Source organism: Microbacterium luteum, from assembly GCF_015277875.1.
Classification (GTDB): domain Bacteria; phylum Actinomycetota; class Actinomycetes; order Actinomycetales; family Microbacteriaceae; genus Microbacterium; species Microbacterium luteum.
In genome coordinates this window covers 112,993-343,678 of record NZ_CP063814.1, presented here as the reverse complement: position 1 = coordinate 343,678, position 230,686 = coordinate 112,993, and the positions used below count along the sequence as shown (strand labels likewise).

General features: G+C 69.1%; 211 protein-coding genes, 3 tRNA genes and 4 pseudogenes (1 of these 218 cut by a window edge). 108 read left to right on the top strand and 110 right to left on the bottom strand.

The features are described 5' to 3' along the window. The 13 genes from IM777_RS01660 to tilS all read right to left on the bottom strand — a co-directional run. A protein-coding gene (locus IM777_RS01660; RefSeq protein ID WP_194384382.1) for a 4-phosphopantoate--beta-alanine ligase crosses the window boundary here: on the bottom strand, nucleotides 1-651 show its 5' portion. The gene continues 195 nt to the left of window position 1, outside the view; the window shows 651 of its 846 coding nt (coding positions 1-651); its start codon is at nucleotides 649-651; the stop codon falls past the left edge of the window. A gap of 41 nt (nucleotides 652-692) precedes the next feature. After that, entirely contained in the window at nucleotides 693-1,373 is a 681-nt protein-coding gene (locus IM777_RS01655) for a DUF2520 domain-containing protein (protein ID WP_194384381.1), read from the bottom strand. Beyond that, nucleotides 1,370-3,076 carry a PH domain-containing protein gene (locus IM777_RS01650; RefSeq protein ID WP_228480902.1) on the bottom strand — a complete coding sequence of 569 codons (1,707 nt, stop codon included), beginning with the start codon at nucleotides 3,074-3,076 and terminating at the stop codon, nucleotides 1,370-1,372. Before IM777_RS01650 ends, IM777_RS01655 begins: the two co-directional genes overlap by 4 nt. After that, the gene (locus IM777_RS01645) at nucleotides 3,073-3,711 is read right to left on the bottom strand and encodes a PH domain-containing protein (RefSeq protein ID WP_194384380.1); all 639 of its coding nucleotides are present in this window, start codon (nucleotides 3,709-3,711) and stop codon (nucleotides 3,073-3,075) included. Before IM777_RS01645 ends, IM777_RS01650 begins: the two co-directional genes overlap by 4 nt. Continuing rightward, the gene (locus tag IM777_RS01640; RefSeq protein WP_194384379.1) at nucleotides 3,659-4,147 is read right to left on the bottom strand and encodes a DUF3180 domain-containing protein; all 489 of its coding nucleotides are present in this window, start codon (nucleotides 4,145-4,147) and stop codon (nucleotides 3,659-3,661) included. Before IM777_RS01640 ends, IM777_RS01645 begins: the two co-directional genes overlap by 53 nt. Continuing rightward, complete coding sequence (gene folK, locus IM777_RS01635; protein ID WP_194384378.1) at nucleotides 4,144-4,677, bottom strand: 2-amino-4-hydroxy-6-hydroxymethyldihydropteridine diphosphokinase; 534 nt, start codon at nucleotides 4,675-4,677, stop codon at nucleotides 4,144-4,146. The genes IM777_RS01640 and folK overlap by 4 nt, the downstream gene beginning before the upstream one ends. Beyond that, a complete protein-coding gene (gene folB, locus IM777_RS01630; protein ID WP_194384377.1) occupies nucleotides 4,674-5,069 on the bottom strand; it encodes a dihydroneopterin aldolase in 396 nt (131 codons plus the stop codon). The genes folK and folB overlap by 4 nt, the downstream gene beginning before the upstream one ends. 5 nt (nucleotides 5,070-5,074) lie before the next feature. After that, nucleotides 5,075-5,869 (bottom strand): dihydropteroate synthase, encoded by a 795-nt coding sequence (folP, locus tag IM777_RS01625; protein ID WP_194384376.1) that lies wholly within the window; start codon nucleotides 5,867-5,869, stop codon nucleotides 5,075-5,077. Next, nucleotides 5,866-6,453, bottom strand: a complete 588-nt coding sequence (folE, locus tag IM777_RS01620) for a GTP cyclohydrolase I (protein WP_071045132.1) — start codon at nucleotides 6,451-6,453, stop codon at nucleotides 5,866-5,868. Before folE ends, folP begins: the two co-directional genes overlap by 4 nt. A 10-nt stretch (nucleotides 6,454-6,463) precedes the next feature. After that, complete coding sequence (gene ftsH, locus IM777_RS01615) at nucleotides 6,464-8,473, bottom strand: ATP-dependent zinc metalloprotease FtsH (RefSeq protein ID WP_194384375.1); 2,010 nt, start codon at nucleotides 8,471-8,473, stop codon at nucleotides 6,464-6,466. 141 nt (nucleotides 8,474-8,614) lie between these two features. After that, nucleotides 8,615-9,166, bottom strand: a complete 552-nt coding sequence (gene hpt / locus IM777_RS01610; RefSeq protein ID WP_194384374.1) for a hypoxanthine phosphoribosyltransferase — start codon at nucleotides 9,164-9,166, stop codon at nucleotides 8,615-8,617. A gap of 29 nt (nucleotides 9,167-9,195) precedes the next feature. Further along, nucleotides 9,196-9,945, bottom strand: a complete 750-nt coding sequence (locus IM777_RS01605) for a ParA family protein (protein ID WP_194384373.1) — start codon at nucleotides 9,943-9,945, stop codon at nucleotides 9,196-9,198. 57 nt (nucleotides 9,946-10,002) lie between these two features. After that, a complete protein-coding gene (gene tilS / locus IM777_RS01600) occupies nucleotides 10,003-10,998 on the bottom strand; it encodes a tRNA lysidine(34) synthetase TilS (protein WP_194384372.1) in 996 nt (331 codons plus the stop codon). A gap of 97 nt (nucleotides 10,999-11,095) precedes the next feature. Between tilS and ppa the strand changes: the two genes are divergently transcribed. Together ppa and IM777_RS01590 are read left to right on the top strand one after the other, a co-directional pair. Beyond that, nucleotides 11,096-11,629 carry an inorganic diphosphatase gene (gene ppa / locus IM777_RS01595; protein WP_194384371.1) on the top strand — a complete coding sequence of 178 codons (534 nt, stop codon included), beginning with the start codon at nucleotides 11,096-11,098 and terminating at the stop codon, nucleotides 11,627-11,629. Between the two features lie 17 nt (nucleotides 11,630-11,646). Then, nucleotides 11,647-12,999: a DUF2254 domain-containing protein gene (locus IM777_RS01590; protein WP_194384370.1), complete on the top strand. Its 1,353-nt coding sequence runs from the start codon at nucleotides 11,647-11,649 to the stop codon at nucleotides 12,997-12,999. Nucleotides 13,000-13,006: 7 nt separating this feature from the next. On the opposite strand, the gene IM777_RS01585 is transcribed toward IM777_RS01590, so the two are convergent. Next, the gene (locus tag IM777_RS01585) at nucleotides 13,007-14,425 is read right to left on the bottom strand and encodes a M23 family metallopeptidase (RefSeq protein ID WP_071045138.1); all 1,419 of its coding nucleotides are present in this window, start codon (nucleotides 14,423-14,425) and stop codon (nucleotides 13,007-13,009) included. Nucleotides 14,426-14,658: 233 nt separating this feature from the next. Here IM777_RS01585 and IM777_RS01580 point away from each other — a divergent pair. From IM777_RS01580 to IM777_RS01565, 4 genes are all read left to right on the top strand, one after another. After that, a tRNA-Glu gene (locus tag IM777_RS01580) sits at nucleotides 14,659-14,731 on the top strand. Between the two features lie 27 nt (nucleotides 14,732-14,758). Then, nucleotides 14,759-14,832, top strand: a tRNA-Asp gene (locus IM777_RS01575). Nucleotides 14,833-14,895: 63 nt separating this feature from the next. After that, a tRNA-Phe gene (locus IM777_RS01570) sits at nucleotides 14,896-14,968 on the top strand. A gap of 185 nt (nucleotides 14,969-15,153) precedes the next feature. Beyond that, nucleotides 15,154-15,867, top strand: coding sequence for a DUF6998 domain-containing protein (locus IM777_RS01565; RefSeq protein WP_194384369.1), 714 nt, complete (start codon nucleotides 15,154-15,156; stop codon nucleotides 15,865-15,867). 198 nt (nucleotides 15,868-16,065) lie between these two features. Here IM777_RS01565 and IM777_RS01560 read toward each other — a convergent pair. The 5 genes and pseudogenes from IM777_RS01560 to IM777_RS01540 all read right to left on the bottom strand — a co-directional run bounded on the left by IM777_RS01560 (nucleotide 16,066) and on the right by IM777_RS01540 (nucleotide 19,574). Continuing rightward, nucleotides 16,066-17,474, bottom strand: a pseudogene (locus tag IM777_RS01560) (IS1380 family transposase). Nucleotides 17,475-17,597: 123 nt separating this feature from the next. Then, entirely contained in the window at nucleotides 17,598-18,116 is a 519-nt protein-coding gene (locus tag IM777_RS01555) for a DUF1643 domain-containing protein (protein ID WP_194384368.1), read from the bottom strand. Next, on the bottom strand, nucleotides 18,113-18,361 hold the full coding sequence (locus tag IM777_RS01550; RefSeq protein ID WP_194384367.1) for a hypothetical protein: 249 nt from the start codon (nucleotides 18,359-18,361) through the stop codon (nucleotides 18,113-18,115). The genes IM777_RS01555 and IM777_RS01550 overlap by 4 nt, the downstream gene beginning before the upstream one ends. A gap of 98 nt (nucleotides 18,362-18,459) precedes the next feature. Beyond that, complete coding sequence (locus IM777_RS01545) at nucleotides 18,460-18,822, bottom strand: hypothetical protein (protein ID WP_194384366.1); 363 nt, start codon at nucleotides 18,820-18,822, stop codon at nucleotides 18,460-18,462. After that, the gene (locus tag IM777_RS01540; protein WP_194384365.1) at nucleotides 18,819-19,574 is read right to left on the bottom strand and encodes a DUF7662 domain-containing protein; all 756 of its coding nucleotides are present in this window, start codon (nucleotides 19,572-19,574) and stop codon (nucleotides 18,819-18,821) included. The genes IM777_RS01545 and IM777_RS01540 overlap by 4 nt, the downstream gene beginning before the upstream one ends. Before the next feature lie 298 nt (nucleotides 19,575-19,872). Between IM777_RS01540 and IM777_RS01535 the strand changes: the two genes are divergently transcribed. Further along, nucleotides 19,873-21,062 (top strand): IS3 family transposase gene (locus IM777_RS01535; protein WP_194384364.1). Its coding sequence is split into 2 segments (ribosomal slippage): nucleotides 19,873-20,151 and nucleotides 20,154-21,062, totalling 1,188 coding nucleotides; the frame shifts between segments, so codons are not numbered across the junction. Here the strand turns inward: IM777_RS01535 and IM777_RS01530 are convergent. From IM777_RS01530 to IM777_RS01515, 4 genes are all read right to left on the bottom strand, one after another. After that, nucleotides 21,063-21,428: a type I restriction-modification system subunit M N-terminal domain-containing protein gene (locus IM777_RS01530; protein ID WP_194384363.1), complete on the bottom strand. Its 366-nt coding sequence runs from the start codon at nucleotides 21,426-21,428 to the stop codon at nucleotides 21,063-21,065. 12 nt (nucleotides 21,429-21,440) lie between these two features. Further along, complete coding sequence (hsdR, locus tag IM777_RS01525) at nucleotides 21,441-23,744, bottom strand: EcoAI/FtnUII family type I restriction enzme subunit R (protein WP_194384362.1); 2,304 nt, start codon at nucleotides 23,742-23,744, stop codon at nucleotides 21,441-21,443. Between the two features lie 164 nt (nucleotides 23,745-23,908). Further along, a complete protein-coding gene (locus IM777_RS01520; protein WP_194384361.1) occupies nucleotides 23,909-24,517 on the bottom strand; it encodes a hypothetical protein in 609 nt (202 codons plus the stop codon). A gap of 8 nt (nucleotides 24,518-24,525) precedes the next feature. Then, on the bottom strand, nucleotides 24,526-25,422 hold the full coding sequence (locus IM777_RS01515) for a DUF4747 family protein (protein ID WP_194384360.1): 897 nt from the start codon (nucleotides 25,420-25,422) through the stop codon (nucleotides 24,526-24,528). Between the two features lie 515 nt (nucleotides 25,423-25,937). Between IM777_RS01515 and IM777_RS01510 the strand changes: the two genes are divergently transcribed. The 4 genes from IM777_RS01510 (at nucleotide 25,938) to IM777_RS01495 (ending at nucleotide 29,040) form a co-directional block, all read left to right on the top strand. Then, a complete protein-coding gene (locus IM777_RS01510) occupies nucleotides 25,938-26,126 on the top strand; it encodes a hypothetical protein (protein WP_194384359.1) in 189 nt (62 codons plus the stop codon). 18 nt (nucleotides 26,127-26,144) lie between these two features. Continuing rightward, entirely contained in the window at nucleotides 26,145-26,930 is a 786-nt protein-coding gene (locus tag IM777_RS01505) for a hypothetical protein (protein ID WP_194384358.1), read from the top strand. 95 nt (nucleotides 26,931-27,025) lie between these two features. Then, nucleotides 27,026-27,724, top strand: coding sequence for an ABC transporter ATP-binding protein (locus IM777_RS01500; RefSeq protein ID WP_194384357.1), 699 nt, complete (start codon nucleotides 27,026-27,028; stop codon nucleotides 27,722-27,724). After that, nucleotides 27,721-29,040, top strand: a complete 1,320-nt coding sequence (locus IM777_RS01495; protein WP_194384356.1) for an ABC transporter permease — start codon at nucleotides 27,721-27,723, stop codon at nucleotides 29,038-29,040. The genes IM777_RS01500 and IM777_RS01495 overlap by 4 nt, the downstream gene beginning before the upstream one ends. Here IM777_RS01495 and IM777_RS01490 read toward each other — a convergent pair. Further along, nucleotides 29,031-29,552, bottom strand: a complete 522-nt coding sequence (locus IM777_RS01490; protein ID WP_194384355.1) for a glycine cleavage system transcriptional repressor — start codon at nucleotides 29,550-29,552, stop codon at nucleotides 29,031-29,033. The genes IM777_RS01495 and IM777_RS01490 overlap by 10 nt on opposite strands. 147 nt (nucleotides 29,553-29,699) lie before the next feature. On the opposite strand from IM777_RS01490, the gene IM777_RS01485 reads away from it, so the two are divergent. After that, nucleotides 29,700-31,304, top strand: a complete 1,605-nt coding sequence (locus IM777_RS01485; RefSeq protein ID WP_228480901.1) for a molybdopterin-dependent oxidoreductase — start codon at nucleotides 29,700-29,702, stop codon at nucleotides 31,302-31,304. A gap of 230 nt (nucleotides 31,305-31,534) precedes the next feature. Here IM777_RS01485 and IM777_RS01480 read toward each other — a convergent pair whose 3' ends face one another. After that, nucleotides 31,535-32,677, bottom strand: coding sequence for a glycosyltransferase (locus IM777_RS01480; protein ID WP_194384354.1), 1,143 nt, complete (start codon nucleotides 32,675-32,677; stop codon nucleotides 31,535-31,537). 60 nt (nucleotides 32,678-32,737) lie between these two features. On the opposite strand from IM777_RS01480, the gene IM777_RS01475 reads away from it, so the two are divergent. From IM777_RS01475 to IM777_RS01460, 4 genes are all read left to right on the top strand, one after another. Beyond that, complete coding sequence (locus IM777_RS01475) at nucleotides 32,738-33,004, top strand: glutaredoxin family protein (RefSeq protein ID WP_194384353.1); 267 nt, start codon at nucleotides 32,738-32,740, stop codon at nucleotides 33,002-33,004. Nucleotides 33,005-33,159: 155 nt separating this feature from the next. After that, the gene (locus IM777_RS01470; protein WP_194384352.1) at nucleotides 33,160-34,143 is read left to right on the top strand and encodes an amidohydrolase family protein; all 984 of its coding nucleotides are present in this window, start codon (nucleotides 33,160-33,162) and stop codon (nucleotides 34,141-34,143) included. Next, nucleotides 34,133-35,377: a kynureninase gene (locus IM777_RS01465; protein WP_194384351.1), complete on the top strand. Its 1,245-nt coding sequence runs from the start codon at nucleotides 34,133-34,135 to the stop codon at nucleotides 35,375-35,377. The genes IM777_RS01470 and IM777_RS01465 overlap by 11 nt, the downstream gene beginning before the upstream one ends. 16 nt (nucleotides 35,378-35,393) lie before the next feature. Continuing rightward, nucleotides 35,394-37,130 (top strand): aldehyde dehydrogenase family protein, encoded by a 1,737-nt coding sequence (locus IM777_RS01460; RefSeq protein WP_194384350.1) that lies wholly within the window; start codon nucleotides 35,394-35,396, stop codon nucleotides 37,128-37,130. 7 nt (nucleotides 37,131-37,137) lie between these two features. On the opposite strand, the gene pip is transcribed toward IM777_RS01460, so the two are convergent. Next, nucleotides 37,138-38,115 (bottom strand): prolyl aminopeptidase, encoded by a 978-nt coding sequence (pip, locus tag IM777_RS01455; RefSeq protein WP_071045149.1) that lies wholly within the window; start codon nucleotides 38,113-38,115, stop codon nucleotides 37,138-37,140. A 215-nt stretch (nucleotides 38,116-38,330) separates the two neighbouring features. Between pip and IM777_RS01450 the strand changes: the two genes are divergently transcribed. Then, a complete protein-coding gene (locus IM777_RS01450) occupies nucleotides 38,331-40,049 on the top strand; it encodes a cation:proton antiporter (protein WP_228480900.1) in 1,719 nt (572 codons plus the stop codon). Between the two features lie 82 nt (nucleotides 40,050-40,131). Beyond that, a complete protein-coding gene (locus IM777_RS01445) occupies nucleotides 40,132-40,626 on the top strand; it encodes a recombinase family protein (RefSeq protein WP_143003741.1) in 495 nt (164 codons plus the stop codon). 13 nt (nucleotides 40,627-40,639) lie between these two features. On the opposite strand, the gene IM777_RS01440 is transcribed toward IM777_RS01445, so the two are convergent. The 7 genes from IM777_RS01440 to IM777_RS01410 form a co-directional block, all read right to left on the bottom strand. After that, entirely contained in the window at nucleotides 40,640-43,000 is a 2,361-nt protein-coding gene (locus tag IM777_RS01440) for an ATP-binding cassette domain-containing protein (protein WP_194384349.1), read from the bottom strand. A 60-nt stretch (nucleotides 43,001-43,060) separates the two neighbouring features. Next, entirely contained in the window at nucleotides 43,061-43,633 is a 573-nt protein-coding gene (locus IM777_RS01435) for a DNA-3-methyladenine glycosylase I (protein ID WP_071045152.1), read from the bottom strand. A 36-nt stretch (nucleotides 43,634-43,669) separates the two neighbouring features. Next, nucleotides 43,670-45,784, bottom strand: a complete 2,115-nt coding sequence (locus tag IM777_RS01430; RefSeq protein WP_194384348.1) for an acyl-CoA dehydrogenase family protein — start codon at nucleotides 45,782-45,784, stop codon at nucleotides 43,670-43,672. A gap of 177 nt (nucleotides 45,785-45,961) precedes the next feature. Beyond that, entirely contained in the window at nucleotides 45,962-47,737 is a 1,776-nt protein-coding gene (locus tag IM777_RS01425; protein WP_228480899.1) for a glycoside hydrolase family 3 protein, read from the bottom strand. Between the two features lie 63 nt (nucleotides 47,738-47,800). Further along, complete coding sequence (gene recQ, locus IM777_RS01420; protein WP_194384347.1) at nucleotides 47,801-49,777, bottom strand: DNA helicase RecQ; 1,977 nt, start codon at nucleotides 49,775-49,777, stop codon at nucleotides 47,801-47,803. Nucleotides 49,778-49,964: 187 nt separating this feature from the next. Beyond that, entirely contained in the window at nucleotides 49,965-50,504 is a 540-nt protein-coding gene (locus tag IM777_RS01415) for a DUF1697 domain-containing protein (protein ID WP_194384346.1), read from the bottom strand. Nucleotides 50,505-50,705: 201 nt separating this feature from the next. After that, nucleotides 50,706-53,219, bottom strand: coding sequence for a DEAD/DEAH box helicase (locus IM777_RS01410; protein WP_194384345.1), 2,514 nt, complete (start codon nucleotides 53,217-53,219; stop codon nucleotides 50,706-50,708). Nucleotides 53,220-53,306: 87 nt separating this feature from the next. Between IM777_RS01410 and IM777_RS01405 the strand changes: the two genes are divergently transcribed. Beyond that, complete coding sequence (locus IM777_RS01405) at nucleotides 53,307-53,627, top strand: GNAT family N-acetyltransferase (RefSeq protein WP_071045834.1); 321 nt, start codon at nucleotides 53,307-53,309, stop codon at nucleotides 53,625-53,627. 7 nt (nucleotides 53,628-53,634) lie between these two features. Beyond that, nucleotides 53,635-54,636, top strand: coding sequence for a pirin family protein (locus IM777_RS01400; protein ID WP_194384344.1), 1,002 nt, complete (start codon nucleotides 53,635-53,637; stop codon nucleotides 54,634-54,636). Between the two features lie 58 nt (nucleotides 54,637-54,694). On the opposite strand, the gene IM777_RS01395 is transcribed toward IM777_RS01400, so the two are convergent. Next, a complete protein-coding gene (locus IM777_RS01395; RefSeq protein ID WP_194384343.1) occupies nucleotides 54,695-58,276 on the bottom strand; it encodes a S8 family serine peptidase in 3,582 nt (1,193 codons plus the stop codon). A 144-nt stretch (nucleotides 58,277-58,420) separates the two neighbouring features. Here IM777_RS01395 and IM777_RS01390 point away from each other — a divergent pair, with 144 nt between their 5' ends. The 6 genes from IM777_RS01390 (at nucleotide 58,421) to IM777_RS01365 (ending at nucleotide 64,848) form a co-directional block, all read left to right on the top strand. Next, the gene (locus IM777_RS01390) at nucleotides 58,421-58,975 is read left to right on the top strand and encodes an ECF transporter S component (RefSeq protein ID WP_071045840.1); all 555 of its coding nucleotides are present in this window, start codon (nucleotides 58,421-58,423) and stop codon (nucleotides 58,973-58,975) included. Nucleotides 58,976-59,141: 166 nt separating this feature from the next. Next, nucleotides 59,142-60,410, top strand: a complete 1,269-nt coding sequence (locus tag IM777_RS01385; protein WP_194384342.1) for a cation:proton antiporter — start codon at nucleotides 59,142-59,144, stop codon at nucleotides 60,408-60,410. Between the two features lie 347 nt (nucleotides 60,411-60,757). Then, nucleotides 60,758-62,524: an ABC transporter ATP-binding protein gene (locus IM777_RS01380; RefSeq protein WP_194384341.1), complete on the top strand. Its 1,767-nt coding sequence runs from the start codon at nucleotides 60,758-60,760 to the stop codon at nucleotides 62,522-62,524. Continuing rightward, nucleotides 62,521-63,369: an energy-coupling factor transporter transmembrane component T gene (locus tag IM777_RS01375; protein ID WP_390178590.1), complete on the top strand. Its 849-nt coding sequence runs from the start codon at nucleotides 62,521-62,523 to the stop codon at nucleotides 63,367-63,369. Before IM777_RS01380 ends, IM777_RS01375 begins: the two co-directional genes overlap by 4 nt. 25 nt (nucleotides 63,370-63,394) lie before the next feature. Then, entirely contained in the window at nucleotides 63,395-64,279 is an 885-nt protein-coding gene (locus IM777_RS01370; protein ID WP_194384340.1) for a siderophore-interacting protein, read from the top strand. Beyond that, a complete protein-coding gene (locus IM777_RS01365; protein WP_194384339.1) occupies nucleotides 64,276-64,848 on the top strand; it encodes an ECF transporter S component in 573 nt (190 codons plus the stop codon). The genes IM777_RS01370 and IM777_RS01365 overlap by 4 nt, the downstream gene beginning before the upstream one ends. 16 nt (nucleotides 64,849-64,864) lie before the next feature. Here IM777_RS01365 and IM777_RS01360 read toward each other — a convergent pair whose 3' ends face one another. Then, nucleotides 64,865-65,686: a hypothetical protein gene (locus IM777_RS01360; protein ID WP_194384338.1), complete on the bottom strand. Its 822-nt coding sequence runs from the start codon at nucleotides 65,684-65,686 to the stop codon at nucleotides 64,865-64,867. Between the two features lie 141 nt (nucleotides 65,687-65,827). Between IM777_RS01360 and IM777_RS01355 the strand changes: the two genes are divergently transcribed. Together IM777_RS01355 and IM777_RS01350 are read left to right on the top strand one after the other, a co-directional pair. Beyond that, nucleotides 65,828-66,652, top strand: a complete 825-nt coding sequence (locus IM777_RS01355) for a sugar phosphate isomerase/epimerase family protein (protein WP_194384337.1) — start codon at nucleotides 65,828-65,830, stop codon at nucleotides 66,650-66,652. Beyond that, complete coding sequence (locus tag IM777_RS01350) at nucleotides 66,649-67,773, top strand: Gfo/Idh/MocA family protein (RefSeq protein ID WP_194384336.1); 1,125 nt, start codon at nucleotides 66,649-66,651, stop codon at nucleotides 67,771-67,773. Before IM777_RS01355 ends, IM777_RS01350 begins: the two co-directional genes overlap by 4 nt. 9 nt (nucleotides 67,774-67,782) lie before the next feature. Here IM777_RS01350 and IM777_RS01345 read toward each other — a convergent pair whose 3' ends face one another. The 3 genes from IM777_RS01345 to IM777_RS01335 all read right to left on the bottom strand — a co-directional run bounded on the left by IM777_RS01345 (nucleotide 67,783) and on the right by IM777_RS01335 (nucleotide 70,944). Continuing rightward, nucleotides 67,783-68,400, bottom strand: coding sequence for a TetR/AcrR family transcriptional regulator (locus IM777_RS01345; RefSeq protein ID WP_194384335.1), 618 nt, complete (start codon nucleotides 68,398-68,400; stop codon nucleotides 67,783-67,785). A gap of 40 nt (nucleotides 68,401-68,440) precedes the next feature. Continuing rightward, a complete protein-coding gene (locus tag IM777_RS01340; protein ID WP_194384334.1) occupies nucleotides 68,441-69,604 on the bottom strand; it encodes an acyl-CoA dehydrogenase family protein in 1,164 nt (387 codons plus the stop codon). 140 nt (nucleotides 69,605-69,744) lie between these two features. Continuing rightward, the gene (locus IM777_RS01335) at nucleotides 69,745-70,944 is read right to left on the bottom strand and encodes a M15 family metallopeptidase (RefSeq protein WP_228480897.1); all 1,200 of its coding nucleotides are present in this window, start codon (nucleotides 70,942-70,944) and stop codon (nucleotides 69,745-69,747) included. A 28-nt stretch (nucleotides 70,945-70,972) separates the two neighbouring features. Between IM777_RS01335 and IM777_RS01330 the strand changes: the two genes are divergently transcribed. Beyond that, nucleotides 70,973-72,061: an Rv2578c family radical SAM protein gene (locus IM777_RS01330; protein ID WP_194384333.1), complete on the top strand. Its 1,089-nt coding sequence runs from the start codon at nucleotides 70,973-70,975 to the stop codon at nucleotides 72,059-72,061. 38 nt (nucleotides 72,062-72,099) lie between these two features. Here IM777_RS01330 and IM777_RS01325 read toward each other — a convergent pair whose 3' ends face one another. After that, complete coding sequence (locus tag IM777_RS01325; protein WP_194385394.1) at nucleotides 72,100-74,169, bottom strand: DEAD/DEAH box helicase; 2,070 nt, start codon at nucleotides 74,167-74,169, stop codon at nucleotides 72,100-72,102. A 281-nt stretch (nucleotides 74,170-74,450) separates the two neighbouring features. On the opposite strand from IM777_RS01325, the gene IM777_RS01320 reads away from it, so the two are divergent. Next, nucleotides 74,451-75,491: a DUF998 domain-containing protein gene (locus IM777_RS01320; protein ID WP_194384332.1), complete on the top strand. Its 1,041-nt coding sequence runs from the start codon at nucleotides 74,451-74,453 to the stop codon at nucleotides 75,489-75,491. 75 nt (nucleotides 75,492-75,566) lie between these two features. Here IM777_RS01320 and IM777_RS01315 read toward each other — a convergent pair whose 3' ends face one another. From IM777_RS01315 to IM777_RS01295, 5 genes are all read right to left on the bottom strand, one after another. Further along, complete coding sequence (locus IM777_RS01315; protein WP_194384331.1) at nucleotides 75,567-79,133, bottom strand: efflux RND transporter permease subunit; 3,567 nt, start codon at nucleotides 79,131-79,133, stop codon at nucleotides 75,567-75,569. 113 nt (nucleotides 79,134-79,246) lie between these two features. After that, nucleotides 79,247-79,624: a fluoride efflux transporter FluC gene (locus tag IM777_RS01310; protein ID WP_194384330.1), complete on the bottom strand. Its 378-nt coding sequence runs from the start codon at nucleotides 79,622-79,624 to the stop codon at nucleotides 79,247-79,249. Continuing rightward, nucleotides 79,621-80,031, bottom strand: coding sequence for a fluoride efflux transporter FluC (locus IM777_RS01305; RefSeq protein WP_228480896.1), 411 nt, complete (start codon nucleotides 80,029-80,031; stop codon nucleotides 79,621-79,623). Before IM777_RS01305 ends, IM777_RS01310 begins: the two co-directional genes overlap by 4 nt. Before the next feature lie 22 nt (nucleotides 80,032-80,053). Continuing rightward, a complete protein-coding gene (locus tag IM777_RS01300) occupies nucleotides 80,054-81,016 on the bottom strand; it encodes a DNA topoisomerase IB (protein WP_194384329.1) in 963 nt (320 codons plus the stop codon). A 6-nt stretch (nucleotides 81,017-81,022) separates the two neighbouring features. Then, on the bottom strand, nucleotides 81,023-81,289 hold the full coding sequence (locus IM777_RS01295; RefSeq protein WP_194384328.1) for an SAP domain-containing protein: 267 nt from the start codon (nucleotides 81,287-81,289) through the stop codon (nucleotides 81,023-81,025). 245 nt (nucleotides 81,290-81,534) lie between these two features. Here IM777_RS01295 and IM777_RS01290 point away from each other — a divergent pair, with 245 nt between their 5' ends. Then, nucleotides 81,535-81,699 (top strand): hypothetical protein, encoded by a 165-nt coding sequence (locus IM777_RS01290; RefSeq protein ID WP_176759463.1) that lies wholly within the window; start codon nucleotides 81,535-81,537, stop codon nucleotides 81,697-81,699. Nucleotides 81,700-81,762: 63 nt separating this feature from the next. On the opposite strand, the gene IM777_RS01285 is transcribed toward IM777_RS01290, so the two are convergent. Next, nucleotides 81,763-82,548: a MerR family transcriptional regulator gene (locus tag IM777_RS01285; protein WP_194385392.1), complete on the bottom strand. Its 786-nt coding sequence runs from the start codon at nucleotides 82,546-82,548 to the stop codon at nucleotides 81,763-81,765. Between the two features lie 278 nt (nucleotides 82,549-82,826). Between IM777_RS01285 and IM777_RS01280 the strand changes: the two genes are divergently transcribed. Beyond that, on the top strand, nucleotides 82,827-83,687 hold the full coding sequence (locus tag IM777_RS01280) for a DUF4097 family beta strand repeat-containing protein (RefSeq protein WP_194384327.1): 861 nt from the start codon (nucleotides 82,827-82,829) through the stop codon (nucleotides 83,685-83,687). Continuing rightward, nucleotides 83,687-84,289, top strand: a complete 603-nt coding sequence (locus IM777_RS01275; RefSeq protein WP_194384326.1) for a PadR family transcriptional regulator — start codon at nucleotides 83,687-83,689, stop codon at nucleotides 84,287-84,289. The genes IM777_RS01280 and IM777_RS01275 overlap by 1 nt, the downstream gene beginning before the upstream one ends. A gap of 2 nt (nucleotides 84,290-84,291) precedes the next feature. Here IM777_RS01275 and IM777_RS01270 read toward each other — a convergent pair whose 3' ends face one another. After that, nucleotides 84,292-84,828, bottom strand: coding sequence for a universal stress protein (locus tag IM777_RS01270; RefSeq protein WP_071045862.1), 537 nt, complete (start codon nucleotides 84,826-84,828; stop codon nucleotides 84,292-84,294). Between the two features lie 157 nt (nucleotides 84,829-84,985). Here IM777_RS01270 and IM777_RS01265 point away from each other — a divergent pair, with 157 nt between their 5' ends. Then, on the top strand, nucleotides 84,986-85,177 hold the full coding sequence (locus tag IM777_RS01265) for a DUF3073 domain-containing protein (protein WP_071045863.1): 192 nt from the start codon (nucleotides 84,986-84,988) through the stop codon (nucleotides 85,175-85,177). A 114-nt stretch (nucleotides 85,178-85,291) separates the two neighbouring features. Here IM777_RS01265 and purF read toward each other — a convergent pair whose 3' ends face one another. Both purF and purM read right to left on the bottom strand, forming a co-directional pair. Further along, nucleotides 85,292-86,752 carry an amidophosphoribosyltransferase gene (gene purF, locus IM777_RS01260; protein ID WP_194384325.1) on the bottom strand — a complete coding sequence of 487 codons (1,461 nt, stop codon included), beginning with the start codon at nucleotides 86,750-86,752 and terminating at the stop codon, nucleotides 85,292-85,294. 5 nt (nucleotides 86,753-86,757) lie between these two features. Further along, on the bottom strand, nucleotides 86,758-87,816 hold the full coding sequence (purM, locus tag IM777_RS01255) for a phosphoribosylformylglycinamidine cyclo-ligase (RefSeq protein WP_237673340.1): 1,059 nt from the start codon (nucleotides 87,814-87,816) through the stop codon (nucleotides 86,758-86,760). 138 nt (nucleotides 87,817-87,954) lie between these two features. Here purM and IM777_RS01250 point away from each other — a divergent pair, with 138 nt between their 5' ends. Beyond that, complete coding sequence (locus IM777_RS01250) at nucleotides 87,955-88,563, top strand: zinc-binding alcohol dehydrogenase (RefSeq protein WP_194384323.1); 609 nt, start codon at nucleotides 87,955-87,957, stop codon at nucleotides 88,561-88,563. 18 nt (nucleotides 88,564-88,581) lie between these two features. Here IM777_RS01250 and IM777_RS01245 read toward each other — a convergent pair whose 3' ends face one another. The 8 genes from IM777_RS01245 to IM777_RS01210 form a co-directional block, all read right to left on the bottom strand. Beyond that, entirely contained in the window at nucleotides 88,582-89,013 is a 432-nt protein-coding gene (locus IM777_RS01245) for a hypothetical protein (RefSeq protein WP_194384322.1), read from the bottom strand. Nucleotides 89,014-89,052: 39 nt separating this feature from the next. Further along, nucleotides 89,053-89,352: a potassium transporter Trk gene (locus IM777_RS01240; RefSeq protein WP_194384321.1), complete on the bottom strand. Its 300-nt coding sequence runs from the start codon at nucleotides 89,350-89,352 to the stop codon at nucleotides 89,053-89,055. A 126-nt stretch (nucleotides 89,353-89,478) separates the two neighbouring features. After that, entirely contained in the window at nucleotides 89,479-91,821 is a 2,343-nt protein-coding gene (locus tag IM777_RS01235) for an HtaA domain-containing protein (protein WP_194384320.1), read from the bottom strand. 119 nt (nucleotides 91,822-91,940) lie between these two features. Then, nucleotides 91,941-92,723 carry a heme ABC transporter ATP-binding protein gene (locus tag IM777_RS01230; protein WP_194384319.1) on the bottom strand — a complete coding sequence of 261 codons (783 nt, stop codon included), beginning with the start codon at nucleotides 92,721-92,723 and terminating at the stop codon, nucleotides 91,941-91,943. Then, entirely contained in the window at nucleotides 92,720-93,793 is a 1,074-nt protein-coding gene (locus tag IM777_RS01225) for a FecCD family ABC transporter permease (protein WP_194384318.1), read from the bottom strand. The genes IM777_RS01230 and IM777_RS01225 overlap by 4 nt, the downstream gene beginning before the upstream one ends. Then, entirely contained in the window at nucleotides 93,790-94,884 is a 1,095-nt protein-coding gene (locus tag IM777_RS01220) for a heme/hemin ABC transporter substrate-binding protein (RefSeq protein ID WP_228480895.1), read from the bottom strand. Before IM777_RS01220 ends, IM777_RS01225 begins: the two co-directional genes overlap by 4 nt. Continuing rightward, nucleotides 94,881-95,801: an HtaA domain-containing protein gene (locus IM777_RS01215; protein WP_194384317.1), complete on the bottom strand. Its 921-nt coding sequence runs from the start codon at nucleotides 95,799-95,801 to the stop codon at nucleotides 94,881-94,883. Before IM777_RS01215 ends, IM777_RS01220 begins: the two co-directional genes overlap by 4 nt. A 115-nt stretch (nucleotides 95,802-95,916) precedes the next feature. Beyond that, on the bottom strand, nucleotides 95,917-96,288 hold the full coding sequence (locus tag IM777_RS01210; RefSeq protein ID WP_194384316.1) for a sterol carrier family protein: 372 nt from the start codon (nucleotides 96,286-96,288) through the stop codon (nucleotides 95,917-95,919). A gap of 645 nt (nucleotides 96,289-96,933) precedes the next feature. Between IM777_RS01210 and purD the strand changes: the two genes are divergently transcribed. Beyond that, on the top strand, nucleotides 96,934-98,205 hold the full coding sequence (gene purD, locus IM777_RS01205; protein WP_194384315.1) for a phosphoribosylamine--glycine ligase: 1,272 nt from the start codon (nucleotides 96,934-96,936) through the stop codon (nucleotides 98,203-98,205). 457 nt (nucleotides 98,206-98,662) lie between these two features. After that, nucleotides 98,663-99,577 carry a phosphoribosylaminoimidazolesuccinocarboxamide synthase gene (locus tag IM777_RS01200; protein WP_228480894.1) on the top strand — a complete coding sequence of 305 codons (915 nt, stop codon included), beginning with the start codon at nucleotides 98,663-98,665 and terminating at the stop codon, nucleotides 99,575-99,577. A gap of 21 nt (nucleotides 99,578-99,598) precedes the next feature. Here the strand turns inward: IM777_RS01200 and IM777_RS01195 are convergent, their stop codons facing one another. Next, the gene (locus tag IM777_RS01195; protein ID WP_194384313.1) at nucleotides 99,599-100,348 is read right to left on the bottom strand and encodes a cytochrome c biogenesis CcdA family protein; all 750 of its coding nucleotides are present in this window, start codon (nucleotides 100,346-100,348) and stop codon (nucleotides 99,599-99,601) included. Then, nucleotides 100,348-100,647, bottom strand: coding sequence for a thioredoxin family protein (locus IM777_RS17105; RefSeq protein WP_228480893.1), 300 nt, complete (start codon nucleotides 100,645-100,647; stop codon nucleotides 100,348-100,350). The genes IM777_RS01195 and IM777_RS17105 overlap by 1 nt, the downstream gene beginning before the upstream one ends. A gap of 386 nt (nucleotides 100,648-101,033) precedes the next feature. On the opposite strand from IM777_RS17105, the gene IM777_RS01185 reads away from it, so the two are divergent. Together IM777_RS01185 and IM777_RS01180 are read left to right on the top strand one after the other, a co-directional pair. Next, nucleotides 101,034-102,353 carry a uracil-xanthine permease family protein gene (locus IM777_RS01185; protein WP_194384311.1) on the top strand — a complete coding sequence of 440 codons (1,320 nt, stop codon included), beginning with the start codon at nucleotides 101,034-101,036 and terminating at the stop codon, nucleotides 102,351-102,353. 39 nt (nucleotides 102,354-102,392) lie between these two features. Next, nucleotides 102,393-103,277: a VOC family protein gene (locus IM777_RS01180; protein ID WP_071043405.1), complete on the top strand. Its 885-nt coding sequence runs from the start codon at nucleotides 102,393-102,395 to the stop codon at nucleotides 103,275-103,277. Between the two features lie 18 nt (nucleotides 103,278-103,295). Here the strand turns inward: IM777_RS01180 and IM777_RS01175 are convergent. The 6 genes and pseudogenes from IM777_RS01175 to IM777_RS01150 all read right to left on the bottom strand — a co-directional run. Then, nucleotides 103,296-104,330: pseudogene (locus IM777_RS01175) on the bottom strand (LacI family DNA-binding transcriptional regulator); the annotation flags it as partial. Between the two features lie 24 nt (nucleotides 104,331-104,354). Then, nucleotides 104,355-105,830, bottom strand: a complete 1,476-nt coding sequence (locus IM777_RS01170) for a GH1 family beta-glucosidase (protein WP_390178593.1) — start codon at nucleotides 105,828-105,830, stop codon at nucleotides 104,355-104,357. 5 nt (nucleotides 105,831-105,835) lie between these two features. After that, nucleotides 105,836-106,750, bottom strand: a complete 915-nt coding sequence (locus IM777_RS01165; RefSeq protein ID WP_071043406.1) for a carbohydrate ABC transporter permease — start codon at nucleotides 106,748-106,750, stop codon at nucleotides 105,836-105,838. Next, entirely contained in the window at nucleotides 106,747-107,853 is a 1,107-nt protein-coding gene (locus tag IM777_RS01160; protein WP_194384309.1) for a carbohydrate ABC transporter permease, read from the bottom strand. The genes IM777_RS01165 and IM777_RS01160 overlap by 4 nt, the downstream gene beginning before the upstream one ends. An 87-nt stretch (nucleotides 107,854-107,940) precedes the next feature. Beyond that, nucleotides 107,941-109,221: an extracellular solute-binding protein gene (locus tag IM777_RS01155; protein ID WP_194384308.1), complete on the bottom strand. Its 1,281-nt coding sequence runs from the start codon at nucleotides 109,219-109,221 to the stop codon at nucleotides 107,941-107,943. A 200-nt stretch (nucleotides 109,222-109,421) separates the two neighbouring features. Continuing rightward, complete coding sequence (locus IM777_RS01150) at nucleotides 109,422-110,555, bottom strand: ECF transporter S component (protein WP_194384307.1); 1,134 nt, start codon at nucleotides 110,553-110,555, stop codon at nucleotides 109,422-109,424. A 444-nt stretch (nucleotides 110,556-110,999) separates the two neighbouring features. Here IM777_RS01150 and purS point away from each other — a divergent pair, with 444 nt between their 5' ends. Beyond that, nucleotides 111,000-111,248, top strand: coding sequence for a phosphoribosylformylglycinamidine synthase subunit PurS (purS, locus tag IM777_RS01145; protein ID WP_194384306.1), 249 nt, complete (start codon nucleotides 111,000-111,002; stop codon nucleotides 111,246-111,248). Next, entirely contained in the window at nucleotides 111,245-111,949 is a 705-nt protein-coding gene (gene purQ / locus IM777_RS01140) for a phosphoribosylformylglycinamidine synthase subunit PurQ (protein WP_071043411.1), read from the top strand. Before purS ends, purQ begins: the two co-directional genes overlap by 4 nt. Before the next feature lie 157 nt (nucleotides 111,950-112,106). On the opposite strand, the gene IM777_RS01135 is transcribed toward purQ, so the two are convergent. Then, a complete protein-coding gene (locus IM777_RS01135; protein ID WP_194384305.1) occupies nucleotides 112,107-112,541 on the bottom strand; it encodes a DUF1761 domain-containing protein in 435 nt (144 codons plus the stop codon). Nucleotides 112,542-112,641: 100 nt separating this feature from the next. On the opposite strand from IM777_RS01135, the gene IM777_RS01130 reads away from it, so the two are divergent. Further along, on the top strand, nucleotides 112,642-113,574 hold the full coding sequence (locus IM777_RS01130) for a 2-hydroxyacid dehydrogenase (protein WP_228480892.1): 933 nt from the start codon (nucleotides 112,642-112,644) through the stop codon (nucleotides 113,572-113,574). 95 nt (nucleotides 113,575-113,669) lie between these two features. Here the strand turns inward: IM777_RS01130 and IM777_RS01125 are convergent, their stop codons facing one another. Both IM777_RS01125 and IM777_RS01120 read right to left on the bottom strand, forming a co-directional pair. Beyond that, entirely contained in the window at nucleotides 113,670-113,882 is a 213-nt protein-coding gene (locus tag IM777_RS01125; RefSeq protein ID WP_194384304.1) for an SCO4848 family membrane protein, read from the bottom strand. 202 nt (nucleotides 113,883-114,084) lie between these two features. Then, nucleotides 114,085-114,699, bottom strand: a complete 615-nt coding sequence (locus IM777_RS01120) for a nucleotidyltransferase family protein (RefSeq protein WP_228480891.1) — start codon at nucleotides 114,697-114,699, stop codon at nucleotides 114,085-114,087. Between the two features lie 49 nt (nucleotides 114,700-114,748). Between IM777_RS01120 and IM777_RS01115 the strand changes: the two genes are divergently transcribed. The 6 genes from IM777_RS01115 (at nucleotide 114,749) to treS (ending at nucleotide 124,000) form a co-directional block, all read left to right on the top strand. Next, the gene (locus tag IM777_RS01115) at nucleotides 114,749-115,912 is read left to right on the top strand and encodes an XdhC family protein (RefSeq protein ID WP_194384303.1); all 1,164 of its coding nucleotides are present in this window, start codon (nucleotides 114,749-114,751) and stop codon (nucleotides 115,910-115,912) included. Nucleotides 115,913-116,023: 111 nt separating this feature from the next. Further along, the gene (locus tag IM777_RS01110; RefSeq protein WP_194384302.1) at nucleotides 116,024-116,800 is read left to right on the top strand and encodes a nucleoside phosphorylase; all 777 of its coding nucleotides are present in this window, start codon (nucleotides 116,024-116,026) and stop codon (nucleotides 116,798-116,800) included. Between the two features lie 230 nt (nucleotides 116,801-117,030). Then, nucleotides 117,031-117,867, top strand: a complete 837-nt coding sequence (locus IM777_RS01105) for an FAD binding domain-containing protein (RefSeq protein WP_194384301.1) — start codon at nucleotides 117,031-117,033, stop codon at nucleotides 117,865-117,867. Beyond that, entirely contained in the window at nucleotides 117,864-120,830 is a 2,967-nt protein-coding gene (locus IM777_RS01100) for a molybdopterin-dependent oxidoreductase (RefSeq protein ID WP_194384300.1), read from the top strand. Before IM777_RS01105 ends, IM777_RS01100 begins: the two co-directional genes overlap by 4 nt. Nucleotides 120,831-120,839: 9 nt before the next feature. Beyond that, a complete protein-coding gene (locus IM777_RS01095) occupies nucleotides 120,840-121,424 on the top strand; it encodes a helix-turn-helix domain-containing protein (RefSeq protein ID WP_071044314.1) in 585 nt (194 codons plus the stop codon). Between the two features lie 269 nt (nucleotides 121,425-121,693). Continuing rightward, nucleotides 121,694-124,000, top strand: a complete 2,307-nt coding sequence (gene treS, locus IM777_RS01090) for a maltose alpha-D-glucosyltransferase (RefSeq protein WP_194384299.1) — start codon at nucleotides 121,694-121,696, stop codon at nucleotides 123,998-124,000. A gap of 71 nt (nucleotides 124,001-124,071) precedes the next feature. Here the strand turns inward: treS and IM777_RS01085 are convergent, their stop codons facing one another. After that, nucleotides 124,072-125,325 carry a maltokinase N-terminal cap-like domain-containing protein gene (locus IM777_RS01085; RefSeq protein WP_194384298.1) on the bottom strand — a complete coding sequence of 418 codons (1,254 nt, stop codon included), beginning with the start codon at nucleotides 125,323-125,325 and terminating at the stop codon, nucleotides 124,072-124,074. Nucleotides 125,326-125,414: 89 nt separating this feature from the next. Between IM777_RS01085 and IM777_RS01080 the strand changes: the two genes are divergently transcribed. After that, nucleotides 125,415-126,059, top strand: a complete 645-nt coding sequence (locus tag IM777_RS01080) for a DUF2087 domain-containing protein (RefSeq protein WP_194384297.1) — start codon at nucleotides 125,415-125,417, stop codon at nucleotides 126,057-126,059. A 16-nt stretch (nucleotides 126,060-126,075) separates the two neighbouring features. Here IM777_RS01080 and IM777_RS01075 read toward each other — a convergent pair whose 3' ends face one another. Further along, nucleotides 126,076-126,822, bottom strand: coding sequence for an SDR family oxidoreductase (locus tag IM777_RS01075; protein WP_194384296.1), 747 nt, complete (start codon nucleotides 126,820-126,822; stop codon nucleotides 126,076-126,078). Between the two features lie 158 nt (nucleotides 126,823-126,980). Here IM777_RS01075 and sigJ point away from each other — a divergent pair, with 158 nt between their 5' ends. The 5 genes from sigJ to IM777_RS01050 all read left to right on the top strand — a co-directional run bounded on the left by sigJ (nucleotide 126,981) and on the right by IM777_RS01050 (nucleotide 132,157). After that, nucleotides 126,981-127,847 (top strand): RNA polymerase sigma factor SigJ, encoded by an 867-nt coding sequence (gene sigJ, locus IM777_RS01070; protein WP_194384295.1) that lies wholly within the window; start codon nucleotides 126,981-126,983, stop codon nucleotides 127,845-127,847. 220 nt (nucleotides 127,848-128,067) lie between these two features. Beyond that, entirely contained in the window at nucleotides 128,068-128,658 is a 591-nt protein-coding gene (locus IM777_RS01065) for a helix-turn-helix domain-containing protein (RefSeq protein WP_194384294.1), read from the top strand. Between the two features lie 110 nt (nucleotides 128,659-128,768). Beyond that, the gene (locus tag IM777_RS01060) at nucleotides 128,769-129,836 is read left to right on the top strand and encodes an ABC transporter substrate-binding protein (protein ID WP_194384293.1); all 1,068 of its coding nucleotides are present in this window, start codon (nucleotides 128,769-128,771) and stop codon (nucleotides 129,834-129,836) included. A 59-nt stretch (nucleotides 129,837-129,895) separates the two neighbouring features. Next, nucleotides 129,896-131,263, top strand: coding sequence for an amidohydrolase family protein (locus IM777_RS01055; RefSeq protein WP_194384292.1), 1,368 nt, complete (start codon nucleotides 129,896-129,898; stop codon nucleotides 131,261-131,263). 42 nt (nucleotides 131,264-131,305) lie between these two features. Continuing rightward, nucleotides 131,306-132,157, top strand: coding sequence for a nitroreductase family protein (locus IM777_RS01050; protein WP_194384291.1), 852 nt, complete (start codon nucleotides 131,306-131,308; stop codon nucleotides 132,155-132,157). Nucleotides 132,158-132,207: 50 nt separating this feature from the next. Here IM777_RS01050 and IM777_RS01045 read toward each other — a convergent pair whose 3' ends face one another. After that, nucleotides 132,208-132,888 carry a DUF4166 domain-containing protein gene (locus IM777_RS01045; protein WP_228480890.1) on the bottom strand — a complete coding sequence of 227 codons (681 nt, stop codon included), beginning with the start codon at nucleotides 132,886-132,888 and terminating at the stop codon, nucleotides 132,208-132,210. Continuing rightward, nucleotides 132,885-133,493, bottom strand: a complete 609-nt coding sequence (locus IM777_RS01040) for an SRPBCC family protein (protein WP_194384290.1) — start codon at nucleotides 133,491-133,493, stop codon at nucleotides 132,885-132,887. The genes IM777_RS01045 and IM777_RS01040 overlap by 4 nt, the downstream gene beginning before the upstream one ends. Nucleotides 133,494-133,574: 81 nt before the next feature. On the opposite strand from IM777_RS01040, the gene IM777_RS01035 reads away from it, so the two are divergent. From IM777_RS01035 to IM777_RS01010, 6 genes are all read left to right on the top strand, one after another. Next, a complete protein-coding gene (locus IM777_RS01035) occupies nucleotides 133,575-134,114 on the top strand; it encodes a YaeQ family protein (protein ID WP_194384289.1) in 540 nt (179 codons plus the stop codon). A 109-nt stretch (nucleotides 134,115-134,223) separates the two neighbouring features. Continuing rightward, nucleotides 134,224-135,723 (top strand): aldehyde dehydrogenase family protein, encoded by a 1,500-nt coding sequence (locus IM777_RS01030; RefSeq protein WP_194384288.1) that lies wholly within the window; start codon nucleotides 134,224-134,226, stop codon nucleotides 135,721-135,723. 2 nt (nucleotides 135,724-135,725) lie between these two features. Next, a complete protein-coding gene (locus tag IM777_RS01025) occupies nucleotides 135,726-137,114 on the top strand; it encodes an NtaA/DmoA family FMN-dependent monooxygenase (protein ID WP_194384287.1) in 1,389 nt (462 codons plus the stop codon). Between the two features lie 312 nt (nucleotides 137,115-137,426). Continuing rightward, nucleotides 137,427-137,927, top strand: a complete 501-nt coding sequence (locus IM777_RS01020; protein WP_194384286.1) for a thiamine pyrophosphate-binding protein — start codon at nucleotides 137,427-137,429, stop codon at nucleotides 137,925-137,927. Next, the gene (locus IM777_RS01015; RefSeq protein WP_194384285.1) at nucleotides 137,924-138,538 is read left to right on the top strand and encodes a thiamine pyrophosphate-dependent enzyme; all 615 of its coding nucleotides are present in this window, start codon (nucleotides 137,924-137,926) and stop codon (nucleotides 138,536-138,538) included. Before IM777_RS01020 ends, IM777_RS01015 begins: the two co-directional genes overlap by 4 nt. 325 nt (nucleotides 138,539-138,863) lie before the next feature. Next, nucleotides 138,864-140,426 carry a GMC family oxidoreductase gene (locus IM777_RS01010; RefSeq protein WP_194384284.1) on the top strand — a complete coding sequence of 521 codons (1,563 nt, stop codon included), beginning with the start codon at nucleotides 138,864-138,866 and terminating at the stop codon, nucleotides 140,424-140,426. An 18-nt stretch (nucleotides 140,427-140,444) separates the two neighbouring features. Here IM777_RS01010 and IM777_RS01005 read toward each other — a convergent pair whose 3' ends face one another. Beyond that, nucleotides 140,445-141,272, bottom strand: a complete 828-nt coding sequence (locus tag IM777_RS01005; protein WP_194384283.1) for an alpha/beta fold hydrolase — start codon at nucleotides 141,270-141,272, stop codon at nucleotides 140,445-140,447. A gap of 115 nt (nucleotides 141,273-141,387) precedes the next feature. Between IM777_RS01005 and add (IM777_RS01000) the strand changes: the two genes are divergently transcribed. Further along, entirely contained in the window at nucleotides 141,388-142,422 is a 1,035-nt protein-coding gene (gene add, locus IM777_RS01000; RefSeq protein ID WP_194384282.1) for an adenosine deaminase, read from the top strand. 115 nt (nucleotides 142,423-142,537) lie between these two features. On the opposite strand, the gene IM777_RS00995 is transcribed toward add (IM777_RS01000), so the two are convergent. The 4 genes from IM777_RS00995 to IM777_RS00980 form a co-directional block, all read right to left on the bottom strand. Further along, nucleotides 142,538-142,954 carry a hypothetical protein gene (locus IM777_RS00995; RefSeq protein ID WP_228480889.1) on the bottom strand — a complete coding sequence of 139 codons (417 nt, stop codon included), beginning with the start codon at nucleotides 142,952-142,954 and terminating at the stop codon, nucleotides 142,538-142,540. Between the two features lie 47 nt (nucleotides 142,955-143,001). Beyond that, nucleotides 143,002-143,592: a sigma-70 family RNA polymerase sigma factor gene (locus tag IM777_RS00990; RefSeq protein ID WP_194384281.1), complete on the bottom strand. Its 591-nt coding sequence runs from the start codon at nucleotides 143,590-143,592 to the stop codon at nucleotides 143,002-143,004. Nucleotides 143,593-143,655: 63 nt separating this feature from the next. Beyond that, on the bottom strand, nucleotides 143,656-144,495 hold the full coding sequence (locus IM777_RS00985) for an alpha/beta fold hydrolase (protein ID WP_194384280.1): 840 nt from the start codon (nucleotides 144,493-144,495) through the stop codon (nucleotides 143,656-143,658). A gap of 125 nt (nucleotides 144,496-144,620) precedes the next feature. Beyond that, on the bottom strand, nucleotides 144,621-145,412 hold the full coding sequence (locus tag IM777_RS00980) for an SDR family NAD(P)-dependent oxidoreductase (RefSeq protein ID WP_194384279.1): 792 nt from the start codon (nucleotides 145,410-145,412) through the stop codon (nucleotides 144,621-144,623). Between the two features lie 110 nt (nucleotides 145,413-145,522). Between IM777_RS00980 and IM777_RS00975 the strand changes: the two genes are divergently transcribed. The 5 genes from IM777_RS00975 to IM777_RS00955 all read left to right on the top strand — a co-directional run bounded on the left by IM777_RS00975 (nucleotide 145,523) and on the right by IM777_RS00955 (nucleotide 150,013). Next, nucleotides 145,523-146,029: a MarR family winged helix-turn-helix transcriptional regulator gene (locus tag IM777_RS00975; protein WP_194384278.1), complete on the top strand. Its 507-nt coding sequence runs from the start codon at nucleotides 145,523-145,525 to the stop codon at nucleotides 146,027-146,029. A 76-nt stretch (nucleotides 146,030-146,105) separates the two neighbouring features. Continuing rightward, the gene (locus tag IM777_RS00970; RefSeq protein ID WP_194384277.1) at nucleotides 146,106-146,453 is read left to right on the top strand and encodes a TraR/DksA family transcriptional regulator; all 348 of its coding nucleotides are present in this window, start codon (nucleotides 146,106-146,108) and stop codon (nucleotides 146,451-146,453) included. 91 nt (nucleotides 146,454-146,544) lie between these two features. After that, a complete protein-coding gene (locus IM777_RS00965) occupies nucleotides 146,545-147,774 on the top strand; it encodes an MFS transporter (protein ID WP_194384276.1) in 1,230 nt (409 codons plus the stop codon). Between the two features lie 172 nt (nucleotides 147,775-147,946). Further along, on the top strand, nucleotides 147,947-148,537 hold the full coding sequence (locus tag IM777_RS00960) for a nucleoside deaminase (RefSeq protein ID WP_194384275.1): 591 nt from the start codon (nucleotides 147,947-147,949) through the stop codon (nucleotides 148,535-148,537). 501 nt (nucleotides 148,538-149,038) lie between these two features. Next, nucleotides 149,039-150,013: an IS481 family transposase gene (locus tag IM777_RS00955; RefSeq protein ID WP_194384274.1), complete on the top strand. Its 975-nt coding sequence runs from the start codon at nucleotides 149,039-149,041 to the stop codon at nucleotides 150,011-150,013. Nucleotides 150,014-150,234: 221 nt separating this feature from the next. On the opposite strand, the gene IM777_RS00950 is transcribed toward IM777_RS00955, so the two are convergent. The 12 genes from IM777_RS00950 to IM777_RS00895 all read right to left on the bottom strand — a co-directional run bounded on the left by IM777_RS00950 (nucleotide 150,235) and on the right by IM777_RS00895 (nucleotide 165,186). Further along, nucleotides 150,235-150,861, bottom strand: coding sequence for a helix-turn-helix domain-containing protein (locus tag IM777_RS00950; protein WP_228480888.1), 627 nt, complete (start codon nucleotides 150,859-150,861; stop codon nucleotides 150,235-150,237). Between the two features lie 9 nt (nucleotides 150,862-150,870). Then, on the bottom strand, nucleotides 150,871-151,908 hold the full coding sequence (add, locus tag IM777_RS00945) for an adenosine deaminase (RefSeq protein WP_228480887.1): 1,038 nt from the start codon (nucleotides 151,906-151,908) through the stop codon (nucleotides 150,871-150,873). Nucleotides 151,909-151,912: 4 nt separating this feature from the next. Continuing rightward, nucleotides 151,913-152,812 carry an ABC transporter permease gene (locus tag IM777_RS00940; RefSeq protein ID WP_194384273.1) on the bottom strand — a complete coding sequence of 300 codons (900 nt, stop codon included), beginning with the start codon at nucleotides 152,810-152,812 and terminating at the stop codon, nucleotides 151,913-151,915. Then, nucleotides 152,809-153,639, bottom strand: a complete 831-nt coding sequence (locus IM777_RS00935) for an ABC transporter permease (RefSeq protein WP_071044285.1) — start codon at nucleotides 153,637-153,639, stop codon at nucleotides 152,809-152,811. Before IM777_RS00935 ends, IM777_RS00940 begins: the two co-directional genes overlap by 4 nt. Continuing rightward, the gene (locus tag IM777_RS00930; protein ID WP_071044355.1) at nucleotides 153,629-154,447 is read right to left on the bottom strand and encodes an ABC transporter ATP-binding protein; all 819 of its coding nucleotides are present in this window, start codon (nucleotides 154,445-154,447) and stop codon (nucleotides 153,629-153,631) included. The genes IM777_RS00935 and IM777_RS00930 overlap by 11 nt, the downstream gene beginning before the upstream one ends. A gap of 22 nt (nucleotides 154,448-154,469) precedes the next feature. Then, entirely contained in the window at nucleotides 154,470-155,549 is a 1,080-nt protein-coding gene (locus tag IM777_RS00925; RefSeq protein WP_194384272.1) for an ABC transporter substrate-binding protein, read from the bottom strand. 155 nt (nucleotides 155,550-155,704) lie between these two features. Then, the gene (locus IM777_RS00920; RefSeq protein WP_194384271.1) at nucleotides 155,705-157,081 is read right to left on the bottom strand and encodes an amidohydrolase family protein; all 1,377 of its coding nucleotides are present in this window, start codon (nucleotides 157,079-157,081) and stop codon (nucleotides 155,705-155,707) included. Between the two features lie 132 nt (nucleotides 157,082-157,213). Continuing rightward, nucleotides 157,214-158,524 (bottom strand): Zn-dependent hydrolase, encoded by a 1,311-nt coding sequence (locus tag IM777_RS00915; RefSeq protein ID WP_228480885.1) that lies wholly within the window; start codon nucleotides 158,522-158,524, stop codon nucleotides 157,214-157,216. Continuing rightward, nucleotides 158,521-159,738: a pyridoxal-phosphate-dependent aminotransferase family protein gene (locus IM777_RS00910; RefSeq protein ID WP_194384270.1), complete on the bottom strand. Its 1,218-nt coding sequence runs from the start codon at nucleotides 159,736-159,738 to the stop codon at nucleotides 158,521-158,523. Before IM777_RS00910 ends, IM777_RS00915 begins: the two co-directional genes overlap by 4 nt. A 53-nt stretch (nucleotides 159,739-159,791) precedes the next feature. After that, complete coding sequence (locus IM777_RS17480; RefSeq protein ID WP_336510681.1) at nucleotides 159,792-162,194, bottom strand: amidase family protein; 2,403 nt, start codon at nucleotides 162,192-162,194, stop codon at nucleotides 159,792-159,794. A gap of 4 nt (nucleotides 162,195-162,198) precedes the next feature. Next, nucleotides 162,199-163,575, bottom strand: coding sequence for an allantoinase AllB (allB, locus tag IM777_RS00900; protein WP_228480884.1), 1,377 nt, complete (start codon nucleotides 163,573-163,575; stop codon nucleotides 162,199-162,201). Nucleotides 163,576-163,659: 84 nt separating this feature from the next. Next, nucleotides 163,660-165,186: an NCS1 family nucleobase:cation symporter-1 gene (locus tag IM777_RS00895; RefSeq protein ID WP_194384268.1), complete on the bottom strand. Its 1,527-nt coding sequence runs from the start codon at nucleotides 165,184-165,186 to the stop codon at nucleotides 163,660-163,662. Between the two features lie 187 nt (nucleotides 165,187-165,373). Here IM777_RS00895 and uraD point away from each other — a divergent pair, with 187 nt between their 5' ends. Both uraD and uraH read left to right on the top strand, forming a co-directional pair. Next, entirely contained in the window at nucleotides 165,374-165,880 is a 507-nt protein-coding gene (uraD, locus tag IM777_RS00890; protein WP_071044280.1) for a 2-oxo-4-hydroxy-4-carboxy-5-ureidoimidazoline decarboxylase, read from the top strand. A gap of 17 nt (nucleotides 165,881-165,897) precedes the next feature. Continuing rightward, nucleotides 165,898-166,248, top strand: a complete 351-nt coding sequence (gene uraH / locus IM777_RS00885) for a hydroxyisourate hydrolase (protein ID WP_194384266.1) — start codon at nucleotides 165,898-165,900, stop codon at nucleotides 166,246-166,248. A gap of 143 nt (nucleotides 166,249-166,391) precedes the next feature. Here the strand turns inward: uraH and IM777_RS00880 are convergent, their stop codons facing one another. Together IM777_RS00880 and IM777_RS00875 are read right to left on the bottom strand one after the other, a co-directional pair. Continuing rightward, nucleotides 166,392-166,973 (bottom strand): hypothetical protein, encoded by a 582-nt coding sequence (locus IM777_RS00880; protein WP_194384265.1) that lies wholly within the window; start codon nucleotides 166,971-166,973, stop codon nucleotides 166,392-166,394. A 54-nt stretch (nucleotides 166,974-167,027) separates the two neighbouring features. Beyond that, nucleotides 167,028-167,543 carry an adenine phosphoribosyltransferase gene (locus IM777_RS00875; protein ID WP_071044278.1) on the bottom strand — a complete coding sequence of 172 codons (516 nt, stop codon included), beginning with the start codon at nucleotides 167,541-167,543 and terminating at the stop codon, nucleotides 167,028-167,030. Nucleotides 167,544-167,584: 41 nt separating this feature from the next. Between IM777_RS00875 and IM777_RS00870 the strand changes: the two genes are divergently transcribed. Further along, the gene (locus IM777_RS00870) at nucleotides 167,585-168,373 is read left to right on the top strand and encodes a maleylpyruvate isomerase N-terminal domain-containing protein (RefSeq protein ID WP_194384264.1); all 789 of its coding nucleotides are present in this window, start codon (nucleotides 167,585-167,587) and stop codon (nucleotides 168,371-168,373) included. A gap of 233 nt (nucleotides 168,374-168,606) precedes the next feature. Here the strand turns inward: IM777_RS00870 and hpxO are convergent, their stop codons facing one another. Then, a complete protein-coding gene (gene hpxO, locus IM777_RS00865) occupies nucleotides 168,607-169,785 on the bottom strand; it encodes an FAD-dependent urate hydroxylase HpxO (protein ID WP_194384263.1) in 1,179 nt (392 codons plus the stop codon). Between the two features lie 93 nt (nucleotides 169,786-169,878). Here hpxO and IM777_RS00860 point away from each other — a divergent pair, with 93 nt between their 5' ends. From IM777_RS00860 to sufU, 4 genes are all read left to right on the top strand, one after another. Then, the gene (locus tag IM777_RS00860) at nucleotides 169,879-171,531 is read left to right on the top strand and encodes a glycoside hydrolase family 13 protein (RefSeq protein ID WP_228480883.1); all 1,653 of its coding nucleotides are present in this window, start codon (nucleotides 169,879-169,881) and stop codon (nucleotides 171,529-171,531) included. 140 nt (nucleotides 171,532-171,671) lie between these two features. After that, complete coding sequence (locus tag IM777_RS00855) at nucleotides 171,672-172,925, top strand: amidohydrolase (protein ID WP_194384261.1); 1,254 nt, start codon at nucleotides 171,672-171,674, stop codon at nucleotides 172,923-172,925. A 242-nt stretch (nucleotides 172,926-173,167) separates the two neighbouring features. Beyond that, a complete protein-coding gene (locus tag IM777_RS00850; RefSeq protein WP_194384260.1) occupies nucleotides 173,168-174,478 on the top strand; it encodes a SufS family cysteine desulfurase in 1,311 nt (436 codons plus the stop codon). After that, on the top strand, nucleotides 174,478-174,945 hold the full coding sequence (sufU, locus tag IM777_RS00845) for a Fe-S cluster assembly sulfur transfer protein SufU (RefSeq protein ID WP_194384259.1): 468 nt from the start codon (nucleotides 174,478-174,480) through the stop codon (nucleotides 174,943-174,945). The genes IM777_RS00850 and sufU overlap by 1 nt, the downstream gene beginning before the upstream one ends. A gap of 61 nt (nucleotides 174,946-175,006) precedes the next feature. On the opposite strand, the gene IM777_RS00840 is transcribed toward sufU, so the two are convergent. The 5 genes and pseudogenes from IM777_RS00840 to IM777_RS00820 form a co-directional block, all read right to left on the bottom strand. Next, nucleotides 175,007-175,795: an ABC transporter permease subunit gene (locus tag IM777_RS00840; protein WP_194384258.1), complete on the bottom strand. Its 789-nt coding sequence runs from the start codon at nucleotides 175,793-175,795 to the stop codon at nucleotides 175,007-175,009. Then, on the bottom strand, nucleotides 175,792-176,742 hold the full coding sequence (locus IM777_RS00835) for an ABC transporter ATP-binding protein (RefSeq protein ID WP_194384257.1): 951 nt from the start codon (nucleotides 176,740-176,742) through the stop codon (nucleotides 175,792-175,794). The genes IM777_RS00840 and IM777_RS00835 overlap by 4 nt, the downstream gene beginning before the upstream one ends. A gap of 38 nt (nucleotides 176,743-176,780) precedes the next feature. Then, nucleotides 176,781-177,680 (bottom strand): TerC family protein, encoded by a 900-nt coding sequence (locus tag IM777_RS00830; protein WP_194384256.1) that lies wholly within the window; start codon nucleotides 177,678-177,680, stop codon nucleotides 176,781-176,783. Nucleotides 177,681-177,743: 63 nt separating this feature from the next. After that, on the bottom strand, nucleotides 177,744-178,724 hold the full coding sequence (locus tag IM777_RS00825; RefSeq protein ID WP_194384255.1) for an SRPBCC family protein: 981 nt from the start codon (nucleotides 178,722-178,724) through the stop codon (nucleotides 177,744-177,746). A gap of 10 nt (nucleotides 178,725-178,734) precedes the next feature. After that, a pseudogene (locus IM777_RS00820) lies at nucleotides 178,735-178,884 on the bottom strand (transcriptional regulator); the annotation flags it as partial. 242 nt (nucleotides 178,885-179,126) lie between these two features. Here IM777_RS00820 and IM777_RS00815 point away from each other — a divergent pair. Genes IM777_RS00815 through IM777_RS00800 form a run of 4 tightly spaced genes read left to right on the top strand, consistent with a single transcriptional unit; the run spans nucleotide 179,127 to nucleotide 184,276 of the window. Then, nucleotides 179,127-179,885: a TnsA-like heteromeric transposase endonuclease subunit gene (locus IM777_RS00815; RefSeq protein ID WP_194384254.1), complete on the top strand. Its 759-nt coding sequence runs from the start codon at nucleotides 179,127-179,129 to the stop codon at nucleotides 179,883-179,885. Continuing rightward, nucleotides 179,878-181,914: a Mu transposase C-terminal domain-containing protein gene (locus tag IM777_RS00810; RefSeq protein ID WP_194384253.1), complete on the top strand. Its 2,037-nt coding sequence runs from the start codon at nucleotides 179,878-179,880 to the stop codon at nucleotides 181,912-181,914. The genes IM777_RS00815 and IM777_RS00810 overlap by 8 nt, the downstream gene beginning before the upstream one ends. A gap of 2 nt (nucleotides 181,915-181,916) precedes the next feature. Continuing rightward, nucleotides 181,917-182,981, top strand: a complete 1,065-nt coding sequence (locus IM777_RS00805; protein WP_194384252.1) for a TniB family NTP-binding protein — start codon at nucleotides 181,917-181,919, stop codon at nucleotides 182,979-182,981. Further along, nucleotides 182,978-184,276 (top strand): zinc-ribbon domain-containing protein, encoded by a 1,299-nt coding sequence (locus tag IM777_RS00800; RefSeq protein WP_194384251.1) that lies wholly within the window; start codon nucleotides 182,978-182,980, stop codon nucleotides 184,274-184,276. Before IM777_RS00805 ends, IM777_RS00800 begins: the two co-directional genes overlap by 4 nt. On the opposite strand, the gene IM777_RS00795 is transcribed toward IM777_RS00800, so the two are convergent. Further along, a complete protein-coding gene (locus IM777_RS00795; protein WP_194384250.1) occupies nucleotides 184,243-184,686 on the bottom strand; it encodes a hypothetical protein in 444 nt (147 codons plus the stop codon). The two genes, IM777_RS00800 and IM777_RS00795, sit on opposite strands and share 34 nt — an antisense overlap. 62 nt (nucleotides 184,687-184,748) lie before the next feature. Here IM777_RS00795 and IM777_RS00790 point away from each other — a divergent pair, with 62 nt between their 5' ends. Genes IM777_RS00790 through IM777_RS00780 form a run of 3 tightly spaced genes read left to right on the top strand, consistent with a single transcriptional unit; the run spans nucleotide 184,749 to nucleotide 189,643 of the window. Beyond that, nucleotides 184,749-185,030, top strand: a complete 282-nt coding sequence (locus tag IM777_RS00790) for a helix-turn-helix domain-containing protein (protein ID WP_194384249.1) — start codon at nucleotides 184,749-184,751, stop codon at nucleotides 185,028-185,030. 41 nt (nucleotides 185,031-185,071) lie between these two features. Continuing rightward, nucleotides 185,072-187,075, top strand: coding sequence for a site-specific DNA-methyltransferase (locus IM777_RS00785; protein WP_194384248.1), 2,004 nt, complete (start codon nucleotides 185,072-185,074; stop codon nucleotides 187,073-187,075). 3 nt (nucleotides 187,076-187,078) lie between these two features. Then, nucleotides 187,079-189,643, top strand: coding sequence for a DEAD/DEAH box helicase (locus IM777_RS00780; protein WP_194384247.1), 2,565 nt, complete (start codon nucleotides 187,079-187,081; stop codon nucleotides 189,641-189,643). A gap of 10 nt (nucleotides 189,644-189,653) precedes the next feature. Here IM777_RS00780 and IM777_RS00775 read toward each other — a convergent pair whose 3' ends face one another. Continuing rightward, entirely contained in the window at nucleotides 189,654-191,492 is a 1,839-nt protein-coding gene (locus IM777_RS00775; protein ID WP_228480882.1) for a DUF262 domain-containing protein, read from the bottom strand. Nucleotides 191,493-191,650: 158 nt separating this feature from the next. On the opposite strand from IM777_RS00775, the gene IM777_RS00770 reads away from it, so the two are divergent. From IM777_RS00770 to IM777_RS00760, 3 genes are all read left to right on the top strand, one after another. Further along, a complete protein-coding gene (locus IM777_RS00770; RefSeq protein WP_194384245.1) occupies nucleotides 191,651-192,649 on the top strand; it encodes a hypothetical protein in 999 nt (332 codons plus the stop codon). Nucleotides 192,650-192,905: 256 nt separating this feature from the next. Beyond that, complete coding sequence (locus IM777_RS00765; RefSeq protein WP_194384244.1) at nucleotides 192,906-193,997, top strand: XRE family transcriptional regulator; 1,092 nt, start codon at nucleotides 192,906-192,908, stop codon at nucleotides 193,995-193,997. Further along, a complete protein-coding gene (locus IM777_RS00760; RefSeq protein ID WP_194384243.1) occupies nucleotides 193,994-195,085 on the top strand; it encodes a hypothetical protein in 1,092 nt (363 codons plus the stop codon). Before IM777_RS00765 ends, IM777_RS00760 begins: the two co-directional genes overlap by 4 nt. Here IM777_RS00760 and IM777_RS00755 read toward each other — a convergent pair. Then, entirely contained in the window at nucleotides 195,047-195,667 is a 621-nt protein-coding gene (locus IM777_RS00755) for a hypothetical protein (RefSeq protein ID WP_194384242.1), read from the bottom strand. The genes IM777_RS00760 and IM777_RS00755 overlap by 39 nt on opposite strands. Next, nucleotides 195,664-195,996, bottom strand: a complete 333-nt coding sequence (locus IM777_RS00750) for a hypothetical protein (RefSeq protein WP_194384241.1) — start codon at nucleotides 195,994-195,996, stop codon at nucleotides 195,664-195,666. Before IM777_RS00750 ends, IM777_RS00755 begins: the two co-directional genes overlap by 4 nt. Nucleotides 195,997-196,061: 65 nt before the next feature. Here IM777_RS00750 and IM777_RS00745 point away from each other — a divergent pair, with 65 nt between their 5' ends. After that, the gene (locus IM777_RS00745; protein ID WP_194384240.1) at nucleotides 196,062-196,706 is read left to right on the top strand and encodes a hypothetical protein; all 645 of its coding nucleotides are present in this window, start codon (nucleotides 196,062-196,064) and stop codon (nucleotides 196,704-196,706) included. Nucleotides 196,707-196,815: 109 nt separating this feature from the next. Beyond that, nucleotides 196,816-198,082: pseudogene (locus IM777_RS00740) on the top strand (IS256 family transposase). Nucleotides 198,083-198,293: 211 nt separating this feature from the next. Here the strand turns inward: IM777_RS00740 and IM777_RS00735 are convergent. The 8 genes from IM777_RS00735 to IM777_RS00700 form a co-directional block, all read right to left on the bottom strand. Further along, nucleotides 198,294-199,505, bottom strand: a complete 1,212-nt coding sequence (locus tag IM777_RS00735) for a Wadjet anti-phage system protein JetD domain-containing protein (RefSeq protein ID WP_194384239.1) — start codon at nucleotides 199,503-199,505, stop codon at nucleotides 198,294-198,296. Beyond that, complete coding sequence (locus IM777_RS00730; protein ID WP_194384238.1) at nucleotides 199,502-202,906, bottom strand: ATP-binding protein; 3,405 nt, start codon at nucleotides 202,904-202,906, stop codon at nucleotides 199,502-199,504. The genes IM777_RS00735 and IM777_RS00730 overlap by 4 nt, the downstream gene beginning before the upstream one ends. Further along, nucleotides 202,899-203,612 carry a DUF4194 domain-containing protein gene (locus tag IM777_RS00725; protein WP_194384237.1) on the bottom strand — a complete coding sequence of 238 codons (714 nt, stop codon included), beginning with the start codon at nucleotides 203,610-203,612 and terminating at the stop codon, nucleotides 202,899-202,901. Before IM777_RS00725 ends, IM777_RS00730 begins: the two co-directional genes overlap by 8 nt. Then, nucleotides 203,602-205,077: a DUF3375 family protein gene (locus IM777_RS00720; RefSeq protein WP_194384236.1), complete on the bottom strand. Its 1,476-nt coding sequence runs from the start codon at nucleotides 205,075-205,077 to the stop codon at nucleotides 203,602-203,604. Before IM777_RS00720 ends, IM777_RS00725 begins: the two co-directional genes overlap by 11 nt. A gap of 132 nt (nucleotides 205,078-205,209) precedes the next feature. After that, on the bottom strand, nucleotides 205,210-205,917 hold the full coding sequence (locus tag IM777_RS00715) for a DCL family protein (protein WP_194384235.1): 708 nt from the start codon (nucleotides 205,915-205,917) through the stop codon (nucleotides 205,210-205,212). A 113-nt stretch (nucleotides 205,918-206,030) separates the two neighbouring features. Further along, nucleotides 206,031-207,485 carry a ThiF family adenylyltransferase gene (locus IM777_RS00710; protein ID WP_194384234.1) on the bottom strand — a complete coding sequence of 485 codons (1,455 nt, stop codon included), beginning with the start codon at nucleotides 207,483-207,485 and terminating at the stop codon, nucleotides 206,031-206,033. Nucleotides 207,486-207,511: 26 nt separating this feature from the next. Then, on the bottom strand, nucleotides 207,512-207,871 hold the full coding sequence (locus tag IM777_RS00705) for a hypothetical protein (protein ID WP_194384233.1): 360 nt from the start codon (nucleotides 207,869-207,871) through the stop codon (nucleotides 207,512-207,514). Further along, entirely contained in the window at nucleotides 207,871-208,137 is a 267-nt protein-coding gene (locus tag IM777_RS00700; RefSeq protein ID WP_194384232.1) for a hypothetical protein, read from the bottom strand. Before IM777_RS00700 ends, IM777_RS00705 begins: the two co-directional genes overlap by 1 nt. Nucleotides 208,138-208,299: 162 nt before the next feature. Between IM777_RS00700 and IM777_RS00695 the strand changes: the two genes are divergently transcribed. Next, nucleotides 208,300-208,596: a type II toxin-antitoxin system RelE/ParE family toxin gene (locus tag IM777_RS00695; RefSeq protein ID WP_194384231.1), complete on the top strand. Its 297-nt coding sequence runs from the start codon at nucleotides 208,300-208,302 to the stop codon at nucleotides 208,594-208,596. An 11-nt stretch (nucleotides 208,597-208,607) separates the two neighbouring features. After that, nucleotides 208,608-209,699 (top strand): HigA family addiction module antitoxin, encoded by a 1,092-nt coding sequence (locus IM777_RS00690; RefSeq protein WP_194384230.1) that lies wholly within the window; start codon nucleotides 208,608-208,610, stop codon nucleotides 209,697-209,699. 83 nt (nucleotides 209,700-209,782) lie between these two features. On the opposite strand, the gene IM777_RS00685 is transcribed toward IM777_RS00690, so the two are convergent. Continuing rightward, nucleotides 209,783-210,520 (bottom strand): DUF4238 domain-containing protein, encoded by a 738-nt coding sequence (locus IM777_RS00685; protein WP_194384229.1) that lies wholly within the window; start codon nucleotides 210,518-210,520, stop codon nucleotides 209,783-209,785. Continuing rightward, nucleotides 210,520-211,173 (bottom strand): DUF7255 family protein, encoded by a 654-nt coding sequence (locus IM777_RS00680; RefSeq protein WP_194384228.1) that lies wholly within the window; start codon nucleotides 211,171-211,173, stop codon nucleotides 210,520-210,522. The genes IM777_RS00685 and IM777_RS00680 overlap by 1 nt, the downstream gene beginning before the upstream one ends. A 165-nt stretch (nucleotides 211,174-211,338) precedes the next feature. Here IM777_RS00680 and IM777_RS00675 point away from each other — a divergent pair, with 165 nt between their 5' ends. From IM777_RS00675 to IM777_RS00575, 21 genes are all read left to right on the top strand, one after another. Beyond that, the gene (locus tag IM777_RS00675) at nucleotides 211,339-212,100 is read left to right on the top strand and encodes a hypothetical protein (protein WP_194384227.1); all 762 of its coding nucleotides are present in this window, start codon (nucleotides 211,339-211,341) and stop codon (nucleotides 212,098-212,100) included. Nucleotides 212,101-212,381: 281 nt separating this feature from the next. Further along, the gene (locus IM777_RS00670) at nucleotides 212,382-212,804 is read left to right on the top strand and encodes a hypothetical protein (protein ID WP_194384226.1); all 423 of its coding nucleotides are present in this window, start codon (nucleotides 212,382-212,384) and stop codon (nucleotides 212,802-212,804) included. Nucleotides 212,805-212,894: 90 nt separating this feature from the next. Next, nucleotides 212,895-213,563 (top strand): DsbA family protein, encoded by a 669-nt coding sequence (locus IM777_RS00665; RefSeq protein ID WP_194384225.1) that lies wholly within the window; start codon nucleotides 212,895-212,897, stop codon nucleotides 213,561-213,563. A gap of 26 nt (nucleotides 213,564-213,589) precedes the next feature. After that, entirely contained in the window at nucleotides 213,590-214,582 is a 993-nt protein-coding gene (locus tag IM777_RS00660) for a flavin-containing monooxygenase (protein WP_237673317.1), read from the top strand. Between the two features lie 13 nt (nucleotides 214,583-214,595). Further along, nucleotides 214,596-215,333 (top strand): copper resistance CopC family protein, encoded by a 738-nt coding sequence (locus IM777_RS00655; protein ID WP_194384224.1) that lies wholly within the window; start codon nucleotides 214,596-214,598, stop codon nucleotides 215,331-215,333. After that, nucleotides 215,323-215,874: a signal peptidase II gene (locus IM777_RS00650; RefSeq protein WP_194384223.1), complete on the top strand. Its 552-nt coding sequence runs from the start codon at nucleotides 215,323-215,325 to the stop codon at nucleotides 215,872-215,874. The genes IM777_RS00655 and IM777_RS00650 overlap by 11 nt, the downstream gene beginning before the upstream one ends. Next, the gene (locus IM777_RS00645; protein ID WP_194384222.1) at nucleotides 215,871-216,206 is read left to right on the top strand and encodes a DUF6804 family protein; all 336 of its coding nucleotides are present in this window, start codon (nucleotides 215,871-215,873) and stop codon (nucleotides 216,204-216,206) included. The genes IM777_RS00650 and IM777_RS00645 overlap by 4 nt, the downstream gene beginning before the upstream one ends. Continuing rightward, nucleotides 216,203-216,805: a TlpA family protein disulfide reductase gene (locus IM777_RS00640; protein ID WP_194384221.1), complete on the top strand. Its 603-nt coding sequence runs from the start codon at nucleotides 216,203-216,205 to the stop codon at nucleotides 216,803-216,805. Before IM777_RS00645 ends, IM777_RS00640 begins: the two co-directional genes overlap by 4 nt. Then, nucleotides 216,802-217,569, top strand: a complete 768-nt coding sequence (locus IM777_RS00635) for a cytochrome c biogenesis CcdA family protein (protein ID WP_194384220.1) — start codon at nucleotides 216,802-216,804, stop codon at nucleotides 217,567-217,569. The genes IM777_RS00640 and IM777_RS00635 overlap by 4 nt, the downstream gene beginning before the upstream one ends. Then, nucleotides 217,550-219,244: a cytochrome c biogenesis protein ResB gene (gene resB / locus IM777_RS00630; RefSeq protein WP_194384219.1), complete on the top strand. Its 1,695-nt coding sequence runs from the start codon at nucleotides 217,550-217,552 to the stop codon at nucleotides 219,242-219,244. The genes IM777_RS00635 and resB overlap by 20 nt, the downstream gene beginning before the upstream one ends. Further along, entirely contained in the window at nucleotides 219,241-220,182 is a 942-nt protein-coding gene (locus IM777_RS00625; protein ID WP_194384218.1) for a cytochrome c oxidase assembly protein, read from the top strand. Before resB ends, IM777_RS00625 begins: the two co-directional genes overlap by 4 nt. A 3-nt stretch (nucleotides 220,183-220,185) precedes the next feature. Continuing rightward, nucleotides 220,186-221,808: an apolipoprotein N-acyltransferase gene (lnt, locus tag IM777_RS00620; protein WP_194384217.1), complete on the top strand. Its 1,623-nt coding sequence runs from the start codon at nucleotides 220,186-220,188 to the stop codon at nucleotides 221,806-221,808. Next, entirely contained in the window at nucleotides 221,805-223,205 is a 1,401-nt protein-coding gene (locus IM777_RS00615) for a peptidoglycan DD-metalloendopeptidase family protein (protein WP_194384216.1), read from the top strand. Before lnt ends, IM777_RS00615 begins: the two co-directional genes overlap by 4 nt. A 135-nt stretch (nucleotides 223,206-223,340) precedes the next feature. Then, nucleotides 223,341-224,090 carry a M23 family metallopeptidase gene (locus IM777_RS00610; RefSeq protein ID WP_228480881.1) on the top strand — a complete coding sequence of 250 codons (750 nt, stop codon included), beginning with the start codon at nucleotides 223,341-223,343 and terminating at the stop codon, nucleotides 224,088-224,090. Between the two features lie 79 nt (nucleotides 224,091-224,169). Continuing rightward, nucleotides 224,170-225,180, top strand: a complete 1,011-nt coding sequence (gene ccsB, locus IM777_RS00605) for a c-type cytochrome biogenesis protein CcsB (protein ID WP_194384215.1) — start codon at nucleotides 224,170-224,172, stop codon at nucleotides 225,178-225,180. 45 nt (nucleotides 225,181-225,225) lie between these two features. After that, complete coding sequence (locus IM777_RS00600) at nucleotides 225,226-225,918, top strand: thioredoxin-like domain-containing protein (RefSeq protein ID WP_194384214.1); 693 nt, start codon at nucleotides 225,226-225,228, stop codon at nucleotides 225,916-225,918. Further along, on the top strand, nucleotides 225,915-226,598 hold the full coding sequence (locus IM777_RS00595) for a DUF305 domain-containing protein (protein WP_194384213.1): 684 nt from the start codon (nucleotides 225,915-225,917) through the stop codon (nucleotides 226,596-226,598). Before IM777_RS00600 ends, IM777_RS00595 begins: the two co-directional genes overlap by 4 nt. Nucleotides 226,599-226,748: 150 nt before the next feature. After that, nucleotides 226,749-226,985 (top strand): hypothetical protein, encoded by a 237-nt coding sequence (locus IM777_RS00590; protein WP_194384212.1) that lies wholly within the window; start codon nucleotides 226,749-226,751, stop codon nucleotides 226,983-226,985. 79 nt (nucleotides 226,986-227,064) lie between these two features. Continuing rightward, nucleotides 227,065-228,300 (top strand): IS30 family transposase, encoded by a 1,236-nt coding sequence (locus IM777_RS00585; protein WP_228480880.1) that lies wholly within the window; start codon nucleotides 227,065-227,067, stop codon nucleotides 228,298-228,300. Nucleotides 228,301-228,364: 64 nt separating this feature from the next. Further along, nucleotides 228,365-230,128 carry a bifunctional copper resistance protein CopD/cytochrome c oxidase assembly protein gene (locus IM777_RS00580; RefSeq protein WP_390178688.1) on the top strand — a complete coding sequence of 588 codons (1,764 nt, stop codon included), beginning with the start codon at nucleotides 228,365-228,367 and terminating at the stop codon, nucleotides 230,126-230,128. Between the two features lie 25 nt (nucleotides 230,129-230,153). Beyond that, on the top strand, nucleotides 230,154-230,549 hold the full coding sequence (locus IM777_RS00575) for a DUF4307 domain-containing protein (protein WP_194384211.1): 396 nt from the start codon (nucleotides 230,154-230,156) through the stop codon (nucleotides 230,547-230,549). Nucleotides 230,550-230,686: the final 137 nt, after the last annotated feature.

Below are 230,686 nucleotides of genomic sequence, written 5' to 3'. Positions count from 1 at the left end.
GCCGCGGTCCGCGTTGGCGGCCGCCGCCTCCAGCGCGAGGGGGAGCTTCGCCGCCGCCGCGAGGTCGGCGTCATCGAGCAGCGCCACGCGCGAGGACACGGGCAGCCCGCCGCCGTCGCGCACGATGTCGACCGTGACGACGTCGATGTCGAGGAAGAAGTCGCGGATCATCCGCTCGACGAGGAACACCCGCTGCCGGTCGCGGCGCCCGTAGACGGCCACATCCGGTCGCACGAGGGAGAACAGCTTCGCCTCGACGGTGAGCAGCCCGTCGAAGTAGTACGGACGAGAGCGCCCCTCGTAGCGCAGCCCCAGGTCGCCGGCGGAGACCTTCGTCGTCGAGGAGAGGTCGGCGAACAGCTCGACGGTCGTCGGAGCGAACGCGATGTCGACGTCGAGCTCGTCGAGCATCGCCCGGTCCGCCTCCGGGGTGCGCGGGTACGCCTGCGCATCGGCGGCCGTGCGGAACCGCAGCGGGTTCAGGAACATCGAGACGACGACGATGTCGGCCGCCTCTCGTGCGGCGCGGATGAGGTCGCGGTGGCCGTCGTGCAGTGCGCCGATCGTCGAGAGGAGGGCGACCGTCGACGCGGGGGCCTCTGCTCGCAGCTCGGCGAGCCGGGTGCGGAGCCCCGCGGTGGTGCTGATCATCCGATGATCGTATCGACCCTCGCGGGCCGGACCCGACCGCGTCAGACCGCGGTGTGGTCGACGAGGGCCTGGTCGACCGTCGTGTGCACGAGACCCGACAGATAGCGCCCCGGATCGGCGACCCCCGCCTCGGCCAGCAGGGCCGCCGCCTGCGCGACGATCGATCGCGAGAAGGTGGTCGCCGTCGCGATCGCCTCGGCATAGGCGGGGCGAGCCGCTTCGGACACCACGACCGGCTCGCAGCCGAGCTCCACGGCGAGCGCCTGCGCGATCGGCAGCACCGCGGCGGGGGCCGTGACGGCCGCATAGGACTGGGCGAGCAGGCGCAGGTCCATGGATGTGCCCGCGAAGGTCATCGCGGGGTGGATCGCCAGCGGGATGACGCCCCTGGCCACCGCCGGAGCGAGCACGTCGGTCCCCCAGGCCGGGTCCAGATGCATCGCGAGCTGACCCGCCTGCCAGTCGCCGGTCTCGGCCAGGCCCGCCACGAGGCCGGGGAGCTCGTCGTGCGGCACGGCGAGCACCACCAGTTCGCTGCGGCGCACGACCTCGGGGGCGTCGAGGAACGGCACACCGGGAAGCACCGCCTCGACGCGCTCCTCGTCGGAGCCGTGCGTGATCCCGATGAGCGCGTGGCCGACGCCGGCGAGCGCGGCGCCGATGACCGGTCCGACGCGTCCGGCGCCGACGATCCCGACGCCGAGGCGCCCTTCGCGCGTCATCGGTCCGCCTCCGCCGGTCCGGCGGGCGAGACGGGTTCATCGGCACCGTCCGTTGCGCCGGCACCGTCCGTTTCGCCGGCACCGTCCGTTTCGCCGGCACCGTCCGGTTCGCCGTCCCAGCGATGCGAGTGGTCGGAGGCCGCTGCGCGCACGGCACCGGCCGCGACGGCCTCGAAGAGATCGACGGCGGCATCCCGATCCACGATGCCGAGGGCACCCGACACCCGACCCGCGATCGTGTGAGCCCGCACGTTCGCGACGCGCAGGCGCCGATCCACGGGACCCTGGGTCACATCCACGCTCTGCAGCCGGGCGAGGGGGAAGACCCCGAGGGTGCGCCAGATGACACCGCGTCGCAGGAAGAGCGTGTCGTCGCTGAGCTGGAAGCCGTTGCGCTTCCACGAGAGCAGGCGGAACAGACGCGCGCGACGCGGCGTGGTCGTGTACGGATCCTCGGGCTGCGGCCCGAGCACACCGTCCTCGAAGATCGCGCGCCACTGATCCGGCGTCAGGTGCGGCAGCACGAGGCCGAGCACGCGCGCGACGTCGTCGCGGTCGCCGACGGGAAGCACGGTGGCGAACTGATCCGTGCCGGTGTCGGTCGCCCCTCGGCCCGACAGGCGGTTGAGCGTCACGGACCACCAGCCGAGCGGTCGCCAGAAGATGGACTGCGACACCTCGACGGCGTGCACGCGGCCCGGCGGCACGATCTCGGTCACGGTGGTGAACAGCCCGAAGGTGATGCGCACGCCGCTGCGGGTCGGCGCGATCGAGTATCGCAGCGAACGGGTGATCCGCCGGAAGGCGTAGGTGCCGAAGCCGAGCAGCACGGGGAGCATCGCGAAGAGCACCCAGGGTGTGCCGTAGACACCGCCCAGCACGACCGCGACGATGCCGAGCACGAGCGCGATCGTCGATCCGCTGAGCAGCTGCGAGAGGATCAGCCGGCCGGGCGGGATGCGCACGACCGACTCCGGTTCGTCGGCGGGATCCTCCGCCCCGTGCACGAGTCCGTCGATGCCGGATGAGACCGTCGACGCCGCCGTGGCGGCCAGATCACCCGCCGCGCGGCCGTGCATGCGCTCGGCCCGCACGCTCGCCTCGGCGAGCTGGCGCCCGGACGCGAGGCGCAGGATGTCGGCGCGCACCTCCTCGGCGTTGGTCGTCGAGAGGTATTCGAGCTTGACGTTCGCATCGAGACCGGCCCCGACCACCTCGAGCTTGGCCATGCCCGCCAGCCGCGCGATCATCGGCCGTGTGAGGTTGACCCCCTGCACGCGGTCCAGCGGTGCACGGCGGTGGGTGCGGAAGAGCACGCCCGAGCGCACCTCGACGTCGTCGCCGGTGATGCGGAACGTGTGGAACCGCCACGTGATGTAGAAGATCCCGAGCACGACCAGGAGCACGCCGAGCACACCGAGCAGCACGACCAGCACCAGCCCGTGGCCGAGCACGTAGTCCACGGGGTCCTGGCCGGCGTTGTAGCCACCTGGGATCACGCCGTCGAAGAAGAACGCGATCACCCGGTCGCGCAGGTTCGCGACGATGATGCCCACCACGACCACGAGCACGAGGCCGCCCCGGAACACGGGGGTCAGCGGATGCATCCGGTGCCAGTCGCCGTCGCTGAGCGGCGATCGCGTGACTCCGGTCGCCGGATGCGGTCCCCCGGGCACGGGGGAGGTGGGAGGGATCTCTGTCACAGTCCCGTCCGACGGGTCTCGGCGACGTCGATCAGGGTGTCGCGCAGCACCTCGGCGGCCTCCTGCGTGAGCCCGGGGATGACGACGCCCGTCGAGGCCGCGGCGGTGACGAGCTTCAGCTGCGCGATGCCGAAGCCCCGGTCGAGCGGACCGTGGGTGATGTCCACGAGCTGCATGCGCCCGTAGGGCACGGCCACCACGCGCTGCCACAGGATGCCCTTGCGGAAGACGAGGTCATCGCGTCGCAGCTGGTACCCGACGGCGCGCGCCTGACGCGGCGTGATGATCAGGCCGATCCCGGTGACCACCAGGACCACCCCGGCCGGGATCCAGATCCACCACTGTCCCAGCACGACGGTCATCACGACGGCGACCGCGAGCACGAGGGCGAAGAAGAAGCCGCCGGAGATGAGCTGGACCCACACGTACGGCCGTGCGAGCTGGTGCCACGTGCCGTCGCCGAGAGGAAGACGCGCCTCGCCCTTCGGCTCGCGGATGTGCTCGAACGTGCCGTCGTCGAGCGCGGCGTCGCGGTACGGGCTCGCGGCAGCCGCGTGGTCGCCGATCGTCGGGAGCGTCGGGTCAGACGCCGCCGGCTCCGATTCCGGTGTCGGGACCTCCGGGGTGTTCGTCATCGTCGTCCTTCCGGATCGTGCACAGGTGCTCGGCGACCAGGCCCGCGGCGACGAGTGCCGCCCCACCGCCGACGGTCGCCAGCACGACCCCCAACGAGCCTACCGAGGGGAAGACCGGCCGGGTGAGGAGGAACAGTGCGAGTCCGACGGCGAATCCGGCGGTGAGAGCACCCACGATCGAGGAGGCCTTGGCGAGCATCGCGATCCGCAGGGCCTGGAACGGGTTCGGCGAGGCCCCGGTGCCGCGTGTGGCGCGGCGCACCGGAACGGCGAGGGCCACGACCGCGCCGCCCAGCAGCACGAGGAGGATCGGCAGCATCACCGCGGGGGTGAAGGTCGGCCGCCCCGACGCGGTCAGCACCTGGTCGACGAGGAACCCCGCGCCGACGCCGAGCACGGCGCACACGAGAAGCACGCCCGCGCCGGTACGACTCACGAGGAGCCCCGCAGCCGGCCGAGCAGGTCGGCCACCCGGCCGTGCCCGGCCAGCTCGGCGTCGGGATCGATCACCAGCCACGGCACCAGCACGAACTCGCGCTCCGCCGCGCGGGGATGCGGCAGGGTGAGGGCCGGCTCGCGCGAGACCATGTCGCCGTACGAGACGAGGTCCAGATCGAGGGTGCGGTCACCCCAGCGCTCGTGGCGCTCCCGACCGTGCCGCGCCTCGATGGCGTGGAGGTAGGACAGGAGGATGGCCGGCGAGAGGCGCGTAGTGAGCACAGCGACGGAGTTGAGGTAGGCCGGGGCGTCTTCGTCGGGTCCGGTCGGCTTCACGGCCACCGACTCGATCGGCTCGGCGGCGCGGACCTCGTCGACCAGCGGCAGGCGCGCAAGATCGTGCACGGCCTCCCGCAGCGTCTCCTCCCGGTCGCCGAGGTTCGCCCCGAGCGCCACGACGGCCTCGACCGTCGCGCGCGATTCGCGCGACGGCGGATCGCCGATCCCCTGCGCCAGTCGTCGGCTCATCGTCCCGACCGCGCACGGGTCACGCGCACCGAGACATCCGAGAAGGGCACGGGGATCGGGGCGTTCGGCTTGTGGACCGTGACCGTCACGCGGCGCAGACGGGAGTACCGGGCCAGAAGATCGCGGGCGATCCGCGCCGCCACCGTCTCGATGAGATCCACCGGATCGTGCGCGACGAGGCCGGCGACATGCTCGGCCACCTCGCCGTAGTGCACGGTCTTGTCGACGTCGTCGGCCCCGGCCGCCTCGCGCACGTCGAGGTGCATGACGACGTCGATGATGAACTCCTGGCCGTCGCGCCGCTCGTGAGAGAGCACGCCGTGGTGACCGAAGACGCGCAGCCCGGTGAGCGTCAGCTCGTCGGTGCCGCTGAGGTCGGTGGGGGCATCCATGCCGGTCACTCTCCTTGGTAGGTGGCGATGCGGAGGGCATCGCTGGTCGTGGCGACGTCGTGCACGCGTACCGCCCAGGCGCCCGCCTGCGCCGCCAGCACACTCGTCACGGCCGTCGCGAGGTCGCGTCGTGCCGGATCCGCACCGCCCTCGCCGAGGGCCTCGGCGAGGAATCGCTTGCGACTGGTGCCGACCAGCACTCGAGGCCCGAGGTCGACGACGTGCGACAGGCCGCGCAGCAGCGCCCAGTTCTGCGCACCCTGCTTGCCGAATCCGAAGCCGGGGTCCACGATGATGCGCGCGGGGGCGATGCCGGCGGCCTTCGCCGCGCTCACGCGGTCCGCCAGCTCGCGGACGACCTCGCGCACGGTGTCGCCGTAGTGCGCTCGGGCGTACATGTCGGACGAGGGGCCGCGCCAGTGGCCGAGGGCGATGTCGGCTCCGGATGCGGCGACGGCCGCCAGCATGTCGGGGTCGGCCAGTCCACCGGAGACGTCGTTGACGAGCACCGCGCCGGCCGCGACGGCGGCGGTGGCCGTGGCGGCGTTCATCGTGTCGATGCTGACGGCGAGTCCCTCCGCCGCGAGCGCCGTGACGACGGGGATGACCCGGCGGCGCTCCTCGTCGGGATCGATGCGCTCGGCACCGGGTCGCGTGGATTCGCCCCCGACGTCGAGCAGGTCGGCGCCGGCGGCGCGGAGCGATCGCGCATGCGCGATCGCGGCATCCGGGTCGATGTATCTGCCGCCGTCGCTGAACGAGTCGGGCGTGACGTTGACGATGCCCATGACGGCCGTCATCGCGGTCCTCCGAGGAGCGCGAACAGTTCCGCTCGCTGCGCTGGGTCGGTGAAGGCGCCACGCGCGGCGACGGTCAGGGTGGCCGCATCGGGCTGCCGGCCCCCGCGCATCGTGACGCACTCGTGCACCGCGTCGAGCACCACCAGGACACCGCGTGCATCGAGCGCGTCGTCGATGGCGTCCGCGATCTGCTCCCCGAGCCGCTCCTGAACCTGCGGTCGTGCCGCGAGCACGTCGACGACCTTCGGCAGCGCACCGAGACCGACGACCTGCTCGCCCGGCAGATAGGCGATGTGCGCATGTCCGCGGAACGGCAGCAGGTGATGCTCGCACATCGAGCGGAAGCGGATGTCGCGCAGCATCACGGCGCCCGACGGCAGCGTCTCGGGCGCCGGACCCTGCGAGACGCTGATCGTGTGGGCGAGCGGCGCCGAGGCGTCTTCGCCGACCCCCGCGAAGAAGTCGACATACGCGTCGGCGACCCGGTCCGGGGTGAGCTTCAATCCCGGACGCTCGGGGTCCTCGCCGATCGCCTCGAGCAGCTGTCGCACGAGCGCGGCGACACGATCACGGTCGACGGCCACGGACGAGAGCCTACGCGGTTGCGGGCCGCGCGCGCCCGGAGGGGCGCCGCTCGGGCGCCGACTCGGTCACCGTCTCCGCGTCGGCGGCGGTGGCCGCCGCCACGCCGACGGCGGGCTGACGCACCGGCACGTCGACCGGAGGCAGCTGCGAGACCGGGCGCTCTTCACTGGAGAGCCACTGCGGGCGCGGCGGGAGCTTCTTGACGTCGGTGAAGATCTCGGCGAGCTCGAGGTGGTCGAGGGTCTCCTTCTCGAGAAGGGCGAGGGCGAGCTTGTCCAGCACGTCGCGGTTGTCGTTGATGACCTGGTACGCCTCGTTGTGCGCCTGTTCGATGAGGCCGCGCACCTGCTGGTCGACGCGTTCCGCCACCCGTTCGCTGAAGTCGCGGCCGTGACCCATGTCGCGACCCATGAACACCTCGCCGGAGGACTGACCGAGCTTGACGGGGCCGACATCGGTGGTCATGCCGTACTCGGTGACCATCTTGCGGGCGATGTCGGTGGCCTTCTCGATGTCGTTGGAGGCACCGGTGGTGGGGTCGTGGAAGACGATCTCCTCGGCGACGCGGCCGCCCATCGCGTACGTCAGCTGATCCTGCAGCTCGTTGCGGGTGACGGAGTACTTGTCGTCGAGCGGCAGCACCATCGTGTAGCCGAGGGCCTTGCCGCGCGGGAGGATCGTGACCTTCGTGACGGGGTCGGTGTGGTTCATCGCCGCCGCGGCGAGGGCGTGACCGCCCTCGTGGTAGGCCGTGATGAGCTTCTCCTTGTCCTTCATCACGCGCGTGCGACGCTGGGGACCGGCCAGCACGCGGTCGATGGCCTCGTCGAGCGCGCGGTTGTCGATCAGCTGCGCGTTCGAGCGAGCGGTGAGCAGGGCCGCCTCGTTCAGCACGTTGGCGAGGTCTGCGCCGGTGAAGCCCGGGGTCTTGCGGGCGACGACCTCGAGGTCGACGCCGTCGGCCAGGGGCTTGCCGCGGCCGTGCACCTCGAGGATGCGCTTGCGGCCCTGCAGGTCGGGCGCGTCCACGCCGATCTGACGGTCGAAGCGGCCGGGGCGCAGCAGCGCAGGGTCGAGGATGTCGGGTCGGTTGGTCGCCGCGATGACGATGACGTTCACCTTCGGGTCGAAGCCGTCCATCTCGACGAGCATCTGGTTCAGCGTCTGTTCCCGCTCGTCGTGCCCGCCGCCCATGCCGGCGCCGCGATGGCGGCCGACCGCGTCGATCTCGTCGATGAAGATGATGGCGGGCGAGCTCTCCTTGGCCTGGTTGAACAGGTCGCGCACGCGGCTCGCGCCGACGCCCACGAACATCTCGACGAAGTCGGATCCCGAGATCGAGTAGAACGGCACGCCCGCTTCGCCGGCCACCGCGCGTGCGAGCAACGTCTTTCCCGTGCCGGGAGGGCCGTACAGCAGCACGCCCTTCGGGATGCGGGCGCCGACCGCCTGGAACTTGGCGGCGTCTTTCAGGAATTCCTTGATCTCGTCCAGCTCTTCGATGGCCTCATCGGAGCCGGCGACGTCTTGGAAGGTGACCGTGGGGGTCTCCTTGGTGACCATCTTCGCCCGCGACTTGCCGAACTGCATGACCTTGCTGCCGCCGCCCTGCGCCGAGGAGAGCAGGAACCAGAACAGCAGGCCCAACAGCAGCAGCGGGATCATCAGCGAGAGGAACCCGTCGAACCACGACGGCTGCGGCACCACGTCGTTGAACCCGTCGGCGGGGTTCGCCGCGTCGATGGCCTGCACGACCTCTTCCGCGCGCGCGTCGACGTAGTAGAACTGCACGTCGGTCGCGCCCTCGTACGCCTCCGACAGCGTGAGGTCGACGCGCTGGTCGCCGTCGGTGTTCGTCACCTCGGTGACCGTGCCGCCGTCGAGGAGCTCGAGACCCTCCTGGGTCGAGACCTGCTTCGCGCCGCCGAGACTCGAGATCAACGAGAACCCGACGATCAGCATCACGCCGATCAGCACGATGTAGAAGAGCGGGTTCCGAGTGATCTTCTTGATGTTCATGGTGCGGGCGCGGCCCGATCCCTTTCGTCAGCGGCCACCGGGCGGCGCAGCGCCGCCAAGGCGGTCCGAACAGGGTATCGCGGGCCGGCTATGCCCCGACTGTGCATTCGCCCACGGCGGAATGCACGCCGACGCGCGCGCTCAGGCGTACACGTGCGGCGCGAGCACCGCCACGTCGCGCAGGTTGCGATAGCGCTCGGCGTAGTCCAGGCCGTAACCGACGACGAAGTCGCTCGGGATGTCGAAGCCGACGTACTTGCAGGGCACCTCGACCTTGGCCGCATCCGGCTTGCGCAGCAGCGAGAAGATCTCGATCGACGCGGCGCCGCGAGAGGCGAAGTTCGCCAGCAGCCAGTGCAGGGTCAGGCCCGAGTCGATGATGTCCTCGACGATCAGCACGTGCTTGTCGTGGAGGTCGGTGTCGAGGTCCTTGCGGATCTGCACGACACCGCTCGATTTCGTCGACGCACCGTAGGACGACACCGCCATCCAGTCCATCGCGGCGTGCATCGGCAGTGCGCGCGCGAAGTCGGCCATGACCATGACGGCGCCCTTGAGCACCCCGACCAGCAGCAGGTCCTTGCCCTCGTAGTCGGTCGCGACCTGCGCGGCCACCTCCTGCAGCTTCTCCTGGATCTGCTCCTCGGTGACGAGGATGTCGGTCAGGTCGTCTCTGATGTCGGCGGCGCGCATGGGGGAAGTCTAGGAGCGTCGGCGTCGAATCACTTCTTGCGGTCCCGCGCCGCCACCCATGCGATGCTCCACAGCGTCGCGAAGGACTGCGCCGCCTCGGACGACGGCGCATATGCCGCGACGGGCTTGCGCTCGGATCCCATGCGCTCCACGACGACCGTCGCCGGGATGACGACCTTGCACATGTCGGGCTCGTCGGCCGGAAGCTCCTCGACCGCGGTGCGATGGGTCTTCTTGCGGCGATCGACCATCGACAGGAACGACACGATCTTCGCCGGCTTCGACTCCGCCGCGATGACATCGCGCACCTGCTGCAGCGATCGCAGCGCGAGCGGCGTCGGGACCACGGGGAGCACGACGAGATCGGCGGCCCGGATGACGTTCTGCGCGAGAAGGGACGCACCGGGAGGGCAGTCGAGGATCACGACGTCGTAGTTGTCGGAGAGCGGCCCGAGGGCGCGCTGGATGCGCCGCGTGGAGTGCTTGGCGGCATCCAGGGCGAGCTCGAGATCCCGATAGCTGTCGTCTCCGGGCAGCACGTCGAGGTCCTGATAGGCCGTCTCCCGCACAGCCCGGCCGATCTTGCCCTTCCCGCCGATGATCGATTCGGCGCCGCCCTTGAGCTTGGGCTTGACCTCGAGCATGTGGGTCGCGGCCGCCTGCGGGTCGAGGTCCCACAGCAGAACGCGCTGGTCCTTCGCCGCCTCGTAGGCCAGGTTCACCGCCGTCGTGGACTTGCCCACTCCACCCTTGACGCTGTACACCGCGATGACCTTCACGTGCGCCACCCTAACGAGCGGGGCCCCCTCCCGTCACGGGTTCGGTCGTGCGCAGACTCACGACGTGGCGGTGAACTCCACGCGCGCGCCGACCCGGCGGGCGCGGCATCCGGGCAGATCGATCGACCCCTGACCCGACCAGTCGGTCACGAGTCGCGCGACCTCGAGGGTCTGCACGCGCGTGAGGCTCGCGCCGAACTCGCTCGCCACGACGAGTCGGATGATGCGGTGCCGCACCGCCGCGGGATTCGCGGCGAGGGCCGGCACCGAGACGGAGATGCCGGCTTCGGCGTGCTCGACGATGTCTTCGATCGTCTCCTCGATCATCTCGTCGAACGCCTCGGCGTCTTCCCGCATCTGCTCGGCCGTGCGCGCGAGCGCCTCCGCCACGCCCGGTCCGAGCTCGCGCTCGAGCATCGGGAGCACGGTGTTGCGGGTGCGCACCCGCGCGAAGCGGGGATCGTCGTTGTGCGGGTCGTCCCACGGCTCGAGTCCCTCGGCCGCGCACGCCGCACGCGTGGTGGAACGCCGCAGCGCCAGCAGCGGCCGCACGAGCGCGACACCGTCGAGGTCGGACACCGGCGACATGCCCTGCAGGCTCGCCGCACCGGATCCGCGCGCCAGGCCGAGCAGGACCGTCTCGGCCTGGTCGTCGAGGGTGTGCCCCACGAGCACGGCCGCCGCGCCGGTCTCGCGCGCGACGGCACGCAGCGCCCGGTATCGCGCGTCGCGGGCCGCCGCTTCGAGTCCGCCGCCGCCGTCCACATCCACCTCGACCACGCGGGCGGCCAGTCCCAGCGATGACGCGGCTGCGGCCGCGCCGCGTGCGACCTCGGCGGAGGTCTCCTGCAGCCCGTGGTCGACCACGACGGCGGTCGCGGATGCATCCGCACCCCCGGTCTCGAAGGCGACCGCCGCGGTGAGGGCGAGGGAGTCGGCGCCACCGGACAGGCCCACCACGAGCGGAGCGTCGGCGGCGAGGCGGGCCAGGGCGCCGCGCACCGCGCGACGCACGTCGGCGACGGCGGGATCCAGACTCGGACGGTGCGGCATGCGGCCACGGTACCGCGCGCATCGGCGCGCCTCACGGGGAGCCGGCGTGCAACTAGGCTGGTCGCGCATCCGCACGTCTTCCGAAGGAGCAGCAAGCATGGGCGCGTACGACGCCGTCATCGAGATCCCTCGCAACAGCAGCATCAAGTACGAGGTCGACCACGGCACCGGCCGGGTCTACCTCGACCGCATCCTGTACACCCCGATGGGATACCCCTCCAACTACGGGTTCTTCGAGAACACCCTGGGCGAAGACGGCGACCCGCTCGACGTGCTCGTGCTGCTGGACCGCGACATCATGCCGGGCGTGCTCGTGAAGGTGCGGCCCGTGGGCGTGCTGAAGATGTCGGACGAGGCCGGCGGCGACGACAAGGTCGTCGCGGTTCTCGCGAAGGACCCCCGCTGGAACCACATCCAGGACGTCTCCGACATCGATGAGTGGACACGCAACGAGATCAACCACTTCTTCGAGCACTACAAGGACCTCGAGCCCGGCAAGTGGGTCAAGGTCGACGAGTGGGCGGATGCCGCCGAAGCCGAACGCCTCGTCGACGAGGCCTTCGCGCGGTTCGAGGAGCACGAGGGCGAGACCCGCACGCAGGGTGAGGGCGAAGCCCCCAGCACCCGCTGATCCGGACGGGAGACCACATGGCGCGACGCGGGGCGGTGCGACGGCGCATCGCCGTGATCAGCGATGCGGTCGCGTCGCGCCTGTGGCCCGTGCCGCTCATCGCGGTGATCGGGGCCGTGCTCATCGGCCTGGCGCTGCCGGAGCTCGACCGCTCCGTCGACGCGTCCCTCGCCGACACGGTGACGGCATTCATCTTCTCCGGCGGGACGGATGCCGCGCGCGCCGTCCTCTCCGCGATCGCCGGATCCCTCATCACGGCCACGTCGCTGACGTTCTCACTGACGGTGGTCGCCCTGCAGCTGGCGAGCAGCCAGGCGTCTCCGCGGCTCCTGCGCATGTTCGCCTCGGACCCGATGGTCCAGGGCACGCTCGCGGTCTTCCTCGGCACGTTCGCGTACGCGCTCACGGTGCTGCGCACGGTCGAGAACGCCACCGACGAGGCAGACGCCTTCGTGCCGCGCATCGCGGTGACCGTCGCCTCGGTACTCACCCTGGTGAGCGTCGTGGTGCTCACCTTCTTCCTCGCTCATCTCGCCCGGCAGCTCCGGGTGGAGACGATGATGCGCGATGTGCATCGTGAGGCGGCGCACACCATCGCGCTGCTGGCGGATGCGCCACCCGGAACCCCCGCCCCGGCACCGATCGAGCCCGACCGCGGGCACACCGTGTTCGCGCGCACGTCGGGTTTCGTCTCCGGCGTCGACCGCGGCGAGCTGATCGATCTCGCCGTCGCTCACGACATCGTGGTGCGCGAGCTGCGCCCCGTGGGCGGCAGCATCATCGCGGGCACGCCGCTCGCACGATGGTGGCATCCCGCCCAGATCGACGGGCCGGGGCGCACCGACGAGCGCATCGCGGATGAGATCGCCGCGTGTTTCAGCGCCGACTACGAACGCACGCCCGCGCAGGATGTCGGGTTCGGGCTGCGGCAGCTCGTCGACGTCGCCAGTCGCGCCCTGTCCCCGGGCGTCAACGATCCGACGACAGCGGTCCACGCGCTCAGCCACATCTCCGCGCTCCTGTGCGACCTGGCGGCCCAGCCTCCGCGCCCGGAGGCGTACGCATCGCAGGACGGCGTCACGCGCCTGCTCCCATGCGGCGACGACTTCGCCGAACTCCTCGATGTCGCGATCTCACCTATTCGTCGCTACGGCGCCGGCGCACCGGATGTGCTGGAGCGGCTGCTCTGGACGATCGATGACGTCGCGTGGCACGTGCAGCACGCCGCGCAGCGCGATGCCCTGTCGCAGCAGCTGGGACGAATCGAGGCGTCGCTCGAGGCATCCGATCTCGATGCGGTCGAACGCGACCGGTTGGCCGCGGCCGCTCAGCAGGCCAGGGCCACGCTCGAACGCGCGTCGTCGGCCTGATCGGTGCTCAGACGCTGACGCCGCGCGCCGCCATGAAGTTGATCGGGTTCACGGGAGAGCCGTTGATGTACGTCTCGAAGTGCAGGTGACAGCCGAAGGAGTTGCCGGTGTTGCCCTCGGCGGCGATGGCCTGCCCCGCGCTGACGCGCTGGCCGTAGCCCACCCAGATCCCACCGTTCTGGATGTGGGCGTACCCGGTGCCGATGCCGCCGCCGTGGTCGATCTTGATGTAGTTGCCGTAGCCGCCGTTGTATCCGGCGTAGACGACTGTTCCGGCTGACGCGGCGTAGATCGCAGAACCGCAGCCGGCCGCGAGGTCGACGCCCGCGTGGAAGCTGGAGGAGCAGTAGCTCGGACCGCACTGGCTCGTGCGCCATCCGTATCCCGAGGATCGGTACCCGGAACCGGGCCGCGCCCACCCGGATCCGACGACGGCACCGCCGTTGCCGCCACTGGAACCGGACGACCCGCCACTGCTGGAGCCGGAGGATCCGCCACCGGAGTTCTGCTGCTCCTGTTTCGCGCGTTCGGCCGCCTCGCGGGCGAGGCGCTCGGCCTCCGCTTTGGCCCGGGCGGCGGCTTCGGCCTTGCGCCGCTTCTCCTCTTCGACGCCCGCCTTGTAGTCGGCGATCGTCTGGGCGGTCTCGTCTTCAAGGGCCGCGAGCTGGGCCTGAAGGGTGGAGAGATTGGACTCCTGCGCAGCGAGGGCGGCCTGAGCGGCCTCTGCCTTCTCCTGCGCCTCGACCATCTTCTCCTCGGCGACCTTCTGCAGGCGATCCCGCTCCTGGCGAGCCACCTCGGCCTGGTCGGAGAGGCTCTGAGCGGCGTCGCGCGCCGTGACGGCCTCGCTGTAGACGGTCTGGTTCCGCTCGAGCAGCTTGTCCATCGTTCCCAGGCGCGACAGCAGGTCGTCGGCGGTCGCGGCCGAGCCCGAGAAGAACAGTTCCAGCGAGGTGTCGTCGCCGCCGTTGCGATACAGCTGCGCCGCCACTCGCCCGGCCTTGTTCGCGGCCTCGTTGGCGGCCTCGGCCTGCTCGTCGGCCTGAGCCTGAAGCTCATCGGCCTTGAACGACGCCTCGAAGAACGCCTGCTGCGCCTCGTAGAACTCGTTCGATGCGGCCTCGGCTTCTGCCTGCGTGCGCGCGACCTCGGCCTGGAGGCTCGAGATGAGGTTGCGGATCTTGGAGACCTCGGCGGCCTTCGCCGCCTCGTTCGCCTTGGCGGCTTCGACCTCATCCCACGAGGGGTAGCCCTCGATGGCGATCGCACCCGGAGAGTAGGCGAGCGACGAGAAGGTCAGGAATCCCAGGGCGCCGAGTGCGCCGATGCCGATCGCCGAGCGGCGGTTCACCGACGGCCAGAGCCGTTTCTTCTCCGCTTCGGTGGGCGCGCAACCGCAATCGAGGTCGCTGTGCTGGGCGTCCACGGATCCTCCTCGCAGGGGCAGTCAACGTTGATCACAGTAGCAACACGAGTCACAACCGCAACAGGTGCGGACCGATTTCCGCACGATGAACGATCCCCTCCCCGATGGGCTGTTCGCCGTCGGCGCGCCGCGAGAACGGTCATACGGGGGCCGATTGGCGTTTCCACGGAATCTCTCTTATGCTTGAGCGTCGGTAAGCGTGAGCACCGGGTCGCAAGATCAGGGGTTCATTCGGCCCCATCGTTTAGCGGCCTAGGACGCCGCCCTTTCACGGCGGTAGCACGGGTTCGAATCCCGTTGGGGTCACTCTTTCCGACACAACTCAACAATCATGGCCCTGTAGCGCAGTTGGTTAGCGTGCCGCCCTGTCACGGCGGAGGTCGCGGGTTCAAGTCCCGTCAGGGTCGCTCCGAGCGACGGGCCTTCTTTCGAGGAGGCCTTTCGTCTAGGACGCGGCAGACATGTCGCGCGGCTCTGTAGCTCAGTTGGTAGAGCGTTCGACTGAAAATCGAAAGGTCACCGGATCGATGCCGGTCGGAGCCACGGAAACCCCCGCGTAGCTTCTACATCGCGGGGGTTTCTTCTTTTCCCTGGTTATGAGTCGTTTTCCGACTTGACCTTGAGTCGCCCGCGCATCCCCCAGACGGCCTGACCTGGACGCTGCAAGCGCAGTCGTTGGATGGTGCGGGCCGGTCTGGGGCCGGTCGAGGCTCCGATACGGTTCGAGGATGGCTGATTCTTCACCCAGCGTGAGAGAGCTCGCCGATGAGCTGAACGTCGATCCGAAGGCCATCCGTGCGTGGATGAGGCGGCAGAATTGGCGCCATCCCGTCGAAGCCGGCAGCGCCTGGTCGTTGACCGCTGAGCAGGTAGACCTTGTCCGCGCCCACTTCTCGCGCGCCGATCACGCGATGCCTCCGCTCGCAGCCCCGGCAGACAATGACGAACTCGCCGAGGTCACGGTCGGCCAGCTGCTCGTGCGTTATGCGAACATCCTCGACGAGCTGCGACATCGTGGACTCGTTCGCACAAACAATGCGCCGATCGGTGACCTCGCCGAGTACTGCGCTGCCATCGTGTACGACGGCCTACTCGCGCCGAACTCCGAGAAGTCCTACGATCTGGTCGCGGACGACGGCCGCAAAGTGCAAGTCAAGGTTCGGATGATCCGACCGGGCACGAGCCCGTCAGCGGTGTTTTCTCCGATTCGGTCGTTCGGGTTCGACGTCTGCATCTTCCTCCTCGTAGACGGTGACCACGGCGGTGTGCTTGCCGCTAGGGAATGGACGGCTCAGGAAGTCCAAGAGTTCGGGAAGCACCGCGCACACACTAACGGCGTCGTTGTGCGAGTCGGTCAGATCAAGTCGCCGGCCGCGCGCGGAAGTGACCTCACGGACCAGTTCCGACGCGCTTGGCAGGAGCTCATCGAGCAAGTCCGGTGATGTCGGAAGGTAGCCCGATTCCCCGATCGTCCCCGTGACGTCTACTTAGCCTCGATCCACCGATGAGCCGTGGGTTGGTCGGGCCGGCGTGATTGGCGTGATCGGCGCGCGGTGACGTGTCGAGGGCAGGGCTGGGTTCCGGGCGTCGCATCCCGGTCGTCCACTGGCTCCTTGGTCGTGCCGCGGTTGCGGCGATGGTCAGGTGGTCGTGACTGGTGGCGGTGCGTGTGTGGCGGTGAACAGCCGGTGGAGGGCGTTCTGCCAGGGCCACGCCTCCGGGAGGTGCAGGATGATGCGGCGGGCGGAGCGAGCCAGCCGTGCCGGGACGTGGATGAGGGTGCGGCGGATCGTCGCGGTCGTGGCTCTCGCGAGCCGACCGGCCTTGTCGGCGATGACTCCAGCGGTGCGGGTGAGGTTGAACGCGATCACGGCGAGCACGAGCCAGGCGCTGTTCGCCGTGAACACACCAGAGGGCAGGTGCGCGAGCGGCCCGTTCTTGAGGTCGGCGTGGACTTGCTCGATGATCGCGTGAGCGCGGTGCGTCTTGTCCGCGACCACCGTGTCCATCACCTCTTGTCGGTGGTGGTGAAGAACGCATGGTGCCGGTAGACGTCGAACAGCGTCGGCTGCTCCACCTTGTTCGGGTTCAGGTCGGGGATCCGCCGCACCACCAGCCGCCCAGCGACCTGTTCCGCCTTCTTCCGTGAGCGGAACGCGGTGAACGGGATCTCGGCGACCTCGGCTTTGGAGATCAACTGTCCGGTGGTCTCGTCACGGATCGAGTCGGTGTACTCGATCATCTCCCACGCATCATCCGGGATGGTCGCGATCGCGGCCTTCACCGCAGGGTCCATCCTGACCGTCACCGACACGTCGGCGCCGGCGTTGATCGCGGTGCCGATGGCGGCGTGCCCGTAGAACGCGGAATCCGCCCGCAGCAACGGCCGAGTCCCGGCCGCGGCGCCAGTGCGGCGCAGGGTCGCGAGCGTGTCACCGACGATCCGTGCCGCGCCTTTCGGGGACCCGGTCTTCCCCTGCCGCAACCGCTGCCCGAGGATCACCGGCGCCGACGATGAGGTTGATGCCGTCGCGATCAGCGCGTTCAGGCCGCGGACGCCGGAGTACCCGAACGAGGCGCCCTGCTTCTGATACCCGTGGACCTCGATGATCGTGTCGTCCAGATCGACCATCACCCGCTCACCGTCTCGCACCTGCAGCAGTGGCGTGTCGGCGGTGAGGTTCTGAAGGACGCGGGAGGCGACGGCGTCGAGCTGGCGGACATGGCCGAACCGAAACCCACGCAGGAACGATCCCAGCGTCGACGGCGCATACGTCCGGGCGAACAGGCGGCCCACCATGCCGCCGTGGCGGAGAAGGTTCATGTCGTCGATCGAGTCCGCCCCGGCGAGCATCCCCGCGACCAGCGACATCACCTTCGCACCCGCGTTCGCGCCCTTGTCCGTCGGGACACTCAACCGGTCGTGAGCCAGCTCCGCCAGACCGGCCCGCTGCGCGAGCCTGAGCATCGGCACCAGCCCTGCCGTCGACACGAGACTCGGATCATCGAATGCCGCAGATACCGCGGTCGGAGCGTGCTTGAATTGCATCTACGAGATGCCTCTCGGATCAGTTGAACAGTTGCCCTAGACAAGCTCTATTCTTCCTGATCAGAGAGGCATTTCTACGTCGCGACGCTCGCTCAGCACCCACGCTCATCGGTGGATCGAGGCTTAGTTGCGAAGGTAGCGATCGATAGCAAAGTGCGCGAGCTTGACCTCTGACCTCACGTAAAGCGGATGCCTGGGGTGTCCATCCTTCGTCGGCTCGCCGAGAGACACCCAGTCACAGCCGGCACTCGCGGTCACCGTGACGATGTCGCTCAAGAGCCGCCTCAAGTATGGTCGTGAGACAATCAACCCGCCCCACGCGGCGAGCAGAGTCAGCGACCGCCCGTCGATCGCGCGCTCAATTTGACGCTCGTTCTCGGTCTTGAGCTCCAAGCGATACTCGCGATCCATCCGCTTGGGATCGGTCGCGATCTGAGGGTAGACGTTCAGCATCGCCCAGCTGTCGAAGCCGTTGTCCTGGGCAAATCGCGCAACCCGCTTCGCCGTCGGGTCGAGGGCGCCGGGCTTCGCGGTGCTGGGATTGATCCCGAAGCAGACGAGGGGATTCTCGCCCCCTGTGCCGAGCACGAACCGCGCCGCGCCGTCCGACGATCGCTCGTAGATCCAGCCCTCTTGAGTCACGGGCGATCCGCCGCCGAGGACGCGGCCGACGCGATCGCGGCGTAGTCCGCATCGGTCAAGAGATCCAAAGCGATGTACGCGTGCTTTACCGCATCGAAGCTGTTGTCCACGAACTCCCAGTCGTCAGCTAGGCCTGTCGTCCTGTACTGCGGCTCGTACGGCCAAGTCAAAAGAACACGAACGAGCTCGTCGTGCCCGATCTCGCCCCGTTGAGCGCGTCGCACGACGTCCATCGCGGTCTCCACGGCGCCTCCCTTCATTGATCAGGCTCGCATGTACCGTTGGAAAGCTCGATCAGACTTCACTTCCGCCGACCGCAACTCAACGATTTCTGGCTTCACGATCAAGGATTCCAGTGCGAGCTCCGGATGTCCGGCTCGTCTCTCTCGCGTCTCATAAGTTCGCGGTCCTCGAGAGCTCTGCGGGCCGCGCCGCGCTCGTCGAGAACGTAAAGCGTGAAGACCTCACGATGAAGCTCATCATCGAATCGTGCTTCGGTGACCGCTCGGACGAGATCCCAATTCCTCACCTGGATCGACTTCCTTCCCGAACGTCCGAAAGTGGATGCCGGCTCGAGGGTCGAGAACCAGAACCACTGATCCTCGAGGCGCACAGCCCATCCGTCGGCTCGCTCGAGTCGCGGGGTGCTTATCGGCCTGAGGAGGTGCTTGACGAAAACGACCCTGTCGTACTCGACCCGCATCATGAGCCACTCCTGATCACGGTGACGTCCCATCCCGGTAGCGCCCGATGATCGACAAGCGAATCACGGACCACCGACAGTGGCGGCGGCACCAGCCAGTCGTTCCAGCGCTCCGTTTCACCCTTGTCACCTGTAGCGAAGCGGTCCGGCTGCTCCCATGCGTCCCAAGCGAGCTCGAGCACGTGATGCTCGACGACGAGCGCAGCCCAGCGGTTCGCCATCGTTATGCGGTCGACAACGTGTGCCCTCGCGCCACCCACGGCGGCGAGACGCTTGCTGCCAATCCGCGTGAGGCCGACTTTGAACTGCGAGGACGCGGGAAGATGTAACAAGTAGACCTCGTGGGGCTCCCACCAGCCAAGTTCTACATGGGGATCGTGAGCGTCTCTCGGCGGGATCGACAAACTGGTCCGCGCATACCCGAGCCAGTTCGCACGGATCCTCTGAATCCGCTCGAGCGGGTTGTTCCGGACGAACACCTCGAAGACGAAGGTGACGGTCTCCGCCGTCAAGTCCGCATCGGCTCGTCGATCAGCCCGGAGCCAGGCCCGGCTTTGCGGCTGCCGTGGGACCGACTGCCACCACATGAGCTTCGACCGCGCCTGTTGTGGTAGCGATCGTCCAATAAGCGATTCCACCTCCGCGAACGACAGAACGGCATCTTCGTTCGAACTGACCGACCGCAGGTAGTCCCCCAGCGGGCTGTATACCTGCTCGAGCCGCGATAGCGACACATCCGTTGTCGATGACATCATCTTCCTCTCAATCTTCGAGGGCGTGATGCTGCCCTCTGTAGGTATAGGCCGCCGGGAACGCACTTCGCGGACATGGCGAATCGAACTCATCCCAGAGCGCAGCTCGGAGATCGTCGACTTGGGCAACCGACCGGGCGAAGTGGGCCGCCTCCGGGCCGTCCGTGAACGTGTCGCGATGGTCGAGGAGCGTCGCGCGGTAGTCATCAAGCGCATTCGCCAGAACAGCGAACAGGGGTCTGCCCCGAGTTTGGTTGACATCTGATCTGTGAGGATTCGTTCTCGCTGGAAGGATGTTCTTGTGGCAAAGCCCTATCCCCGAGAGTTCCGCGATGATGTCGTGGCCGTGGCCCGGAAGGGTCAAGCGCCGTTGGCGCAGATCGCGAAGGACTTCGGTATCTCCGAAGGATCGCTGAGCAACTGGATGAAGCAGGCCGACGTCGAGGACGGCAAGCGTGCCGGCCTGACCGACGACGAGCGCAAGCAGCTGCGTGAGGCGAACAAGCGGATCCGGCTGTTGGAGCAGGAGAACGAGGTGCTGCGGCGGGCTGCGGCGTATCTGTCGCAGGCGAACCTGCCGGGAAAATAGTCTTCCCGCTCGTCCACGAGATGGCTGCGGCCGGCGCTCCCGTGAGGGTGCCGGTCGCGGTGGCGTTGCGGGTCCTCGGCCTGTCCAGGCAGGGGTACTACCAGTGGCTCAAAGCCCCGGTCTCCGACAGGGACTGGGACGATGCGCACGTGATCGACGTGCTCTACGACCTCCATGCGGACGACGACACCCTCGGGTACCGGTTCCTCACCGACGAGCTCGAGTCCGAGCACGGGGTCACCGCGAGCGAGAACCGGGTGCACCGACTCTGCCGGATCGCGGGGATCCACGCATCGCACCACAAGAAGCGCAGCAAGCCCGGCAGCACCGGACCCGCGCCGCACGACGACCTGCTCGCCGTGGTCGACGAGCACGGTGTCATCCGGCACGAGTTCGTCGCCGACGGGCCGAACAGGGTCTGGCTGTGGGACATCTCGGAACACCCGACCAGAGAAGGCAAGCTCTACATCTGCGCGATCAAGGACGTCTGGTCGAACAAGATCGTCGGCTACTCCATCGACACCCGCATGAAGTCATCTCTCGCGCGGGCGGCGATGCGCAACGCGATCGCGCTGCGCTCACCTGGCGGCACGATCTGCCACTCCGACAGAGGCGGCCAGTTCCGCGCGAAACGCACCCAGAACCTGCTCCGCAACAACGGCCTCGTCGGCTCCATGGGCCGGTCTTACGGGGCCGGTGACAACGCGAGCATGGAGAGCTTTTTCAGCCTCCTCCAAAAGAACGTGCTCGACACGAGGCGCTGGGACACCCGCGCCGATCTTCGCCTCGCGATGGTCACCTGGATCGAGACGAAATACAACCGCAGGCGCCGCCAACGCGGCCTCGGCAAACTCACCCCCGTCGAGTTTGAGATGATCTACAAGGACGCAGAAGCGGCCTGATCACCCCAACCCCCGACTGTCAACAAGACTCGGGGCAGACCCGCGGATCACTTTCGTCATCTCAGGGTTTGCGCCCTGGCGAAGCTTCAGCCGCTTGAGCCCGTCGAACAGCTCGTTGTTTACGAACTTGAGGAGTGCATCACCAGTCAAGCCCTCGTCCGGCGCGGCCCACGCGCGCCACCGCAACTCGTCCGGGATCGCTGAGGCAAAATCTTCCTCGAAGAGCTCCCACTCCGTCTCGCGGTCGTCCAAGACTTTCAAGAAGAACATCCAGACCATCTGACCAAGACGCTGCGCGTCGCCATCGATACCGACGTCCTTCCGCATGACGTCCTGAATCGACTTGATAGTCGCCTGCGTGATCAACTGAGACTTCTCCTAGCTTGCATAGATTTCATCGGTGAGGGAGGTCACCGCGGCGTCGTACCCTCGCCTGCCTCCGAACGCGCCGATGACCTCTACCGCGGTTCCGATCTCCGCGATCGGCCGCAGTTTGAGGATCTGAACGTCCTCCATCTCGGCCGGCCCCTCATTCTCGTAGACCTTGAGAAGCGCCCTGAGCACTGACTCCACTATCGAGGGGGTCTCCGACATTCGAATGGTTGCTCGCACTCTCTCGGCTCGTTCCGCACGCGTCTGCTTTGCGTTTCCGTAGGCCGCCCAGAGCACGAGGTCGTATGCGTCGTACTCTGACCCAGATTCGTTGATCAGAGCCGGAAGTAGAATCCCCTGCTCCGTCAGCTCGTCGAGTGCGCTCTTCTTTCGCGTGCCGAGCCAGTAACGTCGGAAATCCTCAACCAGCGGGAACCTCTGCCGAATCTGCTCACCGACGTACTCAGGAAGGCTCTCTGTGATCAGCCTCCCTGCTGCGTCAAGGTATTGCACACGCTCCTGAAGGATCGAGACCTCGACGCCGTCAACGAAGTACCGCGATCGGCCGCCGCGAGGCTCAGCGTCCTCCGCAGGGTCGATTGCAGGCCCGGTACCTGCATCGTCATCGTCTTCGTCGTCCTCGACATCGAATTCAGCGGGCTCCCCGTCGAACGCAGGATCGGCGAACAGGGTCGTAGCGCCACGAAAATCGAGGATGGTGAACGACGTCTTACCGAGGTCTTCGCGCACTCTCGTGCCCCGCCCGATGATCTGCTTGAACTCGGTCATCGAGTTGATCGTCTGGTCGAGCACGATGACTTTGCACGTCGGAACATCGACCCCGGTGGTCAAGAGCTTAGAGGTCGTCGCAATCACGGGAAACGCGCTCGACGGGTCCATGAACGCCTCGAGGTCGATTGCGCCGTACTCGGAATCCCCCGTGATCCGCGAAACATACTTACTGTGGCCAACTGCGAGATCGGCGTTTGCGTTCACAAGTTCTTGGCGCATGCGCTCTGCGTGATCGACGTCCTCACAGAAGACGATCGTCTTGGCAAACCTGTCGCGGCTCTCGAGAAACTCGGTTATCGCCGCGGCGACCACAGGGCTTCGGCGATCAAGTACGACAGTGCGGTCATAGTCTCTCGACGTATATGTGCGATCGGGCACTTCTTGTCCGAATCGATCTAGCTGGCCCACAGAGGGCCGCCACCCTCCGAGATCCTTATCGAGATCGATGCGACGGACCGTGAACGGTGCCAGGAAGCCGTCCTCGATACCGTCTCGAAGACTGTATGTGTAGACCGGGTCACCGAAATAACCACGGTTCGAGATCTCGGCGGTCTCCTTCGGTGTCGCAGTTAAACCAACCTGGACGGCGCTCTGGAAGTACTCCAGCACGGCGCGCCATGTCGAGTCTTCAGAGGCTGACCCACGGTGGCACTCATCAACGACGACCAAATCAAAGAAGTCAGGGCTGAATTGACTGTAGAGATCTGGCCCGTCACCCGGGGTCGTTAGCGCCTGGTAAAGAGCGAGATATACCTCGTACGACTTGTCGACCTGCCCTCCAGATACCTTCGTCATGATGGGGCCGAAAGCCTGGAAATCATTCACTAGCGCCTGGTCGGCTAGCACATTCCTATCGACAAGAAACAATATTCTGCCGGCCCGCCCAGCCGCCCGGAGGCGCCACATGAGATGAAACGCCGTGAGCGTCTTACCAGTTCCGGTCGCCATGACGAGCATGAGCCTCCGCTGCCCGGCGGCGATCGCTTCCATCGCCCTGTTCACGGCGGCGGACTGGTAATACCGAAGCCCCTTCGCGCTGGCGCCGGTGAAATACTCCTCTTCCACCAGCGCTCTAGCCGGCATGTCGATTCCCCGCCACGCTAGGTAACGCGCCCATAAGTCAGCAGGACTGGGTACCTCATGAGGAGCCAGAAGACGCTCGACCGCACCGTCTTGAGCGCTCTCGTCGTGCATCAGGAATTCGATGCCATTCGTCGATAAGGCGAATGGGACGCCGAGCATGCGTGCGTATTCGAGCGCCTGCTGCATCCCGGCACCAGGGGCGTGAGACGAGTCTTTGGCTTCAATGACCGCCAGCGGTACGTTCGGTTGCATCTCGAGGACGTAGTCGACGCGCTTTGGCCGCTGCCGCGTGTCCCTCGAGCGCCCGACGACGATCCGGCCCGCCGTGAGAGCAAAGTCCTCGCGGATCTGTGTGTTGAGGTCCCAGCCAGCCGCGGTGAGTGCAGGAGTTATGAGCCTCGAGCGTGTCTCCTGTTCCGTCAGGTTGCTAGTCATCTGCGCCAACCTTTCGAGTGTGAGCGAGTCCGTCGCCGCAGACGAGCTCTCGAGATTCTCACAACACACTGTGACCCATCGGGACTAGCTGCGCCTAATCGAGAGCGTCCGGTGATGCCGTCCCCGCAGAATGGTCCGCGGGCGGAACCTGTGGTCTCGCTCGACTACCTCGTTTCTCGCGCGACACCGCTCTCAATGTGCTCGCCATCTCGCTCCTCGAGGATCACCAGAACCCCAACCTGGACGAGAGTCTGAAGAACCACGTAGAGCTGCGCCAGCGCGTAGTAGAAGACGAACAGCGATGCGATGAGCGCGACGACGTGAAGGATGGGCAACGGGCTGGGCGCGCCAACGAGCAGCGGGCCCCCGATGGCGGTAGCGAGAACGCTCACGAACAGGACCGAAAGTTGGCAGCACGCGGCCCAGAAGAACGAAAAGATCAGGTCGCTGAGCATGCTCTTGTTCGGTGTGGTGCCGGCCATCCTTGTCCACTTCCGCAGGCGAGATGATCCCGGAAGTGCCAACGCGAGCACTAGCCCGCTGATGCAGCCCGCCATCGAAATCGAGGCGTAGGTAAGGCCGATCCCGGCCACACTCGCGATGGGCATACCCCGTACCGGCAACATCGCGGCGGCGACGGTCGTCGCGATCGAGAGAATCACCGCGAAGGCGGTAGACCAGCTCAGGACCACCTGCTTCCAGCGCGGCAACAGCTGGTGCCGCACGATCCTCAAGTCGTGCAGCGCCCGTTCGCGTTCCTCGTCATCGATCATGTTGCTGCTCAGGTTCGCGACTCAGTCCCGTCATCCTGCACACTTGCTTCACCGATCAGGGTGTCCGCTGCACCATCGATGGAATCCAGTTGGCGCAGGGGAGTGTCATTCGTGTCGATGTCAACTGTCCCCTTGAGCACATGCTTCTGCAAGGACACCGTGCGCTCTTTTCCAAAGCCCGGACGCATCCCCTTGACGGTCGCGTTGACGATCGGGGTAATCGCGCTCTTCGCAAACGAGATGATGTCGGCGACGATGCCCTCGTCCTTCGCAAGAGACTGTTTGCGGTCCGCATTTACTTGCACCGTCGCGCTTCCCGCATTGGACTCCCGAGCAATCTGAGCTACTGCCTCGCGCGCAGACGCAGTGAAACTGTGATTCGGTCGACGGATGGTTACAGATGCCTCACGTATTCTGGTGAAGCGCTCGATCTCTCGAACGAACGACTCGCTGGGCACGGGATTCAGTGAGATGGTCAAGCCTGGAAATCCATTATCCCGCCCAAACCTCGCGAGAAACCGCTCCAGCTGGTAGACGGGCACTCCCGGCCTCTTGCGCTCAATGACTGCAACTCTCTTGGACGCGTCAACGATGACCCAAGCGCCGCTCACGATGAATCGCTCACGACCAAGGTCGACCTCCACCGTAGTTCCGGAGCTTGGGTCGAATGCTTCCGCAAGGTCATCCGCATTTCCGCTCACGAATCTGAATGCGTGGCGCTCATTACGCCTGGTGGCTGCCACCAGCGCGACGGTCTCATTGCCTACCGGAATCGACACCCCCTCGCCGCTCATGGCGAGTCCCCGAAAATAGGCATCGTAGTCAAGAAGCGCCTCCGAAGCTGAACCCGGCGAGAGATGTCCATGAATGCTATAAACGTCGAGGGTCCTTGATTTTTCAGCCATCGTTGCCTTTCAGGTTTGGCTGAACCGTATCTCATCACGAGACGCAGGGCCGACCCCCACCTCGGCCCGTTGTGCCATCAGTGGCACTTGCTACCCACCCGGGCCGGTCCCGGGCCGGAAGCCCGGCTCAAACCACCCACGACCAGCCATCACCAACGAGCACGACTTCCGTGGATTCACGCGGCAAGCGAGTACTCGTGAGCACCCATGGACCCCGCGCATACAACTGAAAATCGAAAGGTCACCGGATCGATGCCGGTCGGAGCCACAAGGGTGATCGTTACAATCATCCCAGGAACCCTCGCGTAGCTTCTACATCGCGGGGGTTTCGCTTTGCCCGGTCAGAGGGCGCGCCGGCCGTGAACAGCACAGGAGATTCGACGGCGGAAGCCGCGAAAGCTCGCGACCCCGCCGCTGCGCGGCAGAATCTCCTGTCATCTTCACCTTCACCGCCTATCGGCGGGCTGAGACGTGACGCGGCTGCGCCGGTCTGATCGCGCGAGGTAGCGCGTACCGTGCGCCTCTACCCCACGGACAAGGCGGCCGACAACATCGAACGCCTGGACGCCGCGTGGAACCGGCTCCTGGAGGGCATTCTCGACGACCGAGAAGTAGCGGAGACGATCGTGCGCCTCCAACGCATCGAGCACGCGCTATCGGAGCGCCATGGAACCCCGGACATCCCCGACGCCACGACGTCGTGAGTGTGTGAGGCTGGGGACATGGGGCCGCTCGAGCAGGAGGAACTCCGTCGCCTGCGTCTGCGCGCCTACGGACCGTCCGCCGACATCGACCGCGACCCCGCCGCGATGGCTCGACTGACCGAACTCGAAGCCGCCGCCGGCACGGGGGATGCTTCGGACACGCCCGCGCCGGAACCCCATCGCGACAACCCCTCGGACCCACGCCCCAAGGCCCCCGCGGACGCGTCGATGATCGACGCGTCGCTCGTCGATGAGGCGGCGCCCGTCGCCGACGGCGATCCTGCCGTCTGGTCATCGTCGCCGGATACGAGACGGCGACCCCGCTGGCTCGTGCCAGCCCTCTGGGCGGCGTCACTGGCGATCACGGCCGTCTTCGCGGCGATCGTCACCTCGACCGCATCTTCGCCGCCGACCGCGGCGCCCGACGGCGGCACGCCCGTCGCGGTGCTGGCTCCCGACCCGAGCTTCGACCCCTCGGAGATCTTCGGCACCCGAGGCTACGGCGCCCAAGGCTTCGAGGACTTCCATGGCCTGACGCCGATCGCCGTCGACGACCGGTGGGCCGCCAGCTTCGGAACGGATTCCTGCCTGATGATCGTCGCCACGGGAGTCGTCGACGGCGACGACGGCATCTATACGGGACGCTGGCGCACCGGATGCGCGGCGGGCCCGATCCCGGCGAGTGTCGCGATGGACGTCGATTCCACCGTTCCCGCCGAGACCAGCGTCGCCTATCCCGACAGCGTCCTGCTGTTCGTGCACGAGGGCGACCTCGTGCGCGTCTACGAGTACCCCGCGACGTAGGACCGCCTCTGCGCCGGCGCATCGCCCGGATACGCCGCGCTGAGGATTCGCACAAGGGGAATGCAGGCCCGGTCACACTCGGCCAGAGTGGCTGCATGACAGAGCGTCGGCCCGTCGTGTCGGCCCGCGGCGTGCACAAGTCCTACGGTCGCGGAACCGCACGCTTCGAGGCGTTGCGCGGCGTCAGCCTCGACATCGATGCCGGCGAGAGCGTCGCGATCGTCGGCAAGAGCGGATCGGGCAAGTCCACCCTCATGCATGTGCTCGCCCTCATGGATGCCCCCACGTCGGGAACCGTGCACCTCGACGGCCGGGACACCGCCGCGCTGCGCGGCCGCGCACTGAACCGCACCCGCAACACCACCTTCGGCTTCGTGTTCCAGCAGTTCTTCCTGACACCGAACGCCTCCGTGCTCGAGAACGTCACCCTGCCCCTGAAGATCGCCGGCGTGGGCGCACGCGAGCGGCGGCGCAGGGGCATGGCCGCACTGTCGCAGCTCGAACTCGACGACAAGGCCCGCAACCGGGCGACGGATCTGTCGGGCGGGCAGAAGCAACGGACCGTCATCGCGCGAGCCCTCGTCAACGATCCTCGCATCATCTTCGCCGACGAACCCACCGGCAACCTCGACTCGGCGACCGGCGGGATCGTGGCCGACATCCTCTTCGACCTCAACCGGCGGCACGGGATCACCCTCATCCTCGTGACGCACGATCACGATCTCGCCGCCCGCTGCGACCGGCGCCTGCACATCCGCGACGGGGTCTTCGACGACGCGGAGGCGATGACGTGAGAACGTCGAGCCTCATCTCGTCCGCGGTGCAGAACTCGTTCCGCGCCAAGACCCGAACGCTGCTCACGGTGCTCGCCGTGTTCATCGGCGCCTTCACCCTCACCGTGACCAACGGCCTCGGCACGGGGGTCGGCCGGTTCATCGACGACACCGTCGCGGCGATCGGCGCGGACGGGGTGCTGACCGCGACCAAGGCGAGCGAGACCGCGCCGACCGGCTTCGGTGACGAGCCGCTGGAATACGATCCGGATGTGGTCGACACCACCGTGCCCGGCGCACCCGACGGAGCACCCGGGGCCACCACCGGTGTCGTGGCGATGACGCCCGACGACATCGCCGAGCTCGAGCAGATCGAGGGCGTGGACCGGGTCGAACCGACCAAGGGTGTCTCGGCGGACTTCATCCGATACGGCGAAGACGGCACCCCGTACGTGACCGCGGTCGAGAACACCGTGCCCGGGCAGAAACTGCAGATGGCCGCCGGATCGGAGCCGTCGGGCTCATCCGACGAGCCCGAGGTCGCGATCCCCGTCTCCCTCGTCGAGCCGCTCGGCTTCGCCGATCCCGACAGCGCGATCGGCGAGATCGTCACGATCGCCGTGACCGACGGTTCCCGCACGCAGCACCTGCTGGAGGCGACCGTGACCGGCGTCGTCGAGGAGACCTTCAGCGCGGGCACGACGACCATCCCCAACTCCGCCGCCACCGACGAGCTCTTCGCCCTGCAGAACACCGGCGTGCCCGAGGAAGACCTCGACCGATACGCGACGGCGAGCGTGTTCTTCGACCCCGAGGCAACGGATGCCGAGGTCGAGGCGCTCAAGGAGCGCCTCGACGATGCCGGCTACACCGGCCAGTCGATCGCCGATCAGCTCGGCGCGTTCGTCGCCGTCATCGACGGCATTGTGCTCATCCTCAACGCCTTCGCGATCATCGCGCTCATGGCCGCGACGCTCGGGATCGTGAACACGCTGCTGATGTCGGTCCAGGAGCGCACGCGCGAGATCGGCCTCATGAAGGCGATGGGCATGGGATCGGGGCGGGTGTTCGCGCTGTTCAGCTTCGAGGCGATGTTCATCGGATTCCTCGGCAGCGCGCTGGGGGCGGCCGCGGCGATCACCCTCGGCACCACGGTGAGCCGTCAACTCGCAGCGACCCTGCTCGCGGACCTTCCCGGCCTCGAGCTGTTCGCGTTCGATCCGCTGTCGATCGTGCTGACGACCGCGGTGGTGATGTTCATCGCCTTCCTCGCCGGCACGCTGCCCGCGGCGCGCGCCGCCGCCGCCGACCCGGTGGCGAGCCTGCGCTACGAGTGACCGGCCGGGGCGACGGTCACGTCGACCTGGAGCTCGGCGGCGATCTCCTCCAGGGCGATGCGCACGTCGCCGGGATCGCTGCCTCCGGGCATCCGGGCCGTGAACGTGGCCTCGAACAGTCGCCCGCCCGACATGGCGGCATCCCGGGTCTCGGTCGACAGGTGATCGATGCTCAGACCGTGCGCCTCGAGGGTGGATGCGAGCTCGCGCACGATGCCGGCGCTGTCGTTGCCGAGCACCGTGAGATCGAGCTCGACGCCGGTGCGCTCGGAAGCGCGCGGGTTCTCGTGCACCGCGACCGCGAGGGTGCCCTCGAGAGCGGCGAGCGCTTCGCGCAGCCCGTCCGCGGCGGAGTCGGGCACGACGACCTCGACCACGCCGGCGAAGGTTCCCGCGAGTTCGGCGAGTTCGCTGCGCTCCCAGTTGCCGCCGTGATCGGCGACCACCCGGGAGACGGCCGCGACGAGACCGGCGCGGTCATCGCCGACGATGGTGAGCACGAGCAGGGTCACGGGGTCGATGCTACTGCGCAGGTGCCCGTTGCGACACCGAGGTCATCGCCGCCCGCGCCCGATCCCCTCGCACCCCGGATGCATCCACGACGAGCGTCGCTCCGAACAACCTTCAGCGGGGAACGACCCCGGGATGAGGGGACGAGCATGGCAGCGACACGAATGTCGGCGCGTGCCTGGCTGTGGAGCGCACTGTCCGGGCTGATCGGCGGGGCGGCCTTTCTCGCCGCGGCGGAACTCGTCGCGCTTCTCGTCGCCCGCGGAGCGAGCCCCGTGCTCGCGGTCGGCTCGTTCATCGTCGACGTGGTGCCGCAGCCGCTGAAGGCGTTCGCGATCGCCACCTTCGGCGAGGCCGACAAGCTCGTACTGCTGATCGGCATCGGGCTCGCCGTCGCCATCGCCGCCGCCCTGGCCGGCGTGCTGCAGTACGTGCGCGCGCCGCTCGGCGTCGCCGCCTTCGTGCTCGCGGGCATCCTGGCGACGGCCGCGACCGTCACCCGCGCCGGCGCCACGGTGCTGAGCGCCCTGCCGCCCGTGGTCGGCACGATCGCCGGCGCCGTCGTGCTGATGCTCCTCGTGAACCGGCTCCGGCGCTGGCTGAATCCCGACCGGGCGCTGCAGGCATCCCCCACCGACACCTCGTCTTCGGCGACGGACGAACCCGCATCCGCGGATGCGCGAGGCGTCGACCGTCGCGGGTTCTTCCGCTTCGGCGCGATCGCGGGAGTCTCCGCGGTCATCGTCGGCGTGGGGGCTCGCGCGATCAGCGCGGCGAGCTCCTCGCTCGGGGCGATCCGCGAGGAGCTCGCCCTCCCCGAGCCGGGAAGCACGGTGACGATCCCGGAAGGGGCCGAGTTCGACATCGACGGCCTGTCACCGCTGATCACGCCGAACGAGGACTTCTACCGCGTCGACACGGCCCTGACGGTGCCGACGGTCGACCCGGCGACGTGGCGGCTGGTCATCGACGGCATGGTCGACGAGCGAATCGAGATGAGCTTCGACGACCTGCTGGCGATGGGTGTCGACGAGTACGCCGTCACCCTCACGTGCGTCTCCAACGAGGTCGGCGGCGGCCTGGTCGGCAACGCCGTGTGGCTGGGCGTGCCGATCCGTGACGTGCTCGCACGGGCGGGCGTGCAGGACGGTGCCGACATGGTGCTCTCGCGCAGCGTCGACGGCTACACCGCATCCACCCCGCTCGCCTCGCTCACCGACGACGGTCTCGACGCGATCTTCGCCGTGGGCATGAACGGCGAGCCTCTCCCGGTCGAGCACGGCTTCCCCGTGCGGATGGTCGTGCCCGGGCTGTACGGCTACGTGTCGGCGACGAAGTGGGTCACCGAGCTGAAGGTGACGACCTTCGCCGAGGACGAGGCCTATTGGACACCGCGCGGGTACAGCGCCAAGGCGCCGATCAAGTTCTCCTCGCGCGTGGACACCCCGCGCACCGGCACGCCGGTTCCGGCGGGAACGGTGCCGATCGCGGGCATGGCGTGGGCGCAGACGGTGGGGATCGAGCGCGTCGAGGTGAGCATCGACGACGGCGAGTGGCAGCAGGCGACGCTGTCGACCCCGATCAATGACGACACCTGGGTGCAGTGGTACCTCGAGTGGGAGGCGGAGCCGGGCACGCACTACGTCGCCGTGCGCGCGGTCAACGCCGACGGTGATCTGCAGATCGAGGAGCGCGCCCCCATCGCCCCGGACGGCTCATCCGGGTGGCAGCGCGTGCTCGTGACCGTGGAGTAGGCCGCCTCAAGCGTCCGTTTCCGCGTCTCCGCCGGTCCGCCGAGCGACCCCTTTCGCGTCGAGCCACCCCTCTGTTGCGAACGCGAAAGGGCCCGCTCGGCGAAAGAGGGGTGGCTCGCCACGAGGGCATCCTCGACGGCGAGCAGGTCAGCGGGTACGCAGGGGGCGAGATCCAGGGAGTTCCCCCGACCGGTGACCCGACACCGCCGAACTGCGGGTGAGGTGCGTCCTCACAGCTCGCCGGGAGCGGACGCGAGGTCGTCGATCTCCTCGACGACGCGTCGCGCCTTGGACGGCTCGCCGGCCTTGCGCGGTGCGTAGACGACGAGAGAGTGGAAGACGAAGCGCACGAAGAAGGCCAGCACGAGGGTGATCGCCGTGGCCAGCACCGCGGAGACGTGCCCGGTCTCCACCAGCAGGGCGACGAGGGGGATGCGCACGATCGCCTCGGCGTTGTTGAAGCCGAACGACTTCGCGAAGCGCACCCATCCGCCCGATGCGGCGCCCTTCATGTCCTGGAAGACGAAGCGCTCCATGAGCAGGAAGTTGCCGATGATCGTCGCCTCCGCGGCGACGATCGCGGCGATGAGGTAGTCGACGCCGAGCGCCGTCAGCGCCCAGACGATCGCGAGGTTCGCGATCGCGCCGAGTCCGCCGATGACGGCGAACAGCGACATCTTGCCGAAGCGCAGCGCCGTCAGCTGCGAGAGGAAGTGGATGCCCTGACGCACCGACGCTTTGGAGTCGCCCGCGTGCCGGTCGGCGAAGGTGAAGGGCACCTCCGCCACGCGCAGGGGCTTGCGGGCGAGGATCTCCAGCAGGATCTTGAACCCGCGCGGACGCAGCGTGTCCGCCTCGATCGCGCGCCGATCCAGCACGAAGAACCCCGTCATCGGGTCGGAGACATCCCGCAGCCGCACCGGGAACATCGATTTCGTCACCGCTGTCGACACCTTCGACACCAGCACGCGGGTCTTGTCGGCGAAGCCGGCATCGGCCTGACCCGCGTGGTATCGCGAGGCGACGACGACATCGGCATCCCCCGCCGAGAACCTCTCCCACAGCGCCGGGATGTCCTCGGGCGGATGCTGCAGGTCGGCGTCCATCACGAGACACGCATCCGACCGGGCCGCGGCGAATCCCTCGACGACGGCACCGCCGAGTCCGCCGGTTCGCTCGTCACGGTGGATGATGCGCAGCGGCACGCTGGTCGTCCCGGCGAGCGCGCGCACCACCTCGGGGGTGTCGTCCGTGCTGTCGTCGACGACGATGATCTCCGCGTCGATTCCCTGGACGGCATGCTCGATGCGCCCCACGAGTTCCGCCATGTTGGGGGCCTCGTTGAAGGTCGGCACGATGATCGAGAGCTGCATCCGACGTCCATCGTCCCACGACCGGCGCCGCGGCGGTGCCGCGCGATTACGCTGGATGCCATGACTTCTCCCCTCGATTCCGCCACGATCACGATGTTCGGCGCCGACTGGTGCCGCGACTGCATCCGCACGAAGGCGCAGCTCGACGGCCTCGGCGTCGAGTACACCTACGTCGACCTCGTCGCGACGCCCGACGCCGCGGAGGTCGCTCGCGACATCTCGGGTCGCACCAACATCCCCGTCGTGGTCTACCCCGACGCGTCCCACCACGTCGAGCCGACCAACGCCGACGTCGAGGCCAAGCTCCGCGAGCTCTCCCTCATCTGAGCGCGGGCGTCGCGATCTCCGCCGACAAACGCGGAACGCCGCGGGACACCACGCATTGCGGTGTTTCTCGCGGCGTTCGGCGTTTCTCGTGATGGGCGGTGGGCGGATGCGCGCCGGCGAGCGTGGAGCGTAGCCTGAAGCCGAAGGAGACGGCCATGACGAACCTCGACCCCGCGGTGATCGCCGCCCGCTTCGGTCCGCGAGCCGACGTCGGCCATCTCGCCCTCACGGGGGAACACGGCGTCGTGCTCCCCGCGTTCACCGACCACCACGTGCATCTCGCCCTCTTCGCCGAGCACGCCCTCGCCGCGCGGGGGATCGCCGGCGTCGTCGACCTCGGCGGCGACCCCTACGCCCTCGCTCGCCGCGATCCGCACGCCGTGCCGCGACCCGCATACGCGGGCGCCTTCCTCACCACCCCGGGGGGTTATCCGACCGGACGCCCCTGGGCACCCGACGCCATCGTGCGCCACGTCACGGACCCGTCGCGGCATCCCGGTGTCGCCGGGGGCGCGGCGACGGCGGTCGACGAGCAGATCGAGTGCGGTGCGTGCGTGATCAAGGTGGCCCTGAACGCCGAGGCGGGTCCGACTCCGGAGCCCCCGGTCCTCGAGGCGATCGTGGCGCACGCCCATGACCGCGGCGTGCCGGTCGTCGCTCACGTGCAGGGAACGGGCATGTTCGCACGGGCGCTCGATGCCGGCATCGACGCCCTGGCCCACACCCCCTTCACCGAAATCCTCGACGAGGCCGACATCGCCCGCGCGGTCACGACGGAACAGATCTGGATCTCGACGCTCGACATCCACCGCGACACACCGGATCTCGCCCGCACGGCGGAGACGAACCTCGCGAGATTCCACGCCGCCGGCGGCCGCACACTCTACGGCACCGATCTCGGGAACGGCGATCTGCCCGTGGGCGTCGACCCCCGCGAGATCTCCGCCCTCGTGGCGGCGGGATTCAACGCCGCTGCGGTCGTGGCGGCGCTCGCCGACCCGTGGCCGTTCCCGGATGCGGTCCCGGGCGTGTGCACCTTCGTTCCCGGCCGTCCGCCCGGCGACGAGCGCGACCTCGGCGCGTGGCTCGCGACGGCCTCGACGGTGCCGATCGATGAGATCAGCCGCGATGAACCCTGACCTGGCGGCCACGGCCGACGCCCTCGACACCGCGGACCCGCTGCGGGGATTCCGCGACCTGTTCGTCGGTGCGGACACCCCGCTGGTGTACTTCGACGGCAACTCCCTGGGCCGGCCCCTCACGTCGACGGCGGGGCGCCTGGAGCGGTTCGTCCGCGACGAGTGGGGCGGTCGGCTCATCCGGGGCTGGGACGAGTCGTGGATTGACCTGCCGTTCGCGATCGGCGACGAGATCGGCCGGATCGCGCTGGGCGCCGCTCCCGGGCAGACCGTGGTCGGCGACTCCACCACCGTGCTGCTCTACAAGCTGATCCGGGCGGCCCTCGAGGCTCAGATGGCTCGGGATTCCGCCCGTGTGGAGATCGTGGTGGGAACGGACGACTTCCCCACCGATCGCTACGTCGTCGAAGGAATCGCCGCCGAGCGGGGTGCGCGCGTGCGCTGGATCGACGTCGACCGCGCCGGCGGCGTCACCGCCGAGGGTGTCGCCGCCGCCGTCGGCGAGACCACCGCGGTCGTCGTGGTCAGCCACGTCGCGTACCGCTCCGGGCACCTCGCCGACGCGGCGCGCATCACCGAGATCGTGCACGCCGCCGGCGCCCTCACCGTCTGGGACCTGTCGCATTCGGTGGGCTCGGTGCCGATCCATGCCGATACCTGGCGATTCGACGCCGCCGTCGGCTGCACGTACAAGTACCTCAACGGCGGTCCGGGCTCGCCCGCGTTCGCCTACGTGGCGAACCGACACCACGCCTCGCTCACCCAACCGGTCCAGGGGTGGATGGGCGCCGCCGACGTCTTCGCGATGGGGCCCGAGTATCGCCCCGCCGACGGCATGCGGCGATTCCTGTCGGGCACGCCGCCGATCCTCGGGATGCTCGCGATCGAGGACACGCTGGCCCTCATCGACGATGCCGGGATGCCGGCGATCCGCGAGAAGTCGATCGAGCTCACGACGTTCGCACTCGAGGTCGTCGTGGCGGAACTCGCCCCGCTCGGCGTCGAGGTCGCGTCGCCGATCGAAGCCGCCTCGCGCGGCGGCCACGTGACGCTGCGGCATCCGCTCATGAGACAGGTGACCGCAGCGCTCTGGCGGCGAGATGTGATCCCCGACTACCGCGACCCCGACGGACTGCGCATCGGCCTGTCTCCGCTGTCGACGTCGTTCGCCGAGACGCTGACCGGACTGCTGGCCGTGCGCGACACGCTCCTTCGCCTCATCCCGGCCGACTGACCCCGGGAGGAACCCCGTGACAACCGCGCCCATCGACCTCGCCGCCGACACCCGCGAGGCACTCGACGCCGACATCGACGCACTGCACCGCGGCGCGCGGCTGTGGACGCGGCTCTCGCTCGATCAGCGGGCGACGCTCCTGGAGAGCATCCACGCGAGCACCGCCGCGGTGAGTGAGGAATGGGCCGACGCGGCGGCTGTCTCGAAGAGTCTGCCGCCCGGCCATCCCCTTCGCGGCGAGGAGTGGTTCACGGGTCCGTACATGACCCTCGTCTCGACCGAGTGGCTGGCCCGCACGATGCGGAACCTCGCGCGCGGCGGAAATCCCCTCGACGGGGTGCCGATGGACGTCACCGCCGACGGCCGGGTGCGGGCGCGGGTGTTCCCCGGCGACGCGTCGGATCGGATCATCGCGTCGGGATTCACCGGCGAGGTGTGGTTCGACCGCGACGTCACCGTCGCGCGTGCCCGAGCCGCCGCCGGGCTCGGCCAGCGCACCCCGGCGGCCTCGGGCGGCGTGGGCCTCGTGCTCGGCGCCGGCAACGTGACGTCGATCCCCGTCGCCGATGTGCTCACCGAGCTGATCGCTCACAACCGGGTGTCGCTGCTGAAGGTGAACCCCACGCAGGATGCGCTCGTGCCGGTCTTCGAGCGCGCACTCGCCCCGCTCGTGGAGGCCGGTCTGCTGCGCATCGTGCGGGGCGGTGGCGAGGTGGGCGCCTACCTCTCACGCCATGAGCGCATCGACCACGTGCACATCACCGGCTCGGAGCGCACGTTCGACGCGATCGTGTGGGGATCCGGAGACGATGCCGTCCGTCGCAAGGCGGCCGACGAGCCGCTGCTGACGAAGCCGATCACCGCCGAGCTGGGTGGCGTGTCCCCGGTGATCGTCGTGCCCGGCCCCTGGACCGAGGCCGACCTCGCCTTCCAAGCCGAGCACGTCGCGACCATGCGGCTGCAGAACGCCGGACACAACTGCGTCGCGGGCCAGGTCGTCGTCGTGAGCCGAGACTGGCCGCAGCGCGAGGCGTTCCTCGGCCACCTGCGTCGTGCGATGGCAGCCACGCCCTCGCGCGAGGTCTGGTACCCGGGGTCGAGCGACCGCCTGAGCGCGGTGCGCGCCGCGCACCCCGACGCCGCGTGGAGTGACGGCGGCCGGCGGGCCGTCATCGAGATCGACGCCGGCGACCACGACCTCGAGGTCGTCGAGCAGTTCGCCCCCGTACTCGGGGTGGTCTCGCTCCCGGGCACCGGCCAGGCGTTCGTCGACGCCGCGGTCGACTACGCGAACGAGCACCTCATCGGAACCTTGGGAGCGAACGTCCTCATCGATCCCGTGGAGCAGACACGCCTCGCCGACGGCTTCGAGCACACCCTCGAGCGACTGCGCTACGGCACGATCGCGGTCAACGCGTGGACCGCGATCGGCTTCCTGACGCCGGCGCTGCCGTGGGGCGCGTATCCCGGCGGCACGCTCTCCGACGCGCCGAGCGGGATCGGCGTCGTGCACAACGCCCTCCTGCTCGACCGCATCGACCGTGCGGTCGTGCGCGGCCCCTTCCGCCCGTTTCCGCGCTCGCTCCTCGCGCTGCGCGCCGGGTCGCGTGGCCGGTTCTCCCTCCTGCCCACGCCACCGTGGTTCGTCACGGCGCGCACGGGGGCATCGGTCAGCGCCGGCCTCACGCGCTACCGCGCCGGCGGCGGCCTGCGGGCCCTCATCCCGACGCTCTGGCGGGCGTTTCGCGCCTGAGCGCTCGTCAGCCCTCGGCGACGAAGCGGTCGGCGGCGTCGCGCAGAGCGCGCGCGATGCCCGGCTCCGACGCGGCGTGTCCGGCGTCGGGAACCATCACGAACTCGGCCTCCGGCCACGCCCGGTGCAGGTCCCACGCCGTCATCGGCGGAGTGCACACGTCGTAACGCCCCTGCACGATCACGGCGGGGATGCCGCGGATCGCGTCGACGTTGGCGATGAGCTGCCCCTCGTCGAAGAAGCCGCGGTGCAGGAAGTAATGGTTCTCGATGCGCGCGAACGCGGTCGCCGCCCGCGGATCGGTCATCGCCTGCACGAGGTCGTCGTCCGGGAGCAGGGTGAGGGTGGATGCCTCCCACGTCGTCCACGCGACGGCAGCCGGCACGTGCACGGCCGGATCGGGGTCGACCAGGCGGCGGTGGTACGCCTCGATCATGCGCCCGCGTTCGAGCACCGGGATCGGACCGAGGAACTTCTCCCACCGATCGGGGAAGATCGCCGACGCACCGCCCTCGTAAAACCACTCGAGCTCGTGGGCGCGGAGCGTGAAGATCCCCCGCAGAACGATCTCGGACACCGCGTCGGGATGGGTCTCGGCGTAGGCGAGGGCGAGGGCGCTCCCCCAGGACCCGCCGAAGACCATCCAGGTCTCGATACCGAGATTGCGCCGGAGCAGCTCCAGGTCGGCGACCAGGTGCCACGTCGTGTTGTGGCGCAGGTCGCCCTCCACATCGGCCGCGTGCGGCGTCGAACGGCCACATCCGCGCTGGTCGAGCAGGATGATGCGATAGCGCTCGGGATCGAAGAAGCGGCGGTGCCACGACGACGTGCCGGCGCCGGGACCACCGTGCAAGAACACGACCGGCTTGCCCTCGGGGTTTCCGCACTGCTCGTAGTAGAGGCGATTGCCCTCGCCCGCGATCAGTTCGCCGGTCGCGTACGGCTCGATCTCGGGATAGAGGATGTCGTCGAGGTGTTCGTTCATGGCCGATCCCCTCCCCTCGGCGAGCGCGACGGGGACCCCCGCGGGTGCCTCTTCGCCCCGACGACCGGGGCTTTTGTCGAACGCCATGCGCACACGCTAGCGCCTGCGGGGCCGCGAGACGCGCATTACCGCGGTGCGGCGAGACGATCACGGCGCGAATAGGCTCGCAGCATGCACGTGTCGCGCACGAAAGCGTCCGCTCCTGGACGGCGCCGGTGAGCGGCGTGGAGATCCTCGTCATCGCGGTCGGCGCGATCGTGGTGATCGCCGCCGCGACGACCGTGGCCCCCAAGGTGCGCATCGCCGGCCCCCTCATCCTCGTCGCCATCGGACTGGGCGTGAGCATGCTGCCGTTCGTGCCGCTGGTCGAGGTGGACCCCGAGATCATCCTCGTCGGCGTGCTCCCGCCGCTGCTGTACTCGGCCGCGGTCTCCCTGCCGGCCATCGAGTTCCGTCGCGATCTGCGGCCGATCGCCGGCCTGTCGGTGCTGCTCGTCCTCATCAGCTCGTTCGTGCTGGCCCTGTTCTTCCTGTGGGCTCTGCCCGGGCTCGGGTTCCCCCTCGCTCTCGCGCTCGGCGCCATCCTCAGCCCCACCGACGCGGTCGCCACCGCGATCGCCAAGCGACTGGGGATCTCACGACGCGTCGTGACGCTGCTGGAAGGCGAGAGCCTGCTCAACGACGCCACCTCGCTGGTGCTCCTGCGCACCGCGATCGCCGCGGTCGGCGTCGGCTCCCTCCACTTCGGGGAGTTCGCGCTGTCCTTCCTCTGGGGCGTGGTCGTCGCGGTCGTCATCGGCGGCCTCATCGGGTGGGTGAACCTGCGCGTGCGGTCGTTCATCTCGCACTCAGCGGCGAACACCGCGGTCGGGTTCACGGTCCCGTTCCTCGCCTACCTCCCCACCGAGGAGCTTGGCGGTTCGGGCCTGGTCGCCGCCGTCGTGGCCGGCATCGTCACCGGTCAGGGGGCCGCCCGCCGCTTCACGCCGGAACAGCGCCTGTCCGACGAGCTGAACTGGCGCACGGTCGAGCTGATGCTCGAGGGGGCCGTCTTCCTGCTCATGGGGCTGGAGCTGAAGGACGTGCTCCTCGACAACGCCGGTGACGGACTGGGCACGGCCGCCACGCTCGCCGCCGTCGCCCTGGCGATCGTGCTGGCCGTGCGCGCGGTGTACGTCGCGCTTCTCGTGGGTCTGCAGAGCTCGCGCGCGCGGCGGATCCAGCGCGCACGTCTGGACGCGCTCACCGCACGGATCGACCTCCTTCATCCTGCCGACCCGCCGCCGGAAGCCGAGGTCTCGCCGCGACACCGCTCGCGCGTGGCCCAGGCCCGCGCGAGGATCGGCCGCGCCTACGCCGACCTGGACTACTACGCCGCCTCTCCGCTCGGGTGGAAGCACGGCACGGTCATCGTCTGGGCGGGCATGCGCGGTGTGGTCACGCTGGCGGCCGCGCAGACGCTCCCCCGCGACGCCGACGAACGCTCGCTCGTGGTGCTGGTCGCCTTCCTCGTCGCCGTCGGGAGCCTCATGCTGCAGGGCCTCACCCTTCCCAGCGTCGTGAAGCTGCTGCGCATGCCCCGTGTCGACGAACAGGTGACCCGATCGGAGCAGGATGCGCTCGACGACGAGCTGCGCGAGGCCGCGGCCGACGCGGTGTCCGGCGCCCGCGTGAAGCGCCGCGACGGCACGCCGTTCGACGACTCCTTCCTCGCCGAGATGGGACCGCGCATGGCGCAGCCGCCCGATGATGGCGGCGCTCCGCGCCTGGCTGACCGGCTCGAACTGCGCCTGGCCGTCATTCACGTGATGCGCCGGCGCCTGGAGCAGATGTCGCACTCGGGACGCTTCAGCACCGCAGCGCTCCGCCACGCGCTCGCCGAACTCGACGCCGATCAGCTGAGCCTGGAACTCCGCCTGGACGACGAAGACTGAGAACGGTGCGCGAAATCGCGGCGTATCGGCGAGAATGGATGTCGACGCCGCGCATCTTCGCGACGTCGCGAAGGAGCAGGCCATGAGCGAGATCGCCGACGCGTCGACGACCGGACTGTCGCGCCCCCCGCACCGCGAATCCGCGGTGAACGGGACCGACACGGCACCGCTGCACCTGCCGCACACGGCCGCGGAGTGTCCGAAGTGCTTCACCGAGCTGCAGCAGGATCGTCACTGGTGGCAGGCGCGGCCGATCGGCTCGAAGCTCGTCGGGCTCGTCATCTCCCGCGAGGACATGCCCTCCGTCGTGGAGCAGCGCGAGGAGCTGACCCGCTTCGGCGTGCCGATCGAAGGTTTCCGGCATCCGGCGCCCGAGACGCTCGAGAGCTGGGAGCAGCGTCTCGTGCGCCTGTTCGGCACGCTCACCCGCGGCGACGTGCTCGTCGTCGCGAACGTGCACGCCCTCGGCCGCGACATCGACGAGGAGACCCGCACCGTCGCCGAGCTCCATCGCCGCGGTGTGGTCGTGAAGGTGCTGAGCCACGGCGGTCACCACCTTTTCGCGCCCGGACGCTGATCCCGCGGAGGCGCTACCTGCCGACATAGGTGCGCAGGTGCTGTGCGGTGAGCGTGTCCGATGACGCGACCAGGTCGGCCGGGGTCCCCTCGAACACGATCTGACCGCCGTCGTGCCCGGCGCCCGGGCCGAGGTCGATGATCCAGTCGGCGTGAGCCATCACCGCCTGGTGGTGCTCGATCACCACGACGGTGTTCCCCGCCTCCACCAGGCGGTCCAGCAGCGCGAGCATGGTGTCGACATCGACGAGATGCAGCCCGGTCGTGGGCTCGTCGAGCACGTAGACGGCTCCCTTCTTCGCCATCGAGATCGCCAGCTTGAGCCGTTGCCGCTCGCCCCCGGACAGCGTGTTCAGGGCCTGCCCGAGGGTCAGGTAGCCCAGGCCCACGTCGACCATGCGCGCGAGGGTGGTGTGGGCGGCGCCCGTGGGGAAGAACGTGGCGGCCTCGGCCGCCGACATCGACAGCACCTCGTGGATGTTCTTGCCGTCGAGGGTGTAGGCGAGCACCTCGTCGCTGAAGCCGCTGCCCTCGCACAGGTCGCACCGCGTCTCGACGCTCTGCGTGAATCCGAGGTTGGTGATGATCACCCCGAGACCCTTGCAGGCGATGCAGGCGCCGGCGGAGTTCGCGCTGAACAGCGACGGCTTCACCCCGTTCGCCTTCGCGAAGGCGGATCGGACCGTGTCGAGGATGCCGGTGTAGGTGGCCGGACTGCTGCGGCGCGACCCCTTGATCGGCGTCTGGTCGACCACGACCACGTCGTCGAACGCGGGCAGGTTGCCGTGGATCAGAGACGACTTGCCCGACCCCGCGACGCCGGTGACGACGGTGAGCACGCCGAGCGGGATGTCGACGTCGACCCCTCGGAGGTTGTGCTGGGTCGCCCCGCGGATCTCGAGGGCGCCTCGGTGGGGTCGCGACGTGCTCTTGAGGGCGACGCGATGATCCAGATGGCGGCCGGTGAGGGTGTCCGATTCCCGAAGGCCGGCAACATCTCCGGTGTACTGCACCTCGCCGCCTGCTCGCCCGGCGCGGGGGCCGAGATCGACGACGTGGTCGGCGATCTCGATGACCTCCGGCTTGTGCTCGACCACCAGAACGGTGTTCCCCTTGTCGCGCAGCCGGCGCAGCAGCCGATTCGTACGGGCGATGTCGTGCGGGTGCAGTCCGGCCGTCGGCTCGTCGAAGACATAGGTGATGTCCGTGAGCGAGGAGCCGAGGTGGCGGATCATCTTCGTGCGCTGCGCCTCCCCGCCCGACAGCGTTCCCGACGACCGGTCGAGCGAGAGGTAGCCGAGGCCGATGTCGACGAACGAGTCGACCGTCTGACGCAGCGAGGACAGCAGCGGCGCGACGGCGGGATCGTCGATCGTCCGCAGCCAGGCGGCGAGGTCGGTGATCTGCATCGCCGCCGCCTCGGCGATGTTGACGTCGCCGATCCGTGACGACCGCGCCCCCTCGTTCAGACGGGTGCCGCCGCAGGCCGCGCAGGCGCTGAACTTCACGGCGCGCTCGACGAACGCGCGCACGTGCGGCTGCAGCGCATCGCGGTCCTTCTGCAGCATCGACTTGGTGATCTTGGGCACGAGCCCCTCGTAGGTGAGGTTGATGCCGCCGACCTTGACCTTCGTCGGCTCCTTGTAGAGGAAGTCGTGCCGTTCGGTCTCGGTGTAGTCCTGGATGGGCGTGGCCGGGTCGACGAAGCCGGACTCGGTGAAGGCCTTCACCATCCATCCGTCGACGGTGTATCCGGGAACGGTGATCGCGCCGTCCTGCAGGGACTTGGTGCGGTCGAACAGTTCGTCGAGGTCGATGTCGCTGACCTCACCCAGCCCCTCGCAGTCCGGGCACATCCCGCCGGTGATCTCGAACGAGCGGCGTTCCTTCTTGCCCTTGTCCTTGCCGACCTGCACGGTGACCGCCCCCGCGCCGGAGACCGAAGGGACGTTGAAGGAGAACGCCTGCGGCGAGCCGACGTGCGGGGTGCCGAGACGGCTGAACAGCAGACGGAGCATCGCGTGCACGTCGGTGGCCGTGCCGACGGTCGACCGGGAGTTCGACCCCATGCGCTCCTGGTCGACGATGATCGCGGGGCTGACGTTCTCGAGCGCGTCGACCTCGGGGCGACTGAGCTGTCCCATGAACTGCTGGACGAACGTCGGGTAGGTCTCGTTGATGAGTCGCTGCGACTCGTTCGCGATCGTCGCGAAGACCAGGGAGGACTTGCCCGAGCCGCTCACGCCGGTGAACACCGTCAGACGTCGCTTGGGGATCTCGACCGAGACGTTCTTGAGGTTGTTCTCCCTCGCTCCGACGACGCGGATCACGTCGTGGGAGTCGGCGATGTGCGGTGTGGCGTCGACCTCGGACATGCGGGCTCCTCCCGGTACCCCCTCAGTGTGGCGCATGCGGCCGACACGGCGCGTCGCGGATCACGCCGCCAGGAAGCATCCCTCGACGTGGTCGTCGACCATGCCGGCCGACTGCATCAGCGCGTACATCGTGGTCGGGCCCACGAAGCGGAAGCCCCGACGCCGCAGCTCGCGGCTGAGCGCGTCGGACGCCGGCGTGGTCGCCGGCACCTCGGCGAAGGTCCGCGGGCGAGGTCCCGGAGGCGGCGCGAACGACCACATCAGGGAATCGAACTCTCCCTCGGCCATGTCGCGGACGATCGCCGCGTTCGCGATCGTCGCGAGGATCTTCGCGCGGTTCCGGATGATGCCGGGGTCGGCCATCAGGCGTTCGACGTCGTCGCCGTCGAACGCCGCCACCGCGACCGGGTCGAAGCCGGCGAAGACCTCGCGGAAGCGCGGCCGCTTGCGCAGGATGGTGATCCACGACAGGCCCGCCTGGAACCCCTCGAGGCTCATCTTCTCGAAGAGCGGGCGGTCACCGCGCAGCGGCCGGCCCCACTCCTCGTCGTGATAGCGACGGTACTCGGGATCGTCGCCGATCCACCCGCACCGCACGATGCCGTCTTCACCGGTACGCACACTCTCCGCCACGCCCCCAGTATCGCCTCGGGGTACGACAGCGCCGGGCTACTTCTTGTTCTTCTTCTGCAGCGACTTCTCGGAGACGGGGGCGGTACCGGATGCGCGCTCGGCGGCGAAGTGAGCGGCGGCGGCATCCTGTCGCTCCTGCTCGGCGCCCGAGGCGATAGGGGCCCGCACGTGCTCGGGGGCGAACCCGAACGCGTCGACGAGATCCTGCGCATGCGGACGCAGGCGCGCGCTCAACCGGTCGATGTAGCGCGAGACGGCGCTCGCGCGCTGCGCGGACAGGCGGCCGTTGATGAGATACCACGCGAGGTGGCGCTCGATCAGCGACAGTCCGAAGAGGTCGCGCAGCCACGTGAGCACCTGCTTCGTGCCCGCATCGGCGGTCTTGTTCACCGCGTCGGTGAACGCCTCCCACTGCAGCAGCTCGCCGTGCGCGCGGGCAGCCTCGATCAGCTGCGACTGGTTCTCGTTGAACAGCGCCGCAGCCTCGTCGGCCGGCAGCTTCGATGCCGGGCGCAGCCGGCCGGCGATGTCGGCGATCATCTGCTGCACGCGGTCGGTGAGCAGCTCCTGCTGGTGGTCGCCCCGCAGCCCGAGCTCCACCGAGCGGGCGGTGGAGCCGAAGTCGGTGACCGCCTGTCCGAGCTGGCGGAGTCCGGCGCCGTGGAACACCTTGCCCGCGGTCTGGCCCACGGCGAAGCGGGCGAGCGTGGCGGCATCGGCACCCTTGAACTGCTTGGCGAAATCGCCGAGCAGGCGCTTGCCGACCAGCTGCAGGAGCACGTTGTTGTCACCTTCGAAGGTGACGTAGACGTCGAGGTCGCGGTGCAGGTCGACCATGCGGTTCTCGGCGAGGAACCCCTGGCCGCCGCACGCCTCCCGGCTCTCCTGGATGGTGTCCAGCGCGTTCCACGTCGACAGGGGCTTCAGGGCGGCGGCGAGGGTCTCGAGGTCTTCGCGCTCGTCGGGGGTGTCGGTGCGACCCGAGAAGACGCCGTCGAATTTCCTCAGCAGCTCGTCGTGCGAGAAGAACTGGGCGTAGACCTGCGCCAGGCGCGGCAGCAGCCGGCGCTGGTGCTTGGCGTAATCGAGCAGCACGACCTCGTCGGTTCCGGCGCCGGAGTCGAATTGACGCCGCTGGTTGGCGTAGGTGATCGCGATGCTCAGCGCCAGGGCGGTCGCGGTCGTGGCGGCACCGTCGAGGGACACGCGGCCCTGGACCAGGGCGCCGAGCATCGTGAAGAAGCGACGACCGGGGCTGTCGATGTCGGACGTGTAGCTGCCGTCGGGAGCGACATCGCCGTAGCGGTTGAGCAGGTTCTCGCGCGGCACGCGCACGTTGTCGAAGTGCAGCCGGCCGTTGTCGATGCCGTTGAGCCCGCCCTTGACGCCGTCGTCCTCTCCGCCGATGCCGGGGAGGAATGCGCCCTCGTCGTCGCGCAGCGGAACGAAGAAGCAGTGCACGCCGTAGTTCACGCCGCCGGTGATCAGCTGGGCGAAGACGGTGGCGGCCTTGCCGTGCAGCGCGGCGTTGCCGAGGTAGTCCTTCCACGCCCCGCGGAACGGCGTGTGGATGACGAACTCCTCGGTCTCGGGATCGTAGGTCGCGGTGGTGCCGATGGCGGCGACGTCGGAGCCGTGGCCGGTCTCGGTCATCGCGAACGCGCCGGGCAGATCGAGGCTGATGATGTCGCGAAGCCACAGATCGTGGTGCTTCTTGGTGCCCAGCTGGTAGACCGCGGAGCCGAACAGGCCCCACTGCACGCCGGACTTGATCTGCAGGCTCGGGTCGGCGAGCACGAGCTCTTCGAACCCGGCGAGGTTCGCACCGTTGTCTTCGAGGCCGCCGTACTCGGTGGGGAAGGCACGGCGCGAGCCGTCGTTGTCGACGAGGAGGTGCAGCTGCTCCAGCACGCGTGCGCGGTGCTCCGCCATGGACTGACCCGGCTCCTGCCAGAACACCGGGTCCTTGATCAGCTCGCGCACCTCCCGGCGGGTCTCGCGCCACGTGCCCAGCAGCGCGTTCGTGACGGCCGGCACGTCGATCCGTGCCTCGTGGGCTTCGTCCGCGGTGTGCGGCGCGGTCGGCGCACCGCCCTCGGGTGTGCGCTTGTCTTCTGCGGGCGTGGACGAACGGACAGCAACGTCTGCCATGACATCACCTTTCGGCGTCGGAGGGGTGGCGCCCGCATCGGATGCGGACACCATTGACAGTAGGTGTCCCACAATCATGCGGCAAACCCCTTGCAGCATCCACACAACGACACCGCCCGAGGTCACCCGTGACGATTGTGCGCGCCCCACACCTCCGCGATCCTGCGACCCGGGCGGTCAGCTCTCAGCCGCGACGACCAGCGCGATCGAGAGTCCGTGGCCGAACCGGAACAGGGGATCGACGGTGTCGAAGGGCACGTCGGGGCGGGAGCGTTCGACGGCCGCCATCGAGCGCGGCAGATCGAACGGCAGTCGCCCCTGGGGTTCGGCGACTCCCGTCAGCACGTCGAACAGCGCCGCGCCGCTCGCACCCCAGTTGGCGGTGAGGGCGGCGACATCCTCGACGATCGGCGTGAGGATCGCGGGGCGGTCGAGGAGCACATCCACCACCGTCGGCACCGCCTGCGCGACCTCGCGGACGTGGGCGATGACGTCGTCGGGGAAGGCGAGGGAGCCGGCGTGGAAGAAGTTCTCGAAGGTCGACCCGCGCTCCTCGAACGGCGCGCGGAGGCGAAGCACCGCCACGTCGGCCTCGGCGGGCGTGGCGACCACGGTGCCGTAGCGCGCGGCGATCTCCGGGTCGACGCCCTCGACGTACAGGCGGCGGCCGGTGGGCAGCGGCAGCACACCGCTGTCGGCGAGCAGCGTGATCGCCGCGCGCTGGGCGGCTTCCCCGGCCGCGCGGAAGTCGGCCCGGCCGACGATCTCGTCTGCGGCGGCGACGTCGACGAAGGGCTGCTCGAACAGGCCGAGCTCGAACTTCTCACGCAGGATGCGGCGCGCGGAGACATCCAGCCGCTCCTCGGCGACCTCGCCCGCGGCGACGAGCTCGACGAGCAGCGCCGTGCACGTCTCGCCGCCGAACTGGTCGACCCCGGCATCCAGCACCCTCATCATCCGCTCCGACGGCGTGAGGTGCTCGACGCCCCACGCGCGAGCCGGGAACGGGGTGCCGAGGATCTCGGCGTCGGTGATGAGACCCCAGTCGGTGCACACCAGGCCGTCGAAGCCGTACCGCTCACGGAGCAGGCCGGTGATGACCGACCGGTTGAAACCGAAGCCGACCTCCTCGTGCTCCGTGCCGACCGGCATGCCGTAGTACGGCATGACCTGGCGCGTGCCCGCCTGGAAGGCGTCCTCGAACGGCTTCAGGTGGTGTTCGAACATGCCGCCGGGGTAGATCTGCTCGCGGCCGTAGGCGAAGTGCGGATCCTCGCCGTCCTTCTGCGGTCCGCCGCCGGGGAAGTGCTTGGTCATCGTCGAGACGGAGCCGACCCCGAAGGCCTCCCCCTGGAAGCCGCGGATGTAGGCGGCGCCCATGCGGCCGGCGAGATCGGCGTCCTCACCGAACGTCGCGGTCTGCCGAGCCCAGCGCGGTTCGGTCGCGAGATCGACCTGCGGATGCAGAGCGACCCGCAAGCCGACGGCCGTGTACTCCTGCCGCGCGATGTCGGCGAACCGTTCGACCAGCTCCTCGTCGCCGATCGCGGCGAGCCCCATCGTCTCGGGCCACTGCGAGAAGGGCCCCGCCATGATCGCCGCACCCGGGTTGTCGCTGAAGGAGTGGCGCGGGTCGGTAGACAGCGTCACCGGGATGCCGAGTCGAGTCGATGCGGCGAGTTCCTGGAGTGCGTTGTGCCACTCGGCCATCTGCCGACCCGTCGGCGCGGCGCCGAGCAGGTTGAAGTGAGACATGTGCCGTCCGGCCACCAGCTCTCGCGGTGCCGGCAGACCGAACGCGGGGTTGTCCTCGTCGAGGTCGCCGATGGCGATCATCGTGTGGAAGAAGAGTCCTGCCTTCTTGGCCACGGTCATCGCCGACAGGAGCAGCTCGACGCGCTCCTCGACGGACAGGTCGGCGTTCAGCCACGGGCGTTCGGTCTCGGCAGCCACGGTCACCACTCCTTCGTGCGGGTCTCGCACCAGGATAAACCGAACATCACTCGATATTCACGGTCACCCCTCGGCGGCGACGACCTCGAGCACGGCCTCGCCATAGGCGTCGCGCTTGGTCGCGCCGATGCCGGTGATGCCGTCGAGGTCGGCCATGCTGCCCGGGCGGTGCTCGGCGAGCGCCCGCAGCGTCGCATCGTTGAACACCACGTAGGCCGGCTTGCCGATCTCGCGCGCCACGCCCGCGCGCCACGCCCGCAACGCTTCGAAGAGGCCGCGGTCGCCGTCGGCGAGCGCGTCGGACGCAGCGGAGGTGCGCCGCCGCGACCCGCCGCCCGATGCGCCGCGACCGAGCACATCCCGCCGTAGTGGCACCGGAGCCTCGCCGCGCAGCACCGCGGCGGCCGGGTCACCCAGCGCGAGGGTGCCGTACTCGCCCTGCGCCACGAGGATGCCGCGCGCGAGCAGCTGGCGCACGACGCTGCGCCAGTCCTGATCGCTGAGGTCGTCTCCGATGCCGTACGTGGCGAGCCGGTCGTGCCCCTGCTGGCGGATGCGGTCGGTCGACGCGCCGCGCAGGATGTCGATGAGATGCCCCGCCCCGAACGCCTGGCCGCGCTCGCGCTGCAGCCGCACCACGGTCGAGAGGAACTTCTGCGACGCCACCAGTCCGTCCCAGGTCTCCGGCGGCGTGAGGCACGTGTCGCAGTTGCCGCACGGCTGCGACTCCTGGCCGAAGTAGCCGAGCAGATTCTGCCTGCGGCATCCGACCGTCTCGCACAGCGCGAGCATCGCGTCGAGATGCTGTCCGAGTCGCATGCGATAGGTGCGGTCGCCGGGCGACTGGTCGATCATGCGCCGCTGCTGCACGACGTCGCCGAGGCCGTACGCCATCCACACGATCGCGGGGTCGCCGTCGCGGCCGGCGCGTCCGGTCTCCTGGTAGTAGCCCTCGACCGACTTCGGGAGGTCGATGTGGGCGACGAACCTCACATCGGGCTTGTCGATGCCCATGCCGAAGGCGATCGTCGCGACCATGACCACGCCGTCCTCGCGCAGGAAGCGCGACTGATTGGCCGACCGCACCGACGCGTCGAGGCCCGCGTGGTACGGCAGCGCGTCGATCCCCTGGCCGGCGAGGTACGCCGCGGTCTGCTCGACCGACTTGCGGCTGAGGGCGTAGACGATGCCGGCGGCCCCCTCCGGCTGGGAGCGGATGAAGGTCACGAGCTGGCGGCGCGGGTCGACCTTCGGCTCGATGCGGTACTGGATGTTCGGCCGGTCGAAGCTGAAGACGAAGTGACGGGCCTGCGGAAGCCGCAGGCGCTCGGTGAGCTCGCGATGGGTCGCGGGGGTGGCCGTCGCCGTCAGCGCGATGCGCGGAACGCCCGGGAAGCGCTCGTCGAGGTCGCCGAGGGCCAGATAGTCCGGGCGGAAGTCATGGCCCCACTGACTGACGCAGTGCGCCTCGTCGACCGCGATCACGCTGAGGCGGCCGCGCTGCAGGAAGGCCGTCGTCTGCGGCAGCGACAGGCGCTCCGGGGCGATGTAGAGGAGGTCCAGGGCGCCGCGCAGATACGCCTGCTCGACGGCCGACCGCTCGGCCGGGGTCTGCGTGGAGTTCAGGTAGGCCGCAGCCACCCCGTTGGCCACGAGGGCATCCACCTGGTCGTGCATGAGGGCGATGAGGGGCGAGACGACCAGGCCCGTTCCCGGCCGCACGAGCGCGGGCACCTGGTAGCAGACGCTCTTGCCGCCGCCGGTGGGCATCAGCACGACCGCGTCGCCGCCGGCGATCACGTGCGAGACGATGTCGGCCTGTTCACCGCGGAACGCGTCGTAGCCGTAGACCTCGTGCAGCACCGCGGCGGGGTCGGCGCCGACGAAGTCCCGGTGCGCGGATGCCGCGACCGCCGCCTCGGGCTCGGGCGGCGGCATCCACTCCTCCTCCGGCGGCGGCGGGGCGAACTCGTCGTCGGGCGGCGGGGCGAAGGCGTCGGGATCCCATGCGGCGTACGGGTCGGCCTGCGGATCACTCACCCGACCAGGGTAGCCGCGGCATCCGACGTCCGCCGAGGCTGTGGACAGCCGCGGGGGGGGTGCACCCTCCCGCTCGTTCGCAACTCCTCAACCAGGCGTCGGCAACCGGCCGAATCCTTCGATTCGCGGCACCGCGGCGCCGGATCTGAGGAGTTGTGAACGTCGAGCGTTCCGGAGGGCGCGCGGATCAGCCGGGCCAGAGGGAGGCGAGCTTCGCGATGACCGTCGCGTTGCGGTTGGTGCCGACGCCGAGGTGCTTCGCCGCACCGAGCGGATCCACCACGCCGTCTTCGTACCCGGGTTCGAGGAGGGCGTGCGCGACCCGACCGTGAACCACCATCCGGCCCCGGTCGGACGCCGCGGCGGCCACGGCCTCGAGCTGAGCGGTGTCGAGCTCGTCTTTGAGCAGGTAGACGTAGTGACGCGCCAACCCGGGGTTCTCGGCCGACAGCCTCGCCGTCTCGGCCGCGATCGCGGCGAACTCGGCGACGGAGAAGACGATGGCCGGCACCTCGAATCCCCGGTCGGCCAGGAAGGCGCGCTCGAGCTGCTCCTCGATGCGCGGCCGCGAACGCATCCCCGACCCGAAGCGCACGTTGCCGGTGTTGCCGTGCGTGGCGACCTCTTCGAAGCCGCACGACTCGACGGCGGCGCGCAGCGCATCCTTCGGGAACTTCCGCGTCGCCCCGAGGTTCACCGCGCGGAGGAACGCCAGGTACGTCGTCACTCGTCCACTCTGACACTGCGCTCCCCCGGCCCGCGAGCGGGCACACATCGCGGTCACCTGTCACAGGATGTCGCCACCGGCGCTGTTTCCGGCATCCGGTGACAGGCGAACCGAAACGGGGCAAGGCCCGGGCGGGGTGGGACGGCGGGACGGGGCGGAGCGGGGCAAGGCCCGGGCGGGGCGGAGCGGGGCGGGACGGGGCTAGAGGCGGAGGACCTCGTCGACGATCACCACGGCCGAACCCGCCTCCTCGGAGGCGGCGAGGTCGACGTGGGCGCGGATGCGCCAGTCGTGGTGGCCGGCGGGGTCGTCGAGGGTCTGCTCGATGCGCCACACCCCCTCGGCGGGCTGCTCGTCGATCGTCACGAGGCGCGGCGACCGCGCCGAGCCGCCGGTGAGCAGCTCGTCGTGCTCGGCGAAGTAGCGGTCGAGCACATCCGGCCAGCCGACCTCGGGGTCGAGCTCGACCAGATCGTCGTCGCGCTGCAGCGCCGCCAGCTGCACGCGGCGGAAGAGCTCGTTGCGCACCAGCACCACGAACGCGCGACGATTGTCCAGCACCGACGGGGGCGCGGGCGGCACGACGGGCGCCTCCGGATCGGCGGCGGGGTTCACCAGCGCCTCCCACTCGTCGACGAGGCTCGAATCGACCTGTCGCACGAGTTCGCCGAGCCACTCGATGACGTCGAGCAGCGCGTCGGTGCGGGCATCCATCGGCACCGTCTGGGTGATGGCCCGGTAGGCGTCGCTGAGGTAGCGCAGCACGAGACCCTCGCTGCGGCCCAGCTGATAGAGCGAGACGAACTCGCCGAACGACAGCGCGCGCTCGAACATGTCGCGCACGACCGACTTGGGGGCGAGCTCGAAATCGCGCACCCAGGGCTGGCTCGACGCGAACGTCTCGAACGCCTCGCCCAGCAGCTCGGCGAGCGGCTTCGGGTACGTGACCTCCTCGAGCAGCTCCATGCGCTCCTCGTACTCGATCCCCTCGGCCTTCATCGCGCCGACCGCCTCGCCGCGCGCCTTGTACTCCTGCTGCGACAGGATCGCCCGCGGATCGTCGAGCGTCGCCTCGATGACGCTCACGACGTCGAGGGCGTAGTGCCCCGTGCCGGCCGCGCCCGGTGCGTCGTCCGGGTCGAGAAGGCCGATCGCGGCGAGTGCGAAGGGCGACAGGGGCTGGTTGAGGGCGAAGTTCGGCTGCAGATCGACGGTGAGCCGGATGCGCGGTGCGGCGGCATCCTCGCGGTCGACCTGCACGATGCCGGCCGCCACGAGGGTGCGGAAGATCGCGAGGGCGCGCCGCGCGAGAGCGTAGCGACGGGCCGGCGCCTCGTGGTTGTCGAAGACGAGCGAGCGGATGTTCCCGAACACGTCGCCGCCGCGCCCGATCACATTGATGAGCATCGCCGCCGTCAGCTGCAGGTGCGAGGTGAGCGGCTCCGGCTCGGCTTCGACCAGCCTCTCGAAAGACCCGAGGCCCCAGTTGACGACCCCGGTCGGCGCCTTCTTGCGCACGATCTTCTTGCGCTTGGCGGGGTCGTCCCCGGCCTTGCGCAGCGCCGCCTCGTTCTCGATCTCCCAGTCGGGGGCCATCACCACGACGTTGCCGTAGGGGTCGTAGCCCGCGCGCCCCGCGCGCCCGGCGACCTGGTGGAACTCCCGCGCGCTGAGCTGACGCATCTTGGTGCCGTCGAACTTCGCCAGCGCCGTGATGACCACGGTGCGGATCGGCACGTTGATGCCGACGCCGAGCGTGTCGGTGCCGCAGATGACGCGCAGCAGTCCGCGCTGGGCGAGCGTCTCGACCAGGCGTCGGTAACGCGGCAGCATGCCAGCGTGGTGCACGCCGATGCCGGCGCGCACGAGCCGCGACAGGGTCTTGCCGAACCCCGTCGTGAAGCGGAACCCTCCGATGGCGTCGGCGATCGCATCCCGCTGCTCGCGCGTGATGACCTTCACGCTCGACAGCGCCTGCGCACGCTCGACCGCGGCCGCCTGCGAGAAGTGCACGATGTAGATCGGGGCCTCGCGCTCGTCGAGGAGCCTCGTGACGAGCTCGTGGGCGGGGACGCGCTCATAGGAGTGGTGCAGCGGCACCGGCCGCACGGCTCCGGTCACCCGCGCGACCGGGCGCCCGGTGCGCCGCTCCAGGTCGGCGGCGAGGTCGGTGACGTCGCCGAGGGTGGCCGACATGAGAAGGAACTGCGCGCGGGGGAGCAGCAGCAGCGGGATCTGCCACGCCCAGCCGCGGTCGGGATCGCCGTAGTAGTGGAACTCGTCCATCACGACCTGGTCGATGTCGGCGTCCGCGCCCTCGCGCAGCGCGAGGTTCGCGAGGATCTCCGCCGTGCAGCAGATGATCGGCGCGTCGGGGTTGACCGACGAGTCGCCGGTGACCATGCCGACGTTCCCGGCGCCGAAGACCTCCACGAGGGCGAAGAACTTCTCGCTCACGAGCGCCTTGATGGGCGCGGTGTAGAACGTGACGCCCCCGCGCGCGAGGGCGGCCGCGTGCGCGGCGATCGCGACGAGCGACTTGCCCGTGCCGGTGGGGGTCGACAGGATCACGTTCGACCCGGCGGCGAGTTCGATGACCGCCTCGTCCTGCGCCGGGTAGAGGCGGATGCCGCGGGCTTCCGCCCACGAGACGAAGCCGTCGTAGACGGTGTCCTCATCGGCGCCGACGGGAACGAGCTCGAGCAGCGACGACATTCCCCCACTCTGTCACGGGTGGATCTCGACCCTCGCGGAATCGCGTGCACCGGACGTACGTTTGTCCCAGCGACGGAAGGAACCCCCGTGACCGACACCTCCGAGACCCCGCGCATCACCCGAAACGACGCCGCATCCCGCTACGAGATCCACGTGGGCGACGTGCTCGCCGGATTCACCCGCTGGGAGGCCGACGACCGCGGTCGCCTGCAGATGGTTCACACCGAGGTCGACCCCGCGTTCAAGGGACGCGGCCTCGCGTCGATCCTCGTCGCCGACGCGCTCGCGGACATCGCCGCCCGCGACGAGACGATCGTGCCCCGGTGCCCGTTCGTGACCAAGTACCTCGGCGAGAACACCGTCGAGGGGCTGTCGGTCGATTGGCCGCACGGCGCGCCCGGCGCCTGAGACGACCATGACGCGTCTGGACGATGCCGGCGAGGTCGTGGCCGAGAGCGCCGCGGAGTGCGACGGGCCGCGCGCCGTCGTGATGACCTCGCGCGAGGTGCCGCTGGGCGGGGTCCGCGCGATGGCCGTCTTCCGGGCGCTGCCGCAGCGGGAACTGCCACTGGTCGGCGCCTGGTGCTTCCTCGACCGCTTCGGGCCGCAGCGCACGCGGATGCGCGTCGAGCCGCATCCGCACATCGGGCTTCAGACCGTGACGTGGCCGTTCGTCGGAGAGGTGCGCCACCGCGACACCGTCGGCAGCGACGTGATGGTGCGTCGCGGCGCCTTGAACCTCATGACCAGCGGCGCCGGCATCGCCCATTCGGAGTACTCGCACGGCGACGACGCCGTCGACCTCGATGCCCTGCAGCTGTGGGTCGCCCTCCCCGAGTCGCGTCGCCACGGTGCTCCCGCGTTCGAGCGTCACAAGGATCTGCCGACGCTGCCGCTGGCGGCCGAGACCGGAGACGACGGCGAGGCGACGGTCGTGCTCGGACGCCTCGGCGATGTCGCCTCGCCCGCATCCGTCTACACGCCGATCGTCGGCGCCGAACTGCATATCCCCGCCGGGGCGACCGTGCGCATCCCCCTCGAGGCGGCGTGGGAGCACGCGCTCATCGCGGTCGACGGCGACGCGAGCGTGCACGTCTCCCCCGCGCGCATCGACGGTGCCGACACGGTCGCGCTCGACGACAAGCGGATGCTCTACCTCGGCACCCGGCGCGATCACGTGCGCGTCGCCTCTGCGGCGGGGGCGCGGCTGTTCCTCATCGGGGGTGCCCCGTTCGAGGACGAGATCGTCATGTGGTGGAACTTCGTCGGCCGCAGTCATGACGAGATCGTCGAGGCCCGCGATGCGTGGGAGGCCCACGGCGAGCGCTTCGGCGAGGTCGTCGGCCACGGCGACGAGCGCATCCCCGCCCCGCCGCTGCCGAAGGTGCGGCTCACCCGCCGCCGCCGGCGCCTCTGACCTCCGGAGACGACGAAGCGCCCGGACCACGCACGGCCCGGACGCTTCGTCGACAGCGTCAGCGGAGCACGAGGAAGCCGCTCACCCCGACCGAGCGGGCGACGGTGTCGCTGCCGGTGTAGGTGGCGATCACGACCTTGATGCCCTTCTTCTGCTTCGGCAGGTCGAAGCTGACGGCACCGTCGGCGAGCGTGCCGGTCAGCTTCGTGGAACCGACCCACACCTCCACCGTGCCGTCGGCGACCGACCCGTCATCGACCGTGACCTCCACCGTCACGGTGTAGTCGTGCTTCGACGTGCCGATGTAGCGGTTCATCGACACCTCGGTGTCGGAGCCCACCTTCACGAACACCTCGTTGCTGAGCGCGGTGCCCGCGTTGGCGTTACCCTCGGCGCTGGCCGTCACCCGCGCCGACAGCGCCGTGCCGACGTCGTCGCGCGTCACCGTGTAGGTCGTGGATGTCGCCCCCTCGATCGCCGTGCCGTCTCGCAGCCACTGGTACGTCAGCTCGACGTCGGCGGGGTCCCACTCGCCCGGCGTCACCTCGAGGGTGCGTCCGACCTTCGCGGTACCCGTGATCTCGGGCGCCGTGACGGCCTCCGGGGCGGCCGCCCCGGCATCCACCGACACGATCGTGCGCACCTGCGACTCGCCGTACTGCACCACGCCGAGGTACGACGTCTCAGCCTGCAGTCCCGTCCACGACAGTGCGTACGTCGCCTGCTCGCCGCGGGTCACCGGCAGCGGGTTCGGTGTCGCGGTGAGCGAACCCTCGCCCTCCGGAGTGACCAGCGCCTGTGTGAGGTCCCACGTGAGGGGCTGGGTGATCGAGTACATGTTGGCCACGATCAGGTACGTTCCGGCGGTGGGCGCGATGAGGCTGACCTGCTCGTCGGCCGACGCGGTCGCCGAGACGAACTGCTCGTAGTAGCGGGTGTCCTCCCGACTGACCACGCGGTACACGATGAGGTCGAGGTCGCTCCCTGCGTCGTCGGACGAGTCGAGCGTCCACTGGGCGAGGGATGTGCCCTCGGCCACATCCGCGAACCAGAACACGTTGCCGTCGGCGTCGCCGGAGTTCTCGTCTCCGGTGTGGCCCTCGACCGGGTTGGCCGGGTCGGTGAGCAGCTCGACCGGAGCAAGGCCGGACAGGTTCAGCGGCAGCTCGCCGGAGACGCCCGAGTCGATGGTGACCTCGGTGGATCCGGCGATGCCCGTGCCGGAGACCTCGGCGGGGGCATCGGCGGTGACCGGACGCACGGCCAGCGGCGAGCGCGCCGTCGTGCCGTCATCGCCGGTCCACGTCATGAAGCCCGTCGCCCACTGCTCCACCGGAGCGTCAGCGTTGCTGATCGTCACCTCGAACGACTGCTGCTCGCCGGCGGCGCCGAAGGTGAGGCTCGCGGGCGAGACCGACACGTCGACCCCGGGGATCGAGGCCTCGACCGTGTAGGTGCCCGGACGCGTGGCCGTGAGCGTGCGGGTGACCGTCTGCTCCTTGGACAGCGTCCCGATCGCGAGCGACGCGAGATTCAGGTCGCTCGGGTCGATCGGATCGATGCCGCCGAAGTCCCAGTTGCCGGTGCCCTCGACGAAGCCCGCCCAGTCGACCGGGCCGTTCAGGTAGAGCACGCCCGGGTCGAGGAAGTCGGTCGGTTCCACCTGGCCGGCGCCCTGCGCGAAGGGATCGAGGTTAGCCGAGCCGTCGGCGTTCACGGTGTTCGACGCCGTGGTCATCATCGCCGACTTGACCTCGTCGGGTGTCGCACCGGGGTTGGCGGTCAGGTAGAGCGCGGCGAGGCCGGCCACGTGCGGGGCGGCCATCGACGTTCCCGAGAGGATGCCGAAGGTCGGGTCCTCGGTCGCACCGTTCTGGGTGGCGGCGAGGATCGCCACACCGGGGGCCGCGATGTCGGGCTTGATGACGTCGCTGCCGTCGGCGAGCATCGGTCCGCGGCTCGAGAATCCTGCGATCTGCGGCACCGGCGTCTCCTCGCCCGTGGTGTTCTCCCCGATGAGAGTGGCCTCGGCGTCGGGGGTGTTGCGCACGTAGTCCAGCAGCGGCTCCCGCACGGTGTCGGGCAGGTGCACCGTGGGCACGGAATGGAAGTCGTTGTCGAGGGATGCCGGCGTGACGTTCACCAGGATCGATCCGACACCGCCCGCCTCGGCGACCGCCTGCGACTTCTCGACGCGGGCGATGACGCCGCGGTCGCACACCACGATGGCGCCGGCGGCCGCTTCGGGGTCGAGAGAGTCGAGGTAGCACAGCGCCGCGTCGGCGGCGGAGACCCCCTCCGCCGGGATGTCTCCGGCGTAGACGACGGGGGCGGTGAGCGACTCGCCGAAGGGCACCGTCACCGACGCGCCGGCTTCGAGGAAGCCGTTGGGCAGCGAGACCGTGCCCTCCCAGGTCGGGATGGTCGACGCGGCGACCGTCGTGTACCAGGGGGCGGCGTGGTCGGCGGTCGACGCGTCGGGACCGGAGTTTCCGGCGCTCGCCGAGACGAACACCCCGGCGACGGCGGCGTTGAAGAACACCTGGTCGTCGGGTGACCACGTCGTGGTGGCCGCGCCACCTCCGATGGAGTAGTTGATGACGTCGACGCCGTCGTTCACGGCGGTGTCGATCGCGTCGAGCAGGTCGCTCAGCGCACAGATGTCGTCGGTCGTGACCAGCGGGTCGGGCCCGACGTAGCACGCCTTGTACGCCGCGACCTTCGCGGCCGGCGCGACACCCGAGACGGCACCGAAGTCGATGCCCTCGATCGAGGCGTCGACGCCGGCGTTGCCGGCGGCGGTGCTCGCCGTGTGCGACCCGTGGCCGTCGCCGTCGCGCGGCGACAGGTAGTCGGAGCCGAAGTCGAATCCGGCGCTCGCGGCACCGGTGGAGAAGTACTGCGCACCGATGAGTTTCGTGGAGTAGTCCTCGACGCCCCAGTCCTGACCGGTCACCCGCGTGGCGCGGAACTCGTCGCCGTTGGCCTTGGCGAACACGACGTCGTCGCCGTCGAGGTAGGGCTCGTCGCCCGGTGTCGCGCTCAGCGGCTCACCCGCGAACGACGGGTGCTCCGGGGCGATGCCGGTGTCGACGACACCGACCACGACGCCTTCGCCGGCGGCATCCGTTCCCCCGAGCGACTCCCACACGCCACCGGCCCCCTCGAGACCGAGGAACTCCGTCGACGGCACCGCGACGGGGTGGCGGATCTCGTCCGGATACACCCCGACGACGCCCTTGGCACCGGCGACCTTCGCGGCCTCCTGCGGCGACATCTTGGCGCTGAACCCGTTGAGGGTGATCTGGTAGGTCGCTTCGGGGCTGACGCCGGTCTCGGCCGCGACATCCTGCTGCCGCTCCTGCAGGTAGCCGGCGTACTCCTTCACCTCGGCCGACTGCGTGTCGAGCTTCTCGCCGTCTGCGGGCGTGGTGGCGCGCAGTCCCGGCTCGCCCCCGTCATAGGTGGCGACGGGATCCTCTTCGAGCAGCACGATGTAGGTGCCGGTCGGCGAGTCGATCGGGGTGGGCGGACTCACCTCCTCCGATCCGGTCGCGCCGAAGGCGGTCGTGACGGTGGTTCCGGTGAGAAGGGCGGCGACGGTGATGACCGCGGCCGCTCTCAGGGTGTTTCGGCTCATGCAGTGAGCTCCCAACGGGGAAGGGATGGGAAGGACTGCGCGGCATCGTCGGCGCGCAGTGCGCACAAACGTAACTCACAGTTCCCTCCCAGGGAACGGTCGTCGCGTGAGAAACCGATGAGAGGAGAGGTCTACGCTGGGCATGTGTCCCCCCGATCCGGCATCTCGACGAGCGTTCTGCTCACCTGCGCCGCGATCGGCGTCGCGACCGGTGCCGTCTCGGCCGGCGCCGGAGCGGTCAGCGGACTCGTGTCGGCCGCCGTGCCGGTGCTCTACGGACTCGTCCTCGGCGTGCACGTGCTGCCCGGCGTGATCGCCCAGGTGCTGCTGCGGATGCCCTGGGTCGCGCTGATCTCCCACGTGCTCGCCGCCCTCGTCGCGAGCGCGTTCGTGCCGCCATGGATCGGGCGCTACATCGGCACCGCAATCCTCATCGGGGGGCTGCAGGAGCTCATCGCCGCGATCGGGCGGTACCGCCACTGGGAGAGGTGGCGCTACTTCGTCTCGGCCGTCATCGTCGGCGTCGTGCTCGCCGTGCCGATCGCGCTGGTCGCCGACCTCGGCCGTTTCGCCCCGTGGGCCCAGGTGGTCTACATCGCGATGTTCATCGTCGGCCCGGTCGCCTGGACGGCCGTTGCCGTCGCGATCGGCGAGGCCCTCCGCCGCGCCGGCGTCGGCCGCACCGCCCGCCGCCGCTGACGCCCCCTCCCTTCGCTCGCCCCGCGCATCCGCACCCTCACCCCGGGAGGTCGGAGAATCGGCCCGATGTCGGAGGATCTGCCCGAAATCCTCCGACATCGGCGTGATTCTCCGACGTCGGCGGGGGCGGCCGGCCGGGCGCCGCGAGGTCCGATAGCGTCCGAGGGTGATCGCCGTGCTCGTCGTGCTCGTGGCCCTGGCCGTGTGGAGCGCGCTGTCGGGGCCGCTGCAGAAGCGCGGCGTGACGGCGGCTCTGTTCCTGGCTGTCGCCGGGGTCGTCACCGGGCTCACCCTGCCCTCGGCCTTCGATCTGGACATCGATCCGTCCGGGGCCGAACGCGTCGCCGAGATCGCCCTCGTGCTGCTGCTGTTCAGCGACGCGATGCGCATCGATCTGCGGGCGCTGCGCCGCCAGCTCGAGTGGCCGAGCCGCCTGCTCCTGGTCGGCCTGCCGCTGACCGTGCTCGCCGGCATCGGCGTGGGCCTCGCGCTCTTCCCGCAGATCGCGGTGATCTCGGTGATCATGATCGCCGTGATGCTGGCGCCGACGGATGCCGCGCTCGGCCAGCGCGTGGTGGAGGACAGCGCGGTCCCGCCCCGGGTGCGTCAGGCACTCGACGTGGAGAGCGGACTGAACGACGGGATCGCCGTACCCCTGTTCCTCGTCGCGGTGTCGGTGGCCAACGCCGAGCTGGAGTCGAGCATCCCGTCCGCCGTCGCGGTGAGCATCGCCGAGCAGATCGGATGGGGACTTCTCGCGGGCGTGATCGCGGGCGTCGCGGGCGGGGCGCTGTTCCGCCTCGCCTCGGCCAAGGGGTGGATCGACGGCCGGTGGCGGCAGATCCTGCCGCTGGTCGCCGCCATCCTCGCGCTCGCGATCGCCGAAGCGCTCGGGGGCAGCGGCTTCATCGCGGCGTTCGTGGGCGGCCTCACCTTCGGGCGCATCGTCGGATCGCCCCGCACCGAGGTCGGCGTGTTCACCGAGAGCGCCGGCGACCTCCTCGCCGCGGCGACCTGGGTGATCTTCGGAGCCGTCGCGGTCACACTGGCGCTCCCGTTGATCACCTGGCAGGTGGCGCTGTACGCGGTGCTCAGTCTGACGGTCGTGCGGATGCTGCCGGTCGCCCTCGCGCTCGCCGGCCGGCATGTCGGACTGCCCACGGTGGCCTTCATCGGCTGGTTCGGACCCCGCGGGCTCGCCTCGCTCGTGTTCCTCCTCATCGCGATCGGCGAGGGGGTCCCCGACGACGAGGTCGTCATCCCGACGATCGTGACCACGATCGCGCTCAGCATCACCCTTCACGCCCTCACGTCGGTGCCGTTCATCCGCCGGTATCACCGCTGGGCGCGGCAGCGCGCATCCACCGACCCGCTCGCGGCGGAGTCGGTGCCCACTCGCGTGCCACGCCGCCGCCACGACCACCCCACCCCCTGACCTGCCCCTCCCTCACGCCGCCCGGCACCTGCATCCAGCCCCAGCTCGCACCCGACCCGCACCCCACCCGGCCACCTGCATCCAGCCCCGCCGATGTCGGAGAATCGCGCCGATGTCGGAGGATTCGGGCAGATCTCTCCGACATCGGGCCGAATCTCCGACGTCGGGAACGCGCGACGGCCGCTCGCGCGCGACGGCCGCTCGCGCGCGACGGCCGCTCACGCGGGACGGGCCGCTCGCGCGCGCCAGCCCGGCCGGCACCCAGCGGGAGGGGATGAGGGTGAGCTAAGTTAGGAAGACCTCACTTCGCCGTGCAGCGGTCGAAGACGTCCCGAATCCCGAAGGGGATGCCCGTGGTCCGTGCCGACAGCGACCGGTCCGCCGCGCCGGCGGTCCGACAGGTCGTCGGCCAGCCGCTCGCGCACCTGGACGAGGTCGCGATCACGCACGACGAGGCGCGCGTCGCGACGCCGGCGTCGGTCACGTTCGACGTGTCCCCGGGCGAGGTCGTGCTGCTGCTCGGTCCGAGCGGGTCGGGAAAGTCGACCCTCGCGCTGGCGCTGAACGGCCTCATCCCGCACGCGCTGCCGGCAAGCGTCGACGGCACCGTGCGCATCGAGGGGGTCGACACCTCCGCGACCACGGTGGCCGCGCTCAGCACGCGGGTGGGCATGGTGTTCCAGGACCCGGATGCGCAGCTGGTCACCGGAACACTCCTCGACGAGGTGGCGTTCGGACCCGAGAACCTGAAGCTCCCGGTCGCCGAGGTGCTCGCCCGCGCGGAGGCGGCCCTGCGCCGCGTCGGCCTGTGGGACCGGCGCCGGGAGAACCCCGACCGGCTCTCCGGCGGCGGACGTCAGCGCCTGGCGATCGCGTGCGCGCTGGCGATGGGCTCGCCGCTGCTCGTGCTCGACGAACCCACCGCGAACCTCGATCCGCGCGGCATCGACGAGGTCTACGCGGCCCTCGGCGACCTCGTCGCGGCCGGCGACCGGGCGATCGTGCTGGTCGAGCACAACCTCGACGCCGCCATCGGCTTCGTCGATCGCGTCGTGGTGCTGGATGCGGCAGGGCGCCTCCTCGCTGACGGTCACGTCGACGACGTGCTGCGCCGCCGCGCCGACGAGCTGCACCGCCTCGGGGTGTGGCTCCCCCATTCCGCGCTCGCGGCGCTGCGCCTGCGCCGCGCGGGCTACGCGCTCGCCCCCCTTCCCCTGACGCCCGCGGAACTTCGCGATGCCCTCGAGGCGACCCCGCCGGTCGCCGCGCCGCGCGAGGCATCCGCTCCCGCCGCGACGCGCGCCACGGGGGATCCGGTGGTGCGCGTGCGCGGCCTCGAGGTGCGACGCGGCCGCACCGACGTGCTCCACGGCGTCGACCTGGAGGTGCGACGCGGCGAGTTCGTCGCGATCGTCGGCGCGAACGGCGCCGGCAAGACCACGCTCGTGCAGGCGATCGCCGGCGTCATCCGCCCGCCCCGCCGATCGGTGAGCGTCGACGGCGCCGACATCGCGCGCGTCGACCCGCGGCGGCTGTCCTCCCGGATCGGGTTCGTGTTCCAGAACCCCGAGCACCAGTTCATCGCCCACACCGTCTACGACGAGCTCGCGCACGGCCTGCGCCGAACGGGCGTGGACGAAGCGGCGGTTCGGGAACGCGTCGACGAGATGCTCGCCCGGTTCGGATTGAGCGAGCGAGCGGATGCGCATCCGTTCCTGCTCTCGGGCGGACAGAAGCGGCGCCTGTCGGTGGGCACGGCGCTCATCGGCGGTGCCCCCGTGCTCGCCCTCGACGAGCCCACCTTCGGCCAGGACCGCGCCCGTGCGGACGAGCTGCTGCGCCTGCTCGCCGAGCTGCGCGCGGACGGCACGACGATCCTCGTCGTGACGCACGACATGCAGCTGGTCGCTGAGCACGCCGAACGGATGGTCGTCGTCGACGCCGGCCGCATCGCCGCCGACGGCGCCACCGCCGACGTGTTCGCCGACGACGCGCTCCTCGAGCGCACCGGGCTCCGGATGCCGTCGCTGCGTCGCGCCCTCCACGGCCTCGCGTCGCACCCGGACCTCGCCGGGGTGGCCCGGCTTGCCGACCTGCCCGGGGGTGAGAGGTGACCGAGCCGCTCACGATCCCGCAGGCGCAGACCGGTGCGGTGCAGGTCGACCCGTACGCCGCGCTTCGCCCCGCGTCGCCGGTGCGGTTCCTCTACGGCATCAATCCGCTCGCGAAGCTCCTGGCACCCGTGCCGGCGATGGTGCTGCTCGTCTTCGTGCGCGATCTCGCCACCCCGCTGGCGTTCGTGGCCCTCACCGCGATCGTGTTGCTGATCGGCGTGCGGTTCACGCGGCGGCTGGTCGCACTCCTCGTGCTCGTTCCGGTCGCGGCGCTCGTGATGGGCGTCGGGTTCGCGATCTGGACCGACGCGTCGGGCGTGGATCAGAGCGTGGTCCTGTGGCAGATCGGCGGCTGGACGATGTACGGCGGCGCGATGCTGGTGGGACTGGCCACCGGCGCCCGGGTCGCCGCGATCGTTTCCCTCGCGCTGATCGTCGGCCTCTCGACGACGGGCCCGGATCTCGTGCGTGCGGGCGTGCAGCAGCTCCGGGTGCCGTATCGCATCGGATACACCGCGCTGGCCGCGTTCCGCTTCGTGCCGCGGTTCGGCTACGAACTGGAGATCATACGCCAGGCGCATCGCGTGCGGGGCAGCCACGGCGGCCGCGGGCCGATCGCCGCCGTGCACCGCTGGGCGGGCTACATCGTGCCGCTTCTGGCGGGGGCCATCCGGCACGCCGAGCGGGTCGCTCTGGCGATGGATGCCCGCGCCTTCGGCGCGTATCCGGATCGCACCGAGCGGCATCTCGTGCCGTTCCGCGCCCGCGACATCGTCTTCGTGCTCGCCTTCCTCGCGGTGTCCACCGCCGTGTTCGCCACCACCTCGCCCTGGACGCTCGCCTGAGCGCCCCGACCGAACGGAGCATTCCATGGCCCGCGCCGGCCGCCTCGTCAAGCCCGCCTCGCAGGACCTCATCCGCCTCACCGTGCTGCGCACCGCGCGGCTCTCGCCGCACTGGGTGCGCGTGACGCTCGGTGGTGCCGAGATCGACCGGTTCACGCCGATGGGCTACGACCAGTGGTTCCGCATCTTCCTGCCGCTCGGCGGCAACGACGGCCTGGAGCGCATCCCCGCCAAGGCCAACAAGCTGTTCGGGTATCTGCGTTACCTGCGGATTCCCGACGGTATGCGCCCGGTCATGCGCAACTACACCGTGCGCGCCTATCGTGCGGCGACCGCGACGGCAGGCGCCGAGATCGACGTCGACTTCGTGCTGCACGGCTCGGCGGCCGACGGCACCGCCGGACCCGCTTCACGGTGGGCGGAGACCTGCGAGCCGGGCGAGAGCGTGGTGATCATCGACGAGGGCCTCGCCTTCAACCCCGAGCGCGGCACGGAGCGCGTGCTGCTGGCCGCCGACGAGACGGGGCTTCCCGCCGTCGCCGGCGTGTGCGCGTCGTTGCCCGCCCACGCGACCGGGATCGCGCTCATCGAGATCCCGGGCGAGGACGATGCGCTGTCGTTCCCGCATCCGGCCGGCATAGACGTGCGGTGGATCGTGCGCGAGGGCGACGAGAAGCCGGGCACCCTCGCCCTGTCGGCCCTGCGCACGCTGCCCGAGAGCGACCTCGCTGCGCCGTTCCACGCATACGTCGTCGGCGAGCAGGCGCTGCCGACCGATGCGCGCCGGCATCTGGTCGGTGACCGCGGCCTCGACAAGGATCTCGTGAGCTTCTGCGGATACTGGCGCGTCGGCGCATCCTCACCCACCCCCAAGGCGCAGCTCGCGTCGGCAGCGGAAGCGCACGAATGAGCCGCGTCTCGACCGTCTACCTGCTCACCTGCGCGGCGATCGGGGTCGCCGGCGGCGTGCTGCTGTGGGGTGCCGGATGGATCTCGAGCGCCGTCTTCGCCGTGGCGCCCTTCTTCTCGGTGGCCGGCGCCGGGCTGTGGCTGCTGCCGGCGGCGGTCGGCATGCGCCTGCTCGAGCGCCCGGGAACCGCGATCCTGGTCGGGCTGCTGTCGGGGCTCGTCGCCTTCCCGTTCCTCGGCGCGAGCCTGTGGTGGGCGTTCTTCATCGAGCTGCCGTTCCTCGCCGTGCTCTACCGATCCTGGAAGACGTGGCAGTACCTCGCCGGCGCGGTCGTCGTCGGCATCGTGTACCCGCTGCTGTCCTGGGCGTCGTTCGACCTCGGGTCGCTGGCACCGGGCCTGCAGATCGCGTTCTTCGCCCTGACGATGGCCTCGTGTCTGATCGGCGCGGGCCTGGGGGTCGTCATCGGCGACCGCCTGCGCAAGGCGGGAGTCGCGAAGCTCGCGCGCCGGCGCGGCCTGGCATCGCGCGGCATGGGCCGCGGCGCGGGTCCCGCCGGGCAGCACTGAGACGTCGCAAGCAGGTTCATTCGCCGTCGAGGTAGACGCCCAGCCGATCCTCGTCAAGCACGAACTGCAGGGCGACACCGTCGGGGAACCGTGCGGCGAGCTCCTCCGGCGCGTTCGAATCGAGGGGGACCTCGACGGTCGCCGGGAACACGCCGACGCGGCACCCCGAGTACACCGGCCCCTCGAAGGAGTACGACCCGCCGTCGGCCTCGTCGTCGGCGGGGATCTGGTCGTCGCGCACGATCATCAGGCACTCGCCGGTCCCGCTGCTCCATCCCATGCCGCTCGCCGTCTCGAACGCCGTCAGTCCGGAGAACTCGAACACCGCCGAACTCGGCCCCGCGCCCATCCAACCGGCGGGCAGTGCGACGTCGGCCGGTTCGAGATCGTCGATCTGCGGGGCTCCGGATGAGACCGGCACCGGAGTGATCGCGACCGCTCCGTAGGTGATCGCCGCCGACGCGCTCCCGGCGATGAGAACGGATGCCGCCCAGATCAGGCGATCCCGGCGCGGCGTTCGCGGTCGACGCCGGTCGCGCCGTGTGCGTGCCCGCTGCTCCGGTTCCGACGCCTCGGAGAGCTCGCCCCGGTCATCGGCCGCTCCCGTCGACGGCGGTACGACGGCGGCCGCGGTCTCCGCACCGCGGGACACGGCGGCATCCCGCTCAGGCACGGGTTCAGAATCGATCTCGGACTCATGCATCGGCGAGGAACTCGCGTGAAGCTCCTCGAGCTCCTGCAGCCGGGCGAGTGCGACCGGATCATCGTGGATGTCGGCGGCGTGCCCGTAGGCTCGCGCGCGGAGGCGGTGCAGCTCGCCACGGGTATCGCTGTCCATCGCGGGAATCGTCTCATGTTCCGCCCATCGCCCGTCGGCACGGTGACCGGTCGATCAGAAACCTCCGGATGGAGGTTTTTCTGTTATCCTCATCGTCGTCACCGTCGTCGACACCGCCCGGTGACGGAAAGGACGGTCACCGTGGCCCTGCCGCTCGCCTCGATTCAGCTCTATACGCTCGCCGAGCAGTTCTCCGCCGACATGGGAGGCTCGCTCGACCGGTTGGCCGCCCTCGGACTGCGGAACGTCGAGGCTTTCGACTTCGTGCGCCGACCCGCTGAGGTCCGCGCCGCCCTCGACGCGTCGGGGCTCGCCTCTCCCACGGGTCACGCTCCGCTGCTGTCCGACGAGCTCTGGACGCCGGACGGCTCGATCCCGACTCCCGCACCCGAGGTGGTCTTCGAAGCGGCAGCCACGATCGGCGTGAAGACCGTCATCGACCCGTTCGTCGCCGCTGACCGCTGGCGCACCCGCGACGGCGTCACCGACATCGCCGACCGCCTCAACGCTCTCGCCGACACCGCCGCGGGATTCGGCCTCTCGGTCGGCTACCACAACCACGCACAGGAGTTCGTGGCAGACATCGACGGGCAGAGCGCCTACGAGTACTTCGTCGCACAGACCGACCCCCGGGTCGCGCTCGAACTCGATCTGTTCTGGGCCCTCACCGGCGGGCAGGACATCGTCTCGCTCGTCGACCGCCTCGGCGAGCGCCTCGTCGCGGTGCACGTGAAGGACGGCGTCGTCCCCGCATCCAACCCCTGGGCGCCCGGCGCGCCGGAGTTCGCGTCGTCAAGCCTGGATCAGCGTCACGCCGGCACGGCCGACGTTCCCCTCGCCGACGCGCTGCGCGCCGCGCACGGCCTGGAGTACGCCGTCATCGAGTACGACCACGCACCCGGCGACGTGTTCGACGACATCGCCGCCAGCCTCGCGTTCCTCACCGAGGGCGGGTTCGTCCGATGAGCGCGGTCGGCATCGGCATCATCGGGGTCGGCGTCATCAGCGACACCTACCTCGAGAATCTGGGCGCCTTCCCCGACACCGAGGTGCTGATCCTCGGCGACCTGGATCTCGAGCGCGCCCGCGCGCAGGCCGAGAAGTACGGCATCCCGGGGCACGGGAGCGCCGAAGACGTGCTCGCGCATCGCGGCGTGGACCTCGTGGTGAACCTCACGATCCCCGCCGTACACGTCGACATCTCCCGCGCCGCCGTGGCTGCCGGCAAGCATGTCTGGTCCGAGAAGCCGCTGGGGCTGGACCGGGAGGCCGCCGCGCTGCTGCTGCAGGAGGCCGAGGCCGCGGGCGTGCGCGTGGGGTCGGCCCCCGACACCCTGCTCGGCCCGGGATTCCAGGCCGCTCGCCGCGCCATCGAGGAGGGCCTGATCGGTCGGCCGCTCTTCGCCCAGACCGCCTTCCAGACGCAGGGCCCCGACCTGTGGCATCCGAACCCGGGCTTCCTGTTCGCCCACGGCGCGGGCCCGCTGCTCGACATGGGTCCCTACTACTTCTCGGCCCTGGTGAGCCTGTTCGGCTCCGTCGACCGGGTCTCGGCCGTCGGCACGAAGGCCCGTGCGGAGCGCGAGATCCACACCGGACCGCGCGCGGGCGAGCGATTCCCCGTCGAGGTGCCCTCGACGATTCAGATCGCGACCGCGTTCGCGTCGGGACAGCAGGCGCAGAGCCTGCTGAGCTTCGACTCCGCCCTCGAGCGTCACGGCGTCGTCGAGATCCACGGCACCGAGGGCTCGATCGTCCTTCCCGACCCGAACCGGTTCGAGGGGCGCATCGCGTACGTCGAGCCCCTCGGTGTGCTGCGCGACGGGATGAAGACGGAACAGGAGTGGATCGACATCCCCCACCCCGATCTCACCGTCGGACGCGGCCTCGGGGCGCTGGACATGGTGCGCGCCATCGCCGCGGGCCGCCCCCACGTGGCCTCGGGAGAGCTCGGCTTGCACGTGCTGGATGTGCTGCTGTCGGCTCAGGAGTCCGCGGAGTCGGGCGTGACCGAGGCGGTCTCCAGCTCGGTCGCGCCCGTTCCGCTGCTTTCGGACGACTTCGACCCGTTCGTCGCGACCCTCTGAGGCGACCGCTCAGGCGCCGCGCGGCGACAGGAGCGTGTCGAGCATCGCCAGCGCGCCCTCGTGATCCACGTCGGGGTCGAGGAGCCACTGCACCTGCAGGCCGTCCGATGCGGCGATCACGAGGGCCGCGACGAGGGCGGGATCGACATCGGGGCGGATGACGCCGTCGTCCTGCAGACGCGACACCCGCAGCGCCATCTCGCGGCGCAGTCGCGCGAATCGTGTGGTGATGAACTCCTGCGGAGCGGGGTGCCCGTCTTCGAGCGCCGCCGCGACCAGCGACGAGTACAGCTGCACGAGGCCGGGAATGCTCCGGTTCTGCTGCGCGGAGCGGCGCATGGTCGCGGCGGGCGTCGACTCCTCGGCGGGCTCCTCGCGCGCGTCGGAGCGGCGTCCCGACTCCACGTACACCGCCACCAGGAGCTCGTCGAGCGAACCGAAGTAGTGGGTCAGGGCGGCGTGCGTGACGCCGACCTCGCTCGCGATCGCGCGCAGGCTCGTGCGCTTGGATCCGCGCTCGGCGAAGACCTCGATCGCGCGGTCGAGGATCTCCTGCCGCCGCGCGATGCCCTTCGCGTAGCTGCCTCGTCCGCCGGGGCGCCCGTCGTCAGATCCGGGTGCGCTCATCCTGCGAGCCTACCGACCGCGTCTCATCCCCGTTCCGCAGTTACTTCTTGCCGGCGAGCTGACGGCCGACGATCTCGCGCATGATCTCGTTCGTGCCGCCGTAGATGCGGTGCACGCGGGCGTCGAGGAAGGCGCGGGCGATGGGGTACTCGGTGATGTAGCCGTAGCCGCCGTGCAGCTGCACGCACGTGTCGAGCACATCCCACTCGCGCTCGGTCGTCCAGAACTTCACCTTCGCCGCCTCTTCGGCCGACAGCTCGCCCTCGCCGTAGGCGCGCATGGCACGGTCGATGTACGCCCACAGTGCGTCCACCGTCGCGGCGATGTCGGCGAGCTGGAAGCGCGTGTTCTGGAAGTCGATGACCCGCTGGCCGAAGGCCTCGCGCTCCTTCGTGTACGCGACCGTCCAATCGAGCGCGGCGCCCGCCGCCGCAGCAGCCGCGACCCCGATCGACAGGCGCTCCAGCGGAAGGTTCATCATCAGCTGCACGAAGCCCTGCCCCTCGCGGCCGCTGATGAGGTTCTCCTCGGGCACGAACACATCCGAGAACGACAGCTCCGCGGTGTCATGACCGTGGAAGCCCATCTTGTGCAGCTTCTTGCCGTGGTCGAACCCCTCGGACGCGGTCTCGATCAGGAGCAGGCTGAACGCGTCGGGACGGTTTCCCTCGCCGGTCTTCACGAATGTGACGACGAGGTCGGCGCTCGCCCCCGACGAGATGAAGGTCTTCGCCCCGTTGACGACGTAGCCGCCGTCGACCTTCTTCGCCGTCGTCGAGATGCCGCGCAGGTCGCTCCCCGCGCCGGGCTCGGTCATCGCGAGCGCACCGATGATCTCCCCGGTGGCCATGCGTGGCAGGTACTTCTCCTTCTGCTCCTGCGTGCCCATGTGCACCAGGTACGGCACCGCCAGGTCATCCTGGATGCCGAACGCCCCCGCGAGCGACCCCGCCCCGGCGGCGATGACCTCTTCGTTCACGATCGCGCGGAAGCGGTAGTCCTGCAGCATGCCCGCCCCGCCGAACTCCTCCGGCACGGACAGGCCGATCAATCCCGCCTCACCCGCGGCGAGCATCGTCCCGCGGTCGACCTCGCCCTCGGCGTCCCACTTCTCGCGCACATCGTTGGTGACATGGCGCTTGATGAATTCCTTGACGACGTCGCGGAAGGCCTCGTGATCCTCGTCGTAGATGTCGCGTTCCATGCGGATCTCCTCCTCGAGTGGCTGCAGGTGCGGGTCTCCCCGGGCGTCATCCTAGTTCCGACGTCGGCGGCGGGGCGCGAGCGCTGTGAGATCGGGTCCCTCGATCCCCGGCACTCGGTGTCGCTATTTGTCGGATGCCGTCAACTGTCGTAGTCGGGCGCGGCAGGGAGGCCGAAGAAGCTCTCGAGGGTGTGCCAGCCGCCCTCGTGATAGTGCCGGGCGAGGTCGGTTCCGACGTACCGCAGGTGCCAGGGCTCGGGCACATACCCGGTCACGCCCGTGAAGCCTTCCTCGTATCGCACGATGAAGCCGTACTCCCAGGCATGCTCGGCGACCCAGTCGCCCTGAGCCGTGCCGGCCAGATCGTCGAGGTCCCCGCATCCGCCGGCACCGCACGCCACCACGTCGGCGGCGAGCCCCGCTTGGTGCTCACTGTGTCCGGGGCGGGCGCTGATCTCGTCGGCGCCGTCCGTGCCGCGCGCGTTGACGTGCGACGAGTAGGTGTCGACCTGGGTGTCGTAGGAGCGGAAGCCGCTGAGGAGTGCGATCTCGCCCGCTCCATCGGCTGCGGCGTCCGCGACGAGCGCCGACAGGGCGGAAGAGACCGCAGAACGCAGCGCGGTGCCCGGGATGTTGCGCACACCGTCGGGCGCGACGAGGTCGGCGGGACGATAGTCCACCGGGTCGTAGGGCCGGGACTTGTTGACCACGACCCACTCGAACGTCGGGTCGTCGAGGCGCACGCAGGGCGCCGTGCCGGCTGCGACGGCCGAGCGGAACGACTCGGCTCCACCGGCGGCGGCGACGGCCGCGGCGGTGTCGCGGGCATCGAGGGCCGCGGTGAGGTCGGCGGATGCGCAGATGTCGTCGCCGGTGACCTCGGGAGCGACGACCGGAGACGGCAGCGATTCCGTCACCGGGGGGAGCGGCTCGCTCTGCGACCCCTGCACCGACACGTCCAGGTCGCCGTTCGCGACACTGGCCGGTGCGTCTACGAGCGGCGGGGCCGTCACGGCAGCGGTCACCGCGACGGCGGAGCCGAACACGAGGGCGGCCGTGCCCACGACGGCGAAGACGGTCGCGATGCGCCCTGCCCGTCGGCGACGGGCATGTGCCGGAGACGATCCGGGGACGACGCCGGTGCCGTCGCCCGGCGCGCCTGCCCCGGGGCGCGAGGCCACCACTCTCTCGCGCAATGCGCGACGAGTGAGGGGTGCGCCCGGAGATTCGGGCGGGTCGGGGTCCGCCACCTCCTCATTGTCGTTCATCACGTGCACGATCTCGACGTCATGACCCGCGACTCCGCCACCCTTCGATCCTTGCCGTCCGATGGTTGACATTCGTTCGAAGCTTTGTTCCCATGGACACATGCGTTGGCGGGGACAGGAACTCGGAGTGGCCGACACGGCGGCACTGCCGGGTCTGGAGCACCTCGACGGACTCGTGCAGTCCGTCACGACACCCGAGTTCTCGGGCGTCACGTTCCACGAGGTCATGGCGAAGTCCGCGCTGAACCACGTTCCGGGCGGCTCGTCGATGCCCTTCGACTGGACCGTCAACCCGTACCGGGGCTGCAGTCATGCCTGCTCGTACTGCTTCGCCCGCGGAACCCATGAGTATCTCGACCTCGACGCCGGACGCGACTTCGACACCCAGGTGGTCGTCAAGGTGAACGTCGCCGAGGTGCTCCGCCGCGAGCTCGCCCGCGGCAACTGGCACCACGACCCGGTGATGCTGGGCACCAACACCGATCCGTATCAGCGAGCCGAGGGCCGCTACCGCCTCATGCCGGGCATCGTGTCCGCCCTCGCCGATTCCGGCACCCCGTTCTCGATCCTCACCAAGGGCACGATGCTGCGGCGCGACCTGCCGATGCTCGCGGAAGCTTCTCGTGAGGTGAGAGTGACCCTCGCCATGTCGATCGCCGTGTTCGACGACCATCTCCAGAAGGCGGTGGAGCCGGGAACGCCCACGACCGCTGCCCGACTCGACACCGTGCGCGCCGCGACCGACGCGGGATTCGATGTGACCGTCTTCCTGATGCCGATCCTGCCGCACCTCACCGACTCCATCGCCGCGCTCGACGACGCGCTGCGGCGCATCAAAGAGGCCGGGGCCGCTCGCGTCGTCTACGGCGCCCTGCATCTGCGTCCGGGCGCGAAGGCGTGGTTCATGTCCTGGCTCGAGCGCGACCACCCGGAGCTGGTGTCATCGTACCTGGGGCTCTATCCGGGGGTGTCCGCGTACGCGCCCAAGGGCTATCGCTCATGGCTCGCCAAGCGCGTGCAGCCGCTGCTGCGCGCACACGGGCTGAACGGCACGGTCGAAGACGACCGGCCGGATCGACGGATGCCGGTGCCCGGCCTGGCCGCATCGCCTCCCCCGATCGTCGTCACCTCACGGGGGCGCGTGGCCGCGCGCCGCACGGCCCCCGACGCCCCCGCGATGCTCTTCTGACGCGGGCGACCCGCCCGCGGGGTCGCCCGCGTCGCGGATCAGCTGGCGACGTCGGCGGCCTGACGGCCCGAGATCTCCTCGAGAAGGTCGTCGTCGGGACGCACGTCCTCGAACGGCGCCTCGATCTCGGCACGGTCGAGCAGCTCCGTCATCCGACGGCGACGCTGGCGGGTCACGAGCGTGACCACCCTGCCCTCGCGGCCGGCACGGCCGGTGCGGCCCGAGCGGTGCAGGTACGTCTTGTACTCGTCGGGTGCGTCGGCCTGCACGACGAGGTCGATGTCGTCGACGTGGATGCCGCGCGCGGCAACGTCGGTCGCCACCAGCACCTTCACGCGACCCGAGGTGAGCTTCTCGAGGTTCCGCGTGCGCTTGGACTGGTTGAGGTCGCCGTGCAGTGCGAGCGCGGCGATGCCCGCGTCTTCGAACTGCTCGGCGAGCATCTCGGTGTAGGCGCGCGTGCGCGCGAACACCAGCGTCTTGCCCTCGCGGTCGACGAGGGAGCGCAGGATCTCGGCCTTGTCGCGGTGGTCGACGACCAGCACGCGGTGGTCGATCGTGCCCGAGTCCTGGTCTTCGCCCGCGACCTCGTAGACGGCGGGCTCCACCAGGAACTCGTCGACCAGCGCGGCGACCTCGCGGTCGAGCGTGGCGCTGAACAGGAGCTTCTGGCTGTCGCCCGCCGTCAGACGCAGGATGCGCTGCACCGGCTCCAGGAATCCCAGCTCGCACATGTGATCGGCCTCGTCGAGGACCGCGATCTGCACCTGGGACAGGTCGAGCTTGCCCTGGCGCTCGAGATCCTCGATGCGGCCCGGGGTGCCGATGACGATGTCGACACCCTTCTTCAGCGCACCGACCTGACGCGCCTGCGGGACGCCGCCGTAGATCTGCGTGGTGAACAGGCCCACGCTCCGCGCGAGCGTCTGCACCGTGCGGTCGATCTGCAGCGCGAGTTCGCGCGTCGGAGCCATGATGAGGGCCTTCGGCGCGCGACCGAATTCACGCCGGGTGCCCGCCTGCGAGCGCAGCACCGACTCCACGAGCGGAGCGCCGAAGGCGATCGTCTTGCCCGAACCGGTGCGGCCGCGCGCGAGCACGTCGCGACCCTCGAGGATCGGGGCAACCGTGGCGGCCTGGATGGGGAAGGGCTTCTCGGCGCCGAGTTCGGTCAGTCGCGTGACGATGTTCTGGCCGAGACCGAGATCGGCGAACGTCGCGTCGGCGATGTTGTCGGCCTGGATCGCTTCGGCCTGCAGCCGCTCGTGCACGACGTCGACATGAGCATCGCGCGCCGCGTCGCGCGACGGTGCTCCCTCCCGGCGCGGGCGGTCGTACCCCCGGTCGTCCCGACGCGGACGGTCGTCCCGACGCGGACGCTCGAAGGCGCGGGCGTCACGGTCGTCCCGACGCGGACGCTCGAAGGCGCGGTCGTCCCGACGCGAGCGCTCATCACGGTCGCTCTGACGCGGACGGTCGTACCGCCGGTCATCCTGGCGCGGACGGTCGTACCCCCCGGCGCGATCATCACGGCGGGTGCGATCGCCGCGATTCCCACCGGCGCGGTCGTCGCGGCGCGGACGATCGGAGCGGTCGCCCTGCTGTCGACGGTCGTGCCCGCCGGAGCGGTCATCGCGGCGCGAACGGTCGTACCCACCGGCACGCTCGTCACGGCCGTATCCGCCCGCACGCTCGTCACGGCGCGGACGCTCGTCACGGCGCTCGTAGCCGCCGGCGCGGTCGTCGCGGTTCCGTCGGTCGTAGCCACCGGCACGGTCGTCACGGCGCGGGCGGTCCTCGCGGTACCCACCGGCACGGTCGTCACGGCGCGGGCGATCCTCACGCGAGGGTCGATCATTCCCGGCACGGCTGCGTATGCCGCGGGCTTCATCTCGGGCGACCCTCTCCTGAGCGGTCCAACGACGCTTGGGGGTCGAGCCCTCCTCCGCCGCGCGGTAGCCGCGGTGACCGGGGCTCCGGCTGCCCGTCGTGCCCGAAGAGGACTCGCCGGGACGACGCTTGCGGTCCTGGTAGGAGGTCTTCGCTCCGTATCGGGGTTCGAAGTTCTTCGCGGGGCGTCCGCCCTGCGGTTTCTTGTTCTTGGGCATGGTGATGCCTTTCGCCAGTGATCGCACGAGAAACAGCTTCCGCTCATGACGGATCACCCGGTCAACCGGGGCCATTTCGATGATGGTCATGCACGCCGGGTCGGCGCCCATCATCGGCCCCAAGGACTTCACACACCGCCCGCGAACAGATCATCGCAGTGTCCAGAGCCGACCGACCAACACTACCGGGAGATACCTGGGAGCCACCAGGACACGAATTCATAACATGGAATTAGCGCAAGACGTACATTTCCGCGCAGGCATTTCAATAATGTTGTCTCATGACCTCTGCCGCCCTCGCCGCCTTCGACGCGCCGGAACGACTCAAACCCGTCTCACCGACGCTCGCCGAAACGATGACGTCTCGGGCGCGCCTTCACTCTGCTCACCGTTTCGGGAGCATGGCGATGGCAGTTCTCGCGATCGGTGTCGTGACGGCGATCCTCACCACCAAGGAAACCACCTGGTGGACGCTGCACTTCTCGCAGCTGGGTACGGTCGGCGATTTCTCCGCGCGCACCTTCAACACCACCGTGATCGTCTCGGGCTCACTCCTCGCCGTCTACGGTGTCGTGATCGGTATGACCCTGCCCGCCACCACCGGCCGCCACACGCGCCGCGGACTGCGCGGGTCGCTCATCACCGCCGGCCTGGCGATGACGGTCGTGGGTCTCATCCCGATTCCGGTCAGCGTGGTCATGCACGACCTCGCCGCCTCCACCCTCGGCCTGTCCTTCCTCTCCCTCGTCGCGTGGAGCCTCGGCCTGCCCGGTCTGCCTCGCGTGTTCCGCCGCTTCACGCTCGTGTTCGTGATCGTGCTGGCCACCGGCATCGTCGTGCTCACCGCCGGCTTCATCACGCTCGCGCTCTTCGAGTTCACCGCCTTCTCGGTCGTCGGATGCTGGCTCGTCTCACTCCCGCGCGTCCTGCGCACGCAGGCCGAACTGTCTGACGCCGTCGCTACGGAACACGTCGACGTCGAGGCGAAGCGGGAGACCGCCGCCGTGTCCGAGGTGCCCGCCACCCGCGTCGTGCAGCCGCGCCGTCGTCACCGTCTCGCTCGCGCCGTGCGCCCCGCCCGCCGCAGCCCGATCACCGCGCGCACGACGGAGTCGGAACGCAGCCGGCTCACCGACCCCGTCGGCGTCACCCGCCCCGCCGTCCGTGCTCCGCGCGCCGGCCGCATCGCCCTGCGGATCCCGACGACCGGACCGACCGCCCACCGCCGCCCGACCGCGACCGAGCACGCGGCACGAGTCACGATCCCGCTTCGTCGCACCATCCGGATGCGTGACGACGACGCGTTCACCCTGGCGGCGTGATCGCCCACCGTTCCTCGTGGTGATCGAACCGCGGTCGCGGTCATCGATCCCGCCGTCGCGGTGAGCGATCAGCCCTCAGTCGCGGCGGTCGCCGTCGGCTGACTCCTCGCCGCCCTCATCGCCCGCGCCCGCCGAGGGCTCGAGCTCGTCCTCCGATTCGGCCGCCTCGGCCTGATCGTCACCGGAGTCGTCCGCTGCGGCCTCGGGAGCGGGCGCATCGGAGGGCACCTCGACATCGGGCGCCTGCTCGACGGGCGGCACGTCGTCGGACGTCTCCGCCGGCACGGCCGGAGCCGCATCATCGGGCGCGTCCGCGAACGTCGGGTCGGCCGCGTCAGCCGCGGCCGCCGGGGCCGGCGCGTCGGCCGGCGTCTCGACATCGGGCGCCTCTTCGATCATCGGCACATCCACCTCGGCGACCTCCGACGCGGTCGCGGCCACAGCGTGACGCTCGCGACGCTCGCGACGCGTCTCGAAGATGCCGTCGGCCGCGCCGACGCCGGCGCCCACGAGAGCGGGTTCGGCATCGCGGTCGGCGGCATCCGTCGAACCGGCCTTCGCCGCGCGACGGGCCAGGCGCCGCTCCTTCGCGCCTTCGACGAGGTTGTAGAGGGTCGGGAGCACGAGCAGGGTGAGCACCGTCGACGAGACGAGACCGCCGATCACGACGATCGCGAGCGGCTGCGAGATGAAGCCGCCGTGTCCGGTGATGCCGAGCGCCATCGGCGTGAGCGCGAAGATGGTCGCCAGCGCCGTCATGAGGATGGGGCGCAGGCGTCGCGCGCCGCCCGCGACGGTGGCGTCGTGCGCCGACAATCCCTTCTCGCGGTACTGATTCACCAGGTCGACGAGCACGATCGCGTTGGTGACGACGATTCCGATGAGCATCAGCACGCCGATCAGCGAAGAGACGCCCAGCGGCACGCCGGTGGCGATCTGCAGCAGGATCGCGCCGGTGGCCGAGAACGGCACGGACACCAGCAGCAGCAGCGGCTGCCGCAGCGACTTGAAGGTCGCGACCATGACGATGTAGACGATCAGGATCGCCGCGAGCAGTGCGAGACCGAGCTGCGCGAAGGCGTCGGTCTGCTGGGTGACGACGCCACCGAGCTCGGCGTCGGCGCCCTGCGGGAGCTCGAGGTCGTCCAGCGCGGTGGTCACGGTGGCCGTCGCCGCCGTGAGGTCGTCCGTCGACGGTGTGACCGTGACGGTCGCCGTGCGCTGACCGCGCTCGGTGGTGATCGAGGTCGGGCCCTCGGTCTGCTCGACCGACGCGATCTCCTCGAGAGCGATCGGCCCGGTCGCGGTCGGAACCTGCAGGTCGCGCAGCTCCTCGAGGGTCGCGGGCGGGTCGGGGGCATCGAGGTAGACGGTGACCGCGGTGTCATCGATCTCGATCGAGCCGATCGACTGCGGCTGCATGGTGTTGGACACCAGGGCGCCCACGGCGACCTCCGACAGACCGCTCTCTGCGGCCGCATCCCGATCGACCACCACGGCGATGTAGGGCAGCGAAGCCGACAGGTTGCTGGCCACCTGGCTGATGCCGTCGAGATCGGTGGTCGCGGCGACGACGTCGTCGGTCGCCTCCTGCAGCGTCGCGGTATCGGGGGCGGTGACGTCGATCTCGATGTCGCTCGAGCCGAACCCGCCGCCGCCGGCAGCGGACACGACGATGTCGCCGGCATCCGTGAGGTCTCCGACAACCTCGGTGACCTCTTCGCGGAGAGCCACCTGGTCGGCGTCCTCGTCGGTGGTGACCGAGTAGGTGATTCCTGCACCGCCGCCGGAGAACGCGTCGTTCAGCGACGATCCGGTCGTGCCGATCGAGACCTGCACGGTGTCGATGCCGTCGATGTCGGCGAGGGCGTCCTCGACCTGCTCGGCGGCGGCCGCCTCGGCCTCGAGGCTGGGGGCCGCACCGATCGTCTGGCTGATCGTGAAGGTGTTCTGGCCCGAGTCCCCGAGGAAGTTCGTCTTCATGAACGGGGCGGCCGCGACCGTTCCTCCCAGCACGAGCGCCGCGAGGGTCAGCGTCACCCACGAGTGGCGCAACGTCCAGCGCAGGACCGGCAGGTAGCCCTTCTGCAGGCGGGTCGGCGGAGCCGCAGGATCTTCGGGATCGATCGCCCGGCCCTGCTCGTCGAGCACCGGCTTGCCGGGCTTGAGGAACCAGTACGCCAGCACCGGCACGATCGTGAGGGCGACCAGGAGCGAGGCCAGCATGGCGATCGTGACCGTCAGCGCGAAGGGGCGGAACAGCTCCCCGGTGATGTCGCCGACGAACGCGATCGGCAGGAACACCGCGACCGTGGTGATCGTCGACGACGTGATCGCCGTCGCGACCTCGCGCACGGCCAGCAGGATCGACGATTTCTTGTCGGCGTCGCCGACGTAATGCCGCTTGATGTTCTCGATGACGACGATCGAGTCGTCCACGACGCGCCCGATCGAGATGGTGAGGGCACCGAGGGTGAGGATGTTCAGCGAGTAGCCGAAGGTCTGGATGCCGATGAAGGTGATGAGCACGCTCGTCGGGATCGAGATCGCGGTGACGAGTGTCGAGCGCACCGACAGCAGGAAGACCAGGATGACGAGCACCGCGAAGACGAGGCCCAGCATCCCCTCCACGGCGAGGGTCTCGATGGACTGCTCGATGTACGGCGCCTGATCGAACACGACGGTGAACTCCGCTCCGCCGAGGGCGTCCTCGAATCCGCCGAGGAGGGCCGTCACCCCCTGCGACACCTCAACCGTGTTCGCGGCGGGGAGCTTGGTGACGGCGATCGTGAGGGCGGGTTCGCCGTCGACCCGGGAGATGCTCGTCTGCGGGTCCTCGGTGAGCTGCACCTCGGCGACATCGCCGATGGTGACCAGCCCCGCCTGCGCCTGTTCCGCGTCGCCGGGCACGAGGGGCAGCTGCCCGACTTCGTCGACGCTGGTGATCTTCACGCCGGTCTGGACCGTGAGGGTCTCCCCGTCCTCGGTGATCTCGCCACCCGGGAAGAGCACACCGTTCTGATCGAGGGCATCGGTGATCGCCTGCTGCGTGTAGCCCGCCGCAGCCAGTTCGGCGTCATCCGGAGTGATGGTGATGCGCTGACCGATCGCACCGACGACCTCGGCGGAATCGACCCCGTCCACGTCTTCGATGTCGGGGATGACGCTGGACTCGAGCTGCGCCTGGACGGTCTCGGCGTCGTCGTAGCCGGTGACGGCGAGCTGGATGACCGGGAAGTCGTCGATGCTCGCGGAGATGACGTTCGGCTCGACCCCGTCGGGCAGCTGCGACGAGATGCGGTTGATCGCCTGCGTCATCTTCTGCTCGGCCGTGGCGAGATCGGTGTCGTAGTCGAAGGATGCCTGCACGATCGACGCGTTCGTGGTGCTGGTCGCCGTGCTCGACTCCAGCCCGGGGACGCCCTGGATCGCCGACTCGATCGGCGTGGAGACGTCGGTGTTGACCACCTCGGGCGAGGCACCCGGGTAGGTGGAGACGACGATGAGGGCGGGGAACTCGATCGAGGGGATCAGTTCCTGCTTGAGGCTGTTGAGCGCGATGCCGCCGAAGATGGCGGCGACGATGGTGATCAAGGCGATCAGCGCGCGGTTCTTGAGGCTCAGGACGGCGAGATTCGACACGTGTGACCTTCGAGAGGGGGCTGCGGTGCGGGCGACGATACTCGGATGTATCCGGTTCAGTATTTCACGGGCCGCACCCGTGATCCCCGGGGGTTATCCCCCGAAGCAGAACCTCACATCACCACGGCGCCGAGACCGATTCCGACCGCGGCGGCGGCCACGCACACCACCGCCGTGCCGGCGACGTTGAGCCAGGCGCGCCGCGCCTCGCCATCGCCGAACAGCAGCGCGGTGTCGACCGAGACGGTGCTGAAGGTGGTGAAGCCCCCGAGCAGCCCCGTCCCGAGGATCGTGGCCACGTCGCCCGGGAACACCTGGCCGGCGAGTGCGGTGACAAGACCGAGGACGAACGACCCGACGGCGTTGACGACGAAGATGCCGAGCGGGAATCTCGCGGGCGCGCGCGCCGTGACGAGCACATCCACGAGGTAGCGGAGGCCCGCGCCGGCCCCTCCGGTCGCGGCGACGATCAGGAACAGTCCGACGCTCATGCGGCGTTCCCCTGACGCGAGCGCCATCGGCGTGTGATCGCCACCCCGGCCATCGCGGCGACCAGGCCGAGCGTGACGGCGCCGGCCACCAGCAGCATCCCCCACAGTGGCGCGACCGCGAGGGTCTGCGCCCCGGCCACCGCGAAGGCACTGTACGTCGTGAACCCGCCGAGCGCGCCGGTGCCCGCGAAGGCCCGCCACAGCGGATGGCGGTCGCCGAGCGCGGCGACAGCGACGCCGAGGAGGAACGATCCGGCCACGTTCACCGCGACGGTTGCCACGACGAGCGGCGTCGTGGCCTGCCCGGCGAACGGGAGCAACGCCAGCTCCCGCAACGCCACGCCGAGGATTCCTCCCGCGACGACCGCGCCGAGCATGCGCGGGCGCACGAGCGGGGATCGGGTCACGCGCCCACGATAGTCCGGACCGTCAGCCGAGGATGAGCTTGCGGATCGCCGACTCGGGCCGCACCGACAGGTCGAGCAGGTCACCTCGGGCGTACCGGCGGAAGACCCGCGGATCGATGTACGAGGCGCGGGCGACGGCCGGGGTGTTCCCGAGCGCCTCGGAGGTGGCACGCACGGCGAGCGTTTCGGCGCGCTTGCGCTCACGCTCGGTGTCCACCGCTCCCATGCGGGCAAGGGCCTCGGCGGCGAGGATGGTGCCGCGGAGCGTTCGGAAGTCCTTCGCCGTGAACAGCCCGCCGGTGAGCGCCCGCACGTGCGCATTGACGTCGGTCGGACTGAGCGGGGCGCGTCGGCGACCCTTCCGGTAGGAGAGCAGGTGCGAACGCGCGCGACCGGCCGCGAGGTCGGCGATCACCGGCGCGAGGTCGGCGTCGTCGATCTGGATGTGCGCGCGCTGACCGCTCTTGGCCGGGAAGGACAGCGTGACCACCGTGCCGTCGACCTCGGCGTCGCGCCGCTGCAGGGTCGTCAGCCCTCGGCTGCCGTGGCGTTCGAGGTAGCGGGCGGAGCCGATGCGCGGGGCTCCCTCGTCGAGCAGCTTGAACGCCGCTCCGAGCACCTTCTCCCGATCGAGCGCGTCGCGTCGCAAGGCGGTCGTCGCCTGCCGTCGCGCGTGCGGAAGCGCGCCGGCCAGATCCAGCGCGCGGGCGAACTTGCGGCTGTCACGCCGCTCGCGCCACTTCGGGTGGTAGATGTACTGCCGTCGGCCGGCGTCATCGATGCCCACCGCCTGGATGTGCCCGCAGTCCTCGGTGCATACCCAGACCTCTTCCCACGCCGGCGGGATCACCAGCTGTTCGACGCGCCGACGATCCTCTGCCCCGATGTCGTCTCCGCTCGGGTCGACGTAGCGGAATCCGTTGCGCGAGCGCACGCGGGTGATCCCCGGGTCATCGGTCGGATGAACCCGGACCAGTCGCACCATCGACGGTCAGTGGTTGCGGAGCAGGGAGATCAGCTCCGCCTTGCGCTTGTCGGAGTAGCCGCTCAGTCCCAGTTCCTTGGCGCGCTTCTTCAGGTCGTCGACGGTCCAGTCCTCGTAGCTGCCCGACTCGCCGCCGCGACGGCCGACGGTGCTCTTGCCCTCGTTCGCCGCGGCGTTGGAGATGCGCGCGGCCTTCTCCTTCGACGCACCGTCTTTGCGCAGCTCTTCGTACATATCGGGGTTCTTCAGGTTCGACCCGCGTCCTTCGGGCATGACGACCTCCTCCGTTCGAATATCGAGACGCTACTGCCGAGCGCGTGGCTGTGAAGCGGGGTTGACACGAGGGCGAGCCGCGGACACGACAGCTCGCGACGCCGTCGCATGGGCCTACCACCGGATTTCTGACGCCGTCAACCCCCTGGGGCCGGCGCCGTTCCGGTGCCACTGTCGTCATTGTGCCCACGAGGCATCCGGCCGCCGCACCCCGCGCGCAGTCGACCACTGAAGAGGAGCCCTTCATGAACCTCGCACTGATCATCATCATCGTCGTCGCGATCGTGCTCGCGATCGTCGGCGGTCTGGGTGAAGCCCTCAGCTGGCTGCTGTGGGTGGCGCTGATCGTCGGCATCATCGCGCTCATCGCTCTGCTGTTCCGGGTGATCAGCGGAAGTCGGCGCCCCTGACTTCCGTCTCATGACACGGATGCCGCGGCCCCTCGGGGTCGCGGCATCCGTCGTTTCCGACCGCTAAGCGTGCGCACCGGGCAGGTGCGCGTCGGCGTAAGCGCGCAGCGCGTCGCGCACGAACTCAGCGCCTTCGGTGCCGCCGGCTGCCGTCGCGTAGTTCGCGCCGAAACGCGGGTCCGCGACGTACATGTCGGCGAGGCCGAGGACGTATCCCCTCACGTCGCCGCCCGGGTCGGCTGCCGGCGTGCCGGGGACGCTCCGCAGCCACGCGACGTGCCGGGCAGCGAGCGCCTGCGCCTCGTCCGAGCCGGGTGCGACGCCGCTCTCTGCGACGGCGACCCAGTCGCGCGCCAGCTGCGCGGTGCGCTCCTGCCACGTCGCCTTCTCGGCGGCATCCATTCCGCTCCACCAGGCATCGCTTCGCGCGTACGCGTCGCTGCCCCAGCGCTGCTCGACCTCGTCGCGGTGACGCGTGTGGTCGAAGCCGTCGAACATCTTCTCCGCCATGATCTGTTCACCTCCTTCCAGGGATGCGATGGTCGCCTCCACCGAGGCGATCTGCTGCGACGTGCGCTCCTGCTCGCGTCGCAGCCAGTCCAGGTGCACCCGCAGCGCCTCCACGGGGTCCGTGCGTCGTTCCAACACCTCGGCGATCCGGGACAGGCCGACTCCGAGCTCGCGGAGCAGCAGGATGCGCTGCAGACGCACGAGCGCGGCATCGTCGTAGTGCCGGTAGCCGTTGGAGCCGACGCGCGACGGCGCCAGCAATCCGATGTCGTCGTAGTGACGCAGGGTGCGGCTCGTCGTGCCGGTCAGGCGCGCGACCTCGTGAATCGACCATTCCATGCCCGTCCTTTCCACGCCACCGACGCTATGCGTTGACGCAACGTCAATGTCAACCCCGGCCCCGCCCAACCCGCCCGCCCACTCGCGGCCCGTTCACTCGCCCCTCCGCCCGCGCATCCGGCGATAAACGCGTTCGGGCGCGAGAAACACCGCAACGCGTGGTGTCTCGCGCCCGAAGGTGTGTCTCGGCGCGCAGAGCTCTTCCACATCGCGATATATCGTGTTATGTTCGATTCACGATACATCGCGAGTATGGGGCTCGCGAGAAGGAGACGGACATGGCTCTGGAGAAGTGGATCATCCACCCGGGTGAGACGCGCGTCATCGACATCGAAGACGTGCGCTCCCTCAAGATCGGCATGGTCGGCGGGCAGATCGACGTCATCGCCCACGACGAACCCGGCGCGCGCATCGAGGTGCACGGCGTCACCGTCAAAGACCTGCGCATCGAGGCGAACGACGATGCGGTCGAGATCGACCACCCGCAGTTGCGCTGGGACAACTTCCTCGAGGTGTTCCGCAACTTCGGCGCGGGCGGCCCGAAGGCCGAGATCAGCGTCGTGGTGCCGCGCGCCGTCGCGGTGAACCTCGGCGTCGTCAACGCGAGCGCCCTGGTCTCAGGCGTCCATGGCGACACCCGCCTGAACACCGTCTCCGGCGACATCATCGGCGACGGCCTCGAGGGCGACATCGCCGTCAACGCCGTCTCGGGCGACGTGCAGATCCGCGAACTGGTGGGGACACTCGGCGCGAACAGCGTCTCGGGCGACATCGCCGCGACCGGAGAGATCCGCAAGACGTCGATCGATACGGTCTCGGGCGCGATGGTCGTCGACTCGACCGGTCCCACGCACACCATCGGACTCAACACCGTGAGCGGCAACGCGACCGTGCGCCTGGATCGGTCGCTGCCGGTGAACGTGGTCGCGCGCAGCGTGAGCGGACGCGTGCAGGTCGACGGCGTCGTCCGCTCCGGCTCGGGGCCGACCAACTACTCGGGGTCCACCGGCGAGCTCAGCGGCATGTTCGCCGACATCCGCACCAATTCCGTCTCCGGCGACCTCACGATCCTGCGCCGAGACGGGGCCACCGACGCCGGCGCCGCAACGGCCGATTCCGACGCGGAAGGAGCCTGGTGATGCCCCCCGTCTTCTCGCACGGCGACCTGCGCCTCTACCTGCTGAACCTGCTCGACGACGGTCCGCGCCACGGCTACGACATCATCCAGGCGCTCTCGGACCGCACCGGCGGCACCTACACGCCCAGTGCCGGAACGATCTATCCGCGGTTGGCCAAGCTCGAGGAGGAGGGGATGGTCACGAAGTCCGTCGACGGCCGCAAGACGATCTACGAGATCACCGAGAGCGGCCGCGCCGAGGTGGCGGCTCGACGCGATGACCTCGCGGGCATCGAGGCGGGCCTTGCCGACTCGGTGCGCCTCATCGCGGATGAGGTGCGCGGCAGCGTGCGCGACGCGATGCGGAGCCTGCGGGCCGATCTGGCGGCCGCGACCGCCGAGCAGCGCGCCGAAACCACCGCGCCTTCGGAGGACGCTCGCACTCGCAGCCGCGAGCAGCTCCAGCGGGCGGATGCCGCCGTCAACGAGTTCCGCGGTCGTGTGCGCGCGGACCTGCGCACGCATGTCGCCCGCGGCGGGGAACTGAGCGCGTCACTCGTCGACGTCATCGTGGACGACCTCGACCGCATCGCGCGGGAGCTCACCCGCACTCTCGCGGACTGAGTTCAGGCGGGCCAGATCTCCTCGTCGTCGGCGACGGGCTCACCGAGCGGCACCACCAGCACGGGACGGTGCTGCCGGTGGGCCAGTCGCGCGGCGACCGATCCGGTGAAGAATTCCCGGATGGACTCGCCGATACCGCGCTTGCGCGTGCCGACGACCAGGAGCTTCGCGTCGACCTGCTCCGCGAGGTGCTTGATCGCCAGCGCGGGATCGCCGACCAGCTGCCGCACGCTCCAGTCGAGGTCGTGGCCGTCGAGCACCTCGGCGGCCATCCGGCTCACCTCGGCCAGGTCGGTCTCGCCGGCGGCGATGTTGATGTCGATCGGGGCCGTGTGCACGTACCCATCGGGATCCTCGTACGTGACGAAACGGGTCACGTCCACGTGCACGACGAGCAGGTGGACGCCCAGGAGCGACGCGTAGCGCCCGGCCTCCTTGAGAACCCGGTCGGGAAGTTCCGGGATCATGCCGACGATCACCGCACCGTGAAGCCCCGCGGGGATCTGGGTGTCGCGCGTGTCGGATGCCTCTTCGGCCATATGTCGCTGGTCCTCCTCTGCCGCCGGCACCGCCGCGGCCGGGGGCGCCGTGATATTCTGAATGCTACTCTTCCCGGTTCGAATCCGGATTTCGAAATGCCCGGGCTGTGGCAGCGAAGAGCACATGGCCCGCAACTCAGATATGAGGGGGTCAGGCATGGGGCGTGGCCGTCAGAAGGCGAAGCACACCAAGATCGCTCGCGAGCTGAAGTCGTTCAGTCCGAGCGTCAACTATGCTGCGCTCGAGCGCGAGCTCGGAACGCACACCGACGAGGACGCCTACGTCGACAAGTGGGCCGACCAGTACGAAGACGAAGACGAGGAAGAGGAATCGCTCGAGCGAGCGTGAGCCCTTCCCTCCGAGTCTGACGCGAAACCGGCGCGTGCCCTGCGGCATCGCGCCGTTTCGCGTGCGCGGCGCATGCGGCGGTCGAGCTCGACGCGCCGGACGCGCGGGCGCGGATCAGCTCTCCTGCGAGCCCTCGACCCAGGCGAGATATTCCTCGCTCACCGTGCCGGTGACGTAGCGTCCGTCGAAGCAGCTCAGGTCGAGGTCGCCGATGTCGGACCCCTCGAGGATGGCCGCCTTCAGGTCGTCGACCTCCTGGTAGACCATGTAGTCCGCGCCGAGCTCCTGGGCGATCTCGGGAATCGTGCGTCCGTGGGCGACCAGCTCGTGACGCGACGGCATGTTGATGCCGTACACGTGCGGGAAGCGCACGGGCGGAGCCGCGGAGGCGAAGGTGACCGTCTTGGCGCCGGCATCCCGGGCCATCTGAATGATCTCCTTGCTGGTCGTACCGCGCACGACGGAGTCGTCGATGAGCAGCACGTTCTTGCCCTTGAACTCGCTGGACATGGCGTTGAGCTTCTGGCGGACGCTCTTCTTGCGCACGGCCTGCCCGGGCATGATGAACGTGCGGCCGACATAGCGGTTCTTGTAGAAGCCCTCGCGGTACTCGATGCCGAGCTTTCGTGCCACCTGCATCGCCGCGGGGCGCGAGGAGTCGGGGATCGGCATGACGACGTCGATCGCCTCGCGGGGCGTGTGCCGGGCGATCGTGTCGGCGAGGCGGTCGCCCATGCGCAGCCGCGCCTCGTAGACCGAGATGCCGTTCATCACCGAGTCGGGGCGCGCGAGGTAGACGTACTCGAACGAGCAGGGCTTCAGCTGCGTCTCGGTCGCGCACTGACGGGTGTGGAGGTTGCCGTCGAGGTCGACGAAGACCGCCTCGCCGGGCATCACGTCGCGCACGATCTCGAACTCGCCGTTCTCCAGCACGAGCGACTCGCTCGTGACGACCCATTCGTAGGACCCGTCGGGAGCCTTGCGGGTGCCGAGGATGAGCGGTCGGATACCGAACGGGTCACGGAAGGCGAGGAGCCCGTAGCCGGCGATCAGCGAAATCGCCGCGTAGGACCCCTCCACCCGCTCGTGCACGCGCGAGACGGCCTGGAACACCTGCTCGGGGTCGAGCTCGAGACCCGAGATCGAGGACTGCAGCTCGTTGGCGAGCACGTTCACGAGCAGTTCGGTGTCGCTCGTGGTGTTCAGGTGACGCCGATCCTTGCGGAAGAGCTCCTGGGTGAGTTCGCGCGTGTTCGTCAGGTTGCCGTTGTGCACGAGCACGATGCCGTAGGGCGCGTTGACGTAGAAGGGCTGCGCCTCCTCCTCATTGCCGGCGGTGCCCTTCGTGGCATATCGGACGTGACCGAGGCCGAGGTTGCCCATGAGGGCTCGCATGTCGCGGGTGCGGAACGCCTCGCGCACCTGCCCCTTCGCCTTGTGCACGTGGAACGTGCCGGAGGGTTCGGCCGTCGCCATCCCCGTGGAGTCCTGACCGCGATGCTGCAGGAGGAGGAGGGAGTCGTAGATCTCCTGGTTGACGGGCCCACGGCCCACCATGCCGACGATTCCGCACATGCGTGTTACGCGTCTCCGTTCGTGAAGACGGCGTCGCCGAAGGCGCCGACCAGGCGCACGGCACCGCCGTCGACGCCCTTGGCGCCCTGCTCGTAGTCGCCCTCGGGGCGCTCGCCGTCTTCGACGACGCCGATCTGCCACGTGGCGATCCCGGAACGGGTGAGGGCGGATGCCGTCTGCTCGGCGCGGTCGGCCGCGACCACGGCGACGACCCCGACGCCGAGGTTCCACGTTCCCTCGGTGGCGGCGAGGTCGAGGTCGCCGAGGTCGGCGAGCACCTGGAAGACCGCCGGCGGTGCCCAGGTCGAGCGGTCGATGTCGACCCACGTGCCCTGCGGCAGCACGCGTGCGACGTTGGCGGCGATCCCGCCGCCGGTGACGTGGCTCAGAGCATGCACGGCGTCGCCGGTCTCGGCGATGGCGTCGAGGAGCGGCCGCGTGTACAGCCGCGTCGGCTCCAGCAGCACGTCGCCCCAGGTGGCGTCTCCGAAGTCGGCGGCGCGGTCGCCGTACTGCAGGCCCGCTCCGGAGACGATGTGCCGCACGAGGCTGTATCCGTTGGAGTGCAGGCCGCTCGAGGCGAGCGCGAGCACGACGTCGCCGGGGCGCACGCGCTCTGCGCCGAGCACCGCATCCGCTTCGACGACGCCGGTGGCCGCTCCCGCGACGTCGTAGTCGGCGGGGCCGAGCAGCCCCGGGTGTTCCGCGGTCTCGCCGCCGACCAGAGCGGTGCCGGTCTCGGAGCAGCCGTGCGCGATGCCCGCGACGATGTCGGCGATGCGCTCGGGCACGACCTTGCCGCACGCGATGTAGTCGGTCATGAAGAGCGGTTTCGCGCCCACCACGACGATGTCGTCGACGACCATGCCGACGAGGTCGATGCCGATCGTGTCGTGCTTGTCGATCGCCTGCGCGATCGCGACCTTCGTGCCGACGCCGTCGGTGCTCGTCGCCAGCAGCGGGCGACGGTACTCGCGGATCGCGGAGGCGTCGAACAGCCCCGCGAATCCGCCGACACCGCCGAGCACCTCGGGACCGTGGGTGCGTCGGACGGCGGACTTCATCAGCTCTACCGCGAGGTCACCGGCTGCGGTGTCGACACCGGCTTGGGCGTAGGGGTTCGCGGCGGCTTCGCTCGAGGGAGAGGCCACGGGGACAGCCTACCCCGATGCCGGCGACCCGCCCGGCCCTACAATGGCCGCATGAACGCCGGGGGGCCGGACTGGAGGGTTCGCGAAGACGCGAGCCGGCCGGTGCTGCTCGCGCTCTACCTGCGCCAGGCGCTCGGCATCCGCTCGCCCGATGAGCTCCCCGCGCTGCGGGGCGTGCCGAGCGTCGTTCCGCCGATGCCGGATGAGCGCCATCTGCGCCTCGAACGCGAGTGGCGGGAGTACTGGGCGATGACGGTCGAGCCGCAGGCGCATCCCTCGACCGTTCCGCTGGATCTCGTCGAAGACTTCGAGACCCTCCTGGCGCTGCCGGTCGAAGGCAGCGACGTGCTGCGACGCGCGGTGGTCCCGCACGCGGAGGCGGCGCTGGCGTATTCGCAATCCGCGGCCGAGCGGTACCGCCATGCGTCGGCCAGCGGCACGCACTCCGCCTACCGCGCCTACGCCAGCGCGATCGCCGAGCACGAGAGGCAGGTGGGACGGCGTGCGCATTCCTTCGAATTGAACGTGCAGGTGCTCCCGCTCACGCAGCGCGGCGTGTGGTGGATCGGATCGCTCACGATCGCGGTGACCGATGGACTGCGGGGGGATGTCGCCGCGTTCGACGCGGCCATCCATCCGATCATCGCCGAGCTGGCCTGAACCGGTCCGCCCCTCAGGTCACCGCCGATCGGGATCGATCTCGTCGGCGTCGCGGACCCACTGCGGGATCTCATCCGTCATCGGCGAGACGAGGTCGTCGGTCAGCGTCGTGGCGTGCTCGGCCACGCCCGAACGGCCGCGGGGGGAGGTGAATCGGTCGAGCACGATGACGACCAGGCCCGCCAGGAGAAGACCGGCGCCGATCGAGAGGATCGCCATGACCCCGAAGACGCGCATGACACCGGACAGGCCCGTGGACATCGGGCCGTCGGGGTCGGCCACCGACGTCATGGTCAGAAAGACAGCGACGAGGAGACCGGCGACAAGGCCCGTTCCCATGATCCGGCCGACTCTCGGGGCGCGCCGGACCCGCACCGAATCCCACTCCTCATGGACGACGTGTTCGTGTCCGTCGTCTTCGGGGGTGAGGCCGAGCCTCGCGCGGCTCATGCCCCCATTCTCGCCCCGCGCCGACGCCGGGACAATCCCCTATTCGTCGTCGTGGTCGACCGTGTGATCGACGCGCACCGACCGGGTGCGGCGTCCGACCGTGCGGTCCAGGATGAGCGCGAGGCCTCCCGTCACGGCGAGACCGACGGGAATGCAGATCAGCAGGAGGAAGCCGAAGACCTGCCCCTGGTCGTAGACGAGCCCGGTGTTCGGGCTCTCGTCGAACGTTCCGCTGAACGAGAAGGTGAGGATCATCGCGGCGAGGATGCCGAGGGCCGCGCCGAGGGCGAGGAACACGCCGTACTTGGGCGCGCGGCGCACGGTGAGCTTCTCGTCCATGCCTCCATCATCCCACTCGAGGCTGTGCCCCTCACCAACGACGAGGATCCCTCCGCCGAGTGCGGACACTCGACGGAGGGATGTGTCACGGCGCGCCGCGGAACCCGGGGCGACGCGCCGTGAGTCTCATCGCACGGATGCGGCCGTGCGGCGGCGGGCGACCACCAGAGCGGCGCCGGCGATCAGCATTCCGAGGGCCGCCCACGCGAGACCGCCCTGCTGCTCGCCACCCGTGGCAGCGAGGCTTCCATCGGTGGTCGAGTCGCACTCGACCTCCGCCCCCAGCGGGAAGGCGAACGACACCGGGTCGAGCGCCGTGCCCGCCTCGTAGAAGCCGGCGAAGGCCTCTGCGCCGGCGGCCGTGAGGGTGGCGGCGGCGCCCGTCCAGCTGACCTGGGACCCGGACTCCGCTGCCGCCGGCAACGACAGCGAAGCGAAGACCACGCCCGATGCGTTCACGTCAGAGCTGCCGTTGTAGCCCGCCGACTGCACGTCGACGATCAACGACGCGGAGGTCGCACTGTGCACCTGGATGCGCGGGCTGGAGATCGTCAGGTCCAGAAGTCCGTCGTGGCCGGTGAAGGTGGCCGATCCGCCGTACGAGACGAGTCCGCGGTCGGTCTCGGTGCTGTAGGCGCCCGATCCCGCTCCCCACCCGATCGAGTACGAGCCGTTCGCGATCGGACCGTCGATGTAGGACCGGAAGCTCTCCTTCACGCTCCACTGCAGGGTCGCTCCGGAGACGTCGCGCGCCACGCAGGCATCGGCTGTGTCGGCGGCGACCGGGTCCGCGTCGACCGTCGGCAGCTGGGCGGCCGATTCGACCACGAAGGGAGCCGAGACGATCACCTCTCCCGCCGCGGAGAGTTCGATGCGGTGCTCGCCGACCGGGAAGTCCGCAGGCACGGTCCACGCGAACGAGGCACGGCCGGAGTCGGTCACCGTCTGCGACCCGATCACGACCGGGTCGGAGAACGCGGTCGCGGTGACCGTGCTCCCGGCCTCGAGCCCGCCCGCCGTGATGGTCAGCTCCTCGCCCTGGCGGACGGTCGAGCCGCCCTGGAAGGCGATGTACGGCTCCGTCGGCTCGGCGACGGTCACGGCCGCGAAGGCATCCATCGACCGGTCGGTCTGCGAGAGGCCGTGCGCCGCGCTCGTCGCCACCTGGTAGTCCACCCCGGTCTCCATCGATCCCGCAGGAACGGTCACCGTCGTCGTGAAGGCACCGTCGACGATCTGAGCGGGCATGACCCATCCCTGGGTGATCCACCCATCGCTCGGCAGCGGCGTCTCGCCTGACCACACGGCGGTCTCGCCGAAGAGCACGTAGACGCCGTTGACGGCGCCCGCACCCTCGTACCCCTCGCCGCTCACCGTGAGGATGTTCTCCACGGCCGGGTCGAGATCCGCATCCGGAGCGACCGTCAGCGTCGGTCCGACCGGCTCGGGCTCGGGCTCGGGCTCGGCGAAGGCGATGTCGACGGCGAGCTCGTTGACTGCCTGAACGACACCACCGGCACCGACGGTGAAGACGGCCAGGCGCCCACCCGGGATCTCCTCCTCCGCGAGAGCCTCCTGGTCGATCGTGACCTCCCACACGAAATCGGCGGTGCCGTCTCCGTTATCGGTCCACTTCACATACGGCGCTACCTCGTTGGCACCCTGCACCCACACCGAGTACGCGTTCGAACGGTCGGACGAAGCCGCACCCTCCGACGGACGCCACGTGTCAGCAAGCCAACCGACCTGCGCATACACACCGGCGGGCTGACCAGCGGAAGGTCCGTAGATCGCCAGCGCCTCCGTGCTGTACCCCTCACCCGTGACGGTGATCGTCGCACCCTCCGGATCCAGATCCGTCACCTGCGACACACTCAGCGTCGGCACAACCGGCTTCGGCTCCGGCGTCGGAGAGGTCGTCGGAGTGGGCTCCGGCGTCGGGTCGACCGTGGGCTCCGGCGTCGGGTCGACGGTCGGCTCCGGCTCTGGCTCCGTCGTCGGCTCGGGTTCGGGATCCACGGTCGGCTCCGGCTCAGGCGCCGCGGCGTACGCGACGGGCGTCGTCGACGCCTGCGTCGGGTCCTGGACACCGTGCGCCGCGCGCGTGACGATCGCGTACGACACACCCTCGGCGAAGGCGGGAACGGGCACCTCGACGGCGAAGGAGCCGTCGGCGTTCATCGGAGCCGTGGCACCCAACCCGGGGATCTCTCCCGTGGTGTTCGTGTCGTCGATCCAGACGGTGTAGGTGTCTTCAGCCGCTCCGACGACGCGCAGACCCAGGTAGATGCCGAACCCCGACGGATCGAATCCTGAACCGCTCACCGTCACCGTGCCGCCCTCTCGGGGAGCCTCGGGAACGGAGACACCGACCGCGGCGTGCGCGGGAAGGGCGACGCCGACGATGGAGGCGGAGGCGATGAGGGCGGCGATGAGAACGCTCGCCAGAGCGCGCCAACGTGCACGCACAGCAATATCCACGGGTACTCCTCGGGAAGGAAGGAAACGAGAATGCGCTCCATTGCGCGTCAAAGTTTGAGGTTAGGCAAACCTTGCTGAGGTTAACCTAACCTACTCTCAGGCGTTTGTCAGCCGACCGTTCGCCGCGGCAGGATGAGCGGCCGCCCCGTATCGTGGTCGGCCGCTACGCGCACCGGCGTACCGTAGATCTCCTCGACCCGATCCCCCGTCAGCACCGTCTGCGGAGATCCGTGCGCCACCACCGATCCACGGTCGACCATCGCGACATCGTCCGCGTAGGCGGCCGCGAGGGAGAGATCGTGCAGCACGACCACGACGGCCCGGCCATCCCGGGCGAGATCCCGCGCGGTGCTGAGCACGTCCTCCTGATGCCTCAGATCCAGAGCGGCAGTCGGCTCATCGAGCATCACCACGGCCGTGTCCTGCGCAAGCACGCGTGCCAGCGAGACGCGAGCTCGTTCGCCCCCGGACAGCGAGGGCACTTCGCGGTCGAGCAGATGGCCGACGTCAGCACGATGGATCGCCCGGCTCATCACGTCGACGTCGAGGTCGGCGCGATCCGTGCCGATCCAGGGAGAGCGGCCCATCTCGATCACCTCGCGGGCCGTGAACGCGAAGGCCACCTGATTCTCCTGCGGCAGAACCGCACGCCGGCGGGAGAGCTCGCGCGGAGACAGGGCGCGCATCGGCGCGCCATCCATCAGCACCTCGCCAGGGGCGGGATGCGCGTCACCGGTGAGCACACGCAGGAGCGACGACTTGCCCGCGCCGTTGGGCCCGACGAGCGCGAGAAGGCGCCCGTACGCGACCTCGATGGACACGTCGTCGAGGATGGTCGTCGACCCGACGCGATACGTGACGTGCCGCGCGGCGATCGCCGCGGCGGTCATGCCCATCCTCCAGCGCGGCGCCGGTTGCGGCGGATGAGCCAGAAGAAGAAGGGGCCGCCGATGAGCGAGGTGAGAACGCCGATCGGCAGGTCGGCCGCGGGCACGATGGTGCGGGCGAGGAGGTCGGCGTAGACGAGCATCGTCGCGCCTCCGATCAACGACACCGGAAGCAGGACCCGGTTCGAGGGACCCAGGAGCATGCGGGCGACATGCGGCACGACGAGGCCGACGAACGCGATGATGCCAACGAACGCGACCGCGACACCGGTGAGGAGAGCCACCAGCACGATCGAGACCAGACGCAGCCTCTCGATCTTCACGCCGAGGTGCGCCGCGGTGCGATCGCCGAGCGCGAGAAGGTCGTACCGCCGCGCGAGGCCGATCGTGGCGGCCGCGGCCGCCGTGCCCACGACGACCGTGATCGCCACCTCCGACCACCGGGTGCCGTTCATCGATCCGAGCTGCCAGAAGATGATCTGCTCCCGCGAGGCGGTGTCGCCGACGAACATGAGCAGAGCCAGCGCCGCTCCCGCGAACGCGTTCACGGCGATTCCGGTGAGCAGCAGGGTGACGGCCTCGGTGCGCCCCTGCGAGCGCGCCGCGGCATAGACGACGAGCGTGGCCGCGAGTCCGCCGGCGAACGCGAAGAGCGCGCTGCCCCAGGAGCCGAAGGCCGTCGCGCCGATCGTGATGGCGATCGCCGCACCGACGGCGGCGCCCGAGGAGACACCGACGACGCCGGGCTCGGCCAGCGGATTGGCGAAGATCGCCTGCATCACGGCCCCGGCAACGGCGAGGAGCGCGCCGACCGCGACCGACATCACCACGCGAGGGAGCCGGATCTGCCAGAGCGTCTGCTCGATGAGCGGGTCCACCGGCGCCCAGGCGTTGTCGATCCCGGCGGCGCGCAACAGCGATCCGACCACCTCCGGGGGGCCGATCGGCAGCTGCCCGATGCCGGCCGAAAGCACGATGCCGATGACCAGCAGCAGCAGTCCTGATCCGATGACGACGCTCCGACGCACACGACGCGCGGTAGCGGCCGGAGTGGTCGCCGCGGGAGCGGTCACCGCTCGTCCGGGGCGTAGATCGCCCGGGCGAGCGCAGCGAGCACGTCGGCCGATCGCGGCCCGAAGGAGAGGATCTGCCCGTCGGCCATGTCCACGAAGCGGCGGTGCTCGCCGGCTGAGGTGAGGGCGATGGCCGGCTTGTCGGCGAGCAGTCCATCCACACCGCCCACGGATTCGATGCCACCGGTCATGACGAGGATGAGGTCAGGATCGGCGGCGACCATGGCCTCGTCCGTGAGCGGTTGCATCCCCCGCCACCCGAGTTCTCCGGCCACATCCACGCCCCCGAGGCCTTCGATCAGGGTGTCGGCCCCGGATTCTTCGCCGAACAGGTAGTAGACCCCGGCCGTGCCCCGCAGGTAGAGGAACACCATGCGCAGCCGATCATCCGGATCGGAAGGCGCGAGACGTGCGATCTGGGCGGACACCTCGGCGAGCTCGGCGTCGATCCGATCGGCCAGGAGCTCTCCGGCTTCGGGGGCACCGAACACCGCAGCGACGTCGCGCGCGAGCTCGGCGGCCCCGTCGAGGGAGGCGGACTCCTCGACGAAGACGACCGTGATGCCGACGTCACGAAGCTGCTCGACCACATCCCGTGGCCCGATGCTCCCGTCGGTGAGGACCAGTGTGGGCGCCAGGGCGATGACCGCCTCGGCATTGACGCTGTGGCCGTCGGTGGTGATGACGGGCAGATCCACGGCGCCTGGGAAGGTCGTCGACACGTCGCGGCCGACGAGCGTCTCACCGAAGCCGAGGCCCCACACGGTGGCGGCGAGCGACCCCGAGAGATCCATCGCGACCACGCGCGACGTGTCGGAGACGACGACGTCGGTGTCGCCGCCGAGGTCGTGCGAGACGACCTCGGCCGGCAGCTCCTGCGACGGGGATTCGACCACCGGCACAATCTCCGCCTCGTCGATGACCGCCGTGGACTCCCCCGTCCACGCGCGCGGATCCGCCAGCGGCACGACGTCGCTCAACGGCACCTGGGCGGAGGCCGTCACGGTCTCGTCCGCAGCGGAAGGCGCGGTTGCGCATCCCGTGACGATCAGAAGGACGCCCAAGAGCATGACCGTCGCGCGTCGTCTCACGGGGCCACCTCGGAATCGCCTCCGCGACGACGGCGGCGCGGCACGACGACGGCAGCCGTCGCCGCCGCCGCGATCACCGCGCCGATGCCGGTCCACACGAGCCACGAGGCGTTGTCGGCGGTCGCCGCCGGCGGATCGACGTCGACTGCGGCGGCGTCAACGGTCGACGTGCTGGGCTCGGGGGTCGGAGAGGCGGCGGCCGGGCACTCGGCGACGATGGTGAAGCTCAGCGGATCGAAGGCGGTACCCGGCTCGTAGCTGCCGAACGCGGCGAACCCGTCTTCGGTGATCGCTGTCGGAGCATCCTCGACCGCGAGGGTGACGCTGTCGCCGTCGGTGGTCACGGTCATCCCCCCGAGGTCGACCTCGACGAAGCCGACCTCGGTCAGCGTCTCAGCGGTGGCGTCTCCGGCCATCGCATCTTCCATCGAGACGCCGGTGATGTCGACGACGATCTGCGCCGTGGCGGCGTCGACGATGACGAGCGAAGGGTTCTCGACCGTCGTGTCGAGAAGCCCGTCGTGGCCGGTGAAGTGGATGCCGCCGTCGACCGGGACCGTCCCGGCAGAACCGTCGGAGGAGACCTCACCCGCCGATGACGCGAAGAGGAACTCCGGCGTGGCGTAGGACACGTCCCCCGAGGTCTCCCATTCACCGTGCGCGATCGATCCCGAGATGTAGGACCGGAAGGACTCCTTGAACCCCCATGACGCGTGGGCCTCGACGACCTGACAGGTGGTCGCCTCCGGGGTCGGCGTCGTCGCCGCGGTCGCGGCGGGCGCCGCGGCGACCGCGGTGAGAGCGCCAACGGATGTCGCGAGGGCGGAAGCCAGGACGACACGGACCCGGCGGGCGGGGCCGGCGGCGTGCGCGGGTCCGATGGGGCGGGGAGAGGGGGTCGAACGGGCAGAGCGCACGCGGACTCCTGACATGCACGAGGCGAAAAATCGCCTACTTAGGGTGGGCTAACCTAATCTATCCCACCCGCCGCGCCGGCGCATTCCCGCACCCGCCCGGGCATCGCACAGTCCGTCAGGGCCGGAGCGGAAGCAGAGCGGCGATCTCCCGGGCACGCGTGCCCGACGCGCTCAGCTGCGCGGTGCCGGCGACATCCGACCATGTCGACTCTCCCGTCGCCAGGGCGATCCACGTGGCGGGCGTCATTTCGACGACGTTCGGCGGAGTTCCTCGGGTGTGGCGCGGACCTTCCACGACCTGGACGGCGCCGAACGGCGGCACGCGCACCTCGACGGAGTTCCCCGGCGCCTTCTCGGCGAGCAACTGCAGCAGGTAACGCACGCCGGTGCCGAGGTCGGCGCGGACGGGTTCGCCGCCGGCCGCCGCGGCGCCGCTCACAGCCGCGAGCGCGGCGCGGCCTTCATCCGTCGTGATCTTCCGAGCCATTCCTTGAGGCTATCCCCGCTCGGCCGTCGCCACCCGCCACCCGCCATCCCGGCAACCGGCGATCCCGGACCTCCCGACCCCGCCACCCGCCACCCGCACCGGCCACCGGCCACCGGCCACCCGCGGATCCTGGCCCCCGCCGCGTCTCACCCGGTCCTAACTCAGGCTGGGGGCGGCATCGACTTCCAAAATCCGGCCTATTCGGCCACAACCCGACACCCGTCCTGAGTTGGGGCACGGCGCAGGAGGCGCAATCGCCGAGCAGCCCCGCCGCACGGCCACACACCACGGCCGACGCTGACCTACCCGCCACCGGCCGCTCGCCACCAGCCACCCGACCCTCCGACCACCCGGCCCTCCGACCCAGCCACCCGGCCCTTCGACCACCCGGCCACCCGGCCACCCGGCCCTCCGACCCAGGCCACCCGGCCCTAACTCAGGCTGGGAGCGGGATCTACCCCCGAAACCCGGCTGTCTTCAGCCACAAGCCGACACACAGCCTGAGTTGAGGCGCGGATGAGGGAGGAGGGTCCAGACGGCGAAGGTCAAGCGCCGGAAGACGAGAAGGCGGAGGAGGGCCCAGACGGCGAAGGTCAAGGGCCGGAAGACGAGAAGGCGGAAGAAGGCCGCGGTTAGGCTGGCGGGGTGAAGATCCTCGTTCTCGGCTCGGGTGCCCGCGAGCACGCCATCATCCTCGCTCTCCGGTCCGAGCAGGCCGCGCACGACATCCTTGCTGCGCCGGGGAATGCCGGCATGGGGCGTGACGCCACTCTGGTCAGCCTCGACCCGAACGATCCCGTCGCGGTGACCACGTTCGCCATGGAGAACGCCGTCGACCTGGTCGTCATCGGCCCTGAGGCGCCCCTCGTGGCGGGCGTCGCCGACGCACTCCGCGAGCGCGGCATCCCCGTCTTCGGTCCGGGCGCCGCCGCCGCGCAGCTGGAGGGCTCGAAGGCCTTCGCCAAGCGGGTGATGGATGCCGCCGGCGTGCCGACCGGCCGCGCCGTGCGCGCCGCCACGCCGGACGAGGTCGAGGCCGCCCTCGACGACCTCGGCTCGCCGCACGTCGTGAAGGCCGACGGACTCGCCGCGGGCAAGGGCGTCATCGTCACCGGCGACCGCGACGCCGCCCTCGCCCACGCCGCGCAGTATCTCCCGAGCGGGCCGGTGCTCGTCGAGGAGTTCCTGGCCGGCCCCGAGGTCTCGCTGTTCTTCCTGTCCGACGGCGACCACGTACTACCGCTCAGCCCGGCACAGGACTTCAAGCGCCTCGCCGACGACGACGCCGGTCCCAACACCGGCGGCATGGGCGCCTACTCACCACTGCCGTGGCTGGCCGACGGCTTCGGCGGCGAAGACGCCTTCGTCGACCTCGTCACCCGCGAGATCGCCGAGCCCGTCATCCGCCAGCTCGATGCCGAGGGTACGCCGTTCATCGGGCTTCTGTACGCGGGCCTCATCCTCACCGACACGGGTGTGAAGGTGATCGAATTCAATGCGCGGTTCGGCGACCCCGAGACGCAGGTCGTGCTTCCGCGCCTCGCCGATCCGCTGTCGGAGCTGCTGCTGGCCGCGGCGTCGGGACACCTCGAGGACCACGACCGCCCGTCGTTCTCGGATGCCGCGACGGTCACCGTCGTGATCGCGAGCGAGGGGTATCCCGCATCCCCGGCGACCGGACGCACACTGTCAGGCCTCGACCGGGCCGAAGCCCTCGACGGGGTGCACCTCGCCCACGCCGCGACCGCGCTGCACGACGGCGAATTCCTCGCCACCGGCGGACGCGTGCTGAGCGTCGTCGGCGTCGGGTCGTCACTGGCAGACGCGCGCGATCGCGTCTACCGCGGCGTCGACGCGATCGGCCTTGAGGGCGGCCAGCACCGCCGCGACATCGCCGCACGCGCCGCCGACGCCTGATTCGGATCGCGCCGCGGCGGCCACGCCGACCACGCTGCCGCCTGCAGCCTCGCTCGCGGTGCACACTTCCGTCGCCTGAGCCCCAACCACGCGCCCTCGAGGCCTTTCCGCCTCCCGCAGCCTCGCTCGCTCGTTCACAACTCCGCAGATTCCGACCGCCACGGGCTCATCCGCCGCCGTTTCGCCCGACATGCGCGCACGTTTGAGGAGTTGTGAACCGCGCCCGGGGCGGAGCGGCAGGTCGCCGCCCGGGGGATGCCGACCGCCACGTCGCATCGGTTGCCACGCGGCGGCGCCCCGCCCACGCGGCGGCGCGTGCGTAACTCCGCACAAACGGCTGCCGCGACGGCAGAACGGGGCGATTTCACCGCTGCGCATGTCCCGTTTGAGGAGTTGTGAACCGCGCGGCCGGGTGGAGCGGCAGGTCGCGGCCCGGGGCGACCGGGATAATGGGCGGGTGAGCACCGACGCACCCGCCCCCGCCTCGGCCGACCTGCCCGGTTGGCGTCACGTCTACTCGGGCAAGGTCCGCGACCTGTACGTTCCCGCCGACGTGGCCGACGCTGCAGACGCCGATCGGATGCTCGTGATCGCGAGCGACCGCGTGTCGGCTTTCGACCATGTGCTCTCCCCCGGCATCCCGGGCAAGGGCGAACTGCTGACGCGCCTCAGCATGTGGTGGTTCGACCGCCTCGCGGGCTCCGACGGCGGTCCGCGCATTCCGAATCACATCGTCGACGGCGCCGAGCCGCCGGCTGCGGTGGCGGGCCGCGCGATGGTCGTGCGCTCTCTCGACATGCTGCCGATCGAGTGCGTCGTGCGGGGCTACCTCACGGGTTCCGGCTATCAGGAGTACGTCTCGTCGGGCACCGTCTGCGGCATTCTGCTGCCGGCGGGGCTCGAGGACGGCGACCGCCTTCCCGAGCCGCTCTACACCCCGGCCTACAAGGCCCCCCTGGGCGAGCACGACGAGAACATCACGTTCGAGCAGTCCGTCGAGCTCGTCGGCGAGGATCAGGCGGCGGCCCTGCGCGACGCGTCGCTGGCGATCTACACCCGCGCCGCCGCCACTGCCGAGGCTGCGGGGCTGATCCTCGCGGACACGAAGTTCGAGTTCGGCCTCGATGCCGAGGGCACCCTGACCCTGGCCGACGAGGTGCTCACGAGCGACTCGTCACGATACTGGGATGCGGATGCGTGGCGAGACGGCTCGACCCCCGCCGAGCGCATGGCGAGCTTCGACAAGCAGATCGTGCGCAACTGGCTCGCCGCGCACTGGGACAAGACCGGAACGCCTCCCGAGCTCCCCGCCGAGATCGTCGAGCGCACCGCCGCCCGCTACCGCGAGCTCCTGGACCGCCTCACCGCCTGACCCCCACCGGAGGCGGTGTCGTCAGCCGAGGAGAAGGCGCTCGAGGTTCTCGATCGGCTCGTACCAGCCCTGGTCGAGCACCCAGGTCTGGAGCACGCGGTCCCACCCGAGCGCGACACCCACCCCCACGACGAGCAGGATGCCGCCGACAACGCGGCGGAACACGCCGTGCGGGTCGCTCAGCCAGCCGAGCCTGCGCACGATCGCCGTGCCGGCGAGCGCCACCCCGAGCAGAGCGAGCGCGAGACCGATCGCGTAGGCGGTGACGTAGACCGTGCCGGCGGCGAAGCTCGCGGGAAGCACGGTCGCCACGATGAGCGCGTAGGTGGGCGAGCAGCTGCTGAAGGCCGGACCGAGCGCGGCGCCCAGGGCGACGTCGCCCGTGAGCCCGCCGCGACGGTATCCGCGATCGAGCAGGCGACCGCCGCCGGCTTGCAGCCCGGTGGCGACGGTGACCCGCTCCCACAGCGCCGGGAAGAGCATCGTGAGGCCGAGCACGGCGACGATGACGCCCGAGACGGCCTGCCAGATCCATGCCGGCACGCCGAGGAGCGCCGAGGTCGCCTTCAGCAGCAGGGTGAAGGCGATCACCAAGGCCGCCAGGGATCCCGCGATGACCAACGGCCGGAACCACTGCCGCTCGGCGATGCCGGCATCGGCCCGGGTGCGCGCCGCGGTGCCGCCGACGATCACGGGCAGCAGCGGCAGCACGCACGGCGCGAGCACCGTGAGCACACCCGCCGCGAACGCCACCAGCGTGAGCCCGAGCATCAGTCCAGGCCGAGGCCGGTCAGCGCCGTCTCGAGCGTCGGGTCGTCATAGGGCACGAACGACGCCGTCGCGGCACCGCTGTCGTCCAGCGCGACGACCGTCGTCTGCTGACGGACGTCGTATCGCTGCCGCAGGTCCTGCTGCGTGTCGTAGTCGACCTTGAGCACGGTCACCCCGTCGGGCACGCCCTGCGCGACGATGTCGTCGTCGAGCGCGCGGCACTGCGGACACCACGTGGCGTGGAAGAACAGCACGCGCGTGCCCTCGGCCGCGGCGAGCGCGCTCTCGCTGTACTCCACGTACGCACCGGGCGAGGCCCCGGCGGCCGCGTCGCCGGCATCCGCCGCCTCGTCGCCATCGGCCGCGTCGGACCCCCCGGCATCGGCGTCGGACTCTTCCGCCTCGCCCGTGGGATCCGCCTCCCCGTGGGATCCGCCTCGCTCGTGGGCGTCTCGACCGCGGCGGGCTCTCCACCGCCGGTCACGGACAGGGCGACCGCGCCCCCGACACCGACGACCAGAAGGCCCGCGACGGCGAGGGCGACGACGGTTCCGCGCTTCATGCATCCATCCTCCCCCGCCGGACGCGCCGAAAGCATGACGAAGCGCTGACGGATGCCGCCGCCGACACCCGATATCGTGTCGGCGGCGCGGATTCGCCTGTCGCCCAGCCTCGAGGAGCACGTATGCCTGTCTGGTCCCTGCACGGAAACGGTCGAACCGTCGAGCCCGGCAAGGTGGTGGCGCCCGGGGAGCGGCTGAACTGGCCCGCCACGATAGCGATCGGCATGCAGCATGTCATCGCGATGTTCGGTGCGACGTTCCTCGTGCCGGTGCTCACCGGATTCCCCGTGCCCACGACGCTGCTGTTCTCGGGCGTGGGCACGATCCTGTTCCTGCTGATCACGCGCAACAAGCTTCCCAGCTACCTGGGTTCGTCGTTCGCATTCATCGCTCCGGTCACCGCCGCCACCGCCACCGCGGGCATGGGGTCGGCGCTCGCGGGCATCGTCGCCGTCGGCGTGCTGCTGGCGGCCGTGGGCGTGATCGTGCAGGTCGCCGGACTCGGATGGATCGACCGCCTCATGCCGCCGGTCGTCGCCGGTGCAATCGTGGCCCTCATCGGCTTCAACCTCGCCCCGGTGGCGTGGGACAACTTCCAGCAGCAGCCCCTGACGGCGACCATCACGCTCGTCTCCGTGGTGCTGTTCAGCGTTCTCTTCCGCGGCTTCCTCGGCCGCATCTCGATCTTCCTCGGCGTGATCGTCGGCTACGTCGTCGCCCTTCTCTCGGGCGAGGTCGACTTCACGGCGCTGAACGAGGCCGCCTGGGTGGGCCTGCCGCCCTTCCAGATCGCCGACTTCGCCTCGCCCCAGACGTGGGGGGTGATCGCGATGTTCCTGCCGGTGGTGCTGGTGCTGATCGCCGAGAACGTCGGCCACGTGCGGGGGGTCGCGGCGATGACGGATGCATCGGTCAACCGTCACACCGGCCGCGCGCTCCTCGCCGACGGCGCGGCGACCACCGTCGCGGGCCTGTTCGGCGGCTCGGGAACGACCACCTACGGCGAGAACATCGGCGTGATGGCCGCTACACGGGTGTACTCGACGGCGGCGTACTGGGTCGCCGGCGCAACCGCCATCCTGCTCAGCCTGTCGCCGAAGGTGGGCGAGCTGTTCAACTCGATCCCCGCGGGCGTGCTCGGCGGGGTGACGACCGCGCTGTACGGCCTCATCGGCATCATCGGCATCAAGATCTGGGTCGACAACCGCGTGGACTTCTCGCGTCCGGTCAACCAGTACACCGGAGCCGTCGCGCTGGTCGTCGCCATCGCCGGATTCACGATGCAGTGGGGCGACTTCCAGCTGGGAGCCATCGTCATCGGCTCCGCCGCGGCGCTGCTGATCTACCACCTCGGCAACGCGATCGCCCGCGCCCGCAGAACCGGCGCCGACGACGGTGGCCCCATCCCGGCTGTCGGGGCTCTCGGCGGCGACCCGGAGTGATCCGGAACACCACGACGGTCGCCGCGGTTGTTCATTCCCATGAATGAGAAAACCCGCGGCGACCGGCTGGCGTCCGCGACCTCGATGGGCGCGGTGACGCTGCTCGTCGCCGATCTCGACGCGATGATGCGCTTCTACCGCGACGTCGTCACTCTGCAGGTGCTCGCCGAGGACGCGACGTCGGCGACCCTCGGCCGTGCCGGGCACGCAATCCTGGTGCTGCGGCATGAGCCGACGCTCCGGCACGCCGTTCCCGGATCGGCAGGGCTGTTCCACACCGCGATCCTCTTCGAGAGCCAGCGCGCCCTGGCCGCCGCCCTGTACTCCGTCGCGCGCCACGCCCCGGGAAGCTTCACCGGCTCGGCCGATCATCTCGTCAGTCAGGCGTTCTACCTCACCGATCCCGAGGGCAACGGCATCGAACTCTACTGGGATCGAGCGCGCACGGAGTGGTCGTGGACCCACGGCCAGGTCGAGATGGCGACGCTGTTCCTCGACCCGAACGCGTTCCTCTCCGAACATCTCACCGATGAGGCGGCGCTCGGTGCCACCGCCGACGATCCCGCCGCGGTCGGACACGTGCATCTGTCCGTCGGGGATGCCGCCACGGCGCGCGCGTTCTACGCCGACACGATGGGGTTCGATGTGACCGCATCCCTCGGGAACCAGGCCGTCTTCGTCAGCGCCGGCGGATACCACCATCACATGGCGATGAACGTCTGGAATTCTCGGGGGGCCGGCCCGCGCATGCCCGCGCTCGGCCTGGGCCGCGTGGACCTGGTGCTCCCCGACGACGACGCCCTCGGCGCCCTGGGCGAACGGCTTCGGGATCGCGGGGTGCCGGTGCGCGACGACGGCCGCACCGTCACCTTCGACGACCCCTGGAACAACGTGCTGCACGCGGGGGTCTCCGGCCGCGGGTGAGGCGGCTCCGTGCAGCGATCAGGCGGAGTCGCGCACGATGAGATCGGCGGGAAGCACCGTCACGTGGGCAGGCTCGAGCCCGGCGAGGCGGTCGAGCAGCATGCTCGCCATCTGCTCGCCCTGCTCGAACGACGGCTGGCGAACCGTCGTCAGCCGTGGGGTGACGGATGTCGCAACCGGGGAATCGTCGAACCCGACGATCGCGACGTCACCGGGAACCGATATGCCCTCGGCCGCCAGCACGCTGAGCACACCCTGCGCCATGAGGTCGCTCGCGACGAAGATCGCTTCGGGGCAGGGACCCGCCGCGAGCATGCGGCGCATCGCGGCGGCGCCGCCGTCGGTGGTGAAGTCGCCGTCCTCGACGATTCCCTCGGCGAGGTCGGCGGCGGCGAGGGCATCGCGATACCCCTGGAGGCGGTCGATCGCCGCCGGCATGTCGAGCGGGCCGCTGATCGAGGCGATCGTGCGGTGGCCCTTGCCGATCAGGTGCGCGGTCGCCTCGTAGCCGCCGCGGCGGTTGTCGACGTCGACGTAGTAGTCGCGTTCGCGCGTGGTCACGGGACGGCCGCCGTAGACGACGGGGACGGCGGCAGCGATGCGATCCAGGTACGTGTCGCTGGTGTGGTGGGAGACGACGATGGCGCCGTCGACCGCACCCGAGCGCATGTAGCTCGTGGTCTTGTCGCCCGGGTCGTCGCTCGCGATCACGAGGTTGAGCACGTAGTCGGACTGACTGAGGCGTGCATTGATGCCGGAGACGACCGAGGCGAAGAACGGGTCCCCGAAGAACCGCGTGGTGTCCTCGGGCACGATCAGCGCGATCGCGTGGGTCTGACGACTGGCGAGGGTGCGCGCGGCGCGGTTGGGCACGTAGTTGAGGTCGGCGATCGCGCGGGTGACCGCTTCGACGGCCTCCGGGCTGACGGCGGGGGAACCGTTGACGACGCGTGACACCGTCGACCTCGACACCCCGGCCTCGGCGGCGACCTCCTCGATCGTGACGGCCCCGCGAGCTGCGGACGACGTGGTCACCACGACTCCTTCCCTACGCCTGCGCGATCGGGCGGTGCGGGATCACAGCGCGCGCGAGGCGATGATGCGAGCGTACTCGCGACCGCTGTCCTTCACGGCCCGCTCCTGCGTGGCGTAGTCCACGCGCACGATGCCGAACCGCTTCTCGTAGCCCCACGCCCACTCGAAGTTGTCGAGCATCGACCAGTAGAAGTACCCGCCGACCTCGACACCGGCCTCGATCGCGTCGAGCACGGCGCCCAAGTGTCCGCGCAGGAACTCGACGCGGTCGGCATCGTGCACACGGGTCTCGCCGTCTTCGACGATCGCGACGTCGTCGTAGGCGGCGCCGTTCTCGGTGACGTACAGCGCCGTCCCGGCCGGGCCCGCATAGTCGGCCGACACCCGCTGCAGCAGGCGGGTGAGTCCTTCCGGCTGCACCTCCCACTGCATCGGGGTGCGCGGAAGTCCCCGCTCGTGCCAGAAGATGCCCTCGTGCGAGGGGAACGCCGAGTGCGCGGGACGCGCGGTGGGCGCATCGCCGCCGACGGGTGCGACCTCCGGCTCGTGACCGCCCACGTACTCGCCGTGGTAGTAGTTCACGCCGAGCGAGTCGATGCGGCTCGCGATCGTCTCGAGGTCGCCCGGCCGCACGGCGGTCTCGAACGCGGCGACGGCGTCGGCATCCACTCGCCGGATGTCCTCGACCACGTCCGCCGGGTACTCCCCGCGGAAGATCGGATCGAGGAACCAGCGGTTGAACTGTCCGTCGATGCGACGCGCGGCGTCGGCGTCGGCGGGGTCGGCGGGATCCACGGCGTCGGCGACGGTGAGGTTCAGCGTGATGCCGAGGTTCAGCGACGCGTCGCGCTCACGGAGCGCCGAGATCGTCTGTCCGTGCCCGAGCAGCAGATGGTGCGAGGCGAGCAGGCCCTCTTCCACGCTGTAGTGACCGGGGGCGTGGATGCCGGCGGTGTAGCTGAGGAACGACGAGCACCACGGTTCGTTGAGGGTCGTCCACACGCGCACCCGGTCGCCCAGGGCGTCGTGCATGTCGAGCGCGTACTCGGTGAAGCGGGCTGCCGTGTCGCGGTTCGCCCACCCGCCCTTCTCCTGCAGCGCCTGCGGCAGATCCCAGTGGTAGAGGGTGAGCCAGGGCAGGATGCCGGCATCCAGCAGCTCATCGACGAGACGCTTGTAGAAGTCGACGCCGGCCGCGTTCACCGCGCCGCCGTCGGGCCGCACGCGAGACCACGACGTCGAGAAGCGATAGGTGTTCAGGCCCATGTCCGACATGAGCGCGACGTCGTCGCGGTAGCGGTGGTAGTGATCGCAGGCGACGTCGCCGTTGTCGCCGTTGATCACGGCGTCGGGCACCCGGCAGAACGCGTCCCAGATCGAGTCGCGACGACCGTCCTCGCGGGCCGCGCCTTCGATCTGGAAGGCCGCGGTGGCGGCGCCGAACAGGAAGTCCGACGGGAACGGGCGCGAGGGGGCGGTCATCCGGGGGGAGTCCTCTCGGGAGGTGGTGGCGGTCATGGTGCTCATCCCTTCACGGCTCCTGCCATGATGCCGCTCACCAGCTGCTTGCCGACGAACACGAAGAGGATCAACAGGGGGATGGTCGCCAGCAGCACGCCCGCCAGCACGATGGAGTAGTCGACGAAGTAGTTCGACTGCAGCAGCGACAGCGCCACCGGCAGCGTCGGGTTCTGCCGGTCGAGCACGATGAACGGCCAGAAGAAGTTGTTCCAGGCGGTCACGAACGTGAACAGTCCGAGCATCGCGGCGGCCGGGCGCGCGGCGGGCAGGCCGATCGTCCAGAAGGTGCGGAACGATGTCGCACCGTCGACGCGCGCCGCCTCGATGAGCTCGTCGGGAACGGACTGGCGCAGGTACTGCGTCATCCAGAACACCCCGAATGCCGTCACCAGTGCCGGAACGATGATCGCACCGATCTGGCCGGTCCAGCCGAGGTCGGCGAAGAGGATGTACAGCGGAACGACGCCGAGCTGCATCGGCACGGCCATCGTGGCGATGACGAAGACGAGCAGCCAGTTGGCACCGCGGAACCGCAGCTTCGCGAAGGCCCAGCCGGCGAGGGTCGAGAAGAACACGACGGACAGGGCGATGAGCGCCGAGCTGTAGATGGAGTTCCACAGCGCGAGCCAGAAGTTCACGGCCGGGTCGTTGACGACCGCGAGGGCGTTGTCGATGAAATTGCCGCCGGGCAGCCACGACATGTCGGGGTCGCGGATGGTGGAGGCGTCGCCGGATCCGATGAGGAACGACCAGTAGAAGGGGAACAGCGACCCGCCGAGCACGATCGCCAGCGCACCGTAGACGAACCAGCCCGGTCGCGATCCGCGGATCGCGCGGCGGCGACGCGGGCGTCGCTTCTCCTCGGCGGGGATGTCACTGTCGGCGATGGTGACGGGAGGAGTGGTGGTGGTGCTCATCGCTCGTCCTCTCGGGTCGGGCCGGTCGCGGATGCGGCACGCGCACGAGCGTCGCTCTGCACGGCGAGCCGGGCGGATCGGGCGGCGGCGCGGCGTTCGGATCGGGTCTGGGTGGTGCGGGTTCCTTCGGTGCGCACCAGCCCCTGGGTGACGAACAGGTTGATGACGCCGATGAGCAGGATGATGATGAAGAGGATCCACGCGAGGGCGGCGGCGCGGCCGAAGTTCCATTCGCCCCAGCCGATGTTGTAGAGCCAGAGGGTGATCGTCAGCCACTGCGAGTTCGGCCCGCCGGTGCCGTACTGGTCGTACATGCGCGGCTCGTCGAAGATCTGCAGACCGCCGATGGTGGAGGTGATGATCACGAAGATCAGCGTCGGGCGCAGGCTCGGCACGGTGATCGAGAAGAACTGGCGCACCTTGCCCGCGCCGTCGACCGTCGCGGCCTCGTAGTAGTCGCGCGGGATGGCCTGCATCGCCGCCAGCAGGATGAGGGTGTTGTAACCGGTCCAGCGGAAGTTCACCATCGTCGCGATCGCGATGTGGCTGGCGAACGCATCCGAGTGCCACTGGATGGCGGGGATGCCGAGGTTCTGCAGGGTCGTGTTGACGAGGCCGTACTGGTCGCCGAACAGGTTGCTGAAGATGAGGGCGACGGCCACCGGAGCCATGACATAGGGGGCGAGGACCCCCATGCGCCAGAAGGTCTTGGCGCGGATGTTCTGGTCGAGCATCGCGGCGATGAAGATCGCGGCGATCAGCTGCGGGATGGATGACAGCAGGAAGATGCTGAAGGTGTTGCGCAGGGCGATCCAGAACTTCGGGTTCCCGAGGATCCAGCCGTACTGCTCGAAGCCGACGAATTCGCCCGCGTTTCGCACCAGGTCCCAGTCCATGAACGAGATGACCGCGGTGTAGGCGATCGGGAACAGCCCGACGATCGCGAACAGGATGAAGAACGGCGAGATGTAGAGGTAGGGCGAGAACTTCAGGTCCCAGGTGCTCAGCCGATGCCCGAAGGCGATCCGCTTGACGGGGCGCTCCGGCTCGGGGGTCTCGCTCCGCCGGCTCGGGGCCTTCGGCGGGGTGGTTGTCGCGGTCACGACGGTCCTCGTTTCATGCGTGCGATACGGCGGGGGCGCTCGTCGCTTCGGGGGCGGGTGCGCGCTCGCACCCGCCCCCGAAGGGTGTCAGCCGATGAGCTCGACTTCGGAGACCCACTGGTCCCACGAGGTCTGGGCGTCCTGCGTCCCGTCTTCGACACGGGTCAGCGCCTGCTGCATCGCGTCGTTGATCTGGAAGTAGTACTCGCCCTTGAACGGCGACACGGTGACGGCGTTGGCCCGGTCACTCAGGATCGATCCGACCGGTGCGTCGTTGAAGTAGGCGTTGGTCGCCTCCAGCAGCGTCGGGTCGGTGAGCGCCTCGTTCTGGCTCGGGAACGTTCCAGCGGCCTCGAACGCCTTGATCTGCTGCTCGGGAGCGGTCAGCCAGTCGGCCAGTTCCTGCGCGGCCTCGACGTTGGCGCCGTTGCCGGGGACGGTCAGGTACGACCCGCCCCAGTTGCCGCCGCCGTTCGGGAAGACGTTCGCGATGTCCCAGCCGGTGGTGTCGGCTGCGTTGCCCTCGATGACGCCGAGCATCCAGCCCGGGCAGAGCATGGTGGCGAAGGCGCCGTTGGACAGGCCGGCGAACCAGTCGTCGGACCACTGACCGAGGTGGGCGGACTGGTCCGCACTCGCCTCGAGCACCTGGTCGTAGATGTCGGCGACCTCGGGGTTCTCGGTCGCGGTGATCTCCCCCGTCTCGGGGTCTTCGTAAGCAGCGGGCAGCTGGTTGACCATGCCCTGGTAGGTGCCGCCGGCGGAGTCGAAGAAGGCGTTCCCCGTGGCCTCCACGTACTGCTCGCCCATCTCGAAGTAGGTGGACCAGTCGCCCTCGAGCATCGCGGCGACCTCGTCGCGATCGGTGGGCAGGCCCGCCTCGGCGAACAGGTCGGAGCGGTAGCACACGCCCTCGGGCCCGATGTCGGTGCCGTATCCGATGAGGTTGCCCTCGGCGTCGGTGGCGGCCTCAACCTTCCAGTCGAGCCAGCGGTCGGACAGGTCGGTGGGAACCGGGGCGAGCAGGTCGGCGTATTCCATCACCTCGGGCAGCCAGTCGACCTCGATGGCCTCGATGTCGGCGAGGCCGGTCTTGCCGAGCTTCTGGAAGTAGTTGGCGCGGGCGTCATTCGAGGTGGCCGCGCGGTTGTGCACGATCGTGACGTTCGGGTGCTCGTCCATGTACTCCTGCAGGAGCTCATCGGTGTAGCCGAAGTCGTTGAAGGTGGCGATCGTCAGCTCGACCTCTTCATCGCCCGAGCCACTGCTCGACGAGTCCGACGAGCCGGCACAGCCGGCGAGGACGAGGGCTGTGGCGGATGCCGCGGCTGCCGCGGCAGCGGCGCGGCGCAAGGCGCGTGATTTCACGGGTCACTCCTTTGTGGTGTGGGTCCTGGTGGATGCCGGTGCTCGCCGCATGCAAGTCATGAGAGCGCTCTCACCGAACGAGGAGAGACGCTACGGGAGCGCTCTCACGATGTCAAGGGAGCGCTCCCACCCTGATCACGGTTTGGTCACGCGCTACTCGGACGCGGCGTCACGCCACATTCATGACGTGGAATACAGCCTCAGCGGCGGCGTGATCGCGGGCGGAGGAGTCGCGGGATGGGCTCGTCTCGCAGCCGCAGAGGAGCGACCAGACGCGCGAGGGCGAGCGCCGCGAACCCGGCGATGAGCTTGTCGGCAAGCGATGCGAGGAAGTTGACGGAGAAGACGGCGAGCCACATGCCTTGCGCGGTACGCAGTGCGGTGATGTACGCGTCGGTGACGTGGCCCGACCCGTCTCCGTCGTACAGCAGTCCGTTCAACGGAGCGGCGATGAGGGTGCACACGAGTGCCACGACGAGGTTGAGCACGACGAAGCGAGGGATCGTGTGGGCGAACCGGCGGATCCCGTATCCCCACAGCACCGCACCGGCGGCGTTGACGAGCCCGAACAGCATGGTCTCGGGAGAGGTGATGAGGGCCGCGAGGAGGTTCGTGGACACCCCGACCGCCAGGCCGTACCAGGGCCCGAGGGCGAAGGCCGCGGTCGCCGTGCCGATCATGTCGAGGTAGACGGGCAGACGCAGCTCCCCCGCCACCGCGGTGCCGAACAGGTTCAATCCCACCGACCCCACGAGGATCGCGACGATCAGGCTCGCCCGCAGCGTGGCCAGGGTGGGGCCATCAGCGTCCGCGTGCGTCGTCGTCGGTGCCGCGCCGGCACTGGGTGTCGGGCTGGTGCTGGGGATGCCGGTGCTGGGCGGCGGGCTGGTGCTGACCGTCTGGCCCGGGCTCGGAACGGCGCCGGTGCTGGGCGACGGGACCGTGTCGGCGGCCGTGGTCAGCGAGGCCGTGTCGGTGGCATCCGAGTCCGGGCCCTCTGCGCCCACGACCGCCCCACGGTCGGTTCGCGCCGCCAGACAGCGTCGACGCCAGTCGCGGGCGGATTGCTCGTCGCCACCGAGAGCGAGGACGATCTCGGCGACGAGGTCGGCGTTGATGCGCCGCCGGCCGGGCCGGAACACGTCGTACACCGTCGAGCGGGCGATCCGCGCTCCCGCCGGGCTCGCGCCCTCGGCTTCTCGCCGGCGCGCGATCCGCGCAGCGATGTCGGCGTACGACACGTCGCCGGATTCGATACGGAGGCGCTGGAGGTCCGCGGCGATCGCGTCGAAGGGTGCAGATGCGCGCGTGGACGCATCCTCTTCTTCTGTCATCGTCTCCCCCGATGCCCCCCCCCGGCACAGTGATCCTGATGCTACGACACCGAATCGGCAGGTATCGATTCCACCGTCACACGGCGACCCGAGCGAGCCCGCGAACGCGATCTGTCTGTCCGGGAGTGTCCGGAATCGGCGTCGACCCGGGGCGCTGACCGCCCTGTCCCGTTGACTGGTGCACGTCGCCGCCGTCTCGACCTCGGGCGAAGTGGGGGCCGCGAGGCTCGCCCGTCGAATCCGGCCGCGGCGACGATGACTGACCGGCGTTCATCCGCGCCGTCAGCGGAGGCGCGGGTGTCCGGGGGACGATGCGGCCTTCGACAGGGTGTGGCCGCGGTGGGGGCCGCGGCCACACCCTCTCCTTGCCATCGCCGGGCTCGGAGACGCGGCCCGCGCAGATAGGATGGTCGCGATCCCTGCCCGCGACATCCGGAGCCTCGTATGCCCACCATCGTCGTCGACGTCATGCCCAAGGCCGAGCTGCTGGACCCGCAGGGGAAGGCCGTCTCCGGCGCCCTGGGGCGCCTCGGCAACACCGATTTCTCGGACGTCCGCATCGGCAAGCGGTTCGAGCTCACCGTCGACGGCGAGGTCACCGACGAGGTGCTCGCCTCGGCGCGCAAGATCGCCGATGAGATCCTGTCGAACTCCGTGATCGAAGACGTCGTGGGCATCGAGGTGGTCGAGTGACCGCCCGCATCGGGGTCATCACCTTCCCGGGTTCCCTCGACGACGTCGACGCGCGACGCGCGATCGCCCTCGCCGGCGCAGAGCCCGTCGCACTGTGGCACGGCTCGCACGACCTCGACGGTGTCGATGCACTCGTCCTGCCCGGGGGCTTCAGCTACGGCGACTACCTGCGCGCCGGAGCCATCGCCGCCCTCGCGCCGATCATGGCCGAGGTGAAGGACGCCGCCGCGGCGGGAATGCCCATCCTCGGCATCTGCAACGGCTTCCAGATGCTCGTCGAGGCGCATCTGCTGCCGGGCGGGCTCATCCGCAACGCCCATCAGCAATTCATCCGCCGCGATCAGCGGCTGCGCGTGGAGAACGCCGACACCGCCTGGACGGCCCAGTTCACCGCGGCGCAGGAGATCGTCATCCCGCTCAAGAACGCCGACGGCGGGTACACGGCCGACGCCGACACCCTCGCGCGCATCGAGGGAGAGGGGCTGGTCGCCTTCCGCTATCTGGGCGTCAACCCCAACGGCTCGCTCAATGACATCGCCGGTCTCACCAACGAGCGCGGCAACGTCGTCGGTCTCATGCCGCATCCGGAACATGCCGTCGAGGCCGGCTTCGGGCCCGACACAGCTGCGGCGATGCGCTCCGGCGTCGACGGCCTGTCCTTCTTCACCTCGGCCGTCTCGACTCTCGTCGCCGCCGCCTGACGTCACCCGGGGCGCCTTCCCGCGCCCCGCCCCGCCCCGCCCCGCGTTCCCCGGTTCACCTGTCACGGGATGTCGCATCCGCCGGGGATGCCGACATCGCGTGACAAACGAATCGCGAAAGCGGCTCGTCGGGCCGCGGGAGGGCGGGAGAGCGGGATCAGACGGTGCCGGCCGGGGGCCAGACGCCGATGATGATCGCCATGACGACGAGCGTGACCAGTTCGTGCGCGATGTTCAGCACCGTCAATGAGGTCGGGCGACCCTCGAACGCGTCGTGGGTGATGAAGCGCGCCGCGGTGAAGCCCGCCCAGAGGATCACCGAGGTGGCCAGCGTCGCCCACAGGTATCCGCCGCCGTAGAAGTGCCACGCGATCGTCGCGGCACCGGCGAGCACCCATGCGGTGATGAAGCTCACGATGAGGGTCGTGATGATCGGCCACAGCGCGGTCGCGGCGGGCCGGTCCATGTCGACCTTCGCCAGCCGGGCCCACCGTGTACCGAACACTTTCGGCGTGTACCAGATCGACCCCACCACCATGGAAGACAGAGTCGCGATCAACACGGCCCAGTAGTTGATCTCGGGAATGGTCATCTCGGCCTCCTCGTCACGCCGACGGCGTGTGCTCGGCGCGAGCGTATCGCCCACCGGCGCCGACCGCATCCGATCTGCGCGCACGCGATAGCGTGGCGAGGTGACTTCCGGCACCTCATCCCTCGTCGTCAGCGTCCCCACCGAGCGCCTCGCGCACGACATCCAACCTCTTCCCGAAGGCGTCGAGGTGGTCGTATGGCCGATGGACGGCCCCGCCCCGCAGCAGCGATTCGACATGGTCGTGCCGCCGTACATGTCGATGAAATCGGTGCTGGAGCATCTGAGCGGACTAGATGTGGCGCTCGTGCAGTCGCAGTCGATCGGCTACGAGGGCGTCGAGGACCTCGTCCCCGACGGCATACGCTTCGCAAACGCCTCGAGCGTGCACGAGACGTCGACGGCGGAGCTGGCCGTCGGACTCGCCATTGCGTCACAGCGCGGAATCGACCGGTTCGCACGCACGCAGGCGCACGGTCAGTGGGAGCCGTTCGTCGCCCCCAGCCTCGCCGACCGGCGCGTCATGGTGCTCGGCTACGGCGGCGTCGGAAAGGCCATCGCCCGCCGCCTGTCGGGCTTCGAGGTCGAGATCATGCCCGTCGCCTCGCGCGCGCGCGACGAGGACGGGGTGCGCGTGCACGGCGTCGCCGAGATGCGCGAGCTGCTGCCGCACACCGACATCGTCATCACCTCGCTGCCCGGCGGCGACAGCACGCGCCACATCATCGACGACGGTTTCCTGTCGGCGCTTCCCGACGACGCCCTCGTGGTCAACGTCGGACGCGGACCCCTGATCGACACCGATGCGCTCGTCGACCACGTGACGCGCGGGCGCATCCGTGCCGCGCTCGACGTGACCGATCCCGAGCCGCTGCCGGCAGACCATCCGCTGTGGACGCTGCCGGGCGTCTTGATCGTGCCGCACGTCGGCGGCGCGACGACCGCGATGACGCCGCGCATCGCTGCGCTCGTGCGAACGCAGATCGAACGGCTCGCCGCAGGCCAGGCGCCGCTGAACGTCGTTTTCGGCGGCTGATCCGCGACACCCGAGAGCGGGCTGTCTTTCCGAGACCGGGTGCGTGCGGCCAGGTCTCGGACCGTGTGCCAGGTCTCGGGTGTGTCCGGGCGGCTCTAGAGCAGAACGAGCACGCCGGCGACGATCGACAGCGCGGCGAGGATCAGCGCGATCGTGATGAGCACGACGTGCACGCGATAGAACGTCGTGCGCTTCCCGCTCGCGTCGGTCGCGCGAGCATCATTCGCGATGCGCGGATAGAAGCGCGGCCACACCACGACGTTGAAGACGGCGTTGACGAACAGCACGGCGGCAGCGAGGATCTCCACCCTCCCAGGCTAGTCGCGCCGACTCCGCCGGACGGCACGCCGTCACGTGGCGAACAACACCGGAGATCCGCGCCGCGAAGGCCGCCACAGGGCCATTCCGGCGGCTGGACCGAGGAATCTCCTGCGTTGTTCACGGCAGCGCGGCTCGATACGGGATGCGGCGTCGCGCGGGACGTAGCGCCGCGCGGGACGTGGCGGCGGGTCAGGGGGTGTCGATGTCGGCGCCCGACCAGAGGTCGCCGCAGTCGACGCGCGTGACGGCGTGGGCTCGCAGGTAGGCGCGGGCGCCGTCATCGCCCGCGACCTGCTGGGCGATCTCATCCAGGTGGCGGCCGCCGAGCAGCACCGGATGACCCGGGGCTCCGGCGTAAGACGCCTGCACCAGGGCGCCGGCGACGTCCGTTCCCGCGGCGTCGATCACCCGACGCACCGCGGCTGCTGGCGCGTCGGGCACGTCGACCGGCAGCACCACGACGGCCGCCACCCCGCCCGCCGTCACCCCGGGCGCCGTCACGCCACCCACCGCCGCGCCGTTCGCCGCAACAAGGCCCGCGCGCAAGGTGGCCGACAGGCCGGCCGCCCAGTCGGCGACGTGCACGACTTCGGCCCCCGCCGGCACGAGGCCCGCGACCTCGTCGCCTCGCGCGCCGACCGCGACGAGCACGCGGTCGCACCCTCCTCGGCTCAGGGCCTGCACCGCCCGCACGAGCCATGGGGTTCCCGCCGCGTCTCGCGCCAGGCCCTTGGGAGCGCCGAATCGCGTGCCGGCACCGGCGGCGAGGACGAGCCCGACGATCGGCACGGCGCGGTCTCCCATGGCGTGGAAGCGTAGCGCGCCGGAAACACGACGGGGGTAGCGTGACGGCATGCTGGGCTTGGGATCCGAGGCGCACCGCCGCCTGCGCGCCGGCGAGCGCCTGGGCGTCGTCACGGTGATCGGAGTTCCCGGCAGCGCGCCGCGCGGCGTCGGGGCGTCGATGGCGGTCACCGTCGAGGGCGAGGTGATCGGCTCGATCTCGGGCGGATGCGTCGAGGCCGATGCCGTCGTGCTCGCCCGTCTCGCGCTGGCGACCGGATCGGCCCATCGCGCGACATACGGCCTGTCCGACCGCGACGCTCCGGCAGCGGGGCTCGCGTGCGGTGGCCGCATCGACGTGCTCGCCTACCCCATCGGCGTCGACGACCCTGTCGTCGCCGATGTGCTGGAGCGCGAGGACGCCGACCGTGCGATCACCGTGGGCCTCATCACCAGGGGGCCCGACGCGGGACGCGCGTATGCGTCCCACGACGCCTCGGGACTCCCCGCCGCGCTCGAGGCCGACCTCGCCCGCGCAGCCCTCCTCCGCGAGAGCCGGCGCCTGGATCCCGCCGTCGACGCCGCCTCCACCGACCCGGCCTGTGAGCGGCCGGCATCCGAAACGCTCACCCCACCGGAGATGGTCGCGCTCAGTCGCGCGCCGCGCCCGCGACTCATCATCGCCGGCGCCGGCGAGCACGCTGCGGCGCTGTGCCGTATCGCGACCGTCGCGGGGTTCGCGGTGACGATCGTCGACGCGTGGGAGGTGCTCGTCACCGCGGAGCGCTTCCCGGATGCCGCACGCCGCGTCGTCGCCGCTCCCCACGATTACCTCGCCGACCAAGGTCCGGAAGACGTCGATCTGCGCACGGCGGTGTGCGTCCTCACCCACGACGAGCGGCTGGACATCCCAGCGCTGCAGACCGCCATCACGCTGCCGGTGGGCTTCGTCGGAGCGCTCGGCGCACGCCGCACCGTCGCCCGGCGCACGCACCTCCTCGCCGAGCGGGGGGTGTCCGCAGACGCGATCGCGCGCATCCACATGCCCCTCGGACTCGACCTCGGCGGACACTCACCCGACGAGACGGCCATCGCGGCGCTGGCGGAGATCGTCGCCGCCAGACACGGAGGCACGGGCGCACCCCTCCGCGAGACGACGGGCCCGCTGCACGACACCCGCGATCGCGCGCGTCACGGCGCGAACGGCGCGGAGTCGCCGGCGCGCTCGTGCTAGCCTGCCGCGCGACGCGGTCCTATCAACCATGGCCTCTCGGCCGAGCACCGGATTCCGGGCGGTTCAGGGCGGGGACACCAGCGCATCCGACGCTGCACCCGAAGGAGAACCATGTCCACCACGCCCGCTCCCGTCGACAAGTCGCAAGCCGGCCTCGACACCCGTCAGTACCACATCGGCATCGCACCGGGTGAGGTGTCGAGCGTCGCCCTGCTGCCGGGCGATCCGTTCCGCGTGCCGCTGGTCGCGGAGTTCCTCACCGACGTGCGGGAGGTCGCGCACAACCGGGAGCACCGCACCATGACCGGCTGGTACAAGGGGCGTCACATCACCGCGACCTCGACGGGTATGGGATGCCCCTCCACGGCCATCGCGGTCGAGGAGCTCGCGCGCGTGGGCGTGACGAGCGTCATCCGCGTCGGGTCGTCGGCGGGGCTGCAGTCGGGCATCGCGCCCGGCGACCTCCTCGTGAGCGAAGGCAGCTACCGAATGGACGGCACGACCGATGCGTACCTCCCTCGCGGCTTCCCGTCGCTGCCGGATGCCGAGCTGACGCTCGCGCTGAAGCGGAACGCGGAGCGGATCGCCACGGCCGCCGGCACGCGCGCGTATACTGGGATCAGCACATCGAGCGACGCCTTCTACGCCGAGACGCCGGAGCTGATCGCGGAGCTGAACGGCATGGGCATCCTCAACATGGAGATGGAGGCCTCGGCGATGTACGTCGTCGCCCGCCTGCGGGGGATGCGTGCCGGCATGGTGTGCGCGGCATCCAGCAACCTCGTCGACGGCGCCTCGGTCTACGGCGACACCAAGCAGGCGCTCAAGGACGGCTGGATGCGCTCGATCGAGGCGGCCCTCGACACCGCCGCCGAGCTCGCGCTCTGACGCCGGCCCGGGTTCCCGGGCTGCGCCGGTGGTGCGGCAAGTGCACGCGTTCTCGGCGAGTGAACGAGGAGGCGACGGTCTCGAGGGCGTGCACTCGGCGAGTTCTCGCGCATTCGACACGGCCGTGAGCACGCGCACGGATGCGCGGGTCGCGCGTGCGAAACACCGGCGTAATGCCGCGGTGGTTGACTCTCCTCACCTGTTCATGTGATCAACATCCCGAGGCGCCCGTGGACATCACGACCATCCGCGACTTCCGTGCCGCGCGCACGGCGGACGACCTCGCCCTCGCCGAGGGTGAGGTCGTCATCGCGGGCGGAACCTGGCTGATGAGCGAACCGCAGCCGGCCACGACCGGCTTCGTCGACCTCATGGCGATGGGCTGGCCGGACCTCGAGGTCACCGCCGAGGGCCTGCGCATCGGCGCCACCTGCACGATCGCGCGCCTCGTGCGCTGGGCCGAGCGCGAGGCTCCCGCGGCCTGGACCGCCGCGCCGCTGGCCGTCGACGCGGCCAACGCGCTGCTCGCGTCGTTCAAGATCTGGAACACCGCCACCGTCGGCGGCAACATCTGCCGCTCGTTCGCGGCAGCCGGCATGGTCGCCTTCACCGTCGCCCTCGACGGGGTCGCGGTGATCTGGTCGCCCGATCCGGACGCACCCGGCACCCTCCGCGAGCGACGCCAACCGGTCGCCGAGATCATCACCGGCAACGGCATGAACTCGCTCGCACGCGGCGATGTGCTGCGCGCGATCGAGATCCCCGACGCCGCCCTGCGGTCGCGTGCCGCGCTGCGCAAGATCGCGCTGGCCGAGCTCGGCCGATCCGGTGCCGTGGTCACCGGGCGCATCGATCCCGACGGCACGAGCGTGTTCGCCGTCACCGCCGCCACCGCCACGCCGACCGTACGGCGGTTCGCCACGCTGCCCGAGGAGCAGGTGCTGACGGATGCCGTCGCCGGCGCATCCGGCTACTACACCGACCCGCTGGGGGCCGCCGACTGGCGTCGCGGGGTGAGCGTCGAGCTGGCGCGGCGCGTGCGGGCGCAGCTGGAGGAGGCCGCGTGAGGTTCGACGTCAACGGCTCCGCCATCGAGGCCGACCCCGCCCCGGGCCAGTGCCTGCGCACGCTGCTGCGCGAGCACGGGCACACCGAGGTGAAGAAGGGATGCGACGCCGGCGACTGCGGCGCCTGCAGCGTGATCCTCGACGGCGAGCCGGTGCACTCCTGCATCATCCCCGCCGCGCGCATGGAAGGCCGCACCGTCACCACCGCCGCCGGTCTCGCCCCGGGCGACGAGCTGCATCCGGTGCAGGAGGCGCTGGTCGAGAACTTCGGCTTCCAGTGCGGATTCTGCACACCCGGCATGGCGGTGACCGCCTCCACCCTGTGCGAGCACGACCTCGACGACCTCGATCGGCGGATGAAGGGGAACCTCTGCCGCTGCACCGGCTACCGCCCCATTCGCGCGTCGATCCGCGAGGCGGTGCTCGGCCCGGTCCGTGAGACCGGCCCAGCCGCGGCGCATCCCCCCTCGGCCACCTCTTCCACCACCACCCCTTCCACACCCACCCCTTCCATGTCCCAACAACCGTCGGCAAAGGCACCTCATACCGACGGAAAGTGGGACATGGATGCAGGTGGCGCGGGCGCAGGTGTGGCAGGATCCGGCGCGGGTGTGGCAGGATCCGGCGCGGGTGTGGCAGGATCCGGCGCGGGTGTGGCAGGATCCGGCGCGGCCGCAGGCGCGGCCGCAGGCGTGGGGCGCTCGACGCAGCCGGAAGCGGCGCGGCGCGTGGTGCAGGGGCTGGAGCCCTACACGTTCGACGACGAGACCACCGGCGCCCTCGTGCTGAAGGTCGTCACCTCGCCCGTGGCGCACGCGCGCATCCGTTCGATCGACACGACGGCGGCGCTCGCGATCCCGGGGGTCGTCGCCGTCTACACGCACGAGGATGCGCCCGCGACCCGCTACTCCTCCGGGCGGCACGAGCACCGCACCGACGATCCCGACGACATGCGGATGCTCGACGACGTCGTGCGCCACATCGGCCAGCGGGTCGCGGCCGTCGTCGCCGAGGACGCCACAGCAGCGGATGCGGCCGTCGCCGCGGTGGTCGTGGTGTACGACGAGCTCCCGGCCGTCTTCGAGCCCGAAGCCGCTCGCGCCCCGGGCGCGCCGCTCCTGCATCCCGACCGCACGCCCGCGGACCGCGTCGTCGAGGCGGCGCGGAACGTGGTCGCCGCGGCCCACAAGACCGTGGGCGACGACCCCGAGGCCGCCCTGACGAACAGCGCCGTGACCGTGAGCGGAACGTGGCAGACATCCCGCGTCTCGCACGCGCAGCTGGAGACGCACGGCGCGATCGGATGGCTGGACGACGATGGGCGCCTGGTCATCCGGTCCTCGACCCAGGTGCCCTTCCTCACCCGCGACGAGCTCTGCCACGTGCTCGACCTCGAGCCCGAGAAGGTGCGCGTGTACGCCCCGCGCGTGGGAGGCGGGTTCGGCGGCAAGCAGGAGATCTTCACCGAAGACCTCGTCGCCCTCGCCGTGCTGCGCACCGGCCGGCGCGTGGCCTACGAGTTCTCGCGCACCGACCAGTTCCAGCGGGCGTCGATGCGGCATCCGATGCGCGTGTCGGTGAGCCTCGGCGCGACCGCGGCCGGCGAGCTGACGGCGATGACGATCGACGTGCTGAGCGACACCGGCGCCTACGGCAACCACGCGATCGGCGTGATGTTCCACGCGGTCGCCGAGTCGCAGCTGCTCTACCGGTGCCCCGCACGACGCATCGATGCCGAAGCGGTGTACACGAACAACGTCCCCTCGGGGGCGTTCCGCGGCTACGGCCTCGGCCAGGTGATCCTCGGGGTGGAATCGGCGATGGACATGCTCGCCGAGAAGCTCGGAATCGATCCGTTCGACCTGCGCCGCATCAACGCCGTGCGCGAGGGCGACGAGCTGCAGGACGACCACCCCCACGACGACGTCGCGTGGGGAAGCTACGGTCTCGATCAGTGCCTCGACCTCGCGCAGGATGCGCTCCGTCGCGGCAACGGCGTCGAGGCCCCCGAGGGCTGGGCGGTCGGCGAGGGCATGGCGGCGTCGATGATCTCGACCATGGCCCCGCGCGGGCACGTCGCGCACGCAACGGTCACCCTCACCCCGGCCGGCACCTACCTGCTGGGCGTCGGCACCGCCGAGTTCGGCAACGGCACCTCGACCGTGCTCCGGCAGATCGCCGCCGACGTGTTCTCCGCCCCCGGCGACCGAGTGCGGCTGTGGCAGGCCGACACGGATGCGGTCGAGCACGACACCGGCGCATTCGCCTCGGCGGGCACGACCGTGGCGGGCAAGGCGCTGTACGCGGCGTGCCTCGCGCTGCGCGAGCGGATGCGGTCTCTTGCCGCCGCGCTCACCGGCACGTCCACGGACGAGGCCGTCGTCACGCCGGACGGGGTCTCGACCCCCGACCGCGTCGTGTCGTTCGCCGAGGTCGTCGCGGCCGCCGCACCCGAGGAGCTTCGCCCGGAGGGACTGCGCGCGGAGGGATGGGAGCGGGGCGACCTGCGCTCGCTCGCCTTCAACGTGCACGCGGTGCGCGTGGCGGTGGACCCGTCGACCGGATCGGTCCGCGTGCTGCAGAGCATCCAATCCGCCGACGCGGGCTTCGTGATGAACCCCGCCCAGTGCCGCGGGCAGGTCGAGGGCGGTGCGGCTCAGGGTCTCGGCAGCGCGCTGTACGAGGAGGTCCTCGTCGAGGACGGGCGCGTGGTGAATCCGGTGTTCCGCACGTACCGGGTGCCGCAGATGGCCGACATCCCCGACACCGAGGTGTACTTCGCCGAGACCCACGACGCGATCGGTCCGTTCGGCGCGAAGTCGATGAGCGAGTCGCCCTACAACCCGGTCGCCCCCGCGGTCGGGAACGCCATCGCGCGAGCCCTCGGCGAGCGCCCGTTCCACCAGCCGTTCACCCGCGAGCGCGTCTGGCGCCTCGCGCAGCGCGCCGGGCAGTCGGGCTAAGGTGAGGCGGTGCCCGCCAGCGACCAGCCCGCTTCGATCGATCAGCTGATCGGCGACCGTCTCGGGCGCGCGATCCGCGAGGCCCGGTCCGAGCGGAAGCTGTCGATGCGGGCCCTGGCCACGACCGCCGAGATCAGCCAGCCGTTCCTCAGCCAGATCGAGAGCGGGCAGACGATGCCCTCGCTCATCACGCTGTACCGCATCGCGAACGCGCTGGACATGTCCCCGTCGGCCCTGCTGCCGGCCGATCCCGACCCCGACGTCGTGCACGTCTCGCGCGCCGCCGATGCGCGCTGGGTGCCGGTCTCCGAGGCGCCCGACACGGCGCACACCCGCGTGATCCACGCCGGTGTCACATCGCTCCAGGAGTACCTGGTCAGACCCGGCGAGCGCGTCGGCGACTGGTTCGAGTCCGACGGCGAGGTCGTGCACTACGTCATCGAGGGCTCCCTCGCACTCGAGATCGAAGGCCTCGGCGTGTGGGAACTGAGCGAGGGGGATGCGATCGCCCACCCGGGAGCGCTCCGCAACCGCTGGCAGTCCCGCGGCGACGGCTCCGCCCGCGTCGCGCTCATCTACACCGCCGGCTCCTGACACCGCACGACCCGCAGCGCTGTCCCACCCGCATCCTCCGGCTCTGACACCGCGCCTCGCCGCCGCGCCGTGCCGGCCCGTCGCCGTTCACAACTCCTCACATCCGGGTCATCGTGGCCGCTCCTTCCCCCTCCACCGCCTCATCCGGTCGATCGTGAGGAGTTGTGAACGGGAGAAGCGCGTGCCCGCGCGACGCGCCGGCCCATACCGCGTCCGCGTCAGGGTGTCGACTCCTCGTTTCCGCGACGGATCCTCCGTAGGTTGGACACATGGCGCGAGACGAGCACCGGCCCGAGGAGCTGTACACCGGTCCCATCGATCTGCCCGGCCTGCGCGAGCTCGCCGAGGCGGAGTCCGAGGTCGACCCGCCGGAGATCACGTACGACGAGCAGCGTTATCCGGCCCGTCCGCGGCGGCTGCGTCCGCGCGACCAGCTGCGCCGCGGCGGCGTGCGGCGCCGGGCGACGGATCCGCGAACCGCGAACGGCACCAACCCTCGTTACGTCGAGTGGCTCGTGAACCAGTCGATGCTCCATGACGCCGACGTGCTCGCACGCGAGGTGTCGGGGCAGCCGGCGATGTGGCGCAACCCCTACGCGAGACCGGATGCGCGCCGCGCGATCGCGGCGACCGACGTGTGGTTCACGGCGTATCCGATCTCGCTCATCACCCGTCCGGGGCAGTCGTTCCTGTCCGCCCTCGGCGAGGAGCAGCTGTGGGCGGCATTCGAGCGCATCGGCATCACGGCGATTCACACCGGTCCGGTCAAGCGCGCGGGCGGCATCGCGGGATGGGTCGACACCCCGAGCGTCGACGGTCACTTCGACCGCATCAGCACGCAGATCGACCCCACCTTCGGAACGGATGACCAGTTCCGTGCGCTGTGCGATGCGGCAGAAGGCCACGGCGGCAGCATCATCGACGACATCGTTCCCGGTCACACCGGCAAGGGCGCCGACTTCCGCCTCGCCGAGATGGGGTACAGGGACTACCCCGGGATCTACCACATGGTCGAGATCCAGCCGGAGGACTGGGGGCTCCTCCCCGACGTGCCCGACGGCGTCGACAGCGTCAACCTCGACCCGGCGACCGAGCACGAGCTCGCCGAGCGCGGGTACATCATCGGCGCCCTGCAGCGCGTCATCTTCTACACGCCGGGCGTGAAGGAGACCAACTGGAGTGCGACCACACCCGTCGCCGGCCCGGACGGCGTCACCCGGCGGTGGGTGTACCTGCACTACTTCAAGCAGGGGCAGCCCTCGATCAACTGGCTCGACCCCACGTTCGCCGGCATGCGCCTCGTGATCGGCGACGCCCTCCACTCGCTCGGCGAGCTGGGGACGACCGCGCTGCGCCTGGACGCCAACGGCTTCCTCGGCGTGGAGAAGAGCGCGGAGGGACTCCCGGCGTGGTCGGAGGGGCATCCGCTCTCGCACGCGGCGAACCACATCATCGGCGGGATGGTGCGCAAGGTCGGCGGCTTCACCTTCCAAGAGCTGAACCTGACGATGGAGGATATCCGCGACACCGGTGCGGTGGGTGCCGACCTGTCCTACGACTTCGTCGGTCGCCCCGGTTACCACCACGCCCTCGCCACCGGTCAGACCGAGTTCCTGCGCCTCGCGCTCACGACGTCGCTCGAGCTCGGCGTGGAGCCGGTGCAGCTCGTGCACGGACTGCAGAACCACGACGAGCTCACCTACGAGCTGGTGCACTGGGCGACCCGGCACGCCGACGATGAGTACCGCTTCCGCGGGGCCGAGATCACCGGCGGCGACCTCGCCGAACTCGTGCGGGCGGAGCTCACCGAGAGTCTCACGGGCACCGCGGACTACAACCGGGTCTTCACGCAGAACGGCATCGCGTGCACGACGACCTCCCTCATCGCCGCGACGCGCGGCTTCGCGCGCCTCGACGACATCACCGAAGCCGACGTGCCCACGATCCGCGACGCGCACCTGCTGCTGTGCGCCTACAACGCGTGGCAGCCGGGCGTGTTCGCCCTGTCGGGCTGGGATCTCACCGGGATGCTCACCGTGGCGCCCGACGAGGTCGCCGACCTCGTCGCATCCGGAGACACCCGGTGGATCGAGCGCGGCGCACACGACCTGCTCGACGTGGCCCCCAAGGCGACCGGATCGGCGGCGGGGATGCCACGCGCCCGCTCGCTCTACGGGCCCCTCCCCGCGCAGCTCGACGAACCCGAGTCCTTCGCGTCGCGGCTCAGTGAGGTGCTCGAACTGCGCCGGCGGCACGGCATCGCCACCGCGACCCAGGTCGACATCCCCCAGGTCGCCCACGCCGGGATGCTCGTGCTGGTGCACCGTCTCGACGAGGGTGATCCGCAGGCCGAGGCCCCGTTGCAGGTGACCGTGCTGAACTTCGCCGGCGAACCGACCGAGGGAACCGTGCACTCGGACCACCTCACGCCGGGCGCCGAGGTCATCGACGAGGCGAGCGGCGAGTCGGTCGGAACCGTCGACGATCTGCACAGCTTCTCGGTCTCGCTGCCCGCATACGGCGCGATGTTCCTCCTGCTCGAGGCACCGGAGTCATCCGAGGAACCGGCGGACTGACTCCGGGCGGCGGACGTTCAGGCGGGCAGACGTGCCCAGGCGGGTGGTGCCCGGGAGGTGCCGGATGCGGCTCAGGCGGCGCGGAAGGTGAGCGCGGCGTCGATTCCGGCGAGCGGCACGGGCAGCCAGTCGGGCCGGTTGCGGGCCTCGTAGATGGTCTCGTAGACCGCCTTGTCGAGCACGAGCGCACGCAGCAGCGTGCCGTCGAGGTCGGCTGAGCCGGCGGCGGTGGCGTAGGCGTCGATGAAGACCCGCTGGCAATCGGCCGTCCAGGTCGCCGCATCGGGGCCGCCGCCGACCGCGCCGGCGTAGTCGAAGGAGCGCAGCATGCCCGCGACGTCGCGCAACGCGAGATCCGGGATCGCCCGCTCCTCCATCGGCCGCAGCGGCTCGCCCTCGAAGTCGACCAGACGCCAGCCACGGCCGGGCACCGCCAGCACCTGACCGAGGTGCAGGTCGCCGTGGATGCGCTGCAGTCGCGGCCACGCCTCGTCGAGCGCGGCGCGGTAGACGGCGTCGATGGCGTCGACCCGATCGGCGACGGCGGGCACCTCGGATGCCGCGATCCGCAGCCGCCGCTGCCAGGTGTCGCCGGTGGCCGCCACCAGGTCGGGGGCGGCATCGGCGGTGTCCAGCGTGACGCTGAGGGCTCCGTGCACGCCGGCGACCGCGATCGCGAGATCCCGCGCGGCGTCGGTGAAATCGCGGCCTTCGCGGGCGGCATCCAAAGCGATCGCCCACCCGTCGCGCACGCCCGGGAGGAACTCCTGCGCGAAGCCGAGCGTGCCGTGCGCGGAGCCCGCCTCGCGTCCGACATCCGGCCATGACGCGTCCTTGCTGCCGAAGAACCGCGGGATGTAGGGCGAGCCGGCGGCGCTGAGGGCGCGCTGAACGGTCACATCGGGATTCTCGCCGTGGTGAAGGGTGCGGAAGAGCTTCAGGATGATCGTTGGCTCACCCCGCTCCTCGAACACGATGGACGTGTTGGACTGTTCGCCGGTGAGCACGCGCGCGCCGGTCACGCGGCGCACATCCACCCCCATTTCGGCGAGTGTGTCGATGGCGAAGTCCTGCTGCCGAGCGGCATCGACGAGGGCGCTGCCGTCGCGCGGGTCGATGACGTCGGCGTCGTCGACCGACGACGCCTGCACGAGGGGGACGTGGTAGAGGGTGGGCAGCGTTCCGGCGTCGTCCATGACGAGATAGCGGGTGCTGCCGGCCGGCCCGGGTTGCGCGTCGAGGATCCGCAGGCGCGGCTGGTGCCCTTTACCGGCATACCAGCGCTGAGTCGTCATCCAGGCCGCGAGCGCATCGATGAAGTCCACGCTCCACCGTGGCGTGGATCGGATGCTCGCCACAAGGGGTGGACGCGGGCGGTCATGGCGTGCAACCCTGCACCGCCTACCGTGGAGGGATGAGCGAGCAGCCCAGGGCGGTGGGACCCGCGGAGGTCGCGCCGCGGCGATGGCGCGCGGTGATCGCGGCGCTGGCCAACGAGTCGGCGCGACGCGTCTACGCCGAGCTGATCCTCGGCGTCGAGAGCACCACCCTGGCCTCCCTGTCGCCATCGCGACGTCGCCAGATCACGAAGGTGCTGACGCAGTCCGGCCTCGTCTCGGAGAAGGACGGACGCCTCGTCGCCGGCAACGCCGTCTTCGCAGACCTGCTGGCCTCGGCACCGCCGACGCCGAAACCCGCCGGGCTCGACCGGTTCTTCGACGAGCAGGGTCGCATCGCGGTCTACCCGTCGAACGCGACGATCCGCGGCGAGCTCCTCGCCGCGATCGCCCCGTCGATCCTGAAGCCCGGCGAGGTGCTGAGCGAGCAGCGGATCAACGCCCGGTTGAGCGACGTCACGCATGATGTCGCGGTTCTTCGGCGCCACCTCGTCGACCACGGCCTGATCGAACGCACGCCATCCGGCACCGCATACTCCCTCGTGGCGCCCGAATCTGCGGAGACGGACGTTCCGCGCGTTCACAACTCCTCAATTTCGCCCACCGATGTGCCCGGGACGGACTTTTCGACCCCTCGTGGCCGAGATCTTGAGGAGTTGTGAACGGCGAGGTCCTCGCTCAGCCCGTGGTGCGCTCCAGCCAGGCGTCGAAGGTCTCGACGCCGAGCTCCGCCCCGGCACTCGGCAGCAGGGTGCCGTCTCGCTGGGCCTTGCCGAGCCCGCCGGGCAGCGGGACGGCCGGAATCCACCCGCGGTGCCCGGATGCGCGAGCCCACCGGCGAACCATGTCGACCAGCGACTCCTCGCGGGGACCCGCGAGCTCGACATAGCCACCGCGCGCGGGGGATTCCACCAGGTCGACCAGGCGCGACGCAACCTCGCGCGCGGCGATCGGCTGCGTACGCATCTTCGGTGCGAGGTGCAGCGGCCCGGCATGCGCGGTGGCGTAGATCTGCTCGGCGAATTCGTGGAACTGCGTCGCCCGCAGGATCGTCCACGGCACCGGCCCGGCCTCGATGGCGATCTCCTGCGCGCGCTTGCCGGCGTAGTAGTCGAACGGGGCGCGCTCCACGCCGACGATCGACAGCGCGACATGCCGTTCGATGCCGGCGCGCTGCTCGGCGGCGAGGAGCGTGCGGGTCGCCGTCTCGAAGAAGTCGGTGGACGCATCCGCATTCATCGTTCCCACGTTCGTCACGTCGACGACCGCATCTGCGCCGCGCAGGGCGGCGTCGACGCCCGCGCCCGTGACCACATCGACGCCGCGCGAGCGCGCCAGCACGACGACCTCGTGTCCTCGCGCGGTGGCATCGTCGACGACGAGCCCGCCCATCAGTCCCGTCCCCCCGGCGATTGCGACTCTCATGCTCTTCCTCTCTGTTGCGGATGCCTCGATCGGCCCCTCTGACGGATCGACGACGCAGCCCCGCCGAACGTGAGCCTCACACATCCATCCGGTTCCTCGTCGTGTTGTCAGAGGGCGCGATGATGGACACGACCGCCGCCCAGAGAGGAAGGCACTCGATGACCGACGACCTCACCTCCACGCTCGATGCTGAGCGGCCGGCGTTGCGGGGGCTCGCGTATCGCATGCTGGGCAGCCTGAGCGATGCCGAGGATGCGTTCGTGCGGTGGGTGCGCCTGACGAATGAGCAACGGGCGTCGATCGAGAATCCGGGGGCGTGGATGATGCGGGTGACCTCGCGCATCTGCCTCGACATGCTCGGGTCTGCCCGCGCACGTCGAGAGACCTACGTCGGGCCGTGGCTCCCCGAACCGGTTCCCGCGCTGGCAGAGCCGCCGGTGTCGGATCCTCTCGAGCGGGTCACCCTCGACGACTCGGTGAGCATGGCGCTGCAGGTCGTGCTCGACACGCTCACCCCGGCCGAGCGGGTGGCGTTCGTGCTGCATGACGTGTTCGAGCTGCCGTTCGCGCAGATCGCCGAGACCGTCGGACGGTCGGTGGAGGCGACGCGGCAGCTGGCCTCTTCCGCCCGCCGCAAGGTGCGTTCCCGCACCGAGAACGCCGCCCCGCGCGAGCGGCACGACGCGGTCGCGGCCGCTTTCGCCGCCGCGACCGGAGCCGGGGACTTCGATGCACTGGTCGCGCTCCTCGATCCGGATGTGGCGCTCACCTCCGACGGGGGCGGCAAGGTCAGCGCGGCGCGGCGACCGGTGCTCGGCGCGGTCAACGTGGCCCGCTTCATCCTGGGGGTGCTCACCCAGCGCCCGGATGCGCGGGTCGACCCGATCGCAACGGCCGACGGGCTCGGCTTCATCGTCAGCGAGAACGCGGTGGTCGACACCGTCATGGTGCTGGGGGTCCGCGCCGACCGCGTGTCGGACGTGTGGCTCGTGCGCAATCCCGACAAGCTCACCAGCTGGCGCTGACCCGGCCCCCAGGCCACCCCTACCTGGTCGTTGAGCGAGGAGCGCAGCGACGAGGCGAATCGCACGCCGCCCACGTTTCGTCTCGCTCCGCTCGCTCAACGACCGAAGGTGACGCCCCGGCCCGCTCAACGACCGAAGGTGACGCCCCGGCCCGCTCAACGACCGAGGAGGACGCCACCGTTCGCTCAACGACCGGCGCATGGCCGTCTATCGTGGGAGCGTGTCCGAGCAGCGCGCCACCGTCTCCGACGCCGCGATCAGCTCACTGCTCGGCGCGGCGATCCGCGAGGCGCGCCAGTCGCGCAAGCTCTCGATGCGAGCCCTCGCGGCGAGCGCGAACGTGAGCCAGCCGTTCCTCAGCACCGTGGAGAGCGGGCAGACGATGCCGTCGCTGGCATCGCTGTATCGCATCGCGGCGGCGCTCGAGGTGTCGCCGTCGCACCTCCTCCCGGCGGCGGGGGAACCGGAGCCGATCACGGTGTCGCGACGGGATGCCAGCGGGTGGGCGCCGATCACCGACCATCCGGACACGGGATTTCACCGCGTGGTGTCCTCGGGCACCGCCCGACGGGCGACGGTGCAGGAGTACGTGCTCGAGCCCGGGCAGCGTCTGGGCGACTGGTACCAGTCCGACGGTGAGCTCACCGTCTACGTCGCGGAGGGATCGATCACGGTCGAGGTCGAGGGTCGCGGCTCGTGGGAGCTCGACGAGGGTGAGGCGATCGCGCATCCCGGGGCCCTTCGAAACCACTGGTCGGTGCGGGGGAACGGGCGCACCCGCATCGTGCTGGTGTACGCCGGCGACAGCTGACCGCAGGAAACACATCCGTAACGTCATCGCTATTTGTTATCAACGATAGCTATCTACTATCGATCGCATCCCGACCCGCGTGTCCTGTGACACCCCACGAAAGACGATCGATGGCATTCCTCACCCGCAGCATCGGTGTCGCCGCCGCGTTGGCCGCCTCGGCCCTCGCCCTCTCGGCGTGCTCCGGCACCTCCACCTCCGACACGACCTCCGGCTCCACAGCCGCCGCATCCGCCGACGACTTCGGCGACCTCACCGTCCAGCTGAGCTGGATCAAGAACGAGGAGTTCTCCGGCGAGTACATCGCCGACACCGAGGGCTACTACGACGAGGCCGGCTTCGACTCGGTCAGCCTCGTGCCCGGACCGTCGTCGGGCGCGACCGAACTCATCAGCGGCACCGCCGATGTCGCGATCAGCGACGCGGTCTCCATCGGCTCGGTCGTCGCGAGCGAGGGTGCGCCCTTGAAGATCGTGGGCGCACTGTTCCAGAAGAACCCGTTCTCGGTCCTCTCCCTGGCCGATGCCGGAAACATCGCGACGCCCGAAGACCTCATCGGCAAGCGCATCGGCGTGCAGGATTCCAATCGCGCGATCTTCGACGCACTCCTCCTGGCGAACGACATCGGAGCGGATGAGGTCGAGATCGTGCCGGTGCAGTACGACACATCGCCCCTGACCACCGGTGAAGTCGACGGCTTCATCTCGTACCTCACCAACGAGTCCCTCACCGTTGCGATGGAGGGCTACGACACGGTCGACCTGGCGTTCGCCGACAACGGCCTGCCGTTCGTCGCGAAGACCTACACGGTCACCGACGAGACGATCGAGAACGACCGCGAGATGGTGAAGGCTTTCCTCGAGGCCGAGATCCGCGGCTGGACCGAGGCCCTCGCCGATCCCGCCGTCGGCGTCGAGCTGGCCATGACGGAGTACGGCGCCGATCTCGGGCTCGACGAGGAGCACTCGCTCGCGGGCGCCGAGGCGCAGGTCGCCCTCATCAGCACCGACGAGACGCTCGAGAACGGCCTGTTCACCATTTCGGATGCGTTGGTCGAGGAGAACCTCGCCAGCCTCGCCGCGGCCGGGATCGACATCGACGCGGAGGCGCTGTTCGACCTGTCACTGCTGGCCGAGGTGTATGACGAGAACCCCGACCTCGTCGCCTACGAGCAGTAGAGTCCTTCCTCCCGGGGGCGGCGCAGTCGCGCCGCCCCTTCCCTCGTGAAAGCGCGCACATGACCTCCACCCTGCTGGTTCCCGACGCCGTCGTGACCATGAACGACTCGCTCGACGTCCTGACCGACACGGCCGTGCTGGTCTCCGGCGACACGATCACCGCCGTCGGTGCCGCCGCCGACCTCGCGGCGCAGCATCCGCATGCCGAGCGGGTCGACCTCACCGACCGCGTCCTCATGCCGGGCCTGGTCAACGCCCACCACCATTCCGGGATGCTGCGGGGCACCGCCGAGCACCTGCCGGTGTGGGAGTGGCTGCGGCTGCACATCGACCCGATGCACCGCGTGCTGCGGCCCGACGAGGCCGAGGCGGCCGCGTGGCTCTGCTACGCGGAGGGCCTCCTGTCGGGCACCACGACCGTGGTCGACATGTGGCGGTACATGGATGGCGCCGCCCGCGCCGCCCAGACGCTCGGCAACCGCGTCGTGACCGTGAACTACGTCGGCGAGCATCCGGACTTCGACTACTTCGACACCCTCGACGACAACGAGCGAATGCTGCGCGAGTGGACCGGGGCCGCCGGTGGCCGCATCATGCCCTGGGTGGGGCTCGAGCACTGGTTCTACGCCGATGAGGCCGGCCAGAAGCGCGCGATCGACATGGCGCGCCACTTCGACACCGGCATCTACACGCACTGCAGCGAGTCCGAGGTCGAACTGGCCGACTTCGACAGCCGATACGGGATGCGGCCCATGCACGCACTCGACAAGCACGGCTTCTTCGACACTCCCCGCGCGATGCTCGCTCACGCGGTGTGGCTCGATCAGTCCGAGGTCGACCTGATCGCCGAGCGCGGCGTCGGCGTGTCGCACAACCCGATCTCCAACATGAAGCTCGCCTCCGGCATGGCGCCGGTCGCCGAGATGCTCGCCGCCGGGGTCAACGTCGGGCTCGGCACCGACGGCGAGAAGGAGAACAACAACCTCGACATGTTCGAGGAGATGAAGGTCGCCTCGCTCCTCGGCAAGCTGCGGTCGATGGATGCCGCCGCGATGGACTCGTGGCAGGTCATGCACATGGCCACCCACGGCGGTGCCGCAGCCATCGGTCAGGGCGACCGGCTCGGCCGAATCGCGCCCGGCTTCCAAGCGGACCTCGTCGCGGTGCGCACCGACACGCCCCGCATGACACCGTTCCTCCCCTCCGGCGGCTACGCCAACATCCACCACAACCTCGTGCACGCAGTGCGCGGGTCGGACGTCGACCTGACGATGGTCGCCGGCGAGGTCGTGGTGCGCGGCGGCGAGCTCGTCACGGCCGATGTCGCCGAGCTCATCGCCCGCGTGCGAACTCTGGTGCCGGGACTGTTCGAGCGCCGACAGGAGTGGCTCGACGCCCATGGCGATCCCGAGGGCCTGTTCCACTGACGTCGAGGGAATACCTGGCGGCGGGTTATCGTCGTCCCTGACATGACCGAATCAGCGACGACGACCTCGACGACCCCCGACGCCGACGCCATCGATGAAAGCCTCGGCGCACGATACGGCGACGCCGCCCCCGACACGATCGAGTCGGTGAACGATGTCATCGCGCTGCAGTTGCGCCATCGGTCGGTGCGGCAGTTCACGTCGGAGGACGTCTCCGACGACGCGGTCACCGCGATCATCGCGGCGGCGCAGTCGGCGTCGACGAGCTCGAACATGCAGTCGTGGTCGGTCATCGAGATCCGCGACCCCGAGCGCAAGTCGGCGGCATCCGAACTTGCCGGCGACCAGGAGTTCATCCGGCAGGCACCGGTCTTCCTCGTGTTCATCGCCGACTGGGCGCGCAACCGCGCGATCGCGAAGCACCACGATCAGCCCGATGCCGGCATCGACTATCTCGAGAGCACGCTGGTGTCCTTCGTGGATGCGGGTGTCGCCGCGCAGAACGCCGCGATCGCCGCCGAGTCGCTGGGTCTGGGCATCACCTACGTCGGGTCGGTGCGGAACAACCCGATCGCCCTCAGCGAGCTGCTCCAGTTGCCCGCCGGGGCGTTCCCGGTCGCGGGGATGGCCATCGGGCATCCGCATCCCGATGACGCGGCCCGGGTCAAGCCGCGCCTGCCGCAGGACGTCGTGCGCCACCGCGAGACCTACACCAGGCCTGCGGACTCAGCGATCGACGCCTACGACGACGCACTCTCCGCCTACTACGCCTCCCAGGGCAGCGCGCGGCCGTGGACGCCGACCGTGCTCGCTCGCGTGCGCGACGAGGCGAGTCTGCGCGGTCGGCACGTAATGCGCGACGCCCTGGAGCAGCGCGGCCTGCCTTCGAGGTAGGGAACACGGCCGCCCCTAGGCCGAGATCGCCCCGCACCTGGTCGCGCCGGTCAGAGCCGGTGCTCGTGACGGACGGGCTTGAGGCGGTCGGGTGCGTCGCTCGCCGCGGGATACTCGCACGTGAACCAGCCCTCGTAGCCGAAGAGGAACCCGAACAGGCGATTGCGCACCTCCAGGGAGATGTGAAAGGCGCCGACCGTGTCGTCGTAGTGCTCGTGTAGCTCCGCACGCCCGGAGAAGAGCATCGGGAAGCGGAACGCCACCGGCCCCTCGTAGAACCGCTGCGCGTCGGATCTCAGGATGAGACCGCCACGATCGTCGACCTCCAGGTGCAGATCGACGGCCAGGTGCTGGTGCGTCCCGAGGTAGTCCACGATCGTGCCGCGATCGGAGTCCAGCACCATCGTCGCGTCGAATCGAGCGGGTTTCGTGCGCGCACGATATTCGCGCACGAACGTCACCGTCTCGCGACCGAGCGGGTCACGGTACGGATAGTTCTCGATGATGAAGGGCACGTCCGTTCCGGTGTCGGCGACGAGGATGTGGCGGAGCCGGCCGATGAGCAGGAACGGCACGGTCCACCACGGGCCGCGCCGGATGCGGGTCATCGTGCCGCGCCCGACGCACGCGTAGCCGTCGGCCAGGGAGACACCGAACCGGCGCTGCATCATCGGATGCAACCGGTTGAAGTCGTCGCCGAGCGCTGATCGGAAGATCGCCTTCTCGCTCACGAGATCGCCACCTCCCGCAGGTTCTCGGGCGCGTCAGCCATGGCACCCTTCGGCGGTGGCGTCGTACGACACCGTGATGCTCGCGGCCGATCGGCTCGCCAGAGGGCGAGCGCCGAGCGCAGCCTCCATCGCGGCTGGGTCTCTTCCGACTCCGCCCAGATGCGCAGCCGGTCGAAACTCCACGCCGTCATCCACAGGATGACGGGGCGCATCACGATATCCAGCAGAGGGCCCCAGCCAGGGCGGTAGTCGTAGCCGGTGATGAAACGGACACCGCCGTCGGTGGGGACGTATCGCCAGTACCCGCGTCCGCTGCGCAACGGCGAGGTGCGGTCGTCGGTGGAGAATCCGAGCGCGGAGGTGCGTGTGCCATCGGCGCGTTCCTTCTCGCCGAGAGAGACGCCCTCGCCGCGGATGACGTGGAAGGGCAGCGCGCGTTCGTATCGGAACCGCGTGCGCCCGGCGTCATCCGTTCCGATCGGCTGGATCGCGCTGAACCGCAGGTCCCAGAGAGGATGGAGTTCCGGACTCTGCGTGAGGGTCCAGACCCGCTCGACGTCGGCGCGGATGAACGTCTCGACGTACAGCGGTCGTCCCCCGGTCATCGCGCCCCTCTCGCTCAGCACCCTCGAACGTACCGCTCCGACGGCAGCGAGCTCTTCCTCGGCGCGGCATAGGCTGACGGGATGGCTGCCGGCGCGACGATCCACACCTTCACCGTGACGCTGGCCGACGTGGATCGCGGGGTCTACGAGGATCTCTCGCTCCGGGTGGCGCGGCATCCGTCTGAGACCGATGTCTACATGCTCACCCGGGTGCTCGCCTACGGCCTGGAGTTCGCCGAGGGCATCGCATTCACTGAGGGGATCTCGGCCACCGACGAGCCGGCCGTCGTCATCCGGGATGCGACCGGCTCGCTGACGGGATGGATCGAAGTAGGCGCTCCGGAGGCCGCGCGCCTGCACGAGGGCAGCATGAAGGCCGGCCGCGTCGCGGTCTACACGCACCGCGATCCGGCCAAGCTCGTCACCAGCTGGCAGGGCAAGCGCATCCATCGCGGGCCCGACATCCTGGTGCACAGCTTCGACCGCGGGTTCCTCGAGGCCGCGTCCGCGCACATCGAGCGTCGCACGACGATGAGCCTGTCGGTGACCGAGCGACACCTCTATCTGGAGCTCAACGGACAGGCGTTCTCCTCCGACATCCACTCCGTGGCCGCCGCCTGAGTCGTCGGGCGCGCGCCGCGAAACACGCGCGAAACCTGATAGCTACAAGCAATCAATGATTGCTGTCTAGCATCATGGGCATCCCCCGCTCCCGACGTGAGGTGCCCGCATGACTCCCCCCTCCGCACCGACGCTCCGCGACGGCGTCACGCGATTCCTCGCCGACGACCCCGGCCGACTGCTGATCGGCGGATCGTGGCAGGCCGCGGCATCCGGTGCGACATTCGACACGTTCGATCCGGCAACGGGCCAGGTGCTGGCATCCGTCGCCCGTGGCGAAGCCGCCGACGTCGCGCAGGCCGTCGCCGCCGCACGCGACGCACTGCACCGCCCCGACTGGCGCGGGATGAGCCCCGCCGATCGCGGCGCGATGCTCTGGCGCATCGCGGACCTGATGCAGGAGCACCTGGACGACCTGGCCGAACTCGAAACCCTCGACCAGGGCAAGAACCTGCGCACCTCGCGCTTCGGCGAGGTGCCCGCCGCCATCAACCAGTTCCGCTACTACGCCGGCTGGCCCACGAAGATCTTCGGCCAGACCATCCCCACGTCGGTCTCGCGGACGCCCGCCGGCAAGGAGCTCTTCGCCTACACGCGTCGCGAACCCGTCGGTGTCGTCGGGGCGATCGTGCCGTGGAACTCGCCGCTGATCATGACCGCGATGAAGCTCGCGCCGGCGCTGGCCGCCGGCTGCACCATCGTGCTCAAGCCCGCCGAGAACACCCCGCTCACGGCCGCGTTCCTGGGTCGCCTCCTGCAGCGCGCCGGAGTCCCCGACGGCGTCGTCAACATCGTCAGCGGCTACGGCGCCGAAGCCGGACAGGCGCTCGTCGAGCATCCGGATGTGGCGAAGATCGCCTTCACCGGATCCACCGCCGTCGGCAAGCGGCTCGTGCAGACCGCATCCACCGATCTCACTCGCCTCACTCTCGAGCTCGGCGGCAAGTCGCCGTCGCTGATCCTGCCCGACGCCGACATCGACGCCGCGATCGACGGCGTCTCCCGCGGCATCTTCGACAACGGCGGCCAGGTGTGCGTCGCGAGCGCGCGCGTCTATGCGCACCGTGACGTCTACGACCGGGTCGTCGAGGGGATGGCCGCTGCCGGCGAGAAGCTGCGCCTCGGCCACGGACTCGACCCCGAAGCCGACCTCGGCCCGCTCGTGAGCACCCCGCAGGCCGAGCGCGTCGCCTCCCTCGTCGACGCCGGTGCCGCCGACGGGGCGCGCGTCGTCACGGGCGGCAAGCGCGACGGCACCTTCTTCACCCCCACCGTGCTCACCGACGTTCGCGCCGACATGCCGCTCATGCGCGAGGAGATCTTCGGGCCCGTCGCCGTGGTCACCCCGTTCGACGAGGTCGACGAGGTCGTCGCGTGGGCGAACGACTCGCGCTACGGCCTCGCCGCGAGCGTGTGGACCGAGGGTCTCAGCAACGGCCACCGCGTCGCCGCCCAGCTCGAGGCCGGCACCGTGTGGGTCAACTGCCACTCGTTCCTCGGACCCGAGCTCCCCAAGGGCGGCCACAAGGAGTCCGGCTGGGGCACCGAGAACGGCCCGCAGGGGCTGGAGAACTACCTGGAGACCAAGACCGTGGCGATGGTGATCTGACGATGAGCGACAGGACCAAGCCCATCCTGCTGGGTGCGTTCGAGATGATGAACCCCAGCAACGGCATGCCCACCTGGACCGACCCTCGCGGCCGCGGCGACGACTGGGATCGACTCGACTACTGGGTCGACCTGGCGACCATGCTCGACGAGGCGGGATTCGACTTCCTATTCTTCGCCGACACCTACGGCTACGCCACCCTCAAGGGGCGGATGCCGCACGAGGTCGCCGCCCACGGCATCCAATTCCCCGCCCTCGACCCCATGCTCGCCATCCCGGCGCTCGCCCGGGCGACCGAGAACCTCGGGTTCGTCGTCACCTCGCCCACGACGGTCGAGAAGCCCTACGCCACCGCGCGCCGGTTCGCCACGCTCGACCGGTTCACGGGCGGTCGCATCGGCTGGAACATCGTCACCGGCAGCTCGCAGGCCACCACCGACGAGCTGTTCGGCGTCACCCGGAAGCTCACCCACGACCAGCGCTACGACGCCGCCGATGACTTCCTCGACACGTGCCTGCGGTTCTGGGAGCACAGCTGGGACGACGACGCCGAACGGCGCGACCGCGCGCGGCGCCTGTACGCCGACCCGGAGAAGCTGCACCGCGTCGAGGTCGACGGCGAGTACCAGCGCTCGCACGGCATCTTCGCCGTGCCGCCCACGCCGCAGCGCACGCCCGTACTCTTCCAGGCCGGCACCTCCGACCGCGGCCGGGCCTATGCGGCGCGCAACGCCGAAGCGGTGTTCATCCAGGGCCAGTCGATCGCCTCCGCCGCCGCACACGTCGCCGACATCCGCGCGAAGGCCGAGTCGCACGGCCGCGACGGCGCCGAGGTCAAGGTCGTCACCGGCATGACGGTGACCGTAGCCCCGACCACCGAAGAGGCACACGCTCTGCGCGCCGAGTACGAGGCCCTCCTCGGCCTCGACGACGCCGCGGTCATGTTCGCCGGGATCACCGGCATCGACCTCACGGGCGTCGACCCCGACACCCGGCTGGTCGATCTGCGCACCGACTACGGGCAGACCCTCGTCGACCGCTATGCCAAGAACGACCCGGATGTGCGGGTGCGCGGCGTACTGGACCAGTTCCGCACGAAGGCCATCCGCGGGTTCCAGATCACCGGGAACCCGGAGGAGGTCGCCGACGAGATCGAGGCGATCATCGACGGATCCGGCATCGACGGCCTCATGCTCGAGCCGACCTTCGGCGGCCCCGACTCCTACCGAGCGTTCATCGATCTTGTCCTGCCGATCCTCGTCGACCGCGGACGCGCGAGCGCCCCGGCGCCCACGCTGCGCGAACGCTTCACCGGCCGCCCGCGGCTTTCGCCCACCCACCGCGCCCATCGGCTGACGGCGAGCGCCGCATCCACCCCCGTTCCCGCCTGACCCGTGCCCGCCTGACCCGTGCCGCCTCGAACGACGTCCACCCCACACGATCCCCCCGCCCCATACGACCCCTGCTCCGCCCGACTCCCTTCGCCCCTTGACCCCGTCCCCATACGACCCCTGCTCCGCAGTCACAAACTGCGGATTCCTCCCCGCTACGGGCGCACAACGTGACTGCGGAGCAGGTTGCACCCCCGTTCCGCAGACACGAATTGCGGATGTGCCGCCGCAGCACCCGCACAACGTGACTGCGAAGCGGAGCGGGATACCCGCGTCCCCACCCCACGAGCAACGCCAGAGAGAAGAGACCGAATGAAAGCCGAAGCCGTCGAGGCGGTGATCCGGGGCCTCAAGCGCGCCGGGGTCAGCGTCGCCACTTACCTTCCCGACTCGCTCCTGAACGAGCTGTATCCGGCGCTCGACGCCGACGCCGACATCCGCACCATCCCCGTCACGAACGAGGGGGAGGGCGCGGCGATCGCCGGCGGCGTGTTCCTCTCGGGCAAGCGCGCCGTGCTCGTCATGGAGAATTCGGGCCTGCGCGCCGCGACCGAGCACCTCGCCCGCCTGGGCCTCGGCGCCGGCATCCCGGTCGTCATGATCATGAGCTACCGCGGCGAGCTCGGCGAGAACAACTGGTGGGCGATCCCCCACGGAATCACCATGGAGCCGCTGTTGCAGACCCTGCGCACCCCCTACACGATCGTGCGCGAAGTCGAGGAGATCGAGCAGGCGGTGGTCAACGCGTACGAACACGCGTACGCCTCGTACCACCACGCCGCCGTCGTGCTCGGAGGAGGTCTGGTCCGATGAGCTACTCCCGTTTCGAAGCCATGAAGCTGCTCGCCGCACGCCTGCAGGACGAGCTGGTCATCCTCTCGCTCGGCGGCGCCGTCGACGAGTGGTACAACGCTGCGCCCCACATGCGCGAGGCGAGCCTGTTCCAGCAGCAGCTCGGATGCGTCTCGGCCGAGGCGTTCGGACTGTCCGTAGGTCTCCCCCACCGTCAGATCGTGTCGCTCGACACCGACGGCGGTCTGCTGTTCAACCTCGGCATCCTCGCGACCCTCGGAAACGAGCGGCCGGAGAACCTCTTCATCGTGGTGTGGGACAACGAGCAGTACCAGTCCATCGGCGGCCCCCGCACCCACACCAACGGCGGACGCGTCGACCTCGCCGCGATCGCCCGCGGCGCCGGGGTCGAGAAGGCCTTCACCGCGCAGACGCTGGAGGAGTTCGACGAGCACTGCGCCGCGGGACTCGCCGCCGACGAGCCCTACATCGTCGTGGCGAAGACCGACGGCATCCTCGAGCCCGGCATCAAGCGCAAGCACTCCGACGGACGCGAGGACAAGTACATCTTCGTCCGCCACGTCGAAGAGACCGAGGGCATCACGATCATGGGCCCGAGCGAGCACAACTGATGCTGCACGTCCGTCCCTCTGAAGGTCCCCCCTCCGCGACCGGCGGCCCTTCATCCGCGATCGGCGGCCCTTCATCCGCGATCATGTCCCAACTTCTGCGCTCAACACCCCCTCTTAGCAGCAGAAAGTGGGACACACCCCAGGCGGAAGACCCCTCCGCCGCAGTCAACCCCTCCGCCGCGGTCAGCCCCTCCGCCGCGGTCAGCGCCTCCACCGCGGTCAGCGCCTCCACCGCCGGCATGTCCCAACTTCTGCGCTCAACACCCCCTCAACGCAGCGGAAAGTGGGACACGCCACGGCGCCACGCCGATAAGGCGGCGGCCTGATGCCGTTCGTCGCCACGCCCGCCGCCTCTTACGACTTCCTCGTCGTGGGGGGCGGCGCGGCCGGATGCGTGCTCGCCGCACGCCTGTCGGAAGACCCGGCTGCGACGGTGCTGCTCGTCGAGGCCGGCCCCTCCCACAGCGGGGTGCGCGAGATCCTCGAAGCCGCGCACTGGGACGCCATGATCGGCGGCCCCTACGACCACGGTTACGCCTCCACCCCCACCGAGCACGTCCTCGGACGCGCGATCGCGATGCCGCGCGGACGCGTGCTCGGCGGCTCCTCGTCGACCAACGCGATGCTCTGGTACCGCGGCGCCCGCGCGGACTACGATGCCTGGGCCGCGGGCGGGGCGACGGGATGGGGATACGACGACCTCCTGCCGTACTTCCGCCGCTCCGAGTCGCGGCCCGGCGGCGATCCTGCCCTCCGCGGGCTCGATGGCCCCGTGCGGGTCGGTCCGCTCACCCGTGTGCATCCGATCGCGCACGCGCTGATGGATGCCGCCGGCGAGCGCGGGATCCCGGTGATCGACGACGCGAACGCGGCCTCGAACGAGGGCGCCGTGTACGCCGACTACAACGCGGTCGAAGGCGACGACGGGTCGTTCGAGCGCTGGAGCACCGCCCGCGCCTACCTCGAACCCGCACTCCACCGGCCGGGCCTGCACGTGATCGTGGACAGCCCGGTGCACGACGTCGTGCTCGAGGGCACGGTCGCCACCGGCATCCGTCACGAGGTCGACGGGGCGCTCGTCACCACCCGCGCATCCCGCGTCGTCCTCGCGGCCGGCGCGCTGGACACGCCCCGCCTGCTGCAGCGCTCGGGCATCGGCGATCCGGCGCGACTGCGCGCGGCCGGCATCCGCCCCTGCCACGACCTGCCCGGCGTCGGCGAGAACTTCCAGGACCACCCGCTGATCCTCGGCGTGAACTTCCGCGCCCGTCACGATCTCGGCGAGGTGCTCGGAAACGGCGGCGGCGCGATGGTCAACTGGCGCAGCTCGTACGCCGAGGCGGGGCCCGACCTGCACACCGTCATCGCACACGGCTCCCGCGGCGAAGACGCCCTCCACGCCCGCCACGACCTGTCGGGGAACCGCGTCTTCGCGCTCGTGCCGGGATTGTACGGCTCGCGCAGCGTGGGCTGGGTGCGATCGCGCTCGGCCGATCCGACGGTTCCCGCCGACTTCCAGCCGAACTACCTCGCCGACCCGACCGACCTCGCCGCCATGGTCGAGGCGCTGGATGCGGTGCAGGATCTTGTCGCCACCTCGGCCTACGCCGACCTCGCCGAGGGACCGATCACGCCACCGGTGTCGATGACCGCGCGCGAGGACCGCGTGCGGTTCGTGCGCGAGAACATCGGCTCGTTCTTCCATTGCGCCGGCACCGCGCGCATCGGCACCGACGAGATGGCCGTCGTCGATCCATCCCTCGCGGTGCGAGGCCTGCAGGGCCTGTGGGTGGCGGATGCCTCCGTCATGCCGGTCATCCCCACCGCGAACACGCAGGCGCCCACCGTCGCCATCGCCGAACGCGCCGCCGACCTGCTGCGGGCGTGACCGACGGTGCCCGCCCGCTCAGGAGGGTGCGACGTCGGCGGCCCACCGCACGAGCTCCGCGGCAAGGTCGGCCGGGGCATCCAGCTGCACGAGGTGTCCCGCACCCTCGATGAGGGTGAGGGCAGAATGCGGAAAGGTTTCCAGGAGCCGGTGGGCGCGATCAACCGGGATCCACGTGTCCTCGGTGCCCCAGAAGATGTGAACCGGCTCGTTGATCTGGCGGTATCGGGATTCGATGTCGTCGGTGAAACGCTCGGAAGCCTCGGCGATCTGGCGTACGAAAGCAGCCTGGCCCACCTTCGTCGTCCACGGTTCCACGAGCATGGCGAGATCGTCCGGCCGCAAACCACGGTGACTCGCTCCACGAATATAGGCCTCGACCATTCCGCGATGAATCGCGGGCGGGATCTGCGCGAATACCGCTTCCTGATCGCGAACGAGACGGAAGAAGGGCGAACCCCATGGCGCAAGGGCGACGACGTCCACAAGGGCGATCGCCGCGTAGCGAGTGCCGTGACACAGCCTCGCACGCAACGCGACCGCGCCACCGATGTCATGGGCGATCACGCGCGGCCGGTCAAGACCCCAGTGCTCCAGGAGCTCTGCGAAGAGCTCTGCCTGCACGCCAATGTCGACGGGATGATCGCGGTGCATCGACGACTGCCCGTAGCCAGGCATGTCCCAGAGATACACGGTGTGCGTGCGGGCCAGCACCCGAGCGATCGGGCGCCACAGCTCCGACGACCATGGCGTGCCGTGAAGCATCACGAGAGGGGGCCCATCGCCGAAGCGATCCCACGCCACGGTGCGGCCGCGCCAGGAGAAGGAGTGCGCGAGAGGTGTCATCGTGCCCCCATCCTCGCAGGGTCGTCCGACACCGGCGCAGCAGCGGTCAGCGGCGAGCGTCACGCATCCGAAATCTCGGTGGGATAGACAGGAAGTCCGCACCCGAAGGATCACCATGCTCTCCACCACCGACTTCCTGCGCCTGCTCCCGAAGGCCGAGCTGCACTGCCACTTCGTGTCGGTCATGCGCGTACCGACCCTCATCGAACTCGCGGCGAAGCACGACGTGGCGCTGAAGACGGACGACCTCGACGCGCTGCTGGAGTACGAGGGCCTGCCCGACTTCCTCGACGTCTTCAACGCCGCGCACCTGGCGCTCACCACCGGCGACGAGATCGCGCGCGTCGCCTATGAGGGGGTCGAGGATGCGGTGCGCGACGGCAACCTCCGCTACCGCGAGTACTTCATCAACCCCGACAACTTCGCACCCCGCGGGATCGACTATCCGAGCCTCATCGACGCGATCACCGACGGCCTCACGCAGGCCGAGCGCGACTTCGGCGTCGGGTTCCGCATCGTCGCCGCCATCAATCGGTCCCTCCCCGCGGCAGCGGCAACCGCAATGGTGGAGACGGTGCTGGCGCACCCTCGCGAGCAGGTCGTCGGCATCGGGCAGGACGACCTCACGCCCGAACTCACCGAGGATCCGCTGCGGTTCCGCGAGGCGTACGACCTGGCAGGCCGCCACGGCCTCAAACGCACCGCGCACGCCGGCGAGACCATGACCGCCTCACCGTGGAACGTGATCGACGCGATCGAGACGCTCGAGGTCGACCGGGTCGACCACGGCTACCGCGTCGTCGACGACGCCGATGCGCTCGCGCGTGCCGCCGCATCCGGAGTGCCCTTCACGTGCACGCCGCACTCGACGCACATGCTCTCGCACTGGGACTTCTCCCCCGAGCACCGCATCGCGCAGATGGTCCGTGCGGGCCTGCCCGTCACACTCGCCACCGACGACGCCGTCTTCTTCAAGACCGACATCGGCCGGGAGTACACCCACGCCCTGCCGGCGATGGGTCTCGACGATGCGGATGCCGCGCGCATCGCGCGCGCCGGCTTCGAGGCAGCCTGGTGCGACGACGATCAGAAGGCGCGCATGCTCGCCGACGTCGACGCCGCCGTCCTCGCCCTCTCCGCGTTGCGCTGACCGCGACATCCGCCGCTTGCGGAGGAGGTACACCGTCCCGAGGACGGTAACGTCGCAGGGGACCTCCTGAGGCCGGATCTCCTCACCATCCGCGCCTCGGAAAGCCGCGGGTGGCTCAGTCCTGGTGGAGCTCGTCGTAGTCGGCCAAGGGCACGATGTCCGCCGCGGCCGCGGCGATGCGGCCGTCGCCGGCGACCAGGACGTCGGCCTGCAGCGAGGCGACGGCGAGGTACTCCGCCGACGCCGTGTCAGGCCAGTCGAGCCGGTGTGCGAGCGTGAAGGCGGTCGCCCGTGAGACACGATCGCCGAGCAGCCGGATCTTCAGCCCCGCGAGCGTGTCCAGCTGAGCTCGGGCGTCCGCCTCATCCAGAACACCCTCTCGCGTCTCCTGATAGAGCATCGACAGCACATGACTGCGCAGCACCGACGGCCCGACGAGGGGATGCCGTGCGCCGATCTCGGGATCGTCGCGCACGATGCGCAGCGCCGTGACGGCGTCGATCGCGAAACGTCTCACTTCGGATGTCACCATGTGTCCACTGAACCCGACGTGCGTCGAGCGCTCAACCCGGTTGCACGTCAGGCCACCACAGGTTCAGCGGGCACGCTGTGGTGTCGCCGGAGCCGGGGCAACGCGTCGCGGATGCGGGACTTCACGGTGCCCAGGGGGCAGCCGATCAGCTCGGCGATCTCCGCGTGGGTGTGACCGCCGAAGTACGACAGCTCGATCACCCGGCGTTGCGCTGCGGTGAGACCCGAGAGTTGCTGCCGCAGGCGAGCGCCGTCGATGCGCAGCTCGGCCTCGGTCGCGGTGTCGCCGCCGGGCGTCGCGGCGACGCGCGCCGCATCCGCGATGTCGCGCTCGCGGGCGGACTGCACCGCGCGCACCCGATCGACCGAACGACGGTGCGTCAGCATGAGGATCCACCCCTTCGCCGCCCCGCGATCGGCGTCGAACGTCGAGGCGTTCCGCCAGATGTGCAGGAAAACCTCCTGCAGCACCTCCTCGGCCAGATGCCGGTCCCCGATGACCCGGATGGCGAGGCCGAAAGCGGCCGGCGAGATCTGCGCGTACAGGTCTGCGAAAGCACCGGCATCCCCGTTCGCGACCGCCGCCAGAAGATCATCGAGATCCGCCTGCGATGGTGCCGCGCCGAATGGTTCCGCCATGTGAGCATCCTCCGTCAGGGCGACGGAAGCGAACCCCAGGGTTGCCACCGCGCCCGCCACCCGCTATGGATGCGTCTCGGATGGGGATGCATGGTCACCGATCGGATGTGCGGACATGTGCATCACGACGGCCGCGGTCAGCTCCCCTGCGTGTGTCGCGGCGAGATCGTGACCGGCACCGGGGATGACGACCTCCTCGATCGTCGGGAGGGCCCGCGCAAGCCGTGCGCGCATCCCGGCGAACATCGCGGCGGACTCCGAGCCCCCGACCACGAGTGCAGGCGCCGACACGGACGCGGCCTCACGCGGACCGAATCGCCATGCCGCGAGAGCGGGAAGATCGGTCGAGAAGAAGGTCTCCGCGTGGCGCGCCGAGGGAGCCGCCGGCGGTGAGGCGACACGGGTCTGATCACGACCGGGCGCGCCGCTCAGCAGCGCAGCGAAGTGTTCGAGGGCCGCCTCGGTCCCCGACTCCTGCCATCGCTTCAGGAGCGCGTCGTTGAGCCGTCGGAAGTCGTCGTCATCAGACGGCGGTGGTTCGATGACGGAAACCGTGCGCACCAGCTCCGGCGCCATCGTCGCGAGCGTCAGCGCGACCGCCGCACTGTAGCTCGCGCCGACCACATGCGTCGGCTTCGCGTCGAGCGCACGGATGACGGCGGCGACATCGGCGGCATCCGCGGAGATCGACCCCGGCGCATGCGGGGCACTGCTCGCACCGTACCCGCGACGCCGCACATGGATGACGCGGAAAGTGCCCGAGCGGGCGATGCTGTTCGCAACGTGCGACATCTCGTCGACATCGAGCGCTGTCTGGGTGACGGCGACCGGCTCGCCCGACCCGACCACATCGACGTCGACGCACCCGCGGCCGACGTCGACGAGCAGACGACGAGGCTCCATGCGGCGAGCATCCTCCGGCGCGGCGAACCGCGCAAGCGGGGGGTCCGCGTCACTCGTCGCCGACCGCACGCGTGTGCGCCGGCCGGCTCGACGGGCCGGCGCGACGTCGCGCGCTGATTCCCGGATCAGAGCATCGTCGTCAGCGTGCCGCCGTCGGCGCGCAGAGCGGCGCCGTTCGTCGCGGACGAACGCGGACTCGCGAGGTATGCGGCCAGGTGCGCGATCTCGTCCGGCTCGATGAATCGCTGCAGGAGCGACGTGCGATTCCCGGCCGCGATCGCGGCCTTCAGGTCGTCGACGGGCATGCCCTGCGACGCGGCGATCTGCGCGACGGTCTCGGCGACACCGTCGGAGTAGGTCGGTCCGCCGAGGATGGTGTTCACCGTCACGCTCGTGCCACGCGTGAGCTTTGCCAGACCGTTGCCGAGCGCGATCGTGGCCGCCTTCGTGACGCCGTAGTGGATCATGTCGGCGGGCACGTCGACCCCGGACTCGCTGGCGACGAAGAGGATGCGACCCCATCCTCGCGCGAGCATCGGCGCCAGCGCGTGTCGTGCCAGCCGCACGCCGCTCAGCAGGTTCACGTCGAGGTATCGCTGCCACTCGTCGTCGGAGATGTCGGCGAACGCCTTCAGCTCGAAGACGCCGACGTTGTTCACGAGGATGTCGACGCCGTCGATGATTCCCGTCAGGCGCCCGAGCTCGTCGGCGCGGGCGACGTCGGCGGCGATCCCGTCGACGTCGCCTGCCGGGATCTCGGCACGCAGCGACGCCACCGCCGCGGCCACCCGCGCCTCGGTGCGTCCATTGATCACCACCGATGCCCCCTGGCGCAGGAGGGCGGCCGCGATGGCGTAGCCGATCCCCTGCGTCGACCCGCTCACGAACGCCGTCTTGCCGGCCAGTTCCTGTTCCACGGTGATCCTTCCTCGCACCATCCGGCGCGCATGACTTTCCTCGTCACGTGACCATAGGCGATCTGAGTTTCCTGAGCAAGTGAATTCCGTCGCGACGATAGACTGCCGGCGTGACGCCGCCCGACGCATCCGCACCCCTCACCGATGACGAGCTGGCGACCTGGGCGTCGCTCGCGACCGTGCTGGAGTGGCTGCCGGCGGCCCTCGATGCGCAGCTGCAGCGCGATGCCCAGCTCACGCACTTCGAGTTCGGGGTGCTCTACGCCCTGGCCCACGCCCCCGACGCGACGCTGCGGATGAGCACTCTCTCCACGTACGCGAACAGCTCCCTCTCGCGCTTGTCACGCGCGGCGACCAGGTTGGAGGCGAGGGGGTGGATGCGCCGCACACCCGACCCGAGCGATGGGCGATTCACTCTCGCGATCCTGACCGACGCCGGCCTCGGAAAGGTCGGCGAGACGACGCCCGGCCACCAGGAGCTCGTGCGCCGACTCGTGCTCGATCGCCTGACGTCGGCACAGGCCCAGCAGCTGCGCGAGATCTCCACGCGGATCGCCGAAGGCATCGGACCCGGCGCGTGGACGCCGCCGCACGGGCGAGACGCATCCACGGACTGACCGCACCGCCACCTCGCCGCGAGGCGGCGGTCGCAGCGCGTGCCGCGATCGGTGCCCAGACGTAGACTGACGCAGAATGAGCGGTCCCGAGGAACGCCTGAACGCACAGCGCGACGACGCCATGCGACGACTCGCGCGCGTTCGAGCAGACATCGACCGGCTGCGCACCGACCGCGGGGCGGAATCCGCCGACGATGAACACGACCCCGAGGGCGTGACGCTCTCGGCGGAGTGGTCGCGCCTGGAGGGACTGCGCGCGGCTGCCGAGCGCGAACTCGACGAGATCGATGCGGCACTGGCGCGCAGCGCATCCGGCGCCTACGGCACGTGCAAGACGTGCGGCCGCGCGATTCCCGCCGCACGGCTCGAGGCCCGCCCGAACGCCACGCAGTGCGTCGCGTGCGCGACCGCATCCGGCCTGTGACCTTCCTCCGATAGGATCACCCCGAAGAGCAGAAAAGCAGTGGGCGACCGATGTCCTCCGGGCCGGGGGAGGCATCAGAGAGCGACCCGTCATGTCTGCAGACACCTCTGCCCGATCCGCGCTCGCGGCCTACCGCACACTTCCCGCCCGCGCGGGGTGGGGCTACCTCATCGCGACCTCCCTCGGACGCCTGCCGCTGTCGATGATGCCGCTGGCGATCCTCACACTCGTCAGCGCATCCACCGGCTCGATCGCGCTCGCGGGAGCAGCCGCCGCGGCCGCCGCGGTGGGCGAGGCGATCGGTGCTCCGACCGGCGGCGCGCTGAGCGACCGCTTCGGACAGCGCCCCGTGCTCCTGACCGGCGTCGTGCTCAACGTCGCATTCGCGGTCGCCCTGGTCGCGACCATCGCCGACGCGCCCGACCTCGTGATCGTCGCCCTGGCCGGAGCGACCGGCCTCTCGTTGCCCCAGGTCGGACCGCTCTCGCGGGTGCGCTGGATGGCGATGAGTGGCGACGACCTCTCGGCGGCCTTCGCGTTCGAGGGCGTCACCGACGAGGTCGTCTACATCATCGGCCCCGCTGTGGTCGGCATCCTCGCCGTGACCGTCTCCCCGGAGATCGCGCTGCTGTCCGCGGCTGGGCTGATCGCGGTGTTCGTGACGCAGTTCGCTCTGCACCCCACCGCTCGCTTCGCCCTGCGTCGACCGGATGCGGCGCCGGCCGACGCTCCCGAGACGACGCGCGTGCCACTGCCCGCCTGGATGCGACGTTCCCTCGGCGCCGTCGTGCTCGGCGGCATGCTCGCGATGGGGACGTTCTTCGGCGCGAGCCAGGCCGGGCTGACCTCCTTCGCCCTCACGAACGGGCTCGGCGACTCGGGAAGCCTGCTGTACGCCGTCATGGCGGTCGGCTCCGCGGTGACGACGGTCGCCATGGTCGCGGTGCCCGACCGCATCGGGCTCGCGACGCGGTGGGTGCTCGCCGGAGCCGGGATGGCTCTCGGCGCGGTCGGCATGATGCTCGCGCCGAACGTGGTCGTCCTGCTGGTGTGGGCCGTGCTCGCCGGAGCCTTCCAGGGGCCGGCACTGCTGACGATGTTCAGTGTCGCGGGGTCCATCGCGCAGCCCGGCCGGGCCGGCATCCTCATGACCCTGACCGGCAGCGGCGTCGTGCTGGGCGTCGCGATCGGCACCTCGGCCGGAGGCGCGCTGGCAGCCGGCGGCGGTCCCGCCGCGGCTTTCGCTCTGGTCGCAACCGCCGCTGGCGTTCTCGCGCTGCTCGGCGCCGTCGTCGGCATCCTCATTCGCCCCCGCCGCTGACCCGCACTGCGCCGCACCTCCGGCCGGCGCTCCGGGCACGCACGGCGACTTCTCGTCCCGTCGTCGGCGCCAGGGAGAGATCGGCGATACGCGGCGGAAACACGCGCACCGACGCCGCGAAACGTGCGCACTCTAGCGTCGAGGTGATCCCCCGCACGAAAGAAGCACCGCCATGCCCCAGCTCGCCACGACCTACACGATGACGCTGCCGGAGTGGCTGACGTCGGAACTCGACGGCCTCCCGCGCATCCTCTCCACGAACGAGGAGCGGATGGCGCTGGTCAACCAGCTCGCCGACCGCAACTGGCGAGCCGGCAACGGAGGCCCGTTCGCCGCAATCGTCGTGGACGAGTCGACCGGCGAGCTGGTCTCCGCCGGCGTGAACGTCGTGCTGAGCACCGGGGTCACATCCGGACACGCCGAGGTCATGGCGCTCGCCCTCGCGCAGCGGGCCCTCGGCCGCTGGAACCTCGGCGAAGACGGCGCGCGTCTGGCGCTCATCGTCAACTGGCGCCCCTGCGTGCAGTGCTACGGCGCGACGATGTGGAGCGGGGTCCGTTCGCTCGTCGTCGCCGGCGAGGGTCCCGAACTGGAGGAGCTGACCGGCTTCGACGAGGGGCCGGTCGTCGCCGACTGGGCGGACCAGTTCCGAGCCCGCGGCATCGAGGTGACGATCGGAGTGGCCCGCGACGAGGCCCTCGAGGTGTACCGCGCCTACGGCGCGAGCGAGAGCCTGGTCTACAACGCCCGCGGCGACGCCTGACCGGAAGTCCTCCGGCGGACCGGCGACGCGGGCGTAACCCGTGTCGGCGAGCCGGGGCAAGAGACCCGGGGTGTGACCGGGGCGGACGAGCCGTGGTGTGAGCCGGGGCGGTGAGCCCGGGGCGGTAACGCGAGCCCAGCTGCAGGGTCGTGATGGGGCTCCCGGGCCCTCTCTATGCTGGCTCGAGTCACCCTGGTGCCCTAACGCAGGCTGGTAGGGCCTCCTTGGGCCGATAACCGGCCAAACACGCGACAGGGAAGGCAACCAGCCTGAATTGCGGCACGGTGGCGAACGAAGACCCGGCCGCTGCCGGGGACCCGACGACGCTGCTCGAAGCGGCAGCACCCGACCCCGCTCCGTGCACCAACTCAGGCTGGGGCCCGGGTCAAGATCTCTTTACCGCCTAGATGTACTGACCCGGATCGTTATTGACGTAGGAGAGGCCTCCGGGGTCGAGTTGGAGCTGTCTAGTTCCCCGGCTCTTTCCCACGGAGGCCTCTCATGTCCCACGGTAATGCCCGGCTTGCTCCGGCCGGCAGGTTGATCCTCGTTCAGCGCATCCAGTCCGGGCGTGCGGTCGCGCACGTCGCCGCTGAGATGGGAATCTCCCGCACGACCGCGTGGCGGTGGTGGCGCAGGTTCAGAGAGCACGGTCCTGCCGGTCTCGTTGACCGGTCCAGCGTCGCCCATTCCCACCCTCACCGGACGGCGGCGTGCGTCGAGGCGCGCGTGCGAATCATGCGTCACCTCACCCGCCGCGGCCCGGTGTTCATCGCCGACGAGCTCGGATTACAGGCCTCGACGGTGGGGCGGGTGCTGCGCCGCCACCGGGCCCCGCTGCTGCGAGAGCTGGACCCGGTCACCGGGACGGTGATCCGAGCGACGCGGCGGTCTGCGCAGCGTTACGAGCACGACCATCCCGGCGCCCTCATCCACGTTGACGTGAAGAAGCTCGGCCGCATCCCGGACGGCGGCGGCTGGCGTTTGCACGGTCGCAGCGAACGTCCGAAGCACAAGCGGGGCCTGGGCTACGACTACGTCCACACCGTCATCGACGACCACTCCAGAGTCGCTTACGCCGAGATCCACAGCGACGAGAAAGGCGCCACCGCCGCCGGCGTGCTCGACCGCGCCATCGGCTTCTACGCCAACCTCGGGGTCAGAGTCGAACGAGTGATCAGCGACAACGCATTCGCCTACCGGCACTCGACCGCGTTCCGCGCGGTCATCAACGCACACGGGATCACACAGAAGTTCATCCGCCCGCACTGCCCTTGGACAAACGGGAAAGTCGAACGACTGAACCGCACCCTCGCCGCCGAATGGGCATACGCCCAACCCTGGACCTCCAACGAGGACCGAGCCGCCGCCTTGACGGCCTGGATCGACCACTACAACCTGGAGAGGCGACACCTCGGCATCGGAGGCAAGTCCCCCATCGACCGAATCAACAACGGTCGAGGTCAGTACACCTAGAACCGCGCTCCCGAACGGAACCAGCCTGAATTCGTGCACGGTGGCCGGCGCAACATCCGTGCACGGTGGCCGGCGCGACATCCGTGCACGGTGGCCGGCGCGACATCCGTGCACGGTGGCCGGCGCAACATCCGCGCACGGTGACCGGCGCCGCACGTGCACGGTGGACGGCGCCGCATTCGCACGGAGGCCGGTGGCTCCGGCGATCGCGGCGGACCGGGTCAGGCGCGGCGGGAGCCCTGCTTCACCACGACCAGGCGGTAGGGGGCGCCGTCGGCCGACCACCACCGGTGGGCCACACCGCCGGCGTAGTAGGCGGAGTCGCCGACCGACAGCGTGCGCGTCTCGCCGTCGAGATCGAGGAAGACCGTGCCTTCGACGACGTAGACGAACTCGTCTTCCGGATGCTGGAACGCCTCTCCAGGTGAGGTCGCCGCGGCGCTGATCTCCACCGGATGCAGTGGACGCGACGCCGCCGCCAGCAGACGCGCGGTGCCGCTGGCGAAGCCGTCGGGAACCGTCGTGCCGCGCGGGTCGTCTCGACGCTGGATCTCGACCGGCGGCAGGTCGGCCACGGGCTCATCGGCGGCGGCGACGAGCTCGATGGGACTCGTCTGCAGCGCGACGGCGATGCGTCGCAGCGACCCGAGGCTCGGCTGTGCGAGCCCACGCTCGAGTTGGCTGAGGAAGGGATGCGACAGTCCCGTCGCCTCGGCGACCTGCACGAGCGTCAGCCCGTGCCCTTTCCTCAGGCGCCGGATGTGCGCCCCGAGGCGCAGGCCCGACGCCTCGCCGTCGGCCGCGGCGACTCCGGCCGGCAGGGCGCCGGTCGGAAGCGTGCTCGTCACGGCCCGACCTCAGGCGGGCAGCTCGACGCCGGCGGCGAGCGCGTACTCCCGCACATCCTGCACGAACGCCTCTCGACGGCGTGCCGTGAGCCACGACGCCTCGAACGAGTTGACCGCCAGCTGCACCAGATCGGCCGCGGTCAGTCCCGCCTGCTCAGCGAGGGCCACGTAGTTGTCGCCGACATAGCCGCCGAAGTAGGCGGGGTCATCGGAGTTGACCATGACGCGGGCGCCCTTGCGCAGCAGCGAGACGATCTCGTCGCTCTTCATCTGATCGGTCACGAACGAGTTCGACACCGGGCACGTGGTGAAGCCGATGCCCTTCGCGATCGCCGCGTCGACGAGCGCCGGATCTTCGACGATGTTCGTGCCGTGGTCGATGCGATCGACCTGGATGTCTTCGAGCACCGTGCGGATGTTGTCGATCGACCCGACCTGGTCGATATCGCAGTGCATCGTCAGGAAGAAGCCCTCCGCCCGGGCCCGGGCGAACACCGTCGCGAACTTCTCGGGCGGATTGCCCCGTTCGTCGGAGTCGAGCCCGACTCCCACGATCCACGCCTTGTAGGGCAGCGCCTCCATGAGGGTGGCCATGGCGTACTCGGCGGAGAAGTCGCGCAGGAAGCAGAGGATGAGCTCGGCCGAGATCCCCAGCTCGTCCTGCGCACGCACGGCCGCCCGGCGATAGCCGGTGATGACCTCGGCGAAGGGCACGCCACGACTCGTGTGGGCCTGCGGGTCGAAGAACATCTCGACATGCACGACACCCTGCGCCTTCGCGCGCTGCAGGTACGCCCAGGCGAGATCGTGGAAGTCGTCAGCGGTCTGCAGCACCTGCATCGCCGGGTAGTACACCGCGAGGAAGCTCGTCAGGTCGGTGAAGTCGTAGCTGGCCTTCACATCCTCGACGGTCTTCTGGTCGAGCTCGATGCCGTTCTTCGCCGCGAGGGCGAACTTCAGCTCGGGCTCGAGTGTTCCTTCGAGGTGCAGGTGCAGTTCCGCCTTCGGGAGCCCGTGGGCGAAGGCGGCGAGATCGATGGTGCTCAAGGAGTCAAACGCCCTTCTGGGGATGCATGCCCATACGGGCCAGCACGACGTCCTCGACGATCTGGACGACGTTGTAGAGGATGAGGGACACGGCGGTGACCGCGACGACGGAGGTCCAGAGCGCACTGAACTGGGCCTGCGGCACATAGCCGGCGATCGAACCGCCGATGCCGCCGCCGACCGCGAGCCACTCCGCCAGCAGCGCCCCGGTGATCGCGCCGGGCACCGAGATGCGCACGGCCGCGAAGAAGGCCGGAAGCGAGGTCGGCATCGCGACCTTCTGCAGTTTCGTCCACGCGCCGCCGCCGTAGACATCGACGAGATCGTTCATCTGGGGTGACGCCGAACGGAGGCCGAAGGAGATGTTCACCAGTGCGGGGAAGAGCACCACGATGCCGCCGATGACCGCGAGGGTCCAGAAGTCGCGACCGAAGATCAGGATGATCACCGGCGCCATCGCGACGAGCGGCACCGAGCGCAGCAGCATCGCGACGGGCATGAGGGCGTGCTCGATCCCCTTGTTGAGCTGGAACACCGTGGCACCGAGCGTCGCCACGACGAGCCCGGCGATGAAGCCGATCGCCGCATCGCCGAGGGTGACCATGAGGTTGGCGAAGATCATCTCGCGATTGGCTTCGGCCGCGGGCACCTCGAAGAGGTAGTTCCACACGTCGATCGGGCCCTTGGCGATCAGCGGGGAGATCTGGAAGACCCACAGCACACCGACCCAGATGACGATCACGGCGACGATCGTGCCGAGGAAGGTCGCCATGCCCCAGAGGAACGCACGCAGCGCCCCCGTGGCGGCCTGTTTGCGCATCGTGTTCTGCAGCCGCTCGGATGTCGCCGGCGGCCCCGCGGGGTCGGGCGGCGATGCGACGGGCGGACTCGTGACGGATGTCATGACGCACTTCCCTTCGACCACGGCGCCGCGACGCGCGCGATGATGCCGACGATGCCGAACCCGGCGAGTGACACGGCTCCGGATGCGAGCGCGAGCGCCCAGACGAGCGGCGCATCCGAGGCCTGCTGTGCGAGCACCATGGCCAGGCCCACACCGACCTCGATCTTTCCGAAGAACTCGCCGAGGACGGCGCCGAGGAACGCGGCGGGCACGGCGATCTTCAGGGCGTTGAGGATCGCCGGCACGGCGGCGACCAGACGCACCTTGAACAGCTGCGTGAACTTCGATCCGCCGTAGACGGTGATGAGGTCGAGGCTGGTCTTGTCGGCGGACTTCAATCCGAGCAGGGCGCCGACGACGGTCGTGAAGAAGCACGACAGAGCGGCCAGCAGGATGGCGGTTCCCGCGGGCTCGCCGACGGCCGGCGGCGGGATGAGGACGACGGCGAGCATGCCGATCGCGACGATCGGGACGCAGTACGTGAGGATCGCGACCTGCATCGCCACGCCCTCCAGGCGCGGAACGATGAGCACGAGACCCGACATGAGCAGGGCGAGGCCGTTGCCCCACAGGTAGCCGATGCCGGCCTCGGTGAGGGTCACCGCGAAGTTGCGGGCGAAGTAGTCCCACCCGGCGGCGATGTAGGCGCCGATCACTTCGGGGGGGCTCGGGATCGGACGCGCGCCCGTCGAGCTGACCCAGACGGCCGAGACGATCCACCAGAACGCGATGAGGCCGACACCGCCGATCGTTCCGATGAGCCACGGCGGCAGGCGCACGTCCTCCCACTCGATCGTGCGGGACTTGGTGGGGGCCTCAGTGGTCATCGGCCGCTGCGCCTCCCTCGCCGAACAGCAGCTCGGAAGCCTGGTCGACGTAGGAGTGGAACTCGGGACTGCGCATCATCTCGGGCAGGCGCGGACGAGGCAGGTCGATGGTCATGACCTCCTTGACCCTCCCGGGACGCGGGCTCATGACCGCGACCTGATCGGAGAGGAAGATGGCCTCCGAGATGCCGTGGGTGACCAGAAGTGTGGTCGCGGGCTTCTCGGTCCAGATGCGCAGCAGTTCGAGGTTGAGCTTCTGGCGGGTCATGTCGTCGAGCGCACCGAAGGGCTCGTCGAACAGCAGCACCTCGGGCCGCATGATGAGGGACCGCGCGATCGACACGCGCTGGCGCATCCCGCCGGACAGCTGCGCCGGCTTGGCCTTCTCGAAGCCCTTCAGTCCGACGAGGGCGATCATCTCGTCGACGTAGGCCTTGTCGACCTGCTGCCCGGCGATCTCGAACGGCAGGCGGATGTTCGACACCACGCTGCGCCAGGGAAGCAGCGCGGAGTCCTGGAACGCGATGCCGAGCTTGTTCTCCTTGCGGAGCTCCTTCGGGCTCTTCCCGTCCACGCGGGTCGTTCCGCTCGTGGGCTGCTCCAGCCCGGCGAGGATGCGCAGAATGGTGGACTTGCCGCATCCCGACGGTCCGAGCAGCGACAGGAACGTGCCCTGGTCGGTGTGGAGATTGGCGTCCTGCAGCGCAGCGACCGACTTGCGGCCGCTCGTGAAGACTTTGTTCAGGTCGGTGATCTGCAGGCCGGTGCCCAGGGTCGTCCCCTGGGCACCGGTCTGGGCGACGGGAATCGTCACAGTGGAACTCTCTCAATCAGCCCATGTAGTCGACGAGCTCGGGGTTCTCCTCGTACACCTCGGTGAGGAGGGAGAGGTCGAAGAGGTCCTCGGCGGTCAGCTCGATGCCGGCACCCGCGAGGCTCTCGATCGTTGCGGCCTGAAGCTCGTCGCTGATCGTGAACAGGCCGTTCGCCTCGGTCTCGTCGGTGACGACGAGGTCGACCTGGGCGATCGATCCGAGGGTCGAGGTCTCGGGGTCGAGACCGAGGTCGGCGCCGTACTCCTCGTAGGCGAGGCGAGCACCCTCTTCGGGGTCGTTGACGAGGTCGGTCCAGCCCATGATCTCGGCCTTCAGGAAGGCCTTCACCGTGGCGGGGTTGTTCGCGATCATGTCGTCGGTGGTGACGAGCGTCTCGGCGACGAAGGGCAGGCCGTTGTCGGCGAAGGGGAGGTTGACGGTGTCGTAGCCCTCCTCCGCGACGATGATCGACTCGTTGGTCAGGTACGAGATGAATCCGTCGACCTCGCCGTTGGTGAGCGGCGCCGGGTCGTACTGCACGGGGACGATCTCGACGTCGTCCGAGGTCAGGCCGTTGGCCGACAGAAAGGCGTTGAAGAGCGCAGTGTTGGAGTCCTGCACGCCGATCTTCTTGCCGACCAGGTCGTCCACGGTCGCGATGTTGCCGCCGTCGGCGAGAGAGAGAACGGTGAACGGGTTCTTCTGGTAGGTCGTGCCGATGATCTTCAGCGGCGCGCCCTCGGAGGCGACGACCGATCCGATCGAGACCGCGTCACTCATGCCGAAGTCGGCGGTGCCCGAGATGAGCTCGGTGGCGCTCGTGGAGGGTCCGGGGACGAGGGTGACCGAGTCGAAGCCGGCGTCGGTGTAATAGCCGTTGCTGTCGGCGAAGAACTCGCCGGCGAACTCCTCGTTCTTGATCCAGCTGAGCTGCACCGTGATGTCGGTGATCATCTCCTCGGATGCGGCGTCGTCCGTGTCGGCCGCCGGCTCCGAGTCGGACGAACCGGCGCAGGCGGTGAGGGCGAGAGCCGACACGGCGATGCCGGCCAGTGCCGCGGAGATGCGGCCCCGTCGGGAAGAAAGGAAGGTCATGTGAGATGTCCTCTGGTGCGGGTGGTGCCTCGGGTAAGGGAGCGCGATTCGCAATGCATTCCGTCTCGCGTGCTGAGGACGCTACGGGATGTAGATTTCACGAACACTTGCCGGGGTGTTTCGACCTCGTTACACCCGGCGGAGAGTCCCCCAAATCAGTGGGGATGACCGAGACGCGCCGCGATCTGCGGCAGCTGGGCGTGCACACGCACGCTCGCTTCGGCCGACAGCGGGTTCGTCGACAGGCCGTGCTGCGACACCAGGCGCCCGCCCACGTACACACGGGTGAGATTGCGCAAGCTCATCGACAGCACGTACGAGCGCACCGGATGCCACAGCGGTCCGACGTCGGGGCGGCGGGGGTCGACGACCACGAAATCGGCGAATTTGCCGACCTCGAGGCTTCCGACCCGATCGGCGACGCCCATGATCTCGGCCCCGCCGAGCGTGTGCAGGCGCAGCAGCGTCTCCGGCATCATCGACCGGGGGTCCTTGGTACGCGCGCGCTGCATCGCCATCCCCATGCGCATGTTCTGCCACGGATCCGACACGTCGGTGCAGGCCTGGTCGTCGAGGCCCATGCCGACCTTCATCCCCATCTCGAGCATCTCGGGCACCAGCGCCACACCGGAGGCGAGACGCCCGTTCGAGGCGGGCTGCCAGGACATGCTCGCACCGCCCGCTGCCGTCTCCGCGATGATCTCGGGGGTGGTCTGGATGAAGTGGCCGAACATCATGTCGGGACCGAGCGCTCCGGCGTCGCGGTACATCGCGAACTTCGACTGCTGCAGGGGAACCGCCTCCGGCGACTCCAGGAAATGCGCCTGGTTCGTCACGCCGAGGCGGCGCATCGCCTCGACCTCGATCTCGGCGGCGTCCTCGCGGGGCGACCATTGCACCTGCCCCATGATCGAGGCGCCCAGGGCGTAGTCCGCGTCGAGCGACCGCGTGTGGGCGACGCTCTGCGCGAAGCGGTCGTGGATCTCCTCGTCGGTGCCGACGGTGGCGTCCATGCCGATCGAGTCGACGAAGCGGATGCCGGCGTCGAGGCAGGCATCCGCCTGTCGCGTGTGATATTCCAGTTCACGCATGGGAGCATCGCCGACACGCTTGCCGTCGACCATCCGCTCCCACGACTGCAGCGGATCAGTGAAGTTGTAGGCGGTCGTCACGCCGTTGCCGAGGAAGTCCAGCGCACCGTGCAGCGTGGACCAGTAGATGTCATCGGCGGTCGCTCCGGAGGTCATCCCGAGCATCGAGTCGCACCAGCCGTACAGCGTCTCGCCGACGCCCAGACCGCGCAGTCCGCTCGTGAAGAGATGGCTGTGCGAGGACACGAACCCCGGCGCGACGAAGCTGCGCCCGACATCGAGGGTCTCATCGGCTGTGGTGCCGGCGGGCGGCTCCCCCTCGCCTACCGCAGCGATGCGATCGTCGTCGACGAGCATCCACCCGCCGTCGATGTATCCGGGATCGTCGGTGCCGGTGGGCACGGTGATCAGTCGGGCGTTCGTGATGAGCAGGGTGGTCATGAGGATCCCGTCTGTGGGTCGACTGGAGCTGTGGTGCATGTCCCCTTTTCTGCGCTCTCAGGGGCCGAGAACAGCAGAAATTGGGACATGGGTTGGTGGGAGGGGAGGTGAGGTGAGTGTGGGGGGTAGGGATCAGGAGGAGCGGGAGTGGGAGAGGTGCAGCACGGCTTCGGCGAGGGCGCGGATGCCGTGGGCGACGTCGCCGGTCGAGACGGACTCGGCCGGATGGTGGCTGATGCCGTCGGGGTTGCGCAGGAACAGCATGCCGATGTCGGTGATGCCGCCCATGGCCATGCCGTCGTGGCCGGCCCGGCTGAAGATGGTCGCGGGATCCTGAGCCGTCGACGTGGTCGCACCGATGCCCTCGCGGATGACGTCCTGGAGGAGCGGTGCGCACGACACGGCGGCCGCGGAGTGGATCTCGCGGGCGCGCCAGCGCAGCCCTCGGCGCCCCATGATCTCGTCGAGCTCACCGGACAGGGTGTGCCACACGCGATCGCGCTCACCGTCGAACTCTCCGCGCAGGTCGAGGGAGAACTGCACCTCGCCCGGTACGACGTTCACGCCGCCGGGGAAGGCCTCGAAGCGGCCGACCGTGCCGATGATGTGGTGCTCGGCGCGGCAGAGCCGCTCGACGGCGAGGGCACCTTCGCTCGCCCCGAGGAGCGCGTCGCGGCGCATGTCGTAGGGGGTTCCGCCGGCGTGCCGGGCCTCCCCTTCGACCGTGAGCAGAAAGCGGCGCGCACTGGCGATCGAGGAGACGACGGCGAGCGACTCGCCTCGACGGTCGAGCTCGGGGCCCTGTTCGATATGCGCTTCGAGGTATCCGACGAGCTCGTCGGGACGGCGGGCCGCCTCGCCGATGCGGCCCGGGTCGAGCCCGAACTCCAGGAACGCCTGACGAAGCGTCGTGCCGTCGGCGTCGGTGAGGCCCCACCATTCGTCGCGCCAGACGCCTCCCACCGCGGAGGATCCGAGCAGGGCCGTGCCGAACCGGGTTCCCTCCTCGTCCCAGAAGGCGATGATCTCCAGCGCGAAGCCGAGAGCCGACCGCCACTGCTCGTCGGTGCGCACACGCAGCAGGCGCACGACCTCCAGGGCCATGAGCACGCCGAGCATGCCGTCGAAGCGACCAGCGTCCGGAACGGTGTCGAGGTGCGACCCGAGCAGGAGCGCCGGTTCGTCGCCGGTCGTCATGCCGCGCGGGTCGGATCCGAGCCGGCCGACCTGGTTGCCGGCGGCATCCTGGCGGGTGGTCATGCCGATCTCGCGCATCCACTCCGCGACGAGACGGTTCACGCGGGCGTGCTCGGGCGACAGATACACGCGCTCGAGGCCGCCCTCCATCGAGGTCTCGCGGGCCAGCTCGTCGCAGCGCGCCATCACGCGTCGAGCGGATGCGGCGATCGCGTCGGGGGAGATGTCGAGGAGAGCCGCCGTCACCGCAGCACCTCGGCTGCCGCGTCGACGCCGCCGCCGACCGGCACGCGCGCACCGAAGCGGCGCAGCACGTGCTCGAGCGCGACGAGCGTGGTGAAAACGGCGTCGGGGCGAGCGTTGTAGCCCATGGTGCCGATGCGCCACACCCGCCCGTGCAGCGGGCCGAATGACGTTCCGATCTCGATGCCGAAGTCCTCCAGCATCGCCTGTCGCGCGGCGTCGCCGGCCACGCCCTCCGGGATCTCCACGGCGACGACATTCGTCATCTTGTGCGCGACGTCGCCGAACACGGTCAGGCCGAGCCCCCGAACCCCGGCGAGCATCGCGTCGCCGATGCGGCGGTGCCGCGCGATGACGGCATCCCGCCCCTCGAGCAGCAGCACCCGCGCGCACTCTCGGGCGCCGTAGAGCATGGAGGTCGCCTCGGTGTGATGGTTCAGCCGCCTCGGGCCCCAGTAGTCGAGGATCATGCCGAGATCGAAGTAGTTCGACCGCACGAAGTCGTCCGCGCTCGCGTCGCCCTCCTCGCGGATGCCGGCCTCGACCCGCTTGCGGGAGCGCACGACCTCGACGGCCCGGTCGCTCAGCGTCAGCGGCGCCGAACCCGACGGCCCGCCCAGGCACTTCTGCAGGCCCGCGGTCGCGGCATCCAGACCCCACGCATCCGCTTCGAAGTCGTTGCCGCCGAGCGACGCCGTCGCGTCGGTGTAGAACAGCACGCCGTGCCGTCGGCAGATCTCGCCGATCTCATCGAGGGGCTGGCACATGGTGGTGGAGGTGTCCCCCTGCACGAGCGCGAGCAGCATCGGCTTCACCCGCAGCACCGCCTCTTCGATCGCGGATGGGGTGAACACCTGACCCCACTCGACCTCGATGGTGTGCACCTCGGCCATCGCGCGCTCGGCGATCTCTGCCAGCAGGTGCCCGAAGCGTCCGAACACCGGCACGAGCACCTTCTCCCCCGGGCGAACAAGGGACGTGATCGCCGCTTCGATGCCGGCGCGCGAGGTGCCGTCGACGAGCACGGTGGCGTCGTTGGTCGTGGCGAAGACGTCGCGGTAGAGCGCCTGCGTCTCGGTCATCGTCGAGGTCATGAAGGGGTCGTATTGCCCGACCAGCGGCGCCGACATCGCGCGCAGCACGCTCGGGTAGGCCGAGATGGGCCCGGGGCCCATGAGAAGTCGGGCGGGCGGGTCGATGGGGGCGGGGATGCTCATGGTGTCTCTGATCGATGTCGTTCGGGGTTCGGATGCGGTGGTCGGGATGCCGGTCACACCGTGCGGGTGACCGTGGCGGCCAGGCGCTGCGCCAGCCGCACGAGGGCGAGGTCGGTGCCGGCGGGCGCGACCAGGCACACACCCACCGGTGCGGGTCCGTCGGGTGTGGCCACCGTCAGCAGCGGCACGGAGATCGAGGGGAGCCCCGCCACGGCGGCGGGGGTGGTCATGCGCAGGCTCGCCAAGCGGGTCGCGTCGACGTCGGCCGGCTCCGCGGTGCGCGACGGCGCCGGACCGGGCGCGGTCGGCAGGAGGAGAACTCCGCCCGCGACGATGCTCGCCAGGCCTCGGGCGATCGCCGTGACCTTCTCGCGCGCCTCGCGCTCCTCGGCCGACGTCACCTGCGACGCGGCGCGGAAGCGCTCGGCGACGGCGGGTCCGACGGCGCCCGGGTGCTCACGCAGCCAGTCGCCGTTGTTGCGCCAGGCCTCCGCACCCTGCACGGTGCGGAAGGGCACGGCGTAGTCGTCGAGGTCGCCGATCGACACGCTGTCGACCTCGGGCGGTTCGTCAGCGGCCGCGAGGAGGGTGAGCATCCGCTCGAACACCGCGCGCGTCTCGGGTTCGACCACGGCCAGCGCCTCCCGCGGCACGAGGAAGCGCCACGGCAGGTCTTCGGCCGACGGACCGTAGACGCTCTCGGTCGACTCCGATCCGTCGTAGCTGAGGCACCAGTCCGCGACGCGGCGCAGCGTATCGCCGTCCCGGGTGAGCCACGCCACGGTATCGAAGGACTGCGCGAGCGGCAGCATCCCCTGGCGCGGCACGAAGTCGTGCGTCGTTCGCAGCCCCCACAGCCCTTGATACGAGGCGGGGACGCGGACGGACCCGGCGGTGTCGGTCGCGAGGCCGATGTCGGCGTGGCCGAGCGAGACAGCCGCGGCGGGACCGCTCGACGAGCCGCCGGGCAGCGCCCACGGCGCGGCGGGGTTCGGCGGGGTTCCGTAGTGCACGTTGTCACCGGCGATCGAGTACGCGAACTCGTCGGTGCGCGCGATGCCCCGGAGCGAAGCGCCGCCGCGCAGCAGGTCGCCGACCGCCGGCGCCGTGCGGGTCTCGGGCCGGGCGCCGTCGAGGAACGTCGGGTTTCCGGCTCCGACGCGGTAGCCCTTGATCGCGAAGACGTCCTTGACGGCGACCGTGAGACCGGAGAGCGGACCATCCCACGCGCCCTGGTAGAGCGGGTCGCCCACGGTGCGCCAGACCGAACCGTCGAACGCGCCGCCGACGGCGTCGAATCCGGTCGTGGTGGCGTGGGCCGCGGCCACCGCAGCCGGGCCGTCGAAGTCGGCTTCGCGAATGCGCGCGTGCACGCCGCAGACGATGTCGACCACCTGGGAGATGTCGAAGTCGACCGCCGCCGAGAGATAGGCGTAGGCGAGGTGCTCATCCATGCCGTATCGGGCATGGAGCAGCGACAGCGAGGCGCGCACGCATCGCCGCATGGCTTCGCCGAGGTCTTCGTGCATGCCGGTGGGGACGAGATACTCGCGGGTCTTGACCAGCGGACCGGCGAGCTCGCCGAAGCGCTCCCGAGCCTCGGCGGCGGGCACGACGTCGAACCTCAGCGTCGCCCGCAGCGACGCCTCCAGCGCGGTCAGCGCGACCTCGCCGTCGCCCTGCGCGAAGTGCGGGTCGCCGACGTAGGCGAGCGCACCGGCGACCTGAACGGGCAGGTAGAGCGTGGCGCCGACGGTGAGGAGCTTGATGTCGATGTTGCCGCCATGGCTTCCCGGCGGCACCGAATGCGGATGCCGGTCGCCGGCGACCGCCACCCCCATCGTGCCGAGGAACGGCGCCAGCGGGAACTCCACCTCGCGCTCGACGTCGGCGGTGGCGCCGAGGGTGTCGCGCAGCGGCAACGCTCCGAACAGCCGGCCGGCCCGCTCGTGGACCGGCGTGAACACACTCACGTTGGACTCACCGCGCGGCAACTCGCCCACCAGTGCGCCCTTGCCGTGACGGTTCGAGATGACGCCGTAGGGAACGCGCGGGTCCAGGCGCTCGACGGTGATCGCGAGCAGGTCGCCGACGGCGGCACCCTCCACATGGATGGGGCCGGTCACCACGTGCGGGCCGTCGCGCTCGGGGTCCCGCATCCCGTCGGCGGCGATCGCCGCCGCGTCCTCGAGCACGGCGTCGGCCGAGACACCGTGGCGGGCGAAGAAGGCGTGCGGGTCCTTGCCCTGATCCTCGAGGATTCCCTCGTGGCTCACGGTGTCGATCGTGACGGTCTCGCCGGCACCGATGCGCAGCACGGCCGCATCCGTCTCACAGGGAAGCCGCCCCCATGACACGGTGTCCAGTCGCGCGGGCAGGTAGTGGTCGCCGGGGATCTCGCCCCGCCCCGGCTGCAGGATCTCGAACGACGCGATCATGCCCTCATCCAAACGCATGACGTCAGGCTCCGTCACCGTCGCGCGACAGCAGGCGGCCGCACGGGTTGCCCCGCCACTGCGGCGCCTCGCCCGCTCCGCCCTCGGTCACGTCGAACACCGATCGCCCGTGCAGCCACGTGCGGCGGGTGCGGCCGGTGAGGTCGCGCCCGTCGTATGCCGAGATCGGATTGCGATGCAGCAGCCGCCGCGCGTCGACATGCAGCGGATCGTCGGCCCCGAAGACGGTGAGGTTGGCGGCCGCGCCGATCTCGATGCGTCCGGCATCGACGCCCGCGATCGCGGCCGGGCCGGTGGTGAACAGCGGCACGATCGTCTCCAGCGCGATGCCGCGCTGGTGCGCCTCGGTCCACACCGCGGACATCCCGACCTGCAGGCCGGCGATCCCGCCCCACGCGAGCCCGAAGTCGCCGTCGCCGTCGCGCTTGCGCTCGACCGTCGACGGCGAGTGGTCGCTGACGATGCCGTCGATGGTGCCGTCGAGCACTCCCTCCCACAGCAGATCGCGATTCGCCGCCTCGCGGATGGGCGGGCAGCACTTGAATTCGCCGGCACCGTCGGCGATCTCCTCGGCGATCAGCGTGAGGTAGTGCGGACACGTCTCGACCGTGAGGGGGAGCCCCTCCGCCTTCGCCTGACGGATGACCGGCAGCGCGTGCGCGTCGCTCAGGTGCAGGATGTGGGCGCGGGCCCCGGTGCGTCGCATCGCGTCGATCACGGTGGTGATCGCCGCTGCCTCGCTCGCCGGTGGGCGCGAGCGCAGGAAGCCGTCGTAGTCGCGCCCGAGCGGCCCGTCGGGGCCAAGGAACGTCGGATCCTCGGCGTGCACGATCAACCGCGATCCGATCGCGGCGATCTCGGTCATCGCCTCTTCCATCTGCGTGGTGCTGAGGTGCCCGAACTCGTCGACTCCCGAGGGTGCGAGGAAGCACTTGAACCCGTAGACGCCGGCGTCGTGCAGCGGCGCGAGGCTGCCCAGGTTCTCGGGAACCGCTCCGCCCCAGAAGCCCACATCGATGAAAGCGGATGCGGCGGCCGCTTCGCGCTTGATCTCCAGCGCCTCGGGCGTGGTCGTGGGCGGAACGGAATTCAGCGGCATGTCGACGATCGTCGTGATGCCGCCCGCGGCGGCCGCGAGGGTGGCCGAGCGGAATCCCTCCCACTCGGTGCGTCCCGGCTCGTTCACGTGCACGTGCGAGTCCACCAGGCCCGGCAGCAGCACGGCATCGTCGGGCACGAGCACACGCCATTCGGTGTCGACCCGCTCGCGTGCCCCCAGGATGTCGACGATGCAGCCGCCGTCGAGCACGACGGTCGCGGGCTGGAAGGATCCGTCGACGAAGGCTCGCCGAGCCCGGATCGCGGTGCGCACGGGTTTCACGCGGCCGACGTTACGCGGGACGCGTTTCCGCAGTGTTACCCGCATGAACATTTCGTGTGCCGGCGCCGCACACCGGCGAACGCGCTATCCGGCTGCCGATTCCGGAACGGCCGACGCGCGGGCGGATGCCGGCGTCCCGCGGTGATTCCACATCACAGCGACATACAGCGCCGCCCCGAGAAGGGCACCGATGACCCACGCGAAACCGCTCAGCGCGCCGACCGCGGGAACCCACACCGCTGCGACGGAGAAGACCGCCGCCACGGCCACGGCGATCACCGCCCGGACGTTCCACCCGCGCTGATAGTGATACCGCGCAGCGGGGTCCATCGAGAAGAGGTCGGCGATCTTCAGGGCGCGTCGCTGCACGATGTAGTAGTCCGCGACGAGCACCCCGTAGAGCGGGGCGAGGACGGCGCCGAGGGTGTCGACGAAGACGGGGAGGTTGTCGCCGATCGTCACCACCCAGAGGGCGCCGATGATGAAGCCGAACAGGGCGGTGAGGTAGCCGCCGGTCTTGAAGCTGATGCGCTGCGGAGCGAGGTTCGACAGGTCGTACGCCGGCGGGATGAAGTTCGCGACGAGGTTGATGCCGACCGTCGCGAGCAGGAACGTGATCGCGGCGACGATGGTGAGGAAGACGTTGCCGACCTGTCCGACGATGTCGGCGGGGTTCGTGAGCGGCTCGCCCTGACCGTCTTGGAAGACGATGTAGGCGCCGGCGGTGATGAACAGCGCGAGGAAGGTGAAGAAGGTCAGGCTCACCGGCAGGCCGAGGAAGTTGCCGCGCTTCATCGCCTTCTCGCTCTTGGCGAACCGCGAGAAGTCGCCGAAGTTGATGATCACTGCAGAGAAATACGCGATCATCGTGCCGATCACCCCGACGAAGGCCGCGACGGCGGCCCATCCTTCGACCTCGGAGCTGTTGAAGATCTGGCCCACGGCGGGGATGAGGTCGTCACCCGCCTGGATCCAGATGGCGACGAGCAGCACGACCATGACGACGTAGACCGCGGGTCCTGCGAAGTTGAGGAACCGTTCGATCCACGCGATGCCGCGCGTGAAGAGCAGGATCTGGAGACCGGCGACGATCGCGTACGAGACCCAGTCGATCGCATCCATGCCGAGCACCGCGGGCAACTCGGGGTCGCCGAAGATCGCGTCGAGCGCGAGGGAGACTGCCGTGGAGGCGAAGTAGGTCTGCGCGCCGAACCAGAAGATCGCCACGATGCCGCGGATCAGAGCGGGGAACTGCGCGCCGCGAACCCCCATGCTCGACCGCGCCATGACGGCGTAGGGGATGCCGTACTTCACGCTGGGCTTGCCGGTCAGGTTGACCAGCCAGTTCACGAACAGGCCGGCCAGGACGATCGCGGCGAACACCCACCACCCGCTGATCCCGGCCGTCACGAACAGGCCCGCGGCGAGGGTGTAGCCCGCGAGGGACTGCACGTCGTTGGTCCACACGTTGAAGATCTCGAAGGCCGTCCACCGCCGCTTCTCGCGCGGCAACGGCGCGAGATCGTCGTTGTAGAGCGAGGGATGCGGGTGCGCACCGGCATCGGTGTCGAACGGCTCGGACTCGTGCGGACCTGCGGCGGTGCTCGTCATGTCGTTCTCCCTCGATGCGGTGAAGCAGGTCGCCCGCGATGGTGCGGACGGTGCGACCGGCGATGGAAAGGCGCTTCCGATCCGCCGAGGTTATTGCGCGGGGAGAGGGGGTGGGTTGCGCGGGTGTAAATCCTGTGACGACACCGCCGTCACGGCCGGGAAACCTGGTCGGTGTAACGTGCGGCGGGTGCACCTCAGCGACTTCAACGACCTCGACGACGCCACCGCCCGCGATCTCGTGCGGGTGTGGGCAGCTGTCCCGAGCTGGGTCGACGGCGTCGTCTCCGCGCGGCCGTACGCCTCCATCGACACCCTGACGACGCACGCCGCCGATCTGGCGAAGGGTTGGGGCCGCGCCGAGCTCGAGCAGGCGCTGTCCCAGCACCCGCGCATCGGTGAGAAGCCGGAGGGGGCGAACGCCGAGGCGGCCGCATCCCGTCGCGAGCAGTCGACGATGACCGACGCGGATCCCGCCGTGGCGGCGGCGATCGCAACCGGCAACGCGGAGTACGAGGCCCGCTTCGACCGGGTCTTCCTCGTGCGCGCCGCCGGTCGCACGCCCGAGCAGATCCTGCGAGAGCTGCAGCGCCGACTCGGGAACGACGACGACACCGAAGTGCGCGAGGCGTGCGAGCAGCTGGCCGAGATCGCTCTGCTGCGCCTGCGCGGCGCGGTCGGACACAAGCCCATCTGAACGGCAGGATCATCCCCATGAGCACGCACCTGACCACGCACGTCCTCGACGCTTCGCGCGGCGCCCCGGCCCGAGAGGTGAGCATCGCCCTCGCCCGCCTGCACGACACCGGCGAGGTCTCGCACCTGGCCGACGGTCTGACGAACGACGACGGTCGCCTCGCTCTCGGGCCGGAGCTGCTCGATCCCGGCACCTACCTGCTGACCTTCGCGACCGGCGCCTACTTCGCGGCGCAGCAGGTGGAGACCTTCTACCCGCTCGTGACGGTCAGCTTCAGCGTCGCGCCCGCCGCCCACGACGAGACGCCCCACCTGCACGTGCCGCTGCTGCTCAGCCCATTCGCCTACTCCACCTACCGCGGCAGCTGAGCCGAGTACAAAGGCCGGCCGCGAGCGTCGCCAACACAGGAGATCCTGCGGGCTCGTGCCGCATCCATCGATCTGGATCGGCTCGCCGCCGCAGATCTCCTGTGTTGTTCGCACGCAGCCGCGACTGCCGTCGGCCGGGCGGCTCAGGGGATCCAGTACCCCACGGCGCAGAGAACCCGTGTCTCTTCGTCGGCATCGGCGGGCGGATCGATCGCGGGCGGGAAGACACCCCACTGACGCCATTCATCGGCATGCACCACGACGTGCTCGTTCAGGCCGGCGAGCAGCTCCGGCGAGAGGTGGAAGTCGATCCCGAGCTTCTTCGCGATCAGCCAGGCCTGGAACGCACGATAGGTGGCCAGGTGAGCGAATCCCTCGGCGGCGGGATAGTCCCCGTACTGGAACCGGAAGACGGCGTCGTCGGCTACCCCGGCTCGCACCGCCTCACCGGCGGTGTCGTTGAGCGCGTCGTAGGCGGCCACCGGGTCGCCACCGAACAGGTCGGCCTCACGGAACTCGTCGCCCTCGGCGATCGACCGACCGGCGAGCACGCCGGGAATCCACGCTTCGTCGTAGGCGTGGGCGAAGAGGATGTCGCGGTAGGTGGGGTCGGGTGTGCTCGTCCACTCGGACGGCGCGGGGCGATCGAGGTCGGCGACGTCGATCCGGTCGATGACGCTGCGCAGAGCGGCATCGGAGGCGAGGAACAGCTCATCGGCTCTCATGACGCTCACCGTAGCGCCGACCTCCCACACGCTCCACCGCTGCCGCGGAGGCGATCAGGCCGTGAAGACGGTGTGCACGTCGCCGGCGACCGCGCGCCCGCCGAGCGCCTCGAGCTCGAGCAGCACGGCGCTGCCGATCACCTCGGCGCCGAGCTCGGCGAGCAGTCGATGGCTCGCGCGCAGCGTGCCGCCGGTGGCGAGCACGTCATCCAGCACGAGCACGCGCGATCCGGCGGGGATGTCGTCCGACGCCTCGACCGCCGCCTCGCCGTATTCGAGGGCGTAGGAGACGGATGCGGCCGGCCGCGGCAGCTTGCCGGCCTTGCGGATCGGCACCATCCCGGTGCCGGTCGCGACGGCGGCGGCACCGGCAAGCAGGAATCCGCGCGCTTCGATTCCGGCCACGACGTCGAAGCCTCCGCGGAAGGGCTCGACGAGCGCTTCGACGCAGACGCGGAACGCCGCTGCGTCGGCGAGCAGCGGAGCGATGTCACGGAAGAGGACGCCGGGTTCGGGGAAGTCCGGGACGACGGCGATGAGCTGCTCGGCGCGGGCGAGGTCTGCGTGCACCCGGCAACACTACCGGGCGGACGCCCTGCCAGGATGGACGCATGACCGCCTCCGACACGCGCGCGCCGCTCGGAACGGCGCCCGCCTCAGGAGCGTTCGCCGGCGCGATCCGCAGCCTGTCCGACCGGTTCGCCGCCGAAACCGCGCAGCTCGATCCGGACCATCCGATCGACTCCGACGCATGGCCGACCGTCGGCGCGATGGTCGATCACCTCGGCCAGATCCAGCGCTGGGCGACGGAGGTCGTGCGCACCGGCGCATCCGTCGACCGTGCCCCGTTCGCGCGGCCTGCCGACCGCGAGCGCATCGCCTGGTTCGTCGAGGGATCGTCGGCGCTGGCCACCGAGCTCGAGTCGCGCGACGCGTCGGACGAGTGCTGGGCCTTCGTTCCCAGCGGCACGGTCGGCTTCTGGGCGCGCCGGCAGGCGCACGAAGCGCGCAAGCACCTGTGGGACATCCGCACCGCATCCGTCGCCGTGCCCGAGATGCCCGACGCCGGCGGGCACGAGATGGCCGCCGACATCGTCGACGAGCTCTACGCCGTCTTCCTCGCACGCGCCGTTCGCGGCGGTCTCGCGCCCCTGCCGACCCCGCTCGAACTCGTGCCCGTCGACGCGGCCGTGGCGTGGCATCTCGCGCCGGACTGGACCGTGCGGCGCACGACGGATGCTGCCGCAGACCCTGCCGCGACGGTCGTGACGGCCACCCTGGGCGACATCGCACTCTTCGCGTGGGATCGCGCGGTGCCGGAAGACATGCCCGACCGGTTCGCCGTCACCGGGTCCCTCGCGACCGTCGCCGCCTACCGTGACGCTCCCGTGCATCCCTGATGCCCAACGCGCGCATCCACACCCGCGCCCGGCTCACTTGTCACCGGATGTCGGATAGCCGCCCCGTGACGACACCTCGCGGCAACCGAACGCCCGCATCCACACCCGCGCCCGGCTCACTTGTCACCGGATGTCGGACAGCCGCCCCGTGACGACACCTCGCGGCAACCGAACGCCCGCCTCCACACCCGTGCCGCCCGCCGGCCGCGCCGCACCGCCCCTTCGGCGGCGGGTCAGAGGGTGCCGACGCCGAGGTTGACAGGGCTGTCCTCGATGTTGCCGACGATGCCGCGGATGATGCCCGCCCCGTCGGCGCCGCGCAGGCTCTCGTACCACGCCTCGGTCGCCGCCGGATCGAACGCGTGGGTCTCGTGGGCGCGCTTGCGGGCGCGTTCCACCAGCTCGCCGGCGCGCGCCGCGCGGGACTTCTCGTAGCGCTTGAGGGTGTCTTCGACCGAAATGGTGTTGGTGGCGACCGCGGTCGCGAGGGCGAACGAGTCCTCCAGCGCCGAGCACGCCCCCTGCCCGATGTCGGGCGAGGTGTTGTGGGCTGCGTCGCCGAGGATCGCCACGCGCCCCTTCACCCACGTGTGGAACGGCGCGATGTCCCAGATCTCGACGCGGTTGAGGGAAGCATCCGGATCGATCGAGTCCAGCAGCGCCTGCACGCCCGGCGCCCACGAGCCGAACGCCTCGCGCAGCGGCGCGACCCCGTCGGCGCGGTCGTAGGGAAGCCCCGCCGGCTGCGGGATGTCGACGAAGAAGTAGAAGCGATCGTCGGCGACGGGCATGACGGCGCACCGCTTTCCCTCCGCGACGTAGGTCGTCCACTGGTTCACCGGGCCGATCGCCTCGTTCGCCGGCACGAGTCCGTTGAAGTTCGTGTAGCCGGAGTACTCCCGCTCGATGCCGCCGCCGGTGACGTAGTCGCGCACGAAGGAGCGCGCGCCGTCGGCGCCGATCACCATGTCGGCGGTGTCGGTCGACCCGTCGGCGAAGGTGACCGTCACGATCTCGCCGTCGTCCTCGATGGCCGTGGCCGTGCTCGAGAGGTGGATGCGGTGCATCCCGAACGTCTCCATGAGCAGTCCCTGCAGGTCGGCTCGGGCGACCGGGTACGGCCGCTGCCCCGTGAGGGTCGTCACCGGCTCGAGCGAGAAGCGGCACATGACCTCGCCGGAGACGCCCTCGTAGTACGCCATGTCATCCATGCGGCCGCCGAGCGCGGCGACCTCCTCGGCCAGGCCGAGCCAGTTGAGCACCTTGACCCCGTTCGACCACAGCGACAGGGCCGCTCCCACCGGCTTGTTCTCGCGCATCTTGTCGTAGATGACGACGTCGTGCCCGAGGCGCTGCAGCGCGATGCCCGCGCTGGCGCCGCCGATTCCGGCGCCGATGATCAGGATCTTCATGTGGTGAACATTAGGAGGCGCGTGTCACGGGCCTGTTACACGGGGGCTTCGGGAGCGGATCGGCGGATGACCGCGGCCATTACACTGGCGCGCATGACGGAATCCCCTCGCTCCGGCACCGAATGGTGGCGCACGGCGGTCATCTACCAGATCTATCCGCGCTCGTTCGCGGACACGTCCGGTGACGGCATCGGCGACCTGCGGGGCGTCACCGAGCACCTCGACGACCTGGCCGCCCTCGGAGTGGATGCGCTGTGGCTGAGCCCGTTCCAGACCTCCCCGCAGAAGGACGCCGGCTACGACGTCGCCGACTATTGCGATGTGGATCCGATCTTCGGCACGCTCGCCGATTTCGACGAGATGCTCGCCGGCGCGCACGCGCGCGGCATCCGCATCATCGTCGACCTGGTTCCCAATCACTCCTCCGACCAGCACGCCTGGTTCCAGCAGGCTCTCGCCGCCGCTCCCGGAAGCCGCGAGCGCGCGCGCTACATGTTCCGCGACGGCCGGGGCGACGACGGATCGGTGCCGCCGAACAACTGGGAGTCCGTCTTCGGCGGCCCGGCATGGTCGCGCATCACCGAGGCCGACGGCACGGCCGGGCAGTGGTACCTGCACCTGTTCGACGCGTCGCAGCCCGACTTCGACTGGTCCAACCCCGAGGTGCAGGAGATGTTCCGCGGGGTGCTGCGGTTCTGGCTCGACCGCGGCGTCGACGGATTCCGGGTGGATGTGGCCCACGGCCTGGTCAAGGCGGACGGCCTGCCCGACTACACGCCGCCGGAGGACGCCGCGTCGATGGGTGGCGAAGAGGCCGACGTGCCGTACTGGGGTCAGCCGGGCGTGCACGAGATCTGGCGCGACTGGCGCCGCGTGATGGAGGAGTACGACGGCGACCGCGCCCTGTGCGCTGAGGCCTGGATGCCCGGACCCGACATCACCGCGCTGTGGGTGCGCTCGGACGAGATGCACCAGGCGTTCAACTTCCCGTACCTCGAGACGGCGTGGCGCGCCGCTGATCTGCGCGAGGTCATCACCGACTCCCTCCGCGCCTTCGGCGGCGTCGGTGCGCCGGCCACGTGGGTGCTGTCGAACCATGACGTCGTGCGGCACGCATCCCGTCTCGCCCTCACCGCCGAGAACCCCCAGGGCGCCGGCATCGGGCCGAAGAGCAAGGGCAAGCCCGACCCGGTCGTGGGCCTGCGCCGTGCCCGGGCCGCCACCACCCTGATGTTCGCGCTGCCGGGCTCCGCCTACGTCTACCAGGGCGAGGAGCTGGGCCTGCCGGAGGTCATCGACCTGCCGGATGAGGCGCGTCAGGATCCGACCTGGTTCCGCACGGGCGGCGAGCGCTACGGCCGCGACGGCTGCCGTGTGCCCATCCCGTGGGTCTCGGATGCCCCCGCCTACGGTTTCAGTCCCGAGGGCGCGTCGTGGCTGCCGCAGCCGGCGGAGTTCGCCGGCTTCGCTCGCGACGTGCAGGAGGACGATCCGGATTCGACCCTGTGGCTGTACCGCACCCTTCTCGCCGAGCGGCGCGAGCGTGCGCTCGGCGCCGGGGAGCTGGAGTGGCTCGACGGGTTCGGCGACGACGTCATGGCGTTCCGGAACGGCGGGCTGACCGTGGTCGCGAACACGGGCACGGATGCGGTGACCCTGCCGTCGGGTGTCGTGGTGGCACAGAGCGGCCCCCTCGCCGGCGACACCCTGCCCGCAGACACCGCCGTGTGGCTCGCCGACGCGTAGGGCGCTTCGCCGACCCGCCCCTTTCTCGCCGAGCCACCCCCATCCACACCGGAGGAACCGGCCGGCTCGACGCGAAGGGGGTGGCTCGAGGCGAGGGAGCGAGCCGCGACGGGTGTGAGGTGACGACGTAGGCTCGGGACATGGCCTCCGACCTCGACACCCGCACCGACCTCGAACGCCTGTACATCGATCTGCACCGCCACCCGGAACTGTCCTTCCAGGAGACGCGCACCGCCGGGGTCATCGCCCGCGAGCTCGACGCGCTCGGGATCGAGTACGAGGAGGGCGTCGGCAAGACCGGCATCGTCGGGGTGATCCGAAATCCCGGCGAGACGGGTGAGGCCGGGCCCACGGTGTGGCTGCGCGCCGACACCGACGCCCTGCCGGTGGAGGAGCGCACGGGACTCGACTACGCGAGCACCGCGCGCGGCACCGATCCGCAGGGCACCGATGTTCCGGTCATGCACGCCTGCGGCCACGACATGCACGTCAGCGCGATGCTCGGCGCCCTGCGCCGGCTCGTCGCGACCAGGAGCGAGTGGGTCGGCACCGTCGTGGTCGTCTTCCAGCCCGCCGAGGAGTACGGCGCCGGCGCGAAGGCGATGATCGCCGACGGCGTGCTGGATCGGTATCCGCGACCGGATGTGGTGCTCGGCCAGCACGTCACACCGTTGCCCGCCGGCACGATCGGCGTGCGCAGCGGCACGCAGATGGCCGCCTCCGATGGCCTGCGCGTGACGCTCTTCGGGCGCGGTGGGCACGGATCGCGCCCGCACGCCACGGTCGACCCGATCGTCATGGCCGCGGCCACGGTCATGCGGCTGCAGACGATCGTCTCGCGCGAGGTCGACCCGCGGGATGTCGCGGTCGTCACCGTGGGTGCGCTGCACGCGGGTCTGAAGAACAACATCATCCCGGCCGAGGCCGTGCTCGAGCTCAGCCTGCGCTACCCCGACGACGAAGCGCGGGAGCGCGTGATGGAGAAGGTGGAGCGCATCGTGCGGGCCGAGGCGGCGGCATCCGGAGCCGAGCAGGCACCCTCGATCGTCATCGACCACACGCTGCCGCCGACCGTGAACGACGCCGGCGCCACGGAGCGCCTCAGCGCCGCTTTCGACCGCCACTTCGGTGAGGGAACGGTCGTCGACCCGGGCATGTTCACCGGCAGCGAGGACGTGTCGTGGTTCGCCCGCGAGTCCGGCGCACCCCTGGTCTACTGGTTCTGGGGCGGCATCGACGCCGACGCCTATGCGGCCGCCGTCGCGGCGGACACGGTGGAGCGCGACATCCCGACGAACCACTCCCCGTTCTTCGCCCCGGTGCTGCAGCCGACGCTCGACAACGGCGTGGCGAACATCGTGGTCGCCGCCCGCGAATTCCTGGCCGCCCGCTGACCCGCCCCGGCCCGGCGCGGCGCCCCGCGCGCCCCGGCCCGGCCCGACCCGGCCTGGCCCGCCGCTCAGCCCCGGCCCGCCGCTCAGCCCCGGCCCGGCGCCCAGCCCGGCATCCCCGAAGGTCGGAGAATCAAGCCGATGTCGGAGGATTTCACGCCGATCCTCTGACATCGACGCGATTCTCCGACGAACGCGGCCGGCGCCCAGCGACCACGGATGCTGCGCGGCGTAGCCTGGATGGTGTGAACTCCCCCGCCCTCTCGTCCGGCGGCGCACCCGCGGCTGCCGGGGCGCTCGACGCCGCCGCGCTCCGCGCCGACTTCCCGCTGCTGGCGGACCGCGCGAGTGATGAACCGCTGATCTACCTCGACTCGGCGGCGACCGCGCAGCGACCCCGGGCGGTCATCGACGCCGAGGTCGACTACATCGTGCGGGCGAACGCGGCCGTGCACCGGGGTGCGCACACGCTCGCCGCCGACGCGACGGAGCTGTTCGAGGATGCGCGCGCCACGGTCGCCGGATTCGTGGGCGCCGACGCCGATCAGCTGGTCTGGACCTCCGGCGCGACCGCCGGCATCAACCTCGTCGCGTACGCGATCGGCAATGCCACCGCCGGCCGCGGCGCTCCCGCGAGCGCCCGGTTCGCGCTGCGACCCGGCGACGAGATCGTCGTGACCGAGAGCGAGCACCACGCGAACCTCATTCCGTGGCAGGAGCTCGCGGCCCGCACCGGAGCGCTGCTGCGCCACATCCGAGTGCACGACGACGGCACGCTCGACCTCGACGCGGCTGCCGAGATCATCGGCGCACGGACGCGGGTCGTGGCCTTCCCGCACGTGTCGAACGTGCTCGGCATCGTCAACCCGGTCGACCGGGTCGTCGCCCTGGCGCGAGAGGTCGGCGCTCTGACACTGATGGATGCCTGCCAGTCGGCGCCGCATCTCGCCCTCGACCTGCCGGCGTCTGGCGTGGACCTCGCCGTCTTCTCGGGCCATAAGATGCTCGGCCCGAACGCGATCGGCGGCCTCTACGGCCGCGCGGACGTGCTCGAGGCGCTGCCGCCTTTCCTCACCGGCGGTTCCATGATCACGACCGTCACGCTCGACGAGGCGGACTACCTGCCCGCGCCGCAGCGCTTCGAGGCGGGCACGCAGCCGGTGTCGCAGGCCGTGGGGCTCGCCGCCGCCGTGCGCTATCTCGAGAACGTCGGCATGCCCGCAGTCCACGCGCACGAAGCGCGCCTGGAGCGGCGGATGCGCGACGGACTCCGCGAGGTCCCCGGCATCCGCCTGCTCGGCGACGCCGACGGCACAGAGCGCGTGGCGCTGGCCGCGTTCGACGTCGAGGGCGTGCACGCACACGACGCGGGGCAGTTCCTGGATGCGCGCGGCATCGCCGTGCGCGTCGGACACCACTGCGCCGCGCCCCTGCACCGCCGCTTCGGCATGACCGCATCGGTGCGGGCGAGCGCCACCCTGTACACCACCGACGCCGACATCGATGCCTTCCTCGACGCCGTCGCCGGCATCCGCCCGTTCTTCGGGGAGAGCTGATGAGTCTCGAATCCCTCTACCAGGAGCTGATCCTGGACCACTCCAAGCGCCCGAAGGGCAAGGGGATCGCCGAGGCGACCGAGCGGTCGGCGATCTCGCACCAGCGCAACCCGATCTGCGGCGACGAAGTGACGCTGCAGGTGCGGCTCACCGACGACGGCGCGGGAATCCGCGACGTCACCTGGGACGGCGCTGGCTGCTCCATCTCGCAGGCGTCGGCGTCGATGCTCGTCGCGCTCGTCGACGAGGAGCGCGACCTCGCCGACGGTGCCCCGATGCCGGTCGGCGACGCCCACGCCCTCATCGAGAGGTTCCGCGAGGCGCTGCGCTCGCGCGGCGCCATCCCGCTCGACGAGGAGACCTTCGGCGACGCCGCGGCGTTGTCGGGGGTATCGAAGTACACCGCACGCGTCAAGTGCGCGATGCTCGCGTGGGTCGCCCTCGAAGACACCCTCGCCCGCGCCTGAACCTCACCCGCGCCTGAAGCCTCGCCCGCGCCTGAGCCGTGCCGGCACCGCACCCGCCGGGTCAGCCGAGGATGTCGCGCCGTCGCAGCGCGAACGTCGCGACGGCGACGAAGGCCAGCGCGAAGCCCCACAGGAGCGCAAGGCCGGGCGCATCGAACCCGTTCCCGAGCGGCGACTGCCCGTATGCCCAGAAGAAGGGCGAGAAGCGCTCGAGGTCGGCGAGGTCCTCGCTGTTGTTCGCGACGGCCTGCACGACGAACGACGCCGCGGCCACTCCCGCTCCGGCGCCGATCGCCCACGACCGCGCGCCGGTGATCGCGCCGGCGGCGAGCGCGACCGCGGCGAAGAGGAAGCCGAGCCCGGTCCACGCCGCCACCTCGGCGACGATCCGTCCCACCTCGAGATCGAGCTGCGACGGTTCGTTCAGCACCAGCAGCGTCGCGAGCACCACGGCGCCGACCACGAGCACGCGCACCAGCACGGCCGCGGCGCTCTCCAGCGCGTACTGCACCCGACCGACGCCGTGGGCGATGGTGAGCTCGAGGCGACCCGACTCCTCCGCACCGGCGATGACGGATGCGCCCCACGACACCGCGGCCACGGCCATGAGCGCGAAGCCGACGAGGCCGAAGAAGGTCGCCTGGGTGTATCCGGCGCCGGAGGTGATGTCGTCGTAGCCGAGGGTGCGGACGAGCTCCGGCGGCAGGCTGTCGAGCATTCCGGCGAGCTCGGGGGTCTGCATCGACGGAAAGAGGGGCAGGTACACCGCCATCACGACGATCATCCCGGCGCACCACCCGGCGGTTCCGCGCCACCCGTCGACGAGCCAGCGGCGAACGATCGGGATCATGCCGCACCGTCCGAGCCGCCGCTCGCGGCGTCGCCGTTCGCCGCCCGTCCGTACAGGTCGAGCACGGACTCCTCGAGGTCCGGTTCCTCGACGGTGAGTTCGCGCACCGTGAAGCGCGCGAGCGCCTTGACGACGGGGTCGATGTCGCCGCGCGCCGTGGCGGCGAGGTGGATGTCGCTCCCCACCGCTCGCACATCCATCGCCTCCACGCCGGTCGGCGCGAGCGCGTCGCGCACGGATTCCGCGGCGCCCTCGACGGTGGCTCGGATGCGCCGCACACTCGCGATGCGAAGCGACGCGACATCCCCTTCGGCGACGAGCCGGCCGTCGGCGAGCACCGCGACGTCATCGGCGGCCTGCTGGATCTCGCTCAGCACGTGGGAGCTGAGGAGCACCGTCTGGCCCGCGTCGCACGCCTCGCGCACCATGGCGAGGAACTCGCGCTGGATGAGCGGGTCGAGGCCGCTGGTCGGCTCGTCGAGCACGAGGAGCTCGGGCCGGTGCATGAAGGCCTGCACGAGCCCGAGCTTCTGCTTGTTGCCCTTGGAGAGGGTGCGCACCGGGCGGGTGAGGTCCAGACCCAGGCGCTCCGCGAGGGATTCGATCATGCCCGGTTCGACCGGCCCGCTGATCTCGGCGAGGTGGCGCAGGAGCGCGCCGCCCTTCACGCGTCCTTCCAGGCGCAGCTCTCCCGGCACGAATCCGATGCGTCGTCGCAGCGCCGCGCCGCCGGCACGCGGCGACTGCCCGAGCACAGTGATCTCGCCGTCGGTGGGCCGGATCACATCCAGCAGCAGCCGCAGGGTCGTCGTCTTGCCCGCGCCGTTGGGGCCGATGAGGCCGAAGACCGATCCTCTCGCGACGGTCAGATCCAGGCCGTGCAGCGCGATGTGCGCACCGTAGGCCTTGCGCAGGCCGCGGGTGTGGATCGCCGTCGCATCCGCCATGCCCGCACCCTACTCCTCGGCGCGTGCCGGCGGTGGGATCAGCCCAGGCCGGTGCGGTGCTCCTCGGGGTCGGATGCGCCGGCGACGGGCTTGCCCGACAGACCCACCGATCCGGATGCCGGGTTCTTCGACAGCGCGGCTCCGACGGCGACCGATTCGTCGACGTCGACATAGCGGGGGCGCAGCTGCACGGCGTGCGGCGTCTTCTGCTCGCGCTTGGCCTTGCGCGAGCTGTAGGCCAGGTTCAGCACCTCGACGAAGATCGCGAACGCCATCGGGCCGTAGATGAAGGCCTTGTCGATGTGGAAGCCGAAGCCTTCCGCGACGAGGAACGCACCGATCAGCAGCAGGAATGACAGGGCGAGCATCTTCACCGTCGGATGGTTGTTCACGAACGCGAAGATGAACCGGGCGGCGAAGAGCATGATGCCGAACGAGAGCACCACGACCGTGATGATGATCACGAGGTTCTCGGTCATCCCGACCGCGGTGATCACCGAGTCGAGCGAGAAGACGATGTCCAGCAGCAGGATCTGCGCGATGACGGAGCCGAAGGTGACGGTGGCGACCTTGCCGCCCGCACCGTGCTCGTCTTCGGCCCCCTCGAGCTTGTGGTGGATCTCGGTCACGGCCTTGTAGACGAGGAAGAGACCCCCGGCGATGAGGATGATGTCCTTCCACGAGAAGCCCATGCCGAAGAGGGTGAAGACCTCCTCGGTCAACGTGATGATCCATCCCGCGAAGAGCACCAGCACCACGCGGATCAGCATCGCCAGCGTAAGGCCCAGGTTGCGTGCGCGGGCCTGCTGCTCCTGCGGGAGCTTCGAAGCGAGGATGGAGATGAAGATGACGTTGTCGACCCCGAGCACGACCTCGAGCACGAACAGCGTCAGGAAGACGGCGATGAGGTCCGGGGTGAAGTCGAACGAGAAGTCCACGCCGCCATCGTAGGCGACGAGCCCCGGGGAAGACCGGAGCCCGTCGCGTTGCCTGCGCGCTGGTCAGGCGGAGATGAGCTCGCGTTCGAGGCGGGCGTAGCTGGCCTCCATGCCGTCGGTCATTCCGGTGGCGAGAACCATGTCACGGGTCTCCTTGTCGGGGTACTCGATCAGCGTGGTGGTGAGCGTTGCGCCGTCCTCCTCATAGAGGGAGAGGTCGTTCGTCGTCGACGGGAAGTCGGTGCCTGTCATGTGCTCGGTCGTGACCGAACGGCGGGGGGCCTCGCTCACGAGCGTCTCACCGTCGAAGCCGAACGGCTCACCCTCGGTGCCCTCCAGCGGCTCCCACGCGTAGCGGTAGCGTCCGCCGACGGCCGGGTCGATCTCGCAGACCGACATGCGCCAGCCGTCCGGGCCCAGCAGCCACTGCTTCATGAGTTCGGGCTCGGTGTGCGCACGCCACACCAGCTCGCGCGGGCCGTCGATGAGGCGGGTGATGCGCACGTGCGTGTCGGTGAGGATCTCGGTGCGGGTCCCCTTGCCATGCGCGTACTCGCGCAGCCCCTGCAGCACGGTGTCCAGCTGGTTCATCGCGAGCGTCGAGCCCTCGACCGCGCCCATGGCGACGACCTGCTCGAGCGCCTCGACCGAGGGATAGTGGCTCACACTGGTCAGGCGCGATCCGGCGTCGGTCGCCTCGAAGGTGAACACCATCCGCCCGGTGGGCATGTCGGCGTTCACGACGCCGTGCTCGTCGGCGAAGGAGTCGAGCACGGTGAACGAGGTTCCGTCGTCGATCTGCACGAACTCCCAGACGCCCCCGAAGCGCTCGCCCTTCGGGGAGGTCATGACGTACGACGCACGGCCGCCGGGCGCGAAGTCGAATTCGCGGAAGGTGGAGGGGTAGCCCGGAGGGCCCCAGAACCGCTCGAGCTGAGCAGGTTCGGTGAACGCTCGCCAGAGCCTGTCGACGGGGGCGGCGAACTCGCCCACGAGGGTCATGGTGAGAGCTTCTGGATCGCTGGTGACGGCGGTGACGGGCATGACGTGCTCCTCAGATGGTGGATGCCGGTGGCGGCGTGGGTGTGGATGACGGCGGGGTTTCGGGCTCGGCCAGGAGCGCGTCGAGGCGGTCGATGCGGGCACGCCACATCTCTTCGTAGCGGGCCAGCAGAGCTCGAGCGCGAGCGATCATGGCCGGATCTGTCGGGAACGCGTTGCCGTTGCATTTTCGGGCTTTACGTTGCACTCGTGGATTTTCCCGTTGCACGAGATGCAACGACACGCCGAAGCGAAGAGGCCCGGGCGGGTCGAGTCGGCGCATCATCTGGAGCAGATGCTGCGGAGCGTCTCACTTCGCAGGGAGGGGGATCCGAGGTGCAGCCAGTCGATGCAGCGAAGCAGTTGACTATGCGACGTCGTTCTCCCCACACTGAACTGCATTGGGTGCCGCGCTCGATCGACTCCCTCCCCGGCGGCTCCCGCGTACGCCAGGACCATTCGCCTGTCAGCCGAGAGGTCGGCCAACGAGACTGGGCGTCGATCGATCCGATGCGGGTGCGCACGTCGAAGGGTGTGCGGCATCGCTTCACGAACTCGATGTACTTCTGGCAACGGACGCGTAGTCATGTTTGGTGCGAGTCTCAGGAGGAACGCTGGGAGGTGCTGTGGCTTGACTACGGCGGCCAGGTGGAGCGTCTGTGGTCGCAGCCGATGGCACTCGCGTTCGGGCGCGGTTCACGACTTGCGGGCTATTCGCATGTTCCCGACTTCCTCGCCCAGTTCACAGACGGAAGCTACGGACTGCTCGACGTCCGTCCGGAGGAACAGCTCAAGCTCAAAGCGCGTCTCCAATTCGATGAGACCGCGAAGGTCTGCGACACGCTCGGCTGGCACTACCGCGTGCTCACCGGTCACGACCCGCTTGCGACGCGGAACCTCGATTGCTTGTCCGCGTCACGCCATGAACGCTGCACACCAGCGCCGGGAGTCGAGGCGCTGATCCTCGATGCCGCACGCGACGGGCGGACGCGACGGGAGTTGTGCGAGATCGCGTCTCCGGAGTGCCCGCCGCTCGCCGCGGCGTGGGTCGACAACCTCGCGTGGCGCCGTCGCCTTTGCCTCGATCTCGGGGCGGTGTTCAGTAGCGACACCGTGTACATGACGTCGGAACACATCCCGGAAGGAACGAGTGTTGGTGCGTGAGGAGTACAGGCTGCGCCTCGGCGACGCAGTCGAGATCGACGGGGAACCATGGGTGTGGGAGGGGGTGCGTCGCGGCACGGAAGCAAAGCTACGCCGCGAGGGGACCGTCGACGACTGGCTGGTCGTGTCAGTTCCTGAGTTGCTCGCGCATGCAGGCACAGCTCGTCGGGCGTCGGATATCTCGTTGAGGCCCACCGGCGGTGACTGGCCGGTCGACGTACTTGACATGGAGAAGCACCTGCTCGAAACCTTCCGCGGGATACCGATGCAGCCGACCGCAACGGGCTCGCGCACCCCGTACGATCCCGGGACAACGACTCAAGAGCAGCGGATCGCATCAAAGGTTGGCGAGCTTGCGGGCACGTCCTTGGCCCGGTCACGTCGCACGCTCTACAACCTGTGGGACGCGTACCTCTCGGACGGAATTGCAGGGCTCGATGCGCGCATGCACCGCAAGGCCAAGAAGCGGCTGACGATCGCAAAGGCGGACCCACGACTGATTGCCATTATCGACCGAGCCCTCGACGACCGACGGGACATGCCGACCACCACTCGCCGGCATTGCGCGTTGCTGGTACGTCGGACACTGGAGAGCATGTACCCGGACGACCCAGTCTGCGACATCAAGAACACGACACTGCAGGGGTACATCAACGAGCGCGACGCGGGTCGATACAGCTTCGACAAAGCGACCACGAGGCGCACCGCCGCGAACAGTCCGGATCGTCAGCACTTCTCCGGCAACGCCTTCCGACTTGGCGCGGTCTGTGAGATCGACTCGACGTTGCTGGATGTGCAGGTGTGGGATGACAAGGGCAACACGTATCGCCCCACTGCCACCGTGCTGTTCGACGTCGCAAGTAGGGTCCCTCTGGCCTGGGCGATTCATGCCAACTCGCCGAACGGCTTCGACCACGCGCTGCTGCTGGCTCGCGCGATCGTCGGGCGCAAGGCCATCCCGGGATCGGCGGCGGCCGTATTGTCGGGATCGGCAACGCTTCCGGTCGCGCTGATGAAGCAGGTCAACCCCTACCTCGACGACGACTCGCTGGCAGTGCCGTGGATCTTCCCTCACGCGATCACCATCGACGGCGGCGCCGACTTCCGCTCTGCAACGTTCGAGGCCGCCTGTCGCGCCTTCGGCATCACGCTGGTGCTTGCTCCGCCGAACACCCCCACTGTGAAGCCGCACGTCGAGCGAAACTTCGGAACCACGTCCACGAGCTTCGCGACCTGGCTGGCCGGCGCCACTGGCAGCTCGGTCGCGAACAGAGGCAAGCGGGACAAGCCGACGCTCACACTGGATTCGGTGCGGCTCGCCTTCGAGACGTGGATCACCACGGTGTACCTGAACACGCAGCACGGCGGGTTGAAGTCGCCCCTCTTCCCGGGACGGGAGTGGACGCCGAACCAGATGTACGCAGCCCTGTTCGAGGTCGGCCCTGGCGTGCAGTTGCCGTTCCGCGCAGAGGACTTCTTCGCCCTGCTGCCAACGAAGCCGCGCGTGATCAGCAGCGAGGGCATCGAGCTCGACAACCGCACGTACGACTCGCCGCTGCTCGCGGAACTGCGAGACCGATCGCTCACCGGTGCAGCCGCTGGTTCTACCCGGGCGCGCAAGTTCGACATCAGCTATGACCCCTACAACTCCAACGCCGTCTGGGTGCGCCACCCTGAGACTGACGAATGGATCGAGTGCTGGGACACAGCGCTCGACGACAAGGTGGCGTGGATGGCTGCCGAGGCGGCCGTAAAGCTGGTCGAGCAGTTCGGCACGGGAGAGTCTGGCGAGACCCCGCGAAGAGTGGAGCTCCTGGACGAGATCGAGCGGCGGGAGCGCACCGACAAGCGCGCCCGCAACCGCCACCTCCGCGGCAGAGCCGCCGCGGCGGAAGCGCCGTTCGCCTCCGATGCCGGCGCGACAGAGCCGGAGCCGATCGACCTGGACAGATGGTCTGACCCTGCTGATGTGGGTGACATCGACTGGGACTCGCCCGATTACGACATCGTCACGGTGAAGGAGTTCTGAAGGTGATCATCGAACCGCTTGTGCTTCATCAGGCGCGTAAGACGACGCTGCCGGGCCTGCGTGAGGCGTTCACGGCGCTTCCGCCGCCGCCTCCGGCGCTGACGTTTGCCGACTACTCCAGCCTGCCTTTGTCGGAGCAGGAGGCGTACGATCAGGCCCGCGACGACTTCCTCCAGCTCACCCTGCGAGTGCCGACGCCAGAACAGGACATCGGCGCCCGAATTCTGGCGAATCTCATCGCGTCGAACCCGCGACGGAAGAACTCTCGCCGAGGCATGATGATCTCCGCGCCGATGTTCTACGGCAAGACCGAACTGGCACTACTGCTCGCTCGCTCAACCGAGCAGTCACACGCCTTCCGCCATCCTGAGTACGTCGACCGCGGCGAGGTCCCGGTGGTGTGGACGGAGATGACCGACCACTCCACGGGCAAGGCACTACTCATCCAGATCATCGAGTTCCTCGCCCCCACCGTCTCGATCCCCACCCGGTCGAATACCGACAGACTGCGCAAGATGGCGGTCGACATGCTGCATGCCCACCGCACCAAGCTCGTCGTCGTAGACGAGGCCCACCGCCTGGGTGGAAGCGAACCCTCCAGCATCATCAAGGCGCTGCAGAACGAAGCGCCCGCCACCGTGCTTCTTGTCGGTATTGACCTGGGCAGTGGGAAGGCCTTCGGCAGCCGCGAAGGCCTACAGGTCAGAATGCGGTGTGACATGGTGGAGCTACGTAAGGTTGATCAGAAGCAGGAGGAGGGCCGGGTGCTGTGGCACCGCTGGGTGGCCGTCTTCGACCGCAATCTCCCCCTGTGCGGTCACGTACCCGGGCTCCTCACCCGTAACGCGGAAGTACTGCACAAGGCCGCGGATGGTCAACTCGCCGTCCTGGCGATGATCGTCGAGCGACTCGTAGCCGCGATCCTGAACGACACCGCCCGCCGGAACGAACGAGTCACCCGGCAGCGTCTGTACGCGGTGCTCGATGACCTGCGGTACACGACACCGGTCCGACACAAGATCACTCTCGACGATCTCCGCGGAGACGACCTCGACGAAGCCGCATGACTGGTGATCTCGCCTGGCCGGTCCGCCCGAAGTGGCACCGGCTTGAGTCACCCCGCTCCTACTTGCGACGCCAGTGCGCAGCGGCGGGGATCCCGTTCTCCGCCGCTGAAAGGGGGCTGACCACCTCGACGCAGCCGAATGTCGGCCGCGTCTGGGTCGGCGACGACGCGGCCCTAGCGATCGTGGAGGCCGGAGCCGGGCGCCCCGCCGGGCACTGCGCCAGGCTGATGGAACTCGCCCAGCCGAACCCCGAGGGAAGATATCCGAAGCGATTCCTCTGCCGGCTGTGCGCCGCCGGTGAGCGCGTGGAGCAGATCCCTCACGACCGCGAGAACTGGTGCCTTCGGCATCCCGGCCAGATGGTGTGGGTGGGACCGGGCACCATGCCTGAGTCGCAACCAGTGCTTCCGTTTGATCGAACCCAAGCACACGCCGAACGCAAGTTCCGGCGGATAGTTGCCGCGGACCGCGTCGATCCCGAGCTGCACGCCAGGGTATGGGAGATGGTGCGCGACAACGCGGCGCTGACCACCTCACAGGCCCCGACAGAGGCGCCGCGCCCCAGCGCCGACGACCGCGAAATCCTCGGACGCGCGGCGCAGTACCCCGTCGTCGTCGCAGTTCTGGAGGTCCTCTCCAATACGAGCACGATCCAACGCTGGCGGACGATGCCAACGGATCGTGTTCGTGACGCGATCGCCCAGGATCTACCGCCCATTGGCGTTCCGGCAGAGGTTCTCGTCGAGCGGATCTTGCTGTGGATGCGACCAATCCGTCGCGCTACGCGGCCCACCCGTTTCGCCACGATGCACCCATCGCTCGATGTCGTGAATGTTGCCGCGATCATCGATGCCACCGCCCCCTACCCGCTCTGGATTCGGCGCAATCCGAACGCCGTCGCAGAATGGGCCTGGGGTCTGAACGACCGCACACGCAACCCCTGGGACGCGCCGGACATGTCCAAGAACGCCTGGTGGATCTGCGGCAAGGGACACCTCTGGGAGACGAGCCCCTCCACGCGAGGCCTCGCCAAGAGCGGGTGCCCCTACTGCGCTGGCCAGCGAGCATGGCCCGGACATACCGATCTGGGAACTACGCACCCCGACCTCGCCAAGGAATGGGACAAGACGCGCGGCCGCAATGCCGGCGACCCCGACCATGTCAGCGCTGATTCGGGCCGCCGCATCAACTGGCGGTGTCGGAGCGGGCATCGGTGGGCGGCGCCGATCAGAGTACGAGCGACGACGGGACGCGGGTGCCCCTACTGTGCTGGCACTCGCGTGTGGAGAGAGTGACCTTCCTCGCCAGCACGCTCAGCTCGTGTCGCCAGTTCGCGCATGAAGAAGGCGGCGCTCCCTGGACGGACGACAAGATCGGCACCAGCGATCAGGCTGATCGCGCCCGTCCGGCACCAGTAGAGCAAGAGCCAGTCGCGTAGCAACTTCAGTTGTGCCTCCTGGTTGGCGCGAGGCCGGCCGGGATCTGAAATCACAGTCAGCCAGTCGGCCGGCTCGAACATGGACTCGAACAGCTCCGCTGCCGTGGGCCCCTGCAGGTGCTCGTCCCACCATTCGCAGGTCGTCTCGTAGGCCTGACGTGCCGTCGCCGAGCCGTTCGGCTCCGAGACGATGTTGATCAATGCCTCGAGGAAGGGATCACGAACGACCATCTGAAAGCTCGGAACATCGATGTGGACGAATCCCATGTTCGAGAGAATGCCATACCGATTAGGCCTTATTGGGGAGGCCTCGCGGTCAGCCTGAAAGGGTGCGCAGCGCCCCGTCCTCGACCTCGGATTGGAGTGCGTACGTCCGCGAGATCGGGACCAACATTCAACGACACCGCGTGGCGCGTGGATTCAGCCAAGACCGGGTCGCCTACGAAGCCAATCTCAGTAGGTATACATTCCAGAAGCTCGAGAAGGGCGAATCCCGGCCGGATTCGGCCGCCAATCCTCGTTTGATGACGCTACTCGCGATCGCACAGGTGCTCGACGTGGAGCTGAACGATCTCCTTCCGCAGCGCGCGCCTGACCTGACGCTGCGGTAGCTCTCCAGGCTCACACCAGTGGCGCCGGTACGGTGTAACTCGTGGCCCACGTCGACAACCTCATCGAGCGAATCCCCGATCCCCACCTACGGGCGCAGATCGCCGAAGAGGTGGCCAAGCTAGTCGAGCATAAGGATTTCGGCCTCGTCTTTCAGCGCCACCTTCCGGAGGACCTTGAGGTTCCCGGAACCCGGCCGCGGCGCGGCGATGTCGTACGACTCCGCTCCGATGCCGACAAGCAGAACTACGTCGTGCTCTCAGCCCGGGGCGGTGCCGCGTCGGTCATTGCAGTGGACGCGGCGAAGCAGACGATCGAAGGAAGCGAACCCGCAACGCACCCACACGACGAACTCGTCGTTGTCAAGGACTTCAGCGTGCCGATCTACCCCGGCCTGGAAGCGCTCGGCGAGATCAGTCGGGGCGGCGACAAGCCGACACACGTCGTGATCGAGGGCGAGAACTACTATGCGCTGGAGACGCTGCTCTACACCCACGAGAGCAAGGTCGATCTGATCTACATTGACCCGCCCTACAACACCGGCGCGGATGACTGGATCTACAACGACCGGTTCGTTGCGAGCACTGACGCGTACAGGCACTCGAAATGGCTGTCGTTCATGGAGCGGCGACTCATTCACGCAAAGCGTCTATTGACGGACACCGGGGTGATCATCGTCGCGATCGGAGACGACGAGCACCATCGGCTGCGGATGCTCCTCGATCAGGTATTTGGCGAGCAGAACTTCGTCGGGAACATCGTGTGGCAAGGAGGAGGGTCGTCACTTTCACGGTTCCACGCGGGCGGAATCGACTACATGCTCGTATACGCGCGCGACATGTCGGCTCTCACCGATTCCGGCGTGCGCTGGAAAGTGGAAAAGGACGGCCTACAGGACGTTCTCGACGCCGCTGCTGAAGCGTGGGAGAAGTCCGAGCACGACTCCGAAGCTGCGTCGCGCCTGCTGTCGTCGTGGTGGAACAGGAACAAGTCAAAGTACGATCCCGGGCTGGGCGACAACGTCAAGGTCGACAGCGACGGAACCGCCATCAAGGTTGGTGACTTGAGCAACAGCTTGCCAAGGCCCAACCTTCGCTACTCGATCACGGATCCTGCGACGGGCGTCGTCTACGAGCCCCCAGAGAACGGGTGGCGCTTCAAGCGCGAGTTGATGGACGAGATGATCGCCACAAACCGCGTCTTGTTCGGAGTGCGCCCTCGACTGAAAACACCGCTCCGCGATATGTCGATGCGGAGCGTGATGCCGAGCTTCTACAAAGATCGGCGCTCAGCAAGTCAGCACTTGAGCTCCGTGCTCGGCTCGAAGGAGTTCCCCTTTCCGAAGGATGTAGACGTTCTCGCGCGGTGGATCTCCATCACCACCCAGCGATCGACCGAGGCTGTGGTGCTCGACTTCTTCGCCGGCACGGGTTCGACCGTAGAAGCCGTCATGCGTCTGAATGCGCAGGATGGCGGCCGGCGGCAGGCAATTGTCGTCACGAACAATGAACTCTCCTCGAAGGCAACCGCTGGTCTGCGAGCAGGCGGCCACCACCCCGGTGACCCCGAGTGGGAGGCGCAGGGCGTCTCGGCCAAGGTCACCCGACCTCGCATCGAGACTGTTGTATCGGGCGTCCGAGCCGACGGCTCAGTCTTCTCAGACGGACACGACGAGAACGTCGCGTTCTTCAAGCTCACGTACGAGGACGAGAACCTCGTTGCGCTCGGGCGCCGGTTCGACGCGGTAGCACCGCTGTTGTGGCTGAAGGCTGGCGGGTTCGGACCGGTTGTGCGGCGAAGGGGAGACGCGCTCTGGGCGCTCCCGAGCGGTGCGGTCTACGGAGTGTTGTTCGCACCTGCCCACGCGCGGGCGTTCGCTGAACTGATTGCGGTGCATGATCGCGACCTGCGGCACGTGTTCGTGGTTACGGACTCGGAGAGTGAGTTTCAGGAAGCCGTGGCCTACCTGCCGCCCGACCTGCGGCTCGAGACGACGAGGCTGTATGCCGACTACTTGCGCTCCTTCGAGATCAATGGGAAGGGCTGAGGCGTGAAGTTCCACCTCCTCGACTTTCAGCGCACCGCATCAGAGGCGCTCATCACGGAGATCAAGAAGGCGCAAGCGCGCTACGACAACGACTCGGAGTTGCTCGGCGCGGTCGTGTTGGAGGCGGCAACGGGAGCCGGGAAGACTGTGATCGCCACGTCGGTCATTGAGCAGCTGATCTTCGGGTCTGACTTCACGGATCCCATCGAGGGAACCACCATCCTGTGGGTGACGAACGATCCGAGCCTCAACGCCCAGACGGCGCGCAAAATGCAGGAGGCCAGCGAGAAGATCAGCGACATTCGCCTTATCGGGCAGGGCGCCTCGTTTGACGAGGAGTACTTCGAGGCAGGCGCCATCTACTTCCTCAACACACAGGCCGCCTCGGCGTCTGCGCGCATCACGAAACGGTCCGACAATCAGCGACACACGATCTGGGAGACCATCGCCAACACCGTGCGATTGCGCGGGAGCCGCTTCCTGGTGGTCGTCGATGAGGCGCATTACGGAGTGACGGAGAAGCCGGGCGGCTCTCCGACCGTCGTGAACAAGATCATCAACGGCGAGGTCCCGATCCCCGTGTTCGTCGGGATCTCGGCCACTGCACAGAGGCTGAACAAGGCACTTGAGCAGCAAAACCGGTTCCGGAAGAACTACATCGTCCCGATCGAGAAAGTGCGCGACTCCGGGCTCGTCAAGGACCGAATCGTGCTCGCGCCGGCAGCCGTGCAGGGAGAGGTCACCGCGGACACGACATTCGTTCGTCTGGCGGTGCAGAAAACACTCGAGTTCGAGCAACGTTGGGCGTCCTACGCAGAGCAGCAGGGGGAAGCCGCGGTGAAGCCGGCGCTCGTCGTCCAGCTCCCCGATCAGCGTTCCGACGATGGCGAGTTCCTCGAACTCGTGCGAGCAGTGATCGATGCCATCACCCAGGAGTGGCCCGGGCTCGTCGCGTCGAACATCGTGCACACCTTCGCCGAACGTGCCCCAATCGACCTCGGACCGCATCGGGCGGTGCGCTACATGCCGCCGCAGGACATCCAGGATGCAACTCACGTGCGCGTCGTGCTGGCGAAGAATGCGATCACGACCGGTTGGGACTGTCCTCGCGCGGAGGTGCTCGTCTCGCTTCGCGCGTCGGTCGACTACACGCCTATCGCCCAGTTGATCGGCCGGATCGTTCGTCAGCCGCTCGCCAGGCGGATCGCGTCAGATGAGTCGCTGAACCGTGTCCAAGCGTACCTCCCGCGGTTCGACCGAAAGACGGTCATGCAGGTCGTTGGCCAGTTCGCCGGAGGGGAGGCGGGCGCGACCGCAGAGGTCGTGCGCCTGACCCTCGACTATCACGCGCCCAGCGGGATGGAGGCGGCGTTGAAGGTGCTCGCCGAGCTGCCGACCTATGTGGTTCCCTCTCAGTCATCCGCACCGGATGTGCGGCGCCTCCATGCGCTGGCGACACTTCTCGAGAACGATGGGGTCCGGCCGAATGCTGCCGCCCACGCTCGAGCATTCCTCAATGGCAAGCTCGACGATGAACGAGGGAAGCTCGACGCATCCGACGAACTGGAGTCAAAGCGAGAGGCGGTGTCAAGCGCGTCGGTGTTCGAGCTGCTGACGTCGATCGATGGGTCGGTCATCGACGGCGAGCGACTCGTGACCGGCACCCGCCTCGACGCCAAGAACATCGACGATGTCTTCAAGCGCGCGAGCCGCGCGCTCAAGGACGGCACGGCCGAGGCGTATTGGGCCTACCTCGTCGATAAGGATCCCGACGAGGACCCGATCGAAGCGAAGATCACGGTCGCAGCTCTCGCGCTCACCGAACACGTCGTGGACAATGTCGAGACCGCGGCGGCATCGCTCGTTGCTGATTGGTTCAAGCAGCATGCGAAGGCGATCTCCCTTCTGCCTGAGGCTGATCGGTCACGTTATGCACGGATCCAGGCGGAAGCGAAGGAGCCGGCACGGCGCCCCGGCATCATCATCGATGGAACGATCGAGGATGCGATCTCGATCCGGATGGAGCCCGACTCGTCAGACACGCAACTCCGCGCCAACATCCGTGACGATGAGGTGAACCGTTGGCCGAAGCACCTCTATCAGGACGGCGACGGGCGCTACTGGAAGAAGCCCTCTGCGACCGATGGGCTCGAGCGGAAGGTGCTCACAGCCGAACTCGAGGAACCCACCCTCGTGGCTTGGTATCGCAACCCGACTGGCGGCGACCGTGCGCTCTGCATCCCCTACCGTGACAGCGGAACGGGGTCCTGGGCCCGACTCTTCCCCGATTTCGTGACGTTCCACGAGGTCGGTGGCGGCATCCAACCGACGATCATCGATCCGCACGGCATTCACTTCGGGGACTCGGCCGACAAGCTGCGGGGTTATCTCGACTATGCCGATGACCACGCTGCCGAGTACCGCGCGATTTGGCCTATCACGCAGATCGAGGGGAAGACGCTCCTGCTATCCGTTCATGACGCCGCGACGCGCAGCACCGTCCGCGCTGCCCTCGATGCCGGCGAGAGCGTTGAGGCCATCTTCCGGTCGCACGGGATCGCGTACTGAACGCAGCCCCTCAATCGTCGAGGTCACCCTCTCCAAGCTCTGCGTCGATGTCAGTCGAGCGCCGCGACTCGAACGTCGGCGCCGCGCGAACCTGCGTCTGCAGCTTGTCCTTGATTCGCGCAATGAGCAGATCGCGTCGCGCGTCGTAGAAGTCTAGGAAGCTGTCGGCGTCGTGCGGCAGAACGCTCGGCAGAGCATTGGCCTTCACGAATGCTGCGTGCTCATCGGCTCCGGGGTAGTGCTCGACCACCCAGGAGTCCGGCGCCGTGTCGGACTTGCCGATGTTCTCTGGGCCCGGCAGCAGTTCCAAGTTCGGCAGCAGGTCTCGTCTGCCGACAAGCTCCTCCACGAACTCATCGCTGTAGCGGCGAACGCCTTCGGAAGACTTCGCCGTCTTCAGCGCACGGGCATCAAGTTGCGCCTGCGGGAACACGTGATCGACGTGATACTGCATTCGCGTGTCGACGTGATCGAAGAGAGTTGCCAACACTGCCCAGGTGCGTCCACCGCCGTAGGCGAGCCCGAGAATGTCTTCGATGAGGGCGTCGGTCACTTCGAGCGACTTTCCCCGTCGCGCCATCACTTGCTCGATTGTGGCCAGTGGGAATGCCTCCGCGCCGTCGCTCCGCAGCACTTCGCGGAGATCGCGCAAGAGCGTGTCAAGGCCTGATCCCCACACGCCGCGGACAATCAGCGAACGCAGCACCCACGAGCGCAACGCGGCGCGATCCTCGCGGTCATCCTTCTTGTCGGAGACGCGGTATGACGGCGTGAGCCCTCGGCGATGCACGTAGTACGCGACCGGGATGAGCACGCTATCGGCCGTCAACGTGCCGCCCGACAAGCCGAAGTCCGCGAGCAGCTCGGCCGCGATGCGCAGCGAGGTGCTGATGTCGTCCCATCTCGACTCAAGGCGAGCCATGTTCGCGGTCGTGAAGTTCTTCACCTTGAAGCCGACATCTCCGACATCGGCCAGCACGAGCCCAGACTTCAGCACCGTGTCCTGTGAGAAGTCGAACCCCTGGCCGGTGGTGTTCAGCGCATCCACCAGGTCGTGGACGGCCGCGCGAGCATCCTTCTCCTTCCATTGGGCAGTTGCGATCGACATGAGCAGATCGCTGTAGGAGAGAACGGTGCCTCCCGAGTTCACACGGACGAAGATGTCGAGAACGCGCTCGATGTCCTGGTCGGTCTCCTCGTAGAAATGCAGGCTCTGGTTGTGGTGGGCCTCCTGCCAGAGGAGGCTGATCATCTCCACAGCCTTGGCCTCGTTGCCGACGCCGTACTTCACGGGGATCTGTGCCATCTGGTAAGCCTCGCTGGCGTCGAAGATGTCGCTCACGGGGAACCACTTCTTCGTGTCGTCCTCAGCGGCTTGCGTGATCTGCTCCTTCGTGAGGAACGCAAGGTGGTACTTGAGGCCAGCCTCGTTCTCGGGCGCCTCGCCAAGCAGGTTCAGGTAAAGCCGTCGCTCGGGGTATGACCACGCCTTGTTCGCCCATGCGCGCGGATTGCGGTAGGCGTAGGTGCCCCGCAGTCCGATGTTCAGCGACGTGAGCCTCTGCTGACCGTCGAGAACAGCGATCACCTCGCGGTCGGTCGGGATGTCGACCACCGGGTTGTGCTTCTTGTCGTAGCCGCTGTAGTCCTTCAAGAACCCGTAGAACTTGAATGCGCCTACCGTTTCCGGCGCGACCTTCCAGGACAGGAAGCTGCCGACCGGGTATCCGCGCAGAACCGAGTCGAAGATCTTGATGACCTGCGACGGCTTCCACACGTACTCACGCTGGATCGCGGGGAGGATCAACTCGTTCTTCTGGATCAGCTTCAGCGCGGTAGCGATCGTCATTGGTTCTTTGTGGCCCACGCGGAAACACTATCGATGCGGGCGGACGGTCCCGCGACCAAGCTGGCGAGGGCGACACCCCGACCAATTGGGTTCCTTGTTCCTGGCACGCCCCTCACGACGAGGAAGTGATGTCAGCCGCGGCGTCTATGGTGACGGTGATGACCGACACGCCCGTTTCACCAATCAGCATCTCGCTCGACGGATTCTCCGAGGACTACGAAGACCCAGAGCTGGCCGGCGCGCTGTCGTTCATGATCGAGCAGCAGGGTCTGCTGCAGACCCTGGTGACCGGGATCGTCGAGCTGCTCCCGGACACGTCGCTCTGGCGGTTGACACTCACCGGCGACATGATTGCGACGGTGAATCGGGTCACCGACCGCGCCGACGACAACCCTTACACCACGGACCGTGGCGCCGGGCATGCCGGGGCGATCACGCTCCCGCACGAGGACGGCACATTCGACATCGTGGTCTCCGCGAACGTCCTGTTCGCCACCCGGGAAGACGTCGAGTCCGTCGAGGCGCTCATCGCCCACGTGATCGCCGCGGCCGCGCACCTGAGCCGGCACGAGGCTGGGCATGCCGCGCTGCGGCTGCGTGGCGAGGACGCGGACGCCTACGGGGACGTCGGGGGCCTGAGCAAGAGCGACGCGGCCTGCCGCAAGCCGCTCGCCGCGCACGTCGACGACAACCGCATCGAGCAATACACCGCCGTCCACGCGCCGTCGCCGCTGCACCACGTCGACCACCTCACCGACGCGATCGCGCACCTGCGCTCAGAGCTCAACGAGGCCAAACGCACCTGGCGCGCCGATATCGGCGAGGCCGCCTACCGGACCCTCAACGCCGCGAACGGCCTGGTCCGCGTCCTGGCTTACCTCGCCCCCGAACTCGGCCTCGACGAGAGCGGCAAGCCCCGCCGTCCCGACCCGCTGCCTGCGGGCTGGACCGATTACGTCGAAGACAGCTGGGACGCCTGGAGCCTGACCTTCCACCGGCTCCGGCCGGTCGACGAACCCATGACCACCGACGAGCTCGGCGCCGTGCTGGCCGATCTCTGTCGACTGATGAACGCCTGGCTGCGGTCGATCGGCATCGAATGGGGCCTCACCGATGACGACCAGGAGTACATCTTCTGGGAGAAGGACAGCTACTAGGCGGACATCAAGAGCCCCGCGACCTGCTTGAGCACCTCCGGGATGAGCCGGAGGCACCTGCCTCCATCGCGCAGTCAGATCTCGCGATGATGTCGGAGGAACGCCTCAGCATGGGCATCGCCAACAACTCGTCTCGAACATCGTGGAACCCCACCGCACCAGAACCTGCACCTGAGAGGACCCTGTCAAACCAAGCGGCAGTAGTGCCCGGCAAACAATGCACTTCTTATGCTAGCCTGGTGGACGGAGGTGAGCTATGGCGGATGCGGCGATCTCGATGATCACGCTGCTGCGTGAGGCGAAGGGCTGGAACCAGACCGAGCTGGCACGTGAGGCAGGGGTGTCGCAGGCTGTCGTCTCCCGGCTGGAAACCGGGGCGCTGGAACTCACCCCGGATCGCCGGGATGCGCTCGTGAAGGCGCTGGACTGCCCGCCAGAGATCCTCGAGGAGCAGCCCACCGTCCCGGGCCTGGCGATTAGCTGCCTGCACCACCGTCGCCGCGCGAGCACGATGACGGTCCGCACCATGCGGCGCATCGAAGCGCTCACCCACCTGACCCGGCTCACGATGGAGGGCCTGCTCACGGGGATCGCGCCGCAGCCGCAGCGCACCTTGGTCCGTGACCCGATCGACCTGGACGGCGATCCCCGTGAGGTCGCTCGCCGCCTCCGGGAGCGTTGGGATCTCGGCGACGGGCCGATCCGCAACCTCGTCGGCGTGGTCGAGTCCGCGGGCATCATCGTGATCGAACGACCGCTCTCTACTCCGGGGCAAGACGCCGTCTCCACCTGGCCCGGCGACCGGTCCCGGTTCCCGATGATGCTGGTCACCAAGGGCCTCGCCCCCGACCGGCTCCGTTTCACCGTCGCGCACGAGCTCGGACATCTGCTGATGCACGACATCCCCGGCCCGGAGCAGGAGGACCAGTCCAACAAGTTTGCCGGCGAGCTGCTCGCGCCCGCCGACAGCATCCGCCCTGACCTGGCAGGGCTTCGCACCGGAGAGTTCCGACGGCTGCTGACCCTCAAGGAGAAGTGGGGCATGTCGATCGGCGCGCTGATCCGACGCGCCTACGACCTGGAGATCATCACCGACCGGCAATACCGCGAGTTCAACATGCGCCTCGGCCAGATGGGCTGGCGCAACAGCGAACCCGGCGACGTCGCCTTCGAGACCCCGTCCACCCTCACCCAGATCATCAACGCCCACAAGAACATCCGCCACCAAAGCGTCGCCGACATCGCACGACTGGCAGGCATGACCGAAGAAGGCTTCCGCCGTCACTACCTCGGGGAGAACCCGGAACCCGAGAACCTCGTTCCGATCACGTTGGGAGCCGCAACATGACCGATCTCGTCCCGCCCTCCGGTCACCATCGCGCCCTGGCTCCCGCCGGGACGGGCATCGACAGCGCCATCCTCATCCACGCCCCCCAGTCCAAAGTCGACCGCGTCGCCGCGTTCAGCCGCAACGCCGGCATCACCGCCCTCTACACCGTCGCCGGCGGCAACAAGACCGCCGCCGCCGACAGGCTGCTCACCACTCACCGCTCCATCGCCGGTCCCGAATCGCGGATCCTGTTCGACGCGAACCGCTACTCCGGCAAGAACCGCGCCACCGGTGACGCACCGCTCAGCCTCGAATGGGTCACCTGGCAGCTCGACCACGGCGCGCCGGTCGCGCTCACCGACACCGGGTACATCAGCCTCGAGAACATCGCCCAGATCGACGTCGCGCTCGGCCGCGGCGCCGACATCGCGAGCCAGGCCTCCGGGACCGTGATGACGATGCTGCCCATCGAGTCCCTCATCCTGAAGAACTCCGCAGACCAGCTGCGCACCTCGATCGACCGCGCCGGGGTCCCCGTCGCCCTCGCCCTCGGCCACAGCACCGACCCGTTCGGCGGCGTCGACACCGTCCGCGGCCTGCTGCACGTGCTCGGCTCACGGGTCAGCATCGCGCTCCTGCGCACCGACCTCTCCGCCGTCGCCGCGGTCGCCGCCGGCGCCCTGTTCGGCGCGGTCGGCACCAGTAGCACCCTCCGCCACATCTGGCCCTCCAAGGGCGGCGGCCGTAGCCCCGGAACCTCCGTACTGGTCCCGCGGCTCATGTCCTACCACCTGCTCGAGCGGCTCCCGCTGGTCGCCGCGCAGGTCCCCGCCGATTACTTCTGGTGCGACTGCAACATCTGCGAAGGCGGCGCGGTCTTCGACCACGTCACCGAGCACACTGCACCCGAGCACAGCATCGGCTCAATCGCCACATTCGCGTCGAACCTGCTCTCCGGAACCCGCGAGGAGAACCTCAGGTCGTTCCGAGAGAAGGCGATGAACGCCCAGACCCTGCACTCCGAGATCCAGGTCGAGATGGAAGACGTCCGCTGGGCACCGGCCCGCTCACTCGACTCCTGGGTGAAGGCCCTCGACGGCCGGTAACGCGCACGGCAGCGCATCCGACCGGATCGCCCACTCGAACAACCGCTCCTCATACACCCGACGCCACAACGGGCTCAACGCCGAGCCCGCACGCACGCCCGCATCGCCGCCGACCTGCACCTCGATGCTCGTCCCGTCGCAGACCACCAGCGCCGTCCCCTGCGCGTCGAACTCCTCCGCGACCAGCGGGGAGCGGCGCGGGAACGCAGGGAACATCCCCATCGTCCTCGCCAGCGACCGCAGCGGCCGCAACGCCCTTCTCGTCGGGGTCGGCGCACCCACCCCGATCATCGCCGCGACCCGCAGCACGGTCGGGCATCCCGCATCCAGCAGGTCGCGCACGGCATCCGTCGCCACCGCCGGGCCATCCATTCTGCTCAGCCGCGCTGACAGCGCGCGCCGGTCCCAGACCACCACCGGATACACCTTCGCGTCCAGGAACGTCGTCACCGGCAGCACCGCCGCGCCCGGCAACAGTGTCGTCGTCGTGTGAGCAGCCGCGGCATCCCGCATCCCTGGCTCACCCCACGCGCGATCGGCGGCGTTCGGGCGAGGGGCCTGCAGCACGTTCGAGTTGCTCATGCCGCCCCCTCCAGCTCACGTTGCAGACGAGACCCGGCTAGGACTTCCACAACTGCGTCATTCCGCGGCCGAGCGTAAATCGCGCCGCCCACACCAACCCCGAGAGTCTGCATCACCCACGGCGGCGTCACAAGCTGGCCGACCTTCGACACCATCTGAGCCCCCTCCTCACCCTCCTCCGCGCGACGCACGCACACCACCCCCTCGGCCACCTCGAACCGGACCCGCCCCGGCACATCGATACCCACCGACACCAGCACCCGTCGCGGGATCGACAACTGCCGCCGCGCACCGATCATCCGCGGCCCATGCACCAACGGCCCACTCACGCCTTAACTTTAAGACGGGAGCCGCCCGACGTCCACAGGCGCCGAATCGATGCCACGCTGAGACGATGAGCACCCCGAGCCAGCGGCCAACCAACGCCGACAGTGTCGCAGGATTCGACCGCACCATCCCGCTCGCAGTCGAAGCGCTCGAACGCCGAGCCCGAGACGTCGAGAGCGTCGCCGGCGCCGGCGACGAGGCTGCGGTGGTCAAGGCGTATGCGGCCGCACGATTCTTCATCGTCCAGACCGACGTCGACATGCGCGTTCTACTCCGCGCCATGGCCGCAGACCCCGCCGCGCGGGTGACGACCGAGAAGCTGCTTGCCCTCGTGCTCCGAGAGAGCATCGAAGGCGTCTACCGAGTCCTGGGAGAACTCCAACGCACCGCACGCACGCAGACCGGTCGATTCGCCAACTTCATTGACATCGACGGGCTCACCACGGCCCAGAACGACTACAAGACAAGCGTCCGGGACATCGCGGACGATCGCCCCTTCAAGGAAACGCTCGTCAAGATCCGCAACGAGGTCGCCGCACACATGTTCAGCGACGACGTCGGCATCGAGTCAGCGGCCGCCTGGGTTGTCTCCCGCTCAGTCATGCCCAAGACAGACGACGCCATGTTCAGCAGCCTGATCTTCAGCCGATCGATCCAAGTCCTCCGCGCGCTCCACACACTCGACGAAGCCGTCGCGACCATTCGCGGGTGAGTCCCATAGCGTGGTGTCACTTCCCACAGGGTCCTCGTCGTCGTTGACGAAGTGAGGGCCATCGTGGGAGACCAGTTGTTCCGCCAAGAACCCTGAAAGTGATCCCACGATGACCCAGTACCAGTCTGCCTTGACGACCTTGATCGGCGAAGTCCTCGCCGATCCCGACCTCGCCCACTCGGACGTGTTCCGTCGGATGCTGCAGGCCGGCCTGCAAGACCTGATCGACGCGGAAGCGACGATGAAGATCGGCGCGGCCCCGCACGAGCGCACCCCGGAGCGCACCACCCGCCGCAACGGGACCCGCCCGAAGACCCTCGCGACGCCGGCCGGGGAAGTCGACCTTGCGATCCCGAAGCTGCGGGAGGGGTCGTTCTTCCCCAGCTTGCTGCACCCGCGCCGCCGGGTCGACAAAGCGCTCTACGCGGTGATCTGCCAGGCCTGGATCGATGGGGTCTCCACACGGAAGGTCGACCAGCTGATCCGAGCGTTGGGCAACGACACCGGCATCTCGAGGTCGACGGTGTCCCGGATCTGCGGGGAGATCGACGAGGCCGTGCAGGAGTTCCTGCACCGTCGCATCGATCACACCTGGTTCCCCTATCTGTTCCTCGACGCCACCTACCTCGACGTCCGGGTCCGCGGCCGTCGTCTCGCAAGCCCTCGTCGTCGCGACCGGCGTCAGCGGTGACGGCCGCCGGGAGATCCTCGGGATGGCGCTCGGCGACGCGGAGACCACGGACTTCTGGACCGAGTTCCTCCGCGGCCTGCGCGACCGGGGGTTGAAGGTCGCGACCGACGCGGACCCGCTCGGCGTCGCCTTGGTCACATCCGACGCGCACGCCGGCCTGAAAGCCGCGGTCAAGGCGATCCTGCCCGGGTCCGGGTGGCAGCGTTGCCGCGTCCACTTCGCGCGAAACGTGACCCAGAAACTCGGATCGGCCCGCTCGAAGCCGGTCAACGCGATGATCACCACGATCTTCGCGCAAACCACCCCCGAAGCCGTCACCGCGCAATACCGGGCCGTGACCGACGGGCTCCGCTCGTCGTTCCCCGAGATCGCCGACATGCTCGCCGCCGCCGAGGCAGACCTCACCGGGTTCGCGGTCATGCCACGCGAGCATTGGCAGAAGATCTGGTCGAACAACCCCATCGAGCGACTGAACCGCGAGATCAAACGTCGCGCCGACGTCGTCCAGATCTTCCCCGACCGCGACAGCGTCACCCGGCTCATCGGCGCCGTCCTGCAAGAGCAGCACGAGGAATGGCAGTACGGCGAACGCCGCTACTTCTCCGACATCTCCATGCGCAAGCTCATCCACACCCTCCACGAGCACACCGAGACACCCCGCGCCGAGCTCTACCTCACCGCCTGACCCCACCCATCAGGAACAACCGAAGTGACACCACGCCACGGGACTTGACCCCATTCGCCGAATGTGATCCCAGCACGACTCAAGATCAGCGCGGAAGCTCCAACACACCGGACCCGATCCGCCGCGGCGGCCACGCATTGAGAACGAACTCCGCGCGAGGGGGACGCTCAGTGTCATAGGGTCCTGCTCACTGGGCGAGGAATGGACGCGTTCACCGAGCGTCAGATAGCTGCCTCGCGACACTCGCCTCGGTATCGATCTGGGCCTGAAGCCGCCGCACCGTGCCGGACGCAACGTCGAGCGGGATTCGCTCTTGCTCTACCCGTCGGTACCTCGCCGATGTCGGGTCGTTGAGGAGCCCGTACAACGCCCGCTCGTCATCCTCGAGATTCGCGGGCGCGGGGCGGCTATCGGCGGCGATCAGATTCCCACGCTTGTCGCTGTTCGTCCCGTACACCTCCCACCGCTCATATGAGGGGACGTCCATGAACAGCGATCGCGCGGGGATGCCGGCGTCGCGGAACTGGGCGAGAATGCGGAGTCCGTCGGCGTCCATGTCGCCCCAGTAGATGACCAAGGGCGCCTCGCGCAGCCAGTCGGTATCCGCAAATGCCCCAGCTCCCGACCCGGCGCCTTCAACGGCGATCGCTCCACGGACTTCTGGGAAATGGATCGCGGTGTCTTTGTTCTCGCAGATGATGACGATCTGTGGCGGGTACGCCGGCCTGAATGCGTCTCCGACTGTTGCCGAGTCGTGGCGTCGGTTGCCGGCCGACAGATGCGCCGGGTCGAGGTAGGTGAAGTGGATGCGGGAGGGGTGGGGCGGGTGCAGCCCGAGGTCGCGAAGGCCAGCGAGGCGCGCGACGGTCTGCGTGCGGGACTCGAGCCACTTGGTGTGAAGCCCTTCGAGCGGAACCTCTCTGGGGCTGAGGCCCGAGTTGGGGTGCCGCTCGAACCATGAGGCCGCTTGGGCGAGGAGCTCGACGTCCACGCGCGCCCAATCCGCCGTCGCGAGAATCGTGCGGGCCAGGACGTCTCGGCGATTAGGGAAGTGGGCGTCGATGATGCTGCCGTACTCACGCCCGCGGGCCAACCGTGCCGTCCACTCGGGCCCGGCGATGGCGGACGCCACATCGATGCTGGGAATGATGATGTGGGACGGCATCGGATAGGCGGTGCCATCAGCGCGGATGTTCTTCTCTCTGATGTCCGCACCCCACGCGGATGCCTGCGTTCGCCACACGTCCACGAGTTCGATGAGCTCGCCGAACCCGGCCTCGAGCATGTTGGCGTCCGGGCGGCCAAGTGAGTATCCGCGCGGCCACCATTTCGGCTCTCCCGTGCTCTGCGAGGCGACCTCGTCGGCCCAACGCTCAGCCACGTGCAGTCGGATACGTCGTTCGACCTCCGAGACCGTCTTCACGCGACGCCCTCCTGTCGCTGGTGGTAGGCGTGGTCGACGAACGAGTGCCCGGACTGGCGGTTTTTCGAGACAAGGATCGTCTGGGCGACGTGGCGTTCAAGCCCGGTGTACTTGTCGAACGGCGCCCCAATAACGAGTTGAAACCCGAGCCCCTTCCATGCCTCAACGGCCCGGCCCGCGTACTCGGAGTCCGCCTTGATGAACCCTTCGTCGAGGAACACCGGGGCGAAACGCGGAAGGTGCCCGAGCTCGTCGCCGAGCTGGAACCGAAGCGCAGCTCCGACGATGAACGCGACGAGCTCCTGCATCTCTCCACCACTCTTGCCTGCGAGCGAGGAATACTCGGCGACTGGATCTGTGTCGAGCGCATCGGCGTACTGCTTCGCTGTGATCTCTACATGTCGTCGCACGTCGAGGATCTCCTCGCGGACAACTTGAGCTCGAAGCTCAGCAGTGAGCGCGGGGTCGTCGCGCTTGCGGATCTTGGCGACGAACACTCTCATCTGCGTGAACCGCTGAACGAGCTGCTCCTCAGACGCGCCCTGCGTAGCGAGCTTCTTGAACCCATCCAGCTCGCGACGGAACGTGGTGACCGTCTGCGGCGCGAGGCGTCGCATGTCGATCTTCAAGCGTCCATCCGTGGGCCCGAAGGGCAGGCGCTCGAGGATCGCATTGACGGCGTCGAGGCGGGCCTCGATGTCGTCGACGGCGGAGCTCATCGCGCTGCCCAGCAGTCGAAGACTCCTTCCGCTCCACTGCAGCGCAGTCTTGCGCCATTGCTCCCGCTGTTCGTGGATCCCGACGCGCTGGATCTCGTCGAGGATCGCGATGTATTCGTGGTAGGAGTCGATCGTCTGACCACGCGTCGGATCGTTCCATCGCTCTTGGAACTGTTCGAAGGCGCGCTCGATCTGCTTGCGGCTCGACGCCTCCTTCTCGGCTGCACGTGAGACCCCATCCGCGAGGGCTCGTTCGAGCCGTCGCAGATCTGTCTTCCAGGTCCCGCTCGTCGGCACCTCGCTCGCAAGTGCGCGCTCCCATGCTTGGTCGAGGGCCCTCGACAGAGCCTCGTCGAGCGTCAAAGATCCGTTCTCCTCGAGCGGCCACAGGACGTCGTTGACGGTGTCAATCATGTCCGCCAAGGCGCTTCGTTTTTCTGCGACTTCTGAGAGCTTGCCTTCGAGCGAGTGCTGTAGGCGTCGGGCGCTGTCGGCTACCGCGGACAGGGTTTCGACCTGCTTCTTCAGCACGGCGAGGACGCCGTCGTCGGCGAGCAGCTTCTCCTGCAGCGCACGCAATTCGGCGATGTGACGAATCGGCGTGTCCACATCAACGTCGACCCACGAGAAGTCGAGGGTGCGGAGGTAGGCGGCGTGCCGCTTGTCGACTGCCTGGATTTCCGCCGCGACTCGCGCCCTCGCCCGCTCGGACTCTGCTAGCTGCGCACGAAGGTCCTTCTGCTGCGCCTCGAGCGACGCCTTCAGGCCAGCGTTGTCGAATCCGATGATCGGACGCGCTGTGTTCCCTCCGTGCGCCCCTCGCCGTCGTTGTCGTGTCTGACCCGAGGGCGTCACGCGGAGACCCTCACCAGCGAGTCCATCCGTGCTCGACACGCACAGGGCGTTCCTGGCCGGTGAGCTGAGATGCTCGATGACCCATGCCTGGTACGGAGAGTCCTGGTAGTCCAACTTGCCGGCAATCCGCTGCGGGTCCATAGGCGCGGTGTGCGCGACGACACTGCGGTCAACGCCTTCGAAGTTCAGCCGCAGCGACGACCGGATCGGGTCGATGGCCCGGGAAAAGCGTTCAAGGTGCTCACCGGGCACGAGCAGGATCCGCGCGCTCGCGTACAGGACCGTCTCGATTGCGCCCCGCCACCGGTCCTCGCCATCAGCAACGTCGATGAGTTCGGCGACGAACGGGAGATCGGCCACGTCGAGTCCGGCAGCGTCGGCGGCCTCGCGGCGCCGAGCGTCCATCGATGCGTCCACGCGACCAGAGCGACCTTCCAGCGAGCGAAGCTCCGCCCGGACGCTCTTGAGCTCCTCGCCGAGCGGGTGCTCGTCGCGGATCATCTGCTCGCGCTTGCTCTCGAGCTCCGCCTTCACCCCCGCGGCGCGCTCAGGGAATGCGCGGGCTTCGGAGTGGATGGTAAGAAGGTCGCCCTCCCCGTCCACGACGCGATCGAGACCTGCCAGAGCGTCACTGAGTCGCGCGCGCATCCCGCGGCGGCCTTCGGCCGCCTGTTCGTACCGAGTGATCTCATCCGTGAGCTGCTTGTCGCGGTCCCCGCCGCCGGCGTCGTAGTCGGCTTTCGCGACGTCGAGTAACCGCTCCGCCTCGTGGGTGGCAGTTGTCGCGGTACGGAGCTGTTCCTGGAGTGCGGCGGCCTGCTCGCGGAGCAGGCCGTCTTCGCGCTCGAGGATGGCGGAGTGGGTGCGAAGACGCCAGAGGCCCGCCGGGGTGTCGTCGGCGTCGACAGCTCCGAGTGCTCGCGCCTGCGCGATGTCGCGCTGCGCGGCGAGCATCTCCTCGTAGAGGCCGGGCACCGGTGCCAGGAGATCTGCCTGGTGTTGGGAGGTCTCCATCTTCCGATACATCTCGTCGAGTTCATCGAATGTCGTGATGGCTTCGTCGGCGACGCGGAACGTCTCCGGCATCTCGATGACGAGCCGTTTGTAGAGGTCGTCGACGGTCGGTGACATCGTTCCAGCTTGGATGCGTGCGAGCAGTGCTAGCGCGTTCGCCCCGTCGCCGCCCTGCCCGATCCCGAGCCTCGAGAACAGCGCCTGCGAGAACTCTCCGTACGAGCCATAGAGGCGCAGCTCCGACCATTTCTGCTTCATCGCCTTCGCCGGGTACGACTCGGAACCCACGCGGGCGAAATCGCCAAGCTGGCGGATCTCGAACGACCCGGGGATCGTCATCATCCGTTTGACTACGTCGCCGTCTCGGGCCGCGCCCACCGGGACGAAGTACGCGCGCATGGCTGTGAACCGGTCCCCCGTCTCGGCGATGAAGGTCGCCGCGATCGCCCCCCAGGTGGGTTTGCCCTGGCCGCGGAGCACCTTGTCGACGGTGACACCGTCCTCCACGGTGTCATCGGTCTTCCCGCGCAGGTAGGTCAGCACACTCCGCTGCTCTGCCCCCCTCGCACGCCCCACGGTCGCTGCGTTCGAAGCACCGTTGAAAGGGACGTCGGAGGGCATCATGAGCGCGAGGTAGGCGTCAAGGACCGTGGACTTCCCCACACCGGATGCGCCGGTGACGATGGTCGTCTCGGGGTGGAACGCGAACGTTGCGGTGCGCTGGTGGAAACCGCCCCAGTTGACGAGCTGAATCTGCTCGATCCGCCACTGCGAGCTCGGCAGGAGCGGGATGCCTGCGGAGATTTCACTCATCGTTGCTTGCCTCCGTGAAGTAGGTGACCAGTTCGCGCAGCCTCGTGAGGGGCAGCAGTCGGGGCAGTGCCGGCGAGATCGTGTACACGCCGTCCTCTGCTGTCTTGTCGAGAAGTCCGGCGGCGGCGACCGCGTCGATCGCATTGTTGACTCGACGGCCATCCATGTACTGATCGGTCGCTGTCTTCGGACGGTTGCCGCCGATGAACGCGTGAATGTCGCTCCTCGAGACGACTGCGCGACTTGCCCCGCTTGAAGTCTGATCCCGGTGGGTGAGGCATAGGTGGACGAGCACGGCAGTCTGGTCCCGATTCCAGGTCATCGCCCGCAGCAGCGCAGGGAAACCCCGTGTGCTGTCGGCGTTGCGTACCTGCACCTTGAACGCGACCTCGTACTTGGCGTCGTACTCGAGGTCGAGATACATGTCGTTGAGTCTCGACTTCACCTGCGCGTGGGCGACGGTGAGCGTCTGCCACTCCTTCTTGTGGGTGTCGCTGGTGATGAAGCGCTCGTTGAGGATAGCGACGAGCGCAGATCGGACCTCGGCGGTGAGCGTCCCGGTGTCTCCGTCGAACTCCACCGATGACAAGTCGTCGTCGACTTCCTGCTCCGGCTCGTCGTAGAGGTCCTCTGGCGTGCGGTCAGTCAGATCATCGACCGACAGCTCGGCAACCGTGTCGTCGAGCTCCTGGAAGTCACTGGTCATCGTCGAGCCTCCGCGTCGGGGTGATCTGCGGTAGCAGCAGGACCTGTTCGGTACCGTCGGGCCGGCGGGTGACGTATGCCTCGTGCGTGCCCGTGCGCACCAGGTCGTCACGGTCCGCGATGAGGTGCAGGAGGCCCAACGCGTCCACCGGTCGCCGCTCGTCAGCTGCGAGCCGGGGGAAGACGTCTGCACCGATCGTCCACTCGCCGTCCGATGCTGCAGCTTCGTCGAGCGCACCGCGGAGCGCGTCCAGGTGCGGTCCCCCGTAGCGGCGAAGCTCATCGAGTGACATGGCTTCCGGACGATCCTCTTCGGCGCCGTCCTCGAGCGGGTCGAGAGGGACATCCGAGGCGGGGTCGTACAGCTTCTCCTTCAGGTGCAGGATGTCCAACCCGTCGGGCAGCATCTCAACCGGAACTGTTTCTCGTGGCCCCGCTGTCTGCATCCACGCGCTCAGGCCGGCTTCCAGCTGCATCAGCACCCGGTCCAGTTCACGATCCTCGGAGATGTTCCGGGATCGGATGTAGGTGTTGAGGGTCTCGATGGTGTCGACGATCTTCGCCATCGTGTCTCGTGCTCCGTCCCGCACCACGCGGACGATCCCGATCATCGTCTGCTTCTCCGCGGTGGTGAGAACCGGAGAGATGTCGGGATGCTCGACCAGCGCGGTGATGTCTGAGCGCAGCTGATCGGTGAGAGCATCGTCATCCAGCAGGTTGAACGCCCCCTCGAACGCGCGCCCTTCCGGTGTCGCGGTCGTCAGGTCGTCTGCGCGGATCAGGAAGTCGGCGACGATGTCCCCGGGCGGTCGCTCGTCTGCCCGGAAGTCCTCCCGCAACCTGTCCTGCAGTGCCTCTACGACCTCACCGACACGGGCGAACTCAATGGGCAGACCGGAAACGAGATCCTGCAGCTCAACAAGCCCCTCGAGGATGAAGTCGGCGGTGACGGGGGCGATCGGCTCGCCTGCCTCGAGCCGTTCCAACTCCGCCTGCTGCTGGGCGATCTGCGCGCGGAGCCGGGCGATGCGGGCATCACGGTCAGGGTTGGAAGCCGCGTTCAGCCGGTTCGCGGTTTCCACGATGTTCTTGATGCGGTGCTCGGACAGATTCACCCGGTCGCGCGTCAGGGATTGCACCAGACCGAGCGCTTGCATCGCGTAGGACGTGAGCGTGTAGCTCTGTCCGTCGACGTCACGGGTCAGCCACCGCCGTCGCACCCACCCCATGCACACCTCTCTGCCATCCCCGTCTGGGACGTGGGAGATCCCACGCTCGCGAAGTTCGCTGAGGGCTGCGTCCACCATCTGGTGCAGACGGGCAGTCGGCTGGGTCTTCGAATCCTGCGGGAATCCGGAGCGAAGAATCGCGACGTTCGCCGGTGCGAGATTCCCCCGCAGCAGAGACAGAGTCGGCTCACCGAAGGCCGCGATCACGCGACTGTGTTCCGCGACGATACTGCTCACTCATACCTCCCCCAGGCGGTACTTGACGTGTCTGCTCGTAATGATGCCCAGGGCCACCGACACTGGGATCACCCACCCGACTGCCCTCCAGCGGGTGGCGTCGTTGCGTGGCCGGGAGGCCTGGCGGAGTTGTCAGGGTGTCCACGCGTCTTGTCGAGGTCGCGGACGGGCAGCGGCCTCGCTTGCGGTCGCCAGCCGGCGGTTTGCGTGTCGGTCGTAGAACTCGAGCCATCTCGTGTGTACGTCCGTGTCCATGAGGTGGCTGCCAATGAGCACGCCGCCGTACCCCGAGTGGACGAGGATTCGGTCCCATCCGCCCTCCGCCTCGGCGAACCGGTAGGTCAGCTGTCCCCATGAGGGCTCGTCGTAGATGACATGTGCCTCGTTGCGGTCTGAGAAGACGATCCCGGAGATATCGCTCGCGAACGTCCCCTCCTTGATGCGGTCGTCGCGGTAGGACAGTCGGCGGTCTTCTACTGCGAGCCGCAGCCCCTCTTTCGCGTCAGATTCTTCTGTGTGGTTGCTGATGCAGGTGCGGTAGCTGAAGTCCACCTGCGACCCGTCCACGCGTTTGATCCAGATGCCCGTTGCGTCAGACCGCACGTTGAACTTGTCGCCGTCGCTAGTCAGGCCGACGTAGAAGTAGTCGACTCCTTCGCCGATCTTCTCGGAGGCGTCGGGGTGAAGATCCAGCACTTCGCGAAGCATCAGGTCGTGTGACGGATTGGTGATGCGGTCGTAGGGGGCGTAGGGGCCGCCGGTGTGCAGGAGTCTGAAGTCGTCGAATGCCGCCTTCTTGGAAGGCCAGCGGAATGATGGAAGGACTACGGGGATCGCCATAGCGGTGTCTCCTTGTTGATGTGGTTGGTCAGATTGGTGGAATGGGCTAGCTGGCTAGTGTCCGATGCCCGGTCGACATCGGCCCGGTAGCGAGTTTCAGCGATCGGGACGCCTCAGCTTCCGTAGCTGTCGGCGAGCCACCCTCGCAGCCGGCGGAATCGCCCGCGGAGTGTCCGCGCGGCGCGGTGCCGCGACAGGACGATCTCCTCGGCGTGGGCGTGCCCCGTCGCAATCGGAATCCGTGAGTCGCCAACGGCGAGTGCCGTCTCCCACGGACAGGATGGTGCCGAAGCGTCTTCGAGCTTTTCGAGGACGTGCGGGCGGTAGTGGTAGCACACCGGACCTGGTACGCCACGCCCGCCAGGCGCGACGGTCAGACTCACGAACTGAGCGAGAAGCAGTGCGCTGACCATCGCGGAGAGCGTCGCGACGTTCTGGCCAGCGCGCTCCAGGTCGATTTCAGAGCGGCGAACGTACTCAGGGTCGTCGAGCAGCCCCTCACGATCCAGCGCCACTCTGGCTGGTTTCAGCTGACGCGTGCAGGCCATGCATGGCTGGCCGGGAACCAGCGTGTGCGCGCGAGCAGTTGCCCGGTTGAATGTGTCGTCGTCGGCGACCTCGATGTTGATACCGCCGTCGATGACCGGGATGAGGTCCGCGTAGGCGATCTGGTTGAGCACCGCTCGCGGCCACGGTCTGTCCACGCAGGAGAAGACGATGTCGTAGTCCAGCGCGACGCGCAGTCCGTCCGGGCCACAGATCGACATCTCGTGCCGGCGGATGTCCGGATGGGCTGCGGTGGCCTGTGCCCGGAGGAGCCGGGCCGCGATGTCAACCTTCGCGACCTGATCTCGGGCGTCCTGGCGGCGCGCCCCGATCATCCGGTCGAGGTTTCGGTGTTCCACGGCATCGAAATCCATCACGCCGACGGTGCGGATCCCGGACGCCACAAGTCGCTGTGCGACGTCCAGGCCAACACTGCCTGCCCCGACCACCAACACTCGGATCCGGGCGAGATCCTCCTGTACAGCCGAGCCCCAGGCGCTCACCGTCCGGATCTGCGCCGACGTTGCTTCCGGCGCTGGGACAAGAACCGGATTGAACGAGGGAGCGAACGTCGCCCCAACCACTCGCACCGATTCCGCGTCAACCACGCTCGTCCGCGAGAACCAGAACCGTGCCGACCACACCTGCCCAGCACCTCCCCAGGTCATCCCAATCACTGGGAGCCGGGTCGCCGCACTTCCGAGTCCGGCGTACCCCGACTCAGTCGCTCGGTCCGTCGTGCTCATCGACTGCCACGTCGTCCCCCGAGGGTGGGAGTGCAGCAGAACCAGGCCCTCCCCTGCAGCCGCAGCTTCCTCTGTGACGCGCATCACGTAGTCGGCAGTGAAGGATGCGTTCCCGTGTACGTGCCGCTCGCCGGGGTGCGGGAGAAACACGCGGCGCAGGAGCGCCGAGGTTCGTTCCCGTCCCGTCGAAGGAGCGTAGGTGGCGAGGACCACATCCTCCTGCCCGTCCTCTCGGTCCAGATGCGCCGTGAGGATCTCGGCGACCGCGGCCGGCATCGCGACCGAGTATCGCCGCTCGCCCGTCATGATGCCCCGGCCAGGGTGGCGCGGGCGTGACCGAGCCAGGCGCGGCCCGGTTCGGTCACCTGCTCCCATCGCTCGATTTGTCGCGAGTGTCGCGTCCACCCCGGCTGCGTGTCTGACTGATCGGCGTGCACCTGCGGGAGCGTCACCGACGAAGGGAAGTGGACCCAGTGGGGAGGGATCAGCGGCCAGGATGCGAGCTCATTCGCGGCGACTGCACTCTCGAGCACCTCGCCCTCCAGTCCACCACTCGGCGCACGCACCGGGAACACAACCCAGGACTCCACGACTCTTGCCGGCGCGCCCCACTCGGCGAGGTCATCGATGAACCCCTGCACGCCCTGCCCCGCGGTGCTCATCAGGCAACGGGTCCGTCTTGCTTGACGGACTCGAACTCGTCGCCATCCTCGACCTTGACGATCTGCCGGTCCTTGAACCGCTTCAGCGTGCCGTTGCGCTTGATCTGAGCCAGGTCATACTCGGCCGGATCAAGGCCTGCCAGCAGGAGCAGGGCGCGCGCCTCCCAGTCGTCGTCCTGCACCTGGTACTGCTTCGAGTCGATCGTGATCGTCATCACCGGGTCCTTCTTGTTGCTCGCATCCGCGAGGTTCGGCTGCGTCGTCATGCGACACTCCTTCGTTTGTAGATTCATATCTTGTCATCACCTAATCACCCTTGGGGTGATGTAGCTAGTGTAACATGGAGACACGGGGGTGAGTTTTCACCACCCACACGAACGTCGGTTATCGTTGCGGTATCAGTTCAGGGGTGAAGAGCGGAATGCGCGTTGCAACTGCAGTTCGGGGACGGGGAGTTGGAACGCCTCGCGTATGAGACCGCGTCCACCGCGGGCGGTTGGTCCGCATCGCTCCTGCGCCGCTACCGGCGAGTCCTTCAGATGATCGGCGCCGCGACCGGGCCGGGCGATCTGGAGGCACTGATGAGCCTGCGGGTGCGGCCTTCGACAACGCGAGGGGTGCGCGGCGCGACACTGCGGATCGACGACGAGCATCAGCTGCGCGTTTCCTACCCGGATGCCGGCGGTACCCCCACGGCCGTCATCGAAGCCGTCGAACAGCACTGAGGAGGAGCACTATGGACAAGCACCTTGCCGGCCAGGTTCCACCCGGAGAAGTCCTCGCGGAGGAGCTTGAGGCGCGGCATTGGTCACAGGCAGAGTTCGCAGAGATACTCGGGCGCCCCACCCAGTTCGTCTCCGAGATCATGTCCGCGAAGAAGGAGATCACCCGCGAGTCGGCCGCACAGATCGCGGCCGCGCTCGGGACGTCGGCTGAGTTCTGGTTGAACCTACAGAACCGGTACCTGCTGTCTCGTCAGGCCCAAGACACCGAGACGCAGAGCCAGCTTCACAGCGTGAAGGTGCGTGCCCAACTGAACCAGCTCGCACCCGTCTCCGTGCTCCGTAAGCGTGGCTACATCACCGGAAACAGTCTCGACGAGCTCGAAGGCGAGATTCGAGACCTGTTCGAGATCGAATCTATCGACGAGGAGCCCGTTTTCGCGGCCGCCGCTCGACGCGCCAACCCCGACGTGCCGCTCACACCTACCCAAAAGGCCTGGCTTGCAGTCGCCCGTCGGCAGGCACGCAGACTCACAGTTGGGGCCTTTGACAGGGGGGGGCTCGGCGAGCTCGCCGAGAACCTCGCGCGCAAGGTGCGAGATGTCTCATCCTTCGCAGATCTGGCGACGCTCTTTGCCGCCGTTGGTGTGCGGCTTGTCTACATCGAGGCGTTCCCCGGCAGCAAGATGAACGGGGCCACGTTCCTCCTCGACGACGACGAAACCCAGCCCGTGATTGCGATCTCCGGACGAGGTAAGCGACTCGACAAGGTTCTGTTCACCCTCCTGCACGAGCTCGCGCACCTTGTCCGCGGTGACGTGCGCCCCGGCGGCATCATCCTCATCGATGACGGTGAAACGCACACCATGGGAGACGAAGAGGCGACGAACCAGCTTGCCGGCGAGTGGGCCATTCCAGGCGGCCTTCCCGCCCCGCCTCGCCCGATTCGGCAGAACTGGGTGTCCACACAAGCCGAACGGCTTGGTGTTCACGAGATCGTCATCGTGGGGTTCCTTCAGCACCACGGCCACCTCGACTGGCGCACCCAGCTCGCCAAGGGTGCCCCTTCGGTTACAGAAGAGCTCAGCAGGTGGGCGTCCGCGTAGACGGATGGCGACGACGACCACCCCCTCGGACTACCGTCGGCGACCTCGGCCGGGGGACACATCGACTCAGCGCACCGAAGACGTCACTCTCCGCCGGACTCAGCACGACGGAGGGCAGCGATCACGGCCGCTTGACCCTTCACAAGCGATCCGACTGTGCCGACGATCCATCGCCGGCTGTGCTGTGCGAGCAAAGTGTTCAGTGGCGCCCGCTCTGGGAACCCTTCTCCGATCACGAGCAACTGCGTCGGCGACAGCGGGAAGGTCACAAGTGAGACCTCGGCACCGTCTGTCTGCCTCCACAGGAGGACGGCCCCATCACCGGTGGCGAGACTTCTCGCCTCCAGGACTTGCCACGGCCATTGAGCGACGCCGAGAGCGGCGAGTCGGACTACGCCTTCCATGTGGCGCGAGAGCAGTAGCCGGTCGCCAAGGCTGAGTGAGGCGTCCTCTGAGCTACCGTCAGTCTTGACGAGGACCGCGGGGGTTCGAACCTCTGACTGGTCTGCGTAGCGTCCGCGGTCGAGATGCATGTCGAGGAATGCGATGACGTCGTCCTTGTCGCTAGCCGTCGGAGCGTGCCTGGCACGTAACTTGACTATCGCTGGCACCCCGCGGCTCTCGATTCGGTCGAACTCACCTTCAAGATTGTGCGGGAGAACCTCTGGTTCATACGCGTAGCTGACAACTGTTGCGTTGCCGATCGCGCTTGTGAACCCGCGCCCCTGCTGGATATCGAGCACGTCCACTCGGTTCCGTTCGTCGGCCCAGGCTCGGAGGTAGCTCCTCGACACCATGTGCGCACGCTTCACGTTGCCCATCAGACCTCCAGGGAATCTGCGGTAGATGCCCCACTCACAGCAGCCCTGGACAGGACGAACTCCGCCACGCGATCAGCGGGCAAGTGAGCCCTGCGGTACAGCACGTCGTTGAGCCGGATGCCTTCGACCTGGTCGTAGATCGACACCCGTGCGAGATTCACCTGACCCGACGCCGCCGCGGCATCCTTCATTGCGTCGTACAGCGCACGCTGCTTCCATCTCGGCGCGCCGTAGACGCCGAACTCGCCATCCGGGTCAGCGCCGCCGAACATGCGTTTGGCCGAGTCGTTCGACCACCGCTTCCCACCGGTCCCAGCGAAGCGCTCCCACCGCTTGCAGTGTTCGACGTAGACCTCGGCCCAGGGCAGCGATGCCGCCCATGGAGTTCCGAGAGTGGACTCGCGGTATCGATTGAAGTGAAACGACTCGTCAAGTTCGACGAGCAAATCGGAGTAGGCGAGGTCCCAACTGCCCGGGGCGAGCCGGGGGTATTCCTGCACTCCGCCAAGATCGTGGTATACGCGCATGATGCTCTCAGCAAACTCCGCCGGCAGCCGATCGAGTCGCGGCGCCGACGGCTTCGTCGAAGGTCTCCACCCTGCGTCCGAAAGGATGGCGTACAGCTCCGTCGCCCTCGCCCCCGTCGCAACCACGGTGACATCCTCCCAGGCGAACGCCCGATATCACCCCGGCAGCCACGGCGACGTGTCTCGGTCCCACACAAGCGCCACGAGATAGCCGACTCAGGTCCGCGTGATGCTCTTGTCGCCTGCCGAGCGCGCATCCCGTCGCAACCCACTCGTCGCTAGTGTGGCGACATGGGGAATGAGGCGCAGAACGCGAAGCCGATCATGAAGAAGATGCTGGTCGAAATACCAGCTGGTGCCGAGCTCACTCCATCCAAGAAGGTTCCGGGCGCATCCAGCCCGTTGGTGCATGGTCCCGACGGCGTCTCGAACCAGGTTGTCTTGCACGAGATCCCGAGCAAGATGACCAAGTTCGTGAACAGCGGGTACGCCGACTTCCTCCTCGACCTCGCCATCGCAGCGGCAATTGCAGGCGGTGAAGCCGCCATCAAGCACGGTGTCCCGAAGTTCAAGCAGTACCTAGCCGACCGTCGAGCAACGGCCGCGGCAGAGGTTCCGGCACGCGAACGCACTCCCGATGGCATCGCCATCACAGAACCTGGAGCTGTCAAGAACAGCAAACCCGGGGACGACGTCGTGGAGACTGATCCCTCATTGACCAGCGACCAGTGGTACCAACTCTTCTTCGACGCCGTCGCGCACGGAGTCGCCGGGAAGCTTCACCAGGAGATCAGCGCCGAGAAGTGGCGCGAACTGGCAGGCGCTCGGATCGCCGATGATCCCGCTACCCAAGAACTCGCCAAAGCGATGAGAGAGCTCTCTCCGGAGGAGGTAAGCGCAGGAGTCGACCGTGTTCTCGAGGAGCATCCGGAACTGCGCAACGAGGACCCCGTCCTCCTCCTGCAGCGTCTATTCGACGACCACGCAAAGGCAACCAACCAGCAGTCGCTGGAACCTAGCGAGGATGAAGTGGACGATCCTTCCGAGTCGTGACGCGCGGGCGCTCTGGTGCGCAACAAACGACTGAGTCGGTGGGACAGCCGCCGACGCCGGGAAAGTGTCACGACAAAGTCGACCCGGACCACGCGAAACATCGCGATCTACGTGACATCTAGTGTCATCTCACCGCGTTCCCGACATTCCTCGTCAGCACTCACAGCACCCGGGACACCCATGCACCCTCCTCGCCGGCGCCGCCTTCGGCGTTCTGAGTGCGTTTGAGTGCGCACGGTAAGCTGTTGGAGATGGTCTCTTCGGCCCGGAACTCACAATCCATGACGCTGAATGAGCAGTTGTTGATAATGAGGCTCATTACTAGCGTCGGTTTGGCGTTGCTGCTGATGCTCGGTCTGGCGGCAACGGCCCATACGGAGCTGGATGGGTCGGCGCCTATTCCTCTCATGGTGTCCGGGCTGATGGACCCGCACGTGGAGCCCGTAGCGGATACCACAGCAGAGCACGAGGCCGTCGCTGGTGGCTCCTGGTCGGGGTCGAACGCGCTCGTCGGTGCGGCGTTGTGTGTGTTTGGTGTGCTGTGCGGCCTCACGTTCATGGTGGTGTTGCGGAGACTGTGGCGGCGGCGGATGCCGCCCGTTCTCGGTGCAGCGCCACGGATGCCATCGCTCATTCCCGCTTCGGCAGCGCGCGCGCATCCGATCGTGTTCTCGTTGACGCAACTGGGTCTTTCCCGAACCTGATATCTGGCACGCCACCCCGTGGGGTGGTGCTTCGTCCCGGGCTGTGTGCCCGGGTTCTGTCCTGTGCCGTGTCCTGGTTTGGAGTACCCGATGAAAACCCCTGTAAAGGCGACGCTCGTCACCATTGCCGTTGTGGTGGTGCTGGCTATGGCCGCGTTGATCTATGTCCTTATCAATCAGAGCCAAACCGCTCCGCCCTCGTCCGGGGACAGCCCCTCGTCGGCGCAGCTGGTGCGGCAGAACTCGCACGTCCTCGATGACGGAGGTGAGGGCGCGGTCACGGTGGTTGAGTTCCTGGATTTCGAGTGCGAAGCATGTGGGTCGTTCTACCCGATCGTGGAGGATCTGCGGGAGCAGTTCGCCGGGGAAATCACGTATGTGATCCGCTATTTCCCTCTCCCGGGTCATTTCAACTCGAAGAACGCCGCGATCGCCGCGGAAGCGGCCGCGCAGCAGGACCGGTTTGAAGACATGTATCACCGGTTGTTCGAGACACAGGCGGAGTGGGGTGAGGCGCAGGAGTCTCGCGCCGACTTGTTCCGCGGCTTCGCGGAGGAGCTCGGCTTGGACATGGCCGCCTACGACGCCGCTGTAGCGGACCCGTCAACGACGGCACGTGTCAATCTGGACTTTGAAGAGGGTCGCGCTCTCGGGGTGAGCAGCACACCGACGTTTTTCGTCAACGGTGAGCTCGCGGAGTTGCAGGAGTGGGACGACCTTGAGAACCTCATCCAGGCCGCGGTGAGCGGTGGCCAGTGATGCGGGCCGGATTGTCACATCGACGGGTGATCATCGTCGGCGCCGGGCAGGCCGGGCTGGCGGTCGCGGCGGCGTTGAGCTCGGAAGGGCTCCGGCCGCAGCACGAGTTCGTGGTGATCGACGCGGCCGCACCGGGGCAGCGTTCCTGGGCGTCGCGGTGGCATTCGATGGAGCTGCTCAGCGACGCCCGGCATAGCGCGTTGTCTCCGCGCCGACTGATGGGCGATCAGCGCCGACATCCACGAGCGGACGAGATGGTCGACTACCTCACGTATGTGGAAGCCGGACTTGGCGTGGAGACCGTCTGGGACGTCCGAGCTACCGGGGTGGAGCATCGTGGGAACGGTTCGACGCTGCTGCTATCGACGACGACGGGTGAGGTGCAGACCCGCAATGTGGTGTGCGCGACCGCCGCGGCCGCGCATCCTCGGCTGCCGGAGTGGGCGAGTTGGCTCCGCGTGCCGGGTGCCGTGCTGCACAGCAGCGAGTACCTATACCCGGGGCAGATCCCTGCCGGGGACGTACTCATCGTCGGCGGCGGGAACAGTGGTGTGCAACTGGCTCGCGAACTGTCCGCATCGCACGCCGTCACCCTGTCCACCCGCACTCCACGGCGCCACCGGCCCGCGATGAGCTACCCCACCGCGGCGGGCGAAAGCATGTCCTTGCTGTCGCGCGAGAGACGCCCCGAGCCGGTGTTCGGCGACAGCTATGAACAGCTGCGGCGTGCGGGGGTCACGATCGCACCCGCGGTGACGACCGCGGATGGCGCCACGGTGACCTTCGCTGACGGTGCTCAAATCTCGCCGGGGTCGGTAATCCTCGCCACCGGATACGACCCGGGTGACCACTGGCTGCCGGAAACGGCCCGCACCGAGCGGCCCCGGCGCACCACGACCGGGCTTCCCGGGTTGTTCGTGGCGGGAATGCCGCACTACGGCGGCCGCGGCTCCGACACCATCGCAGGCGTTTCGAGAGACGCGACGACGATCGCCCAGCACATCATCAACCGGCCCTGAAAGGACCGAGACCATGACCTCCATACCCGTTGCCGACCGCGCATCCCGGCGCCGATCGCCCACCCCCGGGATCCGTCGACGCTCCTTCTTTCTGCCCGGCCTGGCGGCGCTGCTGCTGACCGCCGGTCTGCTGTTCGCCGTCGCATCTCCCGCAGCCGCGCACGATGAGATCGTCTCGTCCTCCCCGGAAGCCGGTTCCACGATCGGCGTGATTCCGGAGGAGATTTCGCTGACGTTCAGCGGGGAGATCCTCACCGATTTCAGCGCGGTGATCATCGAGGTGGTCGCTCCAGACGGGCAGAACCTCGCGTCCGGGGAACCGGTCATCGACGGGACCACCGTCACCCAGGCTGTCCAGCCAGGTCAGGCCGGGGTGTTCACGGTGCGGTGGCGGGTCGTCTCCAGCGACGGGCACCCGATCAGCAACGAGTACCAGTACACCGTCGAAGCCGTCACGGTGCCCACCAGTACCCCCACCCCCGAAGCGACCCAGGAACAGACACCCGAACCGTCTGCGACGACCCCGACCACGACCTCCGGAGAGATGCACAACGGCCCCTCCGGAGGTGGGGAGTTCCTCCCCGTCCTCGCGGTGGTAAGCGGTGTGATCGTGCTCGGCGGTGCCCTGATCGTCGTACTCATGGTGGCCCGAGAGCGCCGCCGCCGCGACAGAGCAGCCGCAGCTGCCGCGTCCGGCAAGGGCAGCGGAAATGGCGACACGGGGAAGAACGGTCCCGCCGATGAATCGTGAGCAGTCCCGACGATTCGCGATCGCCTGCCTGGCCGCCGGCGTGGTGGTCCTAATCGACCAGGCGACGAAAGCGGCCGCACTCGACGGGTTGCGCCAGGACGAGCGCATCCCGCTGCTGGGTGATCTGCTCGGGCTGCAGCTCGCGTTCAACCCGGGCGCGATCCTCTCTCTCGGCGCCGGGTTCACAGGGCTGCTCACTCTCCTCGGCGTCGGCGCCGTGGTGGTGTTGATCGTCGCCGCGGCGCGGGCACGGACGGGATGGTGGGCGGTGGGGATCGGGCTGATCCTGGGCGGCGCGGTCGGGAACGTGATCGACCGGCTGTTCTCCCCGCCTGGCTTCGGGGTCGGGCACGTCACCGACTTCCTCGCCTACGGGAACCTCTTCATTGGGAACCTCGCTGATGTCGCCCTCGGCGCTGGCGTGATCGTGCTCGGCCTGAACATCTGGATCCGACACCGGCGCGCCCGCACGAACACAGCGGATGCTGGGGTGGCCGGTGGACCGTTGCCGGCGGCGGGGTCGGCGGTGAGCGGGTCATGATGGCGAAGCAGCGCACCCCGTCCGTGTATCAGCGCAATGCGTTCGCGCCGGGTCTGCTTGCGGCGGCGGTGTTGTTCCTTGCACCGGTGTTGATGGGTGGGGACTGGTTCACGCTGGTGCTGTTCGTTGCCGCGATCTTCGCGGTGATTGTGAGCTGGTTCGCCATCCAGGCGCGGCAATGGTGGTGGGTGCCGGTGTTCGCGGCGATCCTAGTGATTTGGAACCCGGTGTTCCCGTTTCCGTTCACCGGCCCGGTGTGGACGGCCGCGCAACCGGTCGCCGCGGTCGTGTTCCTGGTAGCCGGCGCACTGATCAAGGTCAAGCGCCCATGAACCGCCGCGCTCTGATCGCCACCGCCTCGGCCCTTCTTGTCGTCGGGCTGCTCGCCGGCTGCACGTCTGGCGACTCGCTCGCGCAGCAGTACCGGGACGGAAACGAGAAGGGCTACATCGCCGGCGATTTCCAGATCGTCGAGATCCCGGAGACCGACCGTGGAGAGCCGGTGGTCTTCGAGGGCGTCACCGAGACCGGCGAGGCGGTCTCCAGCGACGACTATCGCGACGGGGTGCTGGTAGTGAACTTCTGGTACGCCGCCTGCGGGCCATGCATCGTCGAAGCGCCACTGCTCGAGCAGGTCTGGCAGGACTACCAGGACCAAGATGTCGCGTTCCTCGGGGTCAACACCTACGACCAGCCCGCGACCGCACTGTCGTTCGCCCGCGACAACAACGTCACCTACCCGAGCGTGATCGACGTGAACGACGGCAAAGTGAAACTCGCATTCGCGCAAGTCACCCCAATCCAAGCCACCCCCACCACCCTGGTCATCGACCAGGAAGGGCGGGTCGCCGCGCGGATCATCGGGCAGCTGGCCAGCGCATCGATCCTGTCCACCCTGGTCGCCGACACCCTCGCCGAGGACACCTCGTGAACCCGGGAGCGGTCATCGTCGACGGCGCCCTGTGGGTCGCGATCCCGGTCGCGATCCTCGCCGGGCTGGTCTCCTTCGTGTCCCCGTGCGTGCTGCCACTGGTGCCCGGCTACCTCGGCTACCTCGGCAGCACCACCACGACGACCACACCCGCCACGGTGAACAGCGGGCGCACGGTGACGGCGGAGCGCGCCCGGCTGCTGCTGGGAGTGAGTTTGTTCATCGCCGGGTTCACGGTGGTGTTCGTCGCTGTCACGATCCTTGGCGGCACCTTCGGATACCTGCTGCTGCAATACGCAGGCATCCTCACCCGGGTGTTCGGGATCATCATCATCGCCCTCGGGCTGGTATTCCTCGGCTTCTTCGGCATCGCGCAACGCACCCTCCGCCCCCGCGCCCAGGGCAGGGCCGGGCTGATCGGCGCGCCGCTCTTGGGGTTCGCGCTCGGCGTCGGCTGGACCCCATGCATCGGCCCGACGCTCGCAGCGATCATCTCGATGTCGTGGAACCTCGGCGACCCCGCCCGCGCCGGCCTGCTCGGTCTCGCCTACTCGCTGGGCCTGGGCATCCCGTTCCTGATCCTCGCGGCCGGGTGGGGCTGGGCGTCCCGCTCGGTCACGTTCCTGCGCCGCCACATCCGCGCCCTGAACATCCTCGGCGGGGCCATGCTCATCGCCCTCGGCCTGCTGATGGTAACGGGACTGTGGACGGTGCTGATGTCGCAGCTGCAACAGGTGGTGATCAATGTTCCCCTCCCGCTCTGACACCGGCACCGACGTCACAGCCGACCCGCTGCGGCCCGGCGACCACGCCGACACCGATGTCGATACCGCAACCGAGATCACCCAGCCGACCCTCGGTGTCACGGGCTGGCTGCGGTGGGCGTGGCGGCAACTGACCAGCATGCGCACCGCGCTGGTGCTGCTCCTGTTCCTCGCCATCGCCGCCGTGCCCGGGTCGCTGTTCCCGCAACGCAGCGCCGACCCCAACGGGGTCATCCAATGGGAACGCGACAACCCCGACGTGTTCCCGCTGGCGGACGCGGTCGGGCTGTTCGACGTGTACCTGTCGCCGTGGTTCTCCGCGATCTACCTGCTGCTGTTCACCTCCCTGATCGGCTGCGTGATTCCACGCGCGAAGCACCACTACAAGGCGCTCCGCACTCGCCCGCCGCGCACCCCGGCGCGGCTATCACGCCTGTCCGAGTACCGGGAGCTCACCATCCCGGTAGGGGCCGCGCAGCCCGATGCGGCCGCGCACGCGGTTGCCGTCGCGGCAGAGCAGCTACGTAAGTCCGGGTACCGGGTGGAACGCTACGACGCGCGCAGCGCTGCGTCGGTGTCTGCCGAGCGCGGCTACCTGCGGGAGACCGGCAACCTGATCTTCCACGTCGCCCTTATCGGCGTGCTGATGTCGGTGGCGATCGGCGGGTCGTTCGCGTACACGGGGCAGCGAGTGGTGGTGGAGGGCACCACATTCGTGAACGCGCTCAGCGACTACTCCTCGTTCAACCCCGGCCGATTCGTCGACGGGACCGGTCTTGCGCCCTACTCGCTCACCCTCGACGACTTCCAGGTCTCCTACCGGCTGCCCGGCACCCCCGGCGCAGGCCAGGCCGGCGACTTCTCCGCCGACGTCTCTATCCGACAGCCCGGCCAGGACGACCGGGCTGAGAGTGTGATCGTGAACTACCCGATCACCGTCGAAGGCGACCGAATCTACCTGCTCGGCAACGGCTACGCCCCCACCCTCACGATCCGCGACGCCGCCGGCCAGGTCGTGTACAGCGAGTCGCAGCCGTTCCTGCCGCAGGACTCCAACATGACCTCGCTGGGGATCATCAAGATCCCGGACGGGCTGCCCGAACAGGTCGGGCTGGTCGGGTTCTTCTACCCCACCCAGGGGGTGCTGCCCTCCGGCGCGTTCACCTCCGTCTACCCCGACGTGGTCAACCCGGTGATGACCCTCAACGTGTTCAGCGGCGATCTCGGCATCGACGACGGCACCCCGAGGTCGGTGTACACGCTCGAGGTCGACGGGCTCACCCAACACACCGGCGGCGACACCACAGCCGACTCCCTCGAGCTCACCCCGGGCGCCACCGTCGACCTGCCGAACGGATGGGGCACCATCACCTGGGAGGAGGTCACGACAGAGCAGCCGGTGAAGCGGTTCGCGTCGCTGCAGATCCAACGCGACCCCAGCAGCGGCTGGGTGCTCGCGTTCTCCGTGCTCGCCACCCTCGGCCTGTTCGCCGGCCTGTTCGTCCCCCGCCGGCGGCTCTGGGTGAAAGCCCGCACCACCCCGGACGGCGTGCACGTCGAATACGCCGGCCTCGCCCGGGGCGAAGACCCCACCCTCGCGCGCGCCGTCGACGAACTCGCGACCCGCCACGCGCAGTCCCTCGGCATAGAGCAGGCCGCGAAGGACACGCCGTGACAACCGTGTGGATCCCGGATGCCCCGCCGACCCTGGGCGTGTTCCTCACCCCGGCCCCCCTTCCCGCCCCCCTGCTACCGATCCTGGCGGGGCTGCTCGCAGTCGCCTACCTGGCCGGCGCGATCCGCATGTGGGTGCGTGGGCGCGGATGGCCGATGTGGCGGACCATCAGCTTCTTACTCGGTTGCGTCGCCCTCGCCGCTGTCACCGGTCTTGCTGTGGAGAACTACGGGTACGCGCTGTTCTCGGTGTTCATGTTCCAGCAGCTCACCCTGATGATGGCGATCCCGCCGCTGCTGGTCCTCGGCTCTCCGGGCACCCTGCTGCTGCGCGCCACCCCGCACCGCGGCCCCGGGCTCCTGGTGCTGCGTGCCGCGCATGCCGGGCTGCACAGCCGGACGGGACGGTGGCTGCTCAGCCCGTGGCTGGCGGTGCCGCTGTATCTGTTCGCGTTCTACGGCCTCTACCTGGCGAACTTCGCTGACCCGATCCTTACCACCGTCACCGGCCACACCCTCCTCGAGGTCGGGTTCCTGGTCGCCGGGATGCTGTTCACGATCCCGATCCTGTCCTCGGACCCGCTGCCGGTGCGGATGAGCCACGGCGGCCGCGCCCTGGACGTGTTCGCCGAAGCCGCCCTGCACGCCTTCTTCGGCGTCTTCCTGATGATGGCCACCACCACCCTCATCGACGGGTTCGCCGGCCCGACGAGCGCGCTGGGCATCGACCCGATCGAAGACCAGCGCCTCGCCGGCGGGCTGGCCTGGTCCTACGGCGAGGCCCCCACCTTGCTGATGCTCATCTACGTCATGCACCGCTGGTTCCGCGACGACACCGCCCAGGCCGCCGCCGCCGACCGTCGCGCCGACGCGCACGGCGACCCCGAGCTCGACGCGTACAACGACTACCTCACGCGACTCCACCAGAAAGACACCTGACCGATGCGCACGACCCTGCCGACCCCTGCCCCGGCCGCCGCGCCGGAGCAGGGGACGCCGCCGCGCCGCCCCGTTGCGGCATGGTCGCTGCCGTTGTGGGCGGCGGTGCTGGCATCCGCGGCCGCCGGCCTCCTACTGGATCTCGCCTCCGCGCCGGTGGGGTGGTGGCCGTTGACGTTCGTGAGCGTCACGGTCGCCCTGGTGGCCCTGATCGGCCGCAGCATCGGCGGGGCGCTGCTGGCCGGCACTGTCTTCGGCGCCGTGTTCTACACGACCCATCTGGTGTGGGTGGGGGAGTTCCTCGGCCCGGTCCCGTGGCTTGCCCTCGCCGGGCTGGAAGCGGTCCTGTTCGGCGCGGGAGCGGTGCCGATCACGCTCGCCTACCGGTGGACCGCGCATCACTGGCCCCGCGGCCTCGTGCAGCTGCTCGTGGTGCCGCCTCTGATCGCGGTTCTGTGGACGGCCCGTGAGGTGGTGATGGGTGCGTGGCCGTATTCCGGGTTCCCGTGGGCGCGCCTCGGCATGACCCAGGTGGGCGGGCCGCTCGCGGAGGTCGCGTCGTGGACGAGCGTGACCGGCCTGTCGCTGCTGATCGTCATTCTGTGCGCCTCTGTGGTGCAGTGGGTCCGCGCCGGCGGCATCCGGTTCATGCTCGGACTACACCCTGCCGTGAGCGTCGCGGTGCTCCTGGTCGTGACACCGCAGTTCCCCACCGCGCCGGCCGGAGAGTTCCGGGTCGGCTGGGTGCAGGGCAACGGCCCCACCGGGTACTTCGACGACAAGACGCCCGGCGACGTCCTCGCCGCGCAGACCGCCGCCACTGTGCCGCTGTATGGGCAACCGATGGATCTGCTGGCCTGGCCGGAAGGCGGCGTCGACGCCGACCCGCTCAGTGATCCCGCCGCCGCCGAGGCGTTGGACCGAGTCGTGCGCTTGGCCGGTGCGCCGCTGCTGATGAACGCCGCCACCACCCGCGGCGACGGTGTCTTCAACACGTCCCTGCTGTGGACCGCGGACCCCACGGGCCGGCAGTGGCACGACAAGGTCAACCCGGTCCCGTTCGGGGAGTACGTGCCCGACCGCTGGTTCTACGAGCTGATCGTCCCCGAGCTGGTGGGACTGATCCAGCGCGAGTACACCCCCGGCACCAATCCGCCGATTGTGCAGGTCGGGGATGTCGGGGTGGGGTTGGCGATCTGCTTCGACGTGATCTACGACACCGTGATCTGGGATGGCGCCCGATCCGGTGCAGAAATGTTCGTGTTCCAGACCAATAACGCCGACTTCCGTGGGACCGACGAGAACCTGCAGCAACTCGCGTTCGCCCGGATGCGCGCCATCGAAACGGGCCGCGCCGTCGTCAACGTCTCGACGGTGGGCACCAGCCAGGTGATCGCCCCGGACGGCACCACCCTCGACAGCATCGCTGTCGACACCGCTGCCGGGTCGATCAGCATCGTCCCGTTGCGCACTGGACTGACCCCCGCGGTGGCCCTCGGCCCCTGGCTCACCGGTCTCATCGTGCTCGCCGCCGCAGGTGGCCTTGCCGCGGCGGGGTTCTCCCACCGTGCCCGCACGCGTGCGGGCGGTAGTGATCGTCCGACTGACCAGGCGAGGCGCCCATGAACACGTCACGAGTGAGGGCTGTCACACATCCACTTAACCTGCCGCTCCGACCGTCGGTGACCGGCAGCGATGCCACGATCCCTGGTGAACGGATGGCCGAAGGATGCGCGCCTACGCCCGCCGAGAGCCGCGCCTTGCGGGCCGGTGTGAGCCGACGTGTTCTGCTGACCGCGGGGACGGCGAGTGTGGTCGGCGTGCTGGTGGCCGGTCCGTTGCTGCCGGCCGCGTTCGCGGCGACCTATCCGTCCTGGGAGGACGTGCAGGCCGCGAAAGCGAACGAAGCAACCAAAGCCGCCGAAGTCCAGCGGATCCAGGGCCTCATTCAAAGCCTGACCGGTGAGGTGACACGCACCCGCACTATCGCCGAGCAGGCCGCGGGCGCGTTCTACACCGCCCAGCAGGAGTACTTCGACGCATCCATCCGGGCGGACGCGCTGCAGTCCCAAGCCGACACGGAAGCGCAGAACGCGACCGACGCCGCGAACAAGGCCGGCCGCGTCGCCGCGCAACTGTACCGAGACGGCGGCGACACCACTTCCCTGGAGCTGTTCTTCTCCGACTCAGCGGCCACCGCGGACGACCTCCTCTCCAGGTTGGGCGTGATGGACAAGCTGCTCGAGCGCAACCAGGCGGTGTATGCCGCCGCGATCACAGCACGGGACGCCGCGCAGAGCCTGACCGATCAGGCAGTGGTCGCCCGAGACGAACGCGACCGACTGCAACGCGTCGCTGAACAGAAGATGCTCGAAGCGCAGCAAGCCGCCGATGCCGCACAGGCGGCGTTGGACGCGCAAACCCTCCACCTCGGCGAGTTGCAGGCCCAGCTCGCCGCCCTCGAGGACACCACAGCCAAGACCATCGCCGACTATCAGGCCGGAGTGGAAGCTGCCCGCATCGCCGAGGAGCAGCGGCGAGCGGCTGAGCGGGCCGAGGCCGAGCGGCTCGCGGCCTCAGGCGGCGGCGGAGGCGGTGTGGTCAGCTCCGGGTGGGCACGGCCAACATCCGGGAACCGCACCTCGGGATTCGGGCCGCGCAGCTCACAATGCGGCAACGGGTACTGCTCGACCAGCTACCACTACGGCGTCGACCTGAGCGGCGGCTGCAGCGCCGGGATCTACGCGGCCGCAGCGGGCACCGTCGTCTACGCCGGATACAACGGCGGCTACGGCAACTACATCAAGATCGACCACGGCGGCGGGATCGGCACCGGATACGCCCATATTCGCAACGGCGGCTTCTACGTCGGATACGGCCAACGCGTGAACGCCGGCGACCTGATCGGCAGCGAAGGCAACACCGGCAACGCGTTCGGCTGCAACCTGCACTTCGAGGCCTACGTGAACGGCTCCCCCGTCAACCCCATCGACTTCCTCGCCGCCCGGGGCGTCTCCATCTGACCCGAAATGAAGGACATCATGACTGAACAGACCACCTCAACCGGCGACCAGCCCCAGACGCCCTCCACACGCCGCAGCCTCCGCCGCGCCGTCACTTCCCTCCCCGCCAGCGCTCCCCACCCCAGGCGACGCGCGATGGCCACGACGTCTGCCCGCCGCGAGGCGCGCGCGCTGGCGCCGATCCGGTCCCTCGCGGCACTCGCAGTGGTAACCGGCCTGATCGCCACCTTCGCCCTCCCCGCATCCGCTGCCTGGCAGCCAGCAGACATCGAGATCCCGACACTGCAGCAAGTCGCGTCCGAGGACGCGCAATCTCTGATCGTCGCCTCCGACGCGACCGCGACGCAGCTCACACGGGAGAGCTACGCAGCCACCACCCAGGCGGAGATCGACCAGAAGAAGGCGGCAGAAGCAGCCGCAGAACGCGCGCGCGCTGCGCAGGTCGCCTCGCTGCCGTTCGACTACAGCATCGTGCCCCAAGGCAGCGGAACCGTGCGGTGGCCGGTCGGCGGCCCGTTCACCGTGACCGACCGGTTCGGGGACCGAGGCGGCGCACATATGGGGACCGACATGGTCGCTGCCGGCGGAACCCCCGTCTACGCGTCCCTCGACGGTGTCGTGCGGATCTCACAGGACAGCTACGGCGGGTACGGGGTCACCGTTGTGGTGGAATCCGTCCTGAACGGGCAGCAGGTGAGCACGGTGTACCCCCACATGCAAACAGGCAGTCGGCAGGTCGGCGTCGGGCAGAGCGTGACGGCCGGGCAGCTGGTCGGGCTTGTCGGTAGCACGGGCCGCTCCACCGCAAATCATCTGCACTTCGAGGTGTATCTCGACGGCACCGCCGTCGACTCGCTGGCCTGGCTGGAAGCGAACGCGGGCTGACACATGTCACGCCGACATCCGCCGCGCAACGATGCTCGAGCCCACCCCTAGCCCGCAACGATAAAAGGATGACTTCGCCATGACCGGAACTGACACGCTCTCCCTCGACGGCATCTCGCTGCTGCTGGTGTGGACGGCGATCGCCACCTACCTGCTCGCGTTCATCGCGTACACCATTGACCTCGCCCAGCGCTCCGTTCCTGCCAGCACCCCGCAGCGGGAGCCGGCCCTGGTCGGCGCCACTGCAACAGTGAGCCCGCAGACCGAGAGCACCCAGAGTCGTGGGGCGGACAGTGTCCGCACCCCGCCCGCACAGCGGCCGCGGCTACTGTGGGCACGGATCGGGACGTCGCTGGCGGTCCTCGCGTTCCTGTTCCACCTGGCCGGGACCGTCCTGCGCGGGATCGCGGCCGGCCGGGTGCCGTGGGCGAACATGTACGAGTTTGCGCTGACCGGCACCGTCCTGATCGTCGCCGTATACCTGCTGGTGCTGCGCCGCTATGACCTCCGCTTCCTGGGCGCGTTCCTGATCGGCATGATCGTGCTGCTGCTGGGCGGGGCGACCATCACCTTCTACGTCGAGGTCGTTCCGCTGATGGACCCGCTCAAGAGCGTGTGGCTGGTCATCCACGTCTTCGTCGCCTCGCTCGCCACCGCCCTGTTCGCGATCGCGTGCGGCCTCGCGGTCACTCAGCTCATGCAAACACGCCGGGAACGGCGCGCCGACACAACCTCTGCTCGTGCCGGCGGACCGCGGTTCCTGGCGACGCTGCCTACCGCGGATGCGCTCGAAGCCCTCGCGTACCGGTTCGTGATCGTCGGGTTCGTGTTCTGGACCTTCACCCTGATCGCTGGTGCGATCTGGGCCAATGATTCCTGGGGACGTTATTGGGGGTTCGACACCAAGGAAGTGTGGACCTTCGTGATCTGGGTGCTCTACGCCGGGTACATCCACGCCCGCGCGACCAGAGGGTGGCGCGGCACCCGCTCCGCCTGGCTGTGCATCATCGGGTTCCTCACGGTGCTGTTCAACTTCACCATCGTCAACATGTTCTTCAAAGGTCTCCACGCCTACTCCGGCCTCAGCTGAGCCTCCTCCGCGAATCCGCCTGAGACACGAACTGAAAGCACGCAGATGACTCCGAACCGCCCGAATCCGGCCAACACCCCTCAGCGCGGTCCTGTCACCGTCAAGCAACAGCGTGAGCGGAAGCGCCAGCAGAAATTGGCTGAGTATCAGAAGCAGCTTGCCAAACGCCGCCGCAGCAAGCTGGTCTGGTGGGTCGTCGGGTCGACGGCGGCTGTGGTGATCATCGGCCTCGTCGTCGCATCCGTAGTGCTCGCACCGTCACCGCCAAGACAGTACGAGGCCGGCAGCGAGGGGGCGAGCATCGAAGGCGTCGAAACCTTCGAGAATACGGCTGAGCACGTCGAGGGTGCTGTCCAGTACGAGCAAAGCCCCCCGGCGGGCGGCCCGCACAATGCGGTCTGGTTGAACTGCGGCATCTATGACCAACCGGTCCCGAATGAGAACGCGGTCCACTCCATGGAGCACAGCGCCGTGTGGGTGACCTACAACCCCGACGAGGTCGCCGGCGAGCAACTCGCAACCCTCAAGAGCCTTCTGCCCTCAACCTATGTCGTTCTGTCCCCCTACGAGGGACTGGCGGCGCCGATCGTGATGTCCAACTGGAACCAGCAGCTGGAGGTCGACTCGGCCGACGACGAGCGCATCGGCGCCTTCTTCGAAGAGTACTGGCGCAGCCAGAACGCTCCCGAGCCGAACGCCGCCTGCACTGGCGCATACGACGCACCGGGAAAGCAATGAACCGCAGTGAAACCAGCGACGCGTCCCCATCCCGAGGGTGGCCGCGGTGGTGGATCGTCCTCCTTGTCCTGCTCGCGGTAGGCGCGCTGACCTTCGCTGTGGGCCGCTTCTCAACCTTCGGGTCGCAGGGCGCGGGCACGCCGGGTGCTGACTCTCCCGAGGCGGGCTTCTCCCGCGACATGCAGGCGCATCACGCGCAGGCGATCCAGATGGCCATGGAGATCTACCGCAAGACGTCCGACGAGGAACTGAGGATCTTCGCGTACGACATCGCCACCGGGCAGGCGGGCCAGCGCGGCGAGATGTACGACTGGCTCGTGCAGTGGGGGCTGTCGCAGTCCGGTGCTCCGATGATGCAGTGGATGGACGCCTCTCCGGGCGGGAGCGACCACGCGATGCCTGACGGGGCGGCCATGACGGAGGAAGAGGCACGCATCGCCATGGGAATGGCCTCAGCCGAAGAGATCTCCGCCCTGGAGGGGGCGACCGGGCAGCAAGCCGATTGCCTCTTCCTCGAGCTGCTCATCCGCCACCACGAAGGCGCCATCCCCATGACCGAGGCGCTCATCGAACTCGGCACAGATCCTCGAGCCCGGACCGTCGCAGAAAACATCAAGAACGGACAGACCGCCGAGATCAGCGCGATGAAATCCATGCAGGTGCGACTGGGCTGCGAATAGCACCCGAACGCACCTCCGCGGTGCCTGCAGCAGACCCGCTCCGCCTGGCTCCGCAGAATCCCGACCCGAGGGAACTACCGTGACCACAACGCCCACAGAAGCCCACGCAGGCGAGCGCGCCGCGAGTAACGCGGTACGCACCGGGCACAAATGATGCCGATCAATTACCGCACGTTGCGGGTAGTCGGGCCGACGATCCTCGTTGGGGCGGCACTTGCTTCCCTAGTCGGCGCACTGGCATTCGGTGGCGGCGCTGCACAGCTCCCCCTTGGTGACGCCGGCCCGGTCGTGCGCTGGGGGCTTCCGGCCGCAAAGCTGATCGTGAACCTCGCCGCTGCGGGAATGGTCGGTGTGCTCGTGACGGTGTCGACGACGCGTGAATACTGACCCCCAGACGTTGGGCGGTTTCAAGCGATCGTTGCAACACTCCTCGATTCTGGGAGTTGTGTTGTCTTCGATTCGTCGTGTGAAGAAGGGCCCCGGCCGGCGCCCGCAGTCGGCCAAGCGGCAGCGGTTCATGCAGTTGCGGGAGCAAGGGTGGAGCATCGCGGCCGCCGCCCGAGAGGTCGGCGCCTCGCGCACCGCCGGTCACAACTGGGCGCGCGGATACAAGACTTACAAGGCCGGTGCGGTCGTCGGCTACGTGCCGGCGTTGGACCGGCGCGAGGTGCGGGTCGTGAGTGCCCGGTTCCTCTCCCAGGACGAGCGGGTTCGGATCGCGGACCTTCATCACGCCGGTCAGAGCGCGCGCGAGATCGCGGCGCAGCTCGGTCGCGCGCCCTCGACGATCTCGCGTGAACTGAGCCGGAACTCCAGCGCCGGCGGCGGTTACCGTCCGTTCGAAGCACATCGGCTTGCCAGTCGGCGGCGGGGGCGGGAGCACGCGCGTCGCATCGACGTGGACGACCGACTCCGGGAGGTCGTTGACGAGTTGCTGCAGCAGCGATGGAGTCCGCAACAGATCAGTCGCTCCTTGCGCGAGCGGTTCCCCGACGAGCCCTCGATGTGGCTGAGTCACGAGAGCATTTACCAGGCCGTGTATCGGCCCGGATCGGCGCTTTCGCGGCCGTCCAAGCTCGCCCCGCACCGGCCGTCACCGTTGCGGACGGGCCGCGATCATCGCAAGGCGCAGCAACGCACCGACCGGCGACGTCCACGCTTCCAGCAGCCCATGCTCACCATCCACCACCGCCCGTTCGCGCCAGAGGACCGGTCCGAGGCGGGGCATTGGGAGGGGGACCTCATCATCGGGAAGGAGCAGGGATCGGCGATCGGCACGCTGGTCGAGAGGCAGACCCGCACGACCCGACTGCTGCACCTGCCGAACCGTGACGCGGACGCGCTTCATGCCGCGCTCAACGCCACGATGGGCGATCTCCCGCCCGGGCTGCTGCGCTCGATCACCTGGGACCAGGGCACCGAGATGGCACGGCACCTGAAGATCACCGAGACGCTCGGCACGCCGGTGTTCTTCTGCGACTCGCACTCGCCCTGGCAGCGCGGAACGAACGAAAACACGAACGGGCTCCTGAGGGACTACTTCCCCAAGGGAACGGACCTCAGCCGACACCCCGCCGAGCACCTCCGAGCCGTCGAGAACGAGCTCAACAACCGCCCCCGCGACGTGCTCAACGGCCGCTCACCGGCGACCATGTTCGCGGCCCTGCTAGCCTCGCAAAGTCCGTCGGTGTTGCGACGATGACTTGAGACCGCCCGACGAAAAGGGGGCAGTTTTCAGCCGCCGTTGACAGACGGCGCTGTTCACGTTGCGGTCCGGTGAGCGTGAGTTCGATATCGCCCTCGATACCGCGTCGATCTCCGCCGCCGTGTTCACCGTGGCAGCCGGTACGACCGGGTTCCTCACGTTTCTCAGCGTCTTCAACCCTGCGATCGACGTCGGACCGCAGTTCGGTGCCCAGCTCGGACGGTTCCTTGTCGAACTCGAGCTGGGCCGGACGTGGCTGATCACGACGGTCGCGGGCGCAGCACTCACCGTCCTGACATTCGCGGTGCGGTCCTGGGTTGGAACGCTTCTGGTTGCCCTGCTGGCGGTCGCCTCGCTCGTGCCGATGGGCACGCAAGGACACTCTGGTGATGACGCCCTTCACCACGAGGCGATGATGGCGCTCATCCTGCACATCATCGGCGCCGCGGTGTGGCTCGGCGGTCTCCTCTTGCTCGTTGCCATCCGTCCGGTCCTCCACCGGCAGCGCATCGCCGATGTCGTCGCCCGCTACTCGAGCATTGCCTTGGCCGCGTTCGTGCTCGTCGCCGTGTCCGGCACGGTGCGCGCGGCCATCGGCCTGCAGCAGTGGTCGGATCTGCTCTCCCCTTATGGCGCAATCTTGGCCGTCAAGGCCGTCGCGCTGGTCGGTCTCGGGCTCTTCGGCGCGTGGTACCGGATGCGGCTGATCGGCAAGATGCGCGGCTCTGACGGGGCATCCCGCCTCTTTTGGATCTTGATCGTGTTCGAGTTGGCGTTGATGGGTGTGGCCAGCGGTGCCGCTGCAGCGCTGGCCCGCACCCCGCCACCGAACCCGGTCCCGCTTCCCGAGATCCCGACGCCAGCGGAACGCCTCACCGGTGCACCGCTGCCCGCGCAGCTCACGATCGAACGGTGGGTCACCGCATGGAACGTCGACCTGCTGTGGGCGGTGATCGCCGGGTTCGCGATCTTCTTCTACCTTGTCGGGGTGTGGCGGCTACGCCGCCGCGGCGATGCGTGGCCGGTGTACCGCACGATCATGTGGGTCACCGGCATGGTGCTGCTGGTGTGGGTCACCGGCGGAGTCATCAACGTCTACCAGGACTACCTGTTCAGCATGCACATGGTCGGGCACATGCTGCTCACGATGGCGATCCCCGTGCTGCTGGTCGCCGGTGCGCCGGCGACCCTCGCCGCCCGGGCGATCCGCAAGCGCGACGACGGCACGCGCGGCGGCCGGGAATGGATTCTGTGGGCCGTGCACTCGCCCGTTGCCCGGGTGCTGACGAACCCGTTCGTCGCAGCCGGGCTGTTCATCGGGTCGCTGTGGATTTTCTACTACACCGACCTGTTCCGCTGGTCGCTGGCCGACCACCTCGGCCACCAGTGGATGATCGCGCACTTCCTCATCACCGGTTACCTGTTCGCACTCTCCCTGATCGGCATCGACCCGGTGCCGTGGCGGCTTCCCTACCCCGGCCGGCTGCTGCTGCTCATCAGCGTGATGGCGATGCACGCGTTCTTCGGCATCGCCATCATGATGCAATCGGGACTGATGGTCGCCGACTGGTTCGGGTCGATGGGCCGGACGTGGGGGCCGAGGCCGCTCGAGGACCAGTACACCGGCGGCGGCATCGCGTGGTCGATCGGCGAGATCCCGACCCTCATCCTCGCGATCACCGTCGCGATCCAATGGAGCCGCAGCGACGACCGTGAGACCAAGCGCCGCGACCGGCACGCCGACCGCACCGGGGAAGCCGAGTTGCAGGCCTACAACGCGCACCTGGCCGACCTCGCCACGCACGATGCTCGCCCCCGCCGCTGAGCCCTACGCAGACACAGAGGACCGCGTGACGACGAAGGAAGAGCTTGCCGAACGCTACGGTCGTGCTCAGCGCCCTATCCGCCGCCGACTGTTCTGGATCGCCGTCACAGGTGTGGCGGCGTTGTCCGTCGCTGCGCTTGCATGGCTGACCGTCTCGAACTCGTTCGACGACGTCGGATTCGACGAGACAGGTTTCGAGCTGGTCGATGCCCGCACGGTGACCGTATCCTTCCAGGCCACCCCACCCGCCGGCGCGGCGTTCGCATGCGCTGTGCAGGCGCTGGATGAGGACTTCGGCATCGTGGGCTGGCGTGTGGTCGAATACCCGGGGTCAGAGGAGACCACGCGAGCCTTCGTTGAGACGATCCCGACCGTCGCACAGGCCACGACCGGCACCGTGAAGGTCTGTTGGGTCACCTAGTTCGCAAGGGGGCGAAGCCCGCCGCCTGCGGAAGCGCTAGTCGAAGAGTTCGCCGAGCCATCGGTCGCGCGACAGCTTTCGTCGCGCAAGCGGATCGGCCTATGCGTCGGGATCGGTCAGGTCGGGTTGTTGTGCAG

Coding starts and splice junctions, on each gene's coding strand:
- IM777_RS00710 (WP_194384234.1), bottom strand. CDS start 207,485: ATGCCGGCCGCGGTCGCCGAGATCCTCACGGCGCATCTGGACCGAGAG.
- IM777_RS01340 (WP_194384334.1), bottom strand. CDS start 69,604: ATGGAACGCGACATCTACGACGAGGATCACGAGGCCTTCCGCGACGTC.
- IM777_RS01430 (WP_194384348.1), bottom strand. CDS start 45,784: ATGGCAGACGTTGCTGTCCGTTCGTCCACGCCCGCAGAAGACAAGCGC.
- IM777_RS01115 (WP_194384303.1), top strand. CDS start 114,749: ATGCTGGGCTTGGGATCCGAGGCGCACCGCCGCCTGCGCGCCGGCGAG.
- IM777_RS01300 (WP_194384329.1), bottom strand. CDS start 81,016: ATGGTGCGACTGGTCCGGGTTCATCCGACCGATGACCCGGGGATCACC.
- IM777_RS00745 (WP_194384240.1), top strand. CDS start 196,062: ATGAGCACCCCGAGCCAGCGGCCAACCAACGCCGACAGTGTCGCAGGA.
- IM777_RS01500 (WP_194384357.1), top strand. CDS start 27,026: ATGACAGAGCGTCGGCCCGTCGTGTCGGCCCGCGGCGTGCACAAGTCC.
- uraH (WP_194384266.1), top strand. CDS start 165,898: ATGAGCACGCACCTGACCACGCACGTCCTCGACGCTTCGCGCGGCGCC.
- IM777_RS00995 (WP_228480889.1), bottom strand. CDS start 142,954: ATGGTGACATCCGAAGTGAGACGTTTCGCGATCGACGCCGTCACGGCG.
- IM777_RS01520 (WP_194384361.1), bottom strand. CDS start 24,517: ATGATCGATGACGAGGAACGCGAACGGGCGCTGCACGACTTGAGGATC.
- IM777_RS01120 (WP_228480891.1), bottom strand. CDS start 114,699: ATGGGAGACCGCGCCGTGCCGATCGTCGGGCTCGTCCTCGCCGCCGGT.
- pip (WP_071045149.1), bottom strand. CDS start 38,115: ATGAACGAACACCTCGACGACATCCTCTATCCCGAGATCGAGCCGTAC.
- IM777_RS00860 (WP_228480883.1), top strand. CDS start 169,879: ATGACGGAATCCCCTCGCTCCGGCACCGAATGGTGGCGCACGGCGGTC.
- ppa (WP_194384371.1), top strand. CDS start 11,096: ATGGGCGCGTACGACGCCGTCATCGAGATCCCTCGCAACAGCAGCATC.
- IM777_RS01250 (WP_194384323.1), top strand. CDS start 87,955: ATGAACGCCGGGGGGCCGGACTGGAGGGTTCGCGAAGACGCGAGCCGG.
- lnt (WP_194384217.1), top strand. CDS start 220,186: ATGCGCACGACCCTGCCGACCCCTGCCCCGGCCGCCGCGCCGGAGCAG.
- IM777_RS00990 (WP_194384281.1), bottom strand. CDS start 143,592: ATGGCGGAACCATTCGGCGCGGCACCATCGCAGGCGGATCTCGATGAT.
- IM777_RS01290 (WP_176759463.1), top strand. CDS start 81,535: ATGAACCTCGCACTGATCATCATCATCGTCGTCGCGATCGTGCTCGCG.
- IM777_RS00685 (WP_194384229.1), bottom strand. CDS start 210,520: ATGGGCAACGTGAAGCGTGCGCACATGGTGTCGAGGAGCTACCTCCGA.
- IM777_RS01055 (WP_194384292.1), top strand. CDS start 129,896: ATGACCTCCACCCTGCTGGTTCCCGACGCCGTCGTGACCATGAACGAC.
- IM777_RS00655 (WP_194384224.1), top strand. CDS start 214,596: ATGACCTCCATACCCGTTGCCGACCGCGCATCCCGGCGCCGATCGCCC.
- IM777_RS00590 (WP_194384212.1), top strand. CDS start 226,749: ATGATGCCGATCAATTACCGCACGTTGCGGGTAGTCGGGCCGACGATC.
- IM777_RS01295 (WP_194384328.1), bottom strand. CDS start 81,289: ATGCCCGAAGGACGCGGGTCGAACCTGAAGAACCCCGATATGTACGAA.
- IM777_RS00940 (WP_194384273.1), bottom strand. CDS start 152,812: ATGACATCCGTCACGAGTCCGCCCGTCGCATCGCCGCCCGACCCCGCG.
- IM777_RS01470 (WP_194384352.1), top strand. CDS start 33,160: ATGACGAACCTCGACCCCGCGGTGATCGCCGCCCGCTTCGGTCCGCGA.
- IM777_RS01150 (WP_194384307.1), bottom strand. CDS start 110,555: ATGACAGAAGAAGAGGATGCGTCCACGCGCGCATCTGCACCCTTCGAC.
- IM777_RS01050 (WP_194384291.1), top strand. CDS start 131,306: ATGACCGAATCAGCGACGACGACCTCGACGACCCCCGACGCCGACGCC.
- IM777_RS00715 (WP_194384235.1), bottom strand. CDS start 205,917: ATGGCGATCCCCGTAGTCCTTCCATCATTCCGCTGGCCTTCCAAGAAG.
- sigJ (WP_194384295.1), top strand. CDS start 126,981: ATGACCGACGACCTCACCTCCACGCTCGATGCTGAGCGGCCGGCGTTG.
- IM777_RS01350 (WP_194384336.1), top strand. CDS start 66,649: ATGAGCGCGGTCGGCATCGGCATCATCGGGGTCGGCGTCATCAGCGAC.
- IM777_RS01195 (WP_194384313.1), bottom strand. CDS start 100,348: ATGCTCGGGCTCACGCTGGTGGCGTTCGCGGCGGGTGTGCTCACGGTG.
- IM777_RS00910 (WP_194384270.1), bottom strand. CDS start 159,738: ATGAGCATCCCCGCCCCCATCGACCCGCCCGCCCGACTTCTCATGGGC.
- IM777_RS00800 (WP_194384251.1), top strand. CDS start 182,978: ATGACTGGTGATCTCGCCTGGCCGGTCCGCCCGAAGTGGCACCGGCTT.
- IM777_RS01185 (WP_194384311.1), top strand. CDS start 101,034: ATGCCTGTCTGGTCCCTGCACGGAAACGGTCGAACCGTCGAGCCCGGC.
- IM777_RS01265 (WP_071045863.1), top strand. CDS start 84,986: ATGGGGCGTGGCCGTCAGAAGGCGAAGCACACCAAGATCGCTCGCGAG.
- IM777_RS00690 (WP_194384230.1), top strand. CDS start 208,608: ATGGACAAGCACCTTGCCGGCCAGGTTCCACCCGGAGAAGTCCTCGCG.
- IM777_RS01210 (WP_194384316.1), bottom strand. CDS start 96,288: ATGGCTCGGAAGATCACGACGGATGAAGGCCGCGCCGCGCTCGCGGCT.
- IM777_RS00935 (WP_071044285.1), bottom strand. CDS start 153,639: ATGACCACTGAGGCCCCCACCAAGTCCCGCACGATCGAGTGGGAGGAC.
- IM777_RS01480 (WP_194384354.1), bottom strand. CDS start 32,677: ATGCAGCTCTCGATCATCGTGCCGACCTTCAACGAGGCCCCCAACATG.
- treS (WP_194384299.1), top strand. CDS start 121,694: ATGGCGCGAGACGAGCACCGGCCCGAGGAGCTGTACACCGGTCCCATC.
- ftsH (WP_194384375.1), bottom strand. CDS start 8,473: ATGAACATCAAGAAGATCACTCGGAACCCGCTCTTCTACATCGTGCTG.
- IM777_RS01230 (WP_194384319.1), bottom strand. CDS start 92,723: ATGACCGCCGCGGCGATCGCCGCGCGGCACGTCACGTATCGCGTCGGG.
- IM777_RS00640 (WP_194384221.1), top strand. CDS start 216,203: ATGAACCGCCGCGCTCTGATCGCCACCGCCTCGGCCCTTCTTGTCGTC.
- IM777_RS01170 (WP_390178593.1), bottom strand. CDS start 105,830: ATGACCGCCACCACCTCCCGAGAGGACTCCCCCCGGATGACCGCCCCC.
- IM777_RS01540 (WP_194384365.1), bottom strand. CDS start 19,574: ATGATGTCATCGACAACGGATGTGTCGCTATCGCGGCTCGAGCAGGTA.
- IM777_RS01465 (WP_194384351.1), top strand. CDS start 34,133: ATGAACCCTGACCTGGCGGCCACGGCCGACGCCCTCGACACCGCGGAC.
- IM777_RS00825 (WP_194384255.1), bottom strand. CDS start 178,724: ATGCCCGTCACCGCCGTCACCAGCGATCCAGAAGCTCTCACCATGACC.
- IM777_RS01080 (WP_194384297.1), top strand. CDS start 125,415: ATGAGCGAGCAGCCCAGGGCGGTGGGACCCGCGGAGGTCGCGCCGCGG.
- add (WP_194384282.1), top strand. CDS start 141,388: ATGCTCTCCACCACCGACTTCCTGCGCCTGCTCCCGAAGGCCGAGCTG.
- IM777_RS01310 (WP_194384330.1), bottom strand. CDS start 79,624: ATGAGCGTCGGACTGTTCCTGATCGTCGCCGCGACCGGAGGGGCCGGC.
- IM777_RS01440 (WP_194384349.1), bottom strand. CDS start 43,000: ATGTCCGAGGTCGACGCCACACCGCACATCGCCGACTCCCACGACGTG.
- hsdR (WP_194384362.1), bottom strand. CDS start 23,744: ATGACTAGCAACCTGACGGAACAGGAGACACGCTCGAGGCTCATAACT.
- IM777_RS01285 (WP_194385392.1), bottom strand. CDS start 82,548: ATGGAATGGTCGATTCACGAGGTCGCGCGCCTGACCGGCACGACGAGC.
- IM777_RS00725 (WP_194384237.1), bottom strand. CDS start 203,612: ATGACCAGTGACTTCCAGGAGCTCGACGACACGGTTGCCGAGCTGTCG.
- IM777_RS01280 (WP_194384327.1), top strand. CDS start 82,827: ATGGCTCTGGAGAAGTGGATCATCCACCCGGGTGAGACGCGCGTCATC.
- IM777_RS01075 (WP_194384296.1), bottom strand. CDS start 126,822: ATGAGAGTCGCAATCGCCGGGGGGACGGGACTGATGGGCGGGCTCGTC.
- IM777_RS01380 (WP_194384341.1), top strand. CDS start 60,758: ATGCCCGTGGTCCGTGCCGACAGCGACCGGTCCGCCGCGCCGGCGGTC.
- IM777_RS00760 (WP_194384243.1), top strand. CDS start 193,994: ATGACCGATCTCGTCCCGCCCTCCGGTCACCATCGCGCCCTGGCTCCC.
- IM777_RS01360 (WP_194384338.1), bottom strand. CDS start 65,686: ATGGACAGCGATACCCGTGGCGAGCTGCACCGCCTCCGCGCGCGAGCC.
- IM777_RS01515 (WP_194384360.1), bottom strand. CDS start 25,422: ATGGCTGAAAAATCAAGGACCCTCGACGTTTATAGCATTCATGGACAT.
- IM777_RS01025 (WP_194384287.1), top strand. CDS start 135,726: ATGAGCGACAGGACCAAGCCCATCCTGCTGGGTGCGTTCGAGATGATG.
- IM777_RS01330 (WP_194384333.1), top strand. CDS start 70,973: ATGCGTTGGCGGGGACAGGAACTCGGAGTGGCCGACACGGCGGCACTG.
- IM777_RS01475 (WP_194384353.1), top strand. CDS start 32,738: ATGACTTCTCCCCTCGATTCCGCCACGATCACGATGTTCGGCGCCGAC.
- IM777_RS01370 (WP_194384340.1), top strand. CDS start 63,395: ATGGCCCGCGCCGGCCGCCTCGTCAAGCCCGCCTCGCAGGACCTCATC.
- purF (WP_194384325.1), bottom strand. CDS start 86,752: ATGTGCGGAATCGTCGGCATGGTGGGCCGTGGGCCCGTCAACCAGGAG.
- IM777_RS00960 (WP_194384275.1), top strand. CDS start 147,947: ATGCCCCAGCTCGCCACGACCTACACGATGACGCTGCCGGAGTGGCTG.
- IM777_RS01565 (WP_194384369.1), top strand. CDS start 15,154: ATGGCTGATTCTTCACCCAGCGTGAGAGAGCTCGCCGATGAGCTGAAC.
- IM777_RS00965 (WP_194384276.1), top strand. CDS start 146,545: ATGTCTGCAGACACCTCTGCCCGATCCGCGCTCGCGGCCTACCGCACA.
- IM777_RS01345 (WP_194384335.1), bottom strand. CDS start 68,400: ATGAGCGCACCCGGATCTGACGACGGGCGCCCCGGCGGACGAGGCAGC.
- IM777_RS01590 (WP_194384370.1), top strand. CDS start 11,647: ATGGCGCGACGCGGGGCGGTGCGACGGCGCATCGCCGTGATCAGCGAT.
- IM777_RS00970 (WP_194384277.1), top strand. CDS start 146,106: ATGAGCGGTCCCGAGGAACGCCTGAACGCACAGCGCGACGACGCCATG.
- IM777_RS00795 (WP_194384250.1), bottom strand. CDS start 184,686: ATGGGATTCGTCCACATCGATGTTCCGAGCTTTCAGATGGTCGTTCGT.
- IM777_RS00675 (WP_194384227.1), top strand. CDS start 211,339: ATGGGGAATGAGGCGCAGAACGCGAAGCCGATCATGAAGAAGATGCTG.
- IM777_RS01645 (WP_194384380.1), bottom strand. CDS start 3,711: ATGACGAACACCCCGGAGGTCCCGACACCGGAATCGGAGCCGGCGGCG.
- folP (WP_194384376.1), bottom strand. CDS start 5,869: ATGACGGCCGTCATGGGCATCGTCAACGTCACGCCCGACTCGTTCAGC.
- IM777_RS01365 (WP_194384339.1), top strand. CDS start 64,276: ATGAGCCGCGTCTCGACCGTCTACCTGCTCACCTGCGCGGCGATCGGG.
- IM777_RS01060 (WP_194384293.1), top strand. CDS start 128,769: ATGGCATTCCTCACCCGCAGCATCGGTGTCGCCGCCGCGTTGGCCGCC.
- IM777_RS01035 (WP_194384289.1), top strand. CDS start 133,575: ATGGCTGCCGGCGCGACGATCCACACCTTCACCGTGACGCTGGCCGAC.
- IM777_RS00730 (WP_194384238.1), bottom strand. CDS start 202,906: ATGAGTGAAATCTCCGCAGGCATCCCGCTCCTGCCGAGCTCGCAGTGG.
- IM777_RS00650 (WP_194384223.1), top strand. CDS start 215,323: ATGAATCGTGAGCAGTCCCGACGATTCGCGATCGCCTGCCTGGCCGCC.
- IM777_RS00895 (WP_194384268.1), bottom strand. CDS start 165,186: ATGACGAGCACCGCCGCAGGTCCGCACGAGTCCGAGCCGTTCGACACC.
- IM777_RS01180 (WP_071043405.1), top strand. CDS start 102,393: ATGAATGAGAAAACCCGCGGCGACCGGCTGGCGTCCGCGACCTCGATG.
- IM777_RS01005 (WP_194384283.1), bottom strand. CDS start 141,272: ATGACACCTCTCGCGCACTCCTTCTCCTGGCGCGGCCGCACCGTGGCG.
- IM777_RS01545 (WP_194384366.1), bottom strand. CDS start 18,822: ATGATGCGGGTCGAGTACGACAGGGTCGTTTTCGTCAAGCACCTCCTC.
- IM777_RS00665 (WP_194384225.1), top strand. CDS start 212,895: ATGAAAACCCCTGTAAAGGCGACGCTCGTCACCATTGCCGTTGTGGTG.
- IM777_RS00755 (WP_194384242.1), bottom strand. CDS start 195,667: ATGAGCAACTCGAACGTGCTGCAGGCCCCTCGCCCGAACGCCGCCGAT.
- IM777_RS01010 (WP_194384284.1), top strand. CDS start 138,864: ATGCCGTTCGTCGCCACGCCCGCCGCCTCTTACGACTTCCTCGTCGTG.
- IM777_RS01165 (WP_071043406.1), bottom strand. CDS start 106,750: ATGAGCACCACCACCACTCCTCCCGTCACCATCGCCGACAGTGACATC.
- ccsB (WP_194384215.1), top strand. CDS start 224,170: ATGACCGGAACTGACACGCTCTCCCTCGACGGCATCTCGCTGCTGCTG.
- IM777_RS01485 (WP_228480901.1), top strand. CDS start 29,700: ATGGCAGCGACACGAATGTCGGCGCGTGCCTGGCTGTGGAGCGCACTG.
- IM777_RS01040 (WP_194384290.1), bottom strand. CDS start 133,493: ATGACCGGGGGACGACCGCTGTACGTCGAGACGTTCATCCGCGCCGAC.
- IM777_RS00840 (WP_194384258.1), bottom strand. CDS start 175,795: ATGATCCCGATCGTTCGCCGCTGGCTCGTCGACGGGTGGCGCGGAACC.
- IM777_RS01270 (WP_071045862.1), bottom strand. CDS start 84,828: ATGGCCGAAGAGGCATCCGACACGCGCGACACCCAGATCCCCGCGGGG.
- IM777_RS01655 (WP_194384381.1), bottom strand. CDS start 1,373: ATGACGCGCGAAGGGCGCCTCGGCGTCGGGATCGTCGGCGCCGGACGC.
- IM777_RS00855 (WP_194384261.1), top strand. CDS start 171,672: ATGGCCTCCGACCTCGACACCCGCACCGACCTCGAACGCCTGTACATC.
- sufU (WP_194384259.1), top strand. CDS start 174,478: ATGAGTCTCGAATCCCTCTACCAGGAGCTGATCCTGGACCACTCCAAG.
- IM777_RS00645 (WP_194384222.1), top strand. CDS start 215,871: ATGATGGCGAAGCAGCGCACCCCGTCCGTGTATCAGCGCAATGCGTTC.
- IM777_RS00615 (WP_194384216.1), top strand. CDS start 221,805: ATGAACACGTCACGAGTGAGGGCTGTCACACATCCACTTAACCTGCCG.
- IM777_RS01015 (WP_194384285.1), top strand. CDS start 137,924: ATGAGCTACTCCCGTTTCGAAGCCATGAAGCTGCTCGCCGCACGCCTG.
- IM777_RS01505 (WP_194384358.1), top strand. CDS start 26,145: ATGGGGCCGCTCGAGCAGGAGGAACTCCGTCGCCTGCGTCTGCGCGCC.
- IM777_RS00835 (WP_194384257.1), bottom strand. CDS start 176,742: ATGGCGGATGCGACGGCGATCCACACCCGCGGCCTGCGCAAGGCCTAC.
- IM777_RS00595 (WP_194384213.1), top strand. CDS start 225,915: ATGAACCGCAGTGAAACCAGCGACGCGTCCCCATCCCGAGGGTGGCCG.
- IM777_RS01320 (WP_194384332.1), top strand. CDS start 74,451: ATGACCTCTGCCGCCCTCGCCGCCTTCGACGCGCCGGAACGACTCAAA.
- IM777_RS01240 (WP_194384321.1), bottom strand. CDS start 89,352: ATGGACGAGAAGCTCACCGTGCGCCGCGCGCCCAAGTACGGCGTGTTC.
- IM777_RS00765 (WP_194384244.1), top strand. CDS start 192,906: ATGGCGGATGCGGCGATCTCGATGATCACGCTGCTGCGTGAGGCGAAG.
- IM777_RS01020 (WP_194384286.1), top strand. CDS start 137,427: ATGAAAGCCGAAGCCGTCGAGGCGGTGATCCGGGGCCTCAAGCGCGCC.
- IM777_RS00880 (WP_194384265.1), bottom strand. CDS start 166,973: ATGAGAGCCGATGAGCTGTTCCTCGCCTCCGATGCCGCTCTGCGCAGC.
- IM777_RS00775 (WP_228480882.1), bottom strand. CDS start 191,492: ATGACGATCGCTACCGCGCTGAAGCTGATCCAGAAGAACGAGTTGATC.
- IM777_RS01030 (WP_194384288.1), top strand. CDS start 134,224: ATGACTCCCCCCTCCGCACCGACGCTCCGCGACGGCGTCACGCGATTC.
- IM777_RS00700 (WP_194384232.1), bottom strand. CDS start 208,137: ATGACGACGCAGCCGAACCTCGCGGATGCGAGCAACAAGAAGGACCCG.
- hpt (WP_194384374.1), bottom strand. CDS start 9,166: ATGCGCGCCGCCGACATCAGAGACGACCTGACCGACATCCTCGTCACC.
- IM777_RS01395 (WP_194384343.1), bottom strand. CDS start 58,276: ATGAGCCGAAACACCCTGAGAGCGGCCGCGGTCATCACCGTCGCCGCC.
- IM777_RS00600 (WP_194384214.1), top strand. CDS start 225,226: ATGACTCCGAACCGCCCGAATCCGGCCAACACCCCTCAGCGCGGTCCT.
- IM777_RS00870 (WP_194384264.1), top strand. CDS start 167,585: ATGACCGCCTCCGACACGCGCGCGCCGCTCGGAACGGCGCCCGCCTCA.
- folK (WP_194384378.1), bottom strand. CDS start 4,677: ATGAGCCGACGACTGGCGCAGGGGATCGGCGATCCGCCGTCGCGCGAA.
- IM777_RS00670 (WP_194384226.1), top strand. CDS start 212,382: ATGACGCTGAATGAGCAGTTGTTGATAATGAGGCTCATTACTAGCGTC.
- IM777_RS01110 (WP_194384302.1), top strand. CDS start 116,024: ATGTCCACCACGCCCGCTCCCGTCGACAAGTCGCAAGCCGGCCTCGAC.
- IM777_RS01335 (WP_228480897.1), bottom strand. CDS start 70,944: ATGTCAACCATCGGACGGCAAGGATCGAAGGGTGGCGGAGTCGCGGGT.
- IM777_RS01400 (WP_194384344.1), top strand. CDS start 53,635: ATGACGCGTCTGGACGATGCCGGCGAGGTCGTGGCCGAGAGCGCCGCG.
- purM (WP_237673340.1), bottom strand. CDS start 87,816: ATGAAGTCCGCCGTCCGACGCACCCACGGTCCCGAGGTGCTCGGCGGT.
- tilS (WP_194384372.1), bottom strand. CDS start 10,998: ATGCCGCACCGTCCGAGTCTGGATCCCGCCGTCGCCGACGTGCGTCGC.
- IM777_RS00705 (WP_194384233.1), bottom strand. CDS start 207,871: ATGAGCACCGCGGGGCAGGGCGTGCAGGGGTTCATCGATGACCTCGCC.
- IM777_RS00985 (WP_194384280.1), bottom strand. CDS start 144,495: ATGGAGCCTCGTCGTCTGCTCGTCGACGTCGGCCGCGGGTGCGTCGAC.
- IM777_RS01325 (WP_194385394.1), bottom strand. CDS start 74,169: ATGCCCAAGAACAAGAAACCGCAGGGCGGACGCCCCGCGAAGAACTTC.
- resB (WP_194384219.1), top strand. CDS start 217,550: ATGTTCCCCTCCCGCTCTGACACCGGCACCGACGTCACAGCCGACCCG.
- IM777_RS00920 (WP_194384271.1), bottom strand. CDS start 157,081: ATGACCACCCTGCTCATCACGAACGCCCGACTGATCACCGTGCCCACC.
- IM777_RS00770 (WP_194384245.1), top strand. CDS start 191,651: ATGACCGACACGCCCGTTTCACCAATCAGCATCTCGCTCGACGGATTC.
- folB (WP_194384377.1), bottom strand. CDS start 5,069: ATGGATGCCCCCACCGACCTCAGCGGCACCGACGAGCTGACGCTCACC.
- IM777_RS01135 (WP_194384305.1), bottom strand. CDS start 112,541: ATGACCATTCCCGAGATCAACTACTGGGCCGTGTTGATCGCGACTCTG.
- IM777_RS01245 (WP_194384322.1), bottom strand. CDS start 89,013: ATGAGCCGCGCGAGGCTCGGCCTCACCCCCGAAGACGACGGACACGAA.
- purS (WP_194384306.1), top strand. CDS start 111,000: ATGCCCACCATCGTCGTCGACGTCATGCCCAAGGCCGAGCTGCTGGAC.
- IM777_RS17480 (WP_336510681.1), bottom strand. CDS start 162,194: ATGCGTTTGGATGAGGGCATGATCGCGTCGTTCGAGATCCTGCAGCCG.
- IM777_RS00955 (WP_194384274.1), top strand. CDS start 149,039: ATGTCCCACGGTAATGCCCGGCTTGCTCCGGCCGGCAGGTTGATCCTC.
- IM777_RS00925 (WP_194384272.1), bottom strand. CDS start 155,549: ATGACCTTCCTTTCTTCCCGACGGGGCCGCATCTCCGCGGCACTGGCC.
- IM777_RS00610 (WP_228480881.1), top strand. CDS start 223,341: ATGGCCACGACGTCTGCCCGCCGCGAGGCGCGCGCGCTGGCGCCGATC.
- hpxO (WP_194384263.1), bottom strand. CDS start 169,785: ATGAAGATCCTGATCATCGGCGCCGGAATCGGCGGCGCCAGCGCGGGC.
- IM777_RS01275 (WP_194384326.1), top strand. CDS start 83,687: ATGCCCCCCGTCTTCTCGCACGGCGACCTGCGCCTCTACCTGCTGAAC.
- IM777_RS01445 (WP_143003741.1), top strand. CDS start 40,132: ATGAGCGAGATCGCCGACGCGTCGACGACCGGACTGTCGCGCCCCCCG.
- IM777_RS01410 (WP_194384345.1), bottom strand. CDS start 53,219: ATGTCGTCGCTGCTCGAGCTCGTTCCCGTCGGCGCCGATGAGGACACC.